211 protein-coding genes and 1 tRNA gene (1 of these 212 only partly in view) are annotated in these 229958 nt (G+C 54.2%); 148 read left to right on the forward strand and 64 right to left on the reverse strand.

Translation table 11 applies throughout. From position 1 onward, the window contains the following. Positions 1-16 carry the beginning of a tetratricopeptide repeat protein gene (locus EYC98_RS17500; protein WP_279246685.1) on the reverse strand. Its footprint begins 1184 nt before the window's first position, so the window shows 16 of its 1200 coding nt (coding positions 1-16); its start codon is at positions 14-16; its stop codon lies off the left edge, out of view. Between the two features lie 312 nt (positions 17-328). Here EYC98_RS17500 and EYC98_RS17505 point away from each other — a divergent pair, with 312 nt between their 5' ends. Then, complete coding sequence (locus EYC98_RS17505; RefSeq protein ID WP_279246686.1) at positions 329-1120, forward strand: thioesterase family protein; 792 nt, start codon at positions 329-331, stop codon at positions 1118-1120. A gap of 19 nt (positions 1121-1139) precedes the next feature. On the opposite strand, the gene ggt is transcribed toward EYC98_RS17505, so the two are convergent. Next, positions 1140-2861, reverse strand: coding sequence for a gamma-glutamyltransferase (ggt, locus tag EYC98_RS17510; RefSeq protein ID WP_279246687.1), 1722 nt, complete (start codon positions 2859-2861; stop codon positions 1140-1142). 34 nt (positions 2862-2895) lie between these two features. On the opposite strand from ggt, the gene EYC98_RS17515 reads away from it, so the two are divergent. Both EYC98_RS17515 and EYC98_RS17520 read left to right on the forward strand, forming a co-directional pair. Beyond that, complete coding sequence (locus tag EYC98_RS17515) at positions 2896-3288, forward strand: hypothetical protein (protein ID WP_279246688.1); 393 nt, start codon at positions 2896-2898, stop codon at positions 3286-3288. 69 nt (positions 3289-3357) lie between these two features. Next, positions 3358-3921, forward strand: a complete 564-nt coding sequence (locus EYC98_RS17520; RefSeq protein ID WP_279246689.1) for a DUF4136 domain-containing protein — start codon at positions 3358-3360, stop codon at positions 3919-3921. A 20-nt stretch (positions 3922-3941) separates the two neighbouring features. Here the strand turns inward: EYC98_RS17520 and EYC98_RS17525 are convergent, their stop codons facing one another. Further along, positions 3942-4562: a GNAT family N-acetyltransferase gene (locus tag EYC98_RS17525; RefSeq protein WP_279246690.1), complete on the reverse strand. Its 621-nt coding sequence runs from the start codon at positions 4560-4562 to the stop codon at positions 3942-3944. Between EYC98_RS17525 and EYC98_RS17530 the strand changes: the two genes are divergently transcribed. Both EYC98_RS17530 and pdxH read left to right on the forward strand, forming a co-directional pair. Then, positions 4561-5229, forward strand: coding sequence for a hypothetical protein (locus EYC98_RS17530; RefSeq protein WP_279246691.1), 669 nt, complete (start codon positions 4561-4563; stop codon positions 5227-5229). The genes EYC98_RS17525 and EYC98_RS17530 overlap by 2 nt on opposite strands. A gap of 60 nt (positions 5230-5289) precedes the next feature. Next, positions 5290-5928: a pyridoxamine 5'-phosphate oxidase gene (pdxH, locus tag EYC98_RS17535; protein ID WP_279246692.1), complete on the forward strand. Its 639-nt coding sequence runs from the start codon at positions 5290-5292 to the stop codon at positions 5926-5928. Positions 5929-5949: 21 nt separating this feature from the next. Here pdxH and EYC98_RS17540 read toward each other — a convergent pair whose 3' ends face one another. Next, positions 5950-7236, reverse strand: coding sequence for a CinA family nicotinamide mononucleotide deamidase-related protein (locus EYC98_RS17540; RefSeq protein WP_279246693.1), 1287 nt, complete (start codon positions 7234-7236; stop codon positions 5950-5952). Positions 7237-7341: 105 nt separating this feature from the next. Between EYC98_RS17540 and EYC98_RS17545 the strand changes: the two genes are divergently transcribed. The 5 genes from EYC98_RS17545 (at position 7342) to EYC98_RS17565 (ending at position 11294) form a co-directional block, all read left to right on the forward strand. Further along, a complete protein-coding gene (locus EYC98_RS17545; RefSeq protein WP_279246694.1) occupies positions 7342-7950 on the forward strand; it encodes a paraquat-inducible protein A in 609 nt (202 codons plus the stop codon). Positions 7951-8051: 101 nt separating this feature from the next. Beyond that, positions 8052-8564 carry a paraquat-inducible protein A gene (locus EYC98_RS17550; protein ID WP_279246695.1) on the forward strand — a complete coding sequence of 171 codons (513 nt, stop codon included), beginning with the start codon at positions 8052-8054 and terminating at the stop codon, positions 8562-8564. Further along, positions 8557-10173, forward strand: a complete 1617-nt coding sequence (pqiB, locus tag EYC98_RS17555; protein ID WP_279246696.1) for an intermembrane transport protein PqiB — start codon at positions 8557-8559, stop codon at positions 10171-10173. Before EYC98_RS17550 ends, pqiB begins: the two co-directional genes overlap by 8 nt. Beyond that, positions 10170-10727 (forward strand): PqiC family protein, encoded by a 558-nt coding sequence (locus EYC98_RS17560; RefSeq protein WP_279246697.1) that lies wholly within the window; start codon positions 10170-10172, stop codon positions 10725-10727. The genes pqiB and EYC98_RS17560 overlap by 4 nt, the downstream gene beginning before the upstream one ends. A gap of 3 nt (positions 10728-10730) precedes the next feature. Further along, complete coding sequence (locus EYC98_RS17565) at positions 10731-11294, forward strand: NUDIX domain-containing protein (RefSeq protein WP_279246698.1); 564 nt, start codon at positions 10731-10733, stop codon at positions 11292-11294. Between the two features lie 16 nt (positions 11295-11310). On the opposite strand, the gene EYC98_RS17570 is transcribed toward EYC98_RS17565, so the two are convergent. Then, positions 11311-11916 (reverse strand): DUF924 family protein, encoded by a 606-nt coding sequence (locus EYC98_RS17570; RefSeq protein WP_279246699.1) that lies wholly within the window; start codon positions 11914-11916, stop codon positions 11311-11313. Between the two features lie 44 nt (positions 11917-11960). Between EYC98_RS17570 and EYC98_RS17575 the strand changes: the two genes are divergently transcribed. The 4 genes from EYC98_RS17575 (at position 11961) to EYC98_RS17590 (ending at position 16006) form a co-directional block, all read left to right on the forward strand. Then, on the forward strand, positions 11961-13127 hold the full coding sequence (locus tag EYC98_RS17575; RefSeq protein ID WP_279246700.1) for an iron-containing alcohol dehydrogenase: 1167 nt from the start codon (positions 11961-11963) through the stop codon (positions 13125-13127). Positions 13128-13223: 96 nt separating this feature from the next. Next, positions 13224-14024 carry a ParA family protein gene (locus tag EYC98_RS17580; RefSeq protein ID WP_279246701.1) on the forward strand — a complete coding sequence of 267 codons (801 nt, stop codon included), beginning with the start codon at positions 13224-13226 and terminating at the stop codon, positions 14022-14024. A gap of 25 nt (positions 14025-14049) precedes the next feature. Beyond that, positions 14050-15486, forward strand: a complete 1437-nt coding sequence (locus EYC98_RS17585) for a sodium:solute symporter family protein (RefSeq protein WP_279246702.1) — start codon at positions 14050-14052, stop codon at positions 15484-15486. Next, a complete protein-coding gene (locus tag EYC98_RS17590) occupies positions 15479-16006 on the forward strand; it encodes a chorismate mutase (RefSeq protein WP_279246703.1) in 528 nt (175 codons plus the stop codon). Before EYC98_RS17585 ends, EYC98_RS17590 begins: the two co-directional genes overlap by 8 nt. Positions 16007-16013: 7 nt before the next feature. On the opposite strand, the gene EYC98_RS17595 is transcribed toward EYC98_RS17590, so the two are convergent. Beyond that, complete coding sequence (locus tag EYC98_RS17595; protein ID WP_279246704.1) at positions 16014-17144, reverse strand: nitronate monooxygenase; 1131 nt, start codon at positions 17142-17144, stop codon at positions 16014-16016. Between the two features lie 200 nt (positions 17145-17344). Between EYC98_RS17595 and EYC98_RS17600 the strand changes: the two genes are divergently transcribed. After that, positions 17345-17971 (forward strand): phosphoadenosine phosphosulfate reductase domain-containing protein, encoded by a 627-nt coding sequence (locus EYC98_RS17600; RefSeq protein WP_279246705.1) that lies wholly within the window; start codon positions 17345-17347, stop codon positions 17969-17971. Between the two features lie 89 nt (positions 17972-18060). Here EYC98_RS17600 and EYC98_RS17605 read toward each other — a convergent pair whose 3' ends face one another. Beyond that, entirely contained in the window at positions 18061-18192 is a 132-nt protein-coding gene (locus EYC98_RS17605; RefSeq protein ID WP_279246706.1) for a hypothetical protein, read from the reverse strand. A gap of 201 nt (positions 18193-18393) precedes the next feature. Here EYC98_RS17605 and EYC98_RS17610 point away from each other — a divergent pair, with 201 nt between their 5' ends. Further along, the gene (locus EYC98_RS17610; protein WP_279246707.1) at positions 18394-19569 is read left to right on the forward strand and encodes a tetratricopeptide repeat protein; all 1176 of its coding nucleotides are present in this window, start codon (positions 18394-18396) and stop codon (positions 19567-19569) included. A 4-nt stretch (positions 19570-19573) separates the two neighbouring features. On the opposite strand, the gene EYC98_RS17615 is transcribed toward EYC98_RS17610, so the two are convergent. Further along, positions 19574-19954: a PPOX class F420-dependent oxidoreductase gene (locus EYC98_RS17615; RefSeq protein WP_279246708.1), complete on the reverse strand. Its 381-nt coding sequence runs from the start codon at positions 19952-19954 to the stop codon at positions 19574-19576. Between the two features lie 104 nt (positions 19955-20058). On the opposite strand from EYC98_RS17615, the gene EYC98_RS17620 reads away from it, so the two are divergent. The 4 genes from EYC98_RS17620 (at position 20059) to EYC98_RS17635 (ending at position 23378) form a co-directional block, all read left to right on the forward strand. Further along, complete coding sequence (locus EYC98_RS17620; RefSeq protein WP_279246709.1) at positions 20059-21009, forward strand: SDR family NAD(P)-dependent oxidoreductase; 951 nt, start codon at positions 20059-20061, stop codon at positions 21007-21009. Between the two features lie 17 nt (positions 21010-21026). Then, on the forward strand, positions 21027-21566 hold the full coding sequence (locus tag EYC98_RS17625; protein WP_279246710.1) for a lipid-binding SYLF domain-containing protein: 540 nt from the start codon (positions 21027-21029) through the stop codon (positions 21564-21566). Positions 21567-21573: 7 nt separating this feature from the next. After that, positions 21574-22977, forward strand: a complete 1404-nt coding sequence (gene asnS, locus EYC98_RS17630) for an asparagine--tRNA ligase (RefSeq protein WP_279246711.1) — start codon at positions 21574-21576, stop codon at positions 22975-22977. A gap of 80 nt (positions 22978-23057) precedes the next feature. Continuing rightward, positions 23058-23378, forward strand: coding sequence for a hypothetical protein (locus tag EYC98_RS17635; protein ID WP_279246712.1), 321 nt, complete (start codon positions 23058-23060; stop codon positions 23376-23378). Here the strand turns inward: EYC98_RS17635 and EYC98_RS17640 are convergent. Beyond that, on the reverse strand, positions 23375-25327 hold the full coding sequence (locus EYC98_RS17640) for a ribonuclease R family protein (RefSeq protein ID WP_279246713.1): 1953 nt from the start codon (positions 25325-25327) through the stop codon (positions 23375-23377). The genes EYC98_RS17635 and EYC98_RS17640 overlap by 4 nt on opposite strands. Before the next feature lie 425 nt (positions 25328-25752). On the opposite strand from EYC98_RS17640, the gene EYC98_RS17645 reads away from it, so the two are divergent. Further along, positions 25753-27279, forward strand: coding sequence for a PhoH family protein (locus EYC98_RS17645; RefSeq protein WP_279246714.1), 1527 nt, complete (start codon positions 25753-25755; stop codon positions 27277-27279). Continuing rightward, positions 27279-28655 carry a PhoH family protein gene (locus tag EYC98_RS17650; RefSeq protein ID WP_279246715.1) on the forward strand — a complete coding sequence of 459 codons (1377 nt, stop codon included), beginning with the start codon at positions 27279-27281 and terminating at the stop codon, positions 28653-28655. Before EYC98_RS17645 ends, EYC98_RS17650 begins: the two co-directional genes overlap by 1 nt. A gap of 246 nt (positions 28656-28901) precedes the next feature. Here EYC98_RS17650 and EYC98_RS17655 read toward each other — a convergent pair whose 3' ends face one another. Next, the gene (locus tag EYC98_RS17655; RefSeq protein ID WP_279246716.1) at positions 28902-29312 is read right to left on the reverse strand and encodes a Cd(II)/Pb(II)-responsive transcriptional regulator; all 411 of its coding nucleotides are present in this window, start codon (positions 29310-29312) and stop codon (positions 28902-28904) included. Between the two features lie 75 nt (positions 29313-29387). Between EYC98_RS17655 and EYC98_RS17660 the strand changes: the two genes are divergently transcribed. From EYC98_RS17660 to EYC98_RS17755, 20 genes are all read left to right on the forward strand, one after another. Continuing rightward, on the forward strand, positions 29388-30284 hold the full coding sequence (locus EYC98_RS17660) for a cation efflux transmembrane domain-containing protein (protein WP_279246717.1): 897 nt from the start codon (positions 29388-29390) through the stop codon (positions 30282-30284). A gap of 137 nt (positions 30285-30421) precedes the next feature. After that, positions 30422-31081, forward strand: a complete 660-nt coding sequence (locus EYC98_RS17665) for a class I SAM-dependent methyltransferase (protein ID WP_279246718.1) — start codon at positions 30422-30424, stop codon at positions 31079-31081. Between the two features lie 123 nt (positions 31082-31204). Beyond that, on the forward strand, positions 31205-32095 hold the full coding sequence (locus tag EYC98_RS17670; protein ID WP_279246719.1) for a cation diffusion facilitator family transporter: 891 nt from the start codon (positions 31205-31207) through the stop codon (positions 32093-32095). A 95-nt stretch (positions 32096-32190) separates the two neighbouring features. Further along, positions 32191-32757: a methyltransferase family protein gene (locus EYC98_RS17675; protein ID WP_279246720.1), complete on the forward strand. Its 567-nt coding sequence runs from the start codon at positions 32191-32193 to the stop codon at positions 32755-32757. 572 nt (positions 32758-33329) lie between these two features. Next, the gene (locus EYC98_RS17680) at positions 33330-33686 is read left to right on the forward strand and encodes a hypothetical protein (RefSeq protein WP_279246721.1); all 357 of its coding nucleotides are present in this window, start codon (positions 33330-33332) and stop codon (positions 33684-33686) included. A 189-nt stretch (positions 33687-33875) separates the two neighbouring features. After that, on the forward strand, positions 33876-35219 hold the full coding sequence (locus EYC98_RS17685; protein ID WP_279246722.1) for a TolC family protein: 1344 nt from the start codon (positions 33876-33878) through the stop codon (positions 35217-35219). Next, positions 35219-36277 (forward strand): efflux RND transporter periplasmic adaptor subunit, encoded by a 1059-nt coding sequence (locus tag EYC98_RS17690; RefSeq protein WP_279246723.1) that lies wholly within the window; start codon positions 35219-35221, stop codon positions 36275-36277. The genes EYC98_RS17685 and EYC98_RS17690 overlap by 1 nt, the downstream gene beginning before the upstream one ends. A gap of 90 nt (positions 36278-36367) precedes the next feature. Then, on the forward strand, positions 36368-39508 hold the full coding sequence (locus tag EYC98_RS17695; RefSeq protein ID WP_279246724.1) for an efflux RND transporter permease subunit: 3141 nt from the start codon (positions 36368-36370) through the stop codon (positions 39506-39508). A gap of 40 nt (positions 39509-39548) precedes the next feature. Beyond that, positions 39549-39881 (forward strand): P-II family nitrogen regulator, encoded by a 333-nt coding sequence (locus EYC98_RS17700; protein ID WP_279246725.1) that lies wholly within the window; start codon positions 39549-39551, stop codon positions 39879-39881. 95 nt (positions 39882-39976) lie between these two features. Next, entirely contained in the window at positions 39977-40174 is a 198-nt protein-coding gene (locus EYC98_RS17705; RefSeq protein WP_279246726.1) for a DUF6316 family protein, read from the forward strand. 37 nt (positions 40175-40211) lie between these two features. Further along, positions 40212-40487 carry an adenine nucleotide alpha hydrolase family protein gene (locus EYC98_RS17710; protein ID WP_279246727.1) on the forward strand — a complete coding sequence of 92 codons (276 nt, stop codon included), beginning with the start codon at positions 40212-40214 and terminating at the stop codon, positions 40485-40487. A 729-nt stretch (positions 40488-41216) separates the two neighbouring features. Further along, positions 41217-41684, forward strand: coding sequence for a MerR family DNA-binding protein (locus EYC98_RS17715; RefSeq protein ID WP_279246728.1), 468 nt, complete (start codon positions 41217-41219; stop codon positions 41682-41684). Then, complete coding sequence (locus EYC98_RS17720) at positions 41668-43950, forward strand: heavy metal translocating P-type ATPase (RefSeq protein ID WP_279246729.1); 2283 nt, start codon at positions 41668-41670, stop codon at positions 43948-43950. Before EYC98_RS17715 ends, EYC98_RS17720 begins: the two co-directional genes overlap by 17 nt. A gap of 12 nt (positions 43951-43962) precedes the next feature. Beyond that, entirely contained in the window at positions 43963-44328 is a 366-nt protein-coding gene (locus tag EYC98_RS17725) for a cupredoxin domain-containing protein (protein WP_279246730.1), read from the forward strand. Beyond that, positions 44325-44621, forward strand: a complete 297-nt coding sequence (locus EYC98_RS17730) for a DUF2933 domain-containing protein (RefSeq protein WP_279246731.1) — start codon at positions 44325-44327, stop codon at positions 44619-44621. Before EYC98_RS17725 ends, EYC98_RS17730 begins: the two co-directional genes overlap by 4 nt. A gap of 5 nt (positions 44622-44626) precedes the next feature. Beyond that, positions 44627-45994, forward strand: coding sequence for a TolC family protein (locus tag EYC98_RS17735; protein ID WP_279246732.1), 1368 nt, complete (start codon positions 44627-44629; stop codon positions 45992-45994). Continuing rightward, the gene (locus EYC98_RS17740) at positions 45987-47480 is read left to right on the forward strand and encodes an efflux RND transporter periplasmic adaptor subunit (protein ID WP_279246733.1); all 1494 of its coding nucleotides are present in this window, start codon (positions 45987-45989) and stop codon (positions 47478-47480) included. Before EYC98_RS17735 ends, EYC98_RS17740 begins: the two co-directional genes overlap by 8 nt. Further along, positions 47473-50667 (forward strand): efflux RND transporter permease subunit, encoded by a 3195-nt coding sequence (locus EYC98_RS17745; protein WP_279246734.1) that lies wholly within the window; start codon positions 47473-47475, stop codon positions 50665-50667. Before EYC98_RS17740 ends, EYC98_RS17745 begins: the two co-directional genes overlap by 8 nt. Then, complete coding sequence (locus tag EYC98_RS17750) at positions 50664-51155, forward strand: ion channel (RefSeq protein ID WP_279246735.1); 492 nt, start codon at positions 50664-50666, stop codon at positions 51153-51155. The genes EYC98_RS17745 and EYC98_RS17750 overlap by 4 nt, the downstream gene beginning before the upstream one ends. Then, a complete protein-coding gene (locus EYC98_RS17755) occupies positions 51152-51400 on the forward strand; it encodes a DUF5676 family membrane protein (protein ID WP_279246736.1) in 249 nt (82 codons plus the stop codon). The genes EYC98_RS17750 and EYC98_RS17755 overlap by 4 nt, the downstream gene beginning before the upstream one ends. 359 nt (positions 51401-51759) lie before the next feature. Here the strand turns inward: EYC98_RS17755 and EYC98_RS17760 are convergent, their stop codons facing one another. Beyond that, positions 51760-53106, reverse strand: coding sequence for a hypothetical protein (locus EYC98_RS17760; protein ID WP_279246737.1), 1347 nt, complete (start codon positions 53104-53106; stop codon positions 51760-51762). A 145-nt stretch (positions 53107-53251) separates the two neighbouring features. Here EYC98_RS17760 and EYC98_RS17765 point away from each other — a divergent pair, with 145 nt between their 5' ends. After that, positions 53252-53461: a helix-turn-helix domain-containing protein gene (locus EYC98_RS17765; RefSeq protein ID WP_279246738.1), complete on the forward strand. Its 210-nt coding sequence runs from the start codon at positions 53252-53254 to the stop codon at positions 53459-53461. Positions 53462-53473: 12 nt separating this feature from the next. Here the strand turns inward: EYC98_RS17765 and EYC98_RS21815 are convergent, their stop codons facing one another. Genes EYC98_RS21815 through EYC98_RS17780 form a run of 4 tightly spaced genes read right to left on the reverse strand, consistent with a single transcriptional unit; the run spans position 53474 to position 57926 of the window. Next, a complete protein-coding gene (locus EYC98_RS21815) occupies positions 53474-53953 on the reverse strand; it encodes a Mov34/MPN/PAD-1 family protein (protein ID WP_420887196.1) in 480 nt (159 codons plus the stop codon). Then, positions 53932-55704 (reverse strand): ThiF family adenylyltransferase, encoded by a 1773-nt coding sequence (locus EYC98_RS17770; RefSeq protein ID WP_279246739.1) that lies wholly within the window; start codon positions 55702-55704, stop codon positions 53932-53934. Before EYC98_RS17770 ends, EYC98_RS21815 begins: the two co-directional genes overlap by 22 nt. Next, a complete protein-coding gene (locus EYC98_RS17775) occupies positions 55704-56903 on the reverse strand; it encodes a CBASS cGAMP synthase (RefSeq protein WP_279246740.1) in 1200 nt (399 codons plus the stop codon). Before EYC98_RS17775 ends, EYC98_RS17770 begins: the two co-directional genes overlap by 1 nt. 12 nt (positions 56904-56915) lie before the next feature. Further along, on the reverse strand, positions 56916-57926 hold the full coding sequence (locus tag EYC98_RS17780; RefSeq protein WP_279246741.1) for a CBASS cGAMP-activated phospholipase: 1011 nt from the start codon (positions 57924-57926) through the stop codon (positions 56916-56918). Positions 57927-58131: 205 nt separating this feature from the next. Between EYC98_RS17780 and EYC98_RS17785 the strand changes: the two genes are divergently transcribed. After that, positions 58132-58746 carry a DNA-binding protein gene (locus EYC98_RS17785; RefSeq protein ID WP_279246742.1) on the forward strand — a complete coding sequence of 205 codons (615 nt, stop codon included), beginning with the start codon at positions 58132-58134 and terminating at the stop codon, positions 58744-58746. 159 nt (positions 58747-58905) lie between these two features. Here EYC98_RS17785 and EYC98_RS17790 read toward each other — a convergent pair whose 3' ends face one another. The 6 genes from EYC98_RS17790 to EYC98_RS17815 all read right to left on the reverse strand — a co-directional run bounded on the left by EYC98_RS17790 (position 58906) and on the right by EYC98_RS17815 (position 67270). Further along, entirely contained in the window at positions 58906-59943 is a 1038-nt protein-coding gene (locus tag EYC98_RS17790; RefSeq protein ID WP_279246743.1) for a serine/threonine-protein kinase, read from the reverse strand. After that, positions 59943-60416: a hypothetical protein gene (locus tag EYC98_RS17795; protein WP_279246744.1), complete on the reverse strand. Its 474-nt coding sequence runs from the start codon at positions 60414-60416 to the stop codon at positions 59943-59945. Before EYC98_RS17795 ends, EYC98_RS17790 begins: the two co-directional genes overlap by 1 nt. Before the next feature lie 138 nt (positions 60417-60554). Continuing rightward, a complete protein-coding gene (locus EYC98_RS17800) occupies positions 60555-61013 on the reverse strand; it encodes a hypothetical protein (protein ID WP_279246745.1) in 459 nt (152 codons plus the stop codon). Beyond that, positions 61010-63064: a site-specific integrase gene (locus EYC98_RS17805; protein ID WP_279246746.1), complete on the reverse strand. Its 2055-nt coding sequence runs from the start codon at positions 63062-63064 to the stop codon at positions 61010-61012. The genes EYC98_RS17800 and EYC98_RS17805 overlap by 4 nt, the downstream gene beginning before the upstream one ends. Before the next feature lie 4 nt (positions 63065-63068). Beyond that, the gene (locus EYC98_RS17810) at positions 63069-65693 is read right to left on the reverse strand and encodes a hypothetical protein (protein ID WP_279246747.1); all 2625 of its coding nucleotides are present in this window, start codon (positions 65691-65693) and stop codon (positions 63069-63071) included. A 128-nt stretch (positions 65694-65821) separates the two neighbouring features. After that, positions 65822-67270, reverse strand: coding sequence for a tyrosine-type recombinase/integrase (locus EYC98_RS17815; protein ID WP_279246748.1), 1449 nt, complete (start codon positions 67268-67270; stop codon positions 65822-65824). 402 nt (positions 67271-67672) lie between these two features. Between EYC98_RS17815 and EYC98_RS17820 the strand changes: the two genes are divergently transcribed. Continuing rightward, a complete protein-coding gene (locus EYC98_RS17820; RefSeq protein WP_279246964.1) occupies positions 67673-70084 on the forward strand; it encodes a Tex family protein in 2412 nt (803 codons plus the stop codon). Between the two features lie 4 nt (positions 70085-70088). Here EYC98_RS17820 and EYC98_RS17825 read toward each other — a convergent pair whose 3' ends face one another. The 3 genes from EYC98_RS17825 to EYC98_RS17835 are packed head-to-tail and all read right to left on the reverse strand — an operon-like array spanning position 70089 to position 73916. Then, entirely contained in the window at positions 70089-72200 is a 2112-nt protein-coding gene (locus tag EYC98_RS17825; protein ID WP_279246749.1) for an EAL domain-containing protein, read from the reverse strand. Between the two features lie 40 nt (positions 72201-72240). Then, positions 72241-73095: an archaetidylserine decarboxylase gene (gene asd, locus EYC98_RS17830; protein ID WP_279246750.1), complete on the reverse strand. Its 855-nt coding sequence runs from the start codon at positions 73093-73095 to the stop codon at positions 72241-72243. A gap of 2 nt (positions 73096-73097) precedes the next feature. Continuing rightward, complete coding sequence (locus EYC98_RS17835; protein ID WP_279246751.1) at positions 73098-73916, reverse strand: sulfurtransferase; 819 nt, start codon at positions 73914-73916, stop codon at positions 73098-73100. Between the two features lie 112 nt (positions 73917-74028). Here EYC98_RS17835 and EYC98_RS17840 point away from each other — a divergent pair, with 112 nt between their 5' ends. Then, positions 74029-75063 (forward strand): hypothetical protein, encoded by a 1035-nt coding sequence (locus EYC98_RS17840; protein ID WP_279246752.1) that lies wholly within the window; start codon positions 74029-74031, stop codon positions 75061-75063. Between the two features lie 3 nt (positions 75064-75066). Here the strand turns inward: EYC98_RS17840 and rsgA are convergent, their stop codons facing one another. Next, positions 75067-76095 (reverse strand): small ribosomal subunit biogenesis GTPase RsgA, encoded by a 1029-nt coding sequence (gene rsgA, locus EYC98_RS17845; protein WP_279246753.1) that lies wholly within the window; start codon positions 76093-76095, stop codon positions 75067-75069. A 65-nt stretch (positions 76096-76160) separates the two neighbouring features. Here rsgA and orn point away from each other — a divergent pair, with 65 nt between their 5' ends. Further along, entirely contained in the window at positions 76161-76715 is a 555-nt protein-coding gene (gene orn, locus EYC98_RS17850; RefSeq protein WP_279246754.1) for an oligoribonuclease, read from the forward strand. Here orn and queG read toward each other — a convergent pair. Then, positions 76693-77772 carry a tRNA epoxyqueuosine(34) reductase QueG gene (queG, locus tag EYC98_RS17855; RefSeq protein ID WP_279246755.1) on the reverse strand — a complete coding sequence of 360 codons (1080 nt, stop codon included), beginning with the start codon at positions 77770-77772 and terminating at the stop codon, positions 76693-76695. The genes orn and queG overlap by 23 nt on opposite strands. A gap of 17 nt (positions 77773-77789) precedes the next feature. On the opposite strand from queG, the gene EYC98_RS17860 reads away from it, so the two are divergent. The 22 genes from EYC98_RS17860 to EYC98_RS17965 all read left to right on the forward strand — a co-directional run bounded on the left by EYC98_RS17860 (position 77790) and on the right by EYC98_RS17965 (position 102670). After that, a complete protein-coding gene (locus EYC98_RS17860; RefSeq protein ID WP_279246756.1) occupies positions 77790-79271 on the forward strand; it encodes an NAD(P)H-hydrate dehydratase in 1482 nt (493 codons plus the stop codon). Next, entirely contained in the window at positions 79268-79732 is a 465-nt protein-coding gene (gene tsaE, locus EYC98_RS17865) for a tRNA (adenosine(37)-N6)-threonylcarbamoyltransferase complex ATPase subunit type 1 TsaE (RefSeq protein ID WP_279246757.1), read from the forward strand. Before EYC98_RS17860 ends, tsaE begins: the two co-directional genes overlap by 4 nt. 16 nt (positions 79733-79748) lie before the next feature. After that, positions 79749-81083, forward strand: coding sequence for an N-acetylmuramoyl-L-alanine amidase (locus EYC98_RS17870; protein ID WP_279246758.1), 1335 nt, complete (start codon positions 79749-79751; stop codon positions 81081-81083). After that, the gene (gene mutL, locus EYC98_RS17875) at positions 81083-82900 is read left to right on the forward strand and encodes a DNA mismatch repair endonuclease MutL (RefSeq protein WP_279246759.1); all 1818 of its coding nucleotides are present in this window, start codon (positions 81083-81085) and stop codon (positions 82898-82900) included. The genes EYC98_RS17870 and mutL overlap by 1 nt, the downstream gene beginning before the upstream one ends. 36 nt (positions 82901-82936) lie before the next feature. Next, positions 82937-83893: a tRNA (adenosine(37)-N6)-dimethylallyltransferase MiaA gene (miaA, locus tag EYC98_RS17880; RefSeq protein WP_279246965.1), complete on the forward strand. Its 957-nt coding sequence runs from the start codon at positions 82937-82939 to the stop codon at positions 83891-83893. Positions 83894-84010: 117 nt separating this feature from the next. Beyond that, on the forward strand, positions 84011-84262 hold the full coding sequence (gene hfq, locus EYC98_RS17885) for an RNA chaperone Hfq (protein WP_279246760.1): 252 nt from the start codon (positions 84011-84013) through the stop codon (positions 84260-84262). A 16-nt stretch (positions 84263-84278) separates the two neighbouring features. Beyond that, positions 84279-85592, forward strand: a complete 1314-nt coding sequence (gene hflX / locus EYC98_RS17890) for a ribosome rescue GTPase HflX (protein ID WP_279246761.1) — start codon at positions 84279-84281, stop codon at positions 85590-85592. A 91-nt stretch (positions 85593-85683) separates the two neighbouring features. Next, positions 85684-86838 (forward strand): FtsH protease activity modulator HflK, encoded by a 1155-nt coding sequence (gene hflK / locus EYC98_RS17895; protein ID WP_279246762.1) that lies wholly within the window; start codon positions 85684-85686, stop codon positions 86836-86838. Continuing rightward, positions 86839-87714, forward strand: coding sequence for a protease modulator HflC (gene hflC / locus EYC98_RS17900; protein ID WP_279246763.1), 876 nt, complete (start codon positions 86839-86841; stop codon positions 87712-87714). Positions 87715-87874: 160 nt separating this feature from the next. Further along, positions 87875-88066 carry a DUF2065 domain-containing protein gene (locus EYC98_RS17905; RefSeq protein WP_279246764.1) on the forward strand — a complete coding sequence of 64 codons (192 nt, stop codon included), beginning with the start codon at positions 87875-87877 and terminating at the stop codon, positions 88064-88066. Positions 88067-88109: 43 nt separating this feature from the next. Beyond that, positions 88110-89249, forward strand: coding sequence for an ATP phosphoribosyltransferase regulatory subunit (locus EYC98_RS17910; RefSeq protein WP_279246765.1), 1140 nt, complete (start codon positions 88110-88112; stop codon positions 89247-89249). A gap of 12 nt (positions 89250-89261) precedes the next feature. Then, the gene (locus tag EYC98_RS17915) at positions 89262-90557 is read left to right on the forward strand and encodes an adenylosuccinate synthase (RefSeq protein ID WP_279246766.1); all 1296 of its coding nucleotides are present in this window, start codon (positions 89262-89264) and stop codon (positions 90555-90557) included. A 10-nt stretch (positions 90558-90567) separates the two neighbouring features. Beyond that, positions 90568-92475: a sensor domain-containing diguanylate cyclase gene (locus EYC98_RS17920; protein ID WP_279246767.1), complete on the forward strand. Its 1908-nt coding sequence runs from the start codon at positions 90568-90570 to the stop codon at positions 92473-92475. Positions 92476-92592: 117 nt separating this feature from the next. Further along, positions 92593-93306, forward strand: a complete 714-nt coding sequence (locus EYC98_RS17925) for a transposase (protein ID WP_279246768.1) — start codon at positions 92593-92595, stop codon at positions 93304-93306. Then, positions 93303-93644: a helix-turn-helix domain-containing protein gene (locus tag EYC98_RS17930; RefSeq protein WP_279246769.1), complete on the forward strand. Its 342-nt coding sequence runs from the start codon at positions 93303-93305 to the stop codon at positions 93642-93644. Before EYC98_RS17925 ends, EYC98_RS17930 begins: the two co-directional genes overlap by 4 nt. A gap of 55 nt (positions 93645-93699) precedes the next feature. After that, positions 93700-94296 carry a LemA family protein gene (locus EYC98_RS17935; protein ID WP_279246770.1) on the forward strand — a complete coding sequence of 199 codons (597 nt, stop codon included), beginning with the start codon at positions 93700-93702 and terminating at the stop codon, positions 94294-94296. Positions 94297-94326: 30 nt separating this feature from the next. Further along, entirely contained in the window at positions 94327-96297 is a 1971-nt protein-coding gene (locus EYC98_RS17940) for a M48 family metallopeptidase (RefSeq protein WP_279246771.1), read from the forward strand. A gap of 68 nt (positions 96298-96365) precedes the next feature. After that, positions 96366-98351: a bifunctional aldolase/short-chain dehydrogenase gene (locus EYC98_RS17945; RefSeq protein ID WP_279246772.1), complete on the forward strand. Its 1986-nt coding sequence runs from the start codon at positions 96366-96368 to the stop codon at positions 98349-98351. A 77-nt stretch (positions 98352-98428) separates the two neighbouring features. After that, positions 98429-100120 carry a CotH kinase family protein gene (locus EYC98_RS17950; protein ID WP_279246773.1) on the forward strand — a complete coding sequence of 564 codons (1692 nt, stop codon included), beginning with the start codon at positions 98429-98431 and terminating at the stop codon, positions 100118-100120. After that, positions 100120-100947: a polyphosphate polymerase domain-containing protein gene (locus tag EYC98_RS17955; RefSeq protein WP_279246774.1), complete on the forward strand. Its 828-nt coding sequence runs from the start codon at positions 100120-100122 to the stop codon at positions 100945-100947. The genes EYC98_RS17950 and EYC98_RS17955 overlap by 1 nt, the downstream gene beginning before the upstream one ends. Next, complete coding sequence (locus EYC98_RS17960; RefSeq protein ID WP_279246775.1) at positions 100944-101531, forward strand: DUF4956 domain-containing protein; 588 nt, start codon at positions 100944-100946, stop codon at positions 101529-101531. Before EYC98_RS17955 ends, EYC98_RS17960 begins: the two co-directional genes overlap by 4 nt. Then, on the forward strand, positions 101528-102670 hold the full coding sequence (locus EYC98_RS17965) for an OprO/OprP family phosphate-selective porin (protein WP_279246776.1): 1143 nt from the start codon (positions 101528-101530) through the stop codon (positions 102668-102670). The genes EYC98_RS17960 and EYC98_RS17965 overlap by 4 nt, the downstream gene beginning before the upstream one ends. Here EYC98_RS17965 and EYC98_RS17970 read toward each other — a convergent pair. Beyond that, the gene (locus EYC98_RS17970; protein WP_279246777.1) at positions 102653-103771 is read right to left on the reverse strand and encodes a medium chain dehydrogenase/reductase family protein; all 1119 of its coding nucleotides are present in this window, start codon (positions 103769-103771) and stop codon (positions 102653-102655) included. The genes EYC98_RS17965 and EYC98_RS17970 overlap by 18 nt on opposite strands. Before the next feature lie 45 nt (positions 103772-103816). On the opposite strand from EYC98_RS17970, the gene EYC98_RS17975 reads away from it, so the two are divergent. Then, the gene (locus tag EYC98_RS17975; protein WP_279246778.1) at positions 103817-104590 is read left to right on the forward strand and encodes a dihydroorotate dehydrogenase electron transfer subunit; all 774 of its coding nucleotides are present in this window, start codon (positions 103817-103819) and stop codon (positions 104588-104590) included. After that, positions 104583-105497 carry a dihydroorotate dehydrogenase gene (locus tag EYC98_RS17980; protein ID WP_279246779.1) on the forward strand — a complete coding sequence of 305 codons (915 nt, stop codon included), beginning with the start codon at positions 104583-104585 and terminating at the stop codon, positions 105495-105497. The genes EYC98_RS17975 and EYC98_RS17980 overlap by 8 nt, the downstream gene beginning before the upstream one ends. 1 nt (position 105498) lies before the next feature. Here EYC98_RS17980 and EYC98_RS17985 read toward each other — a convergent pair whose 3' ends face one another. Continuing rightward, positions 105499-106497: an aldo/keto reductase gene (locus EYC98_RS17985; protein WP_279246780.1), complete on the reverse strand. Its 999-nt coding sequence runs from the start codon at positions 106495-106497 to the stop codon at positions 105499-105501. 114 nt (positions 106498-106611) lie between these two features. Here EYC98_RS17985 and EYC98_RS17990 point away from each other — a divergent pair, with 114 nt between their 5' ends. The 4 genes from EYC98_RS17990 to EYC98_RS18005 all read left to right on the forward strand — a co-directional run bounded on the left by EYC98_RS17990 (position 106612) and on the right by EYC98_RS18005 (position 111171). Continuing rightward, positions 106612-107301, forward strand: coding sequence for an LOG family protein (locus tag EYC98_RS17990; RefSeq protein ID WP_279246781.1), 690 nt, complete (start codon positions 106612-106614; stop codon positions 107299-107301). Beyond that, positions 107298-108668 (forward strand): MBL fold metallo-hydrolase RNA specificity domain-containing protein, encoded by a 1371-nt coding sequence (locus EYC98_RS17995; protein ID WP_279246782.1) that lies wholly within the window; start codon positions 107298-107300, stop codon positions 108666-108668. Before EYC98_RS17990 ends, EYC98_RS17995 begins: the two co-directional genes overlap by 4 nt. Positions 108669-108740: 72 nt before the next feature. Continuing rightward, a complete protein-coding gene (locus EYC98_RS18000) occupies positions 108741-109574 on the forward strand; it encodes an SDR family oxidoreductase (RefSeq protein WP_279246783.1) in 834 nt (277 codons plus the stop codon). Between the two features lie 379 nt (positions 109575-109953). Beyond that, positions 109954-111171 (forward strand): peptidoglycan-binding domain-containing protein, encoded by a 1218-nt coding sequence (locus EYC98_RS18005; RefSeq protein ID WP_279246784.1) that lies wholly within the window; start codon positions 109954-109956, stop codon positions 111169-111171. A 10-nt stretch (positions 111172-111181) separates the two neighbouring features. Here the strand turns inward: EYC98_RS18005 and araC are convergent, their stop codons facing one another. Then, complete coding sequence (gene araC / locus EYC98_RS18010) at positions 111182-112288, reverse strand: arabinose operon transcriptional regulator AraC (RefSeq protein WP_279246785.1); 1107 nt, start codon at positions 112286-112288, stop codon at positions 111182-111184. 143 nt (positions 112289-112431) lie between these two features. On the opposite strand from araC, the gene EYC98_RS18015 reads away from it, so the two are divergent. Continuing rightward, a complete protein-coding gene (locus EYC98_RS18015; protein WP_279246786.1) occupies positions 112432-114174 on the forward strand; it encodes an N-acyl-D-amino-acid deacylase family protein in 1743 nt (580 codons plus the stop codon). A gap of 89 nt (positions 114175-114263) precedes the next feature. On the opposite strand, the gene EYC98_RS18020 is transcribed toward EYC98_RS18015, so the two are convergent. The 4 genes from EYC98_RS18020 to EYC98_RS18035 all read right to left on the reverse strand — a co-directional run bounded on the left by EYC98_RS18020 (position 114264) and on the right by EYC98_RS18035 (position 117806). Further along, positions 114264-115718 (reverse strand): flavin-containing monooxygenase, encoded by a 1455-nt coding sequence (locus EYC98_RS18020; protein ID WP_279246787.1) that lies wholly within the window; start codon positions 115716-115718, stop codon positions 114264-114266. Between the two features lie 174 nt (positions 115719-115892). Then, on the reverse strand, positions 115893-116357 hold the full coding sequence (locus EYC98_RS18025; RefSeq protein ID WP_279246788.1) for an FAD synthase family protein: 465 nt from the start codon (positions 116355-116357) through the stop codon (positions 115893-115895). A 61-nt stretch (positions 116358-116418) separates the two neighbouring features. Beyond that, positions 116419-117072: a CDP-alcohol phosphatidyltransferase family protein gene (locus EYC98_RS18030; protein ID WP_279246789.1), complete on the reverse strand. Its 654-nt coding sequence runs from the start codon at positions 117070-117072 to the stop codon at positions 116419-116421. A 647-nt stretch (positions 117073-117719) separates the two neighbouring features. Beyond that, positions 117720-117806 (reverse strand) — tRNA-Leu (locus EYC98_RS18035). A gap of 282 nt (positions 117807-118088) precedes the next feature. Here EYC98_RS18035 and rnr point away from each other — a divergent pair. The 7 genes from rnr to dnaB all read left to right on the forward strand — a co-directional run bounded on the left by rnr (position 118089) and on the right by dnaB (position 125117). Further along, positions 118089-120461 (forward strand): ribonuclease R, encoded by a 2373-nt coding sequence (rnr, locus tag EYC98_RS18040; RefSeq protein WP_279246790.1) that lies wholly within the window; start codon positions 118089-118091, stop codon positions 120459-120461. Then, on the forward strand, positions 120461-121201 hold the full coding sequence (gene rlmB / locus EYC98_RS18045) for a 23S rRNA (guanosine(2251)-2'-O)-methyltransferase RlmB (protein ID WP_279246791.1): 741 nt from the start codon (positions 120461-120463) through the stop codon (positions 121199-121201). The genes rnr and rlmB overlap by 1 nt, the downstream gene beginning before the upstream one ends. Before the next feature lie 190 nt (positions 121202-121391). After that, positions 121392-121847, forward strand: coding sequence for a 30S ribosomal protein S6 (gene rpsF, locus EYC98_RS18050; RefSeq protein ID WP_279246792.1), 456 nt, complete (start codon positions 121392-121394; stop codon positions 121845-121847). Positions 121848-121862: 15 nt separating this feature from the next. Next, a complete protein-coding gene (rpsR, locus tag EYC98_RS18055; protein ID WP_279246793.1) occupies positions 121863-122090 on the forward strand; it encodes a 30S ribosomal protein S18 in 228 nt (75 codons plus the stop codon). Positions 122091-122126: 36 nt separating this feature from the next. Next, the gene (locus EYC98_RS18060; protein ID WP_279246794.1) at positions 122127-122987 is read left to right on the forward strand and encodes a hypothetical protein; all 861 of its coding nucleotides are present in this window, start codon (positions 122127-122129) and stop codon (positions 122985-122987) included. Between the two features lie 42 nt (positions 122988-123029). Then, positions 123030-123479 (forward strand): 50S ribosomal protein L9, encoded by a 450-nt coding sequence (rplI, locus tag EYC98_RS18065; RefSeq protein WP_279246795.1) that lies wholly within the window; start codon positions 123030-123032, stop codon positions 123477-123479. Positions 123480-123704: 225 nt separating this feature from the next. Beyond that, a complete protein-coding gene (gene dnaB / locus EYC98_RS18070; RefSeq protein WP_279246966.1) occupies positions 123705-125117 on the forward strand; it encodes a replicative DNA helicase in 1413 nt (470 codons plus the stop codon). 27 nt (positions 125118-125144) lie between these two features. On the opposite strand, the gene EYC98_RS18075 is transcribed toward dnaB, so the two are convergent. Together EYC98_RS18075 and EYC98_RS18080 are read right to left on the reverse strand one after the other, a co-directional pair. Then, the gene (locus EYC98_RS18075; RefSeq protein WP_279246796.1) at positions 125145-125807 is read right to left on the reverse strand and encodes a replication protein P; all 663 of its coding nucleotides are present in this window, start codon (positions 125805-125807) and stop codon (positions 125145-125147) included. Next, positions 125713-126852 carry a DnaT-like ssDNA-binding domain-containing protein gene (locus EYC98_RS18080; protein WP_279246797.1) on the reverse strand — a complete coding sequence of 380 codons (1140 nt, stop codon included), beginning with the start codon at positions 126850-126852 and terminating at the stop codon, positions 125713-125715. The genes EYC98_RS18075 and EYC98_RS18080 overlap by 95 nt, the downstream gene beginning before the upstream one ends. 119 nt (positions 126853-126971) lie before the next feature. Between EYC98_RS18080 and radA the strand changes: the two genes are divergently transcribed. Beyond that, positions 126972-128354, forward strand: coding sequence for a DNA repair protein RadA (gene radA, locus EYC98_RS18085; RefSeq protein WP_279246798.1), 1383 nt, complete (start codon positions 126972-126974; stop codon positions 128352-128354). A gap of 14 nt (positions 128355-128368) precedes the next feature. Here radA and ettA read toward each other — a convergent pair whose 3' ends face one another. Then, entirely contained in the window at positions 128369-130033 is a 1665-nt protein-coding gene (gene ettA, locus EYC98_RS18090; protein WP_279246799.1) for an energy-dependent translational throttle protein EttA, read from the reverse strand. Between the two features lie 254 nt (positions 130034-130287). Here ettA and glyA point away from each other — a divergent pair, with 254 nt between their 5' ends. From glyA to ribA, 10 genes are all read left to right on the forward strand, one after another. After that, a complete protein-coding gene (gene glyA, locus EYC98_RS18095; RefSeq protein ID WP_279246800.1) occupies positions 130288-131550 on the forward strand; it encodes a serine hydroxymethyltransferase in 1263 nt (420 codons plus the stop codon). Positions 131551-131627: 77 nt separating this feature from the next. Next, the gene (gene nrdR / locus EYC98_RS18100) at positions 131628-132110 is read left to right on the forward strand and encodes a transcriptional regulator NrdR (protein ID WP_279246801.1); all 483 of its coding nucleotides are present in this window, start codon (positions 131628-131630) and stop codon (positions 132108-132110) included. 20 nt (positions 132111-132130) lie between these two features. After that, the gene (gene ribD / locus EYC98_RS18105) at positions 132131-133240 is read left to right on the forward strand and encodes a bifunctional diaminohydroxyphosphoribosylaminopyrimidine deaminase/5-amino-6-(5-phosphoribosylamino)uracil reductase RibD (RefSeq protein WP_279246802.1); all 1110 of its coding nucleotides are present in this window, start codon (positions 132131-132133) and stop codon (positions 133238-133240) included. 29 nt (positions 133241-133269) lie between these two features. Continuing rightward, entirely contained in the window at positions 133270-133944 is a 675-nt protein-coding gene (locus EYC98_RS18110; RefSeq protein ID WP_279246803.1) for a riboflavin synthase, read from the forward strand. Between the two features lie 2 nt (positions 133945-133946). Continuing rightward, the gene (ribB, locus tag EYC98_RS18115) at positions 133947-135074 is read left to right on the forward strand and encodes a 3,4-dihydroxy-2-butanone-4-phosphate synthase (protein WP_279246804.1); all 1128 of its coding nucleotides are present in this window, start codon (positions 133947-133949) and stop codon (positions 135072-135074) included. 50 nt (positions 135075-135124) lie between these two features. After that, positions 135125-135595, forward strand: a complete 471-nt coding sequence (ribH, locus tag EYC98_RS18120) for a 6,7-dimethyl-8-ribityllumazine synthase (protein WP_279246805.1) — start codon at positions 135125-135127, stop codon at positions 135593-135595. A gap of 23 nt (positions 135596-135618) precedes the next feature. Beyond that, the gene (nusB, locus tag EYC98_RS18125; RefSeq protein WP_420887199.1) at positions 135619-136071 is read left to right on the forward strand and encodes a transcription antitermination factor NusB; all 453 of its coding nucleotides are present in this window, start codon (positions 135619-135621) and stop codon (positions 136069-136071) included. A 60-nt stretch (positions 136072-136131) separates the two neighbouring features. Beyond that, positions 136132-137577, forward strand: coding sequence for a thiamine-phosphate kinase (gene thiL / locus EYC98_RS21670; protein WP_320415565.1), 1446 nt, complete (start codon positions 136132-136134; stop codon positions 137575-137577). A 24-nt stretch (positions 137578-137601) separates the two neighbouring features. Further along, complete coding sequence (locus EYC98_RS18140; protein WP_279246807.1) at positions 137602-138237, forward strand: retropepsin-like aspartic protease family protein; 636 nt, start codon at positions 137602-137604, stop codon at positions 138235-138237. Between the two features lie 83 nt (positions 138238-138320). After that, positions 138321-138908: a GTP cyclohydrolase II gene (ribA, locus tag EYC98_RS18145; RefSeq protein ID WP_279246808.1), complete on the forward strand. Its 588-nt coding sequence runs from the start codon at positions 138321-138323 to the stop codon at positions 138906-138908. Between the two features lie 15 nt (positions 138909-138923). Here ribA and EYC98_RS18150 read toward each other — a convergent pair whose 3' ends face one another. Both EYC98_RS18150 and EYC98_RS18155 read right to left on the reverse strand, forming a co-directional pair. Next, positions 138924-139832 carry a polyprenyl synthetase family protein gene (locus EYC98_RS18150; protein ID WP_279246809.1) on the reverse strand — a complete coding sequence of 303 codons (909 nt, stop codon included), beginning with the start codon at positions 139830-139832 and terminating at the stop codon, positions 138924-138926. After that, a complete protein-coding gene (locus EYC98_RS18155) occupies positions 139829-140080 on the reverse strand; it encodes an exodeoxyribonuclease VII small subunit (protein WP_279246810.1) in 252 nt (83 codons plus the stop codon). Before EYC98_RS18155 ends, EYC98_RS18150 begins: the two co-directional genes overlap by 4 nt. Before the next feature lie 44 nt (positions 140081-140124). Between EYC98_RS18155 and galE the strand changes: the two genes are divergently transcribed. After that, on the forward strand, positions 140125-141144 hold the full coding sequence (gene galE, locus EYC98_RS18160; protein ID WP_279246811.1) for a UDP-glucose 4-epimerase GalE: 1020 nt from the start codon (positions 140125-140127) through the stop codon (positions 141142-141144). A 143-nt stretch (positions 141145-141287) separates the two neighbouring features. Continuing rightward, positions 141288-142742 (forward strand): amidase, encoded by a 1455-nt coding sequence (locus EYC98_RS18165; protein ID WP_279246812.1) that lies wholly within the window; start codon positions 141288-141290, stop codon positions 142740-142742. 164 nt (positions 142743-142906) lie between these two features. On the opposite strand, the gene dxs is transcribed toward EYC98_RS18165, so the two are convergent. The 3 genes from dxs to EYC98_RS18180 form a co-directional block, all read right to left on the reverse strand. Next, on the reverse strand, positions 142907-144856 hold the full coding sequence (gene dxs / locus EYC98_RS18170) for a 1-deoxy-D-xylulose-5-phosphate synthase (protein WP_279246968.1): 1950 nt from the start codon (positions 144854-144856) through the stop codon (positions 142907-142909). A 73-nt stretch (positions 144857-144929) separates the two neighbouring features. After that, positions 144930-145598, reverse strand: coding sequence for a TetR/AcrR family transcriptional regulator (locus EYC98_RS18175; protein ID WP_279246813.1), 669 nt, complete (start codon positions 145596-145598; stop codon positions 144930-144932). Positions 145599-145607: 9 nt separating this feature from the next. Further along, the gene (locus EYC98_RS18180; RefSeq protein ID WP_279246814.1) at positions 145608-146372 is read right to left on the reverse strand and encodes an SDR family NAD(P)-dependent oxidoreductase; all 765 of its coding nucleotides are present in this window, start codon (positions 146370-146372) and stop codon (positions 145608-145610) included. 201 nt (positions 146373-146573) lie between these two features. Between EYC98_RS18180 and EYC98_RS18185 the strand changes: the two genes are divergently transcribed. From EYC98_RS18185 to EYC98_RS18195, 3 genes are all read left to right on the forward strand, one after another. Then, the gene (locus EYC98_RS18185; protein WP_279246815.1) at positions 146574-147299 is read left to right on the forward strand and encodes a hypothetical protein; all 726 of its coding nucleotides are present in this window, start codon (positions 146574-146576) and stop codon (positions 147297-147299) included. A gap of 110 nt (positions 147300-147409) precedes the next feature. Continuing rightward, positions 147410-148273: a TIGR03619 family F420-dependent LLM class oxidoreductase gene (locus EYC98_RS18190; protein WP_279246816.1), complete on the forward strand. Its 864-nt coding sequence runs from the start codon at positions 147410-147412 to the stop codon at positions 148271-148273. 105 nt (positions 148274-148378) lie between these two features. Beyond that, positions 148379-149848, forward strand: coding sequence for a hypothetical protein (locus EYC98_RS18195; protein WP_279246817.1), 1470 nt, complete (start codon positions 148379-148381; stop codon positions 149846-149848). Here the strand turns inward: EYC98_RS18195 and EYC98_RS18200 are convergent. Continuing rightward, complete coding sequence (locus EYC98_RS18200; protein ID WP_279246818.1) at positions 149845-150903, reverse strand: MBL fold metallo-hydrolase; 1059 nt, start codon at positions 150901-150903, stop codon at positions 149845-149847. The genes EYC98_RS18195 and EYC98_RS18200 overlap by 4 nt on opposite strands. A gap of 69 nt (positions 150904-150972) precedes the next feature. On the opposite strand from EYC98_RS18200, the gene EYC98_RS18205 reads away from it, so the two are divergent. Genes EYC98_RS18205 through EYC98_RS18215 form a run of 3 tightly spaced genes read left to right on the forward strand, consistent with a single transcriptional unit; the run spans position 150973 to position 152443 of the window. Then, on the forward strand, positions 150973-151914 hold the full coding sequence (locus tag EYC98_RS18205) for a cation diffusion facilitator family transporter (protein WP_279246819.1): 942 nt from the start codon (positions 150973-150975) through the stop codon (positions 151912-151914). A gap of 3 nt (positions 151915-151917) precedes the next feature. Beyond that, a complete protein-coding gene (locus tag EYC98_RS18210; RefSeq protein WP_279246820.1) occupies positions 151918-152193 on the forward strand; it encodes a polyhydroxyalkanoic acid system family protein in 276 nt (91 codons plus the stop codon). Further along, a complete protein-coding gene (locus EYC98_RS18215; RefSeq protein ID WP_279246821.1) occupies positions 152177-152443 on the forward strand; it encodes a hypothetical protein in 267 nt (88 codons plus the stop codon). The genes EYC98_RS18210 and EYC98_RS18215 overlap by 17 nt, the downstream gene beginning before the upstream one ends. On the opposite strand, the gene EYC98_RS18220 is transcribed toward EYC98_RS18215, so the two are convergent. Together EYC98_RS18220 and EYC98_RS18225 are read right to left on the reverse strand one after the other, a co-directional pair. Next, entirely contained in the window at positions 152409-153572 is a 1164-nt protein-coding gene (locus tag EYC98_RS18220) for a patatin-like phospholipase family protein (protein WP_279246822.1), read from the reverse strand. The two genes, EYC98_RS18215 and EYC98_RS18220, sit on opposite strands and share 35 nt — an antisense overlap. Continuing rightward, positions 153562-154566 (reverse strand): AraC family transcriptional regulator, encoded by a 1005-nt coding sequence (locus EYC98_RS18225; protein ID WP_279246823.1) that lies wholly within the window; start codon positions 154564-154566, stop codon positions 153562-153564. Before EYC98_RS18225 ends, EYC98_RS18220 begins: the two co-directional genes overlap by 11 nt. A gap of 84 nt (positions 154567-154650) precedes the next feature. On the opposite strand from EYC98_RS18225, the gene EYC98_RS18230 reads away from it, so the two are divergent. Beyond that, complete coding sequence (locus tag EYC98_RS18230; protein ID WP_279246824.1) at positions 154651-155847, forward strand: ferritin-like domain-containing protein; 1197 nt, start codon at positions 154651-154653, stop codon at positions 155845-155847. A gap of 133 nt (positions 155848-155980) precedes the next feature. Here EYC98_RS18230 and EYC98_RS18235 read toward each other — a convergent pair whose 3' ends face one another. Further along, the gene (locus EYC98_RS18235) at positions 155981-157522 is read right to left on the reverse strand and encodes an aldehyde dehydrogenase family protein (protein WP_279246825.1); all 1542 of its coding nucleotides are present in this window, start codon (positions 157520-157522) and stop codon (positions 155981-155983) included. A 134-nt stretch (positions 157523-157656) separates the two neighbouring features. On the opposite strand from EYC98_RS18235, the gene EYC98_RS18240 reads away from it, so the two are divergent. From EYC98_RS18240 to EYC98_RS18250, 3 genes are read left to right on the forward strand one after another with little or no spacing between them, the layout of a single operon-like run. Further along, complete coding sequence (locus EYC98_RS18240) at positions 157657-158025, forward strand: hypothetical protein (RefSeq protein WP_279246826.1); 369 nt, start codon at positions 157657-157659, stop codon at positions 158023-158025. 48 nt (positions 158026-158073) lie between these two features. Next, complete coding sequence (locus EYC98_RS18245) at positions 158074-158952, forward strand: ZIP family metal transporter (RefSeq protein WP_279246827.1); 879 nt, start codon at positions 158074-158076, stop codon at positions 158950-158952. Then, on the forward strand, positions 158949-159404 hold the full coding sequence (locus tag EYC98_RS18250) for a methyltransferase family protein (protein WP_279246828.1): 456 nt from the start codon (positions 158949-158951) through the stop codon (positions 159402-159404). The genes EYC98_RS18245 and EYC98_RS18250 overlap by 4 nt, the downstream gene beginning before the upstream one ends. Positions 159405-159447: 43 nt before the next feature. Here EYC98_RS18250 and EYC98_RS18255 read toward each other — a convergent pair whose 3' ends face one another. Continuing rightward, a complete protein-coding gene (locus EYC98_RS18255) occupies positions 159448-160173 on the reverse strand; it encodes a glycerophosphodiester phosphodiesterase (RefSeq protein ID WP_279246829.1) in 726 nt (241 codons plus the stop codon). A 164-nt stretch (positions 160174-160337) separates the two neighbouring features. Here EYC98_RS18255 and EYC98_RS18260 point away from each other — a divergent pair, with 164 nt between their 5' ends. The 3 genes from EYC98_RS18260 (at position 160338) to EYC98_RS18270 (ending at position 162926) form a co-directional block, all read left to right on the forward strand. Next, positions 160338-161573, forward strand: coding sequence for a TCR/Tet family MFS transporter (locus EYC98_RS18260; RefSeq protein WP_279246830.1), 1236 nt, complete (start codon positions 160338-160340; stop codon positions 161571-161573). A gap of 112 nt (positions 161574-161685) precedes the next feature. After that, the gene (locus EYC98_RS18265; protein ID WP_279246831.1) at positions 161686-162120 is read left to right on the forward strand and encodes a nitroreductase family deazaflavin-dependent oxidoreductase; all 435 of its coding nucleotides are present in this window, start codon (positions 161686-161688) and stop codon (positions 162118-162120) included. Between the two features lie 29 nt (positions 162121-162149). Beyond that, positions 162150-162926 (forward strand): glycosyl hydrolase 108 family protein, encoded by a 777-nt coding sequence (locus EYC98_RS18270; protein WP_279246832.1) that lies wholly within the window; start codon positions 162150-162152, stop codon positions 162924-162926. Positions 162927-162971: 45 nt separating this feature from the next. On the opposite strand, the gene EYC98_RS18275 is transcribed toward EYC98_RS18270, so the two are convergent. The 6 genes from EYC98_RS18275 to EYC98_RS18300 form a co-directional block, all read right to left on the reverse strand. Further along, positions 162972-164318 carry a lipase gene (locus tag EYC98_RS18275; RefSeq protein WP_279246833.1) on the reverse strand — a complete coding sequence of 449 codons (1347 nt, stop codon included), beginning with the start codon at positions 164316-164318 and terminating at the stop codon, positions 162972-162974. Positions 164319-164468: 150 nt separating this feature from the next. Then, entirely contained in the window at positions 164469-165194 is a 726-nt protein-coding gene (locus EYC98_RS18280; RefSeq protein WP_279246834.1) for an acyl-CoA desaturase, read from the reverse strand. A gap of 112 nt (positions 165195-165306) precedes the next feature. After that, positions 165307-166905: a B12-binding domain-containing radical SAM protein gene (locus tag EYC98_RS18285; RefSeq protein WP_279246835.1), complete on the reverse strand. Its 1599-nt coding sequence runs from the start codon at positions 166903-166905 to the stop codon at positions 165307-165309. Positions 166906-166941: 36 nt separating this feature from the next. Beyond that, positions 166942-170289: an AAA family ATPase gene (locus EYC98_RS18290; RefSeq protein WP_279246836.1), complete on the reverse strand. Its 3348-nt coding sequence runs from the start codon at positions 170287-170289 to the stop codon at positions 166942-166944. A gap of 227 nt (positions 170290-170516) precedes the next feature. Continuing rightward, positions 170517-171617: a patatin-like phospholipase family protein gene (locus EYC98_RS18295; RefSeq protein WP_279246837.1), complete on the reverse strand. Its 1101-nt coding sequence runs from the start codon at positions 171615-171617 to the stop codon at positions 170517-170519. 159 nt (positions 171618-171776) lie between these two features. Next, the gene (locus EYC98_RS18300; protein ID WP_279246838.1) at positions 171777-172139 is read right to left on the reverse strand and encodes a rhodanese-like domain-containing protein; all 363 of its coding nucleotides are present in this window, start codon (positions 172137-172139) and stop codon (positions 171777-171779) included. 162 nt (positions 172140-172301) lie between these two features. Here EYC98_RS18300 and EYC98_RS18305 point away from each other — a divergent pair, with 162 nt between their 5' ends. Both EYC98_RS18305 and EYC98_RS18310 read left to right on the forward strand, forming a co-directional pair. Further along, positions 172302-173216 (forward strand): endonuclease/exonuclease/phosphatase family protein, encoded by a 915-nt coding sequence (locus EYC98_RS18305; RefSeq protein ID WP_279246839.1) that lies wholly within the window; start codon positions 172302-172304, stop codon positions 173214-173216. Next, on the forward strand, positions 173213-175060 hold the full coding sequence (locus tag EYC98_RS18310; RefSeq protein ID WP_279246840.1) for a phospholipase D-like domain-containing protein: 1848 nt from the start codon (positions 173213-173215) through the stop codon (positions 175058-175060). The genes EYC98_RS18305 and EYC98_RS18310 overlap by 4 nt, the downstream gene beginning before the upstream one ends. 42 nt (positions 175061-175102) lie before the next feature. On the opposite strand, the gene EYC98_RS18315 is transcribed toward EYC98_RS18310, so the two are convergent. Then, the gene (locus tag EYC98_RS18315; protein WP_279246841.1) at positions 175103-175738 is read right to left on the reverse strand and encodes a glutathione S-transferase family protein; all 636 of its coding nucleotides are present in this window, start codon (positions 175736-175738) and stop codon (positions 175103-175105) included. A gap of 190 nt (positions 175739-175928) precedes the next feature. On the opposite strand from EYC98_RS18315, the gene EYC98_RS18320 reads away from it, so the two are divergent. Both EYC98_RS18320 and EYC98_RS18325 read left to right on the forward strand, forming a co-directional pair. Beyond that, positions 175929-177062, forward strand: a complete 1134-nt coding sequence (locus EYC98_RS18320; RefSeq protein WP_279246842.1) for a hypothetical protein — start codon at positions 175929-175931, stop codon at positions 177060-177062. Between the two features lie 194 nt (positions 177063-177256). Next, entirely contained in the window at positions 177257-177730 is a 474-nt protein-coding gene (locus EYC98_RS18325) for an Hsp20 family protein (RefSeq protein ID WP_279246843.1), read from the forward strand. 126 nt (positions 177731-177856) lie between these two features. Here the strand turns inward: EYC98_RS18325 and EYC98_RS18330 are convergent, their stop codons facing one another. After that, a complete protein-coding gene (locus EYC98_RS18330; RefSeq protein WP_279246844.1) occupies positions 177857-178414 on the reverse strand; it encodes a DUF1993 domain-containing protein in 558 nt (185 codons plus the stop codon). A 118-nt stretch (positions 178415-178532) separates the two neighbouring features. Between EYC98_RS18330 and EYC98_RS18335 the strand changes: the two genes are divergently transcribed. Next, the gene (locus EYC98_RS18335) at positions 178533-179513 is read left to right on the forward strand and encodes an SAM-dependent methyltransferase (protein WP_279246845.1); all 981 of its coding nucleotides are present in this window, start codon (positions 178533-178535) and stop codon (positions 179511-179513) included. A 33-nt stretch (positions 179514-179546) separates the two neighbouring features. Here EYC98_RS18335 and EYC98_RS18340 read toward each other — a convergent pair whose 3' ends face one another. Then, on the reverse strand, positions 179547-180578 hold the full coding sequence (locus EYC98_RS18340) for a GGDEF domain-containing protein (RefSeq protein WP_279246846.1): 1032 nt from the start codon (positions 180576-180578) through the stop codon (positions 179547-179549). A gap of 193 nt (positions 180579-180771) precedes the next feature. On the opposite strand from EYC98_RS18340, the gene EYC98_RS18345 reads away from it, so the two are divergent. Then, positions 180772-181242, forward strand: coding sequence for a hypothetical protein (locus EYC98_RS18345; RefSeq protein WP_279246847.1), 471 nt, complete (start codon positions 180772-180774; stop codon positions 181240-181242). A 13-nt stretch (positions 181243-181255) separates the two neighbouring features. Here EYC98_RS18345 and EYC98_RS18350 read toward each other — a convergent pair whose 3' ends face one another. Beyond that, positions 181256-181612, reverse strand: coding sequence for a DUF3127 domain-containing protein (locus EYC98_RS18350; protein WP_279246848.1), 357 nt, complete (start codon positions 181610-181612; stop codon positions 181256-181258). 209 nt (positions 181613-181821) lie between these two features. Here EYC98_RS18350 and EYC98_RS18355 point away from each other — a divergent pair, with 209 nt between their 5' ends. The 3 genes from EYC98_RS18355 to EYC98_RS18365 all read left to right on the forward strand — a co-directional run bounded on the left by EYC98_RS18355 (position 181822) and on the right by EYC98_RS18365 (position 184900). Continuing rightward, positions 181822-182928 (forward strand): DUF3089 domain-containing protein, encoded by a 1107-nt coding sequence (locus EYC98_RS18355; protein WP_279246849.1) that lies wholly within the window; start codon positions 181822-181824, stop codon positions 182926-182928. Positions 182929-183011: 83 nt separating this feature from the next. Further along, on the forward strand, positions 183012-184265 hold the full coding sequence (locus EYC98_RS18360; RefSeq protein WP_279246850.1) for a cytochrome P450: 1254 nt from the start codon (positions 183012-183014) through the stop codon (positions 184263-184265). 167 nt (positions 184266-184432) lie between these two features. Beyond that, positions 184433-184900, forward strand: coding sequence for a hypothetical protein (locus EYC98_RS18365; RefSeq protein WP_279246851.1), 468 nt, complete (start codon positions 184433-184435; stop codon positions 184898-184900). Here EYC98_RS18365 and EYC98_RS18370 read toward each other — a convergent pair. Beyond that, positions 184897-185376, reverse strand: coding sequence for a response regulator (locus EYC98_RS18370; RefSeq protein ID WP_279246852.1), 480 nt, complete (start codon positions 185374-185376; stop codon positions 184897-184899). The two genes, EYC98_RS18365 and EYC98_RS18370, sit on opposite strands and share 4 nt — an antisense overlap. Before the next feature lie 97 nt (positions 185377-185473). On the opposite strand from EYC98_RS18370, the gene EYC98_RS18375 reads away from it, so the two are divergent. From EYC98_RS18375 to EYC98_RS18385, 3 genes are all read left to right on the forward strand, one after another. Next, a complete protein-coding gene (locus EYC98_RS18375) occupies positions 185474-188872 on the forward strand; it encodes a hybrid sensor histidine kinase/response regulator (RefSeq protein WP_279246853.1) in 3399 nt (1132 codons plus the stop codon). Then, positions 188869-191916 (forward strand): hybrid sensor histidine kinase/response regulator, encoded by a 3048-nt coding sequence (locus tag EYC98_RS18380; RefSeq protein ID WP_279246854.1) that lies wholly within the window; start codon positions 188869-188871, stop codon positions 191914-191916. The genes EYC98_RS18375 and EYC98_RS18380 overlap by 4 nt, the downstream gene beginning before the upstream one ends. Positions 191917-192105: 189 nt before the next feature. Next, entirely contained in the window at positions 192106-192723 is a 618-nt protein-coding gene (locus tag EYC98_RS18385; RefSeq protein WP_279246855.1) for a hypothetical protein, read from the forward strand. On the opposite strand, the gene EYC98_RS18390 is transcribed toward EYC98_RS18385, so the two are convergent. Beyond that, complete coding sequence (locus tag EYC98_RS18390) at positions 192720-193877, reverse strand: NAD(P)/FAD-dependent oxidoreductase (protein WP_279246856.1); 1158 nt, start codon at positions 193875-193877, stop codon at positions 192720-192722. The genes EYC98_RS18385 and EYC98_RS18390 overlap by 4 nt on opposite strands. A 335-nt stretch (positions 193878-194212) precedes the next feature. On the opposite strand from EYC98_RS18390, the gene EYC98_RS18395 reads away from it, so the two are divergent. The 4 genes from EYC98_RS18395 to EYC98_RS18410 all read left to right on the forward strand — a co-directional run bounded on the left by EYC98_RS18395 (position 194213) and on the right by EYC98_RS18410 (position 198603). Beyond that, on the forward strand, positions 194213-194701 hold the full coding sequence (locus EYC98_RS18395) for a nuclear transport factor 2 family protein (protein WP_279246857.1): 489 nt from the start codon (positions 194213-194215) through the stop codon (positions 194699-194701). A gap of 85 nt (positions 194702-194786) precedes the next feature. Continuing rightward, complete coding sequence (locus tag EYC98_RS18400; protein WP_279246858.1) at positions 194787-197093, forward strand: TonB-dependent receptor; 2307 nt, start codon at positions 194787-194789, stop codon at positions 197091-197093. Between the two features lie 35 nt (positions 197094-197128). Then, complete coding sequence (locus EYC98_RS18405) at positions 197129-197698, forward strand: nuclear transport factor 2 family protein (RefSeq protein WP_279246859.1); 570 nt, start codon at positions 197129-197131, stop codon at positions 197696-197698. Between the two features lie 68 nt (positions 197699-197766). Further along, positions 197767-198603, forward strand: a complete 837-nt coding sequence (locus EYC98_RS18410) for an SDR family oxidoreductase (protein WP_279246860.1) — start codon at positions 197767-197769, stop codon at positions 198601-198603. Between the two features lie 145 nt (positions 198604-198748). Here the strand turns inward: EYC98_RS18410 and EYC98_RS18415 are convergent, their stop codons facing one another. Further along, entirely contained in the window at positions 198749-200407 is a 1659-nt protein-coding gene (locus EYC98_RS18415; protein WP_279246861.1) for a flavin-containing monooxygenase, read from the reverse strand. Between the two features lie 96 nt (positions 200408-200503). Next, positions 200504-201808 carry an acyl-CoA dehydrogenase family protein gene (locus EYC98_RS18420; protein WP_279246862.1) on the reverse strand — a complete coding sequence of 435 codons (1305 nt, stop codon included), beginning with the start codon at positions 201806-201808 and terminating at the stop codon, positions 200504-200506. Between the two features lie 77 nt (positions 201809-201885). Between EYC98_RS18420 and EYC98_RS18425 the strand changes: the two genes are divergently transcribed. The 6 genes from EYC98_RS18425 to EYC98_RS18450 are packed head-to-tail and all read left to right on the forward strand — an operon-like array spanning position 201886 to position 207745. Beyond that, positions 201886-202617, forward strand: a complete 732-nt coding sequence (locus EYC98_RS18425) for an SDR family NAD(P)-dependent oxidoreductase (protein ID WP_279246863.1) — start codon at positions 201886-201888, stop codon at positions 202615-202617. 5 nt (positions 202618-202622) lie between these two features. Beyond that, the gene (locus EYC98_RS18430) at positions 202623-203633 is read left to right on the forward strand and encodes a phosphotransferase family protein (RefSeq protein WP_279246864.1); all 1011 of its coding nucleotides are present in this window, start codon (positions 202623-202625) and stop codon (positions 203631-203633) included. Next, the gene (locus tag EYC98_RS18435; protein WP_279246865.1) at positions 203633-205276 is read left to right on the forward strand and encodes a long-chain fatty acid--CoA ligase; all 1644 of its coding nucleotides are present in this window, start codon (positions 203633-203635) and stop codon (positions 205274-205276) included. The genes EYC98_RS18430 and EYC98_RS18435 overlap by 1 nt, the downstream gene beginning before the upstream one ends. Further along, positions 205273-205908 carry a TetR/AcrR family transcriptional regulator gene (locus tag EYC98_RS18440; protein WP_279246866.1) on the forward strand — a complete coding sequence of 212 codons (636 nt, stop codon included), beginning with the start codon at positions 205273-205275 and terminating at the stop codon, positions 205906-205908. The genes EYC98_RS18435 and EYC98_RS18440 overlap by 4 nt, the downstream gene beginning before the upstream one ends. Positions 205909-205923: 15 nt before the next feature. Then, the gene (locus EYC98_RS18445) at positions 205924-206730 is read left to right on the forward strand and encodes an alpha/beta fold hydrolase (protein ID WP_279246867.1); all 807 of its coding nucleotides are present in this window, start codon (positions 205924-205926) and stop codon (positions 206728-206730) included. Between the two features lie 10 nt (positions 206731-206740). Then, the gene (locus EYC98_RS18450) at positions 206741-207745 is read left to right on the forward strand and encodes an LLM class flavin-dependent oxidoreductase (RefSeq protein ID WP_279246868.1); all 1005 of its coding nucleotides are present in this window, start codon (positions 206741-206743) and stop codon (positions 207743-207745) included. Positions 207746-207748: 3 nt separating this feature from the next. Here EYC98_RS18450 and EYC98_RS18455 read toward each other — a convergent pair whose 3' ends face one another. Then, positions 207749-208348, reverse strand: a complete 600-nt coding sequence (locus tag EYC98_RS18455; protein WP_279246869.1) for a TetR/AcrR family transcriptional regulator — start codon at positions 208346-208348, stop codon at positions 207749-207751. A 53-nt stretch (positions 208349-208401) separates the two neighbouring features. Here EYC98_RS18455 and EYC98_RS18460 point away from each other — a divergent pair, with 53 nt between their 5' ends. The 13 genes from EYC98_RS18460 (at position 208402) to EYC98_RS18520 (ending at position 224181) form a co-directional block, all read left to right on the forward strand. Beyond that, a complete protein-coding gene (locus EYC98_RS18460; protein WP_279246870.1) occupies positions 208402-209277 on the forward strand; it encodes an SDR family NAD(P)-dependent oxidoreductase in 876 nt (291 codons plus the stop codon). Beyond that, the gene (locus EYC98_RS18465; protein ID WP_279246871.1) at positions 209274-209690 is read left to right on the forward strand and encodes a nuclear transport factor 2 family protein; all 417 of its coding nucleotides are present in this window, start codon (positions 209274-209276) and stop codon (positions 209688-209690) included. Before EYC98_RS18460 ends, EYC98_RS18465 begins: the two co-directional genes overlap by 4 nt. A 9-nt stretch (positions 209691-209699) precedes the next feature. Continuing rightward, on the forward strand, positions 209700-211256 hold the full coding sequence (locus EYC98_RS18470) for an AMP-binding protein (protein WP_279246872.1): 1557 nt from the start codon (positions 209700-209702) through the stop codon (positions 211254-211256). Further along, on the forward strand, positions 211253-211708 hold the full coding sequence (locus EYC98_RS18475) for an FAS1-like dehydratase domain-containing protein (protein ID WP_279246873.1): 456 nt from the start codon (positions 211253-211255) through the stop codon (positions 211706-211708). Before EYC98_RS18470 ends, EYC98_RS18475 begins: the two co-directional genes overlap by 4 nt. Next, positions 211705-212142, forward strand: coding sequence for a hotdog family protein (locus tag EYC98_RS18480; RefSeq protein WP_279246874.1), 438 nt, complete (start codon positions 211705-211707; stop codon positions 212140-212142). The genes EYC98_RS18475 and EYC98_RS18480 overlap by 4 nt, the downstream gene beginning before the upstream one ends. Beyond that, positions 212132-213307 (forward strand): thiolase C-terminal domain-containing protein, encoded by a 1176-nt coding sequence (locus EYC98_RS18485; protein WP_279246875.1) that lies wholly within the window; start codon positions 212132-212134, stop codon positions 213305-213307. Before EYC98_RS18480 ends, EYC98_RS18485 begins: the two co-directional genes overlap by 11 nt. Position 213308: 1 nt before the next feature. Then, complete coding sequence (locus EYC98_RS18490; RefSeq protein ID WP_279246876.1) at positions 213309-213716, forward strand: Zn-ribbon domain-containing OB-fold protein; 408 nt, start codon at positions 213309-213311, stop codon at positions 213714-213716. A gap of 10 nt (positions 213717-213726) precedes the next feature. Continuing rightward, positions 213727-215082: an aromatic ring-hydroxylating oxygenase subunit alpha gene (locus EYC98_RS18495; protein ID WP_279246877.1), complete on the forward strand. Its 1356-nt coding sequence runs from the start codon at positions 213727-213729 to the stop codon at positions 215080-215082. A gap of 102 nt (positions 215083-215184) precedes the next feature. Then, positions 215185-217617: a TonB-dependent receptor gene (locus EYC98_RS18500; RefSeq protein WP_279246878.1), complete on the forward strand. Its 2433-nt coding sequence runs from the start codon at positions 215185-215187 to the stop codon at positions 217615-217617. Between the two features lie 112 nt (positions 217618-217729). Beyond that, entirely contained in the window at positions 217730-219535 is a 1806-nt protein-coding gene (locus EYC98_RS18505) for a DUF3604 domain-containing protein (RefSeq protein WP_279246879.1), read from the forward strand. Next, complete coding sequence (locus EYC98_RS18510; RefSeq protein WP_279246880.1) at positions 219528-221351, forward strand: outer membrane protein assembly factor BamB family protein; 1824 nt, start codon at positions 219528-219530, stop codon at positions 221349-221351. Before EYC98_RS18505 ends, EYC98_RS18510 begins: the two co-directional genes overlap by 8 nt. A 378-nt stretch (positions 221352-221729) precedes the next feature. Further along, positions 221730-221900 carry a hypothetical protein gene (locus EYC98_RS18515; RefSeq protein ID WP_279246881.1) on the forward strand — a complete coding sequence of 57 codons (171 nt, stop codon included), beginning with the start codon at positions 221730-221732 and terminating at the stop codon, positions 221898-221900. A gap of 40 nt (positions 221901-221940) precedes the next feature. After that, positions 221941-224181: an archaeosortase/exosortase family protein gene (locus EYC98_RS18520; RefSeq protein WP_279246882.1), complete on the forward strand. Its 2241-nt coding sequence runs from the start codon at positions 221941-221943 to the stop codon at positions 224179-224181. A gap of 107 nt (positions 224182-224288) precedes the next feature. Here the strand turns inward: EYC98_RS18520 and EYC98_RS18525 are convergent, their stop codons facing one another. After that, a complete protein-coding gene (locus tag EYC98_RS18525; protein WP_279246883.1) occupies positions 224289-224702 on the reverse strand; it encodes a hypothetical protein in 414 nt (137 codons plus the stop codon). 139 nt (positions 224703-224841) lie between these two features. On the opposite strand from EYC98_RS18525, the gene EYC98_RS18530 reads away from it, so the two are divergent. From EYC98_RS18530 to EYC98_RS18540, 3 genes are all read left to right on the forward strand, one after another. Beyond that, positions 224842-225264 carry a hypothetical protein gene (locus EYC98_RS18530; RefSeq protein ID WP_279246884.1) on the forward strand — a complete coding sequence of 141 codons (423 nt, stop codon included), beginning with the start codon at positions 224842-224844 and terminating at the stop codon, positions 225262-225264. 139 nt (positions 225265-225403) lie between these two features. Continuing rightward, positions 225404-225991, forward strand: coding sequence for a peptide-methionine (S)-S-oxide reductase MsrA (gene msrA / locus EYC98_RS18535; RefSeq protein ID WP_279246885.1), 588 nt, complete (start codon positions 225404-225406; stop codon positions 225989-225991). A gap of 135 nt (positions 225992-226126) precedes the next feature. Beyond that, positions 226127-226828: an HNH endonuclease gene (locus EYC98_RS18540; RefSeq protein ID WP_279246886.1), complete on the forward strand. Its 702-nt coding sequence runs from the start codon at positions 226127-226129 to the stop codon at positions 226826-226828. A gap of 17 nt (positions 226829-226845) precedes the next feature. Here EYC98_RS18540 and EYC98_RS18545 read toward each other — a convergent pair whose 3' ends face one another. Together EYC98_RS18545 and EYC98_RS18550 are read right to left on the reverse strand one after the other, a co-directional pair. After that, positions 226846-227388, reverse strand: a complete 543-nt coding sequence (locus EYC98_RS18545) for an NUDIX hydrolase (RefSeq protein ID WP_279246887.1) — start codon at positions 227386-227388, stop codon at positions 226846-226848. A 147-nt stretch (positions 227389-227535) separates the two neighbouring features. After that, the gene (locus tag EYC98_RS18550; RefSeq protein ID WP_279246888.1) at positions 227536-228444 is read right to left on the reverse strand and encodes a LysR family transcriptional regulator; all 909 of its coding nucleotides are present in this window, start codon (positions 228442-228444) and stop codon (positions 227536-227538) included. Between the two features lie 129 nt (positions 228445-228573). Between EYC98_RS18550 and EYC98_RS18555 the strand changes: the two genes are divergently transcribed. After that, entirely contained in the window at positions 228574-229902 is a 1329-nt protein-coding gene (locus tag EYC98_RS18555) for a pyridoxamine 5'-phosphate oxidase family protein (protein ID WP_279246889.1), read from the forward strand. The last annotated feature ends 56 nt before the right edge of the window (positions 229903-229958 follow it).

Genomic DNA, 229958 nt, shown 5'->3' on the forward strand with positions numbered 1-229958 from the left:
TTTCCGTAGATGGCACGACTTCAACCTGCGCAGCAGCATGGGTACTCAACTGCCAGTACACGCACGCTACAGTCAGGGCTCGCAGCCACCTCCGCACTTTCACTTGCTTGCCCCTGACATTTTTATACTGGTTTCCTCCCTACTATGACCGCAGCTTTTGCAATCGGTTTCACTGCTGCACTGACATGCTGTGCCTGATTCCAACATTATACCGACTCTAACGCCTATACGACGCCCTTATGTGAGCGGCTTGGGATCACCGGTTTGGTTTACAAACGAGGGTAGTTGTTATATCAAGGCGCCTTTATAGGCTCTACGTGGTTAAAAGATGTCCGGATTTGATGAAGATACCGCTGTTCACAAAGTAGCTGATACCCATTGGCAGGCCAATATCGTCCCGGGCTGGCGCATTGGGGCGGCACCTAACGGGGGCTATACGCTGGCTATCGCCGGGCGTGTGCTCAGCGAGGCGCTGGCGCACAGTGATCCGCTAACGGTTAACATTATGTACCTCGCACCGCCGCAGTTGGGTCCGGTAGACTGCTATGTAGAGCGGCTACGTACCGGTGGCAGCACCAGTCACGCCACCCTCACCATGCGTCAGGAGGGCAAAGCGGTGGCTCAGGTGAGTGCCTGCTACAGCGATGTGGCTGCTCTGCATGGGGAATCCTGGTCTTCTGCCCAGCGCCCACAAATTCAGCCGGCCGCTGACTGTACGCCTATTCGTGAGCACGGTATCGAATTTCGCCAGCGCGTGAATCAGTGCTACGCCAGCGGCTCCGAGGTCTTCCGACGCGGCGAACCTGACGGCAGCGGCTGTTTTAACGGTTGGTTGAGTCTGGTGGACGGTACCGATCCTGATCTGCTGGTATTACTATTATTCGCTGATGCAATGGCCCCCCCGGTGTTTACTGTATTTGGTGCGCTGAATTGGGTCCCAACCCTTGAGCTATCGGTCAGTGTGCGTGCCCATCCAGCTCCCGGGCCGGTGCAGGCCCGGTTTCAGAGCCGCTATATGACCCGCGGTATTATTGAAGAAGATGGTGAGCTTTGGGACAGTACCGGGCAGTTGGTTGCCGTCAGCCGGCAAACGAGCAAGGTGCGGGTGAACACCCAGTAATCCATTAATCCGCTGTGGCCTACCAGGTGGCAACCCAGCCGCCGGGCCGCCGGGTGTCGGTGGCGCCATACAACAGATTATCTATTTTTTGGATGGACTGAACTCTGCCCAGGGTGCGAGTGCTCATGTTGGCATTGTGTCCACGCTGCAGCAGCAGCTCTAGTGTGTCTGGACTGATGCCGCGCTCCAGGCTGAGTTTGTCGGGCATCCACTGATGATGAATACGTGCCTCTGCGCCTGCGGTAGCAATATTCATATTGAAGTCCATGGCGTTGAGGATGGTTTGCAGAACTGTAGTGATAATAGTGCTGCCTCCAGGGCTGCCGGTTGCCAGCCAAAACTCGCCGTCAGCAAATACCATAGTAGGAGTCATTGAGGACAGCGGACGCTTGCCGGGCGCAATCGTATTGGCCTCGCCTTCTACCAGGCTAAAGGCATTTGCGGTGCCAGGTTTGGCAGCGAAATCGGCCATTTCGTTGTTAAGTAACATGCCGGTTCCAGGTACCGCGATATGCGAGCCGAAACTGAAATTCAGTGTGTAGGTATTGCTGACAACGTTGCCCGCAGCATCAGCGACAGTATAGTGCGTGGTGTCGTGACTCTCGTAGGGCAGGTCGATGCCGGGCTGGATCTCCGCCGATGGGGTGGCACGCTCGGAATCGATGCGCGAGCGCTGTGACGCCGCGTACTCTTTATCAGTTAGGCGAGCCGTGGGGACTTCAAAATAGTCAGGGTCGCCCAGATACTGGCTGCGGTCTGCGTAGGCCAGTTTCATAGCTTCGGTCAGGTGATGAAGGTAGGCGGCGCTATTATGTCCCCAGGCGCTGACATCATAGCCCTCCAGAATATTCAGAATCTGGATGATATGAATGCCGCCGGACGAGGGCGGTGGCGTCGCCACAATTTCATAACCGCGGTAGGTGCCGCGCACGGGTTCGCGTTCAATGACCTTGTAATCAATGAGGTCCTGATGGGTCATTAGTCCATCGTGGGCAATCATGTCGGCGACGATACGGTCGGCAACCTTGCCAGCGTAGAATCCGTCCACACCGCGTCGCTGGATTTGTTTCAGCGTCCATGCCAGATCAGGTTGGCGGAAACGTGAACCTACCGGGAAGCGTGCGCCGTTTTTGTCAAAGAACAGCCGCGCGGCTTCCGGGTTGGCTAGTAGCCGCTCCTTACGATTTCCGAGTTCGTAGTCCAGCGCCCAGGTTACTTCAAAACCCTTGCTGGCCAATTCTATGGCGGGCCTGAGTACCTCGCGTAGCGACATGGTGCCGTATTTCTCCAGCGCATAGATCATGCCGGCAACAGTGCCGGGGGTGCCCGCCGCTCGATGGCTGAAAAACTGCCGCATCCGATCTACCTCGCCCTCTGCGTTGAGGAACAGATCAGCGGTGGCGGCCGCGGGTGCTGACTCGCGGTAGTCGATTAGCGTCTGGCGGTTGCCGTCGGCCAGATGGATCATCATAAAGCCACCGCCGGCGAGATTGCCGGCGCGGGGGTAGGTAACTGCCAACGCAAAGCCAGTGGCGACTGCGGCATCCACGGCATTGCCTCCATCGCGAAGAATTTGCGTACCCACTTCAGCGGCCAGTCGCTCAGGAGCGGCAACCATGCCTTTGCTGGCTATCACCGGAAGAAATCGGGTCTCGTAATTAATGATGGGGTGCTGTGCCTGGCTGCTCGCCCATGGGGCTAACAGAAGGAAGAGATAGAGATAGCGGTAGCGTAAAAGCACTTGAAAATTCCCGGTTCGCGGAGGAGGGTGGATTATGCCAAAATTTACGCCATGTTGGGTGTTTGATATGCGGGCGGGCTGCTTGTTGCTCCCTCACGCTGGAGTGGGTTCTATGCTGAATGATGATCAATTACTGGAACACCTGCGCCAGCGCTGGTTCGATATCTTTCAGCGGTTGGCCAACGAGGGTGAGGTGCCGCCAGCTTTTGTCCTGCGCACTGAAGGGATGATGGAGGCCTGGGTAGTGTCCGGTCAGTGTTCTGCTGTTCAACTGCAGGCTGAAATGTCGACTCAGTATCAGCGTGTTAGCGGTGACAGCCTGGCGCAGGTTTGGGGCGAGAACTGGAGTGACTTTTTTCGCTTTCCGCAAATACCTGCCTTTGCCCCGCGGGCGCCGGTGGTACCATCAACCAATGAAGTGAGTTGAGCGAGGTTGGCAGACGTGGTTAAAGGATGGTATTTTTCGCTGCTCTTTCTTAGTGCGGATAGCATGTTGATGAATAGGTTCCGAGCGTTTCAGTTTTTGATGTTGTTGCTGGCTGGCAGTGTGCTGTTCGGCTGTGCCAGTGGCGGACTTCCACAACCCATCGTCGATCACAATCGAGATTATGATTTTACGGCGGCGAAGACGTTCGCTTTTATGAACCGTAAGTCTGGGCCGGCGGAATCCGTGGTGCTCAGCGATATGGAAATTAATCGAGTCAATAACGCCTTCGAGCGGGCGCTGACTATGCGCGGGCTAACGTTGGTAGAAAAGCGCGAAGATGCCGATATTTTAATCAGTTGGCTGTTGGTTACCAAGGAGCAGACCGACGTGCGCAGTTACAACAGCACCAGTTATTACCAGTGTTGGGGCTGCGGACCAGCTGTATCAGATGTCAGCGTCAGGCAATACACCCAGGGCACTTTGATCGTGGATATGGTCGACCCGGAAATGCGTAAATCAGTATGGCGCTCGGTGGTACAGTCCAAGCTCAACGCTGAGCATGAGTTGGAAGGACAGCAGGAGCGGTTCAATAACGTTGCCGAACATATGATGGCGGCTTATCCGCCACAATAGTTGCCTCGCGGTGCGCGGCGTCAGCGCGCCGGCCGCAGCATAAACCACATGGGCGGGCCATCGCCGCCCAGCTTTTCTTCGGCAATTATCTCAAAACCATGGCGCTGATATAGAGGCACATTGCGCTCTGCCGAGCTTTCCAGATAGGCCGGCATATGGGCTGCGTCAATTTCCGGAGTCAGATGTTTGAGCAGTGCTGAGCCTACGCCTTGTCCCTGATATGCCTGTCGCGCGCCCACCGATTGCAGGTAATAGTGGGGGGTGCGGGGATGATGGCGCGCCATCGTCGCCTGTACCGCGGCCAGCCGTTTGATAACCCTGGGTCCGCGAGTCAAGATAAGGCGCACTATAAGCATCAACTGAGGAATGTTCATGGGGATTTCGAAGTCAACGCCTGGCGGCAGCCACATAGCGGCACCGCGACCTTCGGTATCAACAAAAGTATGTTGCTGCTCAAGAAACAGCCGCCGCAGCATGATGCTGTAAAACGGTTGATACAGTGCCTGGTTGGGAATCACCCAGGTCATGACGGGGTCATTGGCAAAGGCATCAGCCAAAATATTGGCAATCTGTTCACAATGCTGTGATTCGGCTTTAATAATGCTAGTGGGCGCGACATCCATTTTGTAGACTTTTCCCATGAAAATAATAACAGTGATTATAGCAGTGCTTTTTCTAGGTGGCTGCTCCGGGTATGAACTCAAGAATTTGGCCAAGTCGGATATCGATATGGTTGCGGACGAGTTCATTGACGAGACTCGTGTATTGGTAAGCGAGTTGACGGTTAAACTTTATGGCCGCAACCCGGATCAGTTACGCAAGACACAGGGCCTGAGTGTCGAAGACCGTTTGCAGCAGTTACGCTCCCAGAGCGGGCCGCTGGATTTTGCTGAACTGGGTGGTCGGCAGGAAGTTGCGGCACTGGAACTGGTATTTGACCCTGAGTTTCGAGGTGATCGGGTATTTGCCCTGGTGGTCGGACTCAGTGGTATGCTGCGCTACGCCTATGGTTACAATGATGAATTATTCATGTTCGACCAGCTTGATAGCGCGCGGCTGCTGGCCAGCGCTGAGAACGTGGATGTGTTGCTATGGCGACTGAAGCATTCTCGTAAAGCCAATGGGCGGCCCTTCCTGATTACCAGTGAGTATCGGGGTATCACGGACAACCTCAGTTTCGAACGGCTATTTGGCAAGCTGATTGTGTTGCAGGAAATGATGGCCAGGATTGTGGACGATTCCGGGCACCGCGGCGTTAATAGGGCCGTCAAGGCGGTCGGTAGTGTATTTGTGCCACTACCGTTGTAAAACAGCCGTGGTGAACCAATGCCTTGGTAAACCAAACTAGCGTGTTGCCCTGGAGGGAACGTGAATATAGAAGATTTTCGTCGGGAGTATCTGCTGCAGGGGCTCAAGCGCTCGGATCTGCACGATGACCCTACCGAGCAGTTTGAAACCTGGTTGGCCCAGGCGGTCAGTGGCGGTATCGCGGACCCCACGGCAATGGTCTTGGCGACCGTAGACGCCAATGGAAGGCCCTGGCAGCGGATGGTGCTGCTAAAGGATTTCGGCCATCAGGGGTTCGTTTTTTACACTAATTCCGATAGCAACAAAGCGCAGGATATCGCGGCTAATGCGTCAGTGTGTCTGCACTTTCCCTGGAATGTGCTGGAGCGACAGGTGATAGTCGCCGGCAACGCGGCAAAGATCAGCAATGTGGAAACTGCCCGTTATTTCTTATCGCGGCCGCGCGAAAGCCAGTTGGCAGCGTGGGCATCGGCTCAAAGTCGGCCCATTTCTGCGCGTCAGGTGCTGTTAGAGAAATTTGCCCAGATGCAGGAAAAATTCAAGCAGGGGGAAATCCCGGTGCCGGCGTTCTGGAGCGGCTATCGGGTGGTGCCGCGTGAGTTGGAATTTTGGCAGGGCGGTGCCAATCGACTGCACGACCGTTTCCGCTACCTGCGCAATGCAAAGGACGGCTGGGATATACGTCGGCTGGCACCCTGATAACGGTCTGCAACCGTTCTGCTATTTGGCCTGGCGTGAGCGAAAATAGCTTGGGTCCTGCTCGATTCCCAGCAGGCGACGCCGGATCATATCCAGGCCGGCGGCGGCAATCATAGTTTGAAACAGGGTGCGTTCAACCGGCCACAGCAAGCAACGGGTCTGGATATTATCGCGACTGCCCCAGGCGAGCCATACAGTGCCCACTGGCTTTTCTTCAGTACCGCCGTCAGGACCGGCGACACCCGAGACCGCGATACCGTAGTCGGCGTCGGCGCGCTGCATAGCACCCTTTGCCATAGCTATCACAACACCCTCGCTGACCGCCCCGGACTGTTGCAGTAGCGATTCTGGAACATCTAGCACTGTTTGTTTGATGCTATTGGCATAGGTCACAAAGCCGGCGTGAAAAGCAGCGGAAGAACCCGGTATACGGGTTAGCATGCTGGCTATCAGGCCGCCGGTGCAGGACTCTGCCGTGGTCAATGTCTCGCCCCTGTCTGCAAGAAGGGTGACCACCTGCTGCGCCAGACTGCTATCACCCTCACCGATGATGTGATCGCCAAACAACTGGTAGAGCTTTTCTTTGCAGGCAAGCTGGGCGTCTCTGGCAGCGGGGTCGGATACCGTCAATTTTATTTCCATTTGCGGTGCGCCGGCGCGAAACCCCAGCTCTACCTGAGCTGGCCAGTCGCTGTATTGGTCGGAGATAATTTGTTGTGCGGTGGATTCGCCCAGCCCGAAAGTCTGCAAGCGGATGATGTCGACCTCGCCCGACTTGCCCAGCCGTTCGCGCAAGTTCTGCAGAATATTGTCGAGCATCAGGCGTAATTCGCTGGGTACACCCGGCGTGCAGATGACGAGGCAACCCTCAACTTCCAGTTCAAACCCCACTGCGCTGCCGATGGCGTTATCAACGATGGTGGCTCCGGCTGGCAGTAGCGCTTGCTTGAGGTTGGCTGCGTTAACCGCGGCGCCACGCGCTTCACACCAGTTCTCTATGTGCAGGCGTGCTAGCGGGTTTTCCTGCAGTGGCACGTCGGCGACCGCTGCCAGTATCTCTGCGGTGAGATCGTCAATGGTTGGGCCAAGCCCGCCATTGACGATGACGACGTCAGATTGCTTGCATAGATCACGTAGCTCTGCGGTAAGTAATGCGGGCGCATCGCCGACAGTAACCTTGCGGTGAATGGCAATGCCAAGTTCTGCGAGGCGCAGGGCTATCATCGAGGAATTGGAATCCACGGTGTCGCCGCTCATGATCTCGTTGCCAGTTAACAGCAGCTGCACTACCGGGTTATGTTGATTCATGTTTGATCTCCTTGGGGTGCCATAGGATAACGGGGTGCGTGCAACTGTGGAAGCTGGAGTATCTGCGGTATCATGCGTCGATGTGTAAGCAAGGTAAATTTTAGAATGGCGACGCTGATCGGCTGCCAGGGCTGCGACATGTTGGTGGATCTGACGGCGATGCCCGAAGGCGGGCGTGCCAATTGTCCCCGTTGCGGACATTTCCTCGCGCGCTATCGCAGCGATGCTGTGGCACGGGCGCTAGCCTACTGTATCAGTGCTGCGATTGCGTTGGTGATTGCCAACTGTTTTGCATTTTTGACGATGGGTGCGGCCGGACTACAGACCACCATGACCCTGCCCGAGACGGCGATCATGCTATATCGTTACGGTATGCCGGATCTGGCTATTTTAGTGGGCGGATTCATTTTGGTGCTGCCGGCGTTGGCGTTGACGCTGATAATGGCTATCTGTGTGCCATTGACGTTGGGCTATGCGGCGCCCTGGCTAGTCGATTCTGCGCGCGTTTTGTACACACTGAACGAGTGGTCGATGGTAGAGGTGTTTCTGATTGGCGTGATCGTGAGTCTGGTTAAATTGTCACAGATGGCGGAAGTGCAGCTGGGCTATTCCTTCTGGGCTTATGTTGCCTTCAGCGTATTTTTCACCTTGGCGGTTTCGACGCTGGATCGGTTTCACTGCTGGCAGCGAATCGAAGCGGTGCAGCTCTCGTGAACCCCGCCGCTACCGCTGCCGCGCGTGGGCTCGCTTCCTGTCACCTCTGTTGCAAACTGGTAGCAGCAGACGTCGCGCACTGCCCTCGCTGTGGCGCGCATATGCATCAGCGCAAAGTCGATAGCCTGCAGCGCACGCTGGCCTTGTTGGTGACTGCCAGTGTGCTTTATATCCCGGCGAATATTTACCCCATCATGATTACGGACCAATTCGGTACCTCTATCGAGAGCACCATCATTGGGGGTGTCGTGCTATTGATAAACCTGGGCTCGTGGCCGATAGCGCTGGTCATTTTTGTCGCTAGCGTGATGGTGCCGCTGTCCAAATTTTTCGCCCTGTACTATTTAGCCTGGTCAGTGCATCGTCAGCCAGCCTCAGGTAACCGCCAGCGCACCTTGCTCTACACTCTCACTGAACTGATTGGCAAATGGTCGATGGTGGACGTGTTCGTGGTGGCGATTCTGGTTGCCTTGGTGCATCTGGGTGGCTTACTGGTCATCAGGCCGGGTATCGCGGCCGTTTCTTTTGCCGGTGTAGTCATAGTGACGATGTTGGCAGCACACAGTTTTGACCCCCGTTTACTTTGGGATAAAGAGGAACAGAATAATGGATGAAGCTAAGCCGGCGCTCGCGACCGGTCCGAAAGTGTCGGCGGTGTGGGTTTTACCGCTGATTGCGCTGGCACTGGGGGCCTGGGTTGTCTTTTACACGCTTAGTACGCGTGGCCCGGTGGTGGAGGTGCGCTTTGCCAATGCAGCTGGACTGATGGCACAGAAAACCAAAGTTAAGTATCGCGACGTGGAAATTGGGGTGGTGCAAAGTATCCGTCTCGGTCATCGTCAGGGCGGGATTGTTGCCACTATTCAGCTACAGCCGGAAGCAGAGCAATTGCTGGGCGACGACGCGCGTTTCTGGGTGGTGACTGCGCGGGTGGGTGCCGGCAGTATTACCGGCCTCGAAACGCTTTTGTCGGGCGCCTATATAGAAATGTCCCCGGCTCAGGTCGCGTCCAAAAAACGTGACTATGAAGCGTTGGATAGCCCCCCTTGGACCGCGCCGGACGCCGCCGGTATTCGGCTGCAACTGAGCAGTGAGCATGCACATTCCTTGGCGCCGGGAGATGCCGTGGTTTACCGCGGTTTTAAGGTCGGTCGTGTCGAGAGCAGTAGCTTCGATCCGGTTAGCCGGCGAGTTAACTATCAAATTTTTATCGATGCGCCCTATGATGGCCTGATCGACAGTTCTATCCGATTCTGGGATATCAGCGGGATTTCACTGAAGATGGATGCGGGCGGCTTCGAGTTATCCATGGGGTCTTTGCAGACCATTTTGCTGGGAGGTATTACTTTTGGTACGCCCAGAGGGATGGCTAAAGGAACACCGGTGGAATCCGGAACGTCGTTCATTTTACACAAAAATTATGCCGAAATTATGCAAGACCCCTACCGTTACGGTATCTATTATGTGGTGCAGTTCAGCCAGTCAATCCGCGGCTTGAAGCCAGGTGCCCCGGTCGAGTACCGCGGAATTAACCTGGGCTACGTGGTCAGGATAATGCTGTCTGAAATGCTGGGAGAGAAGTCACTGGAAGGTACCGGTGGTCCGATTCCTGTGCTTATTTACCTGGAACCCGGTCGACTGGAAATCGGGGATAGTCAGGAGCTTGCAGAGAAACTGCGCGAATCGATCGCAGTCAGCGTGAACAATGGCATGCGCGCCAGTCTCGCCTCGGGCAACCTGTTAACCGGTGCGATGTATGTAGGTCTGGATTTCTTCCCTGATGACGAGACTCAATCCTTGGGCAGCTATGGAGAATACCCGACTATTCCGACGATCAGCGGTGATTTTGGCCGGATCATGCAACAAGTCACCCAGTTTCTGGAAAAATTGAACGATCTGCCGCTGGACGCGACTTTCAGTGGTCTGAATGAAGCGGTTGCTGAATTGCAGGGTAATCTTTCTGCGCTGCGTGGGATTCTGGATGACGCCGATACACAGGCACTGACAGGTCAGTTGCTGCAGGTTTTGCAGCAGCTTGAGAAGGTGGCGGGGGGGCTCACGCCAGATTCGCCAGTCTATCAATCACTGAACGCCAGCTTACGTGATCTCAACGTGACGCTGAAAAATGTCAGTGACGTAAGTCGCACGATTTCAGAAAAACCCAATGCCCTGATTATGCCGGTAGAAATACCCGCGGACCCGATACCGGAGGCCAGACCGTGAGAATCATTTTACTGCTTAGTCTGTTAATAGCCGGCTGCAGCAGCCAGCCGGTAACAGCGCCCGAAATATATCTACTGCGCTCAGCGGCAGCGCAAGCGCCACAGGCAACGGCGCTGGCGCCACCACAGGTTGGCCTGGCCGCAGTCACCGTAGCCGATTATCTGGATCAGCCTGGCTTAGTGTTGGAAACCGACAGTGGCACCTTGCACCGCGCCCGCCAACATCTGTGGGCGGAGCCGCTGCGCACAAGTCTGCTGCGCTTCATGGCTAATGAAGTCGGAACGGCGCTGCAGGCGCCGGTTGCGGTCGGCGCATTGGTGCAGCAGGAGTTGCCGCAGATTTCGATCCGAATCGATCAACTGCACGGCAGCAACGATGGTGCTGCTGTGCTGGTGGCGTACTGGGAATATGCCGCTGTCGACGGGGCGATCCAGTCCTATCGTTTTACGCGCCAGCAGGCCCTGGCTGACGATGGCTACGCGGCGCTGGTGGCGGCGGAGAAAAGCCTGTTGATTCAACTCGCCGAGGCCATTGCTGCCGCGCTCGAGGGCTAGCCCATGCTCAAGTACTGTTCTGAATGTGGTCAGACCCTGCGCATGGCAACGCACGCTGCGGGCCATGGTTACTGTGAGCGCTGCCAACAGGAGCGTTGGGACCATCCTTCGGTAATGCTCACGTGCTTTATATCCTGTGGTCAAAAGCTGCTCTGGATTCAGCGTAAGCTAGAACCGCGCAGCGGCTTCTGGGCAATTCCCGGTGGTTTTATGGAGGCCGGTGAAACAATGGCTGAGGGTGCTGCTCGGGAGCTTTGGGAAGAGGCGGGTGTTCGGCTCGATCCGGAGCAGTTGGATTTCTATATGACCGGCACGATTACCTTTATTAATCAGGTTTATGTCGCGTTTCGCGCCGCCGTCGACGAAGAAGTTTGCCTAGCGGGTGACGAAGCCCTGGCGGTTGAGTTCTTCTCTCGCGACCAGTGTCCCTGGGACGAGGTTGCCTATCCCGAGGTTAATGACTCCATTCGTGAGGCCTACGATGACCTTGAGCGCGGCGTGTTTCTGCAGTATCAGGGTGAGATGACCGAAGAAATTTACCGATTGACCCCGATACAGACACGTTAAGCTCGCACTGACGTTATCAGAAGCCGCCGTGTTGCTGCAGGTGCTCCAGTTCCTCTGCCGTAGATTGGCGCTGTAAGATCGCGTTGCGATGGGGGAAGCGGCCAAATTTGAAGATCACGTCGCGGTGGGCTACCGCATATTGTCTGAACCCAGCTACTGCTTGGTGAGCCGCCTGTGGGCATTGGGTGAGTAGCTGGTCGAACAGGGCGACCCCTTCATCCTGCACGCTCAGGCTTTCTGAGTGTTCGTAGGGAATGTAGATAAACACCCGGTGGCTCAGGGGTAGTTTCAGGTGTTGCCCGCTGCTGACCAGACGACGGCAAATTTTCAGGGCCAGCAGGTCTCCAGAAAATGATTTGGGCGTTGCTCGAAACACGTTGCGGGTAAACTGGTCGAGTAGCAACACTAGCGCCACACTGCCTGGCAGAGTGTCCCGCCAGACGGTTAGCTCGTCCTTCAGCGCAGCTTCTATCAGGTTCAGAAAATGATCCCGGATATAGTCGTCAGTAGTGCTGCTGGATTTAAACCAGAGCTGCTGCTGTGGTGCGACAGCCATCCCCATTGGGTCGAGTTGGCCGAACCAGTATTCGAGAATCTCGTTGATACTTTCGCTGTTAATCATTGTGATAAGGTTACTGTCCCTTTTTTGTAACGGTAGCATGAGTGATGAGCGCAGTAGCCATAAATTTACCCAGAATATTGCGTGTGGGCGCCGGCGCCAGCACTGAATTAGTGGCCACCATGGCGCAGTTGGGTGTCTCGAATCCGCTACTGGTGACCGACCCCTTTATGGTGCAGCAGGGTTATGCCGGAGCATTGGAACAGCAGCTTAAGGAAGCGGGCCTGCCCTGCGCGGTGTTCGCTGATTCGGTACCCGACCCCACCACAGACTCGGTGGCTGCTGCGACTCATAAATTACAGGCGGGTGGCCATGACTGTGTAGTGGCACTTGGCGGCGGCAGTTCCATTGACACCGCCAAAGCCGCAGCGGTCATGGTGCAGCGTGACGGACCCATGCGAGACTACAAAGTACCCTGCGCAATCGACACCGGGCTGCCCGTCATCGCCGTGCCAACCACCGCCGGAACCGGCTCAGAGGTGACGCGGGCGGCGGTCATTACTGATACCGAAACTCAGGAGAAGATGCTGTGTATGGGGCTGGGTCTGGTGCCAGTGGCCGCTCTGGTGGACTATGAGCTGACACTGACAATGCCCTATCGTCTTAGCGCAGACACCGGCATAGACAGCCTCTGCCACGCCATGGAAGCTTATGTGAGCCGCAAGGCCAACGCCTTTACCGACGGTATTGCTTTGACCGCTATGGCAGCCATTCATACGCATATCCGCACTGCCTGCGCGGAGCCAGACAATCGGGTCGCACGCGAGGCGATGATGCTGGCGGCGACACAGGGTGGCATGGCTTTTTCCAATGCTTCAGTGACACTGATTCATGGCATGAGCCGCCCCATTGGCGCTCATTTTCATGTTCCCCATGGGCTCAGCAATGCCATGCTGCTACCAGAAGTTACCGCTTGGTCAGTGTCTGGTGCTGAGCGGCGCTATGCCGATTGCGCGCGTATCATGGGTCTTGCCCGCACCGCGGACAATGATCAGCTGGCTACCGACAAACTGATTGCCGGACTACGCCAGCTAAATGCTGACCTGCAGGTCCCAGGCCCTGCCGAGTGGGGTGTGGCGCAGCAAAGCTGGGATCAGCTGATGCCGCTTATGGCACAGCAGGCGCTGGATTCAGGGTCTCCGTCCAATAACCCCAGGATTCCCGACGTCGAAGAAATTGCACAACTGTATCAGCGGGTATGGGACGCCGCCTGAGGCTGAAAAACGCGCGCTAAAACCTGCCGGTGGCTTACATTGTAAGCGCTGTTTGAGTAGAATCTCGGTCCCATTTCCAGAGCCGGTATGCCAGCCATGAGACGAGTCGTATTTAATCAGAAAGGTGGTGTGGGTAAAACCAGTATCACCTGTAATCTGGCTGCCATTAGCGCGGCCATGGGTCTGCGCACGCTGGTTATCGATCTGGACGTGCAGGGGAATACCACCCATTACCTGGTCGGTGAAATTGACGCCGAGGCCTACCCGGCTGAAGCTCAGGGGGTCGCGGCACTGTTTAAACAGACTGTGGGTTCGCGCCGCATGGCAGCTAACCCGGATGCTTTTGTCTGGGAAACACCCTATGAAAACCTATACCTGATGCCATCTAGCCCGATTCTGACCGCTATGGAAAAGGAACTGGAGTCTCGCTATAAGATATACAAGCTGCGCGATGCGCTGGACAAACTGGATGAGGAATACGATCGCATCTATATCGATACGCCACCAAACTTCAATTTTTACAGCAAGTCGGCGCTGATAGCGGCGCAGTCACTGGTGATTCCGTTCGACTGTGACAGTTTTGCGCGTCAGTCGCTGTATAGTTTGATGGACAATATTGTGGAGCTGCAAGAAGATCACAACCCGGATCTGGCGGTAGAGGGCATTGTCATCAATCAATTCAACAGTCAGGCACGCTTGCCGGGTGAACTGGTTGCCGAACTCCAGGAGGAGGGTCTGCCAATCTTTGACACCTACCTGTCGGCATCGGTAAAAATGCGTGAGTCCCATCGCGATCATCGTCCTCTGATTGACCTTGCTCCCAGTCACAAATTGACCGCACAGTTTCTGGCACTGCACGAAGAGCTTGAAGCTAACGTAAAACGCCTGAAGCGCTAACGCAGCCTCGGCGCCACTAGCGGCCATGCAGACTATGAGCGATGACGTGGTACTCGATGGCGTTGGGTTGGCTCTGGTGTTTGGCTATCTGGCCAGCCTGCTGCTTATAGGTTGGCTGGCAAACCGCGCGCGCGGCGCCGCCGGGGCACGAGACTTCTATCTGGCGGGTAGTTCACTCGGTCTGGTGAGTCTTTTCTTTACACTTTATGCTACCCAGTACAGCGGCAATACGCTTTTGGCAGCGCCGGGCAAAGCCTATCGTACCGGTTTTGATGGCCTGGCTATTATGCTTGCAGTGATGGGTGTGGTTCTGGTTTACGCCACGTTTGCCACTCGTTTGAACCGCTTGGCGCAACAGCACGGGTTTATCACAGTCGCTGATTTTGTGCAGTGGCGCTTTCATAATCCACGGCTGGCCCTGCTGCTGAACCTGGTGCTGATAGTCACGCTGTGTACTTTTGCGCTGGGCAACTTCAAGGCCATCGGACTATTGCTGGAGAGCGTTAGCGGCGGCATGATCGGCTTTGCCACAGCGGTGCTGGTGCTGGCGCTAATCATGGGGGTTTACGAAAGTCTGGGTGGCATGCGCGGCGTAGTTTGGACGGATGTCCTACAGGGACTCCTGCTGTTGCTGGGCTGCCTGATTATTTTTTATAGCGTACATGCCACCAGTGGTGCTCAGAGCGTAACCCATTGGCCGGGTGCCATGGCGGAGTTACAGCGCTATGCCCGGAATGACCTGCAGCCGATTCACTTTCTGAGTCTGGTGGTGTTGATAGCGGTGGGTGCTGCGGTTTACCCGCAGGCCCTACAACGCATTTATGCTGCGCGTGATGCGAGTGTTTTGAAGCGCTCATACCGATTGATGTTTTTTATGCCACTGCTGACCACCTTGCCGATGATCCTGGTAGGGATGAGCGTGGCAGAGTGGCTGCCGGCACTACCGGAGCAGGATTCTGAGCGAGTTATTATTCTCGCCATCCAGAAGGTAATCGGCAGCTGGCCCGCTATGAGCTGGCTATTGATTCTGTGTTTGGCGGCGGCTTTGGCGGCTATTATGTCGACCATTGACTCGGCGCTATTAACCTTGGGATCCATCCTCACTCAAGATGTGCTGCAGCGTGATGAAGACGGCGTGCACTCGCTGCGTCGTTCGCGGCTAACCTCCTGGTGCCTGACTCTGTTGCTGGCGCTACTGGCAATAGTGCTACCACAGACTATCTGGGCGCTGATGGTGTTCAAGTTCGAGCTGTTGATACAGGTGGCTCCGGCCATTATTCTCGGCGTGCGCTGGCGCCAGCTGCGCGGTAGTGCGGTGTTGGCAGGGCTGGTGATTGGGCTGTGTTGCGCGGTGGGATTTAAACTGTGGGGTACTGAACCCTGGGGTATTCATAGCGGTGTCTGGGGCCTGCTGGCGAATTTGCTGGTACTGGTACTATGGCAGCGGTGGTCGCGTGATTGAGCGTTGGACATTACTGTTGTTGCTTGGGCTGTGCCAGATACCGGTAGCGATAGCCTGTAGCAGCGAGGATGTATTTGATCTGGTGAGCCAACGATTGGCCTACATGCCCGCCGTTGCGAACGCTAAATACGCGTTGGGTATGCCTGTAGAAGATCTGACACGTGAGGCGGTGGTGTTGGAGCAAAGTCGCGACAAGGCTGCGGCGGCGGGCCTGCCGGAAACGGCGGTGGTGGATCTGATGATGGCGCAGATGAAAGTCGCCAAGGCGATACAGCGACGTGAGCCGGAGCGACTAGAGGATACTATCGATGGTCGGGAGCTGTTGGCAGATATTCGTCCGCAGCTGTCGGCACTGGGCCGGTTACAGCTGCAGACACTGGCGTGCCTGCGACATCAGGGGGTGTTGCTGTTGCCAGCGGAGTTTGCGTTATTTAATACTTATCTTGAGCCCCGGCAACTGCCGCGCGATGAAGCGCAGCTGCTGTTTATGAGTCTGCAGGTGCTATTGGCCGCGCCCTGACGCAGCGCTACGTTTCTGGCATCAGATTGTTGAGTCGCTCCACGGCATCCACATACTCGCTGAGCAGATTAAACATCACAGTACGGACGTTTTCCTGCTCGCCAATCTGGCCGATCACTTGCCCGCAAGGGTTGAAGGCAACTTTCTGGCATTCGCCGACATTGGCATAGGTAGCGGTGCGACGCATGCCATCGGAGGTGACCATACCTTGTAGCGGCATACCCAAAGGATCGGGTGTGTCAGGACGCTCCCAGGCTTCGGTCCATTCATTCTTCAGCATGCGGCAGGTTTTACCGGTCCAGGACCGCGAGCGTATGGTGTCTTCGCTGGTCGCGTTTAGCAGCGAATCACGTTGCGCTTCTTCAATATGTGCTTCTTCTACCGTTAGCCACAGTGAGCCGGTCCAGACACCCGCGGCGCCCATGGCCAGAGCCGAAGCAATTTGGCGGCCATTACCAATACCGCCAGCTGCCAGCATCGGAGTATCTCCCAGCGCATCTACTATCTGCGGCCACAGTACTACCGAGCCGATCTCGCCGGTATGGCCGCCACCTTCACCGCCCTGAGCGACGACGAAATCTAAGCCGGCCGCTTTGTGTGCCAGCGCCTGCTTAACCTTGCCACACAGCGCACCTATCAGGCGGCCGCTGTCTTGCACCATCTTGATCTTGTCCGCGGGGGGTGTGCCTAGGGCGTTGGCGATCATCCGGCATCCGGGCCGTGTCAGTGCTTCTTCCAGTAACGGGGTTGCGGTGGCATCGGTCCAGCCCATCAGTCCCATGCTATTGGTGCCATCAGGCCATTCCGGAACGCCGGCGTCGGATAGCAGTTTCTGGGCGAAGTCCATATGCCCCTGCGGCACCATTTTCCAGAGCTGTTCCTCCATCTCTTCAGCCGTCATATCACCCATGCCTTCATACTTCTCTGGGATGACAATATCCACGCCGTAGGGCTTGTCCCCAATATGCGCGTCGATCCAGTCGAGTTCTTCCTTCAGCTGCTCTGGGCTGAAACCCACAGCTCCGAGTACGCCGATGCCGCCGGCCTTACTGACCGCTACGACTACATCGCGGCAGTGAGTGAAGGCGAAAATCGGGTAGTCGATACCGAGTTGCTCACACAATTGGTTTTTCATCATTAGTTACCAGACTGGCTATTGAGGACTGCTTAGTATTCGCGAGCGGCGTACTCTCGGCAATTGTCGGTCAATGCCATTTATGACTGGCGAAATTGATCAACACAGAGGGTCATAAGGTTATGATTGTTGGTTATTTGTCTTCCCCCGCCGGATTCTATAACCTTGCTGACCTTGAGGATTTGGCAAATTAGCACCGACCTATGACGATTGATCTCGACAGTGTGAACTTGCAACTGCGCGATGCTAGCGCGGACACCATTGTGCGCTGGGCTCTGGAGCAGGATTTGCCGACCATGGCTACCACCAGTTTTGGTCGCAATGCCGCGGTAATGTTACATCTGGTTAGCCGTGTCGATACGCGTGTGCCCACAGTATGGGTAGACACTGGGTATAACCTGCGCGATACCTATATTGTTGCCGAGCGTTTGATCAACGATCTGCAGCTTAATATGCATATCTATGGCCCGGAGATGACCTCAGAGCGACGTAACGCCATCATGGGTGGTGTGCCCACCATCGAAGATGAAGAGTTGCACCAGGAGTTCACCCGCCAGGTTAAACTGGAACCGTTTGCGAAGGCGATTGCAGACCTACAGCCGGAGCTCTGGTTGACTGGTATTCGCCGCGAGGAAACCGAGCACCGGCAAGGCCTGGATATCGTTTCACGTGATGCCCGCGGTATTGTGAAAGTCGCGCCTATTTTTAATTGGACCGAGCAGGACCTTGACGATTACATGGAGCAACATCAGCTGCCCACCTGCCGGCATTACTTTGACCCCACCAAGGTGCACGATGGCCGTGAATGTGGATTGCATACTGCTGCTTGAGAGGATCGGCGTTTAGTCTCCTTCCAGCCATAAAAAGCCGGCCGCGTCATAGACGGGGCCGGCAAAAGCCCTGCGGCTCATGAAACTGTTTAGGGTGCTAGCGCAGCAACGCCCACCGCCAATACCACCGCAAAGCCAACGAAACAGAGCACAAAGTTGCGCAGGTTCTTCATGGTCTCGATATCGTGTTGAGTATCAGCTTCCAAGATATGTTGTGTCATCGTTTTGTCTCCTGCTGGCTTGGTGATCTGTGGGTTTGAAAAAGCAATGACTAGAGACTAGTTGACCCGGAGAAATGACACCTTGATTTATATCAAGCGTAGCACCGGTAGCGGCTTAATTGATGCGTATGGCGAAAGCCTGTTACAACGATTAGAATCAGAGCGATAGCCGTGCGATACCCGGCTATGTGGAGACGGTTCATGGCTATTCAGTACGGGAGGTTTCGGACCCGGCTACTGCTCAGTACCCTGGTGCTGCTTGCCGGCTGTGCGGCCACCTTCACGCCAGTGCCTGCGGTCAACTCACTGGATGCGCTGCAAGTCTCCGCTGACCGTAAAGTAACCCCTGAGCAGGCGCTCGCAAACATTGAGCTGCCGGCATTGATTGAACTTAACGACGACATGCGTGATTGGGTCGATCGTTATGTACGCAGTGCTCGTAACCCGCGCACCAGGCTGGAACTACTGCATTCCAGTTTGCGTAGTGGGGCTTTGCATGGGCTTGACTACGATGTGGACGCAGACGGCAGCGCTCAGCAGGCCTTCGTGAACGGTAAAGCGAACTGCCTGGCTTATGCCAATCTGCTGGTCGGCATGGCGAGATATGCAGGCTTGGATGCGGATTATCAACTGTTGACCCTGCGCCCGGATTTTTCTCGCTTTGGTACCCGGGTAGCGGTGCAACAGCATGTTAATGTACTGGTCACGCTCCGTGACAGTTCGCGCTACAGTGTCGACTTGGATCCGCCCCCGCGCGATGCTGTTTCAGCCAGTCGTGCCTTGAAAGATCGCGAAGCGTTTGCGTTATATCACAACAATCTGGCGATGAATTACCTGCGTAGTGATGACCTGGAGCCTGCCTATGGGCATGCTTTACAGGCGTTGTCGCTGAGTCCGCAGTCGGAGTTTCTGTGGATAAACCTGGGCGTAGTCTACAGTCGGTCTGGACAAATCTCTGCTTCAGCGCAGAGCTATCATCAGGCGCTGGCGCTAAACCCCGACGCGGGCTCGGCGATGAATAACCTGTTGGTGCTGCACAGTCGCGCCGGAGATACACGGCAAGCAGATTATTGGGAGCAGGCCGTTGCTGACCACCAGCAACGCAACCCCTATTATTACGTGTCGCTCGGCGAAGCCGCAGCGCTCAACGGTGAGCTTGATGAAGCCTTGGTGCACTATCAGGAGGCGATTGCGCGTAAGGACTCAGACCCTGAGTTCTATTTCAGTATTGCCCGTCTCTACCTGGAGTTGCAGCAGCCCCAGCTCAGCATTGAGTATGCAGAAAAAGCCATTGAGCACGCGGTATTGATGCAGCAGCGACGCGAATATGAAGCCTTTCTGTCACAACTGACAGACGCTACATTGGCGGCTCTCTAGTTAGTTAATTGCTGAGCGTCGCGCGGATGTAAGCGCGCTGGTTATATTTGCCAGACAGGCGTGACAAAAAATTAGTCATCTTCATCTGCCAGCCATACTTTTGCTGCAGCGCACTGAGTGCATTGTCTATATCCGCAGAAGAGGTCAGTACCTCGGCCCGAGTTTCCAGCCAAGGACCGGTGACTTTGCCAGATACCGTGCAGGCTGCTACTTCGGATTTATCTGAATTGCGCAAACGTTTGACCTTGCCGGCCTCCGCTGCAGAAAAAATGTAGAGTGCGTCGCCTTCCTGTGCAAACCACACAGGAGTGGCAACTTTCGCCCCAGATTTTCTAAAGGTGGCAAAACTCAGGTAAGCCGCCCGTTGGAGAGTATCCCTGCCCATAGTTCACCCCATTTAACCAGAGCCGCTATTGTAAACTGCTTGGTATTCAAACTGTCGGGTATTTCTGAAAGAATGGTGGATTAATTTTCAGGTAGGAGTCAGGCATGGCGGTTCAATTGGGTGAGGAAACCACCACCGATGATGTCATCAGTGGTGTCGATCTCAGCGGTAAGACGGCTGTGGTCACCGGCGGTTCGGCCGGGCTTGGGGTTGAAACAGCACGGGTTCTGGCTGGAGCTGGAGCGCGGGTCATTATGGCGGCCCGGGACCAGGCTAAACTGCAGGTAGCGGTAGACCAAATTATGGCGGCTGATGCCAATGCCAAGCTGGAAACGCTGATCGTGGACCTGGCTGACTTGTCCAGTGTGCGCGCGGCCGCGGCTGAATTGCTGGAGCGCTGCCCGCGCATTGACCTGTTGATCAACAATGCCGGTGTCATGGCCTGTCCGCTGGCGCATACCAGCGATGGCTTTGAACTGCAGTTTGGTACTAACCACCTCGGGCACTTTGTGTTCACTTGTTCGCTGGTACCGAGTCTGCTGGCGGCAGCGCCAGCCAGAGTGGTCAATCTCAGTTCGGCGGGCCACAAGATGGGCTCAGTGAATCTTGATGATCCTAATTTTGAACAGCGAGAGTATGAAAAGTGGCTGGCGTATGGGCAGTCCAAGACCGCCAACGTGCAGTTTTCCGTGGCGCTGAATGCGCGTCTCAGCGGGCGCGGCGTGACGGTTAATGCGGTGCATCCGGGCATGATCATGACTGAATTGGGGCGTCACTTGCAGCCCGCAGATATCGAGGCACTGCAGGCGCGTTCGGCAGGTCTGGACACTAGCTTCAAGAGTATTCCAGCAGGAGCTGCCACCAGCGTCTGGGCCGCAACCAGTGCAGAGCTGGAAGGTCGTGGCGGACTTTACCTTGAGGACTGTCATGTCGCAGAGCCGGTGAACGATAGTAACCCCGCCGGTGGTTACACTGACTACGCGCTGGATGCCGAGGCTGCCGAAGGACTCTGGCAGCTGTCCGAGCGATTGGTCAAGCAGACATTTGAGATATAGGTTTTAGGAGTATGAAGATGCAAATTTCCAGAGTTTTGTTACTGGCGAGTCTGTGCTTGTTAAGCGCATTCACGCAGGCGGCCGCTAAAGAGGTCATTGATGCCAAGGCCGAGGAGGCGCTGATGGTATTTGAGAAAGAAAGCCCCTCTGGCGCGAAGCTGGTGCGGGAGGCCGCTGGTGTGCTTATTTTTCCCAATATGATCAAGATGAGTTTTGGTCCAGGTGGTGAGTACGGAGAAGGGGTTCTGTTTATCGACGGGGAGCCTGTGCGTTATTACTCTACCGCGCGGGAGACAATGATCTTTGCCGAGGGCGCCACATTTAAGGCCCAAATGCTGCTGTTCATGACTCGGGAGAGCTTGTCCAGCTTTTTGGCGAGCAAAGGTTACAAGCCGGGCGCTAACGGCAGAGTGGCGATGGCTAGCCTCGACGGCAGCGGCAAGGTGAAACCTGATGTGAAGCAGGCTCCTTTGATCGGCTTTTCTTTTTCAGACCTTGGCATGATGGCTGATGAAACGCTGCACGGCTATAAATTCGTCGGTATAAGTCGTCGTTAGCGCGGTGATGGGGGTTGATCGGGTGGATGTTGCGGATGTTCTGAAGGGCCTTGTGCCTATCGGTGATGAGGTGACCGTGAAGGGTTGGATACGCAGTAAGCGGGATTCCAAAGCCGGTATCTCGTTCCTGGCCATCAATGACGGCAGTAGCCTGGATTCGGTGCAGGCGGTAGTGCCGCAGGAGCTGGAGAACTACGCCGACGAGGTGTTAGCCATTACCACTGGCTGTGCCGTTGTTGTGTCTGGTCTGGTGGTGGCGTCGGAAGGTAAGGGCCAAAATATTGAGATACACGCGGCTAGCGTGTCCGTGTTGGGTTGGGTCGATAATCCTGAAGCCTATCCCATCGCTAAAAAGCGACACAGCTTCGAGTTTTTGCGTGGGGTAGCCCATTTGCGACCGCGCACCAATAGTTTTGGGGCCATTACGCGGGTGCGCAGTACGCTGGCTAACGCGGTACACAACTACTTCCATGGAGAGGGCTTCCAGTGGATTAACACCCCCATTATCACAGCCAGCGATTGCGAGGGGGCAGGTGAGCTGTTTCGCGTCAGCACCCTGGACTTGCAAAATATCCCCACAGCAGCCGATGGCAGTGTGGATTTTGGTAATGATTTTTTTGGGGCGGAAGCATTTCTCACCGTCTCAGGCCAGCTGAACGTCGAAGCTTACTGCCTGGCGATGAGCAAAGTGTATACCTTTGGGCCTACCTTTCGCGCTGAAAATTCCAACACCAGTCGCCATTTGGCAGAGTTTTGGATGGTCGAGCCGGAGATCGCTTTTGCTGATCTGGCTGCAGATGCGGATCTGGCCGAGGATCTGTTGAAGTATGTGTTTACCCGCGTGCTGGAAGAGCGCGAGGATGACATGGCGTTTTTCCAGCAGCGCATCGATGACCAGGTCATCGATCGCTTACGCACTGTTATAGATTCAAGTTTTGAGCGCATTGAGTACACCGAGGCCATACGCATTTTGCAAGATTGTGATCACAAGTTTGAGTTTCCGGTGCAGTGGGGCGCGGATTTGCAGTCTGAGCATGAGCGCTATTTGGCGGAGACACATATAGGCAGACCCACGGTGGTGATGAATTATCCCAAGGACATCAAGGCCTTCTACATGCGGCTGAATGATGACGGGAAAACGGTAGCGGCGATGGATGTCCTGGCACCCGGTATCGGCGAAATTATCGGCGGCAGCCAACGCGAGGAGCGTCTGGATGTGCTTGATGCGAGAATGGCTGAGCAAGGGTTGAGCGGTGAATTGGGGTGGTATCGTGATTTGCGCCGGTATGGAACTGTGCCACACGCTGGCTTTGGTCTTGGCTTTGAGAGATTGCTGAACTATGTGACCGGAATGGAAAACATTCGCGATGCTATTCCGTTCCCCAGAACACCGGGTTCGGCGCAGTTTTAGTAAAGAATGAGTACTGTGCTGGTGTTTACGTGACGCGATTGTGAAAAATTACCCAAAATCGGTCAAAAAATAGTCAATCTGTGAGCCATACTGAAAGTATGAATTCTCTCGCTGACAGTGTTGTGGTCACGGAGCTGGCCATCGTAGACCTGTTCACCAAATTGATATTTGGCGCTGATGCTGAGCTCAGCCAAACTGAGCTGCATATTCTCGGTGCACTGCGCGCGGTCGAGAGCAGTCTGCTGCTGCAATCGGGACGCGATGTGGGTTTCTACCTGCGGGCGCTATGCGTCAGTGACATGATAACCCTGGTGAATCGGGTGCATGAGCAGTCGGCGTTGAGCCATCGTGCGTCAACGGCACAGAGTCCTGTCACAGCTGCACTTTCGATCAGCCCCTAGGTATCGCTGGGCGCTGGCTCATCCTGTAGCGGCGAGAACAAAATTTCACGGGTCTTGGCGTCTACCTTAGTTAGCTTGACGCGCACCGGGCGTTCCAGCTGAAATTGGCGATCGCCACTGGTAAGGCTGGCGGTCCAGCGGTCGTAACTGAATTTCTCCGGCACGTTACGCAAATCCACCACCCCTTCGATACCATTTTCTAGCAGCCTGACGGTAAAACCGTTGCTATTGAGGTGACTGATAGTGGCTTCGTAGTCGGCGCCCACTTTATCCTGCATGAATACGCATTTGAGCCATTTCTCTGCATCCATACTGGCGGCGCGAGCCCGGGTTACGCGTTGCTGCAATACCTTCAGTTGTTCCTGGCTTACCAACTGTTCTGCTTCGTCATGCAGGACTTGTTTAATCTGGCGGTGTGCAAGGAAATCCGCGTACTTGCGCAAAGGCGAAGTGCAGTTACTGTAGCAGGGAAGCGCCATGCCCATGTGGGGCCCGGGCTTGGTGCTCAATTCTGCTCGCGTCAGCAGGCGGTTAACCATTGAGCGCAGCGGCAGGCCAGCGGGGCTTGCTGCCAGCAATTTCATAATGGCTCGGTAGTTGGCGACCTCGTCCAGTGGCTTGGCGATGAAGTCGGGCAAAAATTTTGCGACAAACTTTTTAACCTCTTGACTCCGGTCTGTACGGAAACCATCGTGACGAACAAACGGTCCATCCCTACCGTTATCCGCCAGGAAAAGCGCACAGCTGCGGTTAGCGGCAATCATGCACTCCTCGACCAGGCGCTGCGACTGCAGCTTCTCGTGTTGCTCTATATGGTCGATTTTCTTGTGTTCATTCATATACCAGCGATATTCGGTGCGGTCTTCCATCACTAGTTCACGGGCCTCACGATGGCTGCGTAGCGCACGGAACACCTGATACAGCGCCTCCAGCGGGGTGGCGTGGCTCATCAACTCGTCATAGTTGCCAGACAGGTAGCGGTCAACTTGCAGGTAACTGAGCTTGGCACGTGAGCGCACTGTGGCTTCAATGAATTCGAAGTGGCCGACGGCGCCCTCATCGGTGACGCTGATTTTACAGACTAGCGCTGGACGCAGCTGGTCTTCAGCCAGTGCACAGGTTTCCTGGGACAGCCGTTCCGGCATCATCGCAATAGCGTCACCGTGAAAGTACACTGAGGTGCCGCGTGCGGCAATTTCCTGTTCGAGCAATGAGCCGGGCTCAATATAGGTGCCGGGGTCGGCGATAGCGACATACAGGAACCAGCCCTCGCTATTACTCTCCGCATACAGCGCATCATCGATGTCCTGCGTGCGGGCAGAGTCTATGCTGACAAACTCGAGATCGGTGAGGTCACGACGCCGCTGTTGCTCCAACGGTTTGACCTTAGCCAGCTGTTGTTCCAATTCGGCGCTGGCTTCGCTGCTCCACTCCCGGGGCAGTTCGTACTTTGCCTCGACCAGGGCGTTTTCGATGCCCGGCGAGTCGCTGGCGCCCAATACGCGCAGAACTTTAGCCTGCGGTCTGCCGTCCTTAATGGGGTGACGCAGTACCGCGCTGGTAACGTAGTCTCCTTCTTTGACACCGTTGCGAGCGTGGGGCGGCAAAAACAGCCAGCGAGACACCCGGGGCAGGTCCGGTTCTACGAACAGCGCTTTGCCCTTGCGCACACAACGCCCAGTGAACACACCGATAGGACAATCAATCAGTCGCTCAATATCAGCGACCAGTTTGTCGCCTTTGTCGGGGCGTATACAGACCCTGACTCGGTCGTCAGGAAAGGCCTTGAGCATTTCATCGGGCGGAATAAATATTTCACGCCCATCAGCGAGCACGGCAAATCCGTACCGCGAGTGAGTGCCTTTGACAGTCGCGTCAGCATGCTCTTTCTCAGCCACCATCTGATCCTTCAGACCTTTCAGCTGGGAGAGCGAATCCTTATTGAGCATTGGTTAACCGGAATAATCATTAGAGGCGGCTATGCTAGCCCATATCCGGTGGAATGTCAGGTTGGCAGGCGCGCACCGCGCGATTTTTAGAACAAAGTTCTCCTGGCGTTGACATTGCATGAAAAACGGTTTGATAATGACAGCAGATCATGTGGTTTGCAGATCAGGCCGGGAAAAATATTTGAAGATTTTCCAGTCGTCACAGGCACTGGCATTATCTTGGTGATGCCGCTGCTGAAGACGAACCCCAAGGCGCTAATCTTACGCGCTTCTCTTGAGCTTCCCCCGCTCGGGCCCCCATCGCGCCAACATTTGCTACATTTTGATCTCTACAAGCGTCATTACCCTTTGCCCAAAAAGGTTTTACGCCGGCCTTTTTATGCGCAAACACTTATTCCAAAACCCACTTTCATGAGGATGTATCTATGGACTCAGGCGTCGCCTTGCGCGTAGAAGTGCCAGCACCGGCCAATGTTTCACAAAAAATTTATGTGCTGGATACGAATGTCCTGCTGCATGACCCGACGTCAGTGCTCGCGTTTAAGGAGCATCGTCTGGTGATCCCCATGACGGTGCTGGAGGAGCTTGACGATATCAAGGACCGGCGCGATAAGACGGTAAGTCGAGAGGCGCGCATTGCCATTCAGATGATTGACAAGGTAGTGGGTTCTGCCAGCACGCAGCAGATTCAAGATGGGGTGCCGATTACCGGATCTGTTCTGGACGGTGAACCCGGTCGATTGTCGATCTACCAGGACCAACTGCTGGATGACAATACGGCGATACCTTACCTGAACGATACTCATGACAAGGCCAACGATAACCGGATAATTAATGTTGCTCTCCAGCTACAGTCGGCTAACCCGGGGGCTTTTGTATGCCTGGTTACCAAAGATATTAACATGCGGCTTAAGGCCAAAGGTTCAGGGCTGGAGCATGTAGAAGATTACCGGCGGGACCGAGTGCTGGACGATATTGACCTGCTGGCGCGTGGGTATGAGGCGATGCCAGGTAACTTCTGGGATGGTATCCGCGATGTTGACACGCTGCGCGAGGGTAATTTGACTTTGCATAGAGTCTCGCGTGAAGACCTGCCTAACGCCTACCCGAACATGTTTCTTTACGATGACAACGAATTTTTCGCCTATGTTAAGCGGCTCGATGACACGCATGTCTATCTGCACTGCGATAGCAAGACCAACTTGATGAACCGCAATTTTTGGGGCTTGTCACCGCGCAATCTTGAGCAGGCGATGGCCATGGAGTTGATTAATGATGACTCGGTCGATATGACTGTGTTGACGGGTCCAGCTGGTTCCGGAAAAACGCTAATCGCACTGGCTTACGGCCTGCATGCCATTTTAGAACAAAAAAAGTACACCAAGCTGATCGTCGCCAGATCGACCCCGCCGATTGCCGAAGATATTGGGTTTCTGCCCGGTACCGAAGAAGAGAAAATGGCGCCCTGGCTGGCGGCTTTTGATGACAACTTGGAGATTTTGCACGGTACCGATGAGTGTAGCAACGGCAGTATTGAGTACGTCAAGGAACGCGCCAATATTCAGTTCAAGTCGCTGAACTTTATGCGCGGGCGTTCATTCAACAATGCTTACATTATTATTGATGAGAGCCAGGGCTTGACGCAATTCCAGCTTAAGTCGGTCATTACCCGGGTGGGCGCAGATTCCAAGATCGTGGTGCTCGGCAACTTGGCGCAGATCGATAACAAATACATCACTCCGCACCCAATTCCTAATTATGGTGAAAAAGTGTTACCTCGCCGGTTTTACAGGGCTAGCGCGGGGGTAACAGGAAATAAGAGCAAAGTAATGCCAATGTCGAGTGTTGGATACAATTCAAAATATGCTTTGTTACCCCTTACTGCCGAAAATGATGGTGTTCATAATGAACATAAGTCGCCATATACAGCAAAGTGCATGGAGGCAGCATAATGATAAATGGGAAAAGTCATCCACGCGTACTTGATACCAGTGCACTCGTACATGACCCGAAATCGCTGCTTGCATACAGTGACGATGTCTATATTTGCCTGACAGTTTTAGAAGAGCTGGATAGTCTAAAAGAGAGGATAGATAAATCTGTAAGCGCTGATGCGCGTGCGTGCATCAAGATGCTTGAGGATATTATTAACGGGCATTCTGCTGATGAGATGGAGATGGGAATTCTGTTGCCCTCTACCGAAACCACTAAAAGAGGCAGGCTCTTCATTGGTATCGATACACAGCTTGAATTTGCAGAAGCGCTTAAACATGGTATTGGCAGCGATGCTGACAATAGAATTATTAATTACGCTCTGCATCTACAAAAAAAACTCGGGGAAGATGTTTGTATAGTTACCCGAGATATCAATATGCGGCTAAAGGCGCGCACGATTGGTGTCGCGGCAGAGGATGTGCCTGTTGATAATCAGATAACGGATATTGATCTTCTTTATTCAGGCGTGGAGGTTTTTAAGGGTGATCTGTTTGACCTGCTAGAGAGGGAATCTCAGTTTTCAGTGTCAGACGGTGTCTATCGTTTTGAGCGGTCTTTGTTCAATGATGAAGCCCAGGTAAATATGTACTGGTATGATGATGTCGGGCATATCGGGAAGATAACTCAAATCGACGAAGATGGCGTTTACTGTGTGTTACTTCCTCCTAAGCAGGAAAAAATCTGGGGCATAAGCCCAAAAAATCCTCGGCAGGCGATAGCATTGTCTCAATTAACTGATCCGGATTACGATCTAAATATTTTGCTGGGGCCAGCTGGTTCCGGAAAGACTTTTCTAGCGGTTGCGGCAGCGCTACACGAAGTGGTAGAAACCAAAAAGTACAAAAAAATAGTGGTCGTACGGTCGAGAGATTTCATGGACGATGATCCTGGTTTTCTCCCTGGTGATTTGAAAGAAAAATCGATACCGCTAATGGCTGGAATAACGGATGCCTTGATTTCGATGCATGACAGCGATGATACAGAGCATGCCACGATGGCGACAGTTGAGCATATTATCGAGAGAGCCAATATTGAATTTACCAGTATGGCCTACTTTAGAGGGCGGTCACTAGACAATGCGTTTCTTATCATTGATGAGGCGCAAAATATGACTCGTGCGCAAATGAAAGGAATGTTATCAAGGCAAGGCGCTTCTTCGCGTACGGTTGTTTGTGGAAACTTAAACCAAGTGGACGACAAGTTTGTAACGGCTCTTTCGAGTGGTGCCAGCGCAGCAGTCAATGTTTATAGGGACTATGAAAAGGGTTCGGTCTTAATCTTTGATGAGGTGGAGCGTAGTTCTCTTGCTCAGTTTACTGAAGAGAATTTCTGACGGAACTGTATCTTGGCTCAATTAAGCTTATCGGCGTTGAAGCTTCGCAACTAGGCTGAAATATTTTGCGATGTTCGGACCCTGCTGGCGGAGTCCGGACACCCATAAAGTGTCACTGACAATCAAAATAGCGCCCTGATTTTAATGCGTATTAGCATTTATTGGTGACATGGCTTTTGGGAGGCCATTTTTAGCAAGCAGACAGCGAAACCCGGGGGATAATTGAAAATAAAATGCCACTTGGTATTAGTCGTTTTCTTGCTGTGCCGTAGACAAACTCCGTAAAATTCCACACTTTTCGATTGTGCGATCATCTGTGCAGCTAACACGAAGAGTAAGCAATTTTCGCCGCAACTCTTCCAGGTCACGCATTCGAAGCTCAACCTGTGCTATATGCGAGTCAACCAACTCTGAAACGTTATTGCACCCCATATCCCGCGAATTGTTGAGTTCAATAAGGTGTCGGATCTCTGCTATAGACAGGTCAAGACTCCGGCACTGCTTTATGAACAATACCTTGTCCAGCGCGGAGCGATTATATAGACGAAAATTACCCTGGCTACGTTGGGTCGACGGAAGCAGCTGCTCTTTTTCGTAGTAGCGGATAGCCTGCACCGAGCAGCCAGTGCGGCTCGCCAACTCTCCAATTTTGTACATATATTCTTTGCGCCTTGACTCTATAGTAACTATAGATACTACAGTACAGCCAATTGCCCAAGCAAGGCCAGAACAATGTCAGACCAATCCGAGACTTCTAATCAAGATGACGACACCCGTAATGAGTCTTCATCTGTAAAAGAGCCGCAAAGCTCACCTGGCGTCGTGAGCACATTTGAGGTGCCTAAAATGGACTGCCCCTCAGAGGAGCAGCTAATCCTGATGGCTTTGGAAGATATCGAGCCCCCGGTGATCTTGAACTTTGACACGCCAAATCGCCGCCTAAGTGTATATCACACTGCGGGAGCATCCGGAATCGAAGAACGGCTGTCGGCTCTCGGACTGGGCGCGAGGTTGCTCGATAAGCGCTCAGCACAGGTCAGTGAAGTGGACCAAGCCGAAGCTGAACAGCAAGCGTCCGACAAAAGACAAGCTCGCATACTCAAACTACTGTTAGCCATTAACGCGGTTATGTTTGGACTGGAATTTTCCGTCGGTGTGCTCGCCCAGTCTACCGGTCTTATAGCAGACTCTCTTGATATGTTTGCCGACGCCGCCGTATATGGCATCGCTCTATATGCCGTCGGGCGCAGCGTGGTATTGAAGGTTCGGGCAGCTCATCTGGCAGGCTGGCTGCAGGTTGTTCTTGCACTCGGGGCTTTGAGTGAAGTCATCAGACGATTTGTCTTTGGCAGTGATCCCGAGTCAACCCTCATGATGTCATTTGGGTTCGTTGCTCTCATTGCAAATGTTCTTTGCCTAGTACTCATTGCGAAGAGTAAGGATGAAGGTGCGCATATGAAGGCAAGCTGGATTTTTTCTGCCAACGATGTCATTGCGAATGTCGGCGTGATACTGGCCGGATTTCTCGTAGCACTCACAGGCTCTAATACGCCCGACCTCGTTATCGGATTAGTTATTGCCGTTATCGTGCTAAACGGCGGGAGGCGGATACTAAAGCTTCAATCATGAACAAATAGGGTAGATAAAAATGGGTTAGGCATGTAGTCGTTGTTGCCGTGAAAGTCCCTCAGGCGGGAGTGGCGATGTCGCCTTGGACGCACTTTTCACGTAAGCCCCTTAATTATACTAGGGAGAAAACTGGAATCATGTCACAAGAAAAGAATTTTACTCCGGCGCTTGGTTATACTGCCCTTACACCGATTTATGACTTGGCGGTCAGAGCTCTCACGCGAGAGGAGACCTGGCGCTCTGAATTGCTCGAGCAAATTAGACCCTCGCAGAGCGACCGTATTCTGGATGTAGGGTGCGGCACTGGATCTTTGGCAATTAGGATGAAAAAGATCAACACAGAATGTGAAGTACATGGAATTGATCCGGATGCCGCCATACTTACCAGAGCACGAAAAAAGGCGAACGCTGCCAATGTCGATATCACATTTCATAACGGTTTTTTGCATCCGAATATGCTTGCGCAGCTCGGTCGATTCTCAAAGATTGTATCGAGCCTCGTGTTTCACCAAACCGCGCTTGACTCGAAAAGGGATATTCTCGAATCCACGAGAAAGCTATTGCTGCCTGGCGGAAAGTTATACGTTGCAGACTATGGGCTTCAACGTACACCGCTGATGCGAACGCTCTTTCGCTGCACCGTTCAGGCTATTGATGGTGTGAAAGATACGCAGCATAACGCTAATGGCTGCATGCCAGAGCTAGTCGCTACAAGCGGGTTTACGAGCATAGCTGAGGCCCGGGTAATCCCAACGCCAACAGGCTCAATATCAATCTACACAGCGATCCGGCCCTAGGCACCATATAAACGGGCTACCCTGAAGGGATAATATCCCGAATTACATCATGTGATCCTGGTTAGAATGTATAATTGCAATGACAAAGCGTGAAATTAATTTCCTAAAAATAGGCGGAAGATTTTGAACGGACATTCTCATCATCATTCGAATATTTCGGACAACAGTTCAGAGCGAATAGGGCTGGCTTTTTTTCTTAATGTTGCTTTCACGATTATAGAGTTCGTTGGCGGCTGGCTTACCAACAGCACGGCAATCATGGCAGATGCGGTGCATGATCTGGGAGATAGCTTGTCAATTGGCAGTGCGTGGCTGCTCAATCGCTTGGGCAGGAGAAGTGCGGATAAAGAATTTACCTACGGTTATCGAAGGCTATCGCTATTTGGCGCATTGTTGAATGGAGTGGTCTTACTTATCGGTTCTATTTGGGTGTTATCTGAGGCGATTCCCCGCCTGGCAAATCCAGTGATGCCGATGGCGGAAGGCATGCTGGCACTGGCGATACTAGGCGTGAGTGTGAACGGCTACGCAGCATATAAACTCAGTCACGGCACAACATTGAATGAGCGTGTCCTAAATTGGCATCTGCTTGAGGACGTCCTTGGATGGGTTGCGGTACTTATCGTATCGATAGTGCTGCAATTCAAGTCTTGGCCCATTCTCGATCCGGTCCTATCTATAGGCTTCACGCTATTTATCTTGTTTAATGTGTTCAGAAATATCGTTGTTACCTTGAAGCTTTTCCTACAGGCTGTTCCAGATAAAAAGCTGTTGGAAAATATCAGGCAGTCATTGCTAGCTGATGGTGAGGTAGATGGAGTGCATCATTTGCATCTCTGGTCTCTTGATGGCGAACACCATGTCTTAACAGCGCACATAGTGGTGTCACCCGAGCTTAACAGCAAAAGCCACAAAGACCTGCGAGCGCGGATAAACCAGGGGTTAAGCGAATTTGGTTTAAATCATACAACGATTGAAATTGAATTTGCAGACGAGGAATGTCGCGATGCCTGATCGTTCTGTAATGAGCAAACGAGCTCGAATCTGGCCCTTCGGATGACAAACAAAGAGAAGAGAGCTAGCTTGCAGCAGGCAAAGGGCGAAATAATATGAATGAATCGGTAATAATAATTATCATTCATCAGTTAGTATACCAGGGGATGTTTTTTGCGAAGAACTTCATCTTACGGCGTCGACTGGGAAGACCAATTCGGGGCACAAACAAAGAGGCCAGTATATTCATCGGTTTCTTTCTTATTTTTCTTGGTCTTACATTTTTTGAGGCTTTCCAGATTGACGGGGGTATTGCATCATCCTCCACATGGGATATCGCCGCTTACTCTCTGGGCATGATCTTAATGTGCGCCAGCGTTCTAATTGCTAGGGCTTCCCTAAAGGACTTGGGTGACTCATGGCGAGTTGGGGTGATTGAGGACCAGCGGACGACGTTGATAGAAACTGGCATTTATGGAATCAGTAGGAATCCATACTTTGTCGCTTACCTTTTGCTGTTCGCCGCCTACACAGTTTTCCTGCAGAGCCTGCTGTTACTGATACTATCAGGTATTGGTTTTGGACTGATTCACAGGCTAGTTCGTAACGAAGAGAACTATCTATCAAAGCAACACGGCGACACCTACCAAAAATACAAAAAGGATGTGCACCGTTATTTATAGATACTGCAAGCCAAGTAAGGCAGGTCCCGGCCTGCCCCTGGAAAACGTCAGCCTTCTTTAATCGAGATAGTGTAACTCTGCGGAATCGTAATGTTGTTGCCATTTTGACCGAGATCAATTTTTGGTCGCACCCACAGTGACATTGTCACTGAATTCTTTAAGCAGCCAGTGAAATAATATTGGTGGGAAGTAGTGCATCGTAGGAATTTGATATAAAGGACGAAGTCACACTGGATCGGGTCATCAGGTTTGGCAGCTGCCGAGCCCGCAACCGTATGGCAACCCACAGTGAGCCCAGCGGGAGTGAACAGTGACATTCAACCAATTCTACGAATGAAATTTCCCAAGGATATAGGCGATCTCACTGTCTATTGGCAGCCGCGGGCAAGTGTACGGGCGGTATTGCAATGCCGTGCGGCGCTGGATTTAGGGTCACTACCCTGACCGCTTACTCGCTCCGTATACCCGCTGCGTCGGAAGTAAAACAGACGGAAATATTTAACAGTCCCCCAGAAATCGTGTAAGCTTCTGGTCGATCTTCGTTTCCTGGTCAAAAAACTGGTTCAAACTGAATGCTAAAATTTCGCCGCCATATCGCCATTTTTGTTCTGGCGCTGTTTACCTGCCAGTCGGTTATGGCGGGGCTCGGTGAACATTTGGCGTTTTCCGGTGATCAGGCTATGGAATCACAGCACCAGAGCTTTGTGGGCCATTTTACTAATGGTGAAGCAAAGCATGCCGAGCGAGGCTTACCGGGCCTGGTGGACACAGATTGCTGTCACGCCCACGGGCACTGCCATACCCTGGCTTTTGTCGGTGTTGTAGCGCTTGGACCGGAATATCACGGGGCAAATTTTACAGCACTATACTCTGATTCTTACCACTTCCTGTATTACGACCCACTTCTAAGACCCCCAGCCAGCGCCTGATTTCGCCATTTTTGGCGGATTAGCGCGCTCTACTGCTTAGCTCTCTTCTTGATATTTTTCGATGCTGGTTACTTGCCGGCCGGATGTCTGTCCCTCTGAATAGAGTTTACCGGTAGCTGCGTAGCTTCGAGCTTGCGTGTTTTGGCGACACGCCAGGCAAATAGCTAGACGTAGATAAGGGTTAACAGGATGTATCAATTCTTTTGCGGAGTAAATAACCGCAACTTGGGGCGTTATCGGCGCTCGACGAGAGCAGTGGTCGGCTATCTCTTCGCCGCGATACTGGCGGTTCCGGCACATGCCGATGAATCCCAAAACACAACGATGACGCTCGGGTCGGCGGTGCAGCTCGCCTTGTCTGAAAATCCAGAACTTCAGGTCTATCGCTTCAGGGAACTGGGTCTACAAGGACTGGCTAGAACCGCGAATCTGCGACCCCAACTTGAATTGAGCGCCGAGGCGGAAAATTTCGGCGGCACCGATGATTTTAATGGTACCGATGGTGCTGAGTTTACCCTGGCCCTCTCGTCCGTAATTGAACTGGGCGGTAAAAGGGATGCGCGGGTTGCCGCTGTACATTCACAGCGTAAGCTTTTTGACGGTGAGCGGCAGGCGCTGGCCCTGGATTTGATGGGAGAGGTGACGCGTCGTTATGTTGATGTCGTCGCCGCGCAGGCTCGTCTCGACCTTGCGGCCAATGCCAGGACACTTGCAACAGAGGTAGTCGAATCGGTGGAGCGCCGCACCCAGGCCGGTGCTGCCCCGGAGGCCGAACTCCTGAGAGCTCGTGCCCAACTGGCTCAGGCACAACTTCAGGTGAGAACCACGCAAAATCGCTTACATGCCTCACGATTGTCACTGTCAGTGCTCTGGGGCGATGTAGAACCCGACTTCGTACGGGTGGACGGCAGCCTGGCTAACCTTGGCAGCATCGGTGATTTCGAAGCGCTTTTTCAGCGTGCCGTAGAAAACCCAGCGATTACCAGCTTCGCCAGCGAGGAACGGTTGAGAGAGGCTGAGTTGCAACTCGCCCAAACGCAATCCAGAACCGATATTGGCTGGTCCGTCGGTATCCGGCAGTTCCAGGACACGAACGATACAGCGCTGGTCGCCGGGCTAAGTATTCCCCTGAATACGTCGGGACGTAATGCCGGGGCTCTCCAGTCTGCGCGGGCCGCGCGGGATGAAGTCTCGGTCCGACGTGAATCCGCCATGCTGGCGCTGCGGGCTCGCCTTTTCGAAGCCTACCAGCAGCGCAGGCTTGGGATTGAGACCGCGAGTTCGCTTCGAGAGGATGTGATACCTGCATTGACACGTGCGCTGCAGCAGACCCAGGCGGCCTATGAGAGTGGCCGTTACGGATACCAGGAATGGATGGCCGCACGGCAGGAGCTGATCTCGGCGGAATATGCCTTGATCGACGCAGCTGCAGCCTCACTCCAAAATGGCGCCACAATCGAACAACTGACGTCTGAACCCCTATTACCTTCGTTGGAACCTGGTTCCAGTGAGACCGAGCAGGAAACTGAGTAATGCAAACACTTATACGATACCGCAACACGTCCTGGCTGCACTTGATCATATTGGCAATTTCGCTGAGTTGGATAACTACGCCCGTCTATGCAGAATCGGCAGATTCAAATCCGCTATATCACCTCGTGCCGCGCTGGCTGACGCTACTGATATTGGCAGTCGCATTGGTTTGGATGATACAGCCTGCCCATGGTGAGTCACCCGCACCGGATGGTCATGAACAAGAAGAGGTTCACAGTGAGGAAGGTCATATTCCTCTAACGCCTGAACAAATCAAACATGCTGGATTTGCCATTGATCGTGTCGGTCCTGCGAGTATCCGGGAGACCTTACCCCTATATGGACAGATCGTGCCCAATGCGGAGCGCGAGCATACTGTCTCGGCGCGGTTCCCGGGCGTCATTCGCAAGGTTACCAAGCAGGTGGGCGATTCCGTGAAACAGGGTGAAACGCTCGCTACCGTTGAAAGTAACGAGAGCCTCAAATCCTACGCAGTCGTCGCATCGTTGACGGGTATCGTAGCTGAGCGCAATGCGAATGTGGGCGAGCAGACCGGTGACAGGGAAATGTTTGTCATTGGCGATTACTCCACAGTCTGGGTCGATGTGGCAGTGTTTCCGGGTGATCTCTCCAAAGTCCGTGTGGGGAAAGGAGTATTGATCGCGAATAATGATGCCTCTGTTCGCGGCGAAGGCAGGATTATTGCGATATCTCCCACTGGCAGCCGGGCCAACCAAACCACAACGGCGCGAGTATTGCTTGATAACCCGGCGCGACAGTGGGTGCCAGGTCATTTTGTGAGTGCAGAAGTCGTTCTGTCTGAGACTGCCGTGCCGATTGCTATCCGTGAGGAGGCCGTCCAGATCATGGGGGACGAGACTGTTGTTTTCGTCGCGAGTGATGAAGGATTCGAGGCGCGACCGGTAACGCTGGGCCGCAGTGATGGGCAACTCAGGGAGGTCCTGACGGGGCTTGAAGCAGGGGAGGAATATGTAACGGCAAACAGCTTTATTCTCAAGTCTGAGCTTGGCAAGGAGGACGCCGAACATGGGCACTGAGATCCGTAGCAAAGAGTACAAGCGATTGGCAGGCAGCTTTCTGGTGCGCCACCGAATCAGTATCCCATTTGCCTGTAGCGAGTTCTCCGTATGATTGATGCACTGATACAATTTTCGATCGCCCGCCGCTGGTTGGTCATGTTCCTGGTTATGGCAGCGGCCACAGTAGGTGTCTGGAACTATCAAAATCTGCCTATCGATGCAGTACCGGATATCACTAACGTGCAGGTGCAGATCAACACGGAGGCGCCCGGCTACTCGCCACTTGAAGTTGAGCAACGGATCACTTATCTGGTTGAGCTGGCCATTACCGGGCTGCCCTATGTAGAGGAGACGCGCTCCCTTTCACGGTACGCCCTGTCGCAGGTCACCGTCGTGTTTGAGAAAGGCACCGATATCTATTTTGCGCGCAACCTCATCAACGAGCGGTTACAGCAAGCAAAAAGCGAGATGCCGGCGGGCATTGAACCGGTGATGGGGCCTGTCGCCACCGGTCTGGGAGAAATATTCCATTACGTCGTCAGTGCTGAGCCTGATGCCAGGCAGGAAAATGGCGAACCCTACGATGCCACCGCACTGCGTACCCTGCAGGACTGGGTGATCAGGCCGCAGCTGCGGCTGGTGCCCGGTGTGACGGAAATCAACACCATCGGCGGTTTTGAGAAGGAATTCCATATTACGCCCGATCCGGCCAGCTTACTGGCCTACGGCCTGACCTTTGATGACCTGGTGGAAGCGCTTCCCAAAAATAATGCCAACGTGGGAGCCGGTTATATCGAAAAGAATGGTGAGCAGTACCTGATTCGAGCGCCAGGGCAGGTTTCTGATATAGCGGCAATTGAGGCGGTTATTGTCACCTATCGCGACTCCGTGCCGGTGACTATCGGCGATCTAGCACAGGTGGGTTTTGGCAAGCAATTGCGCACCGGCGCTGCCACCCTCGATGGCGAGGAAACCGTCCTGGGCACTGCGGTAATGCTGCTGGGTGCGAATAGCCGCACCGTGTCGGAAGCCGTGTCAGAAAAGCTGGTCGAGATCAACAAGACACTGCCGGATGGCGTATCGGCGAAACCGGTCTATAACCGGACCGTGCTGGTGGACAAGACCATCAGCACGGTGCAGACCAATCTGCTGGAGGGGGCTGTACTCGTTGTCATCGTGCTATTGATGATGCTGGGTAATGTCCGCGCGGCGCTGCTCACCGCCATGGTCATTCCACTGTCCATGCTCATGTTGATTACGGGGATGGTTGAAACGAAAGTGAGCGCCAACCTGATGAGTTTGGGTGCGCTGGATTTTGGCCTGATCGTCGATGGCGCCGTCATTATCGTTGAAAATTGCATTCTTCGACTTGCGGAGCGCCAGCACCACCTGGGACGGATTCTCAAGCTCGATGAGCGATTGCAGACGGTATTTGCGGCAACTCGCGAGGTGTTCACGCCCAGTCTCATCAGCGTGCTGGTGGTCATCCTGGTCAACTTGCCTATTCTCGCCCTCACCGGTGTCGAAGGCAAAATGTTCACCCCGATGGCACTGGCCGTGATCATGGCCCTGGTCTCGGCGTTGATTCTCTCTCTTACCTTCGTGCCCGCCGCGGTCGCATTGCTGCTGACTGGCCGAATTGAAGAGAAAGACAATGCCATTGTTCGCACGGCCAAGCGGCTGTATCTCCCTACTCTGGCTGCTGCGCTCCGGTTTCGGGTACCGGTATTAATGGGCGCTGTGTTGCTTGTGCTGGGCTGTGGATGGTTGGCCACGCGGATGGGCGCCGAATTCATTCCCAACCTGGATGAAGGCGATGTCGCAATTCAGGCTTTACGCATCCCGGGCACGAGCCTGACCCAGTCGCTCGAGATGCAGTTCCAGCTGGAAAAGGCGGTACTCGAATTGCCCGAGGTGAAAACCTATTTTTCGCGAGTGGGCACCGCCGAGGTCGCCAGTGATCCGATGGGCCCCAATATCTCTGACGGCTATGTCATGCTGAAGTCCCGGGAAGAATGGCCAGATCCAGACAAAACCAAGGCACGGCTGCTGGATGAAATACAGGCGAAACTGGCGTTATTGTCCGGCAATGCCTTTGAAATCAGCCAGCCGATTCAATTGCGATTCAACGAGTTAATTTCGGGTGTGCGCTCTGATCTCGGGGTTAAAGTGTTTGGTGACGATCTGTCTCAGTTGCTCCGGTCGGGAAATGAAATCGCGGAGGTGATTAACACTATTCCCGGTGCGGAAGGCGTGAAGGTTGAGCAGGTCTCGGGTTTGCCAATCCTGTCTGTCGAATCGAATCGAAAGGCCTTGTACCGCTATGGTCTCAATGTTGCCGATGTTCAGGATGTTCTCGCCGCTGCCACCGGTGGGGAGGATGCGGGCCTGGTGTTCGAAGGCGATCGGCGGTTTGCAATCGTGGTGCGGCTGACGGAACGGTTGCGTAGCGATTTGAACGCGCTGGAGCGTTTGCCCATACCGCTGCCACAGGGTGGCTATGTGCCATTGGGTGAGGTAGCCAGCTTGACACTCGCACCCGGCGCGAACCAGATTTCCCGTGAGAATGGCAAGCGGCGCCTGGTGGTCAGCGCCAATGTACGCGGTCGCGACCTGGCCGGTTTTGTAGCCGAAGTCCAGCAGAAACTGGATGAGCAAGTAAAAATACCGCCCGGCTACTGGTTGAGCTACGGCGGTACGTTCGAGCAACTGGAATCGGCCACGAAACGACTCAGTCTGTTGGTGCCGGTGACGCTGGTAATGATATTCGCGCTGTTGATGATGACCTTTGGCTCGGCGAAAGACGCGGCGCTGGTGTTCAGCGGGGTGCCACTGGCGCTGACGGGAGGTGTCGTGTCGCTGTGGCTGCGTGATATCCCCCTATCAATTACTGCTGGGGTTGGATTCATCACTCTGTGCGGGGTCTCGGTCCTGACGGGCGTCATGATGGTGTCCGCCTTTCGGGACGGCCTCGCGAACGGCAAGGATATCGATACTTCGATACACGACGGGGCATTGCTCAGATTGCGCCCCATTCTGATGGTCGCCCTGGTTGCGGCACTGGGGTTTTTGCCCATGGCGCTCAATACCAGCACCGGCGCGGAGGTTCAGCGTCCTCTGGCGACAGTGGTCATCGGCGGGATCATGTCCTCGACCCTTTTAACGCTCATTGTATTGCCCGGTCTCTATCGAATGGCCTATCGGAAACCAAGAACGGAGGCTCTTGGCGAGGAGGTGGTTACACCGTGACACGGATGTGGACTCACGCAAACACTTTATCGAGGTATCTATGAAACAAATCAAAGCTTTTGTACACCACATCCGTTCAGCGGCAGTAGTGGACGCACTGAGCGATGCCGGTTTTTCTAATATTACGCTGCTTGATGTCAAAGGGACTTTGAAGCCCCTGTCTGAGTCGGAGCAGGCTTACTCGGCTGAGGTGCGGCTGGCGATCATTTCCGAAGTGAGAGTTTCGCTCGTTTGCGATGACGCCGACGTCGATTTAGCAACCGATACTATCAGGCAAGCGGGCCGAATCGGGTCGAATACCTCGGGTTGGGTCTACGTTAGCCCGATTGAAGAGGCTCTTCCAATAGGAGGCCATGATGGCGGGCCTAAGTAAACGCAAAGCGGGTCGGGTACAGATAGGCCAGGCGGTGACCACCTGTGATAGCCGTAGATATCGCTAGCAAACGAGATGGAGTGGAGGAGACAACTATGCAACGCAGTACTGACCCGCCTACCGGGGTACATTTTCATGCCGAGCGCATCCACCGTATCAATGGGCTGTGGTACTACCTGACCCGAGAGGGCGCCAATGTGGGTCCATTCGCAACCAAGGACAGTGCAAAGAAACACCTTGTCCATTTTTTGGGAACTGGAGAAAAGATGGCGGCCGAGGAACCGGACCGGTAACAGCCTAGCGCATTGTAGAATGCTTCTGGCGCCGGTTATGACCAATGCTGCCGCCTATCAAGAGGCCATCGTGAATCGTAGCGGGGGCCTATTCGACGCCAGAGTTTCTGAGCGCGCCGAGCGACTGGCCCCATTGAAAGGTGAACTTGTAGAAAATGAGGCGAGCCTGAAGGCGATGCCAGAGGCCCAGTCTGATCTGAGGGAAGAGCTGGAGAACATTCTCCAGACGATTGATAAATTGAACGTGGTCAATGCTCAGCTGGTCACCTTGGGGCGCTTCAGGCCGCTATGGCAGAGGTACAGAAAAAGGTGAATGAGCGCGCCGCGAAAAATAGGGTGGGGTAGCTACTGTACCCTTGCGGCGATGCGAGCCAAAATAGGGGCAGTTGCGGTTTAGACTTGCCTAAATCGCCGCATTTGTGCTTGTATTAGATAAGGAGAGAAAATATATGCTGCATAAGATCGTAATGGCGCTGATGATTTGGGGGTTGGTTCTTCAACCTCTGACGGCTGCCGTGCCCGATCTAATGCCTGCAGACAGTTCTTCTACAGCCGTCGTGGTCATTGATAGCGTTGACGCCATGGCTTCTCACCACGCTATAAACGACGACGATGCCCCTCCCTGCCATGACATGGTAGACGAAGTTCAAAATTCAATGGATTGCGCCGATTGTGAAGATGGATGTGCGAGTAGTGTCTGTGCCTCTTCCTGTTCTTTTAGTAGTCCTGCAGTAGTTAACCAATTGATGCCGAAGCTCGCGCAACACACGCCTGTTCGTGCTGTCGGAAGCAATGATGCCCTAATTCAAGGCCGTCTCACCCGCATTTTCCACCCCCCGAAACACGCTTGACCCCTCTTAGAGCGCGCCAGCGCTCGCCTGAAGAAACTTTGTTGGCTTAGACCATTGACCTAGGTGTTACTCCTAGGTTGTACGCTAATCTCAGCGAATATCCTAAGTGTTGATTACGAGCCATATCTTGTGTGAAAGCGAGATTGATAACCGTCACGGAAGCCCGTAGTCACTAGCGAAAGATGCAGAAAATGAGAACAGTCACAGCCGTTGCGAGACAGTATGGAGTCAGTCCGGACGCGGTCCGGCATTACACCAAACTGGGACTACTTCGCCCGCTACGTAGTGAGATCAATGGCTATCGATACTTCGATTTGGCGCAGGAAAACAAGCTTGCCTTCATCCTATCGGCCAAGAAACTGGGTTTCAGCCTTAAAGAAATTGGACAAATCCTGCATACCGCAGAACAAGGCGACACACCCTGTCCTCTCGTTCGAGAACTCATCCAAAAGCGACTCTCAGAGATACGAGAAGAAGTTGCTGAATCACAGCGTCTGGTATCCCGGCTGGAAGTAGCCTGCGATAAATGGCGCGAGTTGCCAGACCGCATGCCTTCGGGCGATTCGATCTGTCATCTGATCGAAACTTGGCAGGCCTTGGTAACTGAGCCTGCCGAAAAGACTAAAACCCAAGAGACGCAACATGAACAAGCCCGTTGAGCAAAAAGACACACGCCAATCTGACGGCGGCGGTTCGCACCCGATCTACCTGAACGTTATTGATGCGTCATGTGCGAGCTGCGTCGACAAAATCGAGCGTGCGTTAAAGGCTGTGCCGGGCGTTAAGGATGCCGCTATGAACCTTGCGCAACGAAGTGTGGCGGTAACCGGCCATGTAGAGGGAAGCTCGCTGATTAAAGCGATTGAGTCTGCTGGCTACACCGCAAAAATGGCGGGTGACCCCTCTGATCGGGATAGCATTGACGAGCAGGAAAAATCAGACGAGGTGTATTACCGCAGGCTTCTGCGAGAAACATGGGCCGCCCTCTCGTTGGGTGTCCCGCTTATGGTCTACGGACTCTTTATCGGAGAAATGAGCGTCAACTCTCCGGGCCAGCGTTTGGCCTGGCTTTCAGTAGGTGTTGCAACGCTTGTTGTCATGTACTGGGCAGGCAAGCATTTTTATGTCGGCGCGTGGAAATCCTTCCTTAATCATTCGGCAAATATGGACACGCTGATAGCGCTTGGCACTGGGACGGCCTGGATCTACTCCATGTTTGTCGTGCTGTTTCCCGACATCGTTCCCGAAATGGCCCGGCATGTCTATTTCGAAGCCACGGCCATGATTATCGGTCTTATTAACCTTGGCCTGGCGCTGGAAATTCGAGCAAGGGGTAAGACGTCTCTAGCGATCAAGCGATTGATTGGTTTGCAGCCCAAACTCGCGCGTGTCATTCGCGAAGGGCAAGAACTAGACGTAGCGATTGAGAGTGTCGCTTTGGGTGAGCATCTGCGCGTTCGCCCCGGCGAGAAGCTTCCTGTGGATGGTGTTGTACTCGAGGGTCACACGACTATCGATGAATCTATGCTTACCGGTGAGCCTATGCCCATTGAAAAGGGGCCTGGCGATACCGTTGTTGCGGGAACAATAAATCGGAGTGGAACTGTCATCTTCGAGGCGACAAAGGTGGGCAAAGACACGGCGCTTGCACAAATCATCCAAATGGTGAAGCGAGCACAGAACTCCAAGCCGCCGATTGGTCGATTGGCTGATGTGATATCTGCCTACTTTGTGCCTGTCGTGATGATCATAGCCGTACTGAGCGCGTTGGTTTGGTTGAACTTCGGGCCGGAGCCGCGTTTGGCGTTCGCGATTGTCTGCGCAACCACTGTCCTGATTATTGCCTGCCCCTGCGCATTGGGGCTAGCCACACCGATGTCGGTCATGGTGGGCGTGGGGAAGGCGGCAGAAGCAGGCGTACTCATTCGTAACGGGGAGGCCTTGCAAACTGCATCAAAGCTATCGGCCATGGTACTGGATAAAACCGGGACGATTACGTTGGGGCAACCAAGAGTAACGGAGATCGAGCTTGTTGCAGGAGGCCTGGAAGAGCATGTTCTCTCGCTAGCGGCCAGCCTGGAATCCGGCTCGGAGCATCCGCTTGCACAATCGATCGTCGCTTCAGCCAAGGAACGCGGTATCTCCATTGAAAAAGTCGAGTCCTTCAAAGCCATCGCCGGGCACGGCGTGAGCGGTAAAGTTGGCGCTCATGAGTTGCTCTTTGGAAACGAGCGTCTCATGAACAAGCATGGCATAGAGCTGGGTGACTCTGTGGCTAAGGGGCAGGCTATGGCTGCCCGAGCCCAGACACCTATGTACTTCAGCGTGGACGGTCGGCTCGACGCTATCATCGCCGTAGAAGATCCCATTAAGGAAGATTCCATATCGGCGATTAATCGTCTCAAAGAGGACGGTGTTCGCATCATTATGCTCACCGGGGACAATCGCGACACCGCCAAGGCGGTAGCGCAGCGCGTTGGCATCGAGGAGTTCTACGCAGAAGTCCTGCCCGGACAAAAATCTGAAAAAATCTCTGAATTGCAGGCCCGGGGCGAAATCGTGGGTATGTCCGGCGACGGTATCAATGATGCTCCTGCGCTGGCGCTCGCGAATGTTGGGTTTGCGATCGGAACCGGAACAGACGTGGCCATTGAGAGCGCCGATATCACGCTGATGCGTGGTTCATTACATGGTCTGGCCGATGCTATCGAAGTCAGTAAGGCTACGATGGCAAACATCAAGCAGAATCTCGTTGGCGCGTTTATCTACAACGTAGCGGGTGTTCCCGTTGCTGCCGGTGTCCTGTATCCCTTTATCGGCATCCTTTTGAATCCCGTTATCGCTGGAGCAGCGATGGCGTTTTCATCTCTTACCGTTGTTACCAACGCCAACCGGCTCCGCCTATTCAAGGCGAGCGCAGCATGAGGAGAATTTAGGATGATGTTAGTCAATGTAGCAGGACTGATCGTGATCGCACTCATTGTGTGGTGGTTCTGGCTGTACAAGCCTAAAGCCGCCTCAGACATCGGTGGCGACACAGTGATACTTGTCGCCAACGGCACTTACGATCCCGCGCGCCTGTCTATCCCTCCGGGGAAACCCGCAACCTTGAAGTTCCTAAGAGAAGATGAGTCGCCATGTTCAGCGGTTGTTGTATTCGCGGATCTAGATATCAGCAAAGACTTGCCGGTTGGAAAAGTTTCAGAAGTCACGCTGCCTGCGTTGCCTTCTGGCGAATATCCATTCACTTGCCAGATGCAGATGTATCGGGGCGATCTGATTGTAGAGGAGAACGAGAAATGAACAGCAGCCAGCATAAATCAAAGCAATGGTTCACGACTAAAAGCATCTTTATTGCGTCTATAGCGGGGGCAGGGCTTTACTATCTATGGATCGAACATCACTCGCATCTTACCCACTTCTTGCCCTATGCCATTTTCTTACTCTGCCCAGTCATTCATATATTTATGCATGGTGGGCATTCGCATAAGCAAAGTGGAAACACGGCAATGGAAGAGCCTGGCCAATCAGCTCCAAGCCAGTCTCTACCTGAGGGTGAACCAAAGCCAGAAAACAGTACAACGAGAAAGGAATAGCCAGCATGTTTAGTTTCCAATCCAAAATGGTTGCCGCCCGGGCCAGGCGCGTCGGTATACCCTTTTTGGGATTCCCGGTAGAAGTCAGATTGCTCGTTTGGTGCGTGATGCTATTGGTGCCAATTAGCGCGGGGGCTTCGCAGAGTGATCGGGGTACATCGGACCTCACGGTGCAAGCTGCTGTAGTTGTTGCTCTTGAGGACAATCCTAGCTTAGCCGCCATGCAGATGCGTTATGAAGCGATGCAGGAAGTGCCTAGTCAGGTGGGCACCCTGCCAGACCCGATGGTTAACCTCAACGCGATGAACTTTCCGACCGACAGCTTTGATCGGGACCAGGAGGGTATGACGCAGCTCCAGTTCGGTTTCAGCCAGGTATTTCCGTTTCCCGGAAAGCTGGATCTCAAGGAAGAAGCCGCGACATTCGAGGCAGTCGCTGCTGGATATTCGGTCGACGAAATGCGCGTGCGTCTCGCCAACTCAGTAAAAACGACGTGGTGGCAGATCTACTACCTTGACCGAGCGCTTGAAACACTCGAGAAAAACAAGGAACTCCTGCGGCAATTTATCTCGGTAGCGAAGACCAAGTATGAAACCGGCAAGGGTCTACAGCAGGATATTTTGCTCGCACAATTAGAGCTGTCTAAGTTGATGGATCAGGGTATCAAACTCGTGGCTCTGAGAAAGCACCAGGCCATCAAGCTTAATACGCTCATGGACAGACCGGCTAGCGACCAGATTTCTCTTGTTGCACCCCAATACCGAGGAATGCCAGACATTCTGAGCGAAGCAGCGCTGTTCGAGCTTGCCGACGATGCGCGACCAAAGCTAAAAGAAAGGGAAATACAAGTCGAGGCCGCCCGCTCACGTTTAGCACTGGCCGAGAGGGACAGGTATCCAGACTTCAAGCTCGGGGTAATGTACGGCGAAAGGACCGGGGACAACCCGCCTTTCATGGGAGGCTCTCGCGCAGACCTTTTCTCTGTCATGGTCGGAGCCAAAATACCGCTCTACGCGGGCCGCAGGCAATCGCGAGCGATCTCTCAGAAAAACGCTGAACTGGCTAGAAATCAGTACGCACTTATTGACGAAAAGGGCGTGGTGAGAGCCGCCATTGCCGGTGCTGCAACGGATTACCAAAGATCGCGAGAGCAATATGAGTTGTTCGCGAAAGGAATTATTCCTCAGGCCGAGCAGACGGTTCAGTCAATGCTTGCCGCCTATCAGGTCAGCGAAGTCGACTTTCTCAATCTGGTACGAAGCCAAATGACATTGTTTAACTACGAGCTTTTGTACTGGAAATCAGTCAGTGAAGCCAGGCAGGCGCTTGCGCGTCTGGAAGCCGCAGTAGGAAAGGGATCTATCTATGAATAAGACAACCGCAATTGTAGGGGTCATGATGCTTGGGGTCGGTCTCGCGGCAGGGTACTTCCTCTCCCAGGGGAAAAGCCAAGGCCAGCCGGTGGCTGCCGGGAACGTGGAAGAACCTCTGTATTACCGTAACCCCATGAATCCAAACGTGACATCGCCGGTACCAGCGAAGGATTCGATGGGTATGGATTACATCCCGGTCTATGCGGAACAAGAGAAACCAAAGGCCGAACGCGAAATACTCTACTACAGAAACCCCATGAATCCATCTGTGACCTCTCCCACACCGATGAAGGACTCGATGGGCATGGATTACGTGCCCGTCTATGCCGAAGGGGAGAGCAGCGATGTTGTCGGGACGGTCAGTATTGATCCTGTGATCGTCCAGAACATTGGGGTAAGAACGGCTACTGCAAAGTCCGAATCGATAAGCCGAACCCTCCGCACCGTTGGCCGCGTAGATTTTGATGAAGAACGTATGGCACGGCTTCACCCCAAAGTCCAGGGATGGATCGAAGAACTGCGGGTCGATAAAACCGGGGAAACCGTCACGAAGGACGACATACTGCTCAGTATCTATTCACCCCAGCTGGTGTCCACTCAGCAGGAGTATCTGCTTGCTTTGAACAATCTCAAAGCGCTAGGTGAGAGCCCGATTGAGGAAATCCGTCAGGGGGCTAAGGATCTCGCGAGGAGCTCCCGTGAACGACTTCAGTTCCTGGATGTGCCCGAGCATCAGATTCGCGAGCTCGAACAGACCAGAGAAGTAAAGAAGACGATACATATCCATTCACCAGTCGATGGGACCGTGCTGCGTATCGGGGCGCGCCAAGGCCAGCATGTGAGCCCTCAGACGGAGCTGTATATGCTCGCGGATCTCAGGCGGGTATGGGTACTAGCGGATATTTACGAAAACGAAATTCCATGGGTGAACGTTGGCGATGAGGTCGAAATGACCCTCACGTCCGTGCCGGGGAAGACCTTCAGAGGCGAGGTTGCCTACATCTATCCCTATTCCGAAGCCAAGACCAGAACCACCAAAGTTAGACTGGTGTTTGATAACACCGACCTGTTGCTACGCCCGGACATGTTCTCAGAAGTCAGAATACTGTCCGATACCCGCGAGGAATCTGTTGTCGTACCCTCAGAAGCCGTAGTTCGATCAGGAGGAAGTCCGCAGATATTTGTTGTAAGAGAGCCCGGAAAATTTGAACCCAGAACAGTCAGGCTTGGCGTTGAATCAGACGGTCGCATTGAAGTGATTGATGGCGTAAGCGCTGGTGAGGAAGTGGTCACATCCGCGCAATTCCTCGTTGATTCTGAGTCCAAATTGCGCGAAGCCACCGCGAAGATGATGGAAGCGCTCAAGGCCGGTGACGCTAACACACAAAGCGACCACTCTGATCATACTGGCATGTCTCATGAAATGGATATGGAGACAGAACACCAGATGGACGAGGATATACACGGGGGCATGAATCATGATTAAGGCGATCATCAATGCCTCGCTTCGCGACCGATTCATGGTTCTCGTAGCTACGTTTATTATTGGGGCGGTCGGCATATTTGCCTACAAGAATGTGCCTCTTGATGCGATTCCAGACCTGTCGGATGTTCAGGTCATCATATTCACCGAATATCCCGGTCAGTCCCCGCAGGTTGTAGAGGACCAGGTCACCTACCCGCTGACGACCTCGATGCTCGCGGTCCCTGATACCAAGGTTGTGCGTGGCTATTCGTTTTTTGGCCTGTCGTTTGTCTACATCATTTTTGAAGATGGAACGGATATGTATTGGGCACGCTCCCGCGTGCTGGAATCTCTCAACTATGTCAGTGGCCGATTACCTAAAGGCGTAACACCCACGCTGGGTCCCGACGCTACGGGCGTGGGCTGGGTTTATGAATACGCATTGGTCGATAGAACCGGTAAACACGACCTCTCTGAGCTTCGATCTTTGCAGGATTGGTATTTGCGCTACCCGTTGCAGACGGTCAATGGCGTATCAGAAGTGGCCTCTGTAGGCGGGTATGTCAAACAGTACCAGGTCGAGGTCGATCCGAATGCCTTGCTTCGCTATAACATCCCGCTCGAAAAAGTCCGAATGGCGATCAAGACGTCCAACAAAGACGTGGGGGGTCGATTAGTGGAAATGGCTGAGACCGAGTACATGGTGCGCGGCCTTGGGTATATCCAGTCCATAGAGGACCTTAACGCGATACCGGTTTCCGTGGATCAGAATGGCACCCCAATCCGCTTGCGAGATGTTGCCCACGTCCAGATCGGTCCCGAGCTGCGGCGCGGGCTTGTCGATCTGAATGGCGAGGGCGAGGTCGCGGGCGGCGTTGTCATTATGCGCTTTGGTGAGAACGCACTGGCAACGATTCAAGCAGTGCGGGAAAAGCTAGAGGAGCTCAAAGCAGGACTTCCCGACGGTGTTGAGATCGTCCCGGTCTATGATCGTGGCGACCTGATTGAACGCGCAGTCAAAAGCCTGAATACCTCCCTCATGCAGGAACTGGTGATCGTAAGCATTGTGGTCATTCTGTTCCTGCTGCATGCCCGTTCCGCATTCGTGGTCATTATCACATTGCCGCTGGGTGTATTGATGGCGTTCATTGTCATGCGTCTGCAGGGCCTGAATGCCAATATCATGTCGCTGGGCGGTATCGCCATCACGATCGGGACCATGGTGGACGGGGCGATTGTCATGGTCGAGAACGCCCACAGCCGACTTGCGATAGCGCGCGATGCCAAGAGTAGTGAGCTTACGATAGATGAACGCTGGAGGACGATCGGTGAATCCTGCCAGGAGGTTGGCCCTGCGCTGTTTTTCTCGCTTTTAGTTATTACCGTATCGTTCTTGCCGATTTTCACTATGCAGGCACAAGAGGGTAGGCTTTTTAGCCCCCTGGCATTCACGGCGACCTATGCAATGGCAGCCTCCGCGATACTAGCTATCACGCTGGTACCGGTAATGATGGGCTACTTCCTGCGAGGCAAAATCATTGCGGAACACAAGAACCCGCTAAATCGAGCGCTTCATGCGCTTCACCGGCCGGTTCTGAAAACGGCGATGCGCTGGCGCGTCGTAACCGTCGTGTGCGCCCTGGCGCTCCTTGGGGCAACGTATTACCCCTACTCAAAGCTGGGGAGTGAGTTTATGCCACCGTTGGATGAGGGCGATATTCTCTATATGCCGACCACCTTCCCCGGTATTTCCATTACCAAAGCCAAAGAGCTTTTACAGCAAACAGATAAGATCCTCACGACATTCCCGGAAGTCCATCACGTGTTTGGCAAAGTGGGGCGAGCAGAAACGGCGACAGATTCTGCGCCGCTGGCGATGATTGAAACCACGGTTCGATTGAGGCCAAAAGATGAGTGGCCAGATCCAGGAAAGACGACGAAAGAACTGATGAGCGAGATGGATGCCGCGATTCAATTTCCAGGTCTAGCAAACGCGTGGACTATGCCGATAAAAACCCGAATCGATATGCTTTCCACCGGCATCAAAACGCCTATCGGCATAAAGGTATCGGGCCCGGACCTCAACGTCCTGCAGGAGGTCTCGCAGGATATCGAGCAGGCCATGAAAACACTTCCCGAAACGACATCGGCCTTCGGTGACCGCGCTGTAGGAGGGTATTACCTGGATTTCGATATCCACCGAGAAAGTGCGGCGCGCTATGGGCTGACCGTCGGCGCGGTGCAAGACGTGATTCAAAGCGCCATCGGCGGTATGAACATTACCGAAACGGTCGAAGGCCTTGAGCGATATCCAGTAAATCTGCGCTATCCGAGAGAACTGAGGGATGACATGGAGACGCTCAAGCGCGTACTCATACCCACCCCAACAGGGGCCCAAGTACCCCTCTCTCTCGTGGCTGACATCAGCTACACAAGGGGGCCGCCAGTCATAAAAAGCGAGGATGCAAGGCCCAATGCCTGGATATATGTCGATATATCTACCTCGGATATTGGTGGTTTTGTCAGCAAGGCCAAAGGGGTAATCAATCAGCAGGTGAACGTCCCAGCTGGTTATACACTCACATGGTCAGGTCAGTTTGAATACATGGAAAGAGCGGCTAAACGGCTGAGTATCGTTGCGCCAGCGACGCTCTTTATCATCTTTTTGCTACTGTACTTCAATTTCAGAAATGTCATCGAACCTGTAGTTGTGATGATGTCGATCCCTTTTGGGCTGATAGGAGGCATATGGCTCATCTACTTTAATGACTACAACATGTCTGTTGCCGTGGCGGTCGGGTTCATCGCGCTCGCTGGAATGGCGGCGGAGATTGGCGTTCTGGTGTTGAGCTTTATCGATACAGAAATTGCCCTACGCAGAAAAGAAAGCAGTAGGCGTCTCACATTGGAAGAGGTCAGAGACGCAGTACTGAGCGCTACTTCAAAGCGCGTCAGACCAGTGGCCATGACGGCAATTTCTACCATGGCTGGCCTGATACCGATTATGCTGAGTAGCGGTACCGGATCAGATGTTACGCACCGAATTGCCGCTCCCATGTTAGGCGGCATGCTAACAGTCATGATACTCAATCTTCTGGTGCTGCCGGTGATCTATAGCTTCGTTCTACAATTCCAGGAAACGCGGCGGGTTATTGTCGATCAATCCGAGCCGGAGTCAGAAGATGGTGTCGTAGGAGCAGCGCCATGATAGCCGCCATGCTGCTCGCATTTGGACTGGTTTCGCTGACATTTCTATTTCACTACCGCGTGTTGCTTTGGCTCGGTTCAAGGGGTCCACGGCTCGGGCTATCGACGCAGGCCCTGGTGCTTGTAATCGTCGTGACGCTCTTCCTTGTCCACATCGCCGAGATTGGAATCTACGCCTTTACCTATGGTATGTCGGTGTCTTTTCTTGATTTGGGCGTTTTCGAGGGCGCGGCGGTAACAGACGCGATGAGCTTTCTCTACTACTCAGGCGTGATCTACACCACGCTTGGACTGGGAGACATCGAACCTCAGGGGCACATTCGTTTCATCACAGCCATGGAAGCCCTCAGCGGTTTTCTACTAATCACCTGGTCCGCATCATTCACATTTCTGGCAATGGGGCGTCTGTGGCCTTGGGAAAATCATTGCGCCACATCAATTCAGCATGTGGACGTAACATTGGTCACCGAGAAAGGAGAAAAACAATGATCTATCCGAAAAAATTTGCCGTAGCGAGCGCGGCAACAGCAGCATTTCTATGGATAGCTTGTAGCGCACTGGTCGCTATTTTGCCTGAAGCCATGTGGCAAATGACAGGTTACATGTTGCACATAGAAATCTCACAGATGAATTGGGCCATGAATTGGACGGGCTTTTGCATTGGATTGGTGAGCTGGAGTGTTGTCGCCGGAATTGCAGGTGGTGTGCTGGCAGCAATATATATCCGCCTTTGATATCTAGCAACTCTAGGGATCCTAGAAAACTGAAGTGTAGCGTCTCTTTCTGTTTGATGCAGAAGACAAATAACGCGTGAGCGAAATTGGTGAAAGTATGGGAAATAGAGCGGATTTACCCGATGATTATGTGCCTGCATTGGGATTCGACTGGCTGACATCAATCTATGATCCAGTTGTTCAGCTTACAACCAGGGACACGTTCGTAAAACGAACTCTGATTGAAAAGGCTGAATTTGGCGATGGAATGAAGGTGTTGGATATGGCATTCACGGCCAGGCGAGTCGCATCAATGAAATTTTTCTCGCGTGTATGTGACAGATCTAGGTAGCCAACTTGATGGCACCCTGAGCAATCGGTCACACGTCGGAAACTAGAGCTATAAAATCTGATAATGGTTGTTCTGCATTGTCAAAGAGGACACGGAAGTCGGACTCAGTGCTTTTAAACTCGGCTTCAATTCTTCGAAGTTTCTTCTTAGTGAAATAGTTAGTAGCAAACTTAGACCCTAAGGCGTCACTCAATAAGCTCTCTGAAGTCTTTAATCCTTTGATACAGGAGCTATGCAATTCTCTGAGCCTCTCAATATCCTCGCAGTAACTAACATCTTTCCCTGAAAGAATTGAAAGTGCGACCCGTACGGCAATACCTTTCCCCGTTTGCCTAAAGTTTTGGTCTGCGGCCAAAATTCCAAAAAAACGCCTTCCGAAGGCTGCCTGCTGGCCCTGGCTAGCTACAGTAATGAATTTGACGAATTCCACCGGAACGCAGGATATGGGACTCAAATTGGTAGTCAGATCGCAGGTGATCTGGAACCGTACTGTGCTGTCGCCGCTGGAGAATCCATCGATCGTGGTAAATTTTTGAGCGTTTACAGCGCTTGAGAGCTCCGCGAAGGCGTCTCTCGCCCTGCTGTGTGTAAGATTAGGTTCTCTAAGTAAGTATCGCAACGTTGACGTCTTTAGCACATACCGATGCTGCGCGATACGGTGCGACTTTTGTACGGTAACAATCACACACAGCAGAATACGCAGCTTAATCGATGAGCGTTTCAACCCGGGATATGCGATGAGAGAAATCGGCACTGGTACGCTACGCCCCAGTTCTTTTGTCGCCCTCTGCAGAAAATTTGCCTCGATTATTGATGGTGGGCCCTCCGTTTCAACCAAGGCACGTTCTGCTTCTTCAATGGGATATCTGGCTTCAACAGTGGCGGGAGGTTCAGCAATGGACTTAGATATAGATTCGGACTTTCTATCTAGGTGAGTGCCTTCCATGAAGTCTGGCTGCCACTCGCAATTCCCACGTAGTTTTGTGAGAACTGGCTTCGCGTCTGATTTCCAGGCTCTCTGAAGGTACTCCTTGTTCAGTATTTCCCAACTTCTTCCGGGACCTAGGCGACGACATTCGTCATATGCTGCCAGAATAAGGCGCTTCTCTGCAGCCTCTATAACGCTATTCTTTGTGCCAAATGGGAATTTGGCGAGTACCACTTTGTGCCATCCAGACGTTGCCATTTCCTCGCCGAAGCATAGAACGGTATTGGCTATAACTCGATTTAATTCCGAAGATCCAGAAATGTAAGCTACATTTTCGCCAGAAGATTTACCAATATAGGAGATGGTCTTAGATCCATTTACAGAGAAATATACCTCGTAGATATGAGGAAAAAGCGGCTCAAAGATTTCGTCTCTGATAATTGGCATGCCGGTAGTGTCTCCAACAAGATCTAGCCTGACTCTCTATTTAGGTGGCCCATCTTTTTCTATTTCAGAAAAATGAGCATTATAGCCCGTGGTGTTATAACGCTCAATTGCGGATATTCCTGATTTTTAACAGGAGGCCGTTTTTGTGGAAACCTATCTTAGAGTGATCGGACAAAATGTTAGGTCTACTAGAAAAGCGCAGGGTGTATCACAGGAGGCTCTGGCGGACATGGCGGGTATTGACCGTAGTCACATGGGTTTTATAGAGCGGGGTAAAAAAGACATTCGAATTAGCACGCTGGTTAAGGTAGCCGGAGCGCTTAATGTCGATCCAGCAAAGTTGTTCGAGTGCTAGCCACCATAAAAGTTAAGGTTCAGTGATATTGCCCACCTTTTCTATCGCTGGCTTCTGGACGCTTCCATGTGCGTAAAAAATTTCCGCGCTCTCTGTTCCTTGAATAATGAGAATCATCGCCCTGGGGGGAAGTTGAGATAGCCACTCGTTCCTATCTAGGGGGGAAGGTGAGGGAATGGGCTCCGGGTGAGTGTGCCACTCACCCAAATACGTAATCTCGCCTCCTGACTTTTCCCACCATTGGTCAGCAATTTTTTGATGATGACCTGCTGCTCGCGAGAAACTGTATTTCGTTGCTATGTCATGTTTGCCCGGGTAGGTGGCAGCCACGATCTCTATATGTGATCCTCGATACCGTCCTAATAATACTCCCCCCGCTTCATTCTGGTCTTGTCTTTGTGCATAGCTGTCGATGCTACTTCTCACGGCACCAGAGATTAGAAGAAGCCCACCATTGGTTAGGTGTGCCACTAGGTCTGGCAGCATGGACATTCCTTCAGGGGCTTGAGGTCAGCACTCTTTGTGTCGCAGGCTCTTGGATCGAGGGAAATATGCCTGAAGCGAGGGGCCGGTGAATTGTTAATCCAGTCAAGACTTTGAGCTTGAGCTAGGCCCGCCGCAGTTACCGATGCTTGCGTAGGAAATGGTAGAAAGCCTCCGATCCCGCAGGGCCTAGGTTGCCATGAAGGAATTTCTACTCCGTTTTTAAATAGCTGAAATCTTTCCCCAATTTTCCCTGTCGAGTCTCTAGTTTTTAGGCATGCATAACATGCAAGACCACTGCCTGGTTGATCGAGTAATGTTCTCGCCGCGAGACCACCCGCGTCAATCCAGCCATAGAGAACAGGTACCATGTATTCACTACGATGAGCCTCGTGGCAGAGTGACGTGGAAAAGGTAATTTCTCCAGTTGTGTCCACCACCAGGTCGTATTGTTTCGCGAAAGCCTCATACTCGCAGGGATCAACCTTGCTTGGAATCGCATGCACGCAGCCTCCCACAGGGGGGTTGTCATTCAGTTCGGTTGCTAGGGCAGTGGCCTTGTTCTGACCAAGGTATCTACTAGACAATAGATGCCGACCGAGATTTTCTGGATGAAGTTCATCTGCATCATACAGTGCGAGCGAACCACCACCCGTTCCGGCGCCGGCATGTTGAAGTAGCGAAGCTACATATCCGCCCAGTGTGCCACAACCGATCACGGCAATGTTTATTGTGGAAAGGTTTCGCTCGTAAACCAAATTTCTTGTGTAGACTGTGCTGGCTCGAACGTCCCTGACATTTAGTCGTTGAAATGTATCAGCGGACTCGTACTTCTGGAGGCTAGATAACAGTGAGACTTTTCGATGAAGTGGGACATCAAGCTTTTTCTGTCGTCCACGTCTACCAGGTCGGGTGCGTTTGAACTTTTCGCGTATCACTCTCCGGCTTCTATTTGATCTAAATGAAAGTAAGCCACCAAGAAACATGCCTTGAAGCTGAAAAATGAAGAAACAAGAGCTGCTAGTCGCTATATGTTCGAACGCCTGAGTGACCAGCCTCTGATAAGAAGCCTGATGGCCAGAAGCCTTTAGCCAGGCCGCGACATGAGTGAACTGCGTTGGCGGCCAATCTTTATCGGGTATTTCAATATCGGTTGGTAGCGAAACTATGACTGCGTGCCCCGTTCCTATCTGCTCGGCGTTCTGCCTTTTTCTTCTCCAATCTCGAGTTCCTGTGGCGTCATCAGCCACGATAATTTCGCCAAGCTTTGTTCCAGCAGGATCAAGATAGTGAAAATACTCGTATACAATGTTTTTAGAGGATTCAGCCGCTAAATAAACAAGTTCCTCATTATTTTGTTGCCAATAGGCTGGCAGTTCTCTTCTAAATTCCTGCTGTAAAAGTTCTGGCTTGGTCGCGTACTGATCCAGTAAATGATGTAATGATGCCAATACGAGCGTGATGTTACCCACAGGGTCGTATCTGTCGAACTCGGCCCCCTGATCATCCAGGTAGCATAGATGCTTGTCGGCAAATACGTGGGGTAAGCGAGTGGGAAGCGAATCGGGCTTTGAAAGCAGAATTACGTCGGGTTTCCGAACAAAAAACGGGTCGAAAATTTCTATTTGGATCGGAAAATCTAAGTCAGACTTACTAAGTACTCCGCCGTAAATGTGTTTAGAGATAGAAGCTGAGCGCCTGAAACCATTGGCAGCAAGCACAAAGTGGATGCTTTGAAGGCAGACCGTCTCGTCACTCATCAGCCAGATCTGTGTCCAGAACGCATGGTGCCGATTTCCGGTTCAGGCTGTGCATCGATAGGTGTTGATGTGACGACCGCTGCTGCAATCGCCCCCGCCAAAGAGACCCAATCTGGTCGCCGCGGAAAACGATCACCCCAGTATAGCCTGAAAATATCCACGACCTGGATTGGAGAGCTTGCTTGCTGAAGTGCACCCACCACATCAGTTGATAGTTGATTAGCGGCCCGAATAATTTCCGCGATTTGTTCGGGTGACACGTTGCGGGGAAATATGATTTCCTTTTCCGAGACGGGGTTGCGAACATCCACTGAGAGCTTCTCGGGCAGTGCTTTCACAACCTGAAGCAAAGCGTCGCTATCGGAGTAAAACTCTCTGTCAGAGTCTCTAAAGACTTCCCAAGTGCAGATCATCAGCGCTATTGAAGTCGGTCCACCACTAGGCCATGTATTGTCGCGCCAGGCTTTCAGGTAGCGACAGACGTTGGTAAGGCGCTCGCCAAACACGATCTGTTCATTCTCAAACCAGGCTTGAATCTGGATGGGATCGCTTTCCACCCAGTGCCCTGTGTCCCTGAGAGCGAGGTACACCTTTTCTCCGGCCAGCATTCGCCGAAGGCTAAGGTCATCCGATTCATTCAAAACGGACCTTTTCAGTGTAGAGCGGCCGGCGGCTTTCTGGAGGTCATCAAACTTCTCTACAGGTATGGCATAGAGAGGGACATCGATATGGATGTCATGCGATATCTCCAGTCGTGCGCATGTGTTCTTTTCTATGAAGCGCCACCCCTGCTCACGGGCGAGTTCTTTCAGGGCTTCGTCAACAATACTAAAAAATATTTCTTTATTGACGATAGGTCTATCTCGCATGGCCTCTAGGGGGAGGTAAACACCGTCGTCAAGATCTAGTTGCTGCGGTGGAATTTGAGCTGGTACATTTTGGGTTCCATAGGCAAAGGAGCCCTGAGGCCAGAACCTGGGCTCAATATTCTGGAATACCTGCCTATCTGTCTCCTCCATTCGGCACAAGTATTCATCGTTTGATTTTGCTCGGGTAAATGCGGATTTCAGTGTATTCCTTACTTTGGTCCTCGCGTCTTTCATAAGCGCGAGCTGGCTATCATCAACATCTAGTTCATTGATAAATCTATCGCTCTGAAAGCGCTTGACCAACAAATCACTAACGTCATACTTCGGCATGCATCTTCTCCTTTACGGCTCGTGTGGGCCCGTGATCGGCCGCACGGATGCGGTATGTTGGAATAGTTCGATAATTTCCTTGTCGTTCACGCGCTGGCCAGCTCTATTCCTGGCATGCCCGCGTAGTATTTCCGCTGCAGCATCAGAGCCGTTATCGAGTGATAGGAGATTGGCTTGCTGCTCGGTGGCTTCGCTGTCGATGATTTCTAGGCGGCTGTCGAGCAGCATGCGCGCCATATCAAAATGCAGCTGCTCGCCAATAGACATCGACAGACTTATTATGTCCTTACCAAATCCCCAGCCTTTATAGCCGAGATCGAGAGGCTTCTCGTGATTGACAGCCAGTCCCTGCCCCATGTTTCCGATACACAACCCTGATATTTGCTCCAACTGCGCACCACATGCTCTGCGAAGTTCGACTATTCCCATCAGGATTGGGTTGTTTGCGGCTAGCCCGCCGTCAACAAATCTATCTCCTTCGATGGAGTGGATAGGAAAGTACGTGGGTGCAGCACTGGTGGCCAGCGCGACATCAACCAGTGTTCTCGCGCCATCCTGGTAAAACATCGAATTGTGGGGCGTTTTGAATGCCCGCATTCGCCCCACTGTGTAGTTGATTGCAGGTATGAGCGCACAGCTGGCTAGATCTTTAACTTTCCGCTCGTCGAAAATATCCTCAAGCGCAGATTTAAGCGGACCCGCTTGATACTGAGCATTCCTGATTTGCCCCACATCTTTCTTTGAAAGGCCTAGCCGCCAAAATCTCTCGGTTGTGTGGTTGTCTGGAAATGGAGGGAAGATATTCTTACGATGCTTTTCGAATGTAGCCAAGATAGCCGAAGCGGGGATATGGGCAGCGAGCCCTAGCGCCAGAATGCCGCCAATCGAGGTTCCACAGATCATGTCGAAGCATGACGCGATAGGCACCTTAAATCGCGATTCGAGTTCGGCGAGAACCTGGGCTGTATACACGCCCCTGGCTCCTCCTCCACTCAAGGCTAGAACTTGATATTTTTGGTCCATTATTTTCCACGCAGCCTCTTTTTGGGCATTCCACATACTACATATGGGGGCTTTCCGTTCATATATCAACTATATACAGAAAATTAATGGCTCTTTAGAGTGCGGTTGCAGCACTGACCAGTTCGTGGCCGGTGTTTTTCATTGAACATGGTACTATATGGTAGGTATGATACCGTACCAAACCGTATGCACCGAGAGCCTGAACATGAGAAATATCTCCAGCGAAAAACGCGAAGCTATCACCCAGGCAGCTGACCGGCTGGTCAGCGAGGGGAGGGAGCAACCCACGAATGATGACGTTCGTACTGCAATGGGAGGGGGGTCTATTGCAGACATCTCTCCAGTAATGCGTGAATGGCGTGAAAGTCGGAGCAGCATTTCGGCCAGAGTAGAGATGCCAGATGCGGCCAAAAAGGCCGGTGACAAATTCGTTGGCCAGCTCTGGTTGACACTTAATCAGCTCACGAGCGGTGCCGTCGAAAATACTCGTCAAGAATGTGAGGAGAGAATAAAGGTGTACGAGGCTGAAAAGGATGAGGCCTTCAGCGAAATTGAACTTCTTGAGAGCAAAATTTCCTCGCTTGAAGACTCATTGAGCGGTATTCAGCAAAACTTCGATGACGCAAGTGGTGAGGTACGGGATCTTCTCGATAAAGTGAGGTCTCTGGATGTGGAGCGCGAAAAAGCAATCACACAGGCTAATGCCGTACGAGAGGCGCTGGAGGATAGCCAGGCCCAGTTGAAAGAAGCCCGTGCCTCGAACTCAAAGCTCCAGGACAAGTTAATTTCTCTCGTCGAGGATGCGGAAAAGAAAACTTGAAGCGAAGATTCAGCGGGGCGTAGAGTTACTTATGTAAGAAGCCAGACCCTACCTGATATCTAGTCAGGCTTCGTCGCCTCATATTTGTGCCAGTACAGCCGTTTGGTAAAGCAAGTGAAGCGGCGGTGAAGTCGTTCACTTGCACATCTTCTTAGCTGTCTACGGTAGGTTTCCTAGTACAAAATCCTGTAGTAGCCTTTTTACTCGTTGCTCAGCCATTCTACTGCTTAGCTGCCCAAAACAGAGGGCACTAATTCTACGCAGGTTATGCCTGCTCGCGCCCCTCTTCACTTCAATGCTCCAGTCAGAATTGGCATCGGACACCATGGTAATTTGGTGAATTTTCTTATTGTGACTGCTACTCCACTGGAAGCCATTCGCCAGCAGTTTTTCATTCCAATTTAGGCGGACTTCCAGCTGCTCTACTGCATGACGAAGGTCCGTGACAGATTGAAATCGTTTGTTTGGATCAAGATTCAAACAACGATTAATCAGGGTTCTAATTGGGCGGGTAACAAAGCGCCTGTAGCTTTTCCTATCTGGGTACTTGCCAGACAGTACGAGTTTCTGCAACTCTGCGGAAGGCACCGGTGGCAGAAAAGCATCTCCATTGACTAAGCGGTACAGTGTGACCCCGCAGGCATAGATTTCCCCTAGTTCGGAATAAGGATTGCCAATATGCACTTCCGGAGGTACGTGGAGTGTATAAACATAGCCCTTCATTCCGAAGGCGGCTGGATCAACACCCGCGGGAATTGAAAGTCCAAAATCGGATAGCTTTCCCTCGCCAGTTGTTCCGATAAGAATGTTCGCAGGCTTAATGTCACGGTGAAGTATTGACTGCGAATGAGAGTATTCCAGCCCTCTGAGTACATCGATCATTATTCGCTTTGCGCGTGAGAGATCTACATAACCACCTTTCGCTTCATCTTCGAGGCTACCTTTCGGCAAATACTCCATAGCAACATATAGGCGACCATCATCCATTGTTCCGGCTTCTTCGACTTTAACAACATTTGCATGCTCTGCTGCCTTAAGCACCTGGGCCTCGTGGAAAAAATTCTGGGTGTTTACGACTTTCTCTGGAGGAATTAGCTTTACTGCTCGCTCTGTTTGCAAGCCAGTGTCTATAGCCAACCACACCTCTCCGAAATACCCCGCGCCCAACCTTTTCTTGAAGTCAAATCCAACTGCCATCAGAGAAGTTCACTCCATGCGGATAGAATGGCGTCTTTCTCTTTATCACCATAATCTGAAAAATTTGGAATCATGCTGGTGTCCAGCTCGGTTTTTAGCAATTTAGCCTTTCCTTTTAGTCCAAGGTCTTTTGCAAGCGTGGAACCCATCTTTTTGTAGACGGCCTTAAGACCAACATTTGCTGCGGCTATGTATGCCGTCGCCTCATTCTCTACCCGTTCCTCGAACGTATTTCCCTTTGAGCGCCCCTCAAATCGTTTTATCGTGACTATGGAAATCCCTTCGTGCCTAGCAAATATTCCGTCAATTTCTTGAACGAGCCATTTAAGAGTCTGTGATCTATGGAATCCTTTTGGGCATACTACAGTGCTCAGTTCAACAATGTTAGGACTTGCTTTTGTCGAGTCCATGACGGCAAACGTGTAGTCCGAGTTACTAAATCGCAGGCCTAGTGAAATCCGTTTCTTTGCCATTTCGACTCCTGGATTGAAAATGAAGAGTTAAGTATATTGACCAAGCTCGCTGAAAAATTGGATTCTAATAATACTGCGTCAGCATGCTTGCATGATCTTGGGCATTTCGTCTAAACGCAGATAAATATCGTAACTCTACTATTTCTCTTTGTTAGGTTTGATAGGGATTAACTCGCCTGTATCAGTATCTATTTCCGTATGATACTTTACTCTAAGTTCAGAGCGTAATAGATCGTTGAATCGGTACATCTCAGTTAGGCTGACAATCAGTTTCTTCTCGTTATCCTTGAGCTCCACCGGTTCGAGTTCTGCCAGACGTTCTTTTAGTTGGCTGTTTTTCTCGGATGCGCTGTGAAGTCGGGCCTCGAGAGAAGCGATTTTATCATTGGCCGCCTGCTCTTCAAGTTCAGACTTCCTTGTTGCCTCTGCGTCTTCGATTTCGCCTCGAATGTCCTCGTAAGCGCTCTTTCGAAAGAGCGTGTGACTTACGCCAGCTTTTTTCGCGACTGTGTTCTTATTGATCTTCGCATGGGGCTGATTTTTAAGCTCGCAAAGAGCTTTTTTGAGTAAATCTTTTGCAGTCAGGTCTGAACTCATGACGTAGTCTCCACTATGAGTGGGTTGCTATCCGTCAAAATGATCGAAGCGGCCTTGCTGGTGTTTTTCCAGCTTTGAGCGAGTAATTCGAAATCGGCTTGTTTGCTAGCCGGTAACTCGTAATATACAGCGAGTTTTCTATCAGCAAAACCTTTCATGGCTCGCCAATGAACACGCTGACGCTCAGTAACGACATAGTTAGGACAGTAAACGCAGCCACTAGGTATCCCTACATTTTTTAACTTACAATCGGAGCCGCCAGTGCAGTAGCCATGGGGTAATCCGCGTATATCACGAATATTCTGTACCAGAAAGTTAGCGTAGGCGTTTAAGTCTTTGAAGTGTATTTGTTTGATTGTGCGACCGGTGCTGCTGGCTTCTGTTGCTTTGACCGAGAATACGAGTTCCTTTGCACCTTTGTTAAGTATTTCGCCACCAGCGCCCTTCAAGACACCTTCGGAGGCCTCCTGTGCAATCTCTTGTGCAATATTATCGACGAGCAACTCTTGAAAGTCTTCGAATAGGCCTATTAGTTCATCTGCGGTTTCATAGCCACGCGCTGTATAAACCAACGTCATAGAGCTGGCCAGATGTTTGTACTGATGTTTGATGTCATCCAAATCACCGAGTCGATTAGCAATAATAAACCAGGCGAAAGTATGGCGGAACATATGTGAAGTGATGTTGAACTCGCTGCCAGCGCTATACTTATCGCCGCGTTTGTTCCCGCGTGTGGATTTGTAGTTACAGCCTAGGGACTCAAGTTGATCGATGTCTTGTGTGGTCAATGTAAATCGTAAATGATGTAACGAAAACTTGGAGGCTTTTGACGGATCGTTTGATTCACTACCCAGTCTAGCCTCTGTAAAGTTAATGGATGTAAGGTTGTCTGCAACTCCAAAGAGAAGCTTACGCTTGAGCCCTTCTGTCAGTCGGTGCTTTAGCTCTGTAGGTAGTACGTCACTATGCTTTTCCAAGATAATTTCAGCCCTTTTATGCATTGCGAGAACGTAGCGCTCTAATAGCGTAACTGCATCGTAGGTATCCTGATTTGCTACCCATAGCATCACAACTTCGCTCTCGTCAGTTTTCGTGAGGGTGGCCTCAATGTAAAACCGCCCATCTTTCCTTTTGGCGCAGCCTATTTTGCAGGACAAAGCTTCTTCCTTACGCATTCCTGTGTAAGCCAATATGTATACCAGCACATAGAGTTTTAGGTTGTCGAATGCGAGATAGCCTTCTTTCAGTCTGCTGTTAAATTTCTCGCCTAGGCCTACCCTGACCAAACTAGAAGTGTTGCTTACGGGCTTGCATACTCGTGCTTGTGCAAGAGCTTCGATATAATGAGTATTAATGGAGTCCCATGCTTCGAACGCAGCGCTTGCCTCGTGCAAGCGCCTCTCACACTGAGCGATTACTTGTTTCAAAATGCTGGATGGGATGATGGGGTGGGATAAGACTACTTGCTTCCTGTTGAGATCAATGCCATGTCTCGCTATTTCATCCCAGAATATTTCACAGGTCCTTGGAGTCAGAAGACCGTAATTCAAGTGCTCTTGAAAAAACCTGAATTGGTGAGTGTAGATCTGATCCCCTTCTCCGAGCCTCAATACATCGCAAATAAAGTTAACAATATGGTTTCGGATAATCAGTTCAGGTAAAGTATTAAATTCAGCTAAGGATGCAATATCTTTGTCTTTTAAATAGCTTCCTAGTTTGATTGCGGGGGCAGCTTGTAGAGTGACGCTGTCAAATTTTTGTCCGTTTCCACCTTCATACAACCCAACGTTAGATGCTAGTAAAACAGCGGCTTTGATTTCATGTTTTGTTTGGATGGGAAGCCCTGAGAAGTCCACAGAGCGCTTTGCGTTCTCTCTCCATATATCGTCACCAAAACGGACGTCTCCGTGAAGAAAATGATTCAAACTAGTGACACTTGCAATAGGAACGGACTGTACTAGTTGATGGTCGATATCACTATAGGGAGTAATTGTCAGCAGCCCGGTCTCGTCTGGTTCTGCTATCTGCTCCATCAAGTCAATCAGATTCATTGTGTCACCCGGTTTCTGCTAAAAGCGCCCAATCTTCATGGCACCCTTTTGTTTTCATTAACTGTTTTCCGCTACTTATGGCATCACTATTGATGGCAGCAAGATCCTCTAGTATTTCGTCAACACGTTTTTCCAGCTCATCAATGTACCTGGCCTGGTCAGTGACTTCTTCGTAATCCGATACAGCGCGTTGCATTTCACCGACAATGTACTCTTTGTAGGATAACAGGCGCCACACGTGTTCTGCATCGGCGATAACCCGGAAGTGGCGACAGAACAAGCAAGCGTTGAAGTCCGAGCAACGAGGGCTTTCATTGTCGACCTCTTTGTTTAGGTGTTTGTGTGTATTGAGATAGGCGATAGCTTCAGCATCATTTCCTTGCGATGTGCAGCGCCCACTAGGCGTCTGTTTAGAATCGTCAGGTATATCTGTAACAATAATAATATCATCTGAAATTGGTCTCCCGGTGAAATAGTTCGCCATGATGCTTGTGGCTGAAGATAGGGTTTCCTCTGAACGAATTCCATTATCACGAAGATAAACATCCAGGAAAACTTTTAGCGAATGTTGCCCCGCCTTTTTGTATTCTTTGAAGTTTCTGGAAAACTGTTTGTAAATATAATTGAGTCCACCCTTTCTGATGCGCTGACAGTTGAATTGAATGTTACATTCGTTTCGTCTAAGTATAATGTTAAGCTTCGATGTAAAATTCTTAAAACTGAATCCACGCACTTTTCCCTTAGTGTCAATGTATAGTGGTAGTCGATATTTGAGCTTGCTTTTTTCGGGTAATTCCCCGCGTATGTCCGATGGAAAATTATCTCGGATAGCTTTAAGGTCGCGTAGGGCGTTGGTCACTTCAGTGCCGAACACTATTCCTTCCTTTTCCAGGTCGTCGGAGCTCATTTCAAATTCATAGAATTGAGTTTCGTAATCCGCCCGCTTTTTAAAAAGCCTAACAAAGTGTCTAGCTTGGCTAGATGATGAGGTATTTAATTGCAGGATATCATCAACCTCAAGCGTCAATACTGGTGCAAGGTTCCATCCAGTTTTTATTAGTACTCGCCCTAATCGTAATACTTGCTCATCATGAAGTGATAAATTACGGTCACAAAGAGCAAGCTCTATCGCATATGCCAGTGATGCTACATCTTCAATGCTGTAGTAGTCCGACTCTGACAAAGTTCTTTTATGTCGCTCCCTTTTACCGGCTGATACTGCGTAAGACTTAACCTCTGCCAATTTGTAATGTTTACAGAGGCGGCTGATAGCAGATTGATACTGTTTGGCGCTGTCAACTGATAGAATATTTTTTTCGAATGCTTCTCTTATGCTGTACCGAACTCTCTTAAATATTTTAGAGTTGTTCATCTTTAAAGCGTAGATTCCGTATTCAGAAAGTAACGACATGTCAGTGTCATCTAGATGACTAAGGTGGTTGAGAAATACGGCCTTAATGGTTGTCACCTGTCCAAAAATCGTAGTTTCTGCTTTGACATCGCCGTCAATGCGGCCCAGCTCGTACGCTGCGTAGTCAATGATATGTTGAGTTAGTAGGCTGGAGATCTCCGCGATACCAGAAAGATCTATGTTACTGTATTCATCGTCACCCGAATCGCAGGGAACGGACACTGTGTACTTTAAGAAGTTGTGGACTCTATGGGATGTTTCATGAAGTGTGTTGTACATTCTGAGAATTTCACCGAACGAATCTCGGGCTCTCTTATCTTCTATGCCATAGACCGCCAACAAAAGATCCGCATCATGCAACAGGAATGCTTCGATTCCGTGAGTGTTAAGGTCTTCCAAGAATGGTAGGTGCTCTTTGTGATCAACCATGGAGCTACTAATTTTGGTCAACCTCGTTATAGCGCTGACGGCCTTTAACTCTCCTTTGTCTTTGTAGACTGCGTCAATATATGTCTGGCATTGACGGTACCATTTTGGCGAAAGTTGGTAGACCCAGAATGCGCCCTTCGACATGCTTCCAGCGCGTAGATTGTGTTGGTTGCGCTGGGCATGCTTCGCCACATTGCCATGCAGCTTTGGATTGTTAAGTTTCCGAACATTTCCCAGCCGGGAATGGTCACCTCGATTTGTTTGTGAAAGAAGAATTTTGAAGTAGTTGTCATCATCTAGAGCATCAGCTAGCACTTGGCCACCACTGACGAAATCATCTACATATGGGTCAAATCTACTCTTGGATAAGGAGGCTTGCATAGCGTGTATTGAATGCCTATATTTAGCTCCACCTCCGGGTCCGGAAAGTATCTTATCTGCCAGCTCCTTAAAATCGATTATCCAGTTGACTGGGTATGTGTACATTGGGGCTATGTTAATAGTTGTTCCGAGCATGACCACCCGGCTAGGTGGCCACAGGTCTTGATTCTTTGAATGAGTCTTCGCCAGGTTCGTTATTCCGTTGAGAATTGAGCCGCCCCGTTGGGTAAGTGTCCTCTCTTCTGCCGCCTCAAATAGATAAAGCTCTTGTTCAATATTCGCCCATTTAGTAGCGTCGTCTAGTAGGGTGAAGCCTTCATCTATAAAGTTTTGGAAATGAGCTCCTTCACCGGGCTGTTTGAATGACCGAATGTAAACTAGTAGGTCTTTCAGTCGCTCAGCTGTCACATCGTGGCCTGCGCAGGTCCGTTCAGTGTCAGGCCTGCATGCCTCGGTGAGAATTGTGATCACATCTTGTGCGAACTGTTCCGAGTAGGACTCAAACTCTCGTACGAGGGTTAGGCTACGAGGAGGGATCACGACGCATTTACTCGATCCATCACTTCTTGATAGATATCTACTACCCATGGCTCCATTGCGCCATGTTTTCCAGCTTTTCCTTCGAGTGCGAAGTCGAGATAGAGCTGCGTGGTTTTAAATGTTTCATGGGAGAGAAGCAGTATGAGCTTGGCTTTTATTTCGTTTGGCGTGTAACCCTTTTTTAGAAGGGCGATGGCCCAGTAAGTAGCGAACGTGGCTCGAAGATCGTGGAAGTCTCTGTCTAGTCTTGGTAGTCCACGCTCCTTTAGTTCTAGGCGACATTTCTGGATAGTATTTGTAACAGTTGACTCTGACATTCGTTCGCCATCGCGATTAATGAATAGTGGAAGCGGATGATCGGGGTTATTCATACCATATCTGGTTTCATGCTTTAGGCGGCGTCTCGTATAGATATCATCTTGAGTATATCCCCAGAGCATCTGCATCAAGGTTGGTGAAATTCTCAGGTTCGTCGATTTGTCAAATTTGCGAACTAAATTCAGTGAGAAGCTGAAACGATTCTCGGCTGGATCAATAATGTCTTTGTAGTCGATCTGGACAACTTCAAATACGCGTAGTCCAGCAAAAAGGGCACACCTTATGAATAGTCCATAGGTTCGGTGAGCATAGATTTTGGTGTTCATCAGTAATCTGAGTTCTTCCGCTGTATACGCACTCAAACCTTCGCGTGGGTGACGGCTTTTTCTTTTAGCTGTTTTAGGAATTGACAGGTTGCTCACATAAGACTCGATTGCTCGCATATTCACGGGTTTAGAGCCAGGCATCGAAAAAGTTGCTTCTGCGTCGTCCTTTCGTTTGACGGAAATTGATTTGAGATGGATAGAAAAGGGAAGGAACTTAACTGTTGACCTTTTGTATGACCAAAGATAGAACGCTCTTACATTGCTTAATATTCTTTGGCAGCGATTGAATGCCAACTTCTGGCTTTCCACCTGCTTTACTAAAAATTGTTGAAAACGCCATACTGGCAGTAGGGCTTCAGCTTCGTCGAGACTATTAGGGTCATAGTTTTCCGGGATCGCAATTATTTCCTCATAGGATATGTCCTGTTCGATCATCCAGTCGAGATACTTCCGTAAGTCTTTTGCAATTGGTATTAGACTCTCGGTCTTCAGCTCCGGGGCTTTTTTGGATGCTAAGTGTCCTTCGCTCCAGACTCGCTTTTCCGTCTCAGTATGCTTGGATTTTTTGAGCGAGAAGTTGCCGAGCCTACGATCAATTAGGAAAAGGTTGAACTCCATGCATTCTCTGAGACGATGTGGGCACGACAGTAATGGGAAGTCGGGGAGGATTCTATCCCGGTGATAACGGAGTACGCGTACTGTGTGCTCACCGATATCTCCCTCTACTAGCTTGCCATCGGTGTTGGTTTCAAAGTACGGCAATGCCCCAAGATTGATTTGCGTTTTTATTATGCGCGTCATGACTACTCATGCGTCTATGGTCGTATGGGTAACGAAATATAGCACGTATTTAAAGATGGGGTTGTAGTAACATAATAAGAATGGGGTAAGTCCGCTGACGTCGGGGCTGACCTATCTGGTTGAGAAAACAAAACACTACCCACATGCAGGGATCATGCATGTAAACGGTATAGAGCGCAGCCGCCTGGCGGCGTTTGCGGAGGAAAATTTGTAGTTCAGTGCGGGGTGGGTTTAGGCGCCGCGCCTGGCAAAATATCTGCGCGCCAGTTGTGACTACAGCCGTTGACTGGTGCCTTGCCTGCAGTCCGTCGAAAAGTGTCACCTGAAGCTCATTATGGCTCGCATTAGTAGTAGCGCTGACGCATACTTCACGGCTTTTTTTGCGGGGAATTTCTGCCGATGCTGCCTTCTATTACCGACCGCCTTGCCGCTGAGCTCGAGGTGCGCCCGGCGCAGGTTACTGCCACCGTAAATCTGCTGGACGAAGGCGCGACCGTGCCTTTTATCGCGCGCTATCGCAAGGAAGTTACCGGCTCGCTGGACGATAACCAGCTAAGACTGCTGGCTGAGAGGCTACTGTATCTGCGTGAGCTGGAAGATCGACGCAAAGTTGTTATCGCCAGTATTCAGGAACAGGACAAACTAGCCCCTGGATTACTTCAGCAATTAGAGAACGCGGAAACCCGCAGTCGGTTGGAAGATCTTTACTTGCCCTACAAGCCGCGGCGGGTAACCAAAGCACAGCTTGCCCGAGAGGCGGGTCTGGAGCCGCTGGCGGACACGCTGCTAGCAGACCCAGCGCAACATCCAGAGCTTATCGCCGCAGGGTTTGTAGACGCCGATAAAGGCGTGGCAGATACCAAGGCCGCATTGGACGGAGCACGCCAGATTCTAATGGAGCGTTTTGCCGAAGACGCAGATCTGATCGAAAAGGTGCGTAAGTTTTTGCGCGAAGAAAGCCTGCTGGTGTCTGTGGTGGTGTCTGGCAAGGAGGAGGAGGGCGCCAAATTTCGCGACTACTTCGAACATCATGAAGCGCTGGGTACGGTGCCTTCGCATCGGGCGCTGGCTATGTTCAGAGGGCGTAATGAAGGTTGCCTCAATCTATCCCTGCAACTACAACCGGACGAGGATATTACAGCCAGTCACCCCTGCGAGGCCGTTATTGCCAATCACTGGCATATTAATACGGCCGAGCGTGCGGCCGATAAATGGCTGTCCGAGGTTGTCCGCTGGACCTGGCGCATCAAATTGTTGACGCATATTCAGACTGACCTGTTGGGTCAACTACGCACGCGGGCTGAGGCTGAGGCCATTGCGGTGTTTGCTACTAACCTCAAAGATTTGTTGCTGGCAGCGCCGGCGGGCCCCAAAGTGACCCTCGGGCTTGACCCCGGGTTGCGTACCGGCTGCAAGCTGGCACTAGTCGATGCGACTGGCAAGGTGATCGATCACAACACGATCTTTCCCCATGGCTCGCAGCAACGTGCGCACGAAGCGGAAGCATTATTGCGACAACTTATTGAGCGGCATGGGGTTGAGCTGATTGCCATTGGTAACGGCACAGCGGGGCGCGAAACCGATCAATTTGTCAGCCAGGTGCTAAAGACTATGACTGGCGTGGCCGTCGAGAAAGTCATGGTTAACGAAGCGGGAGCATCTATTTATTCAGCATCCGAATTTGCGGCCCGCGAATTCCCTGATCTTGATGTGACCATCCGCGGCGCAGTATCAATCGCGCGCCGCCTGCAGGACCCGCTGGCGGAGTTGGTCAAAATTGACCCGCGTTCTATCGGAGTGGGGCAGTATCAACATGATGTCAGCCAGCTGCAATTGGCACGGCAGTTGGATGCGGTCGTTGAAGATTGCGTTAATGCGGTAGGGGTTGATCTGAACACAGCCTCAGCCCCGCTGTTGGTGAGGGTTGCGGGTTTGACGCCATCAATTGCCGACAACGTGGTCAACTTGCGTGATGAGCGAGGGGCCTACCGCAATCGCTCCGAGCTGCTGGAAGTGAGGGGTCTGGGCCCACGTACCTTTGAGCAGGCGGCCGGGTTTCTGAAAATAACCGATGGCGACAACCCTCTCGATGGCTCTGCGGTGCATCCTGAATCCTATGCCTTGGTTGAAACAATTGCCGGTCGCCACCAACGTGATGTGGCTGCGCTGATCGGTGCGACTGAGTTTATTGGTTCGTTGTCCGCTTCGGACTTTGTCAGTGACGACATTGGGTTGCCGACGATAGTGGATATTCTGGCTGAACTGGAGAAGCCGGGACGCGATCCGCGGCCGCAGTTTGCCACGGCCCATTTTCAGGAAGGCGTCAATAAAATCAGTGATCTGCGTGACAACATGGTGTTGGAAGGTTGTGTCACCAATGTGACGAGTTTTGGTGCCTTCGTTGATGTGGGCGTACATCAGGACGGTCTGGTGCATATATCGGCATTGGCTAACCGTTTTGTCAAAGATCCGCATAGCATCGTCAAGGCTGGAGATATCGTTAAGGTCAAGGTGATGAGTATCGATGAGCCGCGTCAGCGAATTGGGTTGAGTATGCGGCTGGATGATGTGGCAGAGAACGCTGAAGAAGGCGTAAAGCAGGGCCCCGACAATCGGCGTAGCGGCAGATCGCGCTCCGAGGCGGGTAAGTCGGGCGGCCCGCGATCGGACGGCCCGCGATCGGACGGCCCGCGATCGGGCGGCCAGGGGAAGGGCGGAGCAGGCTCTGCTAAAAAAGCCGGTCGGCAGCCTGAGGCGGCTGCTAGCGGTGCCTTTGCTGAGGCATTTGCGCGGGCTCGCTCAAAGACGGACTAGCAGATTACCCATGAGTTAGAAAATTCTCCAGTGGCTGCGGTCTTGAGATGCCGTAACCCTGAGCATAATCGACGCCAATTTCACGAAGTTTTTCCATAATGGCGTCGTTCTCAACAAATTCAGCGACCGTTTGCATACCCATCAATTTGCCGATGTCATTGATCGATCGAACCATCGCGCAACTAATAGGGTCTTCGGCGATATCGCGCACGAAAAAACCGTCGATTTTCAGATAATCTACTGGCAGAGTTTTCAGATAGGCGAAGGAAGACAGACCACTGCCGAAATCGTCCAGTGCAAACTTACAGCCTAGTTTGCGCACACTGGTAATAAATTCTCCGGCATCGGTGAGGTTGCTTATAGCAGCCGTTTCAGTGATTTCAAAACATATTTTTTCAGATGGTATTGAGCTGGACAGAAGCAGTTCCAACAGAAAGTCGTGAAAGTCGGTATTGCTTAGTGACAAGCCGGACAGGTTGATGGCACAGGTTTTCAGCGTGGCCAGACGCTCTGGGTACTCCTCCAGCCGGTTGAATACGCTCTGAATAATCCAGCGGTCCAAACGTGGTGAATTGCCGAAGCGCTCTGCTGCACCCAGAAATGCGTCGGTTGCTACCGCCTGACCACGATCATCACGCATTCGCACCAGCACTTCAAAGTGTTCGCCTAAGGTGTCTTCATCAGTGTTTGCATCATTGCCCAGCGGCACAATCGACTGGGCATAGAGTTCCATGCGATTGTTATCCAGCGCATCGGTTATCTGCTCTATCAATTGCATTTCACTGTGGCGGCGTGCCAGCTCTGTATCAGCCTCCAGATAGATATGTATGCGATTGCGCCCGCCATTCTTGGCGGCATAACAGGCGGAGTCTGCCTGTTTCAAAATCTCTATAGAGCTGGCTCCGGTGCTGGCTGCAATGGGTACCAGTCCAATGCTGACACCGATGTTAAAAACACGGTTATCCCATGCAAACCGAAAGTGTTCGATCTTGTCGCGCAGATTCTCGGCGACCTTACGTGCCTGATGCAAAGTACAATGTTCCATCAAGATGCCGAATTCGTCTCCACCCAAGCGTGCCAGGGTGTCGCGCTTGCGCACGTTGCGTTTGAGCAACTCTCCGAGTTGGCGCAATAATTCATCGCCGGCGGTATGGCCGCAGCTATCGTTGATTTGTTTGAACTGATCCAGGTCCAGGTAGCATAGGGCATGCTCAGAATCTTCCTCGCGAGAAGATTCCATGACCCGCTTCAGGCGATTATCAAATTCGCGGCGATTCAATAAGCTGGTTAGTGAATCGTGGCTGGCTTGATAGCTTAGCTGTTCGCTTAACTTGCGGGTTTCGGTGATATCCTCGCAGGCGAATAGCAGTTCCAGAGTGTCGCTGGGATTGCCGACAGCACGCAGAGTTTGTCTGACCCACCGCGGAGATTCATCGCTGCAGCGCAGTCGTAACTCGTTCTGGACAGGGTCTCCAATATTTTCACGCGCTTGGGCCATGCAGTTATCGGCGATGCCGCGATCGGCTTCAATGACCAATTCGCGGAGTGGGCGGTTGATCAGTTCTTCTGGCTGGTAGCCTAGTTGCTCTGCCCCCCATCGGTTGATAGATGAAATTTGCCCGGCCATATTGACACTGATAAAAATGGAAGGCGTTTCCTCATACACTTCGCGTAGCCGGGTGGCTGCGGCTGCTACCGCGTCGCGTTGTTGGATTGCTTCGGCGGCGCGTGCTGAAGTGCGTAGCAGTCGTGTCAGCGCTTCAACCAGATACTGGCCTTTGATTTCTTTGGAGGTGAGGATATCCAGGCAACTGCGAGCAATGTGAGGGTCGACATCGTTTTGTTGGCGGCTGGCGAGTACCACCAGGACTTGCGAAGCGCGCAAGCCCAGATCGTCTAGTACATAAACCAGCTCGCTGCCTGCGAAACGTTCAGAGCACAGCACGAGATGCGGTTGGATTTCGCGCAATTTGGCGTGCGCTGCTTCCAACGATTTTGCATAGCTTGGCTGAAAATGCGTGAGTTTATCGGCCAGCGCCGCGCGCATACCGGCAAGTTGCTCCACCGAGTCGGTAAGAACCAGGATGGGAATAGGGCTGTGGTTAGATTCAGGCATCACAGTACGTTAAGGCAACGGCACGGGCTTGTCTATGATCTCAGGGCAGGTTGAGCGTGGCGAGGCTCTGACCCTGGCGCACGGCACTAGCCGCCTGCAGTTCAGGCTGCCAATCGGCCGCGGTTTCGGGAAGCAATAGAATCACCGTGGAGCCGAGCTGAAAACGGCCCATCTCTGCCCCTCTGGCCAGCGTTATGGGCGTGCTCTGGTTGTCGAAACGAAGCGTCTGCGGCCCGCGTGGAGGTGCCACCTGTCCACCCCAGACGGTTTCAATGCCTGCCACTATCATTGCCCCGACGAGTACTACGGCGACGGGTCCCACCGCTGTGTCGAAGTAACAGATCAGGCGTTCGTTGCGGGCAAACAGCCGCGGAACGTTGGCGGCGGTGGTCTGATTTACTGAAAATAACTCCCCGGGAACATAGGTCTGGGCGGTCAGTGTTCCATCAATGGGCATGTGCACCCGATGGTAATCTCGTGGCGATAGATAGACGGTGACAAAGCTGCCGCCAATGAAATCAGCTGCTCTGAGCTGATCGCCGGCCAGCAGGTCAGCTACACTGTAAGTATGACCCTTGGCCTGAAAGAGGCGTCCGCCGGTAATATCGCCAAGCTGACTAATAGCACCGTCGGCGGGGCTTAGCAGGGCATCGGCCGCCGGCGCCAGCGGGCGTGCGTCGGGCTTCAGGGCGCGAGTGAAAAATGCGTTAAAGTTCTCGAAATGGCGCAGGTCAGGCTCGATCGCTTCGCTCATATCAACGTTAAAATGGGCGGCAAAGCGGGTGATTAGCAAATTCTTCAGCCACGGGATCCGCGATTCTGCCAGCCATCCGGTTAGCCGCGACAGTAATTGCTGTGGCAGCAGGTACTGCAGCAGAATAAATAGCTTGTCCATACTCAAGACTCCACCGGGGTATCTTCGCGGTTGCCCCATTCACCCCAGGAGCCGTGATAACCCTTGACCGACGGATAACCGAGAATGCGCATGACCAGCCAGGTCAGGCTGGAGCGGTGATGGCTCTGGCAATGGGTGACGATGTCCTTGTCAGCGCTCAGTCCTAGCTCATTCAGGCGGGCCTGGAGCTGCTCAAGATTTACCAGTCGGGTTGCATTGCTGCGGTCAATCAGCTCAAGCCAGTCGATGTTGATAGCGCCTGGAATATGGCCGGCGCGCATGGAACCGGTGCGCTCGCCGTTGTATTCGGCGGCAGAACGGGCATCCCAAATAGCAAATTCGGGGCTGCCCAGGCGTGGCAGGATATCTTCAATTTCTGCAATCGGTGCCCTGTTGATAGTGACTGTGAATTCTCTGGGGTTAGCTTGCTGCGCCGTGGTCTCAGTTTCGAGGCCGGCATCGCGCCAAGCGTGTATGCCGCCATTCAGATAGCTGTAACTGGTATGCCCAATGGCTTCGAGTGTCCATAGCAGACGTCCAGCCCAGCCGCCACCTTCATCGTCATAGGCGATTACGTGGTGCTCCGGCGTTAAGCCTAAGTTGGAAAACACCTCGGCCAGCTGGGTTGCGTCGGGCATTTTTCCAGGTGCCGGCGCAACGCCGCATTGCAGGTAGCCCGGATGCAAATTGAGCGCTCCCGGTAGGTGGCCGTTGAGATAATTGTCCGGACCACTCACGTCTATTAACAAGAGCCGATCGTTCGGTATGAGGCTGGCCAGTTGCTCGACTTCAAGCAACAGTGGTAGTGCGGATTGTGGCATAATGTGGAGGCTCGAGCTGGTGGGCGGGTAGTGTATCCTGTAGGCAAAAAATTAGGAATTGTAGGGGAAAATGATTACGAGTAGTTTTTTTGCGGGCTGGCGGCGGCTATGTATGATTTTGCTGTTAGCGGCGTTTGCTGTATCAGCAACTGCTGCGGAGACGGTCAGCAGCGGCGTCGACACGGACGCCCCCCCGGCTAATACCGCTTCGGCAGCTCCACAGGCAGCTAGGGAAGCGGCTGAAGCGGCTGAAGCGGATAAAGAAGCCTGGGTGGACACAAGCGTAGATTATGTCGCCGATTCTGCCGATCGTCTGGTGCAGTGGATGGACGACTTTTACGGTGAGCCTTACGCCGATTTTGAAGCAGCGCATTCAAGTCTCAGGCTGCGCCTGGGTTACCAATATGATGAGCTTGAAGAGGGTGATATCAAAGTTAAGGTGCGGGGGAAAGTCCAGTTGCCAAAACTTAGTCGACGCCTGGCGCTGGTGCTGGAAGGCGATGAGGGCGAGGAGTTTGAGGACGTAGGTAACCTCAACGATGACGAGGAAAGCAGGCTTGGGCTGCAGTACAACGTTGGCGAGAAGCGTGATGTACGTTTTGACCTTATTGGTAACGTGAACGCTAGTCTCGATTTGCGTGCCGGAGGGCGGTTTCGTTACGCGCCTACTTTTAGCGAGAACCTGTTTGGTCGCTTTACTCAGGACTTGGGTTATGAAACCGGAGATACAGGTGCCTTCAGTCGTAGCAGGTTCGATCTGTATCGCCCGCTAGATGAAGACAATTTATTGGCTTGGCGATCACGAGTCGACTATTCCGACGATAGCCGCGGTCTTGAATGGCGCTCCTATGTCCAGTGGCGACGGCGTCTGGAGGAGGATACTGCGGTTACCTTCACGCTCAATGCCGACGGCATTACCGACCCCGTAAATCTGGTCGAGAACTACGGGCTAAGAATGAACTATCGCTCCAGTATCTATCGCCGCTATTTGTTCTACGAAATTGAGCCCGCTTATATGTGGCGCAAGGAGCCTGACTTTGACAACCGTGTTGGGGTTTGGAGTATCAACGTGCGCTTCGAAATACACTTTGAGAACGAGCGTGAGAAGCGTGCCGCTGCCGAACGCGATCCGCTCAAGCTGAAATAGCGCCTAGCTCTCCGCCCCGCCCGGAGTGCTGGCCTGCAGCGTGGCGATAATTTGTCGAAAGCTGTCCAGACGTCGCTGTAACAGCGGCTCCCGTGCAGCGGCTTCGAGCAGCGCGCAGCCAGGTTCCTGTTCATGGTGGCAATCGCGAAAACGACACTGGCCCAGATAAGCGCGCAACTCTGGAAAACCGTCTTCAACCTGCCAGCGGTCCATGTGCCAGAGGCCAAATTCTCGAATACCCGGAGAATCTATCAGGCTGCCACCATTGGGTAGATGGAATAGCCTGGCGGTGGTAGTCGTGTGCGTGCCCTCATTGCGACTGGTTGATAGCGCACCAATCTTGATGGCCGCCTCGGGCAGCAGCGTATTCACCAGAGAAGATTTACCGACGCCGGATTGGCCGATGAATATGCTGAGATGCTGGTCGAGCTCCGCGCTCAGGCTTTCCATTGCGTCTCCGGTCTCGCTTGATACTCGTAGCACGGGGTAGCCCAGTGCAGGGTATGGCGCCAGTAGTTCGTCGATGTCAGGACGATTGTCTGGGTTGAGCATGTCACTTTTGTTAAGCACAATCACCGCTTTGACCCCGACAGCCTCGGCAGCGACCAGATACCGATCGATGAGTAAGGCATGGGGTTCGGGTAGTGGCGCGATAACAATGAAAATGCGGTCGATGTTAGCCGCCACGGGTTTGAGGTCGCCATAGGGGTCAGGGCGCAGCAGTTCAGCATTGCGCGGTTGCCGTGCGACGACAACGCCGACCGGATCGCCCGCACACCAGATAACCCGGTCCCCGGTCACCAGGCTGTCGATATTGGCGCGGAGGTGGCAGCGTTGATTGCCGGCCGCAGACTCTACCTCAACTTGCGATCCAAAGTGGGCAATGACCAGGCCTTCCTGCTCTGGCCCCAGGCTATTGCTATCCATGTCCTGATCGATATGGGCCTCCCGTTTGGCGGCCCGCTCACGACGTTCATCCTGAATTTTCTGGATGCGCCAGCTCTGTTGTCGAGTAAGTTTGCGTTTTGACATGGTTAATTATTAGCTCTCACTGATCATTTTGCTACACTTGCGCGAAATTTGATGCCGGAGGCACCATGCAGAGCGAGCAAAATCTTATCTGGGTTGACATGGAAATGACGGGCCTGGAGCCTGATCAGGACCGTGTTATTGAGATTGCCACTATTATCACCGACAGTGAGCTGAATACACTCGCCGAAGGCCCGGTGATCGCCATTCACCAGAGCGATGCGGTGCTGGCCGGTATGGATGAGTGGAACACAACCCATCATACACGTTCCGGGCTGGTTGATCGGGTGCGTGCCAGTGGCGATGATGAAGTCAGTGCCGGCGTGCTCACCATGGAGTTTCTGGCCGAGTATGTGCCCGCGGGCGCCTCGCCCATGTGTGGTAATTCAATTTGTCAGGACCGACGTTTTATGGCGCGACACATGCCAGAACTGGAAGCTTATTTCCACTATCGCAATCTGGATGTCAGTACCCTTAAGATTCTGGCTCAACGCTGGCGCCCAGAGTTGATGGAGGGCCTGGTGAAGACCGGCGCTCACCTGGCGCTGGATGATATTCGCGAGTCGATCACTGAGTTGCAGTATTATCGGCAACACTTTATCAACACGACAGCGCCTGCGTAGCGCGCTCCTGATGCTGTTGCAACGCCCAGGTCACGTGTTCGCGCACTAGCGCTTGCGGGTGCTCGGCGCGGCTCTTCAGAGCGCTAATAATACTGTCGCTGGTATCGGCATTGCCCAGGGCAATGGCAATGTTGCGCAGCCAGCGATTGTGGCCAATGCGGCGCAGCGCGGAGCCTTCTGTGCGCTGCAGCCAAAGCTCCTCGGTCCACAAAAACAGCTCCACCAAGTCGCTGTCAGCGAGTTGGTGTCGCGGTTTAAAGTCGTGTTCCTCGGTATCCTGTGCGAACTTGGTCCACGGACAAAACAACTGGCAATCGTCGCAGCCGAAAATGCGGTTGCCCATCAGCGGGCGCAGTTCGGGGTCGATGCTGCCGGCATGCTCAATCGTCAGGTACGAAATGCAGCGTCTGGCATCAAGCACATAAGGACCGACAAAAGCCTGTGTGGGACAGACCTCCAGGCAGGCGGTGCAGCTGCCGCAGTGATTGTTGATTGGGGCTACTTCGGTAGACAACGGCAAATCCGTGTAAATTTCACCGAGGAAAAACCAGGACCCTGCGCTGGGGTTGATCAGCATGGTGTTCTTGGCAATCCAGCCTAAGCCAGCCTGTTCAGCGATGGCGCGTTCCAGTACTGGAGCACTATCCACAAAGGCCCGGTACTGACCACCGACCCGCTCTTCAATGCGGCGCGCCAGTTGCGCCAGTCGTTTGCGAATCAGTTTATGATAGTCGCGGCCCAGGGCGTAACGCGAAACATAGCCTTTCTCGCTGCTGGCGAGTACTTGCAAGGGTTGCGTATCGGATTCCAGATAGTCCATTCGCAGTGACAAGACGCGCAGAGTGCCTGGAATCAGTTGATCCGGGTGGGAGCGGCGCGGACCGTGCTTGGCCATGTACTCCATCTCGCCGTGATAGCCCGCGTCCAGCCAGCGCTCAAGGTAGCGCGGGTGCTCGCCGAGGTCGATGCTGCTGACGCCTACCTGGGCAAACCCCAGCTCTGAGGCCCAGATTCTGATGTCGGCCGCAAGTTCTATGTATTGTTGTGAGTCTGACATCGGTATAATTTTACCCTATGAACTTATACACAGCAGCGCAAACCCGGGAACTGGATCGCCTCACCATTGAGGGCGAAGGCATCGCCGGTATTAGACTGATGGCGCGGGCCGGGCGTGCAGCGCTGCAGGCCTTGCTGGAGCGATGGCCGCAGGTTGAGTGTCTGCATATTTTCTGTGGCGCCGGCAACAATGGCGGCGACGGGTACATTGTAGCTGAGTTGGCGCAACAACGGGGCATCCCGGTGCAGTTGTATCAGCTGCCCGACCCTGACCGGGTAACCGGCGATGCGGCATTGGCGCGACAGCGAGCGCTGGCGGCAGGGGTCGTTATCAATCAGCTTGGCAATGCTCTGCCCGCATTGACTGGAGGCGTGGTGGTCGACGCGCTGCTGGGCACAGGTCTAAACGGGGCAGTGCGCGAACAGTATGCTGCCGTCATCAACCATATCAATGCCAGTCAACTACCGGTGATGGCGCTGGATATTCCCTCTGGTCTTTGCAGTGACACCGGCTGCGTTCTGGGGGTGGCTATTGTCGCCGCAGTGACGATAACTTTTATTGGCCGTAAGCAGGGCTTATATACCGCTGCTGGACCAGAGCATTGCGGTCCGGTGGAGTATGCTGATCTGAGCGTGCCGGTAGCGGTTTTTGAGCAAGTGCCAGCGAGTGTTCAGGTCATGGATATAGAGCAGATGCTAGCGCCGTTGTCGCCGCGCCCTTTGAATTCCCATAAAGGCATGTTCGGTAACGTGTTAGTTGTCGGCGGTGATATAGGCATGGGCGGTGCTGCCTTGATGGCAGGCGAAGCGGCAGCGCGCTGTGGTGCCGGGCTGGTCAGCGTCGCGACGCGAGCGGAGCATGTGGCGGCCATTATTACCCGGTGTCCAGAAATCATGGCCCGGGGCGTACAGGTGGCAGCGGATATGGGATCGCTTTTACAGCGCGCCACAGTAGTGGCGGTGGGGCCAGGCCTGGGTACTGGACCATGGTCTGAGCAGATGTTCTGCGCTGCAGCGCTATCTGCGGTACCGCAGGTGCTGGATGCTGATGCCTTGACCCTGCTCGCCAGCGGTCGCTTGTTAGAGGTGCAGCCGCGCGCGAATCGGGTGATTACACCCCATCCCGGTGAGGCTGCGCGTCTGTTAGGTATAAACACAGCCGAAGTGCAAGCGGATCGCTTTGCGGCAGTGCAGGCGCTGCAGCAGCGCTACGGTGGCGTGGTGGTATTAAAGGGCGTGGGCAGTCTGGTGTGCGATGGACAGAACATATGGCTGAGTCCTTATGGCAATCCTGGCATGGCCAGCGGTGGTATGGGTGATGTCTTAACCGGCGTTATTGCCGCTTTACTGGGCCAGGGTTTGAGCCCGCCGGCTGCAGCCTGCGCCGGAGTCTGTCTGCATGGGCGAGCCGCAGATTTGGCTGCTCAGGAGGGCGGGCGAGGTTTGTTGGCAACCGATTTACTGCCGCTATTGCGGGCACTGGTAGACACGCCCGCGTGAGCACGGAGAAAAGCCTAAGCGCACCTGATGAGGCCGCGATGCTGGCGTTGGGAGCCAGGCTCTATGAGGCACTTGATGTTGGCTCTGTAGTCTATCTGAAGGGCGAGCTGGGTATGGGTAAAACAACGCTGAGCCGTGGCATTGTGCAGGCAGCGGGTCATACCGGCGCGGTCAAAAGCCCGACTTACACTCTGGTCGAGCCATATCAGCTTGCTGAAGGTACCCTTTATCACTTTGACCTATACCGCCTGGGTGATGCAGAGGAGCTGGAGTTTATGGGTATTCGTGACTACTTTATTGACTTTCGTCTGGCCTTGATCGAATGGCCAGAGCGCGGCGCGGGATTTTTGCCCCCCGCCGATTTAGTGGTTACGATACAGCCAGAGCTTCCCGGTCGACGCCTGCACTTGCAGGCACAGTCGCCGCAAGGGCGAGCGTGTCTGCAACGGCTGGCGCTATGATTCGAAGAAAGGATGTATGCCGACAAATTTGAAACCCATGCTGCAACAGCTGTCGCGACTTATCTGCTTGCTGTTGTTAGCTATGGCTGCGGCACCGACGCTGGCCATTGAAGTCCTTGACGTACGTTTGTGGCGGGCACCGGACCATACCCGGGTGGTATTTGACCTATCTGATGTTGTAGACCACAAACTGACACAATTACGCGGGCGCGAGCGCATTGTGCTAGACCTTAGTGGTGCCAGTTTTGTCGCTTCCACTGCCGGTCTCGAGCTGGGTAAAACGCCTATCACTGGAGTGCGCCACGCCGCGCGCAATGGCAAAGACTTACGCATCGTGCTCGACCTCAATGAGTATACAAAGCCGCGCAGCTTTCTGCTCAAGGCCAATGAAGTTCGCGGCAACCGTCTGGTTGTAGATCTTTACGACGTTGGCAAGGAGCAGGCCAGACCCAGCGTCAAAAAGAGCGTTGAGGATTCGGTGCGCCGGGATATTGTGATTGCGATTGATGCTGGGCATGGCGGTGAAGATCCCGGCGCCAGCGGCCCGCGCAAGCTGCGGGAAAAAGACGTGGTACTGGCGATTGCGCGTGAGGTGCAGCGTCTGTTTGAGCGCGATACCGGTTTCAAGCCGGTGCTCATTCGTACTGGTGATTATTATGTTGGCCTTGCCAAGCGCCGCGATTTGGCCCGAGCCAGGCAGGCAGACATGCTGGTATCTGTGCACGCGGATGCTTTTAAAAATCCCAAAGCCAAGGGTACATCGGTGTATACGCTGTCGCAGCGCGGTGCCTCCAGCACCTTTGCCCGTTTTTTGGCAGAGCGGGAAAACTCCGCTGACGTAGTGGGCGGCGTCAGCACGAGTGACAAGGACGATCAACTGGCCCAGGTGCTTTACGATATGTCGATGAGCTATACCCTTGATGCCAGTCGCGGGATTGGTGCGCGGGTGTTAACGCAGATGGATGAGATATCCAAGCTGCACCGTGACCGGGTGGAACAGGCGGCTTTCGCAGTGCTCAAGTCGCCCGATATCCCATCCATACTAGTCGAAACCGGATTCATCTCGAATCCGGACGAGGCGCGGCAGCTAGGTACTCGCAGTTATCAGCGTAAAATGGCCCGCGCCATTCATGCCGGGGTTAAGTCCTGGTTTATTGAGCACCCACCAGCCGACACTTTGATTGCCTGGCAGCAGAAGGGTGGGGCAAGGGAATATGTGATTATGAGTGGTGACACACTGTCTGAAATTGCCCAGCGCTTTAATGTTAGCGTGGCCGATCTGCGCGCCTCGAATAAACTCAGTGGCAGCGTGATCAAGGTTGGCCAGAAACTGATGATCCCGGCTACCTGATGCCGCTTATTCATCGTCTCAGTCCTCGACTGGCAAACCAGATTGCCGCGGGAGAGGTTGTCGAAAGACCAGCGTCAGTAATAAAGGAGCTGTTGGAAAATAGCCTGGATGCCGGCAGTCGGCGTATTGAGGTTGAAGTCGAGGCGGGCGGAAGCAAACTGATGCGCGTGCGTGACGACGGCTGTGGCATTGAGTTGGATGACTTGCCACTGGCTCTTAGTCGTCATGCCACCAGCAAAATCAGCTCGCTGGAAGACCTGGAGCAAGTGACCAGTCTCGGCTTTCGTGGCGAGGCATTGGCTAGTATCAGCTCGGTGGCGCGTCTGGCGATAACGTCTAATACGGATGAGCAGGGTAGCCATGGACAACGCGCTGAATCCAGTGGTCGCGATATGGAGGTTGCCGTCAAACCGGCCCCGCATCCACGCGGAACCACGGTAGAAGTGCGTGATCTGTTTTTTAATACGCCGGCGCGACGCAAATTTATGCGCACGGAAAAGACTGAGTTTAACCACCTCGAAGAAGTGCTCAAACGTCAGGCTCTGGCGCGCTACGATGTGGGGTTTCAGCTCACCCACAATCAACGGGTGGTGCATCAGCTGCGAGCCTGTGAAGGACAGGCCGAGCGGGAGCGACGGATTGCCAGTATCTGCGGATCTGCCTTCATGGAGCAGTCGCTATACATAGAGACGGAGCTGCCGGAACTGAAGCTGTGGGGGTGGGTTGCGCTGCCAACGTTCTCGCGGAGTCAGGCTGATCTGCAATACTTTTTTGTTAACGGTCGGGTGATCAAGGATCGATTGATTGCTCACGCCGTCAAACAGGCATATCGAGATGTGCTCTATCACGGTCGGCATCCGGCTTTTGTGCTGTATCTGGAGCTGGATCCGGCGCTGGTAGACGTCAACGTGCACCCGACCAAACATGAGGTGCGGTTTCGTGATGGCCGCACCGTCCACGATTTTATTTTTCGTGCGCTGCATCGGGTGCTGGCGGATGTGCGTCCAGCCGATAGTATGCCGCCCGCCCTGGGGCCTGCTGCAGCGGCCGGGATGGGGGCGGAGTTTTCGCCCCAACAGGAACGCCTGGGTTGGGGTGCGGCGACCGCTCAGCCCACCGTCGGTAATGTGCAAGACGCCATGCCCGTGTATCAGCAGTTGTATGCACCGGCGACAAGTGCTGGCCAGCCGCCGCTCAGCATGCCGCGATTGGAAGATGTGCCCGCCGAAGAGGTGCCGCCACTGGGCTATGCGTTGGCGCAATTGCAGGGTATCTATATTCTGGCTGAAAACAGCCACGGCCTGATCCTGGTCGATATGCACGCAGCACATGAGCGTATTACGTATGAGCGCATGAAAACTCAACATGCCAGTGCCGAGCTGCGCAGTCAGCCATTGCTGGTACCGCAAACCGTGGCCGTTAGCCAGCGCGAGGCTGAGTGCGCTGAAACCCACGGTGAGGTATTTGCACAGTTGGGTATGCGGGTGGAGCGCGCCGGTGATGAGTCGCTGGTATTGCGCGAAGTGCCGATTATGCTGCGTGATTCAGACATTGAGCAATTGGTGCGCGATGTGGTTTCCGACCTGCTGGAGTACGGTACCAGCGATCGCATCGCCGCGCATATTGATGAAATACTGTCGACCATGGCCTGTCATGGCTCGGTGCGCGCCAACCGTCGGCTAACGATCCCTGAGATGAATGCTTTGCTGCGGGACATGGAAGCCACTGAACGCAGCGGTCAATGTAACCACGGCCGACCGACTTGGACGCAACTCTCTCTGGAAGAGTTGGACAAGCTGTTCCTGCGAGGACGCTGAGTGGGTGCCGATCAAACCCATCGGGTAATCTGCCTGATGGGGCCAACCGCCTCGGGTAAAACCGATCTCGCTATAGCACTCGCAGCAGAGCTCGACTGCGAGCTGGTCAGTGTGGACTCGGCGCTGGTTTATCGCGGCCTCGATATTGGCTCGGCCAAGCCGGACTATCCGCATCGCCTGGTGGATATTCGCGATCCCGGTGAGCCGTATTCGGCGGCCGAGTTTGTAACCGATGCCACAGTCGCTATCGCCGAGATACAGGCGGCGGGGCGCACCCCGCTGCTGGTAGGCGGTACGATGCTGTACTTCAAGGCCCTACTCGAGGGGATGGCGCCGATGCCGGCCGCCAGCAGTGAGTTGCGCGCACAGATCAACAGCGAGGCTGCGACCCGTGGCTGGGAGCACATTCACGCGCAACTGGCGGCAGTCGACCCCGCATCAGCGGCGCGGATTCATCCTAATCATTCTCAGCGACTGAGCCGTGCATGGGAAGTGTGGCTGGCCAGCGGGGTGACTTTGACGGAGTGGCACTCCCGGCAGGCAGAGTCCGAACAGGGGCTGCTGCATAGCGGCATGGATATTGTACAACTGGCCATAGGCCCAGCCGACCGGAGCATCTTGCATCAGCGCATTGCCCGGCGTCTGGATGTCATGTTTACCGACGGGCTGGTGGCTGAGGTCACGCGCTTGCATCAACGCGGTGATTTAAACGCGGATCTGCCTGCCATCAGGGCGGTAGGCTATCGGCAGGTTTGGGAGATGCTGGAGGGGGTCTATGATCAGGCCACGGCTTACCAAAAGTGCCTTGCGGCGACCCGCCAATTGGCCAAGCGGCAGCTAACCTGGCTGCGTGGCTGGCCTGATGTGCAATGGATTTACACCAATGCTGCTGGTTTTGCGGCGCCGACCCCGGAACTACTCGAAAAATCTAGTATAAATCCTACCCAGCAGGCCTTGAAATATCTTGCAGCCGCCCCCATTGATCGTGGGTAGTGAGGTATACTACGCGGGCGTCGTCCCCGGTTGGGACATCGCTTATTGAGGAGGGGCAATCTGCCCCGTCCATAGTTTTTTTTGGCCCGATTTGGGTCCATAGATAGGAGAGAAAAGATGTCTAAGGGGCATACTCTACAAGACCCTTACCTGAATATACTGCGTAAGGAACGTGTTCCCGTGTCCATTTACCTGGTCAATGGAATAAAATTACAGGGCCAAATTGAGTCGTTTGACCAATTTGTGGTGCTACTTAAGAACACCGTCAGCCAAATGGTCTACAAGCACGCTATTTCAACGGTAGTACCCTCCCGAGTGGTCCGCATGCCTATGCAGAATCCGCCGGAAGAGGAAGCCGATGAGAGCTAAGGGTAACGGGTCCTAATTGTTTTTTGACAGACCCGAATCAGGTGAACGAGCTATTTTGGTTCACCTGAATCTCAGTTCCGAGACGGATCGTGAAGACCCGCGTGAATTTGAGGAGTTGGCATTGTCTGCCGGGGCTGACCCGGTGGAATATGTTATGGGCCAGCGCGATGTGCCCAATAGCCGGTTTTTTATTGGTACCGGAAAACTTGAAGAGATCGCCGAGTATGTGCGCCTGCACGAGGCAGAGGTAGTGCTGTTTAATCACAGCCTGTCGCCCAGTCAGGAGCGTAATCTCGAGCAGGAACTGTGTTGCAGGGTAACGGATCGAACCGGCGTGATACTGGATATTTTTGCGCAGCGTGCACGTACCCACGAGGGCAAGCTGCAGGTAGAGTTGGCGCAGCTGGAGCATATGGCGACGCGACTGGTGCGAGGCTGGACTCACCTGGAGCGGCAGAAGGGTGGCATTGGCCTGCGCGGACCGGGCGAGACGCAGCTGGAGACGGATCGGCGCTTATTGCGGGTGCGTATAAAGTCGATTTTGGCGCGTTTGAAGAAAGTTGAAAAGCAGCGCTCGCAGGGACGTCGTTCACGTCAACGTGCGGCCATACCGACTGTGTCTTTGGTGGGGTATACCAACGCCGGCAAGTCTACGTTGTTTAATGTCCTTACAGGCGCTGGGGTTTACGCGGCGGATAAGTTGTTTGCAACGTTGGATCCCACCTTGCGGCGCATCGATGTCGCTGACTGTGGGCCGGTCGTATTGGCGGATACAGTGGGTTTTATTCGGCATTTACCGCACAAACTGGTGGATGCGTTTCGGGCGACTCTGGAAGAGACTCGCAGTGCAGACTTACTGCTGCACGTGATAGATGCGGCGACCGACGAACGACAGGAAAATATCGAGCAAGTTGAGGAAGTATTGGAAGAAATCGACGCGCTGGCGATTCCCCGGCTTGAGGTCTATAACAAGCTCGATCTACTTGAGCAGGCCCCGCGTATAGATAGAGACGAAACGGGAAAGCCAGAGCGGGTCTGGTTGTCTGCACATACAGGCGCTGGTTGCGACTTGTTAGAGCAGGCGATCGGTGAGTTGTTGGGCGGCGAATTGGTGCAGGAATGGATTGATCTCGCCCCGGAGCAAGGACGTATGCGAGCTGCTCTTTATCGCCATAGTGCGGTACAGGAAGAGCGTACACGAGATGACGGCCACGCGCTGCTGCAGGTCAAGCTGCCGCGGGCCGACTGGGAGCGTTTGTTAGCTGCCGAGCATTTGACGGCTGAAAATTTGGCGGTGAAAGCGCCGCTGCAGTGGTCAGGTGCGAGCTGATTTGACGCGGCTTATGTTAAACTGTCTGGCGATTGGCGCTAGACTTGGATTGGCTTGAATGGGATTTCTAAATCCCCGATGGGAGAGTTATATGGCCTGGAATGAACCGGGTGGTAACGACAATAAACCCCGTGATCCGTGGGGTGGTGGCGAGCAGGGTCCGCCGGATCTTGACGAGGCACTGCGCAAGCTGCAGGAGAAACTTGGCGGCCTGTTTGGCGGCGGGAAATCTGGCGGGGGCGGTTCTGGTGGACCCAGTGCGGCTGTTTCTGGAGGCATGTTCGTAATATTACTGCTGGTAGCGGCAGTGGTTTGGGCGCTAATGGGGCTTTACACCGTTGACGAACAGGAACGTGGTGTCGTGCTCAGGTTCGGTAAGTATTACGATACTGTGCAGCCTGGTTTGCGCTGGAATCCGCCGCTGATTGATGACGTTACTACCGTGAATGTGACTCGTGTTAACACAGTGGCTCATCGCGAGCAGATGCTGACCGAAGACGAGAATATCGTCGAGGTCAATCTGTCTGTCCAGTATGTCATTTATAACGCCGAGAATTTCGTCCTTGAAGTGCGCTCGCCAGAGGTGAGTCTGGGGCATGCCACGGAAAGTGCGCTGCGGCATGTGGTCGGCGGTAGTTCCATGGACTATGTGTTGACCGATGGGCGTGAGCAATTAGGCATCGATGTGCAGCAGCGGCTGCAGGATTTGCTCGATAACTATGGCACCGGCATTCAGATTTCCAGAATCAACATCGACGAAGCCAAACCGCCGGCTGAAGTGCAGGAAGCGTTTGACGACGTGATCAAGGCACGCGAGGACGAAGAACGGGTGAAGAACGAAGCCCAGGCTTACTCCAATGGTGTTATTCCGGTAGCTCGTGGAGCAGCTCAGCGGGTGCTGGAAGAAGCCAACGCCTATAAAGAGCAGGTGGTCGCTGAGGCAAGCGGTGAGGCGGAGCGGTTCACAAAACTGCTAACTGAGTATCGCAAGGCGCCCGAGGTGACTCGGCAACGTTTGTATCTGGACGCATTGCAGACGGTCTATAGCAACACCAGTAAAGTGGTGGTGGATGTGGAGGGTGGTAATAACATGCTCTACCTGCCGCTGGACAAGATCGTGAATCAGTCATCGAGCGGTCAGGCGGGGCGCGGGTCAAGCGATCTCGATGTGCGTGAGTTGACCAACCGTGTGGTTGAGCAGATCCGTCGCGATAGCGCCGAGCGCAATAGCCGGGGAGGACGTTAAATGAATACCAAAAGTTTGGTGGCAGTTTTGTTGGCCGTATTCGGCCTGGTCTTAATCAGCAATTCGCTGTTTATCATCAAAGAAACCGAGCGTGCAGTTATGCTGCGGTTTGGTGAGGTTGTGCGTCCGGATATAGAGCCGGGCCTGCATGTCAAAATCCCGTTCGTTAACAGTGTGCGGGTCTTTGATGGTCGGGTTCTCACCGTTGACGCGCGCCCGGAGCGTTATCTGACGTTAGAGAAGAAGGCCGTAGTGGTCGATTCTTTTGCGAAATGGAAGGTGTCTGATGTTGCCAAGTACTACACGGCAACCAGTGGCGACGAGAACCGCGCTCAGGCGCTGCTCGCTCAGCGTATTAACAATGGTCTGCGAAACGAAGTGGCCGTGCGTACCTTGCACGAAGTCGTCTCCGGCCAGCGTGATGAGCTAATGCTGAGTCTAACCAATTCGTTGAACGAAGTGGCGAATGCAGAGCTTGGCGTAGAAGTAGTAGACGTTCGGGTCAAGCAGATCGATCTGCCGCCAGCGGTCTCCGAGTCGGTGTTTCTGCGAATGAATGCGGAGCGGGAGAAGGAAGCGCGTGAACTGCGCTCTCAGGGTAGCGAGCTTGCTGAGGGTATTCGAGCCTCTGCGGATCGCGAGGTAACCATCCTCAAGGCGGGAGCCTACCGTGACGCGGAACTGATTCGCGGTGACGGTGATGCGGAAGCAGCGTCCATCTACTCAACGGCCTTCAATCAGGACAGCGAATTTTATAGCTTCACGCGCAGTTTGCGGGCTTACCAGGACGCATTTCGCTCTAAGGGCGATATTATTCTGGTTGAGCCTGACAGTGATTTCTTCAAGTATCTGAAAAATCCTGGTGGAGCCAACTGATTCGAGGCTAATAAGCGGGTGATCGCACTGAAAAATCAGTGCAATTACCCGTAGTTCCTGTGATAGAATTCTGCAACCGTGAGGTCCTGCGTTTATAGACGAGCGTTGGGGTCCACGGTTTTTTTGTGCGCGCTATCCTCGGGGGGACGCGGTACCGACGATGGACGTCTGGCAACAACTGGCAGTAGCGGTGGCTATGGTCTTTATTCTGGAAGGGATAATGCCGTTTATTAGCCCCGGTCGCTGGCGTAATCTGGTGAAGGTTATGGCCGAGTTGGATAACCGGACAATGCGCGCTATGGGCCTGTTCAGCATGATGCTGGGGCTGGCACTACTATATCTGGTCCACTGACCAGGGGTTTCGGGACTTTGCAGCCCAAAGGGGTTTCGCGAATATGACGATGTATGACCGTTGGTTATTGCCAGACGGTATTGAGGAAGTACTGCCGTCCTCCGCCGCCAGAGTGGAGGATTTGCGACGCCAGCTGTTGGACCTTTATCGCAGTTGGGGTTACCAGTTGCTGATTACGCCACTAGTAGAGTTTACCGACTCGCTGCTGAGTGGCCTGGGTACAGACCTTGACACCCTGACTTACAAACTGACTGATCAGGTATCCGGTCGCACGATGGGTATCCGTGCCGACATTACCCCTCAGGTGGCGCGGATTGATGCGCACAGCCTGGGGCAGGAAGGTGTTAGCCGGCTGTGTTATGCCGGCAGTGTACTGCAGACCAGGCCTGGTTCGCTGTTGGGGTCACGGCTACCGATCAAGGTGGGTGCTGAACTGTATGGTGATAGCAGTCTGGCGGCAGATATCGAAATAATTTCCATGATGCTCGAGACAGTCGCCTGTGCGGGTCTCGGTAGGGTGACACTGGACCTGGGTCACGTTGGCATTTACCGTTCACTGTTAGCTGACAGCGGCCTCGACAGTGATCAGGAGCAGGCTGTTTTTGATGCACTGCAGCGCAAGTCGTTACCGGATCTGAAACTGGTGTTGGCGCCGCTGGCAGATGCGGGTCGGCGCCAGCTGATTCTGGAACTGGCGTCCAAGCACGGTGATTTGAGCGTGCTTGAAGATGTGCCCTATGCAGCTGCTGCGGTCGCTGAGTTGCATGAAGTTCGCGCGGCCATAGAGCATCGCTATCCGAACGTCGATATCTATTTTGATCTGGGTGAGCTGCGCGGTTATGACTATCATACCGGCTTGGTGTTTGCCGCTTATGTGCCAGGGTTTGGACAGGCGGTGGCGAATGGTGGCCGCTATGACGATGTTGGTGAAGTGTATGGCCGTGCGCGGCCAGCAACCGGTTTTAACACGGACCTGAAAGCGCTACTTGACCTGCTGGAGCAGGTGCCTCTGGCTTCCGCGATCAGTGCGCCCGTTGGCAGTGATGATGCGATGTGGCAGCGGGTTGGCGAACTGCGTGGGGCCGGTGAAATAGTGATCTGTAGTCTATCGGGTGAAGTTGATCCCCGCTGCGACCGGCAGTTGGTGTGCAGAGAGGGAGATTGGCAAGTTGAAATTCTGTAATTGGTGCAAAGTATGAACAAGAACGTGGTGGTCCTCGGTACCCAGTGGGGCGATGAAGGCAAGGGCAAAATTGTTGATCTGTTGACTGATCAGGCCGAAGTCGTAGTCCGTTTTCAAGGCGGGCATAATGCCGGGCACACGCTTGTGATAGACGGAGAAAAAACCGTTTTGCACCTGATTCCTTCCGGTGTTCTGCGTCGCGGCGTGACCTGCATGATTGGCAACGGCGTGGTGTTGTCACCCGAGGCATTGTTGAAGGAAATTGCCGAACTTGAAGAGCGTGATGTGCCGGTGCGCGAACGCCTGCGTATCAGCCCAGCCTGCCCGTTGATTTTGCCTTACCACGTAGCATTGGATCAGGCGCGCGAGGCGCGCCGTGGAGAGGCCAAAATTGGTACCACTGGACGTGGTATTGGACCGGCGTATGAGGATAAAGTGGCGCGACGTGGGGTGAGGCTGGGCGATTTGATGGATGCCCAACGCTTCAGTGGCAAGTTACAAGAAGTCATGGAATACCACAACTTCATGTTGAGCAACTACTATCAGGTGGCGCCGGTGGACTTTCAGGCGACCCTGGACGAGGCTCTGGAAATGGCCGAGCAGCTGCGTCCCATGGTTACTGATGTTACTGCAGCGCTGCACGAATACCGGCTGGGCGGTGCGCCGATTATGTTTGAAGGCGCACAGGGGTCACTGTTGGATATTGACCACGGTACCTACCCGTTTGTGACATCATCAAACACCACCGCCGGTGGCACTGCTACTGGTAGCGGCTTTGGACCGTTGTATCTGGATTACGTGCTGGGTATTACCAAGGCCTATACCACCCGGGTTGGCTCAGGGCCGTTTCCGACGGAACTGTTCGATAGTACCGGTGAACACCTGGCCCGACGCGGTCATGAATTTGGTGCGACTACCGGTCGTCCCAGGCGCTGTGGCTGGTTTGATGCAGTTGCGCTGAAAAACGCGGTACAGATTAATAGTGTTTCTGGTCTGTGTCTGACCAAGCTGGATGTGCTCGATGGTCTTGATACCATTCGCATCTGTGTGGGGTATCAGGATAGTGATGGCGGGGTTCTGCCCAACCCGGTCGACAGCGATGACTATGTAGGCCTGGAGCCGGTGTACGAAGACGTTCCAGGTTGGAGCGAGTCGACACTGGGTGTGGCTGAACTGTCTGGGCTGCCGGCTAACGCGCTGGCATATATCAAGCGAATTGAAGAAGTCGTAGGCGCGCCGATCGACATAATATCGACTGGGCCCGATCGCGTAGAGACGATTGTGCTGCGGCACCCGTTTAACGGCTAAGCGTATTGCCATGATACGAGAGGACCGCAGGCGTGAAATAGCTGAACCCAGGCTGTCCAGAATTGCTCCCACAAAAGCGTGGAGCCCACTGAAAATAGACTTCTCATACTGCCTGCGACTCCTGTTATGGCTGCTGGCACCGCTGTTGCTGGTGCAGGCTGCAACAGCGCCCGCCAGCACATTTACTATAGAATCTTTGGACGAACCGGTGTCTATTGCCGGTGCTTGGCGTTTCCGTACCGGTGACAGTATGGCGTGGGCGGCAGAGGACTACGACGATTCCAGCTGGTCTAGTCTGATGGTGCCCAGGGACTGGCGTGCACAGGGCTATGACGACTTGACAGGCATGGCATGGTATCGCGCCACTTTGCAGTTCGATCTGCGTGATGACGGTACTATCGACCTCAATCACCTCGGCGTTACCATCGGCAAGATTCATAGCGCCTACGAGCTTTATGCCGGGGGTATTTTGTTGGGCGGCTCCGGCAAATTACCGCCTAGCCCTGAGATGGTTTATGACCGCCAGCTGATATATCAGATACCGCGCGCCGCCATCGGAGAAGATGGCAAGGTGCGTCTGGCATTGAGAGTGTGGCGACATCAGCTGCTTTTCGGCAAGACTTCCGCGGGTGCATACGAGGGTAATTTCGAAGTAGGTACGGTATTTGATTTGATGCGCTCCAGTGGTTATACACAGCTGGTGTTGCTAGTTTTGTCGGCGTTGTATCTGGGTTTTGGCAGTTATCACCTGTATCTGTTTCGGCGCAACACCGCGCTGCGGCAGTTCCTCTGGTTTGGGCTATTTACCCTGTGCGTGGGTATTTACGGTTTTATGCAAAGCCAATGGAAGCACGAGTTCGGGTTGCCCTTTGTGGGCATGAAAAAGCTTGAGTATTTTGTCCTCTACATAATGCCGGCACTGGGCTTACAGATGATCTGGTCGCTGTTGTCATATGCGCCACCGCGCTGGACGCGCATTTATCAGTTCTCCTTTCTGGGTCTGGGAGGGATTGTGATGCTGGTGCCAGGGTTGGAGATTGCCTTTATGACTCTGGAAGCCTGGCTGATATGGGTGTTGCCGGGTATCTTCGGCGTTCTTGTTCAGATGCTATGGTATGCCCAGAGCGATGACGAGGAAGCGCGGGTAGAGGCGCGGACGATGCTGGTTGGGTTGACTATTTTTGCCGCCGCCGTTCTCAACGATATTTTGGTTGAGCAAGGGCTAGTGGAGACGCCTCGACTGGCTACGCCAGGCTTCTTTGCGGTAGTGGTTTCCATGGCAATTTCACTCGCTAATCGTTTCACCGGACTGTATGGCAGCTTGGCAACACAGGTTAGCCAGCGTACCCAGGAGCTACAGGACATGAATGCGCGATTGACCGAAGCTGCGCGGGTAGACATTCTTACCGGGCTGCTCAATCGACGTGGTTTCATGGGACGCGCAGAAGAAGAAGTTGTCAGGTCAGAGCGGAACAATCGCGGGTTCATATTAGTGCTCGCCGATATAGATCGGTTCAAGTCTTTCAATGATGACTACGGCAACGATTGTGGTGATCAGATTCTGCAGCAATCGGCCGATTTGCTGAGTCAGCATCTGCGTCAGGTTGATGTTCTGTCACGCTGGGGGGAGGAAGAATTTCTGCTGCTGTTGCCGGAGACAGACCTCGACGGTGGTCGGATATTGGCGGAAAAATTGCGCGCTACTGTGCAAAAACACGAGTTTGAATTTGATAATATTAAGCTGTCGCTAACCATGACGTTTGGTATAGCTGCCTTTGAGTCGGGCATGGAGCTGGGAACTTGCTTGAGACTGGCGGACCGGGCGCTTGATAGCGGTAAGGTAGCCGGCCGGAACGTGGTAGAGGTAGAGCGCGAGCGCGACTATTCACTGAAGCGGAAGCTACCTGCAAGCACTTGAGGCGGCGCACCAGAGATTGGCCGCAAAAGATGGATAATGACACTGGCAGAGCTGGGCTGGCCGACTATAGTTATAGCTGAATGAAGCGATAACACCGTTGGTTACAAGGAAGCAGCCATGGTCTTTTCAATACGTAAACACCCGGTGGGTGTGACCCAGCATATTGTGCAATCCACCAAGGAACGCAGCGACTGTTTTGGTCGTCCCAGTGATTACGCAGCCTATCTAAAATACCTGCAACACGCCTCCTGTCGTTTTCAGGTGGCTGTGCATGCCTGGGTGGTTATGCGGAATCACTGCCATTTGCTGCTAACCGCGGCCATAGACACGGCGATAGATGCGCTGTTGCGCGACGTACGTAAACAGTATCTGGGTTACTGTCGTAGTCTCTACCCCGACGCCTCCGAGCTGCTGCAAGAGCATTACCTGTGTAGTGCAGTGCAGGCGGATGACCATTTTTTGCGTTGCTGTCGCTTCATTGAGGCCAACCCGGTGCGCGCTTCAGTGGTCGCCACGCCAGCGGATTATAGATGGTCGAGCTACGGTTGCAGTGCGCTGGGTGTTGAGTCGGAGTTGTGGGTGCCTCATAGCCGCTATCGTGCGCTCGGTGCCGATAACCTGGCGCGCCGTATCGCCTATCGACGTCAGTTTGCCGACATCCTGAAGCCTGAAGAAACGCGCCAGATCCGGGCTTGCCTCTATCAGGGTAAGCCCTATGGCGCGGCTGGGTTCTGTCAGCGCCTGGCCCCTGCGCTGGAGACTCCAGTGGCGCTGCTGAAGACTCCCATATCGGGTTCCGACTTATCTCTACACCAGGGGAAGGACCAATGAGAAAACGTAAGCCACTGCGCCGGCGGGTACTACGGTTTTTGCTACTGGCCGATCTCGAACGCGTAGATGCTGAGGCCACAGCCAGTCGTATGTGTATGAGTAGTAGTACCCTGCGGCGTCGCTTGCGCGCCGAGGGAACCAGTTACCAGGTGCTGCTTGATGCGGTGCGTGTCCATCGCTGCGACAAAGTGCTGGCGCGGACGTCCCTACCCGGTAAGACACTGGCACTGGAAATGGGTTTTTCAGAGCCAAACAGCTTTTATCGCGCGTTCCATCGCTGGCACGGCAAGTCGCTAACCCGTTACCGATGCGAGTTGCAGCGCAACGGCGCGCGCTAACCCTTTGCCGGACAAGCGGTTATAATGTTCCAAACGGCGTTGACAGGGGTATCTGATGGAAGTTTCGACAATAGTGTTCTGGTTGCTGATATTGATCGCAATTGGCTACGTGATAACTATTTACAATACCCTGGTAACGCTGAAAAATCGTTATCAGAATGGGTTTGCGCAGATCGAAGTCCAGCTCAAACGTCGTTATGACTTGATCCCAAATCTGGTAGAGGCGGCCAAGGCCTATATGAGTCATGAGCGGGAGACTCTGGAGGCGGTTATCAGTGCGCGTAATAACGCTGCGGCGGTGCTGCAAGCGGTTTCAAAAGCCGGCGCAGGTGGTGCGGAAATGCAACAGTTGGGCGCAGCCGAAACAGCGCTGGGTGGTGCACTGGGTTCGCTTAACGTGACTATGGAAGCGTATCCAGATCTAAAAGCCAGTGAGAATATGCGCCAGTTCAGTGAAGAACTCACCACCACCGAGAACCGGGTGGCGTTTTCACGGCAAGGCTATAACGATGCTGTAACCGCCTATAATATCTATCGGGAGAGCTTCCCTCCGGTATTCTTTGCGCCACGTTTTGGCCACCCCACCAGTGCTGAATTGCTTGAATTTGATGATTCTCCACAGATTCAAGCGGCTCCTCAGGTCAGCTTCTGAGCCGGACTGTACTCCTAGCGTAACCAGCCGGTGGATTTTTATACCGAACAGGACAATGCCCGGCGCAAGACGCGCTGGCTGATACTGCTTTTTATGCTGGCAGTACTGCTGTTGATTGGAATCACCAATGCGATATTTTCGAGCCTGCTGTTTTTTCTGGGCAGTCCGGACGCCTCGCTGGCAGAGCCTGCGACTTTTTCGGCCTGGTTGGATGCCTTCAGCTGGGACTCTTTCAGTATTGTCAGTTTAGCCGTGGTCAGTACCGTTTTTCTGGTGGTGATGTTCAAGTGGGCGCAACTGGCAGCGGGGGGTAAGTCGATTGCCGAGCGACTGGGCGGTCAGCGAATATTGCCCAATACCGCTGACCCCCAGCAGCGTCGCTGCCTGAATGTGGTTGAAGAAATGGCGCTAGCTGCAGGACTGCCAGTGCCTCCGGTATACCTGTTGGCCAGTGAACGCGGTATTAATGCATTTGCCGCCGGCATTTCTCCCACCGACGCCGTAATAGGGGTTACCCGGGGCACCATAGAGAATTTTGATCGCAATCAGTTGCAGGGTGTTATTGCCCATGAGTTTAGTCACATACTCAACGGAGATATGCGGCTGAATATTCGTCTGGCAGCGCTGCTGAAAGGGATAACGTTTATCGGCGACGTCGGTGAAATTCTGGTTCGCGGTGGAATGCATCAGGGACGCAGTTACAACAAGAGCAAGAAAATGCCTGCGCCACTGCTGGTCGCAGGACTGGGGTTGTGGGTAATGGGCTGGCTGGGTGGGCTGTTTGCCGGCTTCATCAAAGCGGCCATTTCGCGGCAGAAGGAGTATCTCGCCGATGCATCCGCGGTGCAGTTTACCCGCGATTCGCAGGGTATAGCGGATGCTCTGAAGTTTATCGGAGGTTATGTTCCGGGCACTTATGTGATTGCCGGACAGGCGAATGAATTGAGCCATATTTTTTTTGGCCAGATCGCTGATTCGCTGGTACAGGTGTTTGCCACGCATCCGCCTTTGGCGGACCGCATTCGGCGTCTGCAACCGGCCTGGGACGGTCAGTATATCGAGTACACTCGCGATCAAGCCTATACCGGAACCGCTGCCGATCAGGTGCGGCGCGAGCAGCTTGAGCGCGCCGCGAAGGTGGCATCGACGGCGGCACTGGTGGGTGCTATTGCGGGCGCCGGTGCCGATAGCGCCGTGCTTGCGGCTGCGGCTGATGCTGACTTTAGTCAAGTGGATACCCATTTGTCGGATTCCATACCAGAGTCACTTGCCGATCAGGCCCATGACCCGCTGGGTGCTCAGAGCATTGCCTACGCTCTATTGTTGGCGCCGGAGGGGGAGGCGCGTGAGGGCCAGCTTACCTTGCTGCGCGAAACTGGCGTGCGTGGACTGGAACTGACAACCAATGAGCTGGCAGGGGCCATCGCAGCATTGCCCGTGCAGCAGCGGTTGCCGTTGTTGGAGCTTAGCCTGCCGGCGCTAAAGTGTATGTCGCCTCCGCAGTACCGTGTGTTTCGCAAAACCCTGTTGCGGGTTGCTCATAGTGATCGCCAGATAGATCTTTTTGAGTGGTGTGTCTATCAGGTGATACGCCATTATCTTGACCCGGAGTTTGTGCCCGTAAAAGCCAGTCGGCCACGCTACCGCAGAGTCGCGCAGGTGCGGCAGCCTTTTCGCATGGTGCTGTCTGTGTTGGCCTGGCACGGGCATGGGGATGCGGGGGAGCGTGATGCGGCCTTTGCTCGTGGTGCTCAGGCTGTTGGGCTAGACAAATTGACGCTATTGCCACTGGAAGAGTGTGCCGTTGGTGAATTCAGTCAGGCCGTACACAAACTGGCGGACTGCTTTCCGTTACTGAAACCGCGATTGCTTAAGGGTATGGCGGCCTGCGCCAGCCATGATGAAAAGCTAACGGCTACTGAAATTGAGTTGTTGGTTAGTGTCGCCGCGGTAATGGATTGTCCGGTACCCGCCAGCGTTAGAATTGAAGCTCTGGCTTGAACCCGGATTATTGATCTTTTAACGTTCCGTATTCTCGCCGACGGGCGACACCACGCAAGGAAACATTTATGGACAGCTTATGGAGTTCCGAGGAGGCTGCCAGCCATGAAGGTGCGCTGGGGTTAAGGGTCTATACGTCGCGACTGTTGGGCCAGGAAAGCTCGTTGGTGCTGCATGGCGGCGGCAATACCTCGGTCAAAGATCAAACCCGTAATATTTTTGGTGAGCAGGTTCCAACGCTTTACGTCAAAGGTTCCGGTTGGGATCTGAAAACGCTTGAGCCGGCCGGCTTGAGCCCGACTTGTCTGGAGACCCTGTGCCGATTGGCGCAACTGCCCACATTAACCGATACCGAGATGGCGCGTGAATTGAAAGCGGCACTGCTGGATCCCTCAGCGCCGGCACCTTCAGTAGAAGCCATTTTACACGCGATCATTCCGTTCAAATACGTTGATCATACCCATGCTGACGCAGTGGTAGCGATTAGTAATACCCCTGATGGCGAATCATTGTTGCGCCAGCTGTACGCCGACGACATTTTGATACTGCCTTACATCATGCCCGGTTTTATCTTGTCAAAGCAGGTGTTTGAAGCGACCCGTGATATTGACTGGACTCGGATACGGGGGATTGTGCTGCTTCATCATGGAGTGTTCACCTTTGCGGATGATGCACGTACCAGCTACGAGAACATGATCGAGATTGTCGATCTGGCTGAGGAATTTCTGGCAGGTCAGGGCGCTGCAGCGATGAGAGCTGAGGGTGCCAGCGCATTCGAAGCCGCAGATGCCATAGACCTGGCCGCGGTGCGCGGCAAAGTCAGTGAGTTGGCCGGTCGGCCAATGTTGGCAACCCTGCGCATGGAGTCCGACTACGTCGGCTATAGCAGCCGCGACGATATAGCGACGATCGCCTGCGGTGGCCCGATTACGCCAGACCATACATTGCATACCAAGCGCATCCCGGTAGTGCTTGGGTGCGCCAGGGAGAGCGACCTGGAGGCGGCGCTTGAAGACTATGCTGACGCCTATCGAAGCTACTTTGCCCGGCATGATAGTGGCCAATTGACCTGTCTTGATGCGGCGCCGCGTTATGCAGTCTGGCAGCAGCGCGGCGTTATCGCCTTCGGCCAGAATATCGGCCGGGTCGGCGTGGTCAGTGACATTGCCCGTCACACGCTGAAAGCGGTGCAATGGGCACAGTGTCTGGGCGGCTGGCAAGCGCTGCCGGAGGCGGATATTTTTCAGCTTGAGTACTGGGAGTTAGAGCAGGCCAAGCTTAAACGGTTGGCGGCCCCCGGGGCTTTTGAAGGACGAGTAGCGGTGGTCACAGGCGCTGCATCTGGAATTGGTCTGGCTTGCCTGCGGCGTCTGCAAGCTGAGGGAGCCTGCGTTATTGCCTTGGATATCGACGACCGTATCGCCGACCTTACAACGCCGGGAGTGTTAGGGATGCGTTGCGACGTTACGGATGCTGAGGCTGTGGCTGACGCGCTGGTTCACGGCGTCTGTGCCTTTGGCGGTATTGATATTCTAGTCAGTAATGCGGGTGTGTTTTCCCCCAGCGCCGCCATCGCGAATTTGACTGACGCGGCATTGGAGCAATCGCTGGAGTTAAACTTCAGCTCTCATGTGCGGTTGTTACGTGAATGTACGCCATATTTGCGGCGTGGCTGCAATCCATCAGTGGTGTTGATTGCATCGAAAAATGTGCCAGCGCCTGGCCCCGGTGCGGCTGCTTACTCTACTGCGAAGGCGGCATTGACCCAGCTGGGTCGAGTGGCGGCTCTGGAGTTAGGCGCAGACGGTGTGCGGGTGAATATGCTGCACCCCAATGCCGTTTATGACACTGGGATCTGGACCGATCAGGTTCTGGCCGAGCGTGCCTCGAACTATGGACTGACTGTAGATCAGTATAAGTCCAACAACGTGTTACAGAGGCCGGTGTACGCGGCGGATGTCGCGGGCGCCGTTGTGGCATTGGCCGGTGATCTGTTACCAGCAACGACGGGCGCTCAAATAGCTGTTGATGGCGGTAATGAGCGGGTCATTTGATATTTTGGAATAACGCATTTGCCATGCATATCGTTGAACGTTCATACTCGTACCAGAACCCTAAAAAGAATGTATATGTGCCTGTGAAAAATTTTTGCCTGAGCGTGCTGCTAAGCGGCGCGCTGTTGATGATTGCCAGCTGTGGCGGTGCTGATGGTGGCACTGAGGTAGCTAGCAACGCCGATCTGCGCACCAGCAATATCGATACTAGTGACGTTCTTTTTCAGCAAGACGCTTTGCTAGTGGTTGATATTGAAATGGATGCTGCGGACTGGGATATTCTGCGCCGCGAAGGGCGCACGCTGCCGCAAGTATTCTCCGGTTGTGCCAAGGACTTCGAGTACACCCACTTCAAGGCTTCGGTTACCGTTGCCGGTCAACGCCTTGAAGAGGTAGATATCAGGAAAAAAGGTTTCCTGGGCTCGCTATCAGCAACTCGTCCCTCCTTCAAACTGGATTTCGATGACCATGTACCGCGTCGGCGACTGGAGGGCATGGAAAAAATGACGCTCAACAACAACCGTCAGGACCCTGGAAATACTCACCAATGCATAGCTTATAGCATGTTCAGAGCAGCCGGTTTGGCTGCGCCGCGCTGTAACTTCGCTCGCATCAGTGTTAACGGTGATGACCTTGGCATTTACTCACACGTCGATAGCATCCATGACTTGTTTCTACGCCGCAACTTTGGTTCCGCAGAAGGCAATTTGTACGAGGGCCAGATAGCTGATTTTGGTGAGTTTACCAGTGCCAATTTTCAAGCCAAGAACAACCGCCAGGATAATGATCGCAGTGACATTGAGGGCGTTGTCCAGGCACTGAAGGCCGATGACTCCAATTTGCCAGGATTGTTACAGCAGCACGTCAATCTCGACCACTTTGTCGATTACTGGGCGATGGAATCGATTGCCGGGCATTGGGATTCGGCCACCGGCAATGCCAATAACCACTTTGTTTACAACGACCCCGCCAGCGATCAATTTTATTATCTGCCCTGGGGTGCCGATGCGGCCTTGGAATTGGATAACTCACTGGCGCCAGGAACCGGGCCGCTCTATCGCTACACCACTATTGCTGCGCGTTTGTATCAGATTCCGCAGTGGCGTGAACGCTACCATGAGCGTGTTCTGGCACTGTTGGACGTGGTTTGGGACGAGGAGACGCTTAATGCCGAAGTTGACAGGATTCGTGACCTGACAGGAACCGATGAAAGCCGGTTAGTACAAGTACGTAATTTTTTGTCCAGCCATGAAGAGCGTGTGCGCGCAGCAGTTGCCGGTGATCTGGAACAGCAGGAACGCACCATTGTCGACGCAGCAACGGTATGCGCGCCGACTCGCATTACTGAAATCAGTGGGTCATTCACTGATGGGGTGGGGTTTTTCCAGTATACCGATATCGATGGTAATCAGGTCACTGTACCGGGTGTTGCCACCGCTCCTGCTGAAGACGCTGCAATTTCGCAGCTGGGTGATGGCATAAGTATGACTCTGGTCGGCAGAGTCGAGGGTGACCTTCAGTTGGTATTTGTATCAATTGAGAGCGGTGACTTTGGCAATTTGGAGGTTCCCTTTCATGGTTTAGCCAGTACGCTGATTCTGGTGGGTCTTGGTGGCCCTGAGGGCTTTAGCGTTTTAGGCTTTGCGGGAGAGGGGCTTATTGTCTTCAGTGAGACTCCTGAATTAGACGTGCCGGCCAGTTTTGAGTTTTCTGCCGAGCTTTGGCTCAACGACGGACGCGGTTTTGGTCCTCTGGGGGGCGGCATCTGATGCCACTGCTTCTGGACTCCGCACGTTTTCAAAACGCTCACAAGAATTTGCGGGTGCATACCCATCCTGTTGAACGTGATGCGATTACTCAACTGAGCTCTTTTGCCAGCCACAGTCTGGATGAACAGCAGGTGGTCGATCTACCCGATCGCACTGATTCCAAGTACCTGCTACCGATTGCAATACTGCCACGTTTTTTGCGCGAGGTTTGTGCCGATCACACTGTGCTTGAGGCCCGAGGTCACCGCATTTTCACCTATGAAAACACCTATTTTGATACCCCCGAGTGGGGTATGTATCGCAGCCATCATAACGGCAAGCTAAACCGCTACAAATGCAGGTTTCGGCGCTACCGCGAAACTGACTTGAGTTATCTGGAGATCAAGCAGAAGAATAACCGTAATCGTACGGTCAAAAACCGCATGCCCTGGAATAGCGATGAGCCTACCACGGTGTTGAGTGATGAACCCACAGTTGAGCCCAGTCTTTACGTTAATTATCGTCGCACCAGCCTTTGGAACCGTGCCACTGACGAGCGTTTGACGCTGGATTGGGACCTCTGCTATCGGCGGCCCGGTAAAACTCGCGTGGAACGATTACAGCAGGTTTTTATTGCCGAGCTTAAGCGCGATGGAAATGTCTATGGCTCGCCGTTTGTGCGTAGAGCCAAGGCGTACGGTTATAGCCCCAAGAGCATGAGCAAATATTGCGTCGGCGTTTGCATGACGGCTGCGGATGAAGTTAAGACCAACCGCTTTAAACCACTGTTGCGCAGCCTCGACCGGGTTGCCAACGCAGTACCTTACCTAGGAGTAATCGCTCGATGATAGAGAGTCTGGATTTGGACTTTTTTGTCCGATTTGCCATCAACATGGTGGCCATATTTTCTTTGGTGCGCTTCTGTTATTTCAGGTTTTCTCGTCGTCGAGCCTATGCCAGTTCTTTCATACTGTTTGGTATGGGTGTATTTCTGGTTACCGGACAGCTGTCATCTGTAGATATTTCTATGGGCTTTGCGTTCGGCCTGTTCGCCATTTTTTCGATGCTGCGGTATCGCACTGAATCTATCGATATCAAGGAGATGACTTACCTGTTTCTGGTTATCTCGATCGGCTTACTAGCGGGTGTTGGCACCATGACGCATCTGGAGTTAATTGCTCTGGTGATTGTGATCTGCCTGCTGGCTTGGTTGACCGAAACCAGTTTTCTGCTGCCGATGCTGGAAGAGCGCACCGTGGACTACGAGAAGATTGAGAATATCGTACCGCAACGGCGCGCGGAACTCCTTGAAGATCTGCGTACGCGATTGGGGCTGGATATCTGTGACGTTGATATTGTCTCGGTCGACTTTTTGCGTGACACCGCCAGGTTGAAAGTTCAATTTCTGCCGCCGGCGGATACGAATTCATGAGGCGGTATTTCCCCGGGCTGCTGCTACTGCCAGTTCTGTTACCAGCGCTGCTGGCTCAGGCCGACGACAAGCAGCGCCTGGAGTTGAGTGGACGCGTCTTCGTCGATGGTGATTACTATGAGTCGTTTTGGAGTAGCGAAGGCGATGATTCCAGTCGAAGTGTGGAGCTGCGCAATGCGCGCCTGGAGATGAACTATGACTTCCCCCGCGGGTGGAACGGTAAGCTGCAAGTCAATGCGTCTGCGGATCAGGACGACAGTGATCTGGGTTATGGCAGCGTGTACATGCGCTATACCAAGTGGAAGCCCGCGGATATTACACTGGGTCGGATGAAGGAACCGGTCGGTATGGAGCTTAATACCGGCTCATCGAAGTTACAGACGATTGAACGCTCGATGATGACGGATGCTTTCACCGCGGGAAAGAGCTGGGGGGTGCATCTCTTCGATGCCAATAATAAGCGCCGGTGGGCGTTGGCGCTGGTAATGGAGGATGATCAAGACGGTGATTATGATCGCTATGATGAGACTGGTTATGATGACCTTCCGGTTGCCGTTGCCGGCCGCTATACCCTGTCGCCTATTAATACAGACGAACAAACGTTGCAGTTGGGTATCAGTGCGACGGTGCGCGACTGGCGTGAGAATACTTTCCGCATAGCCAGTCGCGGGGAGGTCAGTGGAGCCGACAGGGTTGTTCGTAGCGCGGAGTTTGAGGCTGACAGTCAGGCCGTGGTCGGCTTTGAAGGCCTTTACCGCCTTGGTGGTTGGCAGGTGCAGGGCGAGTATATGGCGACCAGAGTGGCAGAGGTGGCGGGCCCTGACTGGGACTACAGCGGCTACTATGTGACTGGTAGCTATTTATTTGGTGCCCAACAGCGCCGTTTTAGAAAGGGCGAATTTCGCCGTCTGAAGCCAGAATCAGGCGCGTGGGAATTGGTCGCGCGCTATAGTTATCTTGATGCCCGTCAGCGCGGACTTGGTTCGGTAGCAGCCGTGAGCACCGTGGGAGTCAACTACTATGCCAACGAGAAACTGCGCCTGATGCTGGCTTTTTTACACCCCGATATTTCTGGCAGCGTTCGGCATGCCGACCCTGATGGCAATGCGGTTTCAGCGCGGTTACAACTGAACTTCTGAGGATTCTTGTGGCGTAGCCACGCGCAGCACTATCTTGCCCCGCACCGCCCCGGATTCGATATCACGATGCGCGCTGGCCGCTTCCGATAAGGGCTTCACTGCCCAGATTTCTGGTTTGATATTGCCCTCGATAAGCATTTCGAACAGTGAGCCGAGGTCGTCCTTGAACCAGTCAGGATGCTGTTTACGCACATCGGTAATAGAGTAAAACTCGACGGATTTCTGATCTTCAGGGAACCACTGCCACAGCAATTGTTGCCAGCGCCAGTGCAAGAACTCAGCCGCCGTAGTGAGCATTGAGTCGCCATCTCTCGAAGCCAGGTAGAAGCCGTAGGTTACCAGCCGACCGCCCGGTGCCAGTGTTTCATAGGAGCGCTGGAAGTTGTCCACACTGATGGCGTCGAAAGCAGCGTCAACACCGTTCATTCCAGTTTCCTGCTGCACGCGAGCGACAAAATCTTCGGCGCGATAGTCAATCGGAATCACGCCCAGGCTTCTCACATAGTCGTGTTTACTGGCCGATGCAGTGCCATACATTTTCAAACCTGAGACGCGCCCCAGTTGCGCCAGCGCGGTTCCGACGGCGCCGCTGGCACCGTGAATCAGAATAGTCTGGCCTGCCTCTACGCGCGCGCTGCGATAAAGCATTTGATAAGCGGTGGTATAGGACAGGATTAAGGCCACGGCCTCTTCATCATTAATTTCCGGGGGCAGGGGCACCACGTTAGCAGCTGGCAGGATAACGTACTCGCTGTAAGCGCCAATGACGGTCAAGTCTGCGACGCGCTGGCCTACCGTAAGCTGGCCTACGCCGGCGCCGAGTTTGTCTATGACGCCAACAAGGTCATATCCCGGTGCAAAGGGGGGCTCTTCGCTAACGCCGGCGTAGAGTCCCTTGCGGACCATGATATCGGTAAAAGAAGCACTGGCAGTGAGGACTTTGACGCGGATTTCTCCTGCTCCCGGCTCCGGCAACTTCGGCACCTGACGCAGCTGTAGTTTATCAGCGCTGCCAAACTCGGTAATGACGACCTGTTGGTAGCCGGCGCTGGATGCAGGTAGTGTCCATATTAAGGCAAGCAAAAGTAGGTATACACGCATCTTGTTCTGTCCTGTCGGGGTTGGCCGATGGTATAATATTTGGCAATGAAATACCTGCATACTCGTATAACTGAAGTTACCTATCCCGCCCGTGACCACGCCTTACTGAGGTTCGCTGCTGCCGCGGAAGACATCCCTGCTGTGCCGGGAGAATTTGTCATGATTCGCGGCGATTGGGGCTGTCACCCGGTATTACCGCGGGCTTTCTCGCTGGTGGAAAGCGGCGCTCATGGTGCTGTGCTGGTAAAAGCCATTGGGCCCGGCACCCAGCTCCTCGAATCAATGAAGGTAGACGATGAACTGGTGGTGTTTGGTGCGCTGGGTAAAGGTTATCGAATCGATGACAGCGGCTTGCGTCCGGTTCTGGTCGCTGGCGGTGTCGGCGTGGCCCCGTTGCTGTTCCTGGCGCGCGAGCTCGCCGCTCGTGGTCAGCGTCCCTTGTTCTTGTATGGTGCTGGTACCGAGCATGATTTGCCTCTGGCAGATGAGATTGCCGAGGTGGCGGAGCTGATTATTACCACCGAAGACGGGTCTGTCGGCGAGCAGGGTTTGATTACCGCGCCTTTGCAGCGCGCTTTGCAAGATGGCGCCGATTCCATTGTCTACACCTGTGGCCCCAACGGCATGCTCAAAGCGGTGGCCGGCGTGTCCCAGAGTCATAACACACCTTGTCAGGTAGCTCTTGAGGCACCCATGGCCTGCGGCATGGGTACCTGTAAGGGTTGTGCGGTACCCATCCCGGACGGCAGTTTTAAATACGTTTGCTACGACGGCCCCGTGTTTGATGCTGAGGTTATTTATGGTGCCGCTGATGAGTGAGCGACTGCGCACCAGTCTGGGTCCACTGACACTGGCGAATCCCTTTGTGAACGCCTCGGGAACTTATGGCTACGGCGTAGAATATGCGAGTTTTGTGGATGTAGCGCGTCTGGGCGGAGTCAGCGTCAAGGGCATTTCACTGTTGCCACGCCCTGGCAATAGTCCTCCACGCACCTGCGAGACCTCGGCTGGCATGCTCAATAGTATTGGTCTGGCGAACATCGGCATCGATGTGTTTCTGGCCGAGACCCTACCTCAGCTGCGCGAGCTGGGGGTCACCGTCATTGTTAATACGTTTGCCACATCGATTGAAGACTTTGTGGAATTGGCTGCCCGGTTTGATAATGAGACGGGTATTGCCGCGCTGGAACTTAACATCAGTTGTCCCAATGTGCATGCCGGCGGCATGCATTTTGGCGTGTCAGGTGCCGCTGCCGCCGAGGTAACCGGTGCTGTTCGCGCGGTAACGGACCTGCCTCTGATGGTCAAGTTGTCGCCTGAGGCGGGTGACATCGGTGAGGTTGCCCGCGGTGTTGAGAGTGCCGGTGCGGATATGATATCCATGATCAACACCATTCGCGGTATGGTGATTGATGTCGATCGGCGTCGACCCATGCTGGGGCAGAAAATGGGCGGTATGTCAGGCCCGGCGATCAAGCCGCTGGGTGTACGCATGGTGTATGAGGTTTTCCAGCAGGTCAGTATTCCGATTATCGGTATGGGTGGTATAGCCAGCCTGCGTGATGCGCTGGAATACCTTATGGCCGGTGCCACTGCGGTGCAGGTGGGCACCGCCAATTACTCAGAGCCGGGTATCAGCCTGCGTCTTGCAGATGAGCTTGAGGCCTGGTGCAGCGAACGCGATCTCACCGTCACCGACCTGGTGGGTTGCGCCCAAGGCGACTGAATTAAACCCCCGCTACGGCGTGCGGTTGATACGGCTCCTGCAGCGCGAACATATCCTCTTCACTTAACTCCAGAGCCATGGCGTCGATGGCGTCCTGCAGTTGCGATAATTTTGTAACCCCAATAATAGGCGCAGTGACTGTCGCGTTGGCGAGTACCCAGGCCAGCGCTGTTTGCGCTGGTTTTACTCCCAGTCGGGCCGCGACCTCGGCATTCCGCACGATTACATCGCTGTCGGCAGCCTCATTGTAAATCCATTGGGAAAGTTCGTCAGACTTGCTGCGCGTGGTGTCCGTAGCGGCGAAGGTGCGTCGGCACAGGTGACCTCGAGCCATAGGGCTCCACGGAATAACGCCGACCCCCTCGCTGTTGCACAGCGGCAGCATTTCCCGCTCTTCCTCTCGATACATCAAATTGTATTGCGGCTGCATGCAGACGAACTTGGACCATTGCCGGGCTTCCGAAATACTCAGGCACTTCATAAATTGCCAAGCTGCCATGGAGGAGGCGCCCAGGTATCGAACCTTGCCGTCCCGGACCAGGTCATTGAGGGCTTCCAGCATTTCTTCCATAGGCACATTGGGGTCTAATCGATGAATCTGGTAGAGGTCGATATAGTCTGTGCCCAGCCTGCGCAGTGATTGTTCGCACTGATAAATAATGTGCTTGCGCGATAGGCCGAAGGAATTGACCTTGTCGCGGTTCTCGCCACCGACAATGTTTTCAGTGCCCATAAAAACCTTGGTGGCAATGACCAGGTCGTGGCGGTTGGGCACCAGCTTATTCAGCAGATTGCCGGTAACCTCCTCACTGGCTCCGTTAGAATACATTTCCGCGGTATCAAAGAAGTTTATGCCGGCGTCCAGAGCGGCGCGCACGAAGGGTTCTGCAGCGCGTTCGTCCAGTACCCAGTCCCGCCAGGCAGGGTCGCCGTAACTCATCATGCCCAGGCAGAGTCGTGATACTTTCAGTCCAGTGTTGCCAAGCCGCCGGTATTCCATTGTCGCCAGATCCTTTTCGCAGTGTGTTATGTCAGGGTTGTATGAATGGGTTAGGCTACCAGTAAAAGCCGCTTTACAGTAGGCTGGGAGAAAGGAAGCGGAGTTACTCAGTTTATGCGTAAACAACACGATGCCAGCCTACTGGAGGGAGCTCAGGGTCACTTTCATGACCTGGTGCGTTCCGTGCAGATAGGCTTTGAATTTTTGCGCGGGTTTCGCGCCCTGCGTGGGCTGGGTCCAACTGTGACTGTATTTGGTTCAGCGCGGTTTGCGCAAGATCACCCCGCCTGCATACTCGCGCGCACGGTGGGCGCAGAATTGGCCCGCGCTGGCTTTACCGTGATGACTGGCGGCGGCCCCGGCGTTATGGAGGCCGCCAATCGTGGTGCCCGCGATGCCGGTGGATATTCCGTAGGATGTAATATAGAACTGCCGAATGAGCAAGTCGCCAATCCGTATCTGGACCTGCAGCTGGATTTTGAGCACTTTTTTGTGCGTAAAGTGATGCTAGTGAAATACTCCAGTGCCTTTGTAATTCTGCCGGGCGGGTTTGGCACTCTCGACGAAATTTTCGAGACGCTCAATTTGATTGAGACCAATAAGATTGAGCGTTTTCCGTTGGTGGTTATGGGCCAGGATTATTGGCAGGACATGCGTGAATTTGTGGAGCAGGTTCTGGAACCTGCCGGTGCGATTGCTGAGCCCGTCGCCCAGCGTGCCTATTGGACTGACAGCAGCGAGGCTATGTTGCAGCATATTTGTGAATTTGTAGCGCTTAACCCACATCCTGAGGTTCGGACGTGAGCTCGCGTCAGGCACCTACCCTGCAGTTTTTGGGTGCTGCTGGTACGGTAACTGGGTCGCGCTACTTACTCACTTCTCCCAGCGGCAGAGTTTTGATTGACTGTGGCATGTACCAGGGTTACAAAAAGTGGCGTGAACTCAACTGGCAGCCATTCCCTGTCCCGGCTGCCAGTATCGATGCACTTGTGCTTACCCACGCGCATCTTGATCACAGCGGCTATATACCGGCCTTGGTAGCGCAGGGTTTTACTGGCCCTGTCTATTGCAGTCAGGCTACTTTTGAGCTGTGTGAGATATTGCTGCTGGATGCTGCCCATCTGCAGGAAGAAGAAGCGGCCTATCGGAATCGCAGAGGTTATACGCGCCATGCACCGGCGTTGCCGCTGTTTACCGTTGAGCAGGCGCACAAGGCACTGACCTTATTCAAGCCACTGGCGGTTGAAACAGAGCACGATCTTGATATGGCGCGCGTCAGTCTTTACCCCAATGGCCATATTCTGGGCTCTTGTAGTGTTGATGTTGAAGTAGAAGGTCGCCACATCACCTTTACCGGTGATCTCGGCCGCAGCAATGATTTGCAGATGCCGGCACCGCTGCCGCCGCGCTACTGTGATTATCTGGTCACCGAATCTACTTACGGCGATCGCTTGCACTCGCAAGTAGACGTTGAGGGAATTATAGCGAACATTGTATCGATCACCGCTGCACGCGGTGGTTCAGTGCTGATACCCTCGTTTGCCGTTGGGCGGGCGCAGCTGCTGATTCATATACTCAGCAAGCTGAAACGTGCTGGCAGAATTCCAGAAATGGCGATTTACCTGGACAGTCCAATGGCGATAAGAGCCACTCGCACCATGCGCGCGCATCAGGACCTGAGTCGCTTTACTGCCGAGCGTGTCCAGCAGACCACCGAAGATGTTGAGATGGTGGAAACAGCGGATGAGTCAGAAGCGCTGGCGAGCATTCAAATGCCGATTATCATTATTTCCGCCAGTGGTATGGCAACAGGCGGGCGCGTGCTGCACCACCTCAAGCGCATGTTGCCGCAGCATCGCGATTGTGTGCTGTTTGCCGGTTATCAGGCGGGCGGTACCCGAGGTGCCAAATTGGTCGCCGGTGACGGAGTCGTCAAGATTCATGGCCGTGAGGTATCGGTGAAAGCGCAGATAGAGAGCATGGATTTTTTGTCTGCTCATGCAGACTATGAAGGGCTATTGGACTGGATGCGACAGCTGCCTGTTGCTCCCAAGGGTTGTTTCATTACCCATGGCGAGCCCGAAGCTGCTGGCAACCTGCAGCGAGAGTTACGTGAACAATTGGGTTGGCGTGCCGAGGTGCCCGAGTTGGGCGAAAGCTTCGAACTTTAGTAGAGCCAACGGTGTTCCTGCCGCCATCGCGCAGCTACACTGAAGTCATTACGCATTGCTTAGGGGATTATCATGAAAACCATACTCATTACCGGCACTACCAATGGCATCGGTCGGGTGACCGCTCAAGAACTGGCGGCAGAGGGTCATCATCTGGTGCTGGCTAACCGCAACCGCGACAAAGCCGAGCAGTTTGCCGCCGAGCTGAAGTCAGCTAGCGGCAATGACAACATCAGTTTGCTCGACCTGGATTTGTCTTCACTAAAGTCGGTGCGGGAGTGCGCGGCTGAGTTTTTGAGTCAGCACGATACGCTGGATGTGTTGTTGAACAATGCAGGTATGACCAGTAGTGCCGAGGTAATTACCGAGGATGGTTTCGAGTCTCAGTTTGCGATTAATAATCTGGCGCAATTATTGCTGACCGTAGAGTTATTGCCAGCGCTTGAAGCCGCAGCGCCGTCGCAGGTTATCTTTGTAACCTCGATGATGCACAAGTTTGGAAAAATTGATTTCGACAGCCTCAAGGGTGGTAAGAAGTACAACGGCAATGCCGCCTATAGCCAATCGAAGCTAGCCATGATGCTCAATGCGGCGGAGCTTGCAAAACGTTTGGATGCGCGGGGCGTGCTCGTCAACACTTTGCACCCGGGAGCGGTATCAACGGGAATTCTGGACGAGTATCCGCCGCTGATACGAGGCTTGCTGCGGCTGGTTTTTACAACCCCGGAAAAAGGTGCACGTACCTCACTGCACCTGGCTCAGGGTGATCCCGCTTTGCTGCCCACCGGCAAGTACTTTGTTAATTGCAAAGAAGCCAAACCGGGTAAACAGCTTGCTGACACTGCGCTGTGCGACAAGATGTGGGCGTTGAGCTGTGAAGCCTGCGGCATTGAGGCTGCGCTTTAAGGTTTATCCGGTAGAATTTATTCTGCCACCTCACCACCCCAACCCTCTCCGTAACATTTGGTGGCCTTGCAGAATTAATGCTGCCAACTAATCTTCTCGACATGCAATTAATCAAATGTCAGCTGTAGTAAATAGTGAAGGCGAGGGGGTGCTCTTTAAAGTTCGTGGCAGGTGGGAAAACCTGTCAAAGGTCGCATTGCGACCATACCGCAGTCGACACTTGAATTTGACTTTATTGTTAAGCGAACTGCTAAACCAACAGAGCCAGCATACTCCTTTGCACCGTTACATTCCCCGCAGGCAATGGCTGAAACATGAGCTATATTAAAGACTGACGGTCAGTGAATATCAGTAATAGTAATGACGATGAGGGATGATTATGAAACATAAAAAGGAAGCTCTCCAGTTTTGGTTTCTTACCTTATGTATCTATGTGTTTGCCACGCAGGCGAATGCTGGCATGTGGGATGATCTCAAGAACAAGGCGGCTGACATCTCCAAGGAGGTAATGGATGAAACCGTGGATGAAGTTATCGAAAGCCAAACTTCTCAGGCATCAAGTGAGCCTTCGAAGCCGCAGCAACAACAACCACTCTTTGACCAGCGGCTGGTTGCTGACACACAAAGCCAGCTAAATCGACTTGGCTATAACGTAGGGGCCGTTGACGGTCTTTATGGCAACGGCACCAGACAGGCGATAGTGAGTTTTCAACAAGACCAAAACCTGGCTGTTAATGGAGAACCTTCTTCTTCTCTGTTGTCGCAAATGGAGTCCAGTAGACCTCTTCAGGAAAATGTCGCCGAAAATGCTCTTGCCATTACTAGCGCACCTGAATCAACCTCTGGGCCTGAAGCGTCTACTGACAACTATTCTAGTGAGCAGAAGGTAGTAAAAGACCCACAACCTGCACAAAAAGCAGCATCTGCAAGGGTCGGAGTTGATTTTGATATTGTGGGTGTAAAATTAGGTATGACACCTGATCAGGTGGTCAGCGCCCTAAAAGCACATAATGAGCTGGTGAGAATAGAGTATACACATCACAAAAATACATCCTCGAGCTATCACATTAGCGGCATCACGCCGACGCCTAAACTCCCCGAGCATCTAAAAATGATTTTTGCATCCGTCAATGGTAATGCAGAGTCGATACAAATAGAGTTTGCCGAACCACCTACAAGCAATGTAGTCAGGAGTGTTGAGCGTCAGAATAAATTTGATCGAAGCGCCATGCCCTCGGGCAGTAATCTTAAGGCTGCGCTTGAAAATAAGTATGGCACGCCAATACTTGAAAAAGGTTCGGAGCTTACATGGAACCATTTTGATAGAAATGCGAATCTGCAAAAACAGTGCCTTATGAGCATTAATAATGGAGCTTATTACACAATTGGAGCTCTAACTAAGTGTGGTCCAGTGGTACTAGCAGACCTGCGTCGGGGAGGCGATGGAATAGTTGCTTTTATGAAAGTGAAGTTGTTTGATCCTGGCGATATTGATCTTCAGAAATCTAGAACATACGAGTATCGCGTTCAGTTACAAAAAGAACGCGACCAAGAGAATCTTGATCGCGCCAACCAGAATTCAGCCCCTAAGTTATAAGAGCAATCATCTACAGGCTCTTGCCCGACCCCTGTCGGTAGGCACGCGGGCTGCTCCCCACGTGGCGTTGAAAAACACGGGAGAAGTAAGCCGGGTCGGTAATCCCAATTAGCTGCCCAATCTCTGAAATACTAATGTCCGTGCCCCTGAGTAGTTGCGCGGCCTCCAGCATACGTTTTTCATCGCGCCAGCCAAAGATGGTCACGCCGGCCTGCTGTTTAAACAACCCCGACAGTCGTGAGGCTGACATGTGCACGTAATTGGCGACATCCTGCAATGAGAAGGCCTGATTGTAGTGCTCATGAATAAACTGCTGCGCATTCCTTATCCGATCGTCGTTATCCAGATGTGCAGTATCCGGAATCATATTGGCGCAGCGCATCAGTAGCTGCTCAAGCAAGTTGAAGTCCAGCTCCTCTTTCAAGTTGGATTGTTGAGCGTAGTTATTTAGCAGGCTGTTGATCACAGACTCGATTAAGGGGCGTAACGCCGGTGCAATCTGAAGTAGACTGATTTCGGGCCCGGTTTTGGGCCAGTCCAGATAAGCACGCCACTGCGGCTGTGGTTTGAATGTAATCCAGTACTGGTTCCAGTTTTTACTGCCCTCGCTGCGCTGGATGCTGTAGACGGATTTTGGAGCCAGCAATAAGATATCACCCGGGTAAACATGGGTTTCCCGCAGGCCTGTGCGCAGTGTCGCCTGACCGGCGACGGTATACAGGAGTGTCCAGGAGGTACTGTGTCTGGGCTGTGAGATTTCGTAGTCGTAAGCACTACCGGCAGTTCTCGTCGCGAATCCGGCGACGATGGCCTGGGTCATCAGGCCTTCCATATCAAGTGCGGCGACGTATTGCTTATGGAAAAACTGGGCCTCTGCATCGGTGAACACTTGGCGACCCGCCAGGCGTAGCTGCCATTCTCTAGCCAGGCGAAGTAAATCGGTCTGGTGTTCCAGATTGGCCTGAACGCGCAAAAACAGGGTTTTGAACGTCTTTGAATCTAGCGGAGACTCTGACTTGGCGAAGTATTCGCTAGCCTCACTAATTTCCTGCTCAGCAATAGACGCGCCGCTAATCATTTTGAACTGGGTCAGCGCCACCCGCTTGATATCAATCATTATAGTAATATTGTCCAATAATATAGGATTATATTACTACCAACACCGGCCATAATGCGATTAATGTCCTGATAAGCGAAATTCGATGCGCCATATGTATTGCCATCGAGTTTTATTGATGACTCTGGCAGAGGATATTTACGATGGCTCAAGGCAATTCACAAAACTGGTTGATTCAAGGAGGTACCGTTGTCGATGGCACTGGAGCAAGTTCCTTCGCTGGCGACGTCCGTATCCGTGATGGTGTCATTGCCGAGTTGGGGCCGAATCTTGAACCTGCAGCGGGCGAAACCGTCTTCGCGGCCGCTGGCTGTGTTGTGGCACCGGGGTTTATCGAAACTCATACCCATTTTGATGGCGCTATGTGGTGGGATACTTCTCTGGACCCGCTGCCGGGCTTTGGTGTAACCACTCTGGTCATGGGTAACTGTGGTTTTGGCGTTGCGCCAGTGCCAGAAGATGAAGCTGTACGCAAAGAGATTGTTGGTATCTTTTCCTTCTTTGAGGATATTCCTGAGCCGCCGTTTATGTCGGAGCTACCCTGGGATTGGCGCAGCTGGCCGGAGTACAAGGAATCTATGGTGCGCAATGTTAAATTGCCCGCAAACTATGCGGCGTTTTGCGGACATATTGCCCTGCGTCTGGCTGTGATGGGGCTGGACGCCTGGGAGCGGGCAGCTACGCCGACCGAAATCGAGACCATGGCGGCCATGCTGGACGAGGCCCTGGCGGCCGGAGCACTAGGCCTGTCTTCCAATTTGTTTGATCACGATGGTAGTGACCGTCCGGTGCCAACTTTGAAAGCCGATGACGCTGAATTTCGGGCGCTGTTCGAAGTGTTGGCCAAGCATCAGGGCAGTTGCTTTCAAGTGATTGTGGATGTGTTCAGGGCGATGACCGCACCGGAGTCAATGAAGCGTATCGCTAGCTTGACGGAAGATCTGGATATTCGCGTGCAATGGGGCGGCTTACCGACTTTGGTGTTCCAGCGCGATATGATGGGTATTCAGGCGCCGTTGATTGAATTGCATGAGCAGTTCAAACGTGAAGGCCGTGATTTTTGGACGGCTTTTGCTCACATACCGGTAACAACCACTATCAGCGTGCAGAGCTCGCTTATCTTCGCTCAGTCCAACGACTATGTATGGCATGAGGTTGTCACGGCAGAGGGCGATGAGGCAAAAATAGCGCTGATGCGTGATCCTGACTGGCGATTACGTGCCCGTGAATCCTGGGATACCCAGACCTTTGAGTTTTCGCCATTTCCCAAGGGGCGCGCGGAGAATCTGATCCTGATGAATACCGATAACGGTGTGGGGCCCATCAATACCACGCTGGGAGAGTACCAGCAGCAGATTGGCGCAGAGCATCCCTCTGACGCGATGACTGAGTGGCTGATTGCCAATGGTCTGGAATCAACCGTTACCATGCCAGCCTTTGAAATGGATCTGGACATGGTGCTGAGCCTGTTGCGTGACCCCAAGGCCGTGGGCAATGTCTCTGATGCGGGTGCGCATGGCCAGATGCTGTGTGGCGGTGGCGAGAACATCAAGTTGTTGACTGAGTTTGTCACCCGAGATGGATTGCTGACACTAGAAGAAGCCGTGCACGGCTTAACCGGTAAGATAGCCGAGCATTTTTCCCTGCATGACTGCGGTGAATTGCGGGTAGGGCGGCGCGCTGACATTACCGTTTTCGATCTGGACGAGATTGAAGTGGGCGATATGAAGCAAGTGTATGACGTGCCCGATGGCGCTGGCGGCCACACCTGGCGCTGGACGCGTGATGCCGCCCCCATGCGTTTGACCATGGTCAATGGCGAGCCCACCTTTATCGATGGCAAAAGCACCGCAGCACGCCCTGGAGCGATGCTGCAGCCCTCCTAACCCTGATGGGATTCGCAGCAGGTCCGATGCGAATCCCAGTCCCCTGTAGGGCAGAGTTCATTCTGCCGATACCGCGGACAAAGACGTATCTAAACAGCCTGATAACTACCCTCATCAAACCGTCGCGTCGCCCACCAGTACTCTGGAGAACTACCGGGATAGTTATTAACAATCTTCCTGTCCTTGGTCATATACCAACTATGGTCGACAGTAGACCAAGCCATAGTGCCTAACTGTTGCTGAAGTTTTTCATTGTAGTCCGCCATCACTTCTCGTTTTAGGTTCAGACTTTTCTCATTGCGCTTGCTCAGTGTTTTGATGCCGTCCAGAATATAGTTGGCCTGACATTCAATCATATAGATTATCGACAGATGACCCAGGTTGGTATTGGGCCCATACATCATAAAAAAGTTAGGAAAATCGGCAACGGTAATCCCTTTGTAGGCATGAGCGCCAGCATTCCACTCTGCGTCAAGAGTGAGTCCATTGAGGCCGGTTATTTCCATGGGTACCAGAAACTGATTGGTATTAAACCCGGTGGAGAGCACGATGGCGTCGACTTCTATTTCTTCCCCGGCTTCAGTCAGAATGCTGTTCTCTTTGACACGCTCGATGCCGTCGCAGACAAGGTTTACGTTGTCGCGATTAAAGCTCGTATAGTAATTGTCAAAAACGAGTACTCGCTTGGCGCCAATAACGAACTCTGGGACAAACGCCTTCTGCAAATTCTCGTCTTTAACCTCTTCCTTGATACGCCCCAGCACTCCGGCGCTGGCAAGTTTGACCAACCATTGCTTCTGTTTGTTTATACCGCGCAGGAAAAACTCAGATTTGCTCATAATGAAGTATCGACAGAGTCGGGCTGCTAACGGCACGTGTTTCAAGGCCCAGGTCTCCCAGGGCTTAAACGGACGATTACCCTGCTTAACAATCCAGTTCGGACTGCGCTGAAAAACATGTAACTGGGCAACCTTTTTCGCCAGTTGCGGAGTGGCCTGGACTGCGGTGGCAGCGCTGCCGATCATGGCAACTTTTTTGCCGGTCAGATCGAAATCATGGTTCCATCTTGCGGTATGCCAGCTAGGGCCCTGAAAGTCCTCCAGTCCCGGAATATCGGGAATTGCAGGTGTACTCAACTGACCCACCGCGGAAATCAGAATATCCACGACAATTTCCTCCCCGGAAACCGTGGTTAAAAACCACTCGCCAGTCTCTTGATGAAATTGGGCACTGGCAATTTCGGTGTTAAAGCGGAAGTGAGAATTGAGCCCGTACTTATCCGCACAATGTTGCTGGTAGCCAAGAATCTCATTCTGGCCACTCCATTTTTTGGACCAGTCGGTTTTCTGTTCGAAGGAATAACAATAAATCAGACTGGGAGAATCGCAGGCTGCGCCGGGATAGGTGTTTTCCCGCCAGGTACCGCCTAGAGCCGTTGCCTTTTCAAAAATGGTGAACGAATCAATGCCTGCACGTTTTAATCGAATAGCCATACATAACCCGGAATGGCCCGATCCAATAATAGCTATTCGCTTGCCTTGCATAGAGTGCTCCGTTAGTCGGAAAAGGTAGAAAGCTGAATGTTCAGATGATGTTATATGCTACGCCATTGTGAATACAGAGTTTCTGTCCGCTTCATGTGCGTTGATCACTAATGTGCGGGCATAAAAAAAGGCCTGTCGCGAGAGAGGCCTTTGATGGCGCCATTGCTTATCTTGCTATAAAGAAGCCGAGATGGGTGAGGCTACTGCAAGCTTGAGGGCGCTGTGATTAGCCGATTGGGCCATGACGTTTTGCTTGATTCTGGTTGATGAAGTGCGAGGGTTATAGAGCACCTGGTTGATCTGTTTGCCGTTTGATTTCAGATACGTCTCAACTGCGATATTGTGGGGCTGGTTGCCCCAGTCTTCGCCAATGACAAAAATGTCGGCATTAAGGGCCTGACAACCGGGGACATAATTGAGTTCGTCGTAGGGGCGTACAATATCGACACAACGCAATGCCTTGAGCATTTCCATTCTTTGCTCAAGCGGGATCACCGGCACATTTGGCTTGTAAGAGTTTACTACTCTGTCTGAAGCCACCCCAACAGCCAGAATGTCGCCCAGTGATTTACAGTATTCCAGCAGGGCAATATGCCCCACATGCAATAGATCAAAAGTACCTACGGTATAAACGATCATGTGCTGTTTAACTCCTTAAAAATGAATATTCACAACTGTGTTATGCCAACACGGCTGCCTGCTATAAAAGTTTCCAGCTGTATATGCCCGTTATCATCAGCGTGTAAAAAGTCAGTCGATATACGTTTGCGGGATTGTAAGAAAGCTTGGGGGTCTTAATCTGAGATACATTCAATGCGGCAAGTCCCAGCGAGCTGACGTACAGGATTACTGAAAATATGCCGGCCGAAAAAACGCTTTCAAAAAGAAAGATGAAAGCTAGTGCAATATTGTTGTTGTCCAGGGCCAGTCCGGTGTACTTGGCATCGCCAGACAAGCCGTAGGTATTGAAATAGCTAAGTCTTATCGCGCTGGCTGCTACAAGAATAAACGCGCCAGGTAGAAATATAGGTTCAAAATTGCCGTAGCTGAGTAATAGAATTGCCGGGGTCACGCCATAGTTCACAACGTCTATCAATGCATCAAGTTGCATGCCAAAAGTCTGGTCGCTAGGGGTTCTCCCTTTCATTTTTCGAGCGACAAGACCATCTGCCCAGTCAAAGGCAACGGCCCATATCATGCCAATGATGGCCGCGTAGTAGATTCCAATAAGACTGAAATAAATAGCCAGTATGGTGCAGGCCAACCCTGCCAGTGAGCACAAATTGGCCAGATCTTTGACGTAGGAAATAATAATGGGTGGGGATTCTTGCGGTTCTACTTTGTTGGTAGGCATGGTGCTCCTGAAGTAATAGCCACGATATCAATATCGAGCTAAATCACGGGATAAATAGGCCGCGCGCAGCATGGAGCTGAGCACTAGAGCATTGGTACGGTAAAGCGCTGGCGGGCCCCATTAATAATGGGAGCCGCAATCAGTGGGTGTTATGAACGGACCCTATTCGCTTGCTAGCAAATGGGGTGGCAATAAGGAGGATAGAGGCGTCTCGGCCAGTAGGCTCGATAGAGGATGGGACGGGCGGCAGTATACACACAATTGGCTTCCACCTCAGGTTTACTTTGCTGCGGGGCCGGGAGTGCGATTGGCGGGCACAAAAAAAAGGCCAGTCGCTAGACTGGCCTTCTTTAAATATGGTGCCCAGAAGAGGGTGAATCCAAGCGCCTTCGTTGCGCAGCAACGAGCGCCGGTGAACGCCGTGCAGCTGTGCTGCGGGGCCGGGAGTGCGATTGGCGGGCACAAAAAAAAGACCAGTCGCTAGACTGGCCTTCCTTAAATATGGTGCCCAGAAGAGGGTGAATCCAAGCGCCTTCGTTGCGCAGCAACGAGCGCCGGTGAACGCCGTGCAGCTGTGCTGCGGGGCCGGGAGTGCGATTGGCGGGCACAAAAAAAAGACCAGTCGCTAGACTGGCCTTCCTTAAATATGGTGCCCAGAAGAGGACTTGAACCTCCACGCCCTTGCGAGCACTAGCACCTGAAGCTAGCGTGTCTACCAATTTCACCACCTGGGCATAAAACTCAGTGGATTTTCCAACAATGCCATATAACTGCAGTAGCTGGACTGTGTCCAGTGTCTACCACAACACCACCTGGGCATAAAACTCAGTGGATTTTCCAACAATGCCACCTAACTGCAGTAGCTGGACTGTGTCCAGTGGCTACATCACCAACCGAAAACCGGCGTGTTGCGGCAGGTTGAGCGCGCGAACTTTACTTTTACGAAGAACAATTGTCAATCCTCGCGTATACTGTCGCCTTCAAAAATTGTAAACCTAAAAGGAAGGCCGCACTACATGGCCAAAAAGGGCAAAGCTCCCGATCCCCACGCCGCTCGCGAAGCAGCGAACTACGATAACCCGATCCCCAGCCGCGAGTTCATTCAGGAACTGCTGGCCGAAGCGGATCAACCACTTAGCAACCAACAGATATTCGAACGTCTGGGCCTCAAGGGCGATGAGGCGATCGAGGCATTGCGCCGCCGCCTGCGGGCTATGGAGCGTGACGGACAGTTGCTGATTAACCGTAAAGGCTCCTACGGTCTGGTCGATAAGATGGACCTGATTCACGGGCGTGTGCAGGGACACCGTGACGGTTATGGCTTTCTGGTGCCGCTGGCCGGCGGCGATGACCTCTATTTGAGTGCACGGCAGATGTCGCGTGTCTTTGACGGTGATGAAGCGCTGGCGAGTATTGAGGGTATTGACCCTAGGGGCCGGAAGGAAGGCAAGATCGTAGAGGTTCTCAAGCGTGGCACCACCGAGGTGGTCGGGCGCTATATTGAGGACTCTGGAATTGGCTCAGTCATTCCCGACAATGCGCGGGTTAATCATGACATCCTTATTCCACCACAGCGCAAGGGTGGGGCTGAGAACGGACAGATTGTCTGTGTGCAGATTACTGATTACCCAACCCGCAAACTGGGCGCCAAAGGCACTATTATTGAGGTGCTGGGTGAACATCTTGACCCGGGTATGGAAATTGACGTGGCTATTCGTTCCCACGGTATTCCGCATACATGGCCCGAGGAGGTGCTTAAGGAAGCTGCCGCTCTGGCGGATGAGCCGACCGAGGCCGATAAGGAAGGTCGCGTTGACCTGCGTGAGTTGCCGTTTGTAACGATTGATGGCGAAGACGCCCGCGACTTCGATGATGCGGTCTATTGTGAGCAGGTGAACGCCAGCTGGCGTTTGTGGGTGGCGATAGCCGATGTTGCCCATTACGTGCGTCCAGGCTCGGCGCTGGATGAAGAGGCGATTATCCGCGGCAACTCCGTGTACTTCCCGGAGCGGGTAGTACCGATGCTGCCAGAGGCTTTGTCCAATGGTCTGTGTTCACTGAAGCCCGGTGTCGACCGGCTCAGTATGATCTGTGAGATGGAAATTTCTAAATCGGGCAAGCTGGTCGGCCACAAGTTCTATGAAGGCCTTATTCACTCTCATGCTCGCCTTACCTATACCCAGGTGGGGCAGGTGCTGGAGACCGGCAGTCATCCTGATGTAGATGCCCAGCGAGTGCCCGATCTGGAACGCTTACAGGGCTTGTATAAAGTATTGCGCAAGGCGCGGGATAACCGCGGCGCGATTGACTTTGAGACGGTGGAAACCCGTATTCTGTTTGATGAAAACCGCAAGATTTCTGAGATTGTGCCAGTGCATCGCAACGATGCGCACAAGCTGATTGAGGAATGCATGCTATGCGCCAATGTAGCAACCGCGAGGTTCTTCGAAGCTTGCGAGTTGCCCATTCTGTATCGCGTGCACGAAGGCCCCAACGAAGAGAAGATGGAAAACCTGCGTGGTTTTCTCGGCGAACTGGGGTTGGACCTGTCGGGCGGCGATAAGCCCACCCCTAATGACTACCAGAAATTGCTGGCGCAGGTAGCCGATCGCGACGATGCCAATGTCATTCAGACTATGATGCTGCGCTCGCTGTCGCAGGCGGTATACCAGCCCGAGAACAAGGGTCACTTTGGCCTCAATTACCCGGGTTATGCACACTTTACCTCGCCTATTAGGCGCTACCCCGATCTGCTGGTACACCGTGGTATTCGGCGCATTGTTCGCTCCGAGATCGCCAGTGTGCAGGTGGTGCGGACTGGCGCCGCACCGATACCCGCGCAAAAGATTTTTCCTTACGATGTGGGTGCTATGGTGCAGTTCGGTGAGCAATGCTCGATGACTGAGCGGCGCGCCGATGATGCCACACGTGAAGTAGAGGCCTGGCTCAAATGTGAGTTTCTACATCATCGCGTTGGTGAAGAATTCGATGCAGTGGTGGCAGCGGTTACCAGTTTTGGTTTGTTTGTAGAGCTGTCTGATCTTTATATTGAGGGGCTGGTCCACATCAGCTCACTGCCTGGCGATTACTACCATTTTGACCCTGGCAAGCAACGTCTCAGCGGCGAGCGCAGCGGACGCAGTTTCAATCTGGGCGACTCGGTGCGCGTGCAAGTAGCGCGGGTTAGCCTGGAAGACAAGAAAATTGACCTCGAACTGGTCGGCAGCACTCCGCGCAAGGGTGCCGGTAAAAAGACGACCGGCGGCGGTAAATCGCGGGGTAGGGGTGGCAAAGACACAGGTGCCAAGGGCAAGGGTGCGACTGACAAGCCTGCCAGCAAGCGCAGCAGTAAAAAGCGTCGCACCGGGCAGCGTAAACACCACGACTGATGGCTTACGTATACGGACTTCATGCGGTGGATGCCCTGTTGCGGCAAAATCCGCAGCAAGTGGAGCAGCTATGGCTGCAATCAGGGCGTAATGACAAACGTATGTCAGCCCTGGAGACGCTCGCTCGCAACCAAGGTGTAGCCACTGACCGAGAGTCACGTGAACAGCTTGACGGGCGTGTGCAGGGTCGCCATCAGGGCGTTGTCGCCATTGTCCAGGAGGCTTCTTCACAGCAATGGGATGAAAAGGCACTGTGGACACTGCTTGACGAGTTGCAGGGACCAGCCACGCTGTTAGTGCTGGATGGCATCACCGACCCCCACAACCTGGGCGCTTGTTTACGCAGTGCAGATGCGGCGGGGGTGCATGCGGTGATTGTGCCGCGCGACAAGTCGGCGGATCTTACGCCCGTGTCCCGTAAAGTTGCCTGTGGTGCCGCAGAAGTCGTGCCGTTTGTGCGTGTAACTAACCTGGCGCGCACGTTGGAAGGTCTCAAAGAGCGTGGAATATGGCTCTACGGAGCAGCCGGCGAGGCTGAGACTACGCTCTATGACAGTGACCTGAGTGGGCCGCTAGCGCTGGTAATGGGTGCCGAAGGGGCGGGGCTGCGCCGGCTCACCCGTGAATGCTGTGATTATCTGGTGAAACTGCCGATGGCGGGCAGTGTCTCGAGTCTGAATGTATCGGTTGCCACCGGGGTGTGTCTGTTTGAGGTGGTACGACAGCGCAAGGCTGGCTAGCCACAGGCTTCGCGACCGTTGCAGTGCGCGTCTTTACAGGAGTCTCCCCCAGTAATCGTCGCTTGCGCACTAGCGCAAGAGCCGGTATTATCCGCCGCTCAAAATTTGCCCGGCCGCGCAAGCGTCCGATCTCCTTGCTACACCGGCTTTATTGGAATTCCGGGTAGCTAAAACCCGTAAGGAGCTTTACATGCGACATTACGAAATCGTATTCATGGTCCATCCGGACCAGTCTGAGCAAGTGCCCGGTATGATCGAGCGCTACACCGCGACCATCCAGAAAGACGGCGGCCAAGTGCACCGTTTGGAAGACTGGGGCCGTCGTCAGCTGGCTTATCCCATCAATAAAGTCCACAAAGCCCACTACATTATGATGAATGTAGAGGCGAGCAATGATTCCATCGAGGAATTGAGCACCACATTCCGCTATAACGATGCGGTAATTCGTAATCTGGTGATTCGGACTGATGAAGCTGTGACTGGTGAGTCATTCATCATGAAGCAGGAAAAAGAGCAGCGCGAGCGTAAGAACCGTTACGAAGAGCGTCAGGCTTCAGAGTCTGCTCCCACGCCAGCGGCCGAAAAGCCCGCTGAAGCACCTGCAGCCGACACCGCTGCAACCGACACCGAAGCAGCCGCAGAGTAACCGGAGGATATAACCATGGCACGTTTTTTTCGCCGCCGTAAGTATTGCAAGTTCACCGCTGAAGGAATCAAGCAGATCGATTACAAAGATCTGGATACCCTCAAGCAGTATGTTTCTGAGACAGGCAAGATAGTACCTAGCCGTATTACCGGTACCAAAGCCAAGTATCAGCGTCAGTTGGCCACCGCTATCAAGCGTGCGCGCTTTCTGGCGTTGTTGCCGTACTCGGACGCTCATAAGTAAATGGGTAAGCCCGGTCTGAGCGCCGGGCACTAGCCGATGCGTGGTCTAGCTGAATTTGTTATGCGTGGCCGCCCACAGGCGCTGCTGGTAGGCATTATTGGTGCCTCCAGTCTGATGTTTGCGTGGGTTAGTGCTGCTGTAGTGGCGCTGGTCACGCTGAGAAAAGGCACCGCAGAAGGAGCCTCGCTGCTGGCCTGGTTGATATTGCCAGCAGGGTTTCTACTGGCATTGTTCGGTGACCCTGGTCCCCTCGGTTTAATTTTGGGGACGGCTGCGCTAGCGTTTATGCTGCGGTCAATGGTCGCATGGCAACCGGTGCTGCTGGGTGCCATAGGCGTTGGTGCCGTTAGCGGGCTGTTGATGTTGTGGTTCGCTGAGCCGCAACTGCAAATGATGGTAAAGATGTTCGAGGACTTCTTTGCCAACTTGCAGGCCGATATGCCTGATGGGCAGCAGTTGCCAGCGCCGGGAATAGTGACGTTGGCGGGCATGTTGGGACTGATGAATGCCGTGACCTGCGTATTGAGCCTGTTATTGGCTCGTTACTGGCAGGCACTGCTTTATAACCCTGGGGGGTTTCGTGATGAGTTTCACGCCCTGAGGTTGTCACCGCAGGTGGCATTGCTGCTGGCGATGTTGATGTTGGCAGTAGGTTTGTACGGTTTTGAATATCGCCCCTGGGCGGTGTTGTTTGCAGTGCCTCTGAGCGTAGCTGGCATCGCTTTTATCCACGCCCGGGCAGCATACCGTGGTTTGGGGATTGGCTGGCTGAGCATGTTTTATGTGTTCTGGCTGGTGCTGGACCCGGTAAAAATGGTGGTAATTGCTGTAGCTGTTGCCGACAGTTTGATGAATTTTCGAGGTCGCTGGCAAAGCCAGGGCGGGAATAAAGATTAACGACAAAGAGAGCTGGGCTCTCCATAAGTAGAGGAAACACAGATGGACGTTATTTTGCTGGAGAATATTGGCAAGTTGGGTGATCTCGGTGACCGTGTCACTGTAAAGCCGGGCTATGGTCGTAACTTCCTGATTCCACAGGGAAAAGCGGTACCTGCTACCGCTGCCAACGTGGAGACTTTTGAAGCACGTCGTGCTGAGCTGGAAGCCGCTGCTGCTGAAACCGTAGCTGCCGCTGAGGTTCGCGCCGGCAAACTGGCTGACTTGGGTCAGATCACTATCGAAGCCAATGCTGGCGAAGAAGGCAAGCTGTTCGGCTCTGTTGGTACCAAGGACATTGCCGATGCAATTACCGCTGCCGGCGTTGAGATCAGCAAAGCTGAAGTACGCCTGCCGGACGGCGCTCTGCGTGATCTGGGTGAGTTCGAGGTCAGTATTCACCTGCACTCTGCGGTAAACGCTGTAGTTAACCTGGCTATCATAGCCGAGTAAACGGTAGGTCCCAGCTCCTTCAGAGGGAGCTGCTGAAGAAAAAGCACGCGCTTGGCGCGTGCTTTTTTATGCGCGCAATATAGTGCCGGGTGTAGGGCCTGGCCGTTGGCACAGCTAAGACCCCACAGTTCGGATATAAAGCTCGCCAGGCAATAACATGCTTTTGTTTCCTGCGCTTTTGCAGCACAATTAGCGGTTCCCTTGAAACCACCATCTCAGGCACCCATGGCAGAGCAAGACTACCCCGCTGATATCATAGATCTGCCTTATTCCGATGACCCGGAAGTGTCCCGTATCAAGATGCAGCCGCATTCGGTGGCGGCAGAGCAGTCCGTGCTGGGTGGCTTGCTGTTGGCCAACGATGCCTGGGATGCGGTAGCAGAGCAACTTGCCCCCGATGATTTCTACCGCACCGACCATCGCCTGATCTTCCGTCAATTAAGCATTTTGATGGAGGCCCGTGAGCCGGTCGACGTGATTACTCTGTCGGACGCCCTCAACGCTGCCGGCGATCTGGATGCAGCAGGCGGTATCGCGTACCTGATCGAACTGGCCAGCAATACACCCAGTGCCGCGAATATTCGCGCCTACGCTGATGTGGTGCGCGAACGCTCCTCACTGCGGCATCTTATACGGGCGGCTCAGGACATTGCCGATACCGGATTTAATCCGGAAGGCCGTACTTCAGCTGAGCTGATCGACATTGCTGAACGTCAGATCATGCAAATATCTGAAACCGGCCCCAAGTCAGGCGGACCGCAAACGGTGAATCCGCTGCTGCGTAAAGCTGTTGACAAGATTGATGAACTTTACAACTCGGGTGGTGAGATCACCGGCCTGAGCACCGGTTTCGCTGATCTGGACGGCATGACTTCTGGCCTGCAGAAGTCAGACCTGGTTATCGTAGCCGGCCGACCGAGTATGGGTAAGACGGCCTTTTCCATGTGCCTGGTAGAGCATGCGGTGCTGACGCAGGAAAAGCCTATTCTGGTATTCAGTATGGAAATGCCCGCGGACTCACTCATTGTGCGGATGTTGTCCTCCATCGGCCGTATCGACCAGACCCGTATCCGTAACGGCAAGCTGGAGCAGGAGGATTGGCCCAAGTTGTCCGCCGCGGTCGCCAAGTTGAACGATGTGCCCTTGTTTATCGATGATACTGCCGCACTGTCGCCCACCGAAATGCGTTCACGCGCGCGGCGGGTGGCTCGTGAAAATGGCGGTGAGCTGGGTATGATCATGGTCGACTACATGCAGCTGATGCAGGTCACTGGTTTCACTGAAGGGCGTACCGCCGAGGTGTCGGAGATATCCCGTAATATGAAGGCGATTGCCAAAGAATTCGACTGCCCGGTGGTGGCTCTGTCGCAGCTGAACCGCTCGTTGGAACAACGCCCCAATAAGCGTCCGGTCAACTCTGATCTGCGTGAGTCAGGTAGTTTGGAGCAGGATGCCGATATCATCATGTTTATCTATCGTGATGAGGTATACCACGAAGATAGTCCGGATCAGGGCATTGCAGAGATAATCATTGGCAAGCACCGTAACGGGCCCATTGGCGCTGTGAAGCTGGCCTTCATGGGACAGTACACCCGCTTTGAGAATCTGGCGCCGAACAGCTATAACTCTGAATATTGATGCGGACTGCAGGTCGCGGACTGCAGGTTAGTCCGACAGCTGCTGCTTGATCTTTTCCAAAGCACTCAGCGCCTCATCGCGGCTGCTCAAGGGACTGTGTTCCTGAGTCAATGCAGGTAGCGTTGGCAGTTCCAGTGTTTCTCCCGCCAGCACCCGCGTGCAATAGCGCTGATAGTGCTCGCGGAACACTGGCCAGCTCTGTTTTTCGGCTGTATTGGTCAGAAAGAACCAGTCACTATCGCGACCCGCCAAATACACCGCGGCATGGCTCCAGGCGTGAGCTGCCCTTGGGCTCGGTGCCTGGCAGGCCTCCTGGTAGGCAGCGCGAGGCGCCGGCAGCCCCAGATGCTCTAGTGAGCTATGGCAGCTCTCCAGCATCCGATGCAGCGTCGGCAGGTATTCGCTGGTTTCGATGGCGCGCCGAGCGCCCAGTAAAATTTGTCGGGAGGGGTAGGGCGCCAGTGCTTCCAGCCACAACTTTTTGACGTGGCTGAGTTGTTCGTTGTCAGGGTAGGCCGAGTAAAACTGGTTGTGGTAGTTCAGCCGAAACAGTGCAAACACCTGATTGATGGTGTCTATCAGTTCTTCGGTGATCTTAGGGGGTGGCCCAGCTGCGGTCGTTGAGGTCGTCGTTGAGGCTCCGATCTCTTGTGCGGCCTTTCGTATTAGCTTGTTGCTGTCCTGCTGCATGGTTTGCATCCGCAGATTGAGTAAGTTGATGACGGTTGGCCCAGCGGTATTTTACATGCTGGAGAAATTTTGTGTTCCAGGACTGATGTAATTGGTTGCTGTCACGCCAGTATAGAATAAATTCGGGCAACAGCTGCTCGGCAAATTCGCCGTCAATATGTGACATGTGCAGAATGTCATACACATCGGCGGTCGGTTGCCAGTCTTCGGGAATGCGCCGTGGTTCGGTATCGTGGCTCACGGCCGAGGTGTAGCGCGCCCACTGGCGCCGTATGTGATGAATAAACTTCGAATTCAGTTCTTTGACCGTTGCGTTACGCTCGCGCCAGTAAAGAATGAATTCGGGAATCGCATCTTCCATAAAAGCCTGACTGACTTCGCTACGTTGCAGTATCTCCAGTGCATCAGCACTGGGTCGCCAGGAGTTATCCAGCTTGCTGTTTTGATCGGGGGCAAAGCGCTCGGCCTCATGCTGCTGCTGATGGCGCCAGCGGCTTAGCACGTGTTGACGGTATTTGTTCTCCCAGGCATGCGACACCTCGCCGCGCTCGCGCCAGTAAAAGACAAAGTCTTCCAACTGGTCGAGCGCGAACTGACGCGAAATATTGTGGTTCAGTGCCAGCATTTGCAGCAGGTCTTCACTCGGGCTCCAGCTGGTAGCGATGAGCCCGGCTGACGCCCGTTGCGCGTTTGGTGGTGGCTCTGCAGGGCGCGGCTTAGCTGGGGCCTTTTCCTGCAACTCGTTGATTGCAAAGAGAAATATTTCAGACTCATGCAGTGGTGGTGAGCCAACTAGAATCACACCCTTGTCGGCCAGACTTTTGCTGACACGGTGCAAGTCGACGGCAGTCCAGAACGGCAGGGTGTCCAGCAACCAGCGGCGTTCGATCGTCAACCAGGCGTAGCCGTTGCGTGTTTCCGGTGTTCGGTGGGTGAATACAGTGCCCAGATGTTGCAGCAAGATGGCTTCCTCGACGCCAATAGTCGCCGCCAGTGCCGGCGAAAACTGCAGCTGTGTTTCGGGAATTAATGAGGAGTCAGTCATGGTGCGCACGTTGTATTCGGCCGCTCATTCTAACGCCGGTGGCGACGCATGTCAGGAATATTCCATCTAAATCGAGCACGATGCTGGGGTCGGCCTTCCCGCTCTGCTAGCATAGGCCGATGGCGAAAACCAAAAACAAAACCGCGTTTGTCTGCAACGATTGCGGCTCGGAATACAGCAAATGGCAGGGCCAATGCGCTGACTGCGGAGCCTGGAATACGGTGGTGGAAATACGCCTGGGGCCAGCGCCCGGCGGTGGTCTGGCGGGTAAGTCCGCGGCGACACGTAAGGGTTTTACGGGCACGCTGAGTGAGGCGAGGGTGCTCAGTGACATTGATCTGCAGGACCAGCCTCGTATTAGCACCGGTGCCGGTGAACTGGACCGGGTGCTCGGCGGCGGTCTGGTGCCGGGTTCTGCCATATTGATTGGCGGTAATCCGGGCGCGGGTAAGAGTACCCTGCTGTTGCAAACCATGTGCCATCTGGCACAGGGCATGGAAGCCTTGTACATCACGGGTGAAGAGTCACTGCAGCAAGTGGCGATGCGGGCCAAGCGCCTGGAACTGCCCACTGATCGCCTGCGACTGATGTCAGAAACCAATGTCGAGGCTATTTATGCGGCGGCGCAGCAGTATTCTCCCAAAGTGCTGGTGGTCGATTCCATTCAGGTGGTGCACAGCGAAGACATTGCATCGGCTCCGGGTTCGGTATCCCAGGTGCGCGAGTGCGCGGCGTACCTGACCCGTTTTGCCAAGCAGACCGGTACCGTATTATTCCTGGTCGGGCACGTCACCAAGGACGGGTCACTGGCCGGTCCCAAGGTGCTGGAACACATGATTGACTGCTCTATCTTGCTGGAGGGCAGCGATGACTCTCGTTTCCGTACGCTACGGGGCCAGAAGAATCGCTTTGGCGCAGTCAACGAACTAGGCGTGTTTGCAATGACTGAAGGCGGGCTCAAGGAAGTCAAAAATCCGTCCGCCATATTTCTCAACCGCGCCAGTGAGCCGGCTTCGGGCAGTGCGGTCATGGTGGTGTGGGAAGGCACGCGTCCCTTGCTCGTAGAAATTCAGGCGCTGGTCGACGACAGTCAGTTGAGTAATCCGCGCCGCGTGGCTGTGGGGTTGGAACAGAATCGGCTCAACATGCTACTGGCAGTGCTGCATCGCCACGGCGGCCTGCAAGTGGGTGATCAGGATGTGTTTGCCAATGTGGTCGGCGGCGTTAAAGTGCTGGAGACCAGCGCTGATCTGGCGCTATTGCTCGCCATTGTGTCGAGCTTCCGCGACCGCATATTGCCTTCAGATATGGTGATTTTTGGTGAAGTGGGCTTGTCCGGTGAAATTCGTCCGGTGCCCAGCGGTCAGGAGCGCCTGCAGGAAGCTGCCAAACATGGTTTTACCCGCGCAATCGTGCCGCGGGCTAATATGCCCAAGCATCCCATCGCGGGGATGACAATAACCCCGGTGACCAAATTGAGCGAGGCGCTGGCTGCCGTCTGAGACAGCCCCAAAGGTTATTTCAGCTTGCGGTATTTGACCCGGTGCGGCTGATCGGCGGCGCTGCCCAGACGTTTCTTGCGATCTTCTTCGTAGTCCGAAAAGTTACCTTCGTGAAAGATGACGCCGCCGTCATCTTCATAAGCCAGAATATGCGTGGCAATACGGTCCAGAAACCAGCGATCGTGCGAAATCACCAGGGCACAGCCAGGGAAGGCCAATAGGGCTTCTTCCAGCGCGCGCAGGGTTTCCACATCAAGGTCGTTGGTGGGCTCATCCAGCAGCAGCACGTTGGCGCCTTGCTTGAGCAGTTTGGCCAGATGCAGTCGGTTGCGCTCGCCGCCGGACAGATCCTTAACAAATTTCTGTTGGTCGGCGCCCTTGAAATTGAAACGCCCGGCATAGGAGCGCGAATTAACTTCGTAGTTGCCTATTTGGATGATGTCTTGTTCGTCGGAAATTTCTTCCCACACGGTGCGCGAGCCATCCAGATCATCGCGACTCTGGTCAACGTAGGCCATTTGTACGGTCTCGCCAATGCGTACGGTGCCAGCGTCCGGAGTCTCGGCGCCGGTAAGAATCTTGAACAAGGTCGATTTACCCATACCGTTGGCGCCGATAATGCCCACCAGTGAACCTTTGGGCACATTGAAACTGACGTTTTCAAACAGCTGCCGATCGCCAAAAGACTTGGCGATATTGTCGACTTCAATCACCACATCGCCGAGCCTGGCGCCGGGCGGAATGTAAATCTCGTTAGTCTCGTTGCGGGACTGAAAGTCCTGTGACTGCAATTCGTCAAACCGCTGCAGACGCGCCTTGCTTTTGGCCTGACGGCCCTTGGGGTTGGAGCGCACCCATTCCAGTTCTGACTTGATGGCTTTTTGGTGCGAGGCTTCCTGACGAGATTCTTGTTCCAGTCGGGCCTCTTTGGCGTTCAGCCAATCCGAGTAATTACCCTCATAGGGAATGCCGCGACCGCGGTCCAGTTCCAGAATCCAACCAGCGGCATTATCGAGGAAGTAGCGGTCGTGGGTAATGGCTACCACAGTGCCGGCAAAGTCGAGCAGAAAACGCTCCAGCCAGGCCACACTCTCAGCGTCCAGGTGGTTGGTCGGCTCGTCCAGCAGAATCATATCGGGGCTGGAAAGCAACAGACGGCACAGAGCAACCCGTCGCAGTTCGCCGCCAGACAGGGTGCTGACATCCGCATCCCAGGGTGGCAGTCGCAGCGCGTCCGCGGCAACCTCAAGGCGATGCTCCAGATTGTGGGCATCGGTGGCGGCAATGATGTCTTCCAGTTGTGCCTGACGTTTGGCCAGCGCATCGAAATCCGCATCGGGCTCGGCGTAATCCACATACACTTGCTCTAACGCTGCCATGGCATCAATCGCCTCTTGCACGCCTTCTTCCACATTGCCACGCACGTCCTTGGCAGGGTCAAGCTTGGGTTCCTGCGGCAGGTAACCCACCTTAATGCCCGGCTGGGGGCGCGCTTCGCCGAGGATGTCGGTATCCAGCCCCGCCATAATGCGCAACAGTGTCGACTTGCCCGAGCCGTTAAGGCCCAGTACGCCAATCTTGGCGCCGGGGAAGAAAGACAAAGAGATGTCTTGAAGAATAGTTTTGCGGGGTGGCACAACCTTGCCAACCCGGTTCATGGTGTATACGTATTGCGCCATGGCTTGGGATTCTGCTGCTTACGGAGGAAGGGTGAATTGTACGCAAAACCTGCCCCCATAAGCTACTGCTGCTGGCCATACAGCGCCGCTGGCTGGCGCTCTGGGGGTGATTGCCAGCGCAGCGTGCAAGCGGTCCAGTATTCGTCGAGGAAAAACCATGCAAAAAGAGGGGCGAGAGTGGATAACTGCAGCCTAAATCGGTAGAATCGCCGCCTTATTTTTCCACTCTTTTCCATTACGCAGGGGCATAGCCGATGTTTGATAACAAGCAGTCAGTGGCAGATTTTGACCCGGAAATCTGGTCAGCGCTAAACGAAGAAGACCGCCGTCAGGAGGAGCATATCGAATTGATTGCCTCCGAAAACTACACCAGTCCTATGGTCATGGCGGTGCAGGGCAGCAGCATGACCAATAAGTATGCTGAAGGTTACCCCGGCAAGCGCTACTACGGCGGCTGTGAATTTGTCGACAAGGCCGAGGAGCTGGCAATTGCTCGGGTCAAACAATTGTTCGGCGCCGACTATGCCAATGTCCAGCCTCACAGTGGTTCGCAGGCAAACTCCGCGGTATTTCTGGCCCTGTGTGAGCCCGGCGATACCGTGCTCGGTATGAGTCTGGCCGATGGTGGTCACCTTACCCACGGTGCTGCGCCCAGCTTCTCGGGCAAGGTTTACAATGCTATTCAGTACGGTTTGGATGCGGACACCGGAGAAGTAGATTACGCCCAGGTCGAGGCGCTGGCCAAAGAACATAAACCGAAAATGATCATAGCTGGTTTTTCGGCTTATTCACGGGTTATGGACTGGAAGCGCTTTCGTGAAATCGCCGACATGGTAGGCGCCTGGTTGATGGTGGATATGGCGCACGTGGCTGGTTTGGTTGCCGCCGGCGAATACCCCAACCCGGTACCGTATGCCGACGTAGTGACATCCACGACGCACAAGACCCTGCGCGGACCGCGTGGCGGCATCATCCTCGCGCGTGAAAACGAAGCGCTGGCAAAGAAGTTCAACTCAGCAGTGTTCCCCGGTGGTCAGGGCGGTCCCTTGATGCATGTTATCGCGGCCAAGGCGGTCTCCTTCAAGGAAGCGCTGGAGCCTGAGTTCAAAACCTATCAGGCGCAAGTTGTGAAGAATGCCAGGGCAATGGCGGCAACGTTCCTTGAGCGTGGCATCAACATCGTCAGCGGCGGCACCGACAACCACCTGATGCTGGTGGATCTGATCGGCAAGCCTTACACCGGTAAAGACGCAGACGCGGCATTGGGCGCAGCCAACATCACCGTTAACAAGAACGCGGTCCCCAACGATCCACGTTCACCCTTTGTCACCTCTGGATTACGCGTCGGAACCCCCGCCGTGACCACTCGCGGTTTTGGTGAGGCGGATATCGTCGAGCTGACCGGTTGGATGTGTGATGTTCTGGAGTCGCTTGAGCAGGACAATTCAGAGCAGGTAATTGCCGAAGTGAAGGCAAAAGTGCTCGCTATCTGCGCTCGCTTCCCAGTTTACGGGTAACCCAAACAGGGGACGGGTGGAGCATGAAAATATGTTACCATTCAAACACTTATAGTAATTAGTGTGGCGACAAAGACATGCATTGCCCGTTTTGCTCGGCTGAAGATACCAAAGTTATAGACTCCCGCCTGGTGGCCGAAGGCGATCAGGTGCGGCGTCGACGCGAGTGCCTGAGCTGCTCCGAGCGTTTCACCACCTATGAAACCGCCGAGCTGCTGATGCCCAAGTTGATCAAGAGCAATGGTAATCGCGAGCCTTTCGATGAGGCCAAGCTCCGCGCCGGCATGTTGCGTGCGCTGGAACGGCGACCCGTGGGTGCCGAGGAAACCGAGGCCGCTATCAACAATATCAAACACCAACTGCAGGCCACCGGTGAGCGCGAACTCAAGTCGCGTGTGGTTGGCGAGTTAGTGATGACCGCATTGCGCGAACTGGATGATGTGGCCTACGTGCGGTTTGCCTCGGTCTATCGTAGCTTTCAGGACCTCAGCGAATTTCAGGACGAAATTGAACGCCTGCGTACCGGGGCGCCAGACGCAGAGAACACGCCGACGAGCTGAGGCTCGTTGCAAACCTTCCCATGCTGACCAGTTTCGATTCCCAGATGATGGCGCGGGCCCTGCAACTCGCTGAGCTGGGGCGCTATTCGACCCGTCCCAATCCCAGTGTGGGGTGCGTATTGGTCAGCCAGCAAAAGATAGTAGCTGAAGGCCGCACGCGTCCTGCCGGCGGTGACCACGCCGAAGTGGATGCTTTGCGTCAGTGCACAGACAACAAGGGTGTGCATGCGTATGTAACGCTGGAGCCCTGCAGTCATCAGGGTCGTACCGGCCCGTGTTCTCAGGCGCTCATTGAAGCCGGTGTGGCAGTGGTCTTTGTGGCCATGCGCGATCCCAATCCAGACGTGAGTGGCACTGGTATCGAGCAGTTGCGAGCGGCTGGTATCAGCGTTGTCGAGATGCCATTAGAAGCCGTAGCGCGGCCGATCAATGCAGGGTTTTTTCAGCGTATGGAAACCGGGCGACCGCGGGTGCGCCTTAAGATGGCCAGTAGCCTGGATGGTCGCACGGCTATGGCAAATGGCGAAAGCCAATGGATTACCGGCCCAGCCGCTAGAGCCGATGTGCAAAGGTGGCGCGCGCTTAGCGGTGCCATTGTCACCGGTGTGGGCACGGTATTACAGGATGATCCGGCACTAACCGTGCGCGAATCGGGCTACGATATTCCGCAGCAACCGCTGCGGGTGATTGTCGATTCGAAGTTACGCACGCCGCTCCACAGCAAGATATTGCAGCAACAGGGCGTGACACTGATTGCCCACTGTAGTGAGGAACCCGGCACGGAGCTGGCCCGGCAGGGCGCGCAACTGCTGGGTTTGCCCGCCAACGATGGACGGGTGGACCTGCCAGCGTTGATGAGCGAATTAGCCCGGCGGCAGTGCAACGACATTCTGGTAGAATGCGGTGCCGAACTGACGGGATCACTACTCGCAGCGCAGTGGGTAGATGAGATTTTGTTGTATATGGCACCGGCCCTTTTGGGTAGTGCGGCGCGGCCGCTGGCGCAATTGCCGTTTACGGCCATGGCGCAGAAGCTCGAGCTGGACATTGAAGATGTACGTCAGGTAGGCGCAGACCTGCGGTTACAACTGCGGCCACGCTATCAGGTAACGGGAGCAACGGCGTCCTGACAGGGCGCGTTGAAAACACGGGAACAGCTATGTTTACGGGAATTATTGAAGCGGTTGGAGAAATTGCAGCCATGCAGCCAAGCGGTGGCGATATGCGTTTGCGCATTCGTACCGGTAAGCTCGATCTTGGCGATGTCCAATTGGGCGATTCGATCTGCACTAGCGGAGTGTGTCTGACGGTGACCGAGCTGCCGGGCGACGGCTATTGGTGCGACGTTTCCAACGAAACCCTGGCCTTTTCTACGCTGGGTGGTCTGTCAGTAGGCAGCCACGTCAACCTGGAAAAATCCCTGACTCCGCAAAGCCGTCTCGGCGGACACATTGTCTCCGGTCACGTAGACGGTGTCGGTGAGGTGGTGTCGTTTGAGGAAGACGGCCGCTCGATTCGCTGGGTGCTGCGAGCACCGGATAATTTGGCGCGCTACATCGCTCATAAAGGATCAATATGCGTCGATGGCACGAGTCTCACGGTGAATGCTGTGCAAGGTGCAGAATTTGATCTCAACATTATTCCGCAGACCACGCAGGAAACCATATTTGGCCAGTATAAGGCGGGAACCCGAGTCAATCTTGAGGTGGACGTTATCGCCCGGTATCTGGAACGTTTGTTACAAGGTGAGCAGGCCGCCAATCCTGAAGCCAGCTCAATTACCGAATCATTACTTGCAGAACATGGGTTTCTGCAGGGCAACGAAGGACATTAAGCGTGCAACTCAATAGTGTTGAAGAAATCATCAGCGACATTCGCCAGGGCAAGATGGTGGTGCTGCTTGATGACGGTGAAGAAAAGGACCATAACGAAGGTGTGGTCATGATGGCGGCAGAGCATGTTGATGCCAGCCACGTTAACTTTATGGCACGTCAGGCCCGCGGTCTCGTCTGCTTGACGCTTACCGAAGAGCGCTGTCAGTTGCTGGGTTTGCCACCGATGGCCGATGATCCCAGCGGAGAGAAATCCAACTTCACCGTGTCTATTGAAGCGCGGGAGGGTATCACCACCGGTATTTCAGCCGCAGATCGTGCCCGCACTATTCAGGCCGCTGTTGCTCCAACTACCGTGGCAGAAGATATCGTTCAGCCCGGACATATCTTTCCACTGACTGCGGTTCCCGGTGGCGTGCTGACACGCGCTGGTCATACTGAAGCAGCATCAGATTATGCGCGACTGGCGGGTTTACAGCCGGCCGCCATGATTACCGACGTGCTGACCGCCGATGGTGTGCTGGCCAATGGTAGCCAGCTGGCGGAGTTTGCGGCCAGTCACGACTTGAAAATTGGCTCTATTGCCGATTTGATTCATTTTCGCGTGGTCAGTGAACGCACCATTCGTCGCGTGCGGGAAGGCAGCGTCACCACCGCCCACGGTGATTTTCGCATGGTAGCTTACCGCGAGCACAATACCGGTGATGTGCATCTGGCCCTGTATCAAGGTGATATCTTGGCCGCGGAGCCGACCCTGGTGAGAGTGCATTTACAGTCAGCCGTACGCGATATGGTGGCCGCGTCTACGCCGGGCCGTCCCAGCTGGAACATAGGTACCTGCCTGCAGCAGGTCAATGCCGCTGGCAATGGCGTGGTGGTTTTGCTGGCGCGTCAGGAGAGCAACGACCAATTGTTGCAGAGTATTGATATTGCTTTTGGTAACGCCCCGTCGGAGGGTGTTGGCGGTGAAGCTCCCAATACCTACAATATGGTGGGTTTAGGCTCGCAGATTCTGCGCGATCTTGGCGTTGGAAAAATCCGTTTGATGGGTGCACCAATCAAGTACAATGCGATTTCTGGTTTTGACCTGGAAGTTACCGAATACGTGAGTCCTGCGGGACTGGTAGATTAATATTGAGCAACGCGCCGGCTGCGACCGGGCGCTTCTATAAGGACTGAACTATGAGTGACATTAAAACAATTGAAGGCAATTTGACCGCAGGCAGCGGCCGTTTTGCACTGGTAGTAGGCCGCTGGAACAGCTTTGTGGTGGAACACCTCAAGGACGGGGCTATTGATACGCTGCGTCGTCACGGCGTCAGCGACGAAAAAATCACCATTATTTATGCGCCGGGTGCATTTGAAATTCCACTGGTGTGCAGCAAAGCGGCCGCCTCTGGCAACTATGATGCGGTAATAGCACTGGGTGCGGTGATTCGCGGTGGTACTCCCCACTTTGAATACGTGGCTGGTGAATGTGTGAAGGGACTGGCGTCGGTCATTGGCGAGCACAGTATCCCCGTTGCTTTCGGTGTGTTGACGGTGGACACCATCGAGCAGGCGATCGAGCGCTCTGGTACCAAGGCCGGTAACAAGGGTGAAGAAGCCGCATTGTCAGCGCTGGAAATGGTTAACCTGCTGGACCAGCTGTGAGTGCACCGTCCAAACCCAACCTGATGGCGGCGCGACGTCACCGCGCCCGGCATTACGCGATGCAGGCCTTGTACCAATGGCATATGGCCAACGCTTCTGTCACTGACATTGAGGCAGAGTTTCGCGAAGAGTACGACTTTGACAAGGTTGACGGTGAATACTTTCATACCCTGTTGAGTGAGATTCCGCGTCATATCGATGAGCTGGATGAACTGTATGCACCGTTTCTCGTCGAGCGCAGCCTGGCGGAGCTGGGTGCGGTGGAGTGTGCTCTGCTGCGGATTGGCACCTTCGAGCTGCGCGATCGTATCGATGTGCCCTACCGGGTTGTCATTAACGAAGCCGTGGGTCTGGCCAAAAAATTCGGTGCGGCTGACAGTCACAAATTTGTCAACGGTGTGCTGGACAAGACCGCGCGCCAGTTGCGAGTGCCGGAAGTGGCGGAGTTTGATGCCTCGCGACGTGCGCCGGGCTAACGCAATGCGCGTTGGCCACCAGCGGTTGCTGAGCGCGTCAAGCGCGTTCCGAACCTGCTCATGAACACAGAGTTCTCCTTGATCGATACCTGGTTTGCACCGCTGTCCGATGCTATAGGAGATGATTGTGCCCTCCTGGACTTGGCTCCGGGCCAGCGCCTGGCGACATCCACCGATACTCTTGTAGCCGGTGTCCACTTTCCGCCTGATGCGAGCGCGGAGCAAATCAGTTATCGCGCGGTGGTTACTGCGCTAAGCGATCTTGCGGCCGCCGGGGCTGAACCCTTGGCGATCGCGGTGGCGTTGACGTTGCCAGCCCCAGAGTCAGTTTGGCTGGAGGGGTTTGCCGCCGGGCTTAAAGATGCATTGCAGAGTCAGGGTGTACGTTTGCTGGGAGGAGATACTACCAGCGGACCGCTCACCGTAACGGTGCAGGTGTTTGGTGCATTGCCCCAAGGTCAGGGCCTGCAGCGTTCGGGAGCGTGCGCCGGTGACGGGGTATACCTGTCCGGCTGTACCGGTGATGCCGCAGCGGCGTTGACGGTTATGCGCGGCGACTGGCAGGGAGCCCCTGAACACGCAGATTATCTGCGGCAATGTTTTTATAGGCCGCAGCCGCGTCTGCAGTTGGGTCAGCAACTGCTGGGTATTGCCTCCAGCGCCATTGATGTTTCTGACGGCGTGGTCGCCGACGCTGGACATATTTGCCGAGCCAGCGGTGTTGGAATGCAGCTGCAAGAATCTGCGCTCCCGTTATCAACCGCGCTTGAGTCGCTGGCGGACGTTACCGCAGCACAAATACTGGCGCTGACGGGCGGAGATGACTACCAACTGCTGTTTACCGTAGCGGCGGACAGGGAAAGTCAGGTGCCAGAAGGCTGTACTCGTATTGGTGAAGTTATTGCCGGTGCCGGCGTTAGCTGTGGTCTGGAACTGCCCAGCGGAGGTTATGAGCATTTCGCCGCGGCGCCGCCGCGGCCAGTTGACGATCCGAATGTCAGTTGTGAGGTCGCTACGGATGCTGACACCGAAGACGGCCTGCCATTGACCGGTGTGTTCGGCTCCTGGAGCCAGTTTGTGGCATTTGGCTTTGGCAGTGGGCTTGCATCCAAGGCGCCTGGAACGGCAGGCACTGCGCTGGCGGTGCCCTTGTATCTGCTGCTGGCCCCGCTGGATCTGTTCGCCTATAGCGTGTTTATAGTCGCTGCGGCTATCTTCGGTATCTGGGTCTGTGACGTAGCCAGCCGCGAACTTGATGTGCACGATCATCCCGGCATCGTCTGGGATGAATTCGTGGGTTTCTGGATTGCGATGTGGGCGTTGCCCGCTGACTGGCCTTGGTTGTTGGCGGCGTTTGTCGTGTTTCGCTTTTTCGATATTCTCAAACCGTGGCCGATTAGCTGGTGTGATCGGCGCGTGCACGGCGGGCTCGGTATTATGCTCGACGATATCGTTGCTGGTGTGTTTACCTGCGCCTTGCTGCACGTTGTGATACTGGTTTCCTGAGCTGTTTCCCTCTAATCTGTGCCGATGCTGAAATCATTTTCCATAATTCTACTGCTGGCATTAAGCTCTGCGGCGCCCGTGCTGGCGGAGGAAGTGGTGGTGCTGGGTTTATTCAAGAACGCTGCCTTTCTGGAGGTAGATGGGTCTGGGAAATTGGTGCGAGTCGGTGAGACCTACCGTGGCGTAGACCTTTTGTCCGCAGACTCCTGGGTAGCGCGTCTTCGCGTTGGCGGCGCGGAATACGATGTTGGCGTTTCGCAGCGCATCAGTGCCGTTTATACCGAGCGGGAGATGACGCGAGTGCTGATACCCCGCAGTCGTAATCTGCAGTATTTGACCACTCTTTCGATTAATGGTCGCAGCGCGCAGGGATTGGTTGATACCGGCGCCAACGTGATGGCACTGAGCGCGCGTCAGGCTGATGCGCTGGGCATTGCTTATCTGGGGACCGTGACCCGCAAACTGACAACCGCTTCGGGAACTGTGCGCGCCTACTCGGTGCGTTTGGAATCAGTCGAGGTCGGGGGAATTCTGGTACGCAATGTGGCAGCTAGTGTGCTCGAAGGTAGTCACCCGCAGCAAGTACTGATCGGAATGAGCTTTCTGGAGCATGTGGAGATGAGTGAAAAGGCGGGCGTGTTATCCCTCATAAAAAAGTAGTCGTGGCTGAGAGCTTTAGGGCGCTCGCCTCTATCGCAGTCTACTGCTAAACTACCGCACCTTTTCACGGTAGACCCCTTATAGTGTCGATTCGCTACGTACAATCATCCCGCCTCCCCACCAAATGGGGCGCGTTTGACATGCATGGGTTTGAAGATATCTCGGCGGAAAAGGAGCATGTTGTGCTCACTCTGGGCGATGTCTCCAATGGCGAGCCGGTGCTGATGCGGGTGCATTCCGAGTGCCTGACCGGAGACGCCCTGTTCAGTTTACGCTGTGACTGTGGAGCGCAATTGCAGGCGGCGCTAGCGGCTATAGCCAAAGAAGGTCGTGGCGCGTTGCTATACCTGCGTCAGGAAGGCCGTGGCATTGGACTGCTGAATAAAATAAAGGCGTATAAGTTACAAGACGAAGGCGCCGATACCGTAGAAGCTAATGAAGCGTTGGGTTTTGGCGCCGATATGCGCGATTACAGCATCTGCAAGCCGATACTGGATCACCTGCATATCAACTCAGTGCGGCTGATGACTAATAACCCGCGCAAAGTAGCGGCGCTGGAAAAAATCGGCGTAGATGTGGTGGAGCGGCTGTCTTTAGAGACGCCCAGCAACCCACATAACGAGCATTATCTGGCCACCAAGGCCGGTAAGCTTGGGCACTTGATGGAGTAGCCCGGTGACCACGTTCTAGTGGTCGCGACGACAAATATAGTGGGCAATTTCCAGCAGGCCGGAGCCGGCAGCACCGAACGGTGCCAGTGCAGTACTGGCATCGGCTAACAATTCGTCGACCCTGTGACGAGCACCCTCCAAGCCTAATTGAGTAACGTAGGTTGGCTTATTGGCCGCCGCATCCGAGCCCTGATTTTTACCCAATGTGGTGCTGTCACTGGCAACATCGAGCACGTCATCCTGTACCTGAAACGCTAGACCAATGCTGCGGCCGAAACTGTCCAGCTGCGCCAGTCGCTTGGTGTCGGCGCCAGCTGCCAGTGCACCCAGACTGATCGCGGCCTGAATCAGGGCGCCTGTCTTGAGCGCGTGCATGGCCTGCAGGTGTTCTGCTGAGATAAGGTTTTGCGCAGCGGCGACATCTATCGCCTGACCGCCGACCATACCGCGCGCGCCGCTGGCAGCGGCCAGACACTGCACCATCTGTAGGCGTATTTGTGGCGAGCAACCGGGAGCTTCGGTCAGTAGTTCAAAGGCTCGTGCTTGCAGGGCATCACCCACCAGCACCGCAGTGGCCTCATCATAGGCAATATGGCAGGTGGGTAGACCGCGCCGCAGATTATCGTCGTCCATGGCTGGCAGGTCGTCATGCACCAGCGAGTAAGTGTGTATCATTTCAATGGCGCAGGCGGCGTAATCAATCGCATTACGCTCAGCGGCGACACTGTTGATAGCTTCCGCAGCCGCGTAGGTGAGTAGTGGCCGAATGCGTTTACCACCGGCACTGAGCGAGTAGTTACAGGCCTCGAACAGGCGCTCGAGTAGGGGAGTGGCGTTGCTGGAAAACTCTGAACCCGGTGCTCCAAGCAGGGGCTCTAATTGGCTGTTGCAGCGCTGCTGCCATGCCTCAAGGCGTGCGCTCACAGCGTGTCCTCGTCCTCTTCAGGTGTTGCAAAATCTACCAGCGCCGCGGCCCCGTCCTTTTGCATCAGCATTTTCACTTTCTGCTCGGCGCCTTCCAGTGACTGTTGGCACTCGCGGGTCAGTTTAATACCCTGCTCAAAGGCCAGTAGTGAGTCCTCCAAACTGAGTTCACCGGTCTCCATCTGTTCCACCAGGCTCTCTAATTGCTCCAATGCAGATTCGAAGTCGATTTTTTTTGCCTTGGCCATTGGGTTACACTCACTACTACATTTAGAGCGGGGAATTGTAGCAGTTGAAAACGATCTTGGTTACTGGTGGAGCTGGATATATTGGTTCCCACACTTGTGTTGAGTTATTGGCAGCCGGTTATGCGGTAGTGGTGCTCGATAACTTAAGCAATTCGCAGGCGGAGTCCCTCACCCGGGTGGAGCGCATCGCCGGCAAAAGTCTGACATTTCAGCAGGGTGATATCCGCGACCGCGACTGTTTGCAAAAAGTTCTGTCTGAACACTCGGTGGATGCCTGTATTCATTTTGCTGGTCTTAAGGCAGTGGGAGAATCGGTCTCTGAACCGATGCGTTATTACGACAATAATGTGCGTGGTTCATTACAGCTATTTGAAGTGCTCGACGAACACGCAGTACGCAATGTGGTGTTCAGTTCCTCGGCCACGGTCTACGGGTGCTCTAGCGACGATCCCATTGCTGAGGATATGCCGCTGCAGGCGATTAACCCCTACGGCCAGACCAAGTTAATGGTAGAGCAGGTTCTGAAAGATATCTGCGCGTCAGATTCTGCCTGGAACGCTATTAACCTGCGTTACTTCAACCCGGTTGGAGCACATCCGAGTGGAGATATTGGTGAGGATCCCAACGGTATCCCCAATAATTTGACACCCTATATCGCTCAAGTGGCGATCGGTAAACGCGATGAATTGTCGGTGTGGGGTGACGACTACGACACTCGCGATGGTACCGGCGTGCGCGACTATATTCACGTGGTGGACCTGGCGCGTGGCCATGTCAAAGCGCTGCAGCGATTGGAGTCGGCGCCCGGCCTGCTCAATATTAACTTGGGTACCGGTATTAATTACTCGGTGCTGGAGGTAGTGCGGGCCTTTGAGTTGGCCAGTGGCCGTACCATTCCCTATCGTATTGAAGCGCGACGTGAAGGCGACGTGGCCTGCTTGTTTGCCAATCCGACATTGGCACTGCAGGAGCTGGGTTGGCAGGCGAGCTTGGATATGGAAACCATGGCCGCCGATGCCTGGCGTTGGCAGCAGCAGAACCCGAATGGTTACCTCGATAGCTGAACCCGGCTGGCAGTTGCCGCGCAAGCGCCGCTGCCCCGCTATAGCAGAGCACTCAGTAGAGACCAGCCGGTTACAAACACGCGTCAGCTAGTTGGCGCCGATCAATAGGCGCCCGCAGCGGCGTTACAGCGGGAGAAACCAATATGGATCCACTTTATCGCAGTGCTTTTGCGCTGGCCGACGATATTCGCGCCGGTAGTCGTTCATCCCGTGAGTTGCTGGAGTTTTTTCTGCAGCGGATTGAGCGCTTTAACCCGGCGCTTAACGCCGTGGTGGCGCTGGATACAGAACGTGCTCGTGCTCGCGCAGATGCTGCCGATGCGGCGGTTGCCGCTGGTGAAGACTGGGGTCCGCTGCACGGCGTACCGATAACGATTAAGGATGCTTTGGCTACAGAAGGTCTGGTTACCGTCGGTGGCATTCCCGCCTGTAAAGACAATGTCCCCGAACAGAGCGCGGTTGCTGTGCAGCGCTACGTGGACGCTGGCGCGATCATCTTTGCCAAAACCAATGTGCCCTTTATGAGCGCCGACCTGCAGACCTATAACGACGTCTATGGGGTCACCAATAATCCCTGGGATGTCACGCGCACCTCGGGCGGCTCCTCAGGTGGTGCGGCTGCCGCGCTGGCAGCCGGACTCACACCGTTGGAGCTGGGCAGCGATATTGGCGGCTCTATACGCACGCCCAGCCATTTCAATGGGGTTTATGGTCATAAGCCCAGCTTTAATCTGGTGCCCCAGCGCGGCCACTTGCCGCCGGGTGATGGTGTACTCAGTGAGGGTGATCTGTCTGTTATCGGTCCGCTGGGGACTTGTCCGCAGGATCTGGAAAAGGCGCTGGATATAGTCGCCGGTCCGTTGCCGGAAGAGGGTGTAGCCTGGCAGGTTCAGTTGCCAGCGGCGCGTGCCACTGCAGCTGGTGATCTGCGCGTAGCGGTATGGTTGGATCACCCTGCCTTTCCGGTGGATGATGAAATACAGGCAGCGATTGCTGCCGCGGCGCAAACGCTCGCAGATGCGGGGGCGCAGGTTGACCTCGAGGCGCGTCCACAGTTTGATGTGGAGGAACAACATTCCAATTACGCCATGTTGCTATCCGCAGTGATGGGGGCTGGTATGCCGGAGGCGGTATTTGAGGGTGCCTCAGCGGCGGTGGCCGCTGCCGATCCCGATGACCGCAGTTTGCTGATGCAGCAAATGCGTGGCATCGCCCAGAGTCATCGCGAATGGTTGCGCCAGAATGAGAAGCGGCAGCACTATCGCGCGCAGTGGGCGCAGTTTTTCCAGAGCTATGATGTGTTGCTATGTCCCTGCGCCTCAGTAACGGCATTTCCCCATGACCACAATCCGGACCTGTACCAGCGTCAGCTGCAGGTTAATGGGAAAGCAGTGCCTTATCTCAATATTCTCGGTTGGGCCGGACTTACGCTGAATAGCTATTTACCAGTAACCGCTGCACCGGTGGGTGTCAGCAGTGAGGGCCTGCCGATTGGTATGCAGATTGTGGGTCCGTATCTGGAAGATCGCACTCCGCTGGCAGTAGCCGGTATGCTGCAGCAACTGCATCGTGGTTTTGTGGCACCGCCCGGTTACTGATCGCAGGAGCGCCTGAAGACACATTCCGTGACGCTAAGGCATACCACCCGTGGCATTCAAGGCAGTGGCACTCAACTCTGTGGCAGGGAATGTATTCTGCCAGTCTCGTTGTTCGAATGAACTCCAAGCCGCAGCTAAGAATTAGCTGAGCTAACCAGGCGTTGTTAGTCAGGAATTACCGACGCCATCGCAGACGGCACGCCGAGTATGGCCTTACCCGCATTCATTAGCGCCCGGCGCTTCTGAATAGCCGCGACAATGCCGGGACTGTCGAGGCCTATCGAACTGAGCTGTGCCTCGCGTTTGGCGTGGTCTACATAGATGTCCGGCAACCCCAGGTTGAGGACCGGTAATAACAGGTTCTGCTCCTGCAGGTATTCGTTGACAGCGGCTCCTGCGCCGCCGGCAATAGCGTTGTCTTCCAGGGTAACCAGCAGTTCATGGCTGCCAGCCAGCTCGCGAATACGCACGGTATCAATCGGTTTCACCCAGCGCATATCGATCACCGTGGCGTCCAGCTTCTCGGCGGCGTCCAGGGCAGCTTCCAGTAACACGCCAAAGCTCAAAATAGCGACGCCTTGCCCCGCGCGGCGTTCAACTGATTGCCCCACTGGCAAGCTCTGCATTTCCTTGATGATACGCGCGCCTGTGCCAGTGCCGCGCGGATAACGCACGGCTGCTGGCCCCGGATATTGATAGGCGGTAGAGAGCAGCTGCCGGCATTCGTTTTCATCAGAGGGTGCGGCTATAACCATATTGGGGATACAGCGCAGAAAGGTAAGATCAAAACTGCCGGCGTGGGTAGGTCCGTCTTCACCGACCAGGCCTGCGCGATCAATACCAAAGGTAACGTCCAGGTTTTGCAGGGCGACATCGTGTATTAATTGATCATAGCCACGCTGCAAAAAAGTGGAATAAATGGCGACGACAGGCTTGAGACCATCGCAGGCCAGTCCCGCAGCAAAGGTCACGGCGTGCTGTTCGGCTATGGCAACATCGTGAAAACGATCGGGATAGAGTTCGGCGAACTCAACCATGCCGGAGCCCTCGCACATGGCGGGAGTAACTGCCACCAGGCGATCATCCAGTGCGGCTGTATCACACAGCCAGCGACCAAAGACGGCCTGGTATTTGGGTTTGCGCGGTGGCGCCGGAGCAGTCACCTGGCTAACAGGGGCCGGTTTCGGGTCAATTTTGTTAATAGCGTGGTAGCCCACCGGATCATTCTCAGCCGGTGCAAAGCCTTTGCCCTTCATGGTCCTAATGTGCACGATGCGCGGGCCTTCGAGCTCTTTTATGTTTTCCAGAGTTTGCAGCAAAGTAGGCAGGTCGTGTCCGTCCAGCGGACCAATGTAGTTGAAGCCCAATTCTTCAAACAAGGTACCCGGCGCTACCATACCTTTCATGTGTTCTTCGGTACGTTTGGCGATTTCCCAAGCGGGAGGTACTTTCTCAAGAATTTTCTTGGAGCCTTCACGCATGGAGATATAAAACTTGCTGGCCCAAATTTTGGCAAAGTACGTGGCCAGCCCACCGCGGTTGTGGCCGATCGACATTTGATTGTCATTCAGAATCACCAGCAAATTTGGGCGCGCGTGGCCGGCATGGGCCAATGCTTCAAACGCCATACCGCCGGTCATTGCACCATCACCGATGACGGCGATGCACTGGCGCTTATTGCCGGTCTGCTGGTTGGCTACCGCCATGCCCATGGCAGCGGAAATACTGGTGGAGGAGTGCCCCACACCAAAGGTGTCGTAGACGCTCTCGGAGCGCTTGGGAAACCCTGCCAGACCTCCACCAAAACGCATCGAGTTCATGAGTTCGCGACGTTTGGTGAGAATTTTATGCGGGTAAGTCTGGTGGCCCACGTCCCACACAATGCGATCATCCGGGGTATTAAAAATGTAGTGCAGCGCCAGCGTCAGTTCTACCACGCCCAGGCCTGCGCCAAAGTGGCCTCCGGTCTGCCCCACGCTGTAAAGCAGAAACGCGCGCAGCTCTTCTGCCAACGATGGCAGCTGTTCTGCAGACAGCTCTCGCAGTTGTTCAGGGCTGGCGACCTGATCTAACAGCGGCGTAGCTGGCGGTGTGCGAGGTATTTCCTTGAGCATGGCGCGATTGTATCTTAATTCGCTCAATTCGGCAGGTTTTAACCCTGCGTATTATGGCGCAAATATGGTCTTTTCAGGCACCCAGAGTAGCGCGAGTTGCGGCAGAAACCGGGGCGCTGATAACCGCACAGATACTGTCTACCAGATTGCTCACAAAGAAGCTGGTATTGGCGAGGTCAGCAGCGCCGCTCTCACGCAGGATGGCGTGGTCGGCAAGACCGTGAAATAGCATGCCCACCGCCAAGCTCAGGCGTTGAGTCTGGACGGCTGGCGGTAGTGGTTGCAAAAACGGTTCCCACAGCGGTTTCATATCCGTGCCGTAGGCTGGAGCGTTGCTATCGTTGCGAACCATAAACTGGAGGATGTTGCTGGCCGCGAGCTGGGCGCTGATTTTGATATAAGACAGTCCCCCGTCGGGGTCTTCGAAGCGCGCTGCCACCGGCTGCACCAGTGTGTTCGCCACATCTTCGAGGCTAACGCTGGACTGGAGAGCAAGGTCCGCGATCATCTGCTGACGCTGTTGTGATATCGGCTGCCAGTGTTTTTCAAAAACGGCGGCGAGTAGCGCTTCTTTGTTGCCGAAGTGATAGTGCACTGCATTGCGATTTTTCTGCTCAGCGGCCCGGGTAATCTCATTCAGAGAGACGCTGTCGACACCGCGCTCAGCAAACAATTGCTCGGCGGTGGCGATGATGCGTGCGCGGGTGGCCTGAGTACGAGCGGTGGACGGTTTACGATCCACAGTCACGACCTAACCCTGAACCGAGAAGCCGCCATCAACGGTAATGGTCTGGCCGGTCATGTAACTGGCGAGTGGACTGGTCAAAAACAGAGTGGGACCGGCGATATCGGCAGCGACACCTAGCCGTTGCATGGGGGTGCGATCCAGGTGCGGTTGTATCATCTCAGGAATATCCAGCATGCCGGCGGTCATATTCGACTCGATCAGGCCGCAGGCTATGGCATTAACGCGGATATTGTCGCGGGCGTAGGTGACGCCCAATACTCGCGTGAGTCCCACTAACCCGGTTTTGGCGCTGCCGTATCCGGGCACAATTTCGATTCCGAATAAAGAGGTCATAGAGGCCATGCCGACAATGCTGGCACCACCGGGCAGGGCGCTGGCAGCCAGTTTGTCTTTCAGCGCCGCGGCCAATCTGAAATTGCTGGTCAGGTTGATTTGCACTGCCTCCTCAAACACTTCAGGCTCCCATTCACTGCGGCCACCGGGCAGCGATGCACCGGCGTTATTGATCAGGATATCCAGTTTGGGTATGGCGGCGGCCAGTGCCGCGATACTGGCGTTGTCTGTTGCCAGCATCTGGTAGTAGGTATAGGCACTGAGGTCGGTATCGTAGTCCGCAGCCTGCGCCCGGGTGCCGGTAATGATCACATCAGCTCCTGCTGTCAGGTAGGCCAGGGCAATACCTTCGCCAATACCGTGGGTGCCGCCGGTGACCAGCACCGTGTAACCCGCGTAGTCAAAATTGACCTGCTCAAACTTGCCTGTAGCCACTGCGGTGTCTCCTTTTGCGTGCGTCCGGACAAGTTAATACAGTTTCCTTAAAACAGCAATGAGCGTGGCATGATGCCGATGACAGGCGCAAAAATGAGCGAAAATGTTGTCATTTAGCGGTTATCGACACGTCATCTTGCCAATTTGGACAGGGCCAACCATAGTGATATCACAGCAGTCCGGTGGACAAGGAGGTTAACCGTGCTGACACACTCTTCCGTCAATTTTTGCGGCAGCAGTTGGTATGTGGCGCTGCGGCCCAATGCTGGCGCATCCTGGTTGCTTGATCACGGTTCCTGCGTCAATTTTCAGCAGCAACTGCTGGATGTATTGCTGCGTCGCGGCGCTCAATTACACGCCTATGCGCTGCTGACTGATGCGGTCCACCTGTTGCTGACTCTGGCTCAGGGTGCAGTACTAGAGGATTTGTTACCGCAACTTAAGGCGCAGTTGTTGGCGCAATCTATCTCGCCACCGAGCTCGCATTCCAGGCAACAGCCCGGTCAACCTGAGCTCAGTCCATTCAGCTTGCCCGACCGCGATGGAGCATGGATAGCAGATGACTGTGACAGCTTCCGTATTGTGACCGATAGTGCGGTGCTGGCCTGTTATCGCTATATTGATCTTTACCCGCTGCGCGCTGGGCTTGTCCTAGACCCAGCCGCTTGGTACTTCAGCAGCTATGAGCGGAATGCATACGGGGTGGCCGATACGCTGGTAACGCCGCATCGCAGTTATCTGGATCTGGGGCGTAGTTCCCGGGCGCGGGCGCAGGCCTATCAGCGTGAATGTAGCCACGGTAATGCTGGCAGCGGGTGTTCTGGCAGCCAGTCGCCCGCAGAGGTCGCGGTACAGCATAGACTTGCAACCATGGTGGCTGGCCTGTTGCAGGGTGACCGGCGAACGGGTATCCGCTGTCGGCAGTAGCGGAGCTGGGGACTAAGTATTTGACCTGCTACAGGGGTTTTCAGCACAGGCTGTGACAGCGGACTACACTAGGGAGTACAGTATTCGGCCTGTCATTAAAGGAGAAGAAGATGCGTTTCAGTTATCAGGTAGGTATGTGCGACAGCGACCACTATATTCCGCTGGCGAAAGCCGCCGAGGCAGCCGGTTATCACGGTATCACCATACCCGATAGCATCTGCTATCCGCAGGAGGCGAGCTCCAAATACCCTTACAATGCCGACGGTAGTCGCGAGTTTCTCGAGTCGGTGCCGTTTATCGAATCGCTGGTTGGTGTGGCTGCCATGGCTGCCGTCACGGAGCGTATTCGCTTCGCCACTTTTGTTTACAAGCTGGCCATTCGCCAAGCGGCCATCGTCGCCAAGCAGGTGCTCAGTATCAACAGCTTGAGTGATAATCGCTTTGATTTTGGTGTCGGTATCAGTCCCTGGGAAGAGGACTTTGCCGTTACCCAGGTGGAGTGGGCGAAGCGCGGCTTGCGACTGGATGAACAGATTGCGATTTTGCGCGGTTTGGAAGGCGGCGACTATTTTGGGTTTGAGGGCGAGTTGCATAGTATGCCGGCCAACAAAATGAACCCGGTACCTACGCAGCACACCCCCATATTGATAGGCGGCCACACTGAACCAGCTTTGAAACGTGCCGCACGGAATGATGGATGGATGTGCGCCGGTGCCGACATGCAACAGCTCACAACGTATATCACCCGCATCAATGAGTTGCGCGCAGAACTTGGCACAGCGGATCAGCCCTACAAGATTTTTACCACCGGTCAGGATGCGTTTACCCGTGAGGGTATTGAGCAGCTCGAAGCCATCGGCGTGACCGACGTGGTTATCGGCTTTCGCGATGTGTATAACCAGGAGCCTGACAAGCCTATTGCAGAGAAGATCGATATGCTGAACTGGTATGCATCGGAGTTTATTAACGTCTGATGCACTGACGGGTAGCTATCAGCTGCTGTCCAGGCTACTGCCGACGCAATGTCGGCAGCAGTCCACCCTGGTATTGTTGAACCTGATGTCACCTGAGGAAACCAAATGACCGAGCTTGCCCCTAATACGCCGGTATTAGTTGGTGTTGCTGCCTTGCAGCAACGTCCCGAAAGTGTCAATGAAGGGCTTGAGCCTAGCGCGATGATGATCGAGGTGTTGCGGCGTGCGGCGGCCGATGCTGGTACCGAGGAATTGCTGACGCGGGCCGACCGCATTGAAGTTCCCAAGGGTATGTGGAACTACAGTGATCCAGCGCGGCTGGTCGCCGACGCTCTGGGTGCTAGCGCTGCGACGACAGTACTGGGCGAGATTGGAATTCTGCAGCAGTCCCTGATCAATCGCGCCTGTGCCAGTATCAACAATGGCGAAGCACAGATTGTGCTGGTAACGGGGGCGGAGGCCAAGTATCGCGGTTTACAGGCTCAGATTGCCGGTATTGAGCTGCAGGAAACTGCGCAAGCTGAGGCCGTGCCAGATGTGCTGCTGGAGCCCGCTGCCGAGTTGTGGTCGGCGCTGGAGTCCAGCTCAGGGCTGGGTATGCCGGTGGGCTATTTCGCTATTATGGATTCTGCTTTGCGCTACGCCCAGGGCATTAGCGTTGGGGAGCATCGCGATCAGATGGCAGCGATGTACGCCGAATTCTCGCAGATTGCAGCGGCCAATGCGGATGCCTGGGTACGCGAACCGGTAGCTGCGGAATTTATTCGCAATCCGTCACCGGGCAACAAGATGCTGGCGTTTCCCTATACCAAGTTGCACAACAGTCAATGGAACGTAGATCAGGCGGCTGGCTTGATTTTTTGCTCGGTGGCGATGGCGACAGAACTGGGCATTGATCCGGGGCAATGGGTGTACCCGTTAGCGGCCACCGAAAGTAATGCTATGTCGGTTGTGGCAGCGCGTAAAGAACTGCATCGCAATCATGGTTTCAGATTGGCCGGACAGCGATTGCTGGAGTTGGCCGGGCGCAGCGCTGAGGACATCAGCCTGATGGAACTCTACTCATGCTTTCCACAGGCAGTGCGGGTGCAGCTGCAGGAGTTAGAGCTGGGTCAGGGCGTGCCGCTTTCGGTGACAGGTGCGATGACCTTTGGCGGTGGTCCGCTCAATAATTTTGTTCTGCAGAGTACGGTCAAAATCGCCCAGATGCTGCGCCGGGCTGAACAGCAGAGCGGACTAGTGACCTCGGTTAGTGGTATGAACACCAAGCAGGCCCTGGCTCTGTATGGTAGCGAACCTAACCCTCAGGGCTGGCAGTTTGCCGACGTTACCGCTGCGGCGGAAGCGGCAACGATCCTCTGTGAACTGGTGGAAGATTATGAAGGCCCGGCGACGATTGCCGGCTATACCGTATTGTTTCAAGGAGCTCAGGCCTGGCGCGCTGTTGCAGTATGCGATTTGCCCGACGGTAAACGGACGGTTGCCTATTCAGAGCAAAACACTATTTTGGAAGCATTGCAGGTGGGTGAGTTCTGCGGGCGCCAGGTGGCTGTCGTCGAAGGCCAGTTCAGCTAGCGCCAAATGGGCAGGGGCGGGGTTTCGTCTCCTGGATTTGAGTCAGCGGACTTAGGCTTTTCGCTCAGTCGTGCCAGTTTCTCTACGGCAGAGACTGATTGCCGGCTGAACTGGCCCGGTGGTGAATTGGAATCAACGCTCGGCTCGTCTGTGGTTGGAGTCGTTTCGGTGGCGACTGTGTCCACTGGAGCAGTCTCCACTGCGGCAGTCTCCACTGCGGCAGTTTCCAATGCGGCGGCCGCGGCGGCAAACTTTTTGGAGGAGGTAACCTCAATCAAGGGACGCTCCGTATAGCTTGCTTCGGTTGGGGCTGGCTTTGCTTTAGTCATAGATTCAGACGCAGGGACTACTGTTTCGCCAACCACTGCGGATGGGTCGGTTTCTACCTCTTCATCAGTAACCAGTGGCCGTATATCTGCCCGGCGTTGCCGCAACTTCATGGCGACAAAATCTTCGACATCGTGAGCACTCAGATAGGGGTTGAAGTTTAATTCTTCGCCAATGGTCGACAGTGGCCAGCCCTTAAAATCCTTACCCGGGTACACCACCGTATTACGTGGCAAGTGGCACAGTGTTTCGGTCAGGCTATGATAGTGCTGGCGCGGGTCACTGTCCGCTTGATCGCTGAGGCCAACGGTGCGCACCAGCAGGGTATCGCCGGTAAACACCGTTGAACGCTTGCCTTTAAGCAGATGAAAACAGTAGGAGTCGCTGGTATGACCGGGGGTGTGCAACGCGCGTAGCTGCAGCACACCGATGTTGATAATCTCACCGTGTTCAACGTAGCGCCCTTCCGCAGCGTTATTGAGGCTGGCGCCGCGAATACTTTCTGTACCCCATAGATCTGCTAAAACGGGCAGCGCACTGTTATGGTCATCGTGCGTATGGGTATCAATGGCGGCTCTAATGGAATAGCCGAGCTCGTTGAATAGCTGCACGTAATCGCGCAACTTCTCCTTCACCGGATCAATCAGTACCGCCTCCTGGCTCAGTGGATCGGCCAGAAAGTATGTGTAACTGAACGTGCGATGGTTAAATAACTGACGCAACAACATGAAAATACCTCTCGGGGGCAGTATAGCAAAGACCGACGCAAAATTTCATAATCTGTAGCACAGCTTTTTATGAAAAATGTACGTCTGTGCTACTCTTGCGCAATGTCTGATTCCTCCGGTTCTCTCAAAACGATTCTGTTTGCCCTTGGCGCGAATACAGCAATTGCAGCGGCTAAGGCCGCTGCCGCGGTTGTTACCGGTTCTGGCGCCATGTTTGCTGAGGCGATTCACTCCACGGCAGACGCCGGTAACCAGATTTTGCTGTTGTTGGGCGTGAGTCGCTCGCGCAAGCCACCTTCGGCTGATGCTCCGCTGGGGTATGGCAAGGAAATTTACTTCTGGTCCTTTATCGTTGCACTGATGTTGTTCAGTGTGGGGGGGCTGGTGTCGATCAATGAAGGGCTGCATAAGTTACAGAACCCGGAGCCGTTGTCGCATCCTTTCATCGCCATTGGGGTACTGGTTTTTGCGATGTTTGCAGAGGGCGCCGCGCTGCGCACCTGTTTGCAGCAGGTTAACAAGACCCGTGGTTCGCAGCCGTTGTGGCGCTGGTTTCGGGAGTCACGTCAGAGTGAGCTGATTGTCATTTTCGGTGAGGATCTTGCTGCCCTGGTAGGTCTTTCCTTGGCGTTAGCCGCTATTACCGCCACGCTGATAACCGGCGACCCGATGTACGATGCACTGGGCAGTTGTGCGATTGGTGTGCTGCTGGTGCTGGTGGCTATTTTGGTGGGTCGCGAGGTTAAGGAACTGCTGGTCGGGCAGGGCGTTGAGCCTCGTGTGCGTGCCGCTATGCTGCAGTTTCTGGAGGCGCAGCCCGAGATAAATGAGCTATTCAATCTGTTGACACTGCATATGGGTGACGATGTGATGGTCGCGATTAAGGCTGAAATGTCGGACCCGGGCAGTGCAGTGGGTGTTGCAAGAACTATCAACGCGGTAGAGGCGCGCTTCCGCGAAGCCTTTCCGGAAGTGACCTGGTTGTTTTTCGAACCGGATATCAAGGATTAGCGCATGGCTTCATTTAGTATCAGTAAACCCCATACCATGACTCGCGAGGATGTCCGTGATGCGGCCGAGAACCTGGCCAAGGGGCTCAAGGATCGCCATGGGCTGCGTTATCGTTGGCGTGGAGATACCGCCGAATTCAGTCGCAGTGGACTGGACGGAAGACTGATCATCAGTGATGACAACATCACCGTATCGGTGAAACTGGGCCTGCTAGCGTCTGCGTTTGAAAGGCCGCTCAAGAAAGCCGTTACTGATTACCTCGATGAATATGTTAGCTGAGCTGGGTCTGCGTCAGTGGCTAGGTCTAGCGATACTGCTAGTGTCGACGGTGACCTGGCTGGCTACGCCAGTGATCTTTTTTCTCGATATTGCGGGCGCTGACAAGGTGGCTTGGGCGAGTATCTCCTATGGCATTTCATTGGTGACCTGGTATATGTGTTTGCCGTTACTAGGTCCGGAATTTCTGCTGCTGGGACGAAAATGGCTGGCGTGGCTCAAAAATTCTCTACGTGAGCCAGCGGATCGGTAGAACCGATAGCGATGGCAAAATCCTCTGCCAGCGTCACGCTGCTAGCCGCCGCCTGCTCCCAATATTCTACCCGCTCCTGATGCGGTAATCGGGTCATGTCTGAACGGTCCGGAATCTTGCCGTGGGGCAGGCTTTCAAGATAGCTGTCAGAAGGGCACAGCAATACCACCCGATCCATCACCTCGCTACCACGGCGACGCCAGGGCAGAAACTTGTCAAACCACCCAGGGGTCACGCTCGCACAAAAATGCGGGTACAGCGCCAGCCCAGATCCATGAAAGGCGCTCAGGTCAAAATGGTAGTCAACGATACCACCGTCCCAGTATTGACCCGGCGGGGCGCCGTCGATATCACGTTCACCCGTCAGTACAAACGGAATCGAGCCGCTGGCATGCAGCACGGCGCGGGTGTTGGCGGCCTGTAATGGCGCATAGTGGGTGGCGAAATCCTTGAAGTCGAAGCCGGAACCAGAGCGAGGGCCTGAACCTGAACCTGAACCTGAACCTGAACCTGAACCTGAACCTGAACCTGAACCTGAACCTGAGTTTGACTCAGGATGTGAGCAAAACACCACACGTTGAAAGAATACTTGCAGCGCGCTGCGACTGAAGGTATTGAGCAGCGCTGACTGTGCCAAGCCTAGTGCTTGCAGTGCCGGGCGCTCACTGCCGGTCGGGCCGCGGCCACGTGCAGTGACCACATGGCTGCGAAAACGCGGGTGCTGCGCCATGCAGGCAGTGGCGGGTCGACCCAAAAAATTGTCGAGAATGCTCAGACTAACTTCACTGATCTCAGCCGTGGTCGGTTTTACGCCGGGCGCATAGTACTGGTGAATATAGTCGTGCTGCAGTTGTTTAAGCGCCGTCAACGGGTCGGGCTGTGCCAGCGCTGCATGCCGCCAGCTGCCAATGGAAGAGCCGATCAAATTGAGGGGCTGGTTGCTGCGCTGTAGGTAGTCGTTAAACAGAAATTGATCCAGTCCGGCGATGCCCAAAAACTTGGGTCCGCCGGATGCGCCGATCATAGTCTGAAAAATAGCTGGGTCCCAACCGTCCCGCGCTAACACTTTGCGTGCAGAAGCACCGGCGATAATGCGCAGATCGCCGCGCCATTGCGAATCAGGCGCCACTGCGAATCTCCCCCGGGGTATGGCCGGTCCACTTGATAAAGGCGCGGCGGAAATTGGAAACGTCGTTAAAGCCGACCATATAGGCAATACTCAATAGGGGTAGTTCGGTGGTGCGTAAATAGTGGCTGGCGTGCTCGGCGCGTACCTGGTCCAGTAATTGCTGGAATGAAGCCTGCTCTGTTTCAAGGCGACGTCGGAAAGTACGTGGACTGAGGTTAAGCATCGATGCGACCTGGGGCATTTGCGGGTAGTGACCTTCCAGGCGGCGCAATAACTGCAGGGTCTGTTCCGCCAGCGAAACTTTACCCTTCAAGTCTGCCAATAGACGTTTACACTCACCTTCGTACAGCGCCAGCAGGGCCGGGTTGGAGGAAGGTAATTCTACTTCCAGCCATTCTTCCGGAAATGAAATGCGCCCCCTGGGACAGTCAAATCTGACATCGTCGCCAAACAGCGGGTAATACTCATGCGCGTGCTCAGGCGCGGGGTAGGGTAGTTCAATACGAAAGCTGAGCCCGGGCTGATTGATTAGAAACTGCATGGTGTGGCAGATCGCTGCAAACAACAGTTCATGGCTGAACACCGGATGGCCTTCGCTATAGTCGCTTCTGGGTATCAGCCAGAAACGTCCGCCCTTGATTTCGTATTCCAGCTCTAGGGCCGGCGCCAGAATATGGTAGTACTTCAAGAAGAAGCTGATGACCTGTTGCAAAGTCTCGCAGGTCAGAAACGCCTGGCCCACAGTAGCGTGGGCGCTGAGGTTAAGGCGCGTCCCCAGATGCAGTCCCAGCGCCTGATCTCCAGTCAGCAGGTAGCCCTGCTCCACCACGTGAATGAAGTCATTTTCACTGATGCGCGCGCCGATGCTGGCCAGCCCGGTTTCTGTCAATTCAGTGCCCGCCAGCATCGCGCTTGCCGTCACGCCGCGTTGGCGCGCCAGATCAAGCAGAATGATCAGGTACTGGGCTGGAGTTGATGTATTAGTGCTGGCCATATATGACCACATTCTGACAACAGATTACCTTGTCGTAAACCCCCCTTGAACACATAGTGTCATCACAAGAATAGGAGACGAGCTATGAAACTGACATATCTGGAAGAAACACCACGCAAAATCCAAAGTTTTAAGGGGTCCGACCGCCGTAAAGGCGATGAAGGCGACATCGATGATTTGTTGACTTTGGAAGACGCCGAACATGTTGCAGAGATTTTTAGCACGCCGCTGACGGGTGCTTACACCTGGAATTACAAAATTCAGGATGACCGTATCAAGCGTTTGTATGAGTTAGGCAAAGAGCTCAACTGGAACGCCGAGCTGGATATCAACTGGGATCAACCCTGGCCCGAGGAAGACTTCGAGCAAGGTGCGATGCTGATGAACCTGACGGATTACCCTCCTTACATGGCGCTGACCCAGGAACAGAAGCGTGAGTTCTGGTTGCATCAAAATAGTTGGAGCCTGTCGCAGTTTCTGCACGGCGAGCAGGGCGCTCTGTTGGTAGCATCGCAGCTGACCTCTTGTGCCCCAACCTACAACGCCAAGTTGTATGCCGCCTCGCAGACCTTTGATGAGGCGCGTCATGTTGAGGCATTCAACAAATACATTCAGCAGCGTATCGGCATGATGTATCCGATCAATACCAGCCTGAAGAGCATTCTCGACAAGATACTGACTGACCCGCGTTGGGACCTCAAATTTATCGGCATGCAGATCGTTATTGAGGGCCTGGCATTATCAGCCTTCAACACCACGCGTGAGACCACGCCTGACCCCGTACTCAAGGAGCTTGTGTATCTGGTAGTGCGTGATGAGGCGCGGCACGTCACCTTCGGTGTTAACTATCTGGAAGAGTACATCAAGACGCTGACCGAAGAAGAGAAAAATGAGCGCGCTCAGTTTGCCTACGAGGCCTGTGTGATTAGTCGCGAGCGCCTGGTGGCTACCGATGTGTTCCGTCACTTTGGCTGGGACGTAGAAGAAGCCCGCCAGCGCGTGATGGAAGGCTTTGTTATGTCGACCTTCCGCAACCTGTTGTTTCAACGCGTTGTTCCCAACCTCAAGCGCATTGGATTGATGACTGACGAGATTCGTCCCAAGTTTGAAGAGCTGGGAATACTCGAGTTTGAAAGCCTGCCCGATGATGGTGATATTGACTGGAATGCAATGGAGCGTCCGCTGGACACCGGCGAGGCCCAGAGCTATGAGCAAAAGGCGTTGCAGGAACAGATGGAAAAAGCGATCCATGAAAAACTGGATCATGCACCGGCGGCCTGATCTGGCATAGGTGCAGCAGTGATAAGGGCGCTTCGGCGCCCTTTTTTATGGTGGTCTGTCGCTGGGAGGCGGCCAATGACGCAGGGTTCGTGCGAGCGGTGATTGGCAGAATAAATTCTGCCAGGGCTATCCCCTATGACAACCAGCGGCCAATTGGGGTTTTCACCCAAAGGATATTCATAAATTTCTTCATGCCATCAATGGTCTCGGCCTTGTAGGGATAGGCATTGGGCATCTTGCCGCCGCGCTTATCGATGACCACTGGCATCTCATGGCAGTAGCCTTTCAGCCCCTTCTCGCCGTTAACCTGACCCACGCCGCTGTTCTTGCGGCCACCAAAGGGGGCAGCCGGGATACCGTAGCTAACGGCCATGTCGTTAACCGAGCATGAGCCGGTATCAATCTGTAGCGCCAGCTGATAACCCTTTTCTTTATCCTGGGTCCAGACATTTCCATTGAGACCAAACTCTGAATCATTGGCGAGCTTGATAGCCTCGGCTTCATTGCGCACTTTCTGGATACACAGCACCGGACCAAAGGTCTCGTGAACCATAATATCCATATCGTTATTAACCTCGGTCATTACTGTGGGCTGGTAATACAAACCCTTCAGATCCGGATTACGCTGGCCGCCCATATGCACGGTAGCGCCCTTGGTTTTGGCGTCTTCCACATGGCTCTCTATAATGTCCATCTGCTTGTCCCAGAACACTGCGCCAATACTTTCGTCGTTGCCGTGCTCTGAGCCCTGCTTCAGTCCCTGACCTTTCTCCAGTACCTTGGCGAGGAATTCGTCGTACACAGACTCCACCACGTAAATGCGTTCGGTGCCGCAGCAGTAGTGGCCAGTATTCATGCAGGAGCCGAGCCAGGCGCCGTCGGCAGCACGATCCAGGTCGGCATCGCCGCACACGATCATGGCGTCGTTACCGCCCAATTCCAGCGTCACTGGAATTAGCTGACGGGCGCAACTTTCGGCGACTTTGCGGCCGGTCGCCACACTGCCGGTGAACGAAATTTTATCAACCCCGCCCTCAACAATCGCAGCGCCGGTAGCACCATCACCCAACAATACCTGCAGCACACCATCAGGTAGGCCGGCTTCTTTAAAAATGCTCTCGGCAAGCTTGGCCGAGTAGGGCGTCACTTCTGAACCCTTGGCAACCACTGCATTGCCCGCCATCAGCGCCTGTGCGGCCTGATTCATAACCAATACGAAGGGGCCATTCCAGGGCGTAATAAGTCCGATAACCCCAAGCGGCTTATAGGTGATGCGCAGTTCCTTGGCAAAGCCCAGCACGCCGTGCACCTTGCGTTTATGAGGTTTGAGGAATTTGCCGGCATTCTTGGCGTAATAGCACAGCGAATCGGCTACCGAAAAGACTTCCATACTCAATGCATCCGCCGGGGCTTTGCCGGTTTCGGCAACCACTGTCTCCATGATTTCGTCGGTTTTGGCGACCACGATTTTGAGGGCGCGGTATAATACTTCTGCGCGTGCTTTGTAGCTCAGCGCCGCCCAGGCGGGCTGCGCGGCGCGAGCGCGGGCAATTGCGGCATCGACGTCTTCTTTGTTGGCGCAGATCAGTTCGCCCGTGGGCTCAAGAGTAACCGGGCTGCGTAATTGCAGGTGACGACGCGAGTCGGTGGATTCTATGGATTCGTAAATAGACATGGATGGCTCCCGTATGCGTTCAGGCGAGTTAAACTAATGGTCATTAGTTGGCAAGTCAATGTCTGCTAAGGCCGTCAAAGCTGGCAAATCAGGTCAGCTTGCGGCTAGTATGCGCACTCACTGAGGGGAACCGAATGCAGACAGTAGCGCTTCTATGCAGCGCCGTATTAGTAGTACTGGGATTGGTGCTACTGGTACGACCGCAAATCATGCATGCCACCGTTGGCAGCCTGGATGAAGGTCGGGTGCGGTACAGTATTGCGCTAGTGCGCTTGTTACTGGGTTGCGTGCTGTTGGCGGCCGCGGAGAATAGCCGCTACCCGCAGATTATTGAGGTGCTGGGCTGGGTTTTAGTCATCGCTGGATTATTGATCGTGACTTTGCCACCCGTATTCTGGCGCCGCTTTATTGCTTTGTATAAGCGCTTACCGTCGCAATTGTTGCGGTTTGCGCCATTGCTACTGATTGTTGCCGCCAGTTGGCTGGTCTACAGCTTTACCTGAATCGTCTGGCAGGGCATCATTGTTCGTTGCTTTTCAAGAGTTGGTTTCATGTCCTCGGGCCCATATTACATCCTGGCGTTCTACTCTACCCTGATTGTCGGAGCATCACTGCTGGGTGGGTGGCTGCCGAGCCTGATCAGAATGACGCATACCCGCACGCAGCTCGCCATGAGCTTTGTGGCTGGGTTGATGCTCGGTGTAGCACTGTTTCACTTGTTGCCGCACGGGATCGCCGAGATTGGCGGCGCGCATGCGGTAGAGATTGCGCTGTGGTGGGTCATGGCCGGATTGGTACTGATGCTATTGCTGCTGCGCAGCTTTCACTTTCATCAGCATGATTTCAGTAGCGACGAAGAAGCGCACCATGATCATGACCACGGCTCGGGCCATCATCATGAGCCCGCGGCTAATAACACTGTGCGCTCTATCAGCTGGCTGGGTATGGCTATCGGCTTGGGCCTGCATACTTTGATTGATGGCATAGCTCTGGGCGCCAGCATTAAGGCTGAGGCCCTGGCGGAACCTGGCACCACTCTGGTGGGCCTGGGGGTGCTGCTGGCTATTTTACTGCACAAGCCGCTGGACGCTATGTCGATTACCACCCTGATGAAGGCCGATGGCTGGAGTAAAGGAGCACAGACGCGGGCTAACCTGATGTTCTCCCTGTTGTGCCCGCTGGGTGCGTTGTTATTCTTTTGGGGTGTGGCTCAGCTGGGCGATACCCGCGAGTTGGTGATTGGTTCGGCGCTGGCCTTTTCTGCCGGCGTGTTCCTGTGTATCGCCTTGAGCGACCTGTTACCCGAGGTGCATTTCCACAGCCATGATAAGGGAAAACTGACGCTGGCATTTTTGCTGGGCATCGGGCTGGCTTTTGCGCTTGGGGGTCTTGAACCTGACGCTGTACATGCCCTGGAGATTCTGCCATGAGTACCCCCAAACGCATTATTTATCCGCCCATTTGGTTGGTCATTGGGTTAGTTACCATTTTTGCCGGTAATGAATTTTTACCACTGGCGCGCTTTACGGGCCCCTTTGGCTGGTATCTGGGCGGATTTTCCATAGTGGTGGGGATGATCTTGTTGGTGCATGCCGGTGGCATGTTCAAAGTTGCAGAAACTGATCTGGTACCCTTCAAAAACGTCACCGCGCTGGTCACCGGCGGTGTCTATCGGGTGACGCGCAATCCCATGTACCTGGGCATGACGCTGGTACTGTTGGGTTCTGCGATTACCGTAGGCGCACTGTCTTCTCTGCTAGTACCGCCGCTGTTTATGGTGATTATTGAAGTCCGCTTTATTCGCCCTGAAGAGGAGATGCTGCGTGAGCTGTTTGGCGAAAAATTTGAAACTTATTGCAGCAACGTACGCCGCTGGATCTGATGGCAGCTGCGCACTGAGATTAGGGCGCACTGAGACTAGCGCACTAACGCTCCAGCGCTGCTACCAGTGGCATTGCCATTGAAGGGTAGTCGCTAATCACGCTATCTACTCCCATGCGGTGCAGGTTGGTGATCGCTGAGGCGTCATTGACGGTCCACGCGCTGATCTGAATGCCCTGTTTTTGCAGCCGTTTGATCTGCTCGCTGTTGGTGAGCGAGTTCCAGCCCGCAATCAGGTAGTTGCATCCAGCCTGTTGCAGTATTTCTTGCGGATCAGGAAAGCTTGATACCAGGCCTGTGTCCAGGTCGGGTAACCGGTTCTTGATCTGGTGTACTAGAGCTGCATCGCTTGAGGTGACAATACGGCCACGGTTTGAAGTACTCAAAAATTCACATACCGCGTCGGCCAGTTGTGAGTTATAGCGTGCCTTGCCGGGTTTAAGTTCTAACTGCCAGCTTTTGATCTCCGGTACCGCGGCCATCAGCTTACTGAGCGTTGGTATACCAGTGCCGCGTTTATTGGGCCAGGGCGTGCCATCCTGACGCGCATCCAGGCGGGCCAGTTGCGCGGCAGTCAGATCAGCAATTTTTCCCGCCACACCGGTGGTGCGGCGCAGGGTGCTGTCGTGCACTACCACTAACTGTTTGTCGCGCGACAGGTGTAGGTCAATTTCCAGGTGGCGCACCCCTCTAGCGACAGCATGTTGGCAGCCTGCAATAGTGTTTTCAGGGGCTTCTCCACGAGCGCCGCGATGACCATAGACAATCATGGTTATGTTTCCTCCAGTCAGTGGGCGCAGTATTACAGCCATCCGGCGGCGCTGGCAATGCGGCTTTGTACTAAAACATGGATTTAGCTAGACTGCGGTTTAACGGCAAGAATTCTATGCGGTGCTCATAAACCCCCTGAGCACCGCCACAACAGGTCGCACGTTTGAGTCACTCCCCATCGCCGCATATCAAGAACCCCAATCTCGCGCTGGGCTTTATCTTTATCACTGTGTTGCTCGACTCCATCGGTTTCGGCATTATTATGCCGGTGATGCCGCAGCTGATTATGGTGGTCACCAACGAGCCAATCAGTTCCGCCGCTATTTATGGCGGGTGGTTAATGTTCCTGTACGCCCTGATGCAGTTTTTCTTCGCGCCGGTCATGGGCAATCTTTCAGATCGTTTCGGGCGCCGCCCTGTGCTGTTGCTGTCGCTACTGGCCTTTGGGCTCAACTACCTGATGATGGGCTGGGCGCCAACGCTGGCCTGGCTAGTGGCTGGGCGCCTGATTGCCGGTTGCGCGTCTTCCACTTATGCTATTGCCAACGCCTATATAGCCGACGTGTTTCCGCCCGAACAGCGTGCCAAGAACTTTGCCCTGATGGGAGCCGCATTTGGTGGTGGTTTTATTCTCGGTCCGGTGCTCGGCGGATTTCTTGGCGAGCTGGGCCCGCGCGTGCCGTTTTACGCAACCGCAGTGCTGGCTCTGGTTAATGCGGTGTTCGGGTTTCTGGTACTGCCGGAAACCCTGGCGCCCGAGAACCGCCGTCCCTTCGACTGGCGGCGTGCCAACCCGCTGGGTGCCTTTGCGCATCTGCGGCAGTATCCACTAGTAGGACGATTGGTATTTGGTTTGTTCTTTTTTCTGGTGGCGCATCAATCACTGCCAGCAGTGTGGTCTTACTTCACTATTGCACGCTTTGACTGGAGTGAAAGCCAGATTGGTTTTTCGCTGGGTTTTGTTGGCGTGTTGATGATGCTGACACAGGCTTTTCTGATTCGCTGGGTCATTGATCGCTGGGGCGCGGTTACCACGGCCTATATGGGCCTGACCTGCGCTGGTTTGAGCTTTCTGGGTTATGCCTTTGTCACCGAGGCGTGGATGGTATATGTGTTTTTGCTGGTCGGTGCCGCTCAGGGTTTTGTAGGTCCCGCCGTGCAGGGTGTTATGTCGGCGCGCGTGCCGTCCAATGCGCAGGGCGAGCTGCAGGGTTCGCTGGCCAGCGCCTCCAGCCTGGCGGCGATTATTGCGCCGCTGTTGATGACTCAGCTATTTGGTTATTTTACGGGCGCCAGCGCGCCGCTGTATTTTCCTGGAGTGAGCTACTTTCTCGCCGCGACTCTAGTAGTGGTCAGCACTTTGATTTTGATACCGGGCATGCGCAGAGCCACCCGCTAATTAGACGGGTAAGCGGCGCAACTCTGCGCACTGGCACCATTCTCCGGGTAGATGTAAGGTAGCCGTTAAATTTCGAAGAAAAATCCCTTACCACTCAATAGAGGTACAACCCATGGCAGATTATATTCCACCCGCATTAGATTGGGTCCGTGATCAAGTAGAGCTCTATGAGGGTAGCGGCGGGCTCGAAGGCACCACACTTATGGACACGGGTATGCCTTGTATTATTGTGACCCACACCGGTAACAAGACCGGCGGTATACGCAAGATTCCGGTGATGCGAGTAGAGGTTGATGGTGCTTATGTGTTGATAGGCTCTATGGGTGGTCAGCCCAAAAATCCAGTATGGGTTTACAACCTGCGTGCCAATCCAGATGTACAGATACGGGACAAGACCGAGGTGTTTTCCATGCGCGTACGTGAAGTCACGGACGAGCAAGAACGCAGCCAGCTATGGTCCGCCAGTGTTGCTGCTTATCCTCCCTACGACGAGTACCAGGCGAATACCACACGCAAAATTCCGGTGTTTCTGGCCGAGGCTGTATAGCATTCATCTTCAACCCATTGGGGAATAGCGTGCGTAAAAACTTTGAGTCTTCGTTACGACATGTTTTGAATCACGAAGGTGGCTATGTAGACCATCCTAAAGATCCGGGTGGAGCTACCAACCGCGGGATAACCCTGAAGGTTTTTCGAGCCTTTTATGGTCAGCACCTCGGCAAGAGTGATTTGCGGCAAATTACTGAGCGTGAAGCTGGCGCCATATATAAAGCCAACTACTGGGATAAGTGTCAGTGCGACAAGCTACCGGACGGCTTGGACTACGCAGTCTTCGATCAGGCAGTGAACTCAGGGCCAAGTCGATCTATTCGTTGGCTGCAGGGCTCTTGTGGGGCTCAGGGCGATGAAATCGATGGGCTTCTGGGGCCGGCCACCTTCGCTAAAGTGAAGAGCATGGAGCCACCCGCGATCATTATAAAAATGTGCGCAGTCAGACTCAAATTTCTCAAGTCCTTAAGTCACTGGAAAGATTTTGGGCGCGGCTGGAAAAAACGCGTTGACGGCGTAGAAGAGATTGCAACGGTGCTTGCAGGAGGAGAGAAAGTAGCAGCTCCAGCTGCCGCGGTGCCGGCGTATGAGATATTGAAAAAAGGCTCAGCAGGACCCGGAGTTAAAAAGTTACAGCGCGCACTGAATCAGGTCTTGGCTGGGCAATGGCCGGCGATGAAGGTCGATGGAGACTTTGGTCCGGGAACCAGAAAAGCGCTTATTGAATTTCAGCGAGACGCTGGTCTGGATGCCGATGGTGTCGCCGGGCACAATACCTGGCAGGCCCTGGGCCTGGTTGAATAGGCAGTTTCTAAAATATGCCCCGGCTTAGACAAAAACAGCTGCCCCTTACTGGGGTTCAGCCTGAATCGGGGTAGTAGAAATAGTGATCAAATCTTCAATAAAGGCAATCACCCGATCGCCCCATATCTTGTTGTGGTCAGGAATAAGCTCTTCGCTCACGTAGATATTCAAATACGGGTTGAGGGGGTGTGAGCGCTTCAGATGCTTGAGCGCGACGTGTTCGAATTCCAGTTGCTGCCCATAATCTTGCTCAGACCAGCCCTTACCAAGGCTGCGCAGAACAAAATCTTTGTCGCGTGAATTATCGTTTGCGAGTGGTTCCAGTCGATGGGTCCAATAAGGTTCGAAATGGCCGATGGTAGTGGTATCTGCCTTACTTTCCTTGATCTCTATGGGAACTGGTTTGTTCTCTGCTGACGTGTTGATGTGGCGCTCGAGCGTATCGTGTGTTTCAAACATGGTAGAGAAGACTCTGCCCGCCGGAAACGCCATCCCGGTTGCTATATCACCCTCTGATGTCAGTACCGCCAATCGCGGCATCTGATCTGGCCAATATCTTCGGCAACTTGACTCGCCGCAGGACTGCGAAATGTCAAACAGCGTGGAATATCTCATAGCCTCGAAAGCCGGGTTCATCAACACTACCAGATCGCCAAACCCCTGAGCCGAATTCGAGTAGGTTTTCCCCGGTCGACTATCAATAAAGCGGTCCGCCATTACCTGCTGTAACGCTGTAAATACTACGGCGCCACCAAAGCTGTGACCGATAACCACCATTCGACTGTTGCGTGGTTTGGGATTCTCCATCTCGAAGCCGGCGCGCACATTAACGATTTCCTCTAGTCGCAGCAGCGCTTCAGTGACGCCCTGTTGCCCCACTTCGTGAGCGACACTTTTTCTGCCCCAGAAGGTAATGGAATTCAGGTATTTGATGCTCATCGAATCACCGCGCCAGCCGATATACACACCCAGAATCTCTCGCTTTTCTCGATTGTCCTGCGCAGCTGCAATGGTTTCGCTGGCTGATATTTTTGCCAGCATTTCCTTGAATGACTCGATGTTGGTATCACCGGGTTTGGCGCTGTGATGCCATCCGTGGGCAAACACGGTGAGAATAACGTCGCGCTTGCCTCCTATGTCTCGGTAAGTTTTGAGCACTGTGCGCATTTGCTTTCTATCGCGCAATTGCCCCTGGTCATCATATTCAATAAAACCCAGCTGGAATTCTGTATCGGTTCCCACGCCGTGAATGGATACTGCTGCAGCGTCGCAGGAATCTGCCGCGGAAACGGTACATTGCGTAAAGCTGTCGCGAAAAATAGTATTTTCTGAACAGGCAACGGATAAAAGCAGGCAAACTAGCAACAGGCTGCGTGAAAAATAACCGAGCATGGGCGTATCCTCTGTATTTTTATTGTGGACTGCTTAAGCAGAGCATAGACGGTGAACTTTGACTGCGAGCATAGCTCAGGTTCTAAGAACTTGCGAATAGAGGCTTTGTTTTTTTAGCGAGTCCATACTCTTTTAAAGAACGGGGTATGTTTAGCCTTTTAGAGACACGGCTTGGTAGACACGAGCGGGCGGTCGACGGACGGCCCATATCAGTCCTGTACGCTCCAATAGACATATCACCCAATAGACAGCATCGATTTCCCACCAGTAGAGGCCAGCGCGAGCTGAGGAGGGATAATAGTGATGGTTGTTATGCCATCCTTCCCCGAGCGCCAGCACCGCTATGATGGCATTGTTGGTAGAGTCATCGCTGGTGTTGAAGCGTCGGCTGCCACGGGTATGGCAAAAGTAGTTTACGGCTCCGGCCAGGTGAATGATGCTGACTGCGCCAAGGCATAACCCTATGGCGACCGTGGTGAAACCGCCATAGGCGAACAAGGCCAGAGCGATAATACATGCTGGAACATACTTGTGCTTGTGCAGCCAGACCAGTTCCGGGTAACGGCACAGGTCTTTGGTATTACGTAGAACTTCCTCTTCGCGGTAGCCGAAGTCGACCAAGCTGCCTATCCAGCATGACCAGGCGCCTTGGGTCGGCGAATGCACGTCGGCGTCGGTGTCGGTGTGGCGATGGTGCAGTCGATGCTTACCGCTAAAACCGATGGGGTCGCCGAAGGCTGTGGCGGCACACAGTGCCAGAAAACCCTGGAATACTCTGCTGGTAGCGAAAGAGCGGTGGGCAAAATATCGATGTAATGCCAGCGTGGATCCAAGAAGTTGCAGCGGCCAAATCAGTGCAAAGACGTACCAGTCCAAAGACTGCGCTCCGATAATCAAGGCTGTGATCGGGAGTAAGTGAACTATCAAAATTGCAGTATAGCGGGTTGCTTTGTCCTGCATCGAGATCACAGCGGTAGCGTGTTCTATGTCAGGCACTGGACGAGGCAAGAACTTCTAGCGGTTGGCTTTGTGTCACCCGGTCCAGCACGTCGGCCTGTAACAGCGGATTTATCTCTCGGCCAGCATCAACCAGCACGGTTGGCTCAAAATAGTGTCGATACTCAGCTGCCACTGGCAGGCAGGGCGTGTAGATATCATCCAGCCGCTCTGTGGTGCTGATGTGGGTGCGTGGACGGGCCTTCTTGGAAAATGATAGAGGGCTGCTAAAGGCTCTTGGAAACAGTATCGCAGCGACGTTGAGGTTGGCGTATATTTTCTGCTTCCAGTCGAGTGAATGTCGGTAGCGACGCATGAACTCTATCTGGTGACGGTAGACTTTACTCCGATAATTACGAAAATTTTTCCCGGTCTTAATGAAATCTACGACCTCATCGATGGGCTGCATCGGTTCAACGCATAACGTAGAGCTTTCAAGGTCGCGCATATTTGTATTGGGTAGTATCTGTTTGTTCTCAAGTCTTTGTTTGAACATTGGCGTGCCCGGGTAAGGCGTTGCGGTAAAGGTGAAAAGTGGGATCGGCACCTCTGGCGTATCGCAGATAATATCCATCTCCTGATACATCTGTGCTGTTGTGCGCTCCGTAGGATCAAAAACCAAGCCATACTTGAACAGGATCCCCTCATCCAGACAGCGAGTAATCAGGTCTACCTGATTGCGCTTGGCGTTCTGACTTTTGTTGACCTTGTCCAGCCACACCTGATCAGCAAAAGACTCGACGCCAACAAACAAGCTGATGCAACCGTTCTGCCTGGCCTTCTGGATATTGGTGTCGTCCCAGAAAAAAGTATCAGTTACAAAGCCAAACCAGTGTTGAAATTGTCCGGCGTCAATTCTGGCCTTAACCGGTGCAATGCGCTGATCGAATGTTTTGTTGCCATCGCCTACCAGTTGATTGTCATTGAAAACCACTGCGAAGCGCTTGCCCAGTGCATCCAGCTGCCGCTCCAGGTAGTCAACGGGCTGCGCGGAGTAGGGCAGGCCAGTGGCAGTAAGGCTGCAAAAATCACAGCGAAAGTTACAGTTGCGGCTGGACTCTACATAACCAAGCTGACGCATCCAATAGGCTAGGTCATAGCGTGGCGTAAAGACTTCGGCCACGTACTGTTGCCCCATAGACTCGGCAATAACGCCCTCAATTTCTTCTACATCACCCAGACAGAGGTAGTCGAAAAATTGGCGTGCGTACTGCGGTAAGGAGCGTACCGCGTGTCCACCGGCGGCGACGATAACAGAGGAGTTATAACTTTTGGCGTAGGCGGTTACATGTAAGAGGCGATCAAAGGCGGCGGTGAGCCCTGTAAGAACGATGATGTCTGGCCATTGCAACAGTGCAGGCTGGTAAATTTCAATAAACCCGCTGTTGACCTCGTTGTACAAGACGACGTCGCAGGTTTCGGGGTTGAAAAATCCGGCTAGTAGCACTGGGGCTGCGGTGTCGGGAACTTCATTGCTGCGCTTGATGGACTCGCGCATTTCCGGGAAATAGCAGTTGACGATTAGGACGCGTTTATTCGGTGTTTTATGTGTACTTTTAATTGAATTCAGGTGGCGCTCGAGTTGTCCCATGCTTACATCCTTGTGTCTAAGGTTGGTCTGGTTTTCTCATTGGGCTTTGGTCTCATGTTCCACGTCTGCCGCACGCGGTCGCTCTTGCTGCTCCGCTAATAGTCGAGCCAGATCGTTGGAAGCGTGTGAGCTGTAAGCGAGCGAAGCGTTGGCTTCTGCCAAAGCAATCGCTTCCTTGTAAAGTGCGACGGCCTGTTCGGTATCGCCTTTCATTTTAGCTATGGTTCCTTGCACCCGCAGAGGCTCGCTGATGACGTAGTTCTCACCACTGTTATTGACTAGCTGTTGGGCTTCATTAACGTAGTTTTCCGCTTCCTCAAGTCTGTTATTCATGGCGAGGGCTTCGGCGGTATCGAGGCACATTGCAGGGGCGCCAAAGAGAGCGCCTGACTGGCGAAATTTTTGCATGAAATCGAGCATGTTAGTGATTTCTTCTTCAGGCCCTTGGCCTTGCTCATCGCGCTGCTGGTGAAAACGCGCCCAGGACATAATAAATTCAGAATTAACGATCCAGAAATTGAGGTTTCTTTCCCGGGCGAGGGCGAGTGTTTTCATGCCCATTTCTATTGTCTCTTTATAGTCCAGTCGCTTCTGCATGAGCCAGGTGCCAAGGAACGAGGCAAATACGATTCCCACCGGGTTTTTTAGCTCGTAGGCGAGGTCAATTGCCTGCTGGTTCATTTCAAGGGCTTGTTCTGCGTTGCCAAGATGCCAGTGTATGTGGGCGCAAACTGACAGGTTATGGATGCGGCCATCGTCGCCGCTGGGAGAAAACTCACAGTAATCGGCAGCATTATCCCGCGCAATTTTCTGCGCTATTTCTAGGTGTTCTAGCGCTTCCGCAAGTTGTCCGGCGCGTTGTTTGCTGTAACCCAGGCAGTAGTGGGCCTGAACTTTCTTGGCCGCTGAACCATCGGTATCTGCAAGCCGTATCAGTCTCTCACCCACGTCTCTGGCATCGCCTTCTGACCCGCCTATTTGAAAATAGGACCAAAGGCCGCACAGCAGCGTAAATAGCTGGGGTATATCTCCGACCTTATCGCAGAGCTCCAGCGCGCGCTTGAAGGTCCTCTCTACCTGCGGGTCTGCGTAGCCATTAACGGTTAGCAGCGCCCTGCCGCGTATGGCCTGTAAGCCTACTTCAGCGATATCACGACTGACGGATTCCGGCATATTGGCGACGACGCGCAAACCGCTGTCCGTTAAACCAACGGATTCTGTCATGGCATATTTTTGCAGCGCACTCTTGGCGGCTTTGCTTAAACAGGTAATTGCCTTATCAAACTGCATGCTGCCTTCGTAGTGAAAGGCCAATACCTCGGGCACGGAATCCTCTTGACCCTCCGTCTGCTCCAGCGCGCTTGCTACCCTGGCATGCAGGTCTTTGCGCGTCGACTTAAGCATCGATTGATAGGCTGTTTCCTGCACTAATGTGTGTTTGAACGAGTAGACGCTGTTAGGGATTGAGCCGCGCTGATAAAGAAACTCTGCGTTGACCAGCAGTCTCAATTCGTCCTGAAAGCTGGTTTCATCTCTGGCTTGCGAGACTGACGTCAGAAGCTGGTAGTTAAACTCTCGGCCGAGTAAAGAACACAGCTGCAATAAGGGCTTGGCCGCACCCAGGTTATCAACTCTAGATGCCAGCGAACGCTGTAAGCTGGCAGGTAACACCAGCTCGCTGAGTTTGTAGTCTGGATTGGAATTGGCTGCAGCATAAACCGCTTTCGCCAATTCCTCAGCAAACAGTGGGTTACCGCCTGCTTCCTCAACCAGTCGTTGGACGAAGTCCTCTGGAGGATCAAGCTCAAGCAGGATATTGCTTACCAACTCACTGGTTGAGCGTTTGGACAGCTTTTGCAGGTTAAGGGTTGTGACATTTGAGCGCGATTCCCACTCCAGCTGCAATTTTGGGCGTGTAGTAAACAAGCTCATCATGCCGGAGTTGGATTTTTCGCTCACCAGTAAGTTGATGATCTCCAATGTTGAGGCATCAGCCCAATGCAAATCTTCTACAATGAAAAGCAGGGTCTTGTTTTTGGCAGTGGCGCGCAGAAAGTCGACCAAATACTGCATTAATTCCTGTCGTGCGGCTTCGCTAAAAGCAGCCTCATCATCTGCTTCAAACGACAGTAGCGACGCCACCAGTGGCACCGCTCTTTCAACATCAATCTGCAGGTCCATCATTACCGTCTTGATGCGCTCGGTTCTTTCGGCAGCTGAGCGGCTGCTGCCCAAGCCCAGGTCCTGGCCCATGATAAACTCGATAATTGGCTGAAAAGCCGAGTTGCGCTCCAGGGGGGAGCAGTAAAGTGGCATGACCAGTACGGATTTTGACTCCTGCGCGCGTCGGGTAAATTCACGAACAATGGTGGTTTTGCCGATGCCCGGCTCGCCGCGCAGTACAATGAATTCGTCTTCGCCTTCAATCGCACGCTGCCAGCGGTCGAGAATCAGCTCGATTTCAGAACGACGCCCCAGCAGCGAGCCTGCGGCCCCGTTATCGGCGTCGGGCTCGAGTTCAGGCTGGTGTAGCTCGAGTGCTCTATAAATAGGACTTACTGCACCTGTCTGGGCATTGGTGTGACTGCCAGCTGACTCGCACACCACCCGATTGCGAAGCAGTTGTTGGGTGAAATCGTCCAGCATCACCTCACCAGGGGCAGCCAGCGACTGTACCCAGCTGGCTTCTTGAGATGCAGTCCCGACGACATTCATGACTTCGTCGCTTTGATCAATGACCACATGGTCACTGTGCACGCCTGCCATCAATACCAATTGCTGTGAAGTGCCGGCCCTGACTTCCGAGCTTTGGCGCTGAAGATGCTCTGCTGCGGCTAATGCCATCACCACTGCCCGTATGGCGTCATTCTCGTAGGAAGTGGGATAGCCAAAGATAAACTCATAGGAGGTGCTGTTGCTGCTGGTGGCGACGGCGGAGTATTTCTCCGCAAGTGCGCTGACCAGCTTTTGCACTTCAGGCACCAGACTCAGCATTTCTTCCGGGTCGTCAACCAGAACACCGTTTTTGGCTAGCACAAAGGATATGTTGAGCAGCGTGACCTGATGCCGATGCGCTGTACCGGTTTCTATCTCGACAGAGGGGCCCTGAACGCCCGCAACGGCTTCTACCAACTCCGGGTCGAGCTCGGGCTTGTTTACTTCGGGCTCCAGGTCCCCGGTCCTCTCGATTCCCTGGAATGAGAAATCGAAAATCCAGGACAGCACCAGAACCACTGGGAAGCCGAGCAACAGAACAACAATAATGCCCTGCAGTATCCATTGGGGTGCACCTAGACCGCCGAGAATGTCGCTGACCGGGCCCACCACCGCAGCGAGCAGGATAAGGTAGCCGACTGCGGTACCGAAGGTTTTGCGTCTGCGCATTTCGCTCCAGAAATGGGCGGCACTGTCAGCAAATTTCCCCACGGTCTCCTCTCAATTTTTGCAGGACTAATGTCATGGTCACGATCCCGTGTGCCAGTTTAGCCTGCGGCGGTGCGGCTGCATTATCACTGGAACGAAAATCAATTTCAGGAATAGGCAAAGTACGCCATCAGATTAGTCAATACTAACCGGAAAGTCCAATGAGAGTGGGCCTCAGCGGGACATTTCTATGGCACCGCAGAGACAGGAGCTATGTTCAGAAAACGCTGTTCATCTGGAATCTTATAGACATTGCTGCGCCGATCCTGCAGCGGGGCGCCGGCGAGGAAATCGTTGCCTTCTGCAAGCATTTTTTTGCCTACATAAGAGCCGTACTCTGCCAGTTCTTTAACGCGCGGCGAAGCGGTGCTCGCTAGCTGCGCAAACTCCTCCTTGGAGGGTATCTTTTCAATACCGAGTTTCTCAAAACCCTCACGTGTGAAGCTAATGTTATAGCGCTTGTACCAGATATCGCCCTCTGCTGCCTGACGCTTCATGATCTGATGCTGCAGAAAGTTCACATCTTGCATCATCGCTGAAACCATCGAGGCGTAAAGTCTCTCATCATCCAGCTCACCGATATTGGAGCCGGCACCGCCTTCATGGTAGCCGGTACCCACGGAGTAGAATTTCAAGGGTTCCCGATACGGGTTCCAGCCCAATCTGCGCTGCACACCGACATAGGCTGCGTAGGTTGGGTTAGCAAAAGGAGAAATGCCACCGTCCAGATAGTCACCCTGAGGGGCGAACAGGGGCGGCAGCGCCGCACTGCGTAAAACGATTTTCCACACCGGTTCGCTGCTCTCATCAACCTGGCCGCTCCAGAATGATGGTTGTTCTACTTGGTCTTTGGGGAAGTTGCCGAAAAAGACCACCTTATTGAGGTCCATATTCTTGGTTACCACAGCAAACCGTTTCTTCAGGTCAGCCGGTCGCGTGTTTTCACCCAGCAATTTTTTGAGAACATCCTCCAGCATGGCGGAAGAGGCCTCTCTACGCTTGCGAGGTCCTGCAGCGCCCTTGTCACCCGCGCCGTCGTCCTTGGCAGCAGCGTTCATGCTGATGCTCAGCCCCTCACCTAATGCGATGAAATGCTGCTTCAGCTCGCCAGCGGAAATGCCTTTTGCCAGACCGGCTGCCAGCAGTGATCCGGCGCTGGTGCCGACAAAACAGTCAAATAACTCGCACGCTGGTTTACCGCCATTGGCGATTTCCATCTGCTCGATTATTGCGGCAGAAAAAACACCTCGAATGCCGCCGCCATCTATCGTTAAAATGCGCTTTGTCATAGCCTTTCCTTATACAGATTGTGGCGCTGATTATAAAACCAGCTATCTCTGAGGATAGTGCATAATTTGAATAGCGCTAGTCAAGACAAACCCATAACTACCGCCCTGTGCGCTGGCCATTGCAGGGTTCCAGGAGCAGTGGGTGTTAACGCGACTGAACTACTGACTGGCTTTTAGGGTTCGTGCCTGATCCAGTCCGCCGGCATTAGTCAGGTTTTCATAGCCGGCCTGGCGCAGGCTTTCCAGCGCAAAGCCCGAGCGCTTGCCGCTACCACAATAGAGAATAATGGCGGTTTCAGTAGCCACCTTGCGCTGGCCAAGCGCGGCGACAACATCACCAAACTCAATATTAATAGCGCCTTCCACATGTCCATCGGAAAACTCTGAGGCGGTGCGAACATCTATCCACATTGGGTCTGACTCCTGCGCGTGGGCTAGCATAGCGCTGCCATAGAGCAGCAAGGCTAGCCCCAGTTGAATGGTTAGTCCTATGATTTTTAACTTTGAACTCTGTGTTTTCATAGGGCCATGTTACGTTGTGAGACGATGGCAGGGAAGAGCTAGCAGCGGCAGTTGGCAGCCATTGCCGGCCGGGCTTGGGTTGAAGCACGCTAATGCAGGATGATGGCTCTATCGCTCCGGCCAATTCCTGTTGGTTTACAATCGAGTTACGGTGAAATAATAATGGCGCAACCTATTCAAGTGACGTGCGAGCGCAAGGCCATTTTTCGCTTTTACAAAATTGCTGTTGGCGTCTGTTTTGGCCTGATGCCAGCGCTGGCAATGGCTAACCCTGCCGGCTGTTTAGATGCGCCTGCTGTGTTGGCGAGTCCGACCCTGACAGTGGCTAGCTTGAACGTTGCGCATGGGCGCCGTCAGAGTTTCAATCAGCTGCTGCTGTCGCGTCAGGCTATCGAGTCTAACCTGGGTCTAGTAGCTGCTCAATTGCAGAACAGCGGTGCGGAAGTCGTGGCGCTGCAGGAAGCCGATGCAGCGTCAGGTTGGAGTGGTGATTTCGATCATGTTCAATTGCTGGCTGGCAGCGCGGGCCTGCCGTGCTACTTCCATGGGCTGCATGACCAAAGTCGCTTGTCCAGTTATGGCACAGCCTTGCTGTCGCGCTATGCGCTGTTTCAGACTGCGTCGCAGACTTTTGCACCGTCATGGCCGACCAAGCCTAAGGGCTTTGTGGTCTCCCGTCTGCACTGGAACCCGAATGACAAACTGGACTCAGCGCTTGAAGTGGTGCTGGTATCGTTGCATCTGGACTTTTCTCGGGCGAGTGTGCGCAATAGTCAGGCCGCCGAGCTAATTGCTGCGCTGCAGGATGTTACTGGCCCCTTGGTGGTGATGGGTGACTTTAATGCAGAATGGGCGGAGTCAGACTCTGCGGTGCGTACTTTGGCGCAGGCTCTGTCCCTGCAGGCTTATGAACCGGAGGTCGGCAACCAGGGCACCTATGTCGGCAAGCATAAGCGGTTGGACTGGATTTTGATTTCATCGCAACTAAAATTTGTAAATCATCGGGTTATCCCTGAGGTGGTATCTGACCATCTGACCGTTGTTGCTGAGCTAGCGTTAGTAGAGGTACTGCTATGACGCCACGTTTGCCTATTACTATTGCCTCGCTGCTACTGACTTTGTTGGCGCTGGCATCATGCAGCACGCAGCCCTACACAACTTCATGCCCTGAGGGAGGCGTTGCTGCTGGTCTGCCGCAGTGTCCGCCGATGGGGGCGGTGGCAGATGTTGAGATAGACGAGCAGTATGCTCTGCGTAACTTTTATCATCCGCAAAAGGGTGAGCAGGACCTGATAGAACTCAGCAAGCAAGTCGATCTTCCCAGGTTACCAGCGCGTGGCAAAATTCTGGGTACCTCGGCGGAGGCCGCGTTGGATTCACTGGCAGCCAAGCTCTGGATGATTGAGCATGCCGAGCACACCATCGACATGATGTACTACATCTATAAGAACGATCTGATTGGTCTGGGACTGATGGGTGCGTTGTGTGATGCGGTGGTGCGTGGTGTTGATGTGCGTTTTATGGTGGATTCCATAGGCTCTATATCGCTGCCGCGGTCGAGTCTACGCGCTCTGGCGACTTGTGCTGAAGAAGCCGGTTTTATGCGTAATGCGGCTGGCGAACTGACCACGCGTCGGGCCAGGTTGCAGGTAGTGGTGTTCAACCCGCTGTCCAAACTACTGGCTAATGCTAACCGCCGCTCGCATGACAAATTAATCATTGTCGACGGCATGTTCCCCGACAAAGCCGCGCTTATCACCGGCGGGCGCAATATTTCTGTGGATTACTATGGTGTCGATAAAAACGGAGCGCCCAATGCTGACACCTACCGAGATACCGAAATTTTGTTACGCGATGGGGCTGTGCAGGGCGAGGGTGAGTTGGGATTAGGTGAGCTTACTGAGCATTACTTTACCGTGTTGTTTCTGTTCAAGGACAATGCCTATCAGAAACCGCTGAAGACTGAGCAGGCGCGTTCTATCTATCGTCGTGAAAGAGCAACCGCGCAGGCAAGCCTGGCGCGTTTAAAAGCGTTGCCTGCGATGCAGCAGCATATGGCGCATATGCCTACCTTCATGACTACAGGGTTGGCCGAAGCCAAGGTGCTACTGGCTCATGAGCTGGCCAACCTTACCGATAGCAAGCCTGTGTCTAATGCCACCGGTAATATATCCAATAATCCTAATTCTATTGTGTATGTATTACAGCAAATTGGTGAGATCAAGCCGCAGCGCGAGCAGGTGCGCTATGTCTCTCCCTACTTGTTTCTGGCTCGTTACGAGGGCAAGGGTGGCGAGGTATTGTTGGACGAGGCTGAAAATACGTTGGCCTGGCTGAACGCAAATCCGGGTGCCACTCTGGAAATTGTTACCAACTCGATTCTGACCTCCGACAATTTTTCCGCGCAGTCCATCATTGATATGGAGACGGCCCCACGTTTGCTGCTGGACGAAGAGACTCGAGCGGCTTGGTTGGCGGCAAAGGAATCTGGTTCTGATTTGCCTGAACTTGTCACCAGCCAGCGCTGGCTTGAGCAAGTCAACAACCCGCGTATTCGTATCTACCAGACCGGCGGCATTGACTCAGTGCTGTTGCCGGGTGGCACGGTACATTACGGAAAAATGCACGCCAAATACGTGGTCGGTACGAGCCTGGCCTTTGTCGGTACCTCCAACTTCGATTATCGATCGCGCTTGTTCAACAACGAAATGGGTTACTTCTTCCAAAGTCCGCAGTTGATCGACGCGTTGAATGTTGAATTTGATGACCTTAAGGCCACCTCTTATCTGTGGGGTACGCCCGAATGGTTCGCGATGCGCCAGCAGGTCATGCAGCTTTCGGGGGTAAAAGGTTCCTCCTCACGCAAGCAGCGCGGCATCTACCGGATGTTAAAGAGCCTGGGTCTGGACTGGTTGTTTTAACGGCAAACGGCAGGGCAATCCTGTCGTCGCCGCTAGTACCGGTCAGCCAAAAGCTTTGGCTTCAACCTCTAGTAATGGAGACACGGAAGCGTGTGCCTTAACCCGCTCGACCAGTGCGGCCATTTTGGGCCAGCGCGCTGTATCAATGGTATAGCCAGCGTAGCCGGCGTTGACGAAGGGGGAGGCGAGTGCCAGATCGGCCACGCCGAATTCCTCAAACAAAAAGCCGTCTGCAGGCACTTCACTTTCCAGGTAGTCGAGCATGGGAGGCAGTTTCTTGTCGACTATTTTACTCACAGCCTCCTCGTCTACTTCTTGCTTGAACACCATCGGGCGCATAAAACGGTGAAAAAATATGGACGCAGCCGATTCAGCCAGCGCACTGCCGCCGTATTCTTCAAACCAGTCGGCGCGGGCGCGCTGGTTTATGTCGCTGGGGTACACCGGATTCTGCGGGTAGGCGGCCTCCAGATAACGGCAGATAACCTTGGAATCCGATATATTCAGGTCGCCATCGACCAGCGCAGGAATTTTCTGTAACGGGCTGACCCTGGCCAGCTCCTCGTCGCCAGACCAAGGCATGGAGGGTATGTGCTCGTAGGGCAAATCCTTCAGGGCCAGAACCGCCATGACTTTGCGAACAAATGGTGAGGCGTTGGCGCCATATAACTTGATCATAATACTCTCGCTGGATAGATGATTGGAGCTAGCCTTATAAGGTAGAGCGCTCGCCGGAAAGTATACTGTTACTGGCACTTTCTATGACAGTACTTTTTGTCGCAACCCTTTACAGCGGTGGTTGATCTTCGGCCAGCTTGGTGCTGTGATAGCTGGCTGATAGCCGAGCAATGTGACGTAAGGATGTTCTATGCGAACAGGCAACTATATGCCCCACCCGGGATTGACCTTACTGGTAGTGCTGGCCGTAGGAGTGTGCTGGCTACCTGTCGTATCGGGTTTGGCTGAGGCTTGGACCACTGGCTCTATTTATAGCGTCAGTGCTATCTATGCGACTTCTCGCGGTATCAATGCCTTGGTTTCAGTATTGCAAGGCACGACTATCGATTTCCCCATGGTCAATATTGCACTGGGCGAAGTGTTAGACCCGGTCAATGATCTGATAGAGCGTTTTTCTGGTGTGGTTACCCTGGCCCTGGGGGCCCTGATTCTGCAGAAAATTATGCTACAGGTAGTCTCTGCTACAGCCTTCAATCTAGCCGTCAGCGGGCTTGGATTATTGACCATCGCAGCGTCGGCGATGCAGCGACCAAGTTTTACCAGTGTGCTGCTGCGACTTTTTCTGCTGACCGTATTCGTGAGGTTGTCGCTAAGCCTGGTATTTATATTAACGGCTTCTCTGGACTCAGTGTTGTTGGAGCCGACCGACACTGCTAGTCACGTGCAGATGCAGGACTACCAGAACAGCTTGCGTGGTTTGAACATGATGGTAAGCAGCAAGCCGCCACTGCAAAAGGATAGCGACCGCTTATTGGATCGACTGAGTAAGCTGAGTAAGAGTAAGCGTGATTACCAGAGTCAGTTAGCTCAGCTGCACCTCGATATCACCTTTATGGAGAGTACTGTTTCCGTATTGAAAAGTCGGCGCAGCCTCTTTGGTGTCGAGTCTGCGGCAGAGCAGTCTGCCAACGCAGAGCTTAATGAATTGCGACTGCAGGCGGAAGAATTTTCGAGCTCTATTGGGCTGATTGATGATGAGGCAGCGGCGGTTTTTCAGCAGATGGATAAGGCAGGTTTAAGCGAAAATCCTGGCGCTTGGACGGCAGCAGACATCGGTAAATTGTTTGCCTGGAAGGAGCTGGTGAACGCACAATTGGAGTCAATGGAGGACAGCTTAAGTGGTTTTGTTGATAGCGCTATGACGCTGTTGGTTTCCATCGTACTGAAAAGCATTCTGCTGCCGCTATTGTTCTTTTACCTGCTGTGGTGGGGTAGCAAAGCCATATGGCGCTATGAACACATCTTGCGAACGAAACTGCCTTAGTCTACCCGGGAAAATTCGTATTACTGCTACCTGCTGTATTCCCCACGGTAGCAAGTGTTCGCGCAGAAAATCTACATGACCCCTTGAAATAAAGCTTTTCGCCCACAGATAAGTCTATGTCGCAGCAGGTCTCTCTGAGAGTGCTGTTGGCTTTACGTTGTCTTTTTTATGTTGCTTCTTATGGAGAATATAGTATGAACTCAATTGATTTAACCCCCCTTTATCGTAGTAGTGTTGGTTTTGACCGTTTGGCAAATATGTTGGATAACGCGTCGCGTTCGGAAACTTCTGCTGCCACCTTTCCGCCCTACAATATCGAAATACTGGACGACAACCGCTACGCTGTAACACTAGCCGTCGCTGGTTTCTCAGACGCTGAAATTGATATTCAGGTAGAGCGCGGCGTGCTGTTAATTCGTGGCGAGAAGGAAAAATCGGGCGAGAGAAAATTCTTGCATCAGGGCATTGCTAACCGCACCTTTGAACGCAAGTTTAATCTTGCCGACCATGTCAACGTGACCGCTGCAGATCTTTGCGATGGGCTGCTGACGATCAGTCTGCTCAAAGAAATACCCGAGGCTATGAAGCCGCAGAAGATTGCGATTAATGGCGCGGCCAAGTCCAGCGATGTGCTGGAACATCAGGTAAGCGATAGCAAGGCTGCCTGATTCTCCTCTGTGCTGCTGCGCCTGGGCGCAGCAGCGAATCAGTGACAGGACTTGTTTTGACTAAGCGGGCGCTCTTGCGCCCGTGGGTCTTTCTAATGAGCAACCGTACGCGGTGCTAGTGCAGGTTTAGCTTTTCTTCTGCATCATTTTGGCGATCTTGCCACTCATGCTCATGCCGGGTACCTGGCCCAAAAAATCACCCTTGCCCAGCGCTACGCCGTTATCGCGCAGGATGTTGTAGGCCGTGGTGTAGTGAAAGTAGAAGTTGGGCAGGGCCCAGCCAGTCAGATAGTCGATGCCGCTGAAGCCGAGGGTACCGATCGGTATTTTCATCACGATCTCGCGTGCTTCACTGTCGATATATTGCTTGGCTTTAATCGTGCGAATAAAAGCCAGCGTATTCTTAATGCGAGTTTGTAGCTCGGCAAAGGTTTCCTCGTCATCCGCAAACACTGGAGATTCCACACCTGCCAGGCGCGCACAGCAGCCCTTGGCATGCTCGGTGGCGATTCTGACCTGACTAATCATTGGTAACATGTCTGGTGCAAGTCGTGCATTCAATAGTACTGATGGATCGATGCCGCGAGCTTTAGCGTCTTTGGCTGCGGTTTTAAGGATTGCGGCCAGGTTCTTCAGCTGGTGGGTGAATACCGGGGCAGACATTTGGTACATCAGGTTGCTCATGGGCGAACTCCATTGTGGGTGTTGGTCGAGGTTGATTAAGCGCGCGCCATGATAGGGTAGAATGCACTCAGCGGGTAGTAGCATCGGTCAGCGATCTTGCCGCGCCAGGAATTTTTCGATGAACGCCACCGATACGTTTGCCGCCATTGGCGACTGCATCTTGAGTAGCACGGCTACCGCGCTCGAGCAGCAGGCCGCGCTGGTTGAATTTACCGACCTCTGCACGAGCATTGGAGGTGTCCAGCCCGACGTCTGCTTTGACGCCTGGTCCGGTGATTCATTGCTCAATAGCGGGGTGGCCATTAGCCCGCAGGCAGCGGCTCATTGCGTGGCTGATGTCCGGCGCACGGTGGTGTATATCCGTGGCCTTTACGCTGCTATCTGCGCGGCGCAGATACGCTTTGCGACGGCGAAGACCGCATTGGACACGGAGGCATCTTCGGCACCAATACCGTTGAGAATACTCTATGCAGGATGCGGGCCCTACGCGACGTTGCTACTGCCTTTACTGCACCGTTTTGCACCGGGTACTCTGCAAATGGTGCTGCTGGATATTCATGAAGAGTCACTCAATAGCGTGCAGCAACTGATTGCCAGCGCAGGCTATGCCGAACATGACTTGAGTCTGGTGAGAGCTGACGCCTGTCATTATCAGCACCCAGATCCGCTGCACCTCATTGTGGTGGAGACCATGCAAAAGGCTTTGGAGCAGGAACCTCAGGTGCCGATTACCCGGCAGCTTGCTCCGCAGTTGGTGGGAGAGGGCGTATTGGTTCCGCAGTCGATAGATGTGTCTCTGGTATTGCAGCGAGAGGGCGAGTTGAAGAGGCTTGGTGCTTTGTTAAGTCTGGCGGCCAATGTCGACCTTACGTCGGTGCGTGTGCAGATACCCACTGTTGCCGAACTGCAGCAGTGGCGGGCAGTGTTGCATACTCACATTACTGTATTTGGCGAGCACCAGCTGGGAGTGGGGGAGGCAGAAATAACCCTGGCGCGATTGTTCCCGGAGCTGTCACCGCTGGTAGCAGGTCAGTGTTGGGATATCGCTTATAAAACCGGTCCTTACCCTTGTTTTGAAGCGTGCTTGGTAGGCTCCTGATAAGCCTATTGCGGCACCCGGCTTCCCGCAGTATCAGTCTTCGCAGAAAAGTATCTGGTTACGGCCAGAGTTCTTGGCGGTATATAACGCGCGGTCGGCACGTGCCAGCCAGTTCGACCAATCTTCACCTTGGCGCAGCGTTGCGGCCCCCGATGAGAACTCCACGGCTCCGCTGGGGGTTTTAACCTGTCCCGAGAGCCGCTGATGTAGCCCAGGCAAATAGGCGCGTGCTGTGGTTTCGTTCATGCCGCGTAGGAGCATCACAAATTCTTCGCCGCCCATGCGATAAAATCCATCGTCGCCACGCTGTGATGAATGCACTGAGCGCACAAATTCTATGAGTACACGGTCGCCGGTCTCATGGCCGTGTTGATCGTTCACTTCTTTGAAGTTGTCGAGATCAAATACCATGAGGGTGGCGCTGCGTTCGCCGCTGCGGCGACCGGTGGCCAGGTCTTGCAGGTGCTTTTGCATCAGACGACGGTTACCGGCACCGGTCAGTGGGTCAATGTTGGCCTGTTTTGCCAGTAGCTCTCGTTGTTTTCGAAGTTGGTCTGTGGACAGCTGTGCAAAGCTGGTAATTAGAATGGCGACGGTCGTCCAGCTGACTTGTTGCAGCAAAGACTCATACAGCTGGGTGGCCGCGGTCAGTACCACAATCACCACAGCATTGAGTGCCAGTGCCCAACGCCTCGTTTGGGTGAGCGTATTGACCAGTAATACCAGCAGCGCCCAGAGCAGACCATTGTTGCTGACTAGCAGTGAACTTAGCAGTGCGGCGCTGCAGGTGGTCAGGCCAAATAGTTTAATGGCCAGTGCGCTATGACGCGGGTAGCGGCTCAGCATGAGCACCATAGCTACCATCGACACGATCAGCGTGTTGACAGCCGCGCCACCGCTGTCGTCGGTTTGCCAGCGATACACCGCAAAACCGCTGATCACCACGATGGTCACTGAGCTGATCCAAAAAATGATGGACATTTCCAGACTGCGATCAGACATGGACGGTACATCCTCTGCAGAGTTCACAGAAGTCGAGGTATCTTTCAGAAATTCAGTAGTCACAGGCAGACTCGTTTTGCAGTTGTTTTTATAGAGTGAGCGGTCGGACTATGACATATAGGTAACAGATGGCCAAGGTGAGTCTTGCTCTGAGTTGCGGGTTCGCCTGCAATAAGTCGTGCTAGTGCTTTCCGGTTGTCCATCGCTAAGCAAATCACGCTAAACTGGGGTCACCTCCTTACTTGGAATCGACCTCATGAGTCAGCAGTCAACCCCCGCTTTGCTTCGCCCTGGAAGGGCTTTCGCCCTCTGTTGCTTCACTGCTCTAATGCTGGGCTGTGGCTATGTGCCATTCTCCGGCGGCGAACTGAACGGCACTTTGACGCCGGCGCCAGCGCAGTGGGGTAGTATCGCTGATGTGAATATTATCGAACTGGAAACCAACCCGACAGAGCCCTATTCAGTGAAATTGTGGATAGTGGATATGGGGCCCAGCCTTTATGTGCATGCGGGCGCTAATCAAGCCACCTGGGTGGTCAATATTGAGCAAGATCCGAATGTGCGCTTACTGGTGGGTGAACTATTGTATGAGCTGCGCGCCGAACGGGTGGCGACCGAGGCAGAGTTCGCCAGTTTCAGCGACCGCTATGAAGAGAAGTATGGCAACCGACCCCGCAACGAAAACGTGGCCGAGGCGTATTTGTTCCGCTTACAGCCGCGAAACTGAAGCCCGGTCAGTCCTAAAAAGGAATATCGTCGTCGTAGTTGGCGTCTGCCGGCGGTGGTGCTGAATCATACTCAGGGTAAGACTGATCGTAAGCGTCGTTGGCACTGGCGCTTGTCACCTTCCAGGCTTGAAGATTATTGAAGTACCGCCCGTTGTACTCGCGGCCGCGAATATCAAAAGTGACCGTCACCTCCTGTCCGGGCTGCAGGCTCTCGAGCAGGCTGATCTTGTCCTGCACAAATTCAAGATTGATCTCTTGGGGGTACTTGCCGTCTTCGACGATAACCACCATTTCTCGCTTGCGAAAACCGCTGGAAAAGGTTTGTTCGTCTTGAAGGAGTTTGATTTTTCCGGTCAGTTCGTAGGCCACGCTGTTACACCCTGTTGAATTCGGTTTGTTGTCAGGGCGCTAGTCTAGCGCTGCTGGCGGGCACTTGATAGTCGTCCCTTAAAATTCCCGTCAGGTGGTTTTCCTGACCCTGCAGCCGCTATACTGCTGCGCTTTTATGCAGGGTCAGTTCGCTCTTTACAGAGGAGTGATGGGACCATTCTGGGACGATTTCAGGGAGTAGTGCGGTAGTGAGTGGTAGGCAGGGTCAGAGTTTGAGAGGTTTGTTGATAGCAGCGCTGTTGGGTCTACTGGCTGGCTGTGGCAATGGTGGCGACGGTGAGCTGGGTCGCTATGCAGACGAGGCGCTGTGGCTGTGTAAGCCGGGTATTGCCCTGGATCGCTGCCTGGAGCTGGACCAAACAACAACCTATGTCTACGAAGACGGCAACACCGCGGTATTTGAGCATGAGCCGGTAGTGGATGCGGAGTTTGACTGTTTTTATGTCTATCCCACTGTGGACTTGCGCCCTGAGCCCGGTAATACGCTGGACCTGAGTGACGATACGTCGCTGGTGCGACCGCTTTACAATCAGGCGGCTCGCTTCACTGAGCTGTGTGAGATGTATGCCCCAAAATACCGTCAAATGACGATTGGCAGCTACTCGGTAGAGAACCCCTTTGGTAGCGGCTATTTTAGCTTGGGCTATAGCGATATCGAAGCTGCCTTTGACCAATACCTGCTGGAGAATCCCGAGCGCAATTTCGTACTGATTGGGCACTCGCAGGGCGCTCACGTGCTGCTGAGACTGTTGCAGGAGCGGTTCGATAACGACAATGACGAGGATCTGCGCTCACGCATGATTTCTGCACTGGTGATAGGGTCGCTTGGGGCCTACCAGGTACCAGAAGGCGAGTTGACCGGTGGTTCGTTGCAAAACATTCCATTATGTACCCAGGCCACTGACACCGGTTGCGTAGTTGCCTACGATACCGTTGCGGCCGGTGACTCGGAGCAGCGACCTGAACTGGAGCAACCCAGGGTCTGTGTGAACCCGACTGCACTGGGCGGTGAGCCAGGTATTGCCGCTACCACCATCTACAATCGTGACGAAGGGATACCTTTTCCAGCAGGCGTAGAGACCGACTGGATCGCCTACCCGGGACTGTACTCAGCCAACTGCGAGAGCGACGGCAGTTTGGGTGCCGATGTAGCACCGGGTCGTTCTACCCCGTTTACCCCGCAGCTAATACAAGTATTTTTGGGTTCAACCCCGGCCTCCTTGCATCTGGCGGACTACAATTTTGGCATGGGGGACCTGCTGCGCATCGTCGAGGTGCAGGCGGCTAACCATTGAACCTGCCTGCTAAATTGACCCGTGGCAGGCGGAATATAGTACAGTATTGCCTTCAAATTTCCGACTTAGAGTAGCCCAAGCCCATGTCTCAGTGCCCCTTTAAAAACATCCTCGACCCGGACATTTATGTTGGCGGTGGTCATCACGCCATATTTGCCGAGGTCCGCGAGCAATCCGATGGCCTGGCCTATATCGAGGACCCGATTACCGGTGTGCCTTACTGGGCGGTGACGAAACGCGAGGTGGCAGACTACGTGTGCAAGCACCCGCTGCTGTTTTCCAGCGCTGCCAAGACTATTTTACCCAAGGAAATGCCTGAGGAAGAGGTCGCGCTGTCGCGACTGATGCTGGTAAACATGGACCCGCCGGAACACGTCAAATATCGGCGCATTGTGCGCAACGCGTTTACTCCCAAAGCGGTACAGGGCTACGAGGCGCGGTTTCGGGAGGTTGCCCGCGAAACTATCGATGCTATTGCCAACACTGGCGAATGCGAATTTGTCACTGATGTGGCGGCGGAGTTACCGCTGATCGCTATTCTGTCGTTGTGCGGTATTCCGATGGAAGACAAACAACAGTTTTTTGACTGGACCAACACCATGATCTTCACCGAAGACGAAGATATGAGTGGTGTAGATGGCGTTGCTGCCTCCCAGGCGGCAGCAATCGAAGTCTACGCTTACGCCGCCGCGTTGGCAGAAAAGCACAAGACAGAGCCCTTGACCGATATCGTGGGGGCACTGCTGGACGGCACCGTCAACGATGAAAAACTGACGGCGGACGAGTTTCAGTTGTTCTTCCTGATGCTGATAGCGGCGGGTAATGAGAGTACCCGCTCGGTGATAGCACACGGTATGCGCCTGTTGATTGAGCACCCCGAGCAACTGGCCAAGCTGGTGGATGACCCCACCCTGATTCCCTATGCGGTAGAAGAGGTGTTACGTTATAACCCCGCCTTTGTGCAGATGCGCCGCACCGTGATGGAAGATGTGGAAGTGCAGGGTCAGCAGCTGCGGGCAGGAGACAAGATGGTGCTAAACTGGCAGGCCATTAACCATGACCCGGAGATTTTTGAGAATCCCGCGCAGTTTGATGTGGAGCGCTTCCGTAATAACCCGGAACTGGCCAACCAGCACCGGGCCTTTGGTAACGGCGAGCATTTTTGTATTGGCGCGCACATGTCGCGACTGGAAATGCAGGTGATGTTTGAAGAAATAATACCGCGCCTGAAAAACCCGCGCTTCGCCGCGCCGGTAGAGTATGTGCGTGACTATTTCGTCAACAGCATCAAGGCGATGCCATTGCAGTTTGAGCCTGAGGCTGCAGCCCGCGCATAGGGGTGCAGGGTTCTTTGCTTGCCCTCGTCGGCTACTTTTAGGGGCGCAAGTTTGCCTGGTCTAAAAGGCAGAAGCTGAGAGAAAACAGGACCTGAGTTGTCCTAGCAATGAGCAAGCCTCAGTAAACTAAGCAGTCGGCGGTTTCATTAGGTAAAGAGCAACAAAGTATGGAAACTATTAATTGGGACGCGCTGGGCGCCATTGGTGATTTCGGCGGTTCAATCGGTGTATTTATTTCCTTGATCTACCTGGCCCTGCAGATGCGCAGCAGTGCATCGGAGACTCGCGATGCCAGTATCCATTCGGTGATGGAGTTGGCGATACAGTTTCGCGCAGAGTCTTACTCGGGTGACCTGGCAGAAATTCGCTACAAAGCTGCCACCGGCGAAACTTTGAGTCCGCTGGAGTCACTCAAGTTTGAAGGGTATCTGTCGGCGCTGTTTGAGCTTAATGAACTGGTGTTTGTGCAGTACCAGAAGAAAAACCTGGACCCTGAATACTTCGAAGCCTGGGAGCGCCGCACTGGTGCGGCAATGTCAGTGCCACGTATCCAGCAGTTCTGGGCCAAGACCAAAGCCGGCTATCGCGCCAGCTTCGTCGACTATGTGGACGGTCTGCTAAAAACGGCGAGCTAAACAAACACCAGCAGGGATTGGGCCTCTTTCTTGGCATCGTCCAGCGTGGCGTCCTGGTTGGAAAGCAGGTTTTCCAGGAAGCGCTTGCTCAGGTAATTCTGTATATGGATTCTGACCCTTGCTTTCACAATGGGCGGACTTATCGGCTTGCTGATGTAATCTACAGCGCCGGCATCCAGGCCGCGCTCTTCATTGGCGGTGTCGGTCATACTGGTGACAAAAATCACCGGAATATCCTTGGTAGCTTCGCCAGCTTTAAGGGCTTCGCAAACCTGAATGCCGTCCATGCCTGGCATCACCATGTCCAGCAATACGATATCGGGATGTTGCACTTGGGCGATTTTCAGGGCCTGCTCGCCGCTGGTAGCAACACTCAAAGCATAGTCGCCAGCGAGTATGCTGGACAGAATTTTGATGTTGCCGGGTTCGTCGTCGACGATCAGCAACCGGCTCTTCTCTGGTATAGTTTGGTTCATTGCAATTTCCTGACTTGATCTGGCATTTCGATACAATACTATCGCGGCAGTGTATATTACTCGTGCTTGGATATACTAATAAGGACGCATTGTAAACGTGAATAAACCAGACAAACCTGTCAGCGTAGAAGCACAGCAGTTCTCGAACATTACTTTAGCGACCAGCCTCCTTTTTCTTACGGTGGGCTTGATATCCGGATCACTGGCCATATTTTTTGGCAGCCCGGTAGCGACGACGCTGGCTTTGTTTGTTTTTGCGCTGATTCTGCCGCTGGCCATTATGGCCCACTTGCAGGCCAAAAAAGATAACGTCGACCGTGCCGTAGGGCTGGTCTCCAGCGTTTGGTACATCATATCGGTCTTCATGATTATTATTGGCGACCGGCTCTACGGGGTATTGATCGTTACGGCGACCCTGCCCGTGCTGATGGTATTGCCCTACGTGTCGCTATTGATGTTTCGATGGGTTATCTCCGGCTCGATTGTGTTGATTGTGGTCGGCAGTATCACCAAGCTTTTGCCGACCTGGTACACCGCAACAGTCCCCGATCACGTCATAGCCGATGTCGAATCTTTCAGCGTCACTGCGTTGTCGGCTGTGGTAATGCTGTCCCTGTGGCAGTCAGGAGGCAGGCTAAAGCAGGCTGCCGAGGGTATGCGCAAGGCGATAGTCGCGCTAAAGGAGTCAGAAAAGTCCCTCGAGCTTAAGGTTGAGGAACGTACAGCCGAACTGGAGCAGGCCTTTCGGGAAATAACCGCGGTCAACGACATTGCTACGCTGGTCAACTCGACGCTGGACGTAGACACGGTCATGGATACGATCTACCACGGTCTGCAGTCCATGTTCAGTTTCGAGCAGATGGGCGTGTTTACCGTTGATAATGAAGATAACCGACTGCGGCTCAGGCAGCAGGCAGGGCGTCCCTTCCCGGCAGTGCTGGATGAGTTCCTGATCGAAAAAGGTCTGCCGCTGGATGCCGCAGACAGCTTTGCCGCCGCCAGTGTGGTCGGGGGCGAATCAATTTTTCTCGGGCATATCACGATGGATGTCGTTGAAGCTGCAGGGCGGCCTACTGACAAACTGATCGTCAGCCACCACCCGCTTAAATCGTTGCTCATGTGCCCCCTGAAGATCGAGAACCGAGCGATGGGTTGTATCTATTTTGCAGCATCTGAGGAGCCCTTTGACTTAACCGAGAAGGATATTGAGTCTATCGAGCGTTACGTGACGCAACTGGGAACCGCCGTGCGTAATGCGCAATTATTCCTCAGCGCCGAGGAAGCTCGCCAAGAAGCAGAAGCGGCGAACGATACCAAAGGCACTTTCCTGGCCAACATGAGCCATGAAATCCGTACACCGATGAATGCCATTATCGGGCTCACCGGCCTGTGTCTCGAAACAGACCTGGATAACAAGCAAAAGGATTACCTGACCAAGGTTGATAACGCCGCCAATTCTCTGCGGACCATCATTGACGACATCCTTGATTTCTCCAAGTTGGAGGCGGGCAAGTTCGAGTTTGAATCGATTCCGTTTTCGCTCAACGAGGTGCTCGATAACCTTGCCACCATCTGCATGGTGCGCTGCCAGGACAAAAAGCTGGAGTTGGTGTTCCAGCGCGACCCAGCGCTGCCGGACGTATTATTGGGTGACCCGACCCGGTTGGGACAGATACTGATCAACCTGGCGGGTAATGCCATCAAATTTACCGACAAGGGGCAAATCATTGTCGAAGTACGCGAAACCAGCCGCGATGGCGACCGGGTGAAAGTGCATTTCGATGTGCGTGACAGCGGCATCGGTATGAATGAAGAGCAGCTGGGGCGCCTGTTTCAGTCTTTCTCCCAGGCCGACAGTACCATCAGCCGCCAGTACGGCGGGACCGGACTGGGTCTGGCCATCTCGCAGCAGCTTACCGAGATGATGGGCGGGCACATAGAAGTCAACAGTGTACCGGGCGAAGGCAGCAGCTTTCACTTCACACTGACGCTTGAGCAGGCGGCGATCGAAGAGGAGCAGCCCGCCCGCACTGAGGTACCTCAGGGCCTGAACGTGCTTGTCGTTGACGATAATGAGGCGTCCCGCGACATATTGCAGGAGTATCTGGTGTCCTTTGGTTATACAGTGACTGTGGCGGAGACCGGCGAGCAGGCACTGGAAATAATGCGCCCCCAGCACAGTTTTGACCTGGTGTTGCTGGACTGGATGATGCCCGGTATGACGGGGCTGGATGTCGCGCTGGCTATTCGCGATGGAGCCAGAGTGCCAAAGATTGTGCTGCTGTCCTCCTGGGAGATGCCCAGTAGTGAACACGAATCGATGGTAGATGCGTTCCTGGCTAAGCCGATCAAACCCTCTGCCTTGCTCGATACTATTATGATCGCCTACGGCAAACAGGTGGTGCGCCGTGCGCGCAAGTTTGGCACTAGCACCGGGCCGGGAGATCTGTTGCCAATTCGCGGCGCGCGTGTGTTGGTTGTTGACGACTCAGAGATCAATCTTCAGATAGCCTGCGAGCTACTGGAAAAAGTGCCGTTGGTGCTGGATACAGCCTGCGACGGCAATGACGCCGTCGCTAAAGTGCGCGCTAATGACTATGACTGCGTGCTGATGGATATTCAGATGCCGGGTATGGACGGCTACACAGCTACTGGTGTGCTGCGCGAGGACTACCCCTATGATCAATTGCCGATTCTGGCGATGACCGCCAATGTTATGGCCGAGGATCGGGCACGGACGCGCGATGCGGGTATGAACGGCCATATTGCCAAGCCGGTGGACCCGGCCGACCTGTATCAGGCACTGCTTAAGGCCATTCCCGAGGCCGACTATAGCCATAACCTGCCGGCAGGTGTGGCCGCTTCAACAATAGCAGATGCGGCTCCTGTCGACCCCGCATTGCCCGCCAGTTTGCCGGGCCTGGAAATTGCTGAGGGCCTGCAGCGGTTGGCCAACAATGAAACGCTCTACATGCAATTACTGGCTGATCTGATGCGCGAGTATGCCGATGCCCCCGATATTATTGGCGAGCTGGTGACCGCTGGCAAAGCAGATGAGATTCGCGGTGCGGCGCATAAGATCCGCGGTATTGCCAACAACCTGGGCGCGGCTGCGATCGGTGCGGCTGCGCAAAGCATTGAGCAGACAGCGCTCGACGGCGAGCCGGTCAGCGGCGAGCAAATTAAAACGCTGGCAGCTGCCTTGGTGCAGGCGCAGGAATCAACCGCAATACTACTCCAGGATTATCAACTGCAGCCGATCGCTGACGGTGGCGGTGCTATTGATGTTGCCGCCGTGCTCGGGAATCTGCAGGCAGCCGTGGCAGCCTTTGACCCAGCCGCTACCGAGCTGATTGATCAACTGCTGGCCGGGCAGGCCGGAGGTGATGCAATGGCGCCGCAACTGAAGCAGCTGCGCGACTTGCTCGACAATTTTGATTTTGGCGCTGCAGAGCCCCTGCTTGTCGACATTGAGCGGGACTTGAAGTCCGCGTGAGCAAGCAGTGTCGCGCCAGGCTGAGCCCTTTGTTGCTCTTGCTGTGCGTATTGGTATCCCCGGCATACGCCGTGGTGGTGGACGATGTTGCGCAGCCAGTATCACTGGCCGGGCAGTGGCAATTCAAACTCGGCGATGATCCGGCGTGGGCCATGCCGGAGCTGGACGCAAGCCAGTGGCAGGCGACTGCGGTGCCAGGCCATGCTCCCGCAGGGCATGCCGGATATTCCGGTATGCTGTGGTTTAGGCTGGCGGTGCAATTGGACACCTCCAAGCAGAATGTACGTGAGAATATGGGCCGACTGGCTGTTTCACTGGGCGGCGTTATTAGTGCCTACGAAATTTACGCGGGCGGTATCAAGCTTGGCGGGGTTGGCGGCCTGCCGCCAAACGCGGCCGCCGTTTACGACAAACATGCCACCTTTTCGATTCCGGCAGAGGCTATAGATGCTGATGGCCGTGTGGTGTTGGCATTGCGCGTTTGGCGTGACCCCGCTATTGGCAGCTCCTGGGAAACCGGCCCCCACCTCGGTGAATATTTGTTGGGCACTATTGGCGACCTCCGGCAAAAGCAGGTCTCGGCGGCGATACTCCCAGAATTCCTGCTTGCCGTTCTCTACCTGGTGCTCGGTGTGTACCACCTGCTGATTGCGCGCCGCAATCCCATACTCAAAGAGTTTCTCTGGTTCGGCCTGTTAAGTTTGGTACTGGCCGGTTACACCTTTGAAACCAGCCAGAGCAAGTTTTTTCTCGATGTGCCTTACCTCTGGCACAAAAAAGCTGAGTTTGTTTTTCTCTATATCATGCCTGTGGTGTTTGCCAATACGCTGTTGGGTGCAACGCGCACCCCACCCAATCTGATGACCCACGGCTTTGCGGTTATCTTTGTGCTGTTCTTTGTTACCGCCGTGGTGCTGCCATTGGACCTCACTCTGCGCTACACCCTGCGGCCGTTTCAGGCAATTGGTGCGCTCTGGGCGTTCTCTATGGCGGTTATGTTGGGGTGGCGTGCCTATCGCGGCAGTCGCTCAGCCATGGGCGTGGTTGTCCTGATGATGTTACTTGGCCTTGCCGTGGTCAACGATGTGATTCTGGAAAGCGCCATTCTGGGCACCGAAAGCCTGTTGTATATTGTCGCTGCACTACTGATCTTTCTGATCGCGTTGATGATGGCCGAACGCTACACGGAGATACTCAAACAATTGGAGTTTTCAGTGGAACAACGCACGGTCGAGCTGGTGCATGCGAACACTGAACTGGAGGGCGCGCTGGCAACCAAGGGGCAGTTTCTCGCCAAGATGAGCCACGAGCTGCGTACCCCCATGAACGCCATTCTGGGGTTAACACGGTTGGGCCTGGCCACAGACTTGAACCCACAGCAGCGTGACTACTTTAGCAAGGTGGAGAGCTCTGCTGCCGGGCTGCAGGGGATTATCGACAATGTGCTGGATTTTTCGCGGCTGGAAGATGGCGAACTCGCCTGTGCTCCCATCCCCTTTGCGCCCGGACAACTGGTAGGCGACTTGTCCGAGCGCTGGGGAGTTCGTGCTGAAGAGGCGGGGCTTACATTCAATGTATCTTTCGATGAACAGATTCCAGAGGCAGTGCTGGGTGACGCGGTGCGCATTAATCAGGTGCTCGATAGCCTGCTGAGCAATGCGGTGGAGTTTACCGAGCAGGGCAGTGTTCAGCTTGACGTTACTTGCGCGCAGGCAAGCGGCGCTGCAGCGAGTATACGTTTCTCGGTTGCTGACACTGGCCCGGGCATTGAACCTGAGCAGCAGGTCCAGCTGTTTGACGCTTTCTCTCAGGCCGACAACAGCATGACCCGTGAGCACGGCGGCACCGGCCTTGGCCTGGCGCTGGCGCAGAAGTTGGTGCAACTGATGCAGGGAAATATCACGCTACAGAGCGTGCCTGGTGCAGGCAGTACTTTCAGTTTCGAACTCATGTTACCGATCACCGACGCCCTCCCTGCTGAGGTAAGCGATAACCAGCCGCTAGACCTGACGCCGATTCGCGGCGCGCGCATTCTGCTGGTGGATGATGCACCGCTCAACCTGCAGGTGGCAGGGGAACTGCTGCGTCAGGCAAAACTGATCGTCGATACCGCGGAGAATGGTGCAGAGGCGGTGGAGAAAGTGAATGCAGCACCCTACGATCTGGTATTAATGGATGTACAAATGCCAGTAATGGATGGCTATACGGCTACCCGTGCTATTCGCGCCAACCCACAATTCACAGCATTGCCGGTACTGGCAATGACCGCCAACGCTATGCCGCAGGATCGTGAGCAGGGTGAGGCGGCGGGCATGAATGCCTATATTCCCAAGCCAGTTGCTCCGGATGACCTGTACGCCGCATTGCTCAAGTGGATAGCGCCCGGTGAGCGCGATTTTGACGAAACGGAGTTTGCCGCTACCGAGCCAGCTGCATCCGTCGATGAATTGCCTGAGTCAATGCCCGGACTGAACCTTAAGGAAGGACTGGCGCGAGTGGGTGGTAACACCACGCTCTATCTTAGTTTGCTGCAGGACTTGTGCAGGGACTATGCGGATGCTGGCGAACAGATCAAAGCAACACTGGCTACAGGGGATACCGACAACGCTGCGGCCCTGGCGCATAAACTGCGGGGCATTGCCTTTAATCTGGGTGCGGGTGAGTTAGGTGCCGCAGCGCAGGTCATTGAGCAGGGCATAAAGAGCGGCAGCGAGGTGACTGAGCAAGATCAGGCGCAGTTGGCAGAGGCGATTGCACTGACACGCGACTCCCAGCGCCAGCTGGCAGACTATAGTGACAACGAGTCACCCGCGGAGGCGCTCGATGCGCAGCAGCGCAATGCGACGTTTGCCAATATTGTTGCGGCGGTTGCGGAGAACAATCCTGAGGCACTGGATATGGCGCAGTCGCTGCTGGAAAATCTTGACGAAGCAGCGCCCGGTTATGCTGAAGTAGCTGCGGCTATGGCGGCACTCGATATGTATGACTTTGAACAGGCAGCGGAGCAGTTGGCGGCGGCAGAGCCGCACTTCAGCGCCAGCTAATGACTGGCCTGAATATCGAATGCAGCCCCGGCTGTCAGCTGGTCTACGGATAAGCTGGTTGCGCGCAAGGCACCGAGGTTCAGTAGAGCATTGCAGTACGAGTGCGGAAGTTACTCTGCGGCACCCGAGGTGCTCACAATGGTGTAAGGTAAGGCTTCCAATTTGGATCGAGCTGGGGAGCTGAGCCCTATGTCACCCGAACATCTTCGCGTTATCACCGTCGTCTATACCAGTGCCTTGCTGCCGCTCATTATTGTGCCGTGGTTGCGCAGTCGGGGGCGCCTGCCTGACTGGGTGCCTGCGGCTTATCTGGGGAGTTTTTTGTTGTGCGCGCTGGGCTGGGAGATCTGGTTTACCTATGGGCTGGTGGCGGGCGATGCGGTCGACCTGCGGCGAGTGGATGTACTTAATCAATTCCTGCCCATGCACATCAACTGGCTGCTGAACTCGCTGGCCGATGCCGGCAGTATTACCCTGGTTGGCCTGTGGCTGATGTGGCTGAGCGCCGGTAAGCGCGCCGAGGTATTTGAGTCCTGGCAGTGGTGGCCATTCGCGGTCTTTATGGTGTGGGCTCTGGGACAAAATGTTGTGGTAGAGATGTTTCTTTATCACGACCAATTGGCCGTGGGTAAGCCGCTTTCGTGGGCACCGCTGGCACCCGGAGGGCCTTGGTGGAACCCGCTGTTGTTCGAGTTCAACGGACGCACTATTACCTTTCAGGGGCAGGTGCCCTGGCTGCTGGCGCCCTGGCTGATCTACGGCGGCGTCATTGCATTGGTGCGGCGCCAAAACCAGGCTGGCGCTTAGTGCTCTTGCCTTGTTTCACCGTCAAGTGATGGCCGCACGCCCTTATAGATCATCTTCCGCACGGCTAGCGGAAATAGGAGGCTCTGCACCGACCAGCGCGGAAACCGAAAACTGCCACCATCGGGTTGGAATACGCGCAGGCCACTGTCGGGTAAGTTAGGGTCCTGCACACCATAAATCGAACCCCAGCGATTTTCCGGCGCTGAATAGGGCTTCATGCGGTCCGGTTTGCCCTGCAGGCTGGCGCGTATATTGTGGCCGAGCAATCGATACCCCCAGTTGCGCGCGGAGGAGCGGTTAGGGTCGGTGGCGGCAATATCGCCCACCGTGAAAATATTGTTATAGCCGGGTACCCGCAGAAACTCGTCTGCTTTTACAAAGCCATCACGGTTAAGCATATCCGCAGGAACAAAGCTGTTGTTGGGTGTCACCTTACCCAGAGCCCACAGGGTGATATCGGCCTGAAAGTCGTCCTGCCCGCTGGACCAGTTGACTGGCTCAGTGGTCAAGCGGTCGCCGCTAAAGTCAGACTCTACCTTAGCCCGGTGCTGGGGGTGCAGATGCACACCCACATTTTCCAGATGCTTGGTTACTTGAGCTCGGGTGCGTGGGTGATAGCCGGGCAGGGGTTGTTCCTGGCTGTAGAAGAAGTGCACGGCCTTTGCCGGGTGCTGCGCCGCCAAATTTGCGGCCACGCTCACTCCGGTAGCACCACCACCAATAATCGCCGCCGAGTTGGCAGCCAGTAATTGCTGCGAGGCGGCCTCTATCTGGTTATTAATAGTCGCCAAGTCCGCCAGAGAATTGTCGCGCCAAAAACCATTGGTAACGCCGGAGGCAATAACGAGTGCATCGTAAGGCTCTACCATCTCAGTACCATCGGCTCGCGTTATCGTGACAGTGGACTGGTCGCTGTTAATAGCGCTGATAAGTCCTTGCACTGTGCGCACACCGTCCAGTTTGCGGTAGCGCTCATACGGCATCAGGTAATCTCGCTTCCAGGCCTGAGGTTGGGTCAGGCGCAGGCCTAATTCTTGACCGCTCACCAGGCAGGGTTTGGGGCTGACGCCCAGTATGTCGTAGTGCTTGCTGAGGTTTATGGCGACCAATAAACCGGTGTCCCCAAAACCGGCGATGAGGATGCGTTGCTTCATTGCTGGGCCTTATGGATTTGCGGCTCAAGGTTAGCATAGTGCAGCGTGATCGACAGGAAGCAGTGAGCCGGCAATAAGCGGGAATGTTTGCTCACTGGCACTATAACCCGGAGAGAGGGGTTGCTGATCAAGCCGGTTAGATTGCTCAATTCACCTGACGAAATGTAGGGATAAAGCGGGCTATAACTGCTTATAAATTGCACCATTTCTGTTGACTTGCAGAGCAATCTCCTTAAACTTACTTGACGCAAGCAAGCCAATTTAACGATAACTTATAATTAGCTGGCAGCAAGACATGGCGGTAGCAAGAGCGCCAAAGTCCAGCAGAGGCAGTCATGGCAACCGAAGCAGCTACTCTAGAGGCGCTGACGGCAAGAATCACCGAGCTCGAGAGCAGGTCGTCCATTCGCGACCTGGTATCTGACTATTGCCATGGCTTTGATAAACGAGATTACGACAAGTTTCTCTCTATTTGGTGGGAAGACTGCGTTTGGGATATTGGTCCGCCGTTTGGCCGCTTCGAGGGACACTCGGGCATTCACGAAGCTATTTATGACGTGTTGTGGCCAGCGTGGGGCGAATCTCACCACTTGAGCACTAATCTCAAGATTACGTTCAGCGATACAGACAACGCCACTTCCATTTGTGATGTTGATTGCATGGGCAAACTGATTGATGAAGATACCTGCACCATTGTGGGTGCCACTTATGCCGATCAGTTACAGCGCCGCGCCGGAGTCTGGAAAATCTTGCAGCGCACAGTCACCATCCATTATTTCAATCCCATTCCAGGTACTGTGCTGTCGGCCCCGGAGGCTGGCTAGTAACTGGAGTGAAACAATAAAAACCTAACCGCACGAATACTGTAAACCCATAAAAATTTTGATGAATCAAGTCAGGAGTCTACACATGAAAAAAAGAGCCTTAACAACCGCAATTGCTGTTGCTACTACGTCGATGGGAGTCTCGCTCGTGTCGCCACTTGTTGGCGCCCAGGAAGGAGGAGCGCTGGAAGAGATAGTGGTCACTGCCCGTAAACAGAACGAGAGCCTGCAGGACGTCGGCCTGGCTGTCAGCGCAATGAGCAAGACAGAAATCGAGCGTACTTTTGCTCGTGACATAATGGACCTTGCCAGCATCTCTCCTAACATGATTATTGATGACACCGGGCAGGGACCTGGTGGAGTAGCGGCAATCTTTATTCGCGGCATTGGTGCAGCTGACGTCGAGAAAAACTTCGACCCGGCTGTGGGTGTGGTAAAAGATGGCATCTTTATAGGTGCCAATGCCGGCTCACTGCTGCGCAGTATCGACCTGGCCAGCATTGAAGTCCTGCGCGGACCACAGGGCACGCTGTTTGGACGCAACACTATTGGCGGCCTGATTAATGTTACCACTACCCAGCCTACTGGCGAGTTGGGCGGCAAGGTTCGAGCGGGTCTAGAGGATTACGACACCTATTATGTTGACGGTATTCTCAACTTTGGTATTACGGATACGCTGGCCGCTAAAGTCAGCCTTGCCAAACGCGATCAAGGTGAAGGCTACTACGACAACGCCACCACCGGTGAAGACGGCCGCGGAGCGGTTGACTACCAAAGCTATGGCTTGAACCTGCTGTGGGCTGCCACCGACACACTGGAATTTGAGGTCACTTACCAGAAAGAAGAAACAGAGCAGGATACGCCGGAGCTGATCAACACCGGACAGGATCGTCACCTGTTCTGTAACAACACCGGTCAGCAGCCCGGTAACGATGTCGACTATGGCTACTGCTCGCCTTCACTGAAGGCGCCTATATCTGGTGACCGATACACGACTTTGAACCGGGGTCTCAGGTCGGGCGGAGGACCCACTGCGACCAGAGACAACCCCGTCGTCATTACCAGTGCAGCGGATGCCGTGGCTATCCCGCTTGAGGCTACTTTTGATACTGAATTTTATTCCTTGGAAGGTCGCTGGAACATCACTGACAGCTATCGCGTCGACTACCTCTTCGGTCACTGGGAGTCAGACGAAGAGGCTATCACCAACTGGGATGGCACCCCCGAGCTGTTATACAGTACCAGCCGTCCTGGCACTTACGAGCAGGATAGCCACGAAATGCGCCTGACTTATGATGGCGGCGGTAATCTTAGCTTCGTCGGCGGTCTTTACTACTGGGAGAACAGCTACGTTGCTATCTCCAATAGCTGGGTAGGCTTTCCTATCCCGGGTTCAATATTGGATATTTATCAGTTCACCGAGCAGGACACAAAGTCCACGGCCATATTCTTTGAAGGTGACTACGCGGTAACAGATGCGTTGACACTGACTTTGGGTGGGCGCTATACCGAGGACGAAAAGAAATCCCGACAGGAAGGTAATGTTGAAACCATCTCTGGCGAATTCACCAGCAACCCCGCAGAAGAGTGGGAGGAGTTTACCCCCAGGGTTGGAGCGCGTTACGCCTTCAATGATGACCTGATGGCATTTTTCACCTACTCGAAAGGTTACCGTAGTGGCGGCTTCAACGGTCGGGTGGCCTCGGTTGAAGAGGCGCGCGACCCCTACGATCCGGAAACTGTTGATAACTATGAGCTGGGTATTAAGTCCGAGTGGCTTGATAATCGCCTGCGTGTGAACGCCAATATGTTCTACATGGAGTATGAGGACAAGCAGGAGGAGCTGCAGCTGCCTGACTCTAGCGGTACAGGGCAGAAGACGATCGTTACCAATGCTGCCAGCGCTACCATTCAGGGTATAGAAGTCGATATACAGGCGTACATTACTGATAATCTCAGTCTGCGCGGTAATCTCGGCTATCTGGATACCGAGTATGATGGGTTCCAGTACGAAGACCTGGGTGGCAACATTGTAGATTTGTCAGACTTGGAGTTTCGTCGGGCGCCAGACTTCACTGGTACTCTGGACGCAACCTACGAGTGGGATATGGCCGGCGGCAACGCATGGGTCAGAGGCTCTTACCACTACATTGGCGAACACTATACCAACGTGACCAACTCGCCTGAACTGGAGAACGATGCCCAGCACCTGGTGGATGCCTCGGTGAACTACGCCATGGAAAACGGACTGCAGTTTAGTTTGTTCGGGCGTAACTTGACCGACGAAGACGGCTATTCGCACGGTTATGATGTAGCGGGTCTGTGGTCGTACGCAGCAACACGTGCACCGCGTACTTATGGTGTCGAAGTGGTTTACAACTTCGGTCAATAAGGTAGGCAGCTAAATAGCTAACGGAGGCAATAACCATGACCGATAATCGGCTGGAAGAGTTACTGAAAAAACAGGCGATTGTGGAAGTTGTCTACCGTTATGCTCGGGCTATTGACCGTCTGGATGAAGCGCCGCTACGCAGTTGCTTTCATCCGGGCTCTATTCACAATCATTTCTTCGAGGGGCCCTCATCGGATCCCTCGTTACCCTCTACTGCTGAAGATCCAGCAGATTTTGTGGGGTTCGCTCTGGAGCGTCTGCGCACCTATTCGCGCACACATCATCAGATGGGCAATATAATGATCGACTTCACCAGCGCCGATCAGGCGACGGTAGAAACCTACTTCACTGCGTTCCACCGGGTCAGACCCATTGGCGATCCGCTGGCGGGTGCGCAGGCCTGCGATACGGAGATGGACTATTTCGTGGGTGGTCGTTACATTGATAAGTTCCAGTATATAGACGGCGTCTGGGGCATAGTCAGTCGCATCGGAATGACTGATTGGGCCAGGTTGGAGGCACCCTGTTCGCAGGGGTTTGGCAGCATCGCGCCCGAGACCATTGGTAAACGTGCACCAGATGACCTGATTTGCGAACACTATTAGGCCTGGCTTAGCTCAGGTTCGAATCTATAGGGGCTTCGGCCCCTTTTTTATAAGGGAGATACAGTCTCATGAGATTGGCCAACAAATTTGCTCTGATCACCGGCGGCGCCAGCGGACTAGGTGCCGCGGCCGCGGCGCGCTTTATTGAAGAAGGCTGCGCTGTTTGTATTTGCGACATTCAGGACGGGCCAGGCGAGGCGTTCGCCGCGACCTTTGGTGACAAAGCGTTCTACCAACATTGCAACGTTACGATTGAAGATGAGGTGGCCGGCGCAATCGATGCCGCCGTGGAGCGCTTCGGTCGACTGGATGTGGTTTTCCACAGTGCCGGCATCGTCGGTGCCGTTGGCCCCATTGCTACCACGCCCGGTGACGAATGGCGCTTTAGCATGGACGTACTGCTCAATGGCACCTTCTACGCGCTGAAACATGCGTCTCGTGTTATGGGCCCTCAGGGCAGCGGCTCTATTATCTGTATGGCCAGTACGGCTGGGCTGATGGGTGGATTGGGCCCGCATGCCTACGCTGCCGCCAAGCATGGTGTGGTTGGTCTGACCAAAAACGTGGCCGTAGAGCTTGCTTCGAAGGGCGTAAGAGTCAATGCGATCGCGGCGGCGAGCATGGCAACTCCCATGGTCGCCAGCGTGATTACCGGCGACCCCTCCGACCTGGCTGGAGCCCGTGAAAAGCTTGCCGAAGCGTCGCCCCTGCATGGGCGGGCCGGCCTGCCGGAAGATGTGGCCAATGCCGCACTGTTTCTTGCCAGCGACGAAGCGGGATATACCACCGGGCATACTTTCACCACTGACGCAGGGTTCACAATCGGCGCCACCGTCGAAGGACCGGCGTTTGCGGAATATGAGCCTATCGTAAGAGAAGCGGGAAAGTCCGGCCTGGACGCCTGACCGTGACGCAGGTGAAGGCAGAGTGGCGGGGCTGAGTATGCCCGCCACCTCAATTCACAGGCAAAAAAAACCGCGCAGGCTGCGCGGTTTGATGTCATCGCAGCGAGCTGCGGTGACAGTATTAACTACCTGAATAACTACCTGATTAACTCGCCAGCTGCTCAAAATCCAGCTCCGGAAAGCCGCCATCTGCAGATTCGCGCAGCCGGTCGTAGTAAACGTGAGCGCCGCCGAAGTAGATCAAGACTCTGGGTTTGTGATTCTCGATATTGGCGCCCATCATCCATGAATTCACTTTGTCGCCCTGAGCCATCAACGTTTGCTCGTGAATTTCAGAGACGTGAGCTGACCACTCATCCTCAGCTGCCTGCTTGGGCTTGAATACATCGTAGCCTTCGCTCTCCATTTTCTTGATGCAGTCGGTAATCCAGATCGCATTTTGTTCGATGGAGGTGGGCAGGTTAGCGAAGGGCGCCTGTGGTCCGGTTACCATGAACAGGTTGGGGAAGTCGGCAGCGCAGACACCCATAATGCAGTTGGAGGTATCGTGCCACTTCTCGTGCAAGCTCTGGCCGCTGGCTCCGCGAATTGGGAACGCTTCAAGGGCACCGGTGTAAGCTCTGAAACCGGTGGCGAGTACGATGATATCGAACTCAAACTCGTTTTCAGTGGTGCGTACGCCGGTTTCCGTGACTTCGACAATCGGCTCCTGGTTTTTAATATCAACGAGGTGAACGTTATCGCGGCTAAAGGCTTCCAGATAGCCGTGGTCCAATGGCGGACGCTTCGCGAACAGCGGATAGTCATCAACCGACGGCACCAGAATATCTGCGATAGCAGGGTCTTCGACCCGCTCACGCATTTTATCGATGATAAACTGCGATGCCATTTTGTTCGCTTCCGGGTTTGATAGCAGATCGTCAAAGGTCTCAAACACCCAGCGGAAGCTGCCGTTCCAGTTGTCCTCGAAAATTTGCTGTATTTCCTCCGGCGGCGTGTCTGCCAGATTACGACCGGCCGTGCCAAATGCCATGCCAAATACATGGTTGCGGCACATGTCGACGATCTCGTCGTAGTTGTCCTTGATCTCTTTTTCCCATTCCGCTGTCATGGGCTTTTGCATGGCCGGCAGAATGTAGTTCGACGTGCGTTGGAATACGGTTACCGAACCTGCGGTCTTGGCCATCACTGGTACCATCTGCACGGTGGTTGCCCCCGCACCAATGATACCTACTCGCTTACCCGCAAAGTCCAGACCTTCCTGCGGCCAGCGGGAGGAGTGAAACAGGGGTCCCTTGAATTTATCCATGCCCGGGATCTTTGGAATTACCGGTTCGGAAATCATGCCCATGCCACTGATGAAGTACTTGCAGGTATACGTCTTGCCGTCTCCGGTAGTCACCAACCAATGGCCGGCGTCATTCTGATAATCGGCGCTGACTACCTCAGTGTTCAACTGAATATGTGGCCACATGTCGCATTTGTCGGCAATAAAGCGGAAGTACTGGTGGGTTTCTTTCCAATCGGGATAACGTGCAGTCCAGGACCATTCTTGCAGAAGTTCTTTGGAGAACGTCAGGCAGTAATAGTAGCTCTCACTGTCTGTCATCGCGCCCGGGTAGCGATTCCAGGTCCAGGTACCACCAACATCGGCAGCTTTATCAAACACCTGTACCGACATTCCTGCTTCACGCAGATGGTGTATGAGTGCGAGTCCAGCAAAGCCGGCACCAATGACGATCGTGTCAAAGTCGACTTTACCTGTGGAGGCTGCATTACGGCTTGGCTCTTGCTCTGTAGTCATTGCTGCGTTCCTCGTCTTGTCTATTTTATTTATATTACAGTCTAGTCTGTGCAACGCTGCAAGCACTCACTACTGCAAGTGCTTGCAGATCTGAGATCATGCGTCGGCATCGGGCAGGTAGTGCCCGTACTTTTCAAAAGCTGCGACGGACTGTGTCGGTGTGTGATACGTCGGAAACATTCCCGGAGCTGCTTCATACTCGCGCAGTACCGTGCGTGCCACAGTGACTTTGTGAACCTCTGACGGGCCGTCGACGACACCCAACTCGGGAATGTTTGCCCACATGTTCATCAGTGGCACCTCATCAGACATGCCCAGGCTGCCGTGCAGGTGCATGGCTCGGTACACAACGTCGTGCAGAATTTTTGGGGTAGCCGCCTTGATAGCCGCTATCTCTTTGCGCACTTCGCGGTTGTACTCTTTATGCTTGTCGATCAACCAGGCGGTGTAGAGCACGTGCAGGCGGTACTGCAGAATCTGTGTGTAGCTGTCGGCGATTTTTTCCTGGGTAAACTGCTTATTAGCCAATAATTCGCCCTTGGTGGTGCGGCTGAGAACTCGCTCGCACATCATGTCCATGGCCTTTTTCAAAACCCCAACGCTGCGCATGGCGTGGTGAACACGTCCGCCGCCGAGACGGGTTTGCGCCACCAGAAAGCCTTTACCTTCCTCGCCCAGTAGGGCGTCAGCGGGCACGCGGCAATCGGTGAAGCGAATATAACCGTGTACACCGTCGCCTTGTTCCACATAGGGACCAACGGCGGAATTGCGCAGGATATCCATGCCGGGAGTGCCTTGCTCCACCAGTACGATGGACGCACCTTCATGGATGGGAACCTCGGTGTTGGTAACGACCATCACCAGCAGAAATGCGGAGAATCGGGCGTGAGAGGCAAACCACTTTTCGCCGTTGATCACCCATTCATCACCATCGCGGGTTGCGGTGCAGGTGAATTCAGCAGGGTCGGCGCCGGCCTGCGGCTCTGTCATTGAATAACAGGAAGCGATTTCGGCGTTCAACAACGGCTGAAGATATTTTCTCTTTTGTTCGGGAGTGCCGAAGTGGGCGAGTATTTCCGCGTTGCCACTGTCGGGTGCCTGACAGCCAAATACACTGGGACCGAAACGCGAGCGACCGAGTATTTCATTCATCAGACCCAGCTTGACCTGGCCATAGCCGCCGCCACCGAGTTCGGCGCCAAGGTGGCAGGCCCACAGTTTTTTCTCTTTGACGATGGCCCGCAGGGGTGCCATCGCTTTTGCTGCTGGTGAGTCGGGATCCCACGGATCGCCGGGACCGCGGAACACCAGGTCCAGCGGCTCAATTTCGTCGCGGGTGAATTGATCGATCCAGTCTAACTGCTTCTGGAATTCGGGGTCGGTTTCAAAGCTCCAACTCAAGGTGTTTCTCCTGCTATGATTGACTTACTAGACGCAAACAAGCATATTTTGAATAAAATTCAGGAAAATTACTACACATGACGGAAAAAAAAGTTTGGCTGGTCACTGGCGCCTCCCGTGGCATTGGCCTGGCCATCGCCAAGAGAGCCTTGGCAGCAGGGGATTTAGTGGCACTGCTGGCCCGTGGCGAGCAGGTTGAGCAAGTCGCATCAGAACTGGGAGACAAGTGCCTCGGTATTCGCTGTGACGTGGCTGATCGAGCGGCGGTAACGACTGCCATAGATCACATTATAGCCACTTGGGGCCGCCTTGACATGGTGGTTAATAACGCCGGAGTCCATCGCGGCGGCAAGGTGCGCCGCTTGAAGCTCGAGGACTGGAATACCGTGCTGGATACCAATCTTACTGGCGCGCTCAATATCATTGCAGTGGCCGCGGCTCATATGGAGCCTGGAGCGGCAATAGTCAACGTGGGAGCCGTGGTCGGTTTTCGTGGTTTTCCCGGCGATTCTGCCTATGCGGCCTCCAAGGCCGGGCTTGCCGGCATGACGCGGGCTTTGGCAATAGAGATGGCGCCCAAGAATATTCGGGTCAATCTGGTAATACCGGGTTTGGTATTGACTGAAATGACCGGAGAACTGTCGGAATCTGCGCTTGAATCCATGCGCAAGACCATACCCATGGGGCGCTACGGCGAAGCTGACGAAGTTGCTGAAGTGGTGGAATGGGTGGCTCGTTCCCGCTATATGACCGGTGCCTTTGTGCCCGCAGACGGCGGTCTAATGAGCAGTTTTGGAACGATGGGTTAGAGACTATGAGCACGGCAAACAATTTTCAGCAGTGGATGCAGGCCGAGCTGGGCCTGACTAATGCCCGGATAGAGCGTGAGCTCAGCGGCGGTAATTCAAATCTGACCCAGCTGGTGTCCACCGACAGTCGAGCGTTAGTACTGCGCTCGGCGCCGGCTGCGACCATCAGTCCCAAGGCGCATCTTGGTGTGCAACGAGAAGCGCGCTTTATGGGCGCGCTGCACGGCAGCGTAAAAGTGCCGCAGGTGCTGGCCTGGTGTGAATCTACTGACGTGCTGGGATATCCCTTCGCGGTCATTGAGCACGTCAGCGGAGTATCAATTACCGACACTATGCCCGCCGCCTACGACAATGCCGAGTCCATCAATACGCTGGGACGGCAGTTGGCGGAGAGTCTTGCGTCTATAGCAGCAGCTCCCTGGCAGGAATTGGGTCTCACTGATATGGGAAAGCCTGATCGTTTTCTGCAACGGCAGGTGGAGCGCTGGCTTGATATCCGGCGTGGTCAACCAACCCGGGACTTGCCCGAGATCGAACGGTTAGGACAGTGGTTACTGGATAACTGCCCGCCTGCCGGACCGGTAGGCATCGTGCATGGCGACTTTCATCTCGACAACACACTGTGCAGTGAGTCGCAGCCAACTATGTTGGCGGTCATCGATTGGGAGATGGCAACGATTGGTGATCCGCTGGCAGACCTTGGATTGTTTCTGATGTTCTGGGGCCCGCGCCCGCTGGAAAAACCAGGCTTCGCCCATGTGCAGGCGGTCACACGACGCGAGAACGTGGTTGCCCGCAGGGAGCTAGCTTCGATTTGGGCCGCTGCTAGCGGGCTGGATATTGAGCAACTGGATTATTATATGTGCTTTGCTTTCTGGCGTTTGGCGGCGATTGTCGAAGGCGCTTACGGCTTGTTTCTTAACGGCAAGGTGGACACGCCGTACGCTCGTGGTCTGGAGTACGATGTGCCCGCGCTGCTTACTGAGGCTGCAATGGCAGCGCAGGGGGAGTGGTGATGAACTCAAGCACTGTGACGGCCCATTCCATGACGACAACGATGATGCACATGCCGATGACCGTGCAAATGATTATGAGGCATGGTCTGTCGGTGTTTCCTGATTCCAGGGTTGGTACTTTTGACGGCGAAACTCTGCACTACAAGAGTTATGCAGAAATCGGTTTAGAAGCGGCCAAGCTGGCCACCGCGCTGCAATCCCTGGGAATCGCTCCCGGAGACCGGGTGGGAACCTTCAGCTGGAACAATAACGCGCACATGGCAGCTTACCTGGCCATACCGTCGATGGGCGCAATCATGCATACGGTGAATATCCGTTTGTCGCCCGAACATATCGCCTACATCATCAATCACGCCGAGGACCGGGTGCTGTTGCTCGACGCCAGTTTACTGTCTGTGTTCGAGCCAGTGCTGCCGCTGCTGGATTCGCTGGAGCACTTGATCATCATAGATGGCGACAGTTTGCCCGCAGGGTTCGCAGCCAGTCATTATCATGACCTTGTTGATGCCAGTGAGCCTATGCAGGATTGGCCCGACCTCGATGAAACCAGTGCCGCCGCTGCCTGCTACACCAGTGGCACCACCGGTAATCCGAAGGGCGTGGTATACAGTCATCGCACCACGTTTGTGCATTCTTTGGCTTCGCGAGCTGCCGATACCTTTGGCATTTCTGAACGAGACAGAATTCTGCTGTTGCCACCAATGTTCCACGCTAATGCCTGGGGCTTGCCCTATAGCGGCTGGTTCAGCGGCAGTGATTTTATTTTGCCAGGGCCGCATTTGCAGGTGCCGGCAATTATGAAAATGGTGGCTGCTGCACGACCCACGATCACCGCAACAGTGCCCACCATATTGGGTGACTTACTGCGCTTTGATAGCAGCGAGCTGGATATGAGTTGTTTTCGGATGCTGGTGTGCGGCGGCTCCGCAGTAGCGCCGGCTATGATTGACGCCGTGCGTGAGCAGTGGGGCGTTCCGGTATTACAGGGCTGGGGTATGACGGAGACCAGTCCGCTGTGTGCGTTGTCACATCCGCCTCGTGACCCTGGTGAGCAGGGTGAGACCGCCTGGCGCGCCAAGAGTGGACGACCGGTGTCCGGCGTTGAGGTGCGGGTTGTCGACGACGCTGGCAAGGCGTTACCCCATGATGGTGAATCGGTGGGTGAATTGCAGTTACGTGGCCCCTGGATTACCGGTGGCTATCACAATAACGACTCCGCCGATGCTATCTCGGCAGATGGGTGGTTACGTACTGGCGACGTAGGACATATTGACCAGAAGCACTATGTGCAGCTGACGGACCGTACCAAGGATGTGATAAAGTCGGGAGGTGAATGGATATCCTCAGTAGACTTGGAAAACACGCTGTTGGCTCACCCCGATGTAACAGAAGTCGCCGTCATAGCGACCGCCGACGAGCGCTGGCAAGAGCGCCCGCTGGTCGTCATGGTTGCCGCTAATGATGAAGTTGAGGCGTCTACTTTGCGCAATTGGCTGCAAGATAAAGTCGCGCGATTCTGGGTGCCTGAGTATTGGTGTCTGGTGGCGGAGATTCCCAAGACCAGCGTCGGCAAGTTTGATAAGAAGCGTTTGCGCGAAATGAACGAAGCCGGTGAATTAGATGTTGAGGTTCTCGGCAAGTGAGTGGAAGAAAGCAGGCAACGACAGGGAAACTGACGCAGGCTGAAAGAACAGCGCGATCAGACGAGGCAATGTTTACTGCGGCCATTGAGCTTATCAATGAGCGCGGCACCCAAAAAACGACGCTTAAAGACATTGGTGAGCGCGCCGGCTATAGCCGTGGCATGGCCAACTATAGATTCGGCTCCAAAGAAGGCCTGATGATGGAACTGTTTGCGCAGTTTGATCAACGCTGGAAAGCGCACCTCAGTGAATATCTGGAAGGACACTCCGGGATCAGTGCGGTTATTCAAGCGGCTAATGCCCTGCGTGAGTTCTTGAAGCTCGAATCGGACTACATGCGTGCCATGTATCTATTGTGGTATGAAAGTCTTGGACACCAATCTGATATGCGCTCTACACTCGCCGAGCATCATGATGTTTATCGGTCAGATGCGCGCCGCTGGATTGAGCAGGGCATTGCGGCGGGAGAGATTCGTCCCGATATCAATGCAGAGCAGTTTGCGGTGCAATACTGCTCATTTATTTTTGGGGTCGTTTATCAATGGCTGGTGAATGCAGACGCGCTGGACCTCGATGCGGCTTTTGACAGCTACGAACAACTTACAGTCCAACTCCTGCGTAGCCAGGAATAATACAGGGAGACAGCAATGACATTTCTAGCCCGAGAACACGGTAAACAGGTTTATTTCGAAGATTATGGTACGGGTGATAGCGCCATCGTGTTGGTGCACGGTTGGGGTATGGGTGTACGGACCTGGGATTACACCTTACCTCGGTTGGTTGCCGCCGGTCACCGTGTGGTGCTTATGGATCACCGCGGTTGCGGGCAGTCCAGCAAGGACTTCGCCGATATGGGTATTCAGGCCATTGCCGATGACCTGGTGGCGTTGGTGCACAAGTTGGAACTGAAGCAGGTTGTGCTCAATGGCTGGTCTTTAGGTGGCGCGGTGGTGGTAGAAGCGGCGCGGCAGTTAGCTGAGCGTTGCAGTGGTCTGGTACTGACCTGTGCCGCCACGCCCTGTTATCTGCAGAAGCCTGACTATCCCCACGGTGGTACCGATGAGGCGTTGGCCGAAACCATGGGCGCCATGGCCGCTGACCGGGTCAACTTTCTCGCCGCACTGTCTGCGGGCGTTTGCGCCTCTGAGGTCAGTCCGCAGCTGGTGGATTGGATGTGGGCCATATTCATGGAGTCATCGCCGCTGGCGGCGCAGTCGCTGGGCGAGCTGGGTCCGCTCGACCAGAGAGACATTCTGGCTACCTTTAAGATGCCGGTATTGAGTTTCGTTGGCGCTGAGGATGGGGTGGTTGACGCCAATGTTTGCCGCTCGATAACAGACTATGTGTCGCATGCTCATGTGGTGGAATGCCCAAATTCTGGTCACGCACCGTTTATCGAAGAGGCTGAGTTGTACCACGGCGAGCTGCTCACCTTCCTGGCGGCCAACCTCTGAGGAGATGAGTATGAGTAACCCGGTAAACTATGGCTTATGGTACGACTTTCGTAATCCGGCGCAGTGGCACCAGCCTTTTGATAGCTTTTACCCAGAGCGTCTGGCGCAAATCAGCGATGCTGAAAACCTCGGTTTTGATTCCTGCTGGCTGACGGAGCATCACTTCTGCGAAGACGGTTACACGCCATCACCGCTGGTGCTGTCCTCGGCAATATTGGCACGTACGCAGCAGATGCGTGTGGGCACCAACCTCATGCTGCTGCCGCTGCATGACCCGGTGCGTATCGCTGAAGATGTTGCCACGTTGTCGCTGATTAGTGGTGGTCGCTTTGACCTGGGCGTGGGCATCGGCTATCGACAGCTGGAGTTTGATCACTTTCAGCGCAAATTGTCGCACCGACCTAGTCTGGTTGAAGAGGGTATAGAAATTCTGCGTCGCAGTTGGACCGGCAAGCCGGTTAACTTTTCTGGCAAACGCTTTGAAGTAGGCGATTTAGCGGTAACCCCAGCGCCAGTGCAAGTGCCCAAAATTTATCTGGGTGGCATGGTGGAGCCGGCCATACAGCGCGCCGCGCGTGTAGCTGATGGATTTCTGAGTACCGGCGGTATCGGCATGGATGTCTATAACGAGGCGCTGTTGCAAAACGGCAAGTCGATACAAGACGGCGATATTATTATGGGTTGCTGGGCCATTATCGCAGAGGACCCTGAGGCCGAAGCCGACAAAATTGGCGACCATGTGCTGTACCATATTAATGAATATATTAAGTGGGGAGCCTTTGGACCGCCGGATCAGACGCCGCTGTTTGAAAACGCGGCAGCTGCCATTGAGGGTGGGCTCTACGAACTCTGGGATGCAGATACTGCGGTTAGCCGCCTGAACGAAATGATGGAGACCTACCCGAATATTCGCGATATCCATTTTTGGGCACAGTTTCCGGGTGAGCCGGCGGAGTCAGGTTCTCAACGTATGCGCTATATTGCAGAGAAGGTGCTCCCCAGGCTGCGTAAGTAGCCGTTAGGTATGGCCGGACATGGACAGGATACTGTTCAGGAAAAGGCGGTGAGCTTCGTCCAGATTGATGTCAGAATCGAAATAGACGGCGGAGCGCAAGCCGATCATTAGCGCGTAGGAAATTTCTGCCGCGTCCTTGGTGCTCTCCATGAACACTGCGGGTGAGGCCTGAAAAATATCCACCAGGTGCGCTTTGCAGCTCTCGTCGAACTCCGCTTTGGTGATACGCAACACATCATCGTTGACCGCAGCACCAAAGCACTCGAGCATAAAGCCGATTTCCTTGATGGTACTGGTCTCGCCTTTGAACCAAAAATCGGCCAGTGACTGAATCTGCACCCGGGGTTCCTGGCTGCTGAACTCTGCTATGCGGGCCATGAAACGCACAGAAACGCTGTCAAAGTACTGCTCCAGTATGTCTTCCTTGCCCTTGAAGTAATAGAGCAGGTGACTGGCAGACATGCCCGCACCTTCAGCCACGTCAGCAAGAGTGGTTTTGACATAGCCCTTGGCGAGAATACAGTCGTGCAGAGATTTGAATATCTGGTGACGACGCTGGTCGCCGCGGCTTTCACGGCGTTTAGGGAGTGTTGTTGTAGGCATGTTCTAAAACCTTAGCACGGTCCGTGCTGCACTTGCAGCCTAAAACGTATTTCTTGAATATAATTCAAAATACACCTACTATTTCTTTCCCGCAAGCGTTGGAGGAAAGCAGTATGGGTGTGCAGGGTTTACGCATGGTAATTACCGGAGGTGCTGTTGGCATAGGTGCTGGCACGGCTCGACTTGCAGCCAGCAAGGGCGCGCAAGTGGTTATATCAGACCTCAACGATGAAGCCGGTCAAGCGCTGGCTGAGGAAATCACGGCGGCGGGCGGCGAAGCTATCTACCACCATGCCGACGTCACCATTGATGCTGACGTAGAAGCACTGATGGCTGCAGCTGCGGCTGCTTTTGGTGGTATCGATGTGTTGCACAACAATGCTGGCATCCACGAGAGCATGCTGACCAAGGAGTTGTCGCTGGAAACGATGACCCGCGATACCTTTGAAAAAGTCATGTCTATTAACGTCACCGGCGTGTGGCTGTGTGCGAAGTACGCACTGCCGTATCTGCGTGAGAGCGACTGCGCATCGATTATTAATGCCGGCTCCACCAGCTCGATTTCGGGTTACCCACAATGCCAGGCCTACGGGGCGAGCAAAGGGGCGGTTATGCAGCTGACAAAAATGTTGGCAGTAGACCTCGCCGTTGATGGTATCCGGGTTAATTGTTATTGCCCCGGTTCCATTCACACGCAAATAGTCGACAAATTTCTCGAGGCGGCTCCCGACCCTCAGGCGATGCTTAATACGATGACCATGACTCATCTGATCCCTCGCATGGGGCAACCGGTGGACGTGGCTGAGCTGGTGTGTTTTCTCGCTAGCCCGGAATCCCAATTTGTTAATGGCGCAGTGTGGACGGTTGACGGTGGTTCATTGGCCTGGCGCGGCACCCTGGATGTACTTGGAATGGAGGTACAAGCATGAGCTTAAGCGTAGAAGAAAAGTTGGCAATACACGAACTACTGAGTCGGGCAGCCTATGCCTACGATGAGCGCGATACAGCGATGCTGGAGAATTGCTTCAGTGTAAGCGCGGGTTTCAGTATGCGTATCGCCAAGGGCGACCTGGTGGGTCCGTTCGAAGGGCGCGACGCCATTATGGGCCTGATGACCGGCTCCATGGCAGAGCAGACCGACGTGCGCAGACACGTGGTGTCGAATATATTTTTTGACGACAGCGGCGAGCAGCTGCTGGCGATTTCTAATCTGACGTTAATGGCGACTGAGAACGGCGACATCAATCTGCTTTCGGCCGGCGTCTACAAAGACACCGTGGTCAATGAGAACGGTGACTGGCGCATAGTGAACCGGCATCTTGAGCTGGATAAAGCTTACTAGGAGCGCCCCGTGAATATCGGAAACATACCGGCGAAAGCCGCACGCCTCAATCCTGCTGCAGAAGCGCTGATCGACGTAGACAGTGGTCGCCGCATCACCTTTGGTGTACTTGAAGACCACGTGTGCAGATTGGGTAATGCACTGGTAGACACTCTGGCTCTCAGTAAGGGCGACAGAGTTGCCATACTGTCGCGCAACTCTATTGAGTACATGGAAATCTATTACGCTTGCGCGCGCGTGGGTATGATCGCCCAGCCTTTGAACTGGCGCCTGGGCGTACCTGAGATGGTGCGTATATTAGAGGACGGCGAACCTGCCGTCATCGTGTGTTCCGATGAATACCTGGAAGTAACCGGCGAACTTAAGGGGCAGATTTCTATAGCCAACTGGCTTAGTTTTGGAGCGAACAGCGACGGCAGCTATGAGAAATTACTGGCAGAGTCTAGCGCGGCTGAGCCCGAGGTTGCAGCATCAGTAGGTGGTGACGACCCGGTGCTCATTTTGTATACCGGTGGCACCACTGGTGAGTCCAAGGGCGCATTACACACGCATCGCTCGCTGTATATGGGCATGATTAACCAAACGGTAGCGGAACGTGTCGTACCGGGTGATGTATACATGCTCACCGGCCAGATGTTTCATATTCCGGTGGCACTGGCCATGAATTATCAGGCCCACGGCTGCCCGGTGGTGTTGATCAACTTTGATGCCCGGCTGGCACTGGAGACTATTCAAAAAGAGCGTGTATCAGCCTTTTTGGGTATCACCACTATGCTCAACTGGATGATGGCCGACGAAAAGTTTAGCGAGTTTGATCTCAGCAGCCTGCGCAATATTCAATATGGCGGCGGGCCCATGCCGCGCAGCGTAGTTGCCGCCGCATTGGAAGCCTTTCCCTGCACCATTATTCAGGGCTACGGGCAGACTGAAGGTATGACCATGAGCTTCCTGTCGCAGGAGGATCATATTCTGGCGCTGAGCGGTGAGCATGCGGAACGTTTGAGTAGCTGCGGTCGTGAGGGTTTTGTGACCAGCATTCGCCTGGCTGACCCCGACGGTAATACCGTGCCGCGCGATGGTAAAACACCGGGTGAAATTCTGATCAGTTCAGAAGCTAATATGGTCGGCTACTGGCGGCGGCCAGACCTGACCGAGCAGACGATTCGCGAGGGCTGGATGTGGACCGGAGACATAGCGGTTTGGGATGAAGACGGTTACGTCTTTATTGTCGACCGCGCCCGCGACATGATTATTTCCGGCGGCGAGAACATCTATAGCACCCAGGTCGAGGCTGCCATTCATCAGCACCCCGCGGTGCTGGAGTCTGCCGTTTTTGGCGTGCCTGATGACCAGTGGGGCGAGGCGGTCAAGGCGGTAGTGGTGCTGAAGCCTGGCCAGAGCGCTACTGAGCAAGACATTATCGCTGCCGCAGCCGCGCATTTGGCCTCCTACCAAAAGCCCCGCTCTGTAGATTTTGTGGACAGTTTGCCCAAGGCACCTACAGGAAAAATTCTTAAACGTGAGCTGCGCGACCCCTATTGGGCCGCGGCGGAGAAACAGGTATGAGCGAGCTGCTTTCGGCAGAGCTGCTGACAAACATTGGCCGCCAGAGCGAGCCGCGCAGGGAAATTGTTACGCGCAGGGATATTCGCAAGTACGCGGTAGCTACCGGTAATCGACAGCGTAAATATCTGGACGGCGACCTGGCTCCACCTATGTTCCACGTGCCCTTGTTCTGGGATGTGGTTGAGTTGGATCAGCTGACACCAGACGGTGTCTCTATTGATGCGTTGCTACCCAAGTTTCCTTTAGAGAAAGCGATGGCAGGGGGATTGAATATTGAGTACCACAAGCCGATTCGTCCCGGTGACTGGTTGACCTCCACCCGCACCCTCACCGCTATTTACGATAAGAAAGGCCGCTCTGGCGCGCTCATCTTTTATGAGGTGGTGATGGATATTGTTGACGATGATGGTGAACTGGTTATCCGTGAAAAAACCACAAGGATTTTGCGATGACTACGACGTCACAGCAGGCTCGCCTGGCCGCCGTTAGCGTCGGCGATGAATTGCCGCAGCGTGAGTTTGAATGCGGTAACGTGCAGTTAATGCTCTATAACGCGGCATTGTGGAACGGCCACCGCATTCACTTTGATGAGCCTTACGCCAAGGAAGTAGAGGGTTACCCAGGCTTGGTTATAGCCGGCCCCTTACTGGGCGATTGGTTGCATCAGGGCGTTGAAGAGTGGTTAGGTGATGACGGTCGCATAGTGTCGATCGATTATTCCAACCGCGTGGCCACTTATGTGGGGGATATCCTGACCTCCGGCGGCACCGTGGTTGAGTTATTCAATGATACCCAAGAGGCGCTGGTGGATGTGTTTGTAAAGAATGCCGCTGGCGATGTTGTAACCCCCGGGCAGGTGCGCGTGAGGTTTGGCGATGTCTGGTAGTGCTTTACGCGGTCAGGTAGCCATTGTCGGCGCCGCAGATACTGATGTCGGCGTGCTGCCGGGTCGCACGCCTATGGAGTTGTGCGTGGAAGCCGCATTGGCGGCTATTGCTGATGCGGGTCTGGATAAGAGTGATGTCGACGGACTGATCACCTGTAACGCTATGGCGCAGCCCATGCTTTACCACGCGGAAGCTGCGGCAGAATATATGCAGATATTTCCGCGCTACTGCTTTGCCGCAGGCGCCGGTGGTGGCACTACCTTCTCGGTGATTCACCATGCGATGTCGGCCATTGCCACCGGCATGGCCGACGTGATTGTAGTGAGCATGGCCGATGCGATGCGCAGCGGTTTGACCAGAGAGCAAGCCATGCTGGTCCAGGCCTCTACGGGCCACCCTGAGTTTGAGCAACCCTACGGTGTTACCGTGCCCGCTTACTACGCCCTGATTGCACAGGCACATATGGCAGAGTTTGGCACTACCGAGGCACAGTTTGCCGGTATCGCGGTTGCCTGCCGGGAACACGCAAGCCGTAATCCAACAGCGCAGATGCGCGACCCGATAACCGTTGCTGACGTGCTTGAATCAAGGCTGATTGCTGATCCACTGCACCTGCTGGATTGCTCGTTGGTATCTGATGGCGGCTCGGCGGTGGTACTGATGTCCGCAGAACGAGCGGCAGATACGGCACACGCACCGGTTTATATATTGGGTGCTGGTGAAGGCCATAGCCACGAACATATTTCAGCAGCGCGCAGTCTGACCACGTCGGCGGCGAAAGAGGCCGGCGAGAGGGCGTTTGCCATGGCGGGTCTGGGTCCGGCAGAGATGGACTTTGCTCAGCTCTATGATTGCTTCACGCCTACCGTGATGGTTGAGTTGGAGGATCTTGGATTCTGCGCCAAAGGCGAGGGCGGGGCTTTTGTGGACAGTGGTGCGTTACTGCCTGGAGGCGCTTTACCCGTGAATACCCACGGCGGACTCTTGTCCCACTGCCATCCGGGTAATCCCGGCTCGATGTTTGCCCTGACTGAGTCAGTCTGGCAATTGCGTGGTAGTTGCGGCGAGCGCCAGGTAGCCGGAGCTACCAACGCGCTGGTACATGCGCAAGGTGGCATCATGTCCTCCCATGCGGCATTGGTACTCGGCAAGGAGGTGGGTTGAGATGAACGCTGAAATACCCAGTCGCGTCCAACCGACTCCCAACGCCGTCTCGGCACCTTACTGGGAAGCCTGCGCTCGCGGAGAGTTGAGCCTGCAGCATTGTAACGGTTGCCAACAGTTCCAGTTTTACCCACGCACTATCTGTAGCCATTGTGGTGGTACAGATCTCGCTTGGCAGGTTGTCAGCGGCAGCGGCAGGGTCAAAAGTTTTACCGTGGTACGGCGCGGAATATCCAAAGCGTATGCAGCGCCCTACGTGGTGGCGCTGATCGAGCTGAAGGAAGGCCCGAGTATGATGAGTACCATCGTAGGCAGCGAGCCGGAGGTTGTAGCCATCGGAGCGAGTGTGCAGGTCGGCTTTGAGGCCTGGAGCGAAGATATTCAAATGCCGGTATTTTCTCTGACGTAGGTTGAACGTAATGAATAGTCCCAAGACACCCTTTGCAGTGATTAGCCCGGGAGCCTCGCCGGATGCATTGGAAGCCAAGCAGCCGCACATTGATCACGGCACTGAGGTGTATTCCAAGGAAGGCTACTTCAGTCGCGATTACATGGCGCTGGAGTGGGATCGCCTGTGGACCCAGACCTGGCTGATTGCCGGTATGGAAACCGATATTCCGCAGAGCGGCGATTATTTTCTGTTCGATATTGGTGACGAGTCGATCATCATTACCCGCACCGAGGAAGGCATTAAAGCGTTCTATAACGTCTGTAGTCACCGCGGCGCCAAGCTAGTGTGGGAGGAGCGAGGCAATCGCAAAGTATTTGTGTGTCCGTTTCATAGCTGGAGTTTTCACAATAACGGAGAACTGCGACGGATTACCGACGAAGACACCTTTCAGCCAGACCTGATAGCCCATCGCCCGGGTTTACAGGCGCTGGCCTGTGAAACTCATGCGGGCATTATATTTATCAGCATGGCCGAGGATCCTGCGCCATTAGCGGAGAGTATTGGTCTGCCAGAGGGTTACCTTGAAGGCTATCGCCTGGATCAGATGAAGGTGGTACGGCATGTGCGCAGCGAGTGGGGCTCTAACTGGAAAGTGGGGGTGGAAGCGTTTTACGAGAGTTACCACTTACACGCAGTCCATCCCGAGACGCGCGGCATCATGGGCGATCTTAATGTGCAGTACGACCTGTACCCAAATGGCGCCAGCCGCATGATTGTGCCGCTGGGACAGCCCAGCCCACGTTTTCATGACCAGCACACCGTTACCGAAGGGTTGGAGATGATGCTGCGTGATGCGGGCGTTGACCCCGCTGACTTTACTGGTGATGCCAGCGAGGTAAGGCGAGCCATGCAGCTGGGTAAACGGGAGCGCGCTGCGCGACTGGGCCTGGATTACAGTCACTTTGAAGACAGTCAGCTGTCTGACAGCTGGGCCACGGGCGTGTTTCCTAACGTGCAGATTGGTTGTCACCCGGAAGCGGTATTTCTGATGCGATTTTTGCCCCATGAAACCGACCCAGAGCGCTTTTACTACGACACCATGACGTTGTTGCTACCCGTTGATGACCCGGACTACTGCCCGCCAGCCTGGATGGGTCTACCCGAGGGTACCGATGTCAGCGGACGTGTGCGCCCGGCCACAGAGCATTATTCACTGGAGGAAGATGCCGACCTGGGTATGGTTCTGAGTCAGGATGCCGACTTTCTGCCGGTGGTGCAGAAGGGAATGCGTAGTCGCGGCTTCAAGGGGCAGCTGTGGGGTGAGCAGGAGCAGCGTTTGCGGCATTTCCACGTGGAGCTGCAGCGTTATTTAAGCGGCAATTAGCCCATGATTTTTGCTTGACAAATTTTCATCATAAGTACAAAGTTGAATTTGAATCAAATTCAAAACACCTAAAAAAAATTGGATCAACAGGAGTCCATTATAATGAAAACAATCCCGCGCACCCCGCAATACCTGAACTGGCAACGTTTTAGAGCCGGCCTGCTGATAGGCATGGCCCCGGCACTGGCCTTGACGCCTCAATTTTCGCTGGCCCAGGGGCCGGTACTGGAAGAAGTAACGGTTACTGCTACCCGACGTGGCGATACCGATATCATGAAAACCGCGGTGGCCGTAACGGCATTGACCGCTAGCGATATCGAAGCATTTTCGCCGCGTGACCTGAACGACATTGCTGTGATGGTACCCAGCCTGTCGGCCGGTACGGTGTCGGCGTTCAAGTCGGCATCCTTTGCCATGCGCGGTGTGTCTGAGACCACCATCATTGTCTACAAGGAGTCGCCAGTAGGCGTCATCATTGATGACTTTGTGGTTAACCATGTGCAGACCCAGAACCTGGAGATGTTCGATATCGAACAGATTGAAGTTCTGCGTGGCCCCCAGGGCACACTGTTTGGTAAGAACACCACCGGCGGCACCATCAATATTAAAACCAAACGCCCCGACCATGAAGTGCGCAATGCTGAGCTGCGTTATGAGTTTGGAGATTTCGGCACCCAAAAAATCACCGGCGCTCTGAACGTACCGCTTATTGAAGACACACTGTCGTTTCGCTTTGCTGGCCAGTGGCTGGAGAGCGATGGCTATTATGAGAACAATGCATCCTATGGTCCTTTGACCATCGCACCAGGCCTTGCTGCTCCGGGTGGCGCGATCGACGGACAGACTGGTCAGGGTGATGGTGGAGACCTCGGTGGTGACGACGTGCAGTCCATGCGCCTCAAGCTGCTGTGGTCACCGACAGAAGACTTCAATGCCCTGCTGCAGTACGAGTACATCAAAGATCAGGGCGACACACCGCCCGTAGTGAATGAGTCTGGTCCAGGCTACCTGTTCGACGCTTGGGGCTTCACCTCTGCAGGGGGCGATCCGCTGAAGGATGCGGGGATTACTAACAACGACGATTTCCTATTCGAAATGTCAAAGGGGCACCAGATTGATATTGAGGGTTTCTACCTGAATATGGACTGGACCATCGGCGACTACACCTTGTACTCGGTGACTGGACAGCGCAATCAGGAATCCCATCTTCCCAACACTTACAGTGGCGAAGTTTTCCAAACACTGTTTGATGCGACCCGTGACGACGAGCGAGAGACATTTCAGCAAGAAATTCGACTCGCTTCCGATCTTGACGGTCCGTTCAACTTTGTGACTGGTCTCTACTACCAGAAAGAAGACATCGACTTCTGTGTGGTTCAGGTGGTCGGCTTTGTTGACCTGTTGCTCGACGGCGAGCCCGCCTTCCTGAGCGCAAACCCACTGATTCTTTGTAACAAGCAGGAAGCAGAGGCGCTGGCGGTCTACATTGACGGTACCTACGACATCTCTGATAACTTCCACATCAGTGCTGGTTTCCGCTACACCGATGAGGAAAAGGAATGGACTGGACGGCCGCGGGTCCCCATTCAGGCACTGCCTGACGGTGGCTTTGATCCTAACTTCACCTGGGAAGAGTTGGGCACCCCGCTGGCGGGCGCAGATTTTGAGCGCTTCCCCGACGGTGTTGTCACCGATAAAGAAGACTGGCAGGAACCGACCTACCGCTTGCAGTTTGCTTATGACTTCAGCGAAGACCTGTTCGGTTGGGCCGGTTATTCCCGCGGTTTCAAAAGTGGCGGCTACAATGACCAGACCGGTACCGTCCTGAACCCGATTCCAGCGGTAGCGGCACGTCCGACAGACCCTGAAATTGCTGATTCGTTTGAAGTGGGTGTGAAGTCTATACTCGCCGGCGGCGCTGCCAACATACAGGTAACCGGTTTCTACGTGGAATACAAAGATGCCCAGAGAACCTTCAATGCCACTTTCCCCACCGGGCAGGAGACATTGTTCTTCAACGCTGCAGAGCTTGAGGTGATGGGTATTGAACTGGAAGGCTCCTGGGCGATTACTGATAGTCTGGTGCTGCGCGGTAACGCGATGTGGCAGGATGCGGAGTTCAACGAGTTTCGTGCTGACACCGACTTCGACGGCATTGACGATATCGATCTGAGTGGCAAGCCACCTACCCGTACTCCCGAATGGATGGGCGCATTGGATGCGATCTATACCTGGGATCTGGACATGGGCGATGTCGACTTCAACTTGCGTGTTTCCTATGAAGACGAGTCTGTTGCTGGTTATTCCGATGTGGACGAAAGTTATGACACCACATTGAATTCCAGAACCGTCTGGGACGCCGGCGTTACCTTCAAGCATTCCAGTGATAAATGGTGGGTTCGCGGCTTTGCCAAGAACTTTACCGATGAGCGCTATCGCACAGGTTCACTGTCAGTCGGTAACTTTTGGATCATGTCTGCCTATGCACCGCCTGAGTACTACGGCATGGAGTTGGGCGTCAATATCGACTTTTGATAGTGGCATGATCCACAACTTATTACATTGGGTGTAATTATTGGGCCGACTTTTGTCGGCCCCTTTTTTTGTCCGTAGAAAAATAAATAGGCTGCCAGCGGAGAAGTCGCTTATGGGTTTACAGCATTGGACATTGGGTGGGGTGGTCAGCCTGGCCCTGCTGGCAGGCAGTCCAGTATGGGCTGATGACTATTCGCCAGGCGTTGGACCACCCTTGCCGCGCCAGGCGTTGTTTGGTGACCTGCACCTGCACTCGCGCGCTTCTGCCGACGCTAATGCCATGGGTAACGTTTCGCTGACGGCGGCGGATGCCTATCGGTTTGCCAGTGGTGAGCAGGTAACCAGCAGCTCCGGTTTACCGGTGCGTTTGCGGCGCCCGCTGGATTTTTTGGCGGTAACGGATCACGCTGAATTTCTAGGTATTCTCAACGCCTTTGCTGAAAAGAACCCGCTGCTCATGGATTCGCCGTTAGGTCGGCGCTGGGGTGCTCTGTCTGGCGATGAATTTCTGCAGGCGTTTGTTGCCTCGCTGTCTGACCCTGACCCGGTGCGCGATGATGTGCCTGATTCACTGGAATGGCAGATATGGAAGGACCTGACCAGTACCGCCGACGACTTTTACAAGCCGGGTCAGTTCACCACGTTTTCCGCCTATGAATGGACGGCGGCCAATGAAGGTAACAACTTACACCGCTGTGTGATTTACCGTGATGCGGCCGATGTCACTTCAACCGTTATGCCGTTCTCATCTTTCTCTGGCGATGACCCCGAGCAACTGTGGTCGGCGTTAGAGCGGTATGAGCAAGCCACCGGCGGACGAGTGATGGCTATTCCTCACAACGGCAATCTGAGCAATGGCATTATGTGGGATACCCAGACCTTGTCAGGTGCTCCGCTGGATAAAGACTACGCCATCAAGCGCATGCGCTGGGAGCCGGTCGCTGAAGTCACTCAGGTTAAGGGCGACAGCGAAACCCATCCTATACTCTCACCGGAAGATGAGTTCGCCGACTTTGAACGCTGGGACCGCTACAACATTATGAATACAGCGACGACAGGGCCAGAGAACCTGCCTGGCTCTTATGCGCGCTCGGCGCTGAAGCGTGGCCTGTCTCTGGAGAAGACGCTGGGTGTTAATCCCTATCAATTTGGCATGATTGGCTCCACGGATTCACACACCGGTTTGGTGACCGCAGCAGAAGATAACTTCTTCGGTAAGTTCGCCAACTCTGAGCCAGGCGTGCGCACCAGTGGCAGTCATATGGCCGGCATGAAAAATGCCGATTGGGAGCTGGGAGCGTCTGGCCTGGCTGCTGTGTGGGCTCATGAAAACACCCGTGAAGCGATCTTCGATGCGCTGGAGCGCAAAGAGATTTATGCCACCACCGGTTCGCGAATACTGTTGCGATTTTTTGCCGGCTGGCAGTACCAGGGCGGTGAGCTGAATTCACCGGAGTTTACTGAGCTGGCGTATGAGCGCGGCGTGCCCATGGGCGGCGAATTGGGCCCAGGGCCACGCGGCCAGGCCCCGAAGTTTTTACTCTATGCCCTGAAAGACCCCGACGGCCCGAATTTGGCACGCCTGCAGGTGATTAAGGGCTGGCTGGATAAATCTGGCAAGCCGCACGAGCGGATTTATGAAGTGGCACAAGCCCAAGAGTTACCCGCCGCTACCAGTAAAGAGCCGCAGGACTATTCCAATGCCTTTGGCGCTGCAGAATTAAAGGCCGAATGGCAGGACCCGGATTTTGATAAGCGCGCCAGTGCGTTTTACTATGCCCGGGTTATTGAAATTCCACGCTTGCGCTGGACTATGCATGACCAGAAATATTTCAAGGTAGCGGCGGCTAAAGAAGCACCCGTAACCGTTCAAGATAGAGCCTATTCATCACCTGTTTGGTACCGCCCTCATGATTAAACGAATTCTATTGTCTGCCAGCCTGTGCGCCTTGCCACTATTCTCCTTTGCCGCTATCGACCCCGGTGCTCAGTTGTATCAGCAGCACTGTGAGCAGTGCCATGGTGGATCCGTATCCAAAGCACCGCAGCTCAGTTTGCTGCAAATAATGTCGCCCAGCTCGATTTACCGCGCTATGACCGAAGGCATTATGATGGAGCAGGCACGCGGCCTTAAAGCATCAGAGCGACAGCTGATTGCCGAACACCTGACCGGCCAACCGCTCAACGGCGGAGGCGAAGTGCCCTTGCCACAAGCCTGTTCCGGCGCCGACGCTGCTTTTTCTGCTGCTGGTAATACCCCGCTGGCCGGCTGGGGCACCGACCTGCGCAATCAGCGTTTTCAGGGCAAGCTGCACACATCGCTAAACTTGGCTGACATGCCAGGCATGAAACTGAAATGGGCATTTGCTTACCCGGATGCAGTACGTGCCAGGTCTCAGCCACTGGTGGTGGGCAATACACTATTCGTAGGCGCCCAGGACGGCTCAGTCTTTGCACTGGATCGCAGTAGCGGTTGTCTGCGCTGGCGCTTTGAAACTGTGGCCGAAGTTAGAACCGCCATTGTCTTAGGTGACCAGAAACCCGGCAGTGACATGCTGCTGTTTTTTGGTGACATCGTTGGCAATGTATACGCGGTAAGGGCTGCCACGGGTGAACTGGTTTGGCGTGACCGACCCGACGATCACCCCAGCCTGACGCTGACTGCGGCTCCGGCTTTGCACGAGGGGCGGCTCTACGTTCCCCTTAGCGCGTTAGAAGTGACCGCGGCGGCTGACCCTGAATATGCCTGCTGCACCTTTCGCGGTGGGGTAGCGGTCTACGAGGCCAAAACCGGTGCGCGTCACTGGACCGGCTATACCATTGACGTGCCGCCGCAAGAAGTCGGTAAAAATTCTATCGGTACGCCGCGCATAGCACCGTCCGGTTCACCGATCTGGAATACGCCGGTGCTGGACCTGAAGCGCCAGCTGATCTATGTGGGTACCGGCGAAAACTATTCCTCGCCTGCCAATGGCACCAGCGATGCCATTATTGCCCTGAGCATGAAGGACGGCTCTATTGCCTGGGTACAACAAATGACCGCGGGTGATGCCTGGAACATGGGCTGCGAGACCGAGGAAAAAGTAAATTGCCCGCCTGAAAATGGACCTGATTATGATTTTGGTGCCGCGACTATTCTGGCTCAAACCAGCACCGGTAAAGACATAGTGCTGGCAGGACAGAAGTCCGGTGACGTGTATGCACTGGACCCGGATAACGGCGGCAAGATTTTGTGGCAACAGAAAATGGGCCGTGGCGGTATTCAGGGCGGCGTGCATTTTGGCATGGCTGTGGACGGCGATACATTGTATGTGCCGATGTCTGACTTTGACGGCGGGCCGCGCTGGCCTGGCGTTGCGCGACCGGGGATGTCTGCCGTTGATATCAGTACTGGCACTGTACATTGGTTTACGCCAGCACAAGATATCTGTGAGGGGCGGGAGTTCTGCCAACCGGGCTTGTCGGCACCGGCTACCGCGATGAGCGGCGGTGTAATCTCGGGATCAATGGATGGTCACCTGCGCGCCTATGACAAGAAGAACGGTAAAGTCCTCTGGGACTACGACACGGCCCAGACCTATACCACCGTCAACGGTGTTGAAGCCAATGGCGGTTCCATCGGTGGCGGAAGTGGGCCGGTACTGGATGGCAATATGCTGTTCGTTAACTCTGGCTACGGTATCTACTTTCACATGCCGGGTAATGTGCTGTTGGCGTTTGAGTTGGCGCCCTGATGCTCGGACCTGCGGCGGCCGTCGGGGGTGTATTCAGGCTGGGAGCGCACCTGGCCTTGGCCTGGCATTATCGGGCTATAAGGATTAGTGCGTTTAAAGAATACGGTACGGCCGCCTGATAGCCATCAGCTGGATGTCCATTTCCTCAGAGGCTGAATGTGCCAGAACTGTTCTGGTAAATAGAGGGGCGGCCTCACGAGTGCTCCAAAACGTCAATAATTCTTACAATCCCTTGGAAACCACGCATCCTTTATTTTGTATCTCATTGATACCTATGGAAAAAACACTAGTGGCTTGATATTTGCATCTAAGGCTATACGGCCTGTCTATGGACCTTTATGGAGCAAGATGATGTTGAGCAAAAGAATAATCACGGCTATGGCTACTCTGTTATTTGCTAATAGCGTGCTGGCCAGCCAGCCACTGGGTACGCCTTTGGTGCTGCAGCTTGGAACGGAATCGACCCTCGCTACGGGCGGGATAATGATGATCGCTGCTGTCTCATTGGCTGTCGGCATCCGCATGGTGAAGCAAAAACAGCAAAGGTAGTATTTTTTCTCCGTCGCTTGCTAGCAAGAGCGTTCGCTAGATGAACCTCTCATTTGCTGGCATTCATGCGCTGATATTTTTTGGCAGCGCATTGCTATTACTCATCCTGGAGACATTGAGGAGAAGCCAGCGTGAGCCCGTTAGGGGCAGGGAGCGCTGGATCGTGAACCTGAGCCTTATGCTCGTGGTTAGTATGGGCGGAACGCTGATATTTGCGGCGGGTCCACTTGATATCGCGCAAGCACAGCAACAGGCTGGGGAGTCGGGCTGGAATCTGCCGCTGATAGTCGAAATTCTGCTGGTATTTCTGCTGTTGGATTTTTGGCGTTATTGGGAGCACAGAGTTTTCCACGAGGTGCCGCTGCTCTGGCGAGTGCATCTGGTTCACCACAGCGATACGTTTGTCGACGTGACTACAGCGGAACGCCACCATCCCTTTGAGGCGCTGCTCACGCTGCCGTTGGCAGCCATGCTGGTGCTGGCGCTTGGCCTGCCGCCAGCCGGCCTGATGCTGTACATGATTATTGCGGGCATGAGTGCGTTGTTTACCCACGCTAATGTTCGTTTGCCCGATAGGGTAGACAGGCGGCTGCGCAGGGTACTGGTAACGCCCTCTGTTCACGCGATTCACCACGGCAGCACACCGGCTTTGGCAGACAGTAATTATGGCGCCATATTCAGCTGCTGGGACCGGATGTTTGGCACTTACTCTGACCCCGAAACCACGCGGGTTGATCACTTCGGGCTGGAATATTTTCATCGGCGCAGCGAGCGCACCCTGGTGCAGACAATGCTGCAGCCATTCCTCTATCGCGCAAAGATGACTGCCTATGAGCGTGAACCGGATGAGCTCGCCGCAGTTGCGGCTATCACCCTGGGGCCCACCTGGGTGCGAGCACTTACCTTATTAGGACTGATCCTGGCCTTTTCTGGTCTGGCCATGTGGCCAACTGTTGTTAACCTGACCTCTATCTGGGCGTCCACAGAGAGCTACCAGTACGCTTGGCTGGTGGTGCCATTTTTCGTATACGCCATGGGCTGGCACTATCGCGAGGAGCTCCTGCGACAGACTCCGCAGCCAGACGCTGCCGGTTTGTTGCTGACCGCAGCTGCGTTGCTGCTGTGGTCGACCGCCGCGCTGGTGCAAATCGACCTGCTACAACATATTGCGCTGGTTATACTCCTGCAGGGTATTTTCCTGGCGGTGCTGGGGCGGGGACTGTGGCTGCGATTTCTGCCGGTGTTTCTGGTACTGCTGTTCATGATTCCATCGGGCGATGTGCTTGAGTTTCCGCTGCGCGTGCTGACGTTGGATATGATTGTTTTCTTCTGCCAGTTGGTAGATTTACCCTACGTATTGGATGGCTTCAGAATTAACGTGGGTGACAATAATTACGTGGTCCTAGATGCCTGCTCTGGCCTCAGCTTTGTCCTGCTGGCAATGTTCCTGAGCTACAGCCTGGGGTCATTGTTGTATCGCAATCTTTTTAAAGTTGTCGGCCTGACCATGCTGGGCGGATTGCTGGGCATAGTTGCCAATGGGTTGCGGGTCAACGCAATAGTCTGGGTAGACTGGATTAGCGGCACCCAAATGGATTTAGGCGCTCACCAGGAATACCAGCTACTGGCTCTCATCTTTATGTTAGGAGGTATTTTTTTGGTGCTCTCGCGATTATCGCTGGAAGCACCCACTGAAAAAGTCACCCCGACGAGGCCTGTCGAGCCTTCCAGTTTGGCGCGCTACTCACCGGCGGCAGTTGCTATGACCATCGGGCTGATGACACTCCTGCAGCTTTTCAGCGGAGGCAACACGACATCTGGCGCGGAGTATCAACTGCCAATTGAGGATGATTGGGTGGTCGATGCGGCACGCAAAACCGGGACCTTGCAACTGCAGCGCGCGGGGGCCTTCCAGGCCACGGTAGTGCTGGCTTTACCAGGCAACGAAAGTCTGCAAACGCCCCGACCGACCAAGGCTGCCGGCGCCTGGCGAGAGACCCGGGTGGAAAAGCACGAGGCCTGTGCTGAGCAGCGCTGCTACCCATTGATACACACGCAATGGAATATGGCTAAAAGCGATGCGGAAAAGCATATGTATTATGCCTACCATATAGGCGGCAGGGTAACCGACTCCAAATTACTGTACCGACTGGCATCGGGCTGGAACCGGCTTCTGGGACGGGAGGAAAGTACCGGCCTGATCTCAATGATGATTGACGGCGACTCGCCGCCGATTCATGAACTCGCGGGCTCCTACTCGCGTATCTTGCAGAGGCTATAACCCGCCACCGTTGGTCTGGGAATTAAGGGGGCAGACTCCTTTAACCTGGAAGTAGCCCGGTGACCTGAATGCATCGACCTCGGTTATTGTGCCTCCGGTGGGCAGTGTCACTCTGCCTTGGGATGGCGCACGCTCCACATGAAATAAAGTGATGCAACAATGCAGGCGATGTTGAGCGCGATGCCGAAGAACGTGTACTCCGGGCTTACTGTCGCTATTTTCTCATTGCCCGAGACCATGGCGTACTGGTTGGCAAAGCCAACAATAGTCAGGCCGCCCGTGAGCAGGCTGAAAACTGACGCGCCCGATACGGCGAGGTAGAGGGCATTGAGAATGGCGGCCTGTACCTTGGTCAGCTGGCTTCCCACGAAGTAAGCAACCAGTAAGTAACCAAACAATACCCCGGTCCATAATGCGAGATCGTTGGCGACCAGCCCGGCCTGCGTTTGCATGAGTCCAATCAAGCCCTGTTCGCGGGCGTACACCATGTACTCCAGTTGCGCTAACTCGAATTCGGTCATACCGTTTCTCCTTATTGTTTTGTGGTCATAATAGTACATAAAGCGTAGGCTTTGGTCGGGTTTGTCCGGGCGCAGTGGTCTACCTGAAATGGGCGTATGCTGTTCAATTCACTGAAACAAAAGCAAAGAGAGCGTGCTCATGCTGGACCTTGTTAGAGAAGCCGTAACAGCGCTGCAGGCGGAAACTGCCGCTTACCCGCAGGGTGTTCAGGTATGGATGAAACTGATGGGGTTTTCGTTCCTGGCCAGTATTGTATTCGTGTACTCACGAGTGGGCGCCCGCTGGATTCTGGCTGCCTTGCTACTGAACGTGCTGGGTCTGGTTACAGGGAAACTGTTATTCCCTGAAGCGAGCAGAATGGTGATTGGTACCTACGTGCATATTCTGTTCTGGCCAGCGATGCTGTGGGGCGTGTGGCGCTCCGCCAAACCGCTTTTACTGTCACGCGCAGCGAACGGTCTGGCCGACTGGGCGTATATGGCCTGGTTGGCGTGGGCGAGTGTATTGATTGCCATCTCGCTGGTGCTGGATTTTGGCAACCTCATTGCTATGTGGGTTTGATGCTATCTGGTGGCGGCGATTTTGGCGTTATCCTCGTATCTTGATGTCTGAACCCTTGAACATGTCATTTTTTGGAGCGTGGACCTTTTAACGATATTGGTGGTCTACTGTTGCTCAACCTTCCGGGAGCTCGTGAACCATGCGCCATTTCATCTTATCCATCCTGCTACTTGCGGGTAGCCTGCCTGCGGCGGCTGAGACCGCGATCGCGCATTTTGCCGGCGGCTGTTTCTGGTGCATGGAGTCTGACTTTGAGGGGCGTGAAGGCATTGTGAATGTGGTCTCAGGGTTTACCGGCGGAACCATGAAAAACCCCACCTACAGCGGTAAACACGACGGCCACTTTGAGGCCATTGAGGTCACCTACGACCCAGCCTTGGTGAGCTACCAGCAGCTGTTGGATATTTTCTGGGTCAACATCGACCCGTTTGATAACAGAGGCCAGTTTTGCGATAAAGGCTTTAGCTATCGCAGCGCCATTTTTCCCGCCAATGCCACCGAGAAAGCTTTGGCTGATAAGTCTCTGAGTAAAGTGGCCGAACGCTTTAAAGGCCAACAGGTTTATACCGAGATTCGCGCTGCCGGCGCCTTCTGGCCAGTGGAGAAATTTCACCAGAACTACGCGGCAAGGAACCCTGTGCGTTACAACTACTATCGCTGGAGCTGTGGTCGCGACCAACGCCTTGAGGCGATTTGGGGCGACGATAGCGGTGCAGGCCACCATTAAGGGTGACAGCTGCTTTTGGAGCTGGCATTGGCCGCGGCACCAAACGGATTTTTCGCGTAAGCATGTGACCCGGGAGACGGTAGTGTTACGTATGCTTGATGATGGCAGTACGGACAAGATTAGAGACGCTACCCTATGAACTTTGAACAATGGCTTGTCGCAATTGGCATGTCACCCAAGACAGCCAAGAGCCATTCGGTAGCCATTGCGGGTGGTCTATCCAGTTGGGCCGCTGCTGCCGACTTGGTTAAGCAATCGCTGCATGAAATTGATAGCGTCAGTGACTTTCGTCATACCTGCGAGAAGCTGCGTCGGCTTGAGATATACGACGCTCGCAATACCGTTGGTAAGGGACTGTACAATGCAGCCCTTCATAACTATGCCGATTATCTTGCTGAAATTACCCAAAGCGCTTTAGAACAAGACCTGAGCGATATCGTAGCGGATGCCCGGCTAACTAATACCGAGAAAACGACTCTCATCAATACCCGTGTGGGGCAGGGTAAGTTTCGTAAGCAGCTTATAGCGCACTGGGGTGGCTGTGCGGTTACGGGTTACGCTGACACCCGGTTCCTGGTGGCTTCGCACATTAAGCCCTGGGTGAGTGCCAGTCATCCGGAGAGGCTAGACCCCTGCAATGGATTACTGCTTGTGCCCAACCTTAGTAAGGTATTTGATCTTGGGTACATTAGCTTCCAGTCTTCAGGTGATATTTGTATATCGGAACAGTTGGAAGATTTTCAGGTGCTGGGTATCGACAGCGCAATGCGCGTGAGTTTGGGTGATGAGCATCAGGACTATTTAAGCTTTCACCGCCGCACAGTATTCAGGCGCTAAGCGCTGGCTAAAGTGGATTAGCCTGCTTCCCACTGATCCAGAAACCGCCACAATGTCGCGCACACTAGCGCATGATCAATCGTCCCATCGAGCATGTAGCCTTTAAGCAGAGCGATATCGACCAACTCGACTGTTGTATTTTCTGTCTCGCTTACATGGACTTTGGCCTCCGTGCCAACAACATGGCCGACAAAGGTATGCAGTTCGTTATTGAATACGGCGGGGTTAGGGTTCAGTACTCCCATCGAAGCGACCTTATCAACAATATGGCCCGTCTCCTCAAGGCACTCACGCTTGGCTGCGTCTGCAGGCAGTTCGCCCGCATCTACCATGCCGCCGGGAATCTCCAGCGTTACCCGCTGGCTGCCGTGGCGATACTGCTTAACCATGACGATTTCACCCTGGCTGGTGACGGGGATGAGATTCACCCAGTGCAGACTGTCTATGACGCAAAACGTGTGGTCTTTGGTGGTATGCGGTGACTGGTCGAGTACCTCCAGCAGTCTGAAAATGCGTGTTTCATTGAGTACTGTGGACTGCAGGCGTTGCCAATCTTGCATAAAAAACTATCTCCTTGGGATGTTGCACGGTGCCTGGCTATGACCGCCACTGCGCGACGTTGGCATAGTCAGGATCTGCTATAAGTACGCGACAAACACCGGTTTGGTTGCGTGCGGCGCCGCATAAAACCGCAATCAAGGGCCAGACTAGCCCGAGTCATGCAAGCAGGGCTCACCCCGCAACCGTTGTGCCAGCAAGTCGATAAAGGCCCTGACCCGGGCTGAGGCATGGCGACTTTCCCGGTGCACAATATGCACCGGATAGTCGGCCGGTTGGTATTGCGGCAAGAGTATCTGCAGCGCCCCGGCCTCGATCTCGGCGGTCACCTGGTAAGACAGCTGTCGGGCGATACCAAAACCAGCCAGCGCTGCGCTGATAGCGGCATCGTTGGAGGTGACGGTTAATCGTGCGTCGGTTTTTAACGGGTGGTCGCTGTCTGCGCCTGAGAAGCGCCAGCCGCTGCCAAAGCCACCAGCTGCCGAAGCGATCAAGCTGTGTTGACGCAGGTCCTGTGGCACTTGCGGTGTGCCATGGCGTGCAAGATAAGCGGGCGTCGCCACCAGTACATGGTGGACCGAGCCTACCCGCAGCGCGCGCATGGAGGAGTCGGGGAGTTCGCCAATACGCACGCCGACATCCAGCCCTTCTTCCAGCAGATTCACCGAGCGATCAAGAAATACAGCCTCTACTTCCATACCCGGGTACTGCTCCAGGTAATCCACGATACCCGGCATTACAAACAACCGGCCGAACATGACGGGCGCTGTCACTGCAAGGTGGCCACGCGGCTCGGCGTTAATGCCGGCCGCAGCATCGTCGGCGGCTTCCAGCCCTGCCAGAATTTGCCGGGCGTCATCAAGGTAGCGCCGGCCGGCTTCGGTGACGCGCACATGGCGGGTGGTGCGATCGAGTAGTTTCACGCCGAGCGTGTCTTCCAGCGCCGCCACCGCGCGGGTGACAGCCGGGGGTGAGAGTTGCAGGCGCCGGGCTGCCGCGGCAAAGCCCTCCTGCTCGGCGACTGCCACGTACACCTGCAGCTGGTGAAAGCGATCCATTAATTATTCCACTTAACGCAACAATGAATTTACATAATAGAGGATTCTTCTTCCAATAGGAATTTGAGAAAGTAGCTACATCGCAACGCAAAGGGCGCTACTGCCCCGCCCAGCAAAGGAAGATTGACCATGGCTCACAAATTCGCCGAGATCGCATTTACCCCTGTCGTTCGGGCCATCCAGACACAACAGGGCAGCCGCGGCGGTTATGCCCGCATGGATGGCGGCGATGACTACAACCACCAACTGAGTGGCCGTGAGGCAATGTTTATTGCTGCCCGCGACAGCTTTTACATGTCCAGTGTGAGCGAAAGCGGCTGGCCTTACTTGCAGCACCGCGGTGGGCCCGCAGGATTTATGAAGGTCCTGGACGAGCGCACCATCGGCTTCGCAGACTTTGCCGGTAACCGCCAGTACGTGAGCACCGGCAACTTCAGCACCAACAACCGCGTGGCGCTGTTCTTTATGGACTACCCCAATCGCACGCGCCTGAAACTGCTGGGCCGGGTACGCACCATTGGGCTGGACGAGCCAGAGCTGCTGGCGCGGCTGGAAGATGCCGACTACCCCGCTCAAATAGAGCGTGGCTTTGTGATTGAGGTAGAAGCCTTTGACTGGAATTGCCCGCAACACATTACTCCTCGATTTACCCAGGCCGAGGTTGAACACGAACTCACCGAGCTGCGCGCAGAGAACCAGCACCTGCAAGACCTGCTGGCAGGCTCGGTAGAGCGGCAACCGGCCGCGACTCAACCCAACCCGCCACCAACATCAGAGGTGCTGGGCGAGGGCCCCTTAGAGCTTATCGTCAGTGGCGTACGCCAACTGGCACCCAAGGTGAGAGCGTTTGAGCTGCGTGACCCCAAAGGCGGCGAGTTGCCGCCGGTGGAAGCGGGTTCGCACCTGCGCGTTCCCGTGCGCCTGCCGTCTGGCGCAGTGGTAGACCGCCATTACTCCATTGCCTCTAACCCGCAGCGCACTGACATCTACGAGATTGCCGTGCTGCGTGAAGAGGCGGGCAGCGGGGGCTCTGCCGCCGTGCACGACAGCTATAGCATTGGCACGCGTTTGCGCGTCGACCTGCCCGCTAATCACTTTGGATTACACGAGGACAAACGTCCGGCGCTGCTGATTGCCGGCGGTATTGGCATAACTCCCATCAAAGCTATGGCCCAGGCACTGGCGGCACGTGATTCCAAGTTTCATCTGCACTACGCAGGTCGCAGCCGTTTGGCGATGCCATTTCGTGATCGTCTGCAGCGCCAACTGGCTGATCGGTTGACCGTATACAGCAGCGACGATGGGCAGCGGATGGACGTTGCGGCCCTGTTGGTTGCCGCCGCAGACGACACCGTGATTTACGTGTGCGGACCACACAGCCTGATTAGCGCGGTAACCGCCGCGGCAAAGGCGCTGGGCATAGCGCGCGAGCGTGTGCGCCTGGAACTGTTTGCCTGATGAACAACGTTTAACAAACCTTTAATAACTGACTAACAAACCCGTGCAACCGTGCG

This window comes from Candidatus Litorirhabdus singularis, assembly GCF_026262625.1.
Classification (GTDB): Bacteria; Pseudomonadota; Gammaproteobacteria; order Pseudomonadales; family Halieaceae; genus Litorirhabdus; species Litorirhabdus singularis.

What these genes read in the sequence shown, in the direction of transcription:
- EYC98_RS17505 (WP_279246686.1), top strand. Translation starts at nt 329, where the DNA reads ATGTCCGGATTTGATGAAGATACCGCTGTTCACAAAGTAGCTGATACC.
- EYC98_RS17515 (WP_279246688.1), top strand. Translation starts at nt 2,896, where the DNA reads ATGCCAAAATTTACGCCATGTTGGGTGTTTGATATGCGGGCGGGCTGC.
- EYC98_RS17520 (WP_279246689.1), top strand. Translation starts at nt 3,358, where the DNA reads ATGAATAGGTTCCGAGCGTTTCAGTTTTTGATGTTGTTGCTGGCTGGC.
- EYC98_RS17530 (WP_279246691.1), top strand. Translation starts at nt 4,561, where the DNA reads ATGAAAATAATAACAGTGATTATAGCAGTGCTTTTTCTAGGTGGCTGC.
- EYC98_RS17525 (WP_279246690.1), bottom strand. Translation starts at nt 4,562, where the DNA reads ATGGGAAAAGTCTACAAAATGGATGTCGCGCCCACTAGCATTATTAAA.
- EYC98_RS17540 (WP_279246693.1), bottom strand. Translation starts at nt 7,236, where the DNA reads ATGAATCAACATAACCCGGTAGTGCAGCTGCTGTTAACTGGCAACGAG.
- EYC98_RS17545 (WP_279246694.1), top strand. Translation starts at nt 7,342, where the DNA reads ATGGCGACGCTGATCGGCTGCCAGGGCTGCGACATGTTGGTGGATCTG.
- EYC98_RS17550 (WP_279246695.1), top strand. Translation starts at nt 8,052, where the DNA reads ATGCATCAGCGCAAAGTCGATAGCCTGCAGCGCACGCTGGCCTTGTTG.
- pqiB (WP_279246696.1), top strand. Translation starts at nt 8,557, where the DNA reads ATGGATGAAGCTAAGCCGGCGCTCGCGACCGGTCCGAAAGTGTCGGCG.
- EYC98_RS17565 (WP_279246698.1), top strand. Translation starts at nt 10,731, where the DNA reads ATGCTCAAGTACTGTTCTGAATGTGGTCAGACCCTGCGCATGGCAACG.
- EYC98_RS17570 (WP_279246699.1), bottom strand. Translation starts at nt 11,916, where the DNA reads ATGATTAACAGCGAAAGTATCAACGAGATTCTCGAATACTGGTTCGGC.
- EYC98_RS17575 (WP_279246700.1), top strand. Translation starts at nt 11,961, where the DNA reads ATGAGCGCAGTAGCCATAAATTTACCCAGAATATTGCGTGTGGGCGCC.
- EYC98_RS17580 (WP_279246701.1), top strand. Translation starts at nt 13,224, where the DNA reads ATGAGACGAGTCGTATTTAATCAGAAAGGTGGTGTGGGTAAAACCAGT.
- EYC98_RS17585 (WP_279246702.1), top strand. Translation starts at nt 14,050, where the DNA reads ATGCAGACTATGAGCGATGACGTGGTACTCGATGGCGTTGGGTTGGCT.
- EYC98_RS17595 (WP_279246704.1), bottom strand. Translation starts at nt 17,144, where the DNA reads ATGATGAAAAACCAATTGTGTGAGCAACTCGGTATCGACTACCCGATT.
- EYC98_RS17600 (WP_279246705.1), top strand. Translation starts at nt 17,345, where the DNA reads ATGACGATTGATCTCGACAGTGTGAACTTGCAACTGCGCGATGCTAGC.
- EYC98_RS17605 (WP_279246706.1), bottom strand. Translation starts at nt 18,192, where the DNA reads ATGACACAACATATCTTGGAAGCTGATACTCAACACGATATCGAGACC.
- EYC98_RS17610 (WP_279246707.1), top strand. Translation starts at nt 18,394, where the DNA reads ATGGCTATTCAGTACGGGAGGTTTCGGACCCGGCTACTGCTCAGTACC.
- EYC98_RS17615 (WP_279246708.1), bottom strand. Translation starts at nt 19,954, where the DNA reads ATGGGCAGGGATACTCTCCAACGGGCGGCTTACCTGAGTTTTGCCACC.
- EYC98_RS17620 (WP_279246709.1), top strand. Translation starts at nt 20,059, where the DNA reads ATGGCGGTTCAATTGGGTGAGGAAACCACCACCGATGATGTCATCAGT.
- EYC98_RS17625 (WP_279246710.1), top strand. Translation starts at nt 21,027, where the DNA reads ATGCAAATTTCCAGAGTTTTGTTACTGGCGAGTCTGTGCTTGTTAAGC.
- asnS (WP_279246711.1), top strand. Translation starts at nt 21,574, where the DNA reads ATGGGGGTTGATCGGGTGGATGTTGCGGATGTTCTGAAGGGCCTTGTG.
- EYC98_RS17640 (WP_279246713.1), bottom strand. Translation starts at nt 25,327, where the DNA reads ATGCTCAATAAGGATTCGCTCTCCCAGCTGAAAGGTCTGAAGGATCAG.
- EYC98_RS17645 (WP_279246714.1), top strand. Translation starts at nt 25,753, where the DNA reads ATGGACTCAGGCGTCGCCTTGCGCGTAGAAGTGCCAGCACCGGCCAAT.
- EYC98_RS17650 (WP_279246715.1), top strand. Translation starts at nt 27,279, where the DNA reads ATGATAAATGGGAAAAGTCATCCACGCGTACTTGATACCAGTGCACTC.
- EYC98_RS17655 (WP_279246716.1), bottom strand. Translation starts at nt 29,312, where the DNA reads ATGTACAAAATTGGAGAGTTGGCGAGCCGCACTGGCTGCTCGGTGCAG.
- EYC98_RS17660 (WP_279246717.1), top strand. Translation starts at nt 29,388, where the DNA reads ATGTCAGACCAATCCGAGACTTCTAATCAAGATGACGACACCCGTAAT.
- EYC98_RS17665 (WP_279246718.1), top strand. Translation starts at nt 30,422, where the DNA reads ATGTCACAAGAAAAGAATTTTACTCCGGCGCTTGGTTATACTGCCCTT.
- EYC98_RS17675 (WP_279246720.1), top strand. Translation starts at nt 32,191, where the DNA reads ATGAATGAATCGGTAATAATAATTATCATTCATCAGTTAGTATACCAG.
- EYC98_RS17680 (WP_279246721.1), top strand. Translation starts at nt 33,330, where the DNA reads ATGCTAAAATTTCGCCGCCATATCGCCATTTTTGTTCTGGCGCTGTTT.
- EYC98_RS17685 (WP_279246722.1), top strand. Translation starts at nt 33,876, where the DNA reads ATGTATCAATTCTTTTGCGGAGTAAATAACCGCAACTTGGGGCGTTAT.
- EYC98_RS17690 (WP_279246723.1), top strand. Translation starts at nt 35,219, where the DNA reads ATGCAAACACTTATACGATACCGCAACACGTCCTGGCTGCACTTGATC.
- EYC98_RS17695 (WP_279246724.1), top strand. Translation starts at nt 36,368, where the DNA reads ATGATTGATGCACTGATACAATTTTCGATCGCCCGCCGCTGGTTGGTC.
- EYC98_RS17700 (WP_279246725.1), top strand. Translation starts at nt 39,549, where the DNA reads ATGAAACAAATCAAAGCTTTTGTACACCACATCCGTTCAGCGGCAGTA.
- EYC98_RS17705 (WP_279246726.1), top strand. Translation starts at nt 39,977, where the DNA reads ATGCAACGCAGTACTGACCCGCCTACCGGGGTACATTTTCATGCCGAG.
- EYC98_RS17710 (WP_279246727.1), top strand. Translation starts at nt 40,212, where the DNA reads ATGACCAATGCTGCCGCCTATCAAGAGGCCATCGTGAATCGTAGCGGG.
- EYC98_RS17715 (WP_279246728.1), top strand. Translation starts at nt 41,217, where the DNA reads ATGAGAACAGTCACAGCCGTTGCGAGACAGTATGGAGTCAGTCCGGAC.
- EYC98_RS17720 (WP_279246729.1), top strand. Translation starts at nt 41,668, where the DNA reads ATGAACAAGCCCGTTGAGCAAAAAGACACACGCCAATCTGACGGCGGC.
- EYC98_RS17725 (WP_279246730.1), top strand. Translation starts at nt 43,963, where the DNA reads ATGATGTTAGTCAATGTAGCAGGACTGATCGTGATCGCACTCATTGTG.
- EYC98_RS17730 (WP_279246731.1), top strand. Translation starts at nt 44,325, where the DNA reads ATGAACAGCAGCCAGCATAAATCAAAGCAATGGTTCACGACTAAAAGC.
- EYC98_RS17735 (WP_279246732.1), top strand. Translation starts at nt 44,627, where the DNA reads ATGTTTAGTTTCCAATCCAAAATGGTTGCCGCCCGGGCCAGGCGCGTC.
- EYC98_RS17740 (WP_279246733.1), top strand. Translation starts at nt 45,987, where the DNA reads ATGAATAAGACAACCGCAATTGTAGGGGTCATGATGCTTGGGGTCGGT.
- EYC98_RS17745 (WP_279246734.1), top strand. Translation starts at nt 47,473, where the DNA reads ATGATTAAGGCGATCATCAATGCCTCGCTTCGCGACCGATTCATGGTT.
- EYC98_RS17750 (WP_279246735.1), top strand. Translation starts at nt 50,664, where the DNA reads ATGATAGCCGCCATGCTGCTCGCATTTGGACTGGTTTCGCTGACATTT.
- EYC98_RS17755 (WP_279246736.1), top strand. Translation starts at nt 51,152, where the DNA reads ATGATCTATCCGAAAAAATTTGCCGTAGCGAGCGCGGCAACAGCAGCA.
- EYC98_RS17760 (WP_279246737.1), bottom strand. Translation starts at nt 53,106, where the DNA reads ATGCCAATTATCAGAGACGAAATCTTTGAGCCGCTTTTTCCTCATATC.
- EYC98_RS21815 (WP_420887196.1), bottom strand. Translation starts at nt 53,953, where the DNA reads ATGTCCATGCTGCCAGACCTAGTGGCACACCTAACCAATGGTGGGCTT.
- EYC98_RS17770 (WP_279246739.1), bottom strand. Translation starts at nt 55,704, where the DNA reads ATGAGTGACGAGACGGTCTGCCTTCAAAGCATCCACTTTGTGCTTGCT.
- EYC98_RS17775 (WP_279246740.1), bottom strand. Translation starts at nt 56,903, where the DNA reads ATGCCGAAGTATGACGTTAGTGATTTGTTGGTCAAGCGCTTTCAGAGC.
- EYC98_RS17780 (WP_279246741.1), bottom strand. Translation starts at nt 57,926, where the DNA reads ATGGACCAAAAATATCAAGTTCTAGCCTTGAGTGGAGGAGGAGCCAGG.
- EYC98_RS17785 (WP_279246742.1), top strand. Translation starts at nt 58,132, where the DNA reads ATGAGAAATATCTCCAGCGAAAAACGCGAAGCTATCACCCAGGCAGCT.
- EYC98_RS17790 (WP_279246743.1), bottom strand. Translation starts at nt 59,943, where the DNA reads ATGGCAGTTGGATTTGACTTCAAGAAAAGGTTGGGCGCGGGGTATTTC.
- EYC98_RS17795 (WP_279246744.1), bottom strand. Translation starts at nt 60,416, where the DNA reads ATGGCAAAGAAACGGATTTCACTAGGCCTGCGATTTAGTAACTCGGAC.
- EYC98_RS17800 (WP_279246745.1), bottom strand. Translation starts at nt 61,013, where the DNA reads ATGAGTTCAGACCTGACTGCAAAAGATTTACTCAAAAAAGCTCTTTGC.
- EYC98_RS17805 (WP_279246746.1), bottom strand. Translation starts at nt 63,064, where the DNA reads ATGAATCTGATTGACTTGATGGAGCAGATAGCAGAACCAGACGAGACC.
- EYC98_RS17815 (WP_279246748.1), bottom strand. Translation starts at nt 67,270, where the DNA reads ATGACGCGCATAATAAAAACGCAAATCAATCTTGGGGCATTGCCGTAC.
- EYC98_RS17825 (WP_279246749.1), bottom strand. Translation starts at nt 72,200, where the DNA reads ATGCCTGAATCTAACCACAGCCCTATTCCCATCCTGGTTCTTACCGAC.
- asd (WP_279246750.1), bottom strand. Translation starts at nt 73,095, where the DNA reads ATGGACAAGCTATTTATTCTGCTGCAGTACCTGCTGCCACAGCAATTA.
- EYC98_RS17835 (WP_279246751.1), bottom strand. Translation starts at nt 73,916, where the DNA reads ATGCCACAATCCGCACTACCACTGTTGCTTGAAGTCGAGCAACTGGCC.
- EYC98_RS17840 (WP_279246752.1), top strand. Translation starts at nt 74,029, where the DNA reads ATGATTTTGCTGTTAGCGGCGTTTGCTGTATCAGCAACTGCTGCGGAG.
- rsgA (WP_279246753.1), bottom strand. Translation starts at nt 76,095, where the DNA reads ATGTCAAAACGCAAACTTACTCGACAACAGAGCTGGCGCATCCAGAAA.
- orn (WP_279246754.1), top strand. Translation starts at nt 76,161, where the DNA reads ATGCAGAGCGAGCAAAATCTTATCTGGGTTGACATGGAAATGACGGGC.
- queG (WP_279246755.1), bottom strand. Translation starts at nt 77,772, where the DNA reads ATGTCAGACTCACAACAATACATAGAACTTGCGGCCGACATCAGAATC.
- EYC98_RS17860 (WP_279246756.1), top strand. Translation starts at nt 77,790, where the DNA reads ATGAACTTATACACAGCAGCGCAAACCCGGGAACTGGATCGCCTCACC.
- EYC98_RS17870 (WP_279246758.1), top strand. Translation starts at nt 79,749, where the DNA reads ATGCCGACAAATTTGAAACCCATGCTGCAACAGCTGTCGCGACTTATC.
- mutL (WP_279246759.1), top strand. Translation starts at nt 81,083, where the DNA reads ATGCCGCTTATTCATCGTCTCAGTCCTCGACTGGCAAACCAGATTGCC.
- miaA (WP_279246965.1), top strand. Translation starts at nt 82,937, where the DNA reads ATGGGGCCAACCGCCTCGGGTAAAACCGATCTCGCTATAGCACTCGCA.
- hfq (WP_279246760.1), top strand. Translation starts at nt 84,011, where the DNA reads ATGTCTAAGGGGCATACTCTACAAGACCCTTACCTGAATATACTGCGT.
- hflK (WP_279246762.1), top strand. Translation starts at nt 85,684, where the DNA reads ATGGCCTGGAATGAACCGGGTGGTAACGACAATAAACCCCGTGATCCG.
- hflC (WP_279246763.1), top strand. Translation starts at nt 86,839, where the DNA reads ATGAATACCAAAAGTTTGGTGGCAGTTTTGTTGGCCGTATTCGGCCTG.
- EYC98_RS17905 (WP_279246764.1), top strand. Translation starts at nt 87,875, where the DNA reads ATGGACGTCTGGCAACAACTGGCAGTAGCGGTGGCTATGGTCTTTATT.
- EYC98_RS17910 (WP_279246765.1), top strand. Translation starts at nt 88,110, where the DNA reads ATGACGATGTATGACCGTTGGTTATTGCCAGACGGTATTGAGGAAGTA.
- EYC98_RS17915 (WP_279246766.1), top strand. Translation starts at nt 89,262, where the DNA reads ATGAACAAGAACGTGGTGGTCCTCGGTACCCAGTGGGGCGATGAAGGC.
- EYC98_RS17920 (WP_279246767.1), top strand. Translation starts at nt 90,568, where the DNA reads ATGATACGAGAGGACCGCAGGCGTGAAATAGCTGAACCCAGGCTGTCC.
- EYC98_RS17925 (WP_279246768.1), top strand. Translation starts at nt 92,593, where the DNA reads ATGGTCTTTTCAATACGTAAACACCCGGTGGGTGTGACCCAGCATATT.
- EYC98_RS17930 (WP_279246769.1), top strand. Translation starts at nt 93,303, where the DNA reads ATGAGAAAACGTAAGCCACTGCGCCGGCGGGTACTACGGTTTTTGCTA.
- EYC98_RS17935 (WP_279246770.1), top strand. Translation starts at nt 93,700, where the DNA reads ATGGAAGTTTCGACAATAGTGTTCTGGTTGCTGATATTGATCGCAATT.
- EYC98_RS17945 (WP_279246772.1), top strand. Translation starts at nt 96,366, where the DNA reads ATGGACAGCTTATGGAGTTCCGAGGAGGCTGCCAGCCATGAAGGTGCG.
- EYC98_RS17955 (WP_279246774.1), top strand. Translation starts at nt 100,120, where the DNA reads ATGCCACTGCTTCTGGACTCCGCACGTTTTCAAAACGCTCACAAGAAT.
- EYC98_RS17960 (WP_279246775.1), top strand. Translation starts at nt 100,944, where the DNA reads ATGATAGAGAGTCTGGATTTGGACTTTTTTGTCCGATTTGCCATCAAC.
- EYC98_RS17965 (WP_279246776.1), top strand. Translation starts at nt 101,528, where the DNA reads ATGAGGCGGTATTTCCCCGGGCTGCTGCTACTGCCAGTTCTGTTACCA.
- EYC98_RS17970 (WP_279246777.1), bottom strand. Translation starts at nt 103,771, where the DNA reads ATGCGTGTATACCTACTTTTGCTTGCCTTAATATGGACACTACCTGCA.
- EYC98_RS17975 (WP_279246778.1), top strand. Translation starts at nt 103,817, where the DNA reads ATGAAATACCTGCATACTCGTATAACTGAAGTTACCTATCCCGCCCGT.
- EYC98_RS17980 (WP_279246779.1), top strand. Translation starts at nt 104,583, where the DNA reads ATGAGTGAGCGACTGCGCACCAGTCTGGGTCCACTGACACTGGCGAAT.
- EYC98_RS17985 (WP_279246780.1), bottom strand. Translation starts at nt 106,497, where the DNA reads ATGGAATACCGGCGGCTTGGCAACACTGGACTGAAAGTATCACGACTC.
- EYC98_RS17990 (WP_279246781.1), top strand. Translation starts at nt 106,612, where the DNA reads ATGCGTAAACAACACGATGCCAGCCTACTGGAGGGAGCTCAGGGTCAC.
- EYC98_RS18000 (WP_279246783.1), top strand. Translation starts at nt 108,741, where the DNA reads ATGAAAACCATACTCATTACCGGCACTACCAATGGCATCGGTCGGGTG.
- EYC98_RS18005 (WP_279246784.1), top strand. Translation starts at nt 109,954, where the DNA reads ATGAAACATAAAAAGGAAGCTCTCCAGTTTTGGTTTCTTACCTTATGT.
- araC (WP_279246785.1), bottom strand. Translation starts at nt 112,288, where the DNA reads ATGATTGATATCAAGCGGGTGGCGCTGACCCAGTTCAAAATGATTAGC.
- EYC98_RS18015 (WP_279246786.1), top strand. Translation starts at nt 112,432, where the DNA reads ATGGCTCAAGGCAATTCACAAAACTGGTTGATTCAAGGAGGTACCGTT.
- EYC98_RS18020 (WP_279246787.1), bottom strand. Translation starts at nt 115,718, where the DNA reads ATGCAAGGCAAGCGAATAGCTATTATTGGATCGGGCCATTCCGGGTTA.
- EYC98_RS18025 (WP_279246788.1), bottom strand. Translation starts at nt 116,357, where the DNA reads ATGATCGTTTATACCGTAGGTACTTTTGATCTATTGCATGTGGGGCAT.
- EYC98_RS18030 (WP_279246789.1), bottom strand. Translation starts at nt 117,072, where the DNA reads ATGCCTACCAACAAAGTAGAACCGCAAGAATCCCCACCCATTATTATT.
- rnr (WP_279246790.1), top strand. Translation starts at nt 118,089, where the DNA reads ATGGCCAAAAAGGGCAAAGCTCCCGATCCCCACGCCGCTCGCGAAGCA.
- rlmB (WP_279246791.1), top strand. Translation starts at nt 120,461, where the DNA reads ATGGCTTACGTATACGGACTTCATGCGGTGGATGCCCTGTTGCGGCAA.
- rpsF (WP_279246792.1), top strand. Translation starts at nt 121,392, where the DNA reads ATGCGACATTACGAAATCGTATTCATGGTCCATCCGGACCAGTCTGAG.
- rpsR (WP_279246793.1), top strand. Translation starts at nt 121,863, where the DNA reads ATGGCACGTTTTTTTCGCCGCCGTAAGTATTGCAAGTTCACCGCTGAA.
- EYC98_RS18060 (WP_279246794.1), top strand. Translation starts at nt 122,127, where the DNA reads ATGCGTGGTCTAGCTGAATTTGTTATGCGTGGCCGCCCACAGGCGCTG.
- rplI (WP_279246795.1), top strand. Translation starts at nt 123,030, where the DNA reads ATGGACGTTATTTTGCTGGAGAATATTGGCAAGTTGGGTGATCTCGGT.
- dnaB (WP_279246966.1), top strand. Translation starts at nt 123,705, where the DNA reads ATGGCAGAGCAAGACTACCCCGCTGATATCATAGATCTGCCTTATTCC.
- EYC98_RS18075 (WP_279246796.1), bottom strand. Translation starts at nt 125,807, where the DNA reads ATGCAGCAGGACAGCAACAAGCTAATACGAAAGGCCGCACAAGAGATC.
- EYC98_RS18080 (WP_279246797.1), bottom strand. Translation starts at nt 126,852, where the DNA reads ATGACTGACTCCTCATTAATTCCCGAAACACAGCTGCAGTTTTCGCCG.
- radA (WP_279246798.1), top strand. Translation starts at nt 126,972, where the DNA reads ATGGCGAAAACCAAAAACAAAACCGCGTTTGTCTGCAACGATTGCGGC.
- ettA (WP_279246799.1), bottom strand. Translation starts at nt 130,033, where the DNA reads ATGGCGCAATACGTATACACCATGAACCGGGTTGGCAAGGTTGTGCCA.
- glyA (WP_279246800.1), top strand. Translation starts at nt 130,288, where the DNA reads ATGTTTGATAACAAGCAGTCAGTGGCAGATTTTGACCCGGAAATCTGG.
- nrdR (WP_279246801.1), top strand. Translation starts at nt 131,628, where the DNA reads ATGCATTGCCCGTTTTGCTCGGCTGAAGATACCAAAGTTATAGACTCC.
- ribD (WP_279246802.1), top strand. Translation starts at nt 132,131, where the DNA reads ATGCTGACCAGTTTCGATTCCCAGATGATGGCGCGGGCCCTGCAACTC.
- EYC98_RS18110 (WP_279246803.1), top strand. Translation starts at nt 133,270, where the DNA reads ATGTTTACGGGAATTATTGAAGCGGTTGGAGAAATTGCAGCCATGCAG.
- ribH (WP_279246805.1), top strand. Translation starts at nt 135,125, where the DNA reads ATGAGTGACATTAAAACAATTGAAGGCAATTTGACCGCAGGCAGCGGC.
- nusB (WP_420887199.1), top strand. Translation starts at nt 135,619, where the DNA reads ATGGCGGCGCGACGTCACCGCGCCCGGCATTACGCGATGCAGGCCTTG.
- thiL (WP_320415565.1), top strand. Translation starts at nt 136,132, where the DNA reads ATGAACACAGAGTTCTCCTTGATCGATACCTGGTTTGCACCGCTGTCC.
- EYC98_RS18140 (WP_279246807.1), top strand. Translation starts at nt 137,602, where the DNA reads ATGCTGAAATCATTTTCCATAATTCTACTGCTGGCATTAAGCTCTGCG.
- EYC98_RS18155 (WP_279246810.1), bottom strand. Translation starts at nt 140,080, where the DNA reads ATGGCCAAGGCAAAAAAAATCGACTTCGAATCTGCATTGGAGCAATTA.
- EYC98_RS18165 (WP_279246812.1), top strand. Translation starts at nt 141,288, where the DNA reads ATGGATCCACTTTATCGCAGTGCTTTTGCGCTGGCCGACGATATTCGC.
- dxs (WP_279246968.1), bottom strand. Translation starts at nt 144,856, where the DNA reads ATGCTCAAGGAAATACCTCGCACACCGCCAGCTACGCCGCTGTTAGAT.
- EYC98_RS18190 (WP_279246816.1), top strand. Translation starts at nt 147,410, where the DNA reads ATGCGTTTCAGTTATCAGGTAGGTATGTGCGACAGCGACCACTATATT.
- EYC98_RS18195 (WP_279246817.1), top strand. Translation starts at nt 148,379, where the DNA reads ATGACCGAGCTTGCCCCTAATACGCCGGTATTAGTTGGTGTTGCTGCC.
- EYC98_RS18200 (WP_279246818.1), bottom strand. Translation starts at nt 150,903, where the DNA reads ATGTTGTTGCGTCAGTTATTTAACCATCGCACGTTCAGTTACACATAC.
- EYC98_RS18205 (WP_279246819.1), top strand. Translation starts at nt 150,973, where the DNA reads ATGAAAAATGTACGTCTGTGCTACTCTTGCGCAATGTCTGATTCCTCC.
- EYC98_RS18210 (WP_279246820.1), top strand. Translation starts at nt 151,918, where the DNA reads ATGGCTTCATTTAGTATCAGTAAACCCCATACCATGACTCGCGAGGAT.
- EYC98_RS18215 (WP_279246821.1), top strand. Translation starts at nt 152,177, where the DNA reads ATGAATATGTTAGCTGAGCTGGGTCTGCGTCAGTGGCTAGGTCTAGCG.
- EYC98_RS18225 (WP_279246823.1), bottom strand. Translation starts at nt 154,566, where the DNA reads ATGGCCAGCACTAATACATCAACTCCAGCCCAGTACCTGATCATTCTG.
- EYC98_RS18230 (WP_279246824.1), top strand. Translation starts at nt 154,651, where the DNA reads ATGAAACTGACATATCTGGAAGAAACACCACGCAAAATCCAAAGTTTT.
- EYC98_RS18235 (WP_279246825.1), bottom strand. Translation starts at nt 157,522, where the DNA reads ATGTCTATTTACGAATCCATAGAATCCACCGACTCGCGTCGTCACCTG.
- EYC98_RS18240 (WP_279246826.1), top strand. Translation starts at nt 157,657, where the DNA reads ATGCAGACAGTAGCGCTTCTATGCAGCGCCGTATTAGTAGTACTGGGA.
- EYC98_RS18245 (WP_279246827.1), top strand. Translation starts at nt 158,074, where the DNA reads ATGTCCTCGGGCCCATATTACATCCTGGCGTTCTACTCTACCCTGATT.
- EYC98_RS18250 (WP_279246828.1), top strand. Translation starts at nt 158,949, where the DNA reads ATGAGTACCCCCAAACGCATTATTTATCCGCCCATTTGGTTGGTCATT.
- EYC98_RS18255 (WP_279246829.1), bottom strand. Translation starts at nt 160,173, where the DNA reads ATGATTGTCTATGGTCATCGCGGCGCTCGTGGAGAAGCCCCTGAAAAC.
- EYC98_RS18265 (WP_279246831.1), top strand. Translation starts at nt 161,686, where the DNA reads ATGGCAGATTATATTCCACCCGCATTAGATTGGGTCCGTGATCAAGTA.
- EYC98_RS18275 (WP_279246833.1), bottom strand. Translation starts at nt 164,318, where the DNA reads ATGCTCGGTTATTTTTCACGCAGCCTGTTGCTAGTTTGCCTGCTTTTA.
- EYC98_RS18285 (WP_279246835.1), bottom strand. Translation starts at nt 166,905, where the DNA reads ATGGGACAACTCGAGCGCCACCTGAATTCAATTAAAAGTACACATAAA.
- EYC98_RS18290 (WP_279246836.1), bottom strand. Translation starts at nt 170,289, where the DNA reads ATGCGCAGACGCAAAACCTTCGGTACCGCAGTCGGCTACCTTATCCTG.
- EYC98_RS18295 (WP_279246837.1), bottom strand. Translation starts at nt 171,617, where the DNA reads ATGACAAAGCGCATTTTAACGATAGATGGCGGCGGCATTCGAGGTGTT.
- EYC98_RS18300 (WP_279246838.1), bottom strand. Translation starts at nt 172,139, where the DNA reads ATGAAAACACAGAGTTCAAAGTTAAAAATCATAGGACTAACCATTCAA.
- EYC98_RS18305 (WP_279246839.1), top strand. Translation starts at nt 172,302, where the DNA reads ATGGCGCAACCTATTCAAGTGACGTGCGAGCGCAAGGCCATTTTTCGC.
- EYC98_RS18310 (WP_279246840.1), top strand. Translation starts at nt 173,213, where the DNA reads ATGACGCCACGTTTGCCTATTACTATTGCCTCGCTGCTACTGACTTTG.
- EYC98_RS18315 (WP_279246841.1), bottom strand. Translation starts at nt 175,738, where the DNA reads ATGATCAAGTTATATGGCGCCAACGCCTCACCATTTGTTCGCAAAGTC.
- EYC98_RS18320 (WP_279246842.1), top strand. Translation starts at nt 175,929, where the DNA reads ATGCGAACAGGCAACTATATGCCCCACCCGGGATTGACCTTACTGGTA.
- EYC98_RS18325 (WP_279246843.1), top strand. Translation starts at nt 177,257, where the DNA reads ATGAACTCAATTGATTTAACCCCCCTTTATCGTAGTAGTGTTGGTTTT.
- EYC98_RS18330 (WP_279246844.1), bottom strand. Translation starts at nt 178,414, where the DNA reads ATGAGCAACCTGATGTACCAAATGTCTGCCCCGGTATTCACCCACCAG.
- EYC98_RS18335 (WP_279246845.1), top strand. Translation starts at nt 178,533, where the DNA reads ATGAACGCCACCGATACGTTTGCCGCCATTGGCGACTGCATCTTGAGT.
- EYC98_RS18345 (WP_279246847.1), top strand. Translation starts at nt 180,772, where the DNA reads ATGAGTCAGCAGTCAACCCCCGCTTTGCTTCGCCCTGGAAGGGCTTTC.
- EYC98_RS18360 (WP_279246850.1), top strand. Translation starts at nt 183,012, where the DNA reads ATGTCTCAGTGCCCCTTTAAAAACATCCTCGACCCGGACATTTATGTT.
- EYC98_RS18365 (WP_279246851.1), top strand. Translation starts at nt 184,433, where the DNA reads ATGGAAACTATTAATTGGGACGCGCTGGGCGCCATTGGTGATTTCGGC.
- EYC98_RS18370 (WP_279246852.1), bottom strand. Translation starts at nt 185,376, where the DNA reads ATGAACCAAACTATACCAGAGAAGAGCCGGTTGCTGATCGTCGACGAC.
- EYC98_RS18385 (WP_279246855.1), top strand. Translation starts at nt 192,106, where the DNA reads ATGTCACCCGAACATCTTCGCGTTATCACCGTCGTCTATACCAGTGCC.
- EYC98_RS18390 (WP_279246856.1), bottom strand. Translation starts at nt 193,877, where the DNA reads ATGAAGCAACGCATCCTCATCGCCGGTTTTGGGGACACCGGTTTATTG.
- EYC98_RS18395 (WP_279246857.1), top strand. Translation starts at nt 194,213, where the DNA reads ATGGCAACCGAAGCAGCTACTCTAGAGGCGCTGACGGCAAGAATCACC.
- EYC98_RS18400 (WP_279246858.1), top strand. Translation starts at nt 194,787, where the DNA reads ATGAAAAAAAGAGCCTTAACAACCGCAATTGCTGTTGCTACTACGTCG.
- EYC98_RS18405 (WP_279246859.1), top strand. Translation starts at nt 197,129, where the DNA reads ATGACCGATAATCGGCTGGAAGAGTTACTGAAAAAACAGGCGATTGTG.
- EYC98_RS18410 (WP_279246860.1), top strand. Translation starts at nt 197,767, where the DNA reads ATGAGATTGGCCAACAAATTTGCTCTGATCACCGGCGGCGCCAGCGGA.
- EYC98_RS18415 (WP_279246861.1), bottom strand. Translation starts at nt 200,407, where the DNA reads ATGACTACAGAGCAAGAGCCAAGCCGTAATGCAGCCTCCACAGGTAAA.
- EYC98_RS18425 (WP_279246863.1), top strand. Translation starts at nt 201,886, where the DNA reads ATGACGGAAAAAAAAGTTTGGCTGGTCACTGGCGCCTCCCGTGGCATT.
- EYC98_RS18430 (WP_279246864.1), top strand. Translation starts at nt 202,623, where the DNA reads ATGAGCACGGCAAACAATTTTCAGCAGTGGATGCAGGCCGAGCTGGGC.
- EYC98_RS18435 (WP_279246865.1), top strand. Translation starts at nt 203,633, where the DNA reads ATGAACTCAAGCACTGTGACGGCCCATTCCATGACGACAACGATGATG.
- EYC98_RS18445 (WP_279246867.1), top strand. Translation starts at nt 205,924, where the DNA reads ATGACATTTCTAGCCCGAGAACACGGTAAACAGGTTTATTTCGAAGAT.
- EYC98_RS18450 (WP_279246868.1), top strand. Translation starts at nt 206,741, where the DNA reads ATGAGTAACCCGGTAAACTATGGCTTATGGTACGACTTTCGTAATCCG.
- EYC98_RS18455 (WP_279246869.1), bottom strand. Translation starts at nt 208,348, where the DNA reads ATGCCTACAACAACACTCCCTAAACGCCGTGAAAGCCGCGGCGACCAG.
- EYC98_RS18465 (WP_279246871.1), top strand. Translation starts at nt 209,274, where the DNA reads ATGAGCTTAAGCGTAGAAGAAAAGTTGGCAATACACGAACTACTGAGT.
- EYC98_RS18475 (WP_279246873.1), top strand. Translation starts at nt 211,253, where the DNA reads ATGAGCGAGCTGCTTTCGGCAGAGCTGCTGACAAACATTGGCCGCCAG.
- EYC98_RS18480 (WP_279246874.1), top strand. Translation starts at nt 211,705, where the DNA reads ATGACTACGACGTCACAGCAGGCTCGCCTGGCCGCCGTTAGCGTCGGC.
- EYC98_RS18485 (WP_279246875.1), top strand. Translation starts at nt 212,132, where the DNA reads ATGTCTGGTAGTGCTTTACGCGGTCAGGTAGCCATTGTCGGCGCCGCA.
- EYC98_RS18490 (WP_279246876.1), top strand. Translation starts at nt 213,309, where the DNA reads ATGAACGCTGAAATACCCAGTCGCGTCCAACCGACTCCCAACGCCGTC.
- EYC98_RS18495 (WP_279246877.1), top strand. Translation starts at nt 213,727, where the DNA reads ATGAATAGTCCCAAGACACCCTTTGCAGTGATTAGCCCGGGAGCCTCG.
- EYC98_RS18500 (WP_279246878.1), top strand. Translation starts at nt 215,185, where the DNA reads ATGAAAACAATCCCGCGCACCCCGCAATACCTGAACTGGCAACGTTTT.
- EYC98_RS18505 (WP_279246879.1), top strand. Translation starts at nt 217,730, where the DNA reads ATGGGTTTACAGCATTGGACATTGGGTGGGGTGGTCAGCCTGGCCCTG.
- EYC98_RS18510 (WP_279246880.1), top strand. Translation starts at nt 219,528, where the DNA reads ATGATTAAACGAATTCTATTGTCTGCCAGCCTGTGCGCCTTGCCACTA.
- EYC98_RS18515 (WP_279246881.1), top strand. Translation starts at nt 221,730, where the DNA reads ATGGCTACTCTGTTATTTGCTAATAGCGTGCTGGCCAGCCAGCCACTG.
- EYC98_RS18520 (WP_279246882.1), top strand. Translation starts at nt 221,941, where the DNA reads ATGAACCTCTCATTTGCTGGCATTCATGCGCTGATATTTTTTGGCAGC.
- EYC98_RS18525 (WP_279246883.1), bottom strand. Translation starts at nt 224,702, where the DNA reads ATGACCGAATTCGAGTTAGCGCAACTGGAGTACATGGTGTACGCCCGC.
- EYC98_RS18530 (WP_279246884.1), top strand. Translation starts at nt 224,842, where the DNA reads ATGCTGGACCTTGTTAGAGAAGCCGTAACAGCGCTGCAGGCGGAAACT.
- msrA (WP_279246885.1), top strand. Translation starts at nt 225,404, where the DNA reads ATGCGCCATTTCATCTTATCCATCCTGCTACTTGCGGGTAGCCTGCCT.
- EYC98_RS18540 (WP_279246886.1), top strand. Translation starts at nt 226,127, where the DNA reads ATGAACTTTGAACAATGGCTTGTCGCAATTGGCATGTCACCCAAGACA.
- EYC98_RS18545 (WP_279246887.1), bottom strand. Translation starts at nt 227,388, where the DNA reads ATGCAAGATTGGCAACGCCTGCAGTCCACAGTACTCAATGAAACACGC.
- EYC98_RS18550 (WP_279246888.1), bottom strand. Translation starts at nt 228,444, where the DNA reads ATGGATCGCTTTCACCAGCTGCAGGTGTACGTGGCAGTCGCCGAGCAG.
- EYC98_RS18555 (WP_279246889.1), top strand. Translation starts at nt 228,574, where the DNA reads ATGGCTCACAAATTCGCCGAGATCGCATTTACCCCTGTCGTTCGGGCC.